The organism is Kiloniellales bacterium, assembly GCA_030066685.1.
Taxonomy (GTDB): domain Bacteria; phylum Pseudomonadota; class Alphaproteobacteria; order Kiloniellales; family JAKSBE01; genus JAKSBE01.
Genome location: JASJBF010000017.1, coordinates 1 through 162079 on the forward strand (window position 1 = coordinate 1; position 162079 = coordinate 162079).

General features: G+C 68.8%; 140 protein-coding genes and 2 tRNA genes. 76 read left to right on the forward strand and 66 right to left on the reverse strand.

What is annotated here, in order from left to right; translation table 11 throughout:
- Positions 1–169 precede the first annotated feature (169 nt).
- The 12 genes from QNJ30_10740 to hisD all read right to left on the reverse strand — a co-directional run bounded on the left by QNJ30_10740 (position 170) and on the right by hisD (position 14951).
- On the reverse strand, positions 170–1027 hold the full coding sequence (locus QNJ30_10740) for an ABC transporter permease subunit (protein ID MDJ0943935.1): 858 nt from the start codon (positions 1025–1027) through the stop codon (positions 170–172).
- Positions 1020–1820: a taurine ABC transporter ATP-binding protein gene (locus QNJ30_10745; GenBank protein ID MDJ0943936.1), complete on the reverse strand. Its 801-nt coding sequence runs from the start codon at positions 1818–1820 to the stop codon at positions 1020–1022. The genes QNJ30_10740 and QNJ30_10745 overlap by 8 nt, the downstream gene beginning before the upstream one ends.
- Before the next feature lie 103 nt (positions 1821–1923).
- Positions 1924–2937: a taurine ABC transporter substrate-binding protein gene (gene tauA, locus QNJ30_10750; GenBank protein MDJ0943937.1), complete on the reverse strand. Its 1014-nt coding sequence runs from the start codon at positions 2935–2937 to the stop codon at positions 1924–1926.
- Positions 2938–3158: 221 nt separating this feature from the next.
- On the reverse strand, positions 3159–4727 hold the full coding sequence (locus QNJ30_10755; GenBank protein ID MDJ0943938.1) for a trimethylamine methyltransferase family protein: 1569 nt from the start codon (positions 4725–4727) through the stop codon (positions 3159–3161).
- Positions 4728–5023: 296 nt separating this feature from the next.
- Entirely contained in the window at positions 5024–6769 is a 1746-nt protein-coding gene (locus tag QNJ30_10760) for a vanadium-dependent haloperoxidase (GenBank protein MDJ0943939.1), read from the reverse strand.
- A gap of 377 nt (positions 6770–7146) precedes the next feature.
- The gene (locus QNJ30_10765; protein MDJ0943940.1) at positions 7147–8049 is read right to left on the reverse strand and encodes an arginine deiminase family protein; all 903 of its coding nucleotides are present in this window, start codon (positions 8047–8049) and stop codon (positions 7147–7149) included.
- 15 nt (positions 8050–8064) lie between these two features.
- Entirely contained in the window at positions 8065–8508 is a 444-nt protein-coding gene (locus QNJ30_10770; GenBank protein ID MDJ0943941.1) for a universal stress protein, read from the reverse strand.
- A 128-nt stretch (positions 8509–8636) separates the two neighbouring features.
- Positions 8637–9605, reverse strand: a complete 969-nt coding sequence (locus QNJ30_10775; GenBank protein ID MDJ0943942.1) for a glycine betaine ABC transporter substrate-binding protein — start codon at positions 9603–9605, stop codon at positions 8637–8639.
- Between the two features lie 52 nt (positions 9606–9657).
- Positions 9658–11223 carry a proline/glycine betaine ABC transporter permease gene (locus QNJ30_10780; GenBank protein ID MDJ0943943.1) on the reverse strand — a complete coding sequence of 522 codons (1566 nt, stop codon included), beginning with the start codon at positions 11221–11223 and terminating at the stop codon, positions 9658–9660.
- Between the two features lie 5 nt (positions 11224–11228).
- A complete protein-coding gene (locus QNJ30_10785; GenBank protein ID MDJ0943944.1) occupies positions 11229–12278 on the reverse strand; it encodes a betaine/proline/choline family ABC transporter ATP-binding protein in 1050 nt (349 codons plus the stop codon).
- 115 nt (positions 12279–12393) lie between these two features.
- Positions 12394–13638 (reverse strand): aminotransferase class I/II-fold pyridoxal phosphate-dependent enzyme, encoded by a 1245-nt coding sequence (locus QNJ30_10790; protein ID MDJ0943945.1) that lies wholly within the window; start codon positions 13636–13638, stop codon positions 12394–12396.
- Positions 13638–14951, reverse strand: a complete 1314-nt coding sequence (gene hisD, locus QNJ30_10795) for a histidinol dehydrogenase (protein ID MDJ0943946.1) — start codon at positions 14949–14951, stop codon at positions 13638–13640. Before hisD ends, QNJ30_10790 begins: the two co-directional genes overlap by 1 nt.
- A 232-nt stretch (positions 14952–15183) precedes the next feature.
- Here hisD and QNJ30_10800 point away from each other — a divergent pair, with 232 nt between their 5' ends.
- The 4 genes from QNJ30_10800 to QNJ30_10815 all read left to right on the forward strand — a co-directional run bounded on the left by QNJ30_10800 (position 15184) and on the right by QNJ30_10815 (position 19704).
- Entirely contained in the window at positions 15184–16251 is a 1068-nt protein-coding gene (locus QNJ30_10800) for a LacI family DNA-binding transcriptional regulator (protein MDJ0943947.1), read from the forward strand.
- A gap of 49 nt (positions 16252–16300) precedes the next feature.
- Positions 16301–17527, forward strand: coding sequence for a threonine synthase (locus QNJ30_10805; protein MDJ0943948.1), 1227 nt, complete (start codon positions 16301–16303; stop codon positions 17525–17527).
- Positions 17528–17537: 10 nt separating this feature from the next.
- Entirely contained in the window at positions 17538–18416 is an 879-nt protein-coding gene (locus QNJ30_10810) for an alpha/beta fold hydrolase (GenBank protein ID MDJ0943949.1), read from the forward strand.
- Between the two features lie 88 nt (positions 18417–18504).
- Positions 18505–19704 (forward strand): integrase arm-type DNA-binding domain-containing protein, encoded by a 1200-nt coding sequence (locus QNJ30_10815; GenBank protein MDJ0943950.1) that lies wholly within the window; start codon positions 18505–18507, stop codon positions 19702–19704.
- A gap of 744 nt (positions 19705–20448) precedes the next feature.
- Here QNJ30_10815 and QNJ30_10820 read toward each other — a convergent pair.
- Entirely contained in the window at positions 20449–21162 is a 714-nt protein-coding gene (locus QNJ30_10820; GenBank protein ID MDJ0943951.1) for a helix-turn-helix domain-containing protein, read from the reverse strand.
- 117 nt (positions 21163–21279) lie between these two features.
- Here QNJ30_10820 and QNJ30_10825 point away from each other — a divergent pair, with 117 nt between their 5' ends.
- Positions 21280–22659: an FAD-binding oxidoreductase gene (locus tag QNJ30_10825; GenBank protein MDJ0943952.1), complete on the forward strand. Its 1380-nt coding sequence runs from the start codon at positions 21280–21282 to the stop codon at positions 22657–22659.
- 50 nt (positions 22660–22709) lie between these two features.
- Here the strand turns inward: QNJ30_10825 and glsA are convergent, their stop codons facing one another.
- The gene (gene glsA / locus QNJ30_10830; protein ID MDJ0943953.1) at positions 22710–23762 is read right to left on the reverse strand and encodes a glutaminase A; all 1053 of its coding nucleotides are present in this window, start codon (positions 23760–23762) and stop codon (positions 22710–22712) included.
- Between the two features lie 159 nt (positions 23763–23921).
- Positions 23922–24770, reverse strand: coding sequence for an LD-carboxypeptidase (locus tag QNJ30_10835; GenBank protein ID MDJ0943954.1), 849 nt, complete (start codon positions 24768–24770; stop codon positions 23922–23924).
- 65 nt (positions 24771–24835) lie between these two features.
- Here QNJ30_10835 and QNJ30_10840 point away from each other — a divergent pair, with 65 nt between their 5' ends.
- Positions 24836–26260 carry a Mur ligase family protein gene (locus QNJ30_10840; GenBank protein MDJ0943955.1) on the forward strand — a complete coding sequence of 475 codons (1425 nt, stop codon included), beginning with the start codon at positions 24836–24838 and terminating at the stop codon, positions 26258–26260.
- An 86-nt stretch (positions 26261–26346) separates the two neighbouring features.
- On the opposite strand, the gene QNJ30_10845 is transcribed toward QNJ30_10840, so the two are convergent.
- From QNJ30_10845 to QNJ30_10855, 3 genes are all read right to left on the reverse strand, one after another.
- Positions 26347–27330 carry a M28 family peptidase gene (locus QNJ30_10845; protein MDJ0943956.1) on the reverse strand — a complete coding sequence of 328 codons (984 nt, stop codon included), beginning with the start codon at positions 27328–27330 and terminating at the stop codon, positions 26347–26349.
- Between the two features lie 90 nt (positions 27331–27420).
- Positions 27421–29835, reverse strand: coding sequence for an FAD-dependent oxidoreductase (locus tag QNJ30_10850; protein MDJ0943957.1), 2415 nt, complete (start codon positions 29833–29835; stop codon positions 27421–27423).
- Positions 29832–30899 carry a LacI family DNA-binding transcriptional regulator gene (locus tag QNJ30_10855; GenBank protein ID MDJ0943958.1) on the reverse strand — a complete coding sequence of 356 codons (1068 nt, stop codon included), beginning with the start codon at positions 30897–30899 and terminating at the stop codon, positions 29832–29834. Before QNJ30_10855 ends, QNJ30_10850 begins: the two co-directional genes overlap by 4 nt.
- Positions 30900–31264: 365 nt before the next feature.
- Here QNJ30_10855 and QNJ30_10860 point away from each other — a divergent pair, with 365 nt between their 5' ends.
- From QNJ30_10860 to QNJ30_10870, 3 genes are read left to right on the forward strand one after another with little or no spacing between them, the layout of a single operon-like run.
- Positions 31265–32329: a LacI family DNA-binding transcriptional regulator gene (locus QNJ30_10860; GenBank protein ID MDJ0943959.1), complete on the forward strand. Its 1065-nt coding sequence runs from the start codon at positions 31265–31267 to the stop codon at positions 32327–32329.
- 26 nt (positions 32330–32355) lie between these two features.
- Positions 32356–34794 (forward strand): FAD-dependent oxidoreductase, encoded by a 2439-nt coding sequence (locus QNJ30_10865; GenBank protein ID MDJ0943960.1) that lies wholly within the window; start codon positions 32356–32358, stop codon positions 34792–34794.
- Positions 34795–34806: 12 nt separating this feature from the next.
- A complete protein-coding gene (locus QNJ30_10870) occupies positions 34807–37281 on the forward strand; it encodes an FAD-dependent oxidoreductase (protein MDJ0943961.1) in 2475 nt (824 codons plus the stop codon).
- 97 nt (positions 37282–37378) lie between these two features.
- Here QNJ30_10870 and QNJ30_10875 read toward each other — a convergent pair whose 3' ends face one another.
- Complete coding sequence (locus QNJ30_10875) at positions 37379–39034, reverse strand: L,D-transpeptidase family protein (GenBank protein MDJ0943962.1); 1656 nt, start codon at positions 39032–39034, stop codon at positions 37379–37381.
- A gap of 217 nt (positions 39035–39251) precedes the next feature.
- On the opposite strand from QNJ30_10875, the gene QNJ30_10880 reads away from it, so the two are divergent.
- The 4 genes from QNJ30_10880 to QNJ30_10895 all read left to right on the forward strand — a co-directional run bounded on the left by QNJ30_10880 (position 39252) and on the right by QNJ30_10895 (position 42177).
- Entirely contained in the window at positions 39252–40211 is a 960-nt protein-coding gene (locus tag QNJ30_10880) for a Gfo/Idh/MocA family oxidoreductase (GenBank protein MDJ0943963.1), read from the forward strand.
- Positions 40212–40306: 95 nt separating this feature from the next.
- Entirely contained in the window at positions 40307–40945 is a 639-nt protein-coding gene (gene folE / locus QNJ30_10885; protein ID MDJ0943964.1) for a GTP cyclohydrolase I FolE, read from the forward strand.
- A 6-nt stretch (positions 40946–40951) separates the two neighbouring features.
- Positions 40952–41440, forward strand: coding sequence for a DUF1499 domain-containing protein (locus tag QNJ30_10890; protein MDJ0943965.1), 489 nt, complete (start codon positions 40952–40954; stop codon positions 41438–41440).
- The gene (locus QNJ30_10895) at positions 41437–42177 is read left to right on the forward strand and encodes an SDR family NAD(P)-dependent oxidoreductase (protein ID MDJ0943966.1); all 741 of its coding nucleotides are present in this window, start codon (positions 41437–41439) and stop codon (positions 42175–42177) included. The genes QNJ30_10890 and QNJ30_10895 overlap by 4 nt, the downstream gene beginning before the upstream one ends.
- 117 nt (positions 42178–42294) lie before the next feature.
- Here the strand turns inward: QNJ30_10895 and QNJ30_10900 are convergent, their stop codons facing one another.
- The 6 genes from QNJ30_10900 to QNJ30_10925 all read right to left on the reverse strand — a co-directional run bounded on the left by QNJ30_10900 (position 42295) and on the right by QNJ30_10925 (position 48997).
- The gene (locus tag QNJ30_10900; GenBank protein MDJ0943967.1) at positions 42295–43539 is read right to left on the reverse strand and encodes an FAD-binding domain-containing protein; all 1245 of its coding nucleotides are present in this window, start codon (positions 43537–43539) and stop codon (positions 42295–42297) included.
- Between the two features lie 4 nt (positions 43540–43543).
- Positions 43544–44482 carry a demethoxyubiquinone hydroxylase family protein gene (locus QNJ30_10905; GenBank protein ID MDJ0943968.1) on the reverse strand — a complete coding sequence of 313 codons (939 nt, stop codon included), beginning with the start codon at positions 44480–44482 and terminating at the stop codon, positions 43544–43546.
- Positions 44472–45320 (reverse strand): alpha/beta hydrolase, encoded by an 849-nt coding sequence (locus tag QNJ30_10910; GenBank protein MDJ0943969.1) that lies wholly within the window; start codon positions 45318–45320, stop codon positions 44472–44474. The genes QNJ30_10905 and QNJ30_10910 overlap by 11 nt, the downstream gene beginning before the upstream one ends.
- Before the next feature lie 339 nt (positions 45321–45659).
- Positions 45660–47636 (reverse strand): tetratricopeptide repeat protein, encoded by a 1977-nt coding sequence (locus tag QNJ30_10915; GenBank protein MDJ0943970.1) that lies wholly within the window; start codon positions 47634–47636, stop codon positions 45660–45662.
- A 369-nt stretch (positions 47637–48005) separates the two neighbouring features.
- The gene (locus QNJ30_10920) at positions 48006–48359 is read right to left on the reverse strand and encodes a zf-HC2 domain-containing protein (GenBank protein MDJ0943971.1); all 354 of its coding nucleotides are present in this window, start codon (positions 48357–48359) and stop codon (positions 48006–48008) included.
- On the reverse strand, positions 48356–48997 hold the full coding sequence (locus tag QNJ30_10925) for a sigma-70 family RNA polymerase sigma factor (protein ID MDJ0943972.1): 642 nt from the start codon (positions 48995–48997) through the stop codon (positions 48356–48358). The genes QNJ30_10920 and QNJ30_10925 overlap by 4 nt, the downstream gene beginning before the upstream one ends.
- 188 nt (positions 48998–49185) lie before the next feature.
- Here QNJ30_10925 and QNJ30_10930 point away from each other — a divergent pair, with 188 nt between their 5' ends.
- On the forward strand, positions 49186–50463 hold the full coding sequence (locus tag QNJ30_10930; GenBank protein ID MDJ0943973.1) for a cation:proton antiporter: 1278 nt from the start codon (positions 49186–49188) through the stop codon (positions 50461–50463).
- Positions 50464–50515: 52 nt separating this feature from the next.
- Entirely contained in the window at positions 50516–51259 is a 744-nt protein-coding gene (locus tag QNJ30_10935) for a flavodoxin family protein (GenBank protein ID MDJ0943974.1), read from the forward strand.
- Positions 51260–51268: 9 nt separating this feature from the next.
- Here QNJ30_10935 and QNJ30_10940 read toward each other — a convergent pair whose 3' ends face one another.
- The gene (locus QNJ30_10940) at positions 51269–51472 is read right to left on the reverse strand and encodes a hypothetical protein (GenBank protein ID MDJ0943975.1); all 204 of its coding nucleotides are present in this window, start codon (positions 51470–51472) and stop codon (positions 51269–51271) included.
- A gap of 53 nt (positions 51473–51525) precedes the next feature.
- Here QNJ30_10940 and QNJ30_10945 point away from each other — a divergent pair, with 53 nt between their 5' ends.
- From QNJ30_10945 to QNJ30_10955, 3 genes are all read left to right on the forward strand, one after another.
- On the forward strand, positions 51526–52479 hold the full coding sequence (locus QNJ30_10945; protein MDJ0943976.1) for a GNAT family N-acetyltransferase: 954 nt from the start codon (positions 51526–51528) through the stop codon (positions 52477–52479).
- 45 nt (positions 52480–52524) lie between these two features.
- Entirely contained in the window at positions 52525–52890 is a 366-nt protein-coding gene (locus QNJ30_10950; GenBank protein ID MDJ0943977.1) for an MmcQ/YjbR family DNA-binding protein, read from the forward strand.
- A 260-nt stretch (positions 52891–53150) separates the two neighbouring features.
- Positions 53151–54077: a glutathione S-transferase family protein gene (locus tag QNJ30_10955; protein ID MDJ0943978.1), complete on the forward strand. Its 927-nt coding sequence runs from the start codon at positions 53151–53153 to the stop codon at positions 54075–54077.
- 84 nt (positions 54078–54161) lie between these two features.
- Here QNJ30_10955 and QNJ30_10960 read toward each other — a convergent pair whose 3' ends face one another.
- The 4 genes from QNJ30_10960 to QNJ30_10975 form a co-directional block, all read right to left on the reverse strand.
- Positions 54162–54767, reverse strand: a complete 606-nt coding sequence (locus tag QNJ30_10960) for a hypothetical protein (protein MDJ0943979.1) — start codon at positions 54765–54767, stop codon at positions 54162–54164.
- A 223-nt stretch (positions 54768–54990) separates the two neighbouring features.
- Positions 54991–56511 carry an FMN-binding glutamate synthase family protein gene (locus tag QNJ30_10965; GenBank protein ID MDJ0943980.1) on the reverse strand — a complete coding sequence of 507 codons (1521 nt, stop codon included), beginning with the start codon at positions 56509–56511 and terminating at the stop codon, positions 54991–54993.
- Between the two features lie 16 nt (positions 56512–56527).
- Positions 56528–56872, reverse strand: coding sequence for a TraR/DksA family transcriptional regulator (locus QNJ30_10970; GenBank protein MDJ0943981.1), 345 nt, complete (start codon positions 56870–56872; stop codon positions 56528–56530).
- Positions 56873–56930: 58 nt separating this feature from the next.
- Positions 56931–57503, reverse strand: a complete 573-nt coding sequence (locus QNJ30_10975; protein MDJ0943982.1) for a MarR family transcriptional regulator — start codon at positions 57501–57503, stop codon at positions 56931–56933.
- 94 nt (positions 57504–57597) lie between these two features.
- Between QNJ30_10975 and QNJ30_10980 the strand changes: the two genes are divergently transcribed.
- Entirely contained in the window at positions 57598–58314 is a 717-nt protein-coding gene (locus QNJ30_10980; protein MDJ0943983.1) for a hypothetical protein, read from the forward strand.
- Positions 58315–58483: 169 nt separating this feature from the next.
- Here the strand turns inward: QNJ30_10980 and QNJ30_10985 are convergent, their stop codons facing one another.
- Positions 58484–59149: a Crp/Fnr family transcriptional regulator gene (locus QNJ30_10985; GenBank protein ID MDJ0943984.1), complete on the reverse strand. Its 666-nt coding sequence runs from the start codon at positions 59147–59149 to the stop codon at positions 58484–58486.
- A gap of 208 nt (positions 59150–59357) precedes the next feature.
- Between QNJ30_10985 and QNJ30_10990 the strand changes: the two genes are divergently transcribed.
- From QNJ30_10990 to QNJ30_11010, 5 genes are all read left to right on the forward strand, one after another.
- Positions 59358–60218, forward strand: a complete 861-nt coding sequence (locus QNJ30_10990; protein ID MDJ0943985.1) for an MBL fold metallo-hydrolase — start codon at positions 59358–59360, stop codon at positions 60216–60218.
- Between the two features lie 28 nt (positions 60219–60246).
- Positions 60247–61929, forward strand: a complete 1683-nt coding sequence (locus QNJ30_10995) for a TIGR01244 family sulfur transferase (protein ID MDJ0943986.1) — start codon at positions 60247–60249, stop codon at positions 61927–61929.
- Positions 61930–61957: 28 nt separating this feature from the next.
- Positions 61958–63724, forward strand: a complete 1767-nt coding sequence (gene sulP, locus QNJ30_11000; GenBank protein MDJ0943987.1) for a sulfate permease — start codon at positions 61958–61960, stop codon at positions 63722–63724.
- 313 nt (positions 63725–64037) lie between these two features.
- Positions 64038–65360 carry a VWA domain-containing protein gene (locus QNJ30_11005; protein MDJ0943988.1) on the forward strand — a complete coding sequence of 441 codons (1323 nt, stop codon included), beginning with the start codon at positions 64038–64040 and terminating at the stop codon, positions 65358–65360.
- Positions 65361–65465: 105 nt separating this feature from the next.
- On the forward strand, positions 65466–67001 hold the full coding sequence (locus QNJ30_11010; protein MDJ0943989.1) for an altronate dehydratase family protein: 1536 nt from the start codon (positions 65466–65468) through the stop codon (positions 66999–67001).
- Positions 67002–67421: 420 nt separating this feature from the next.
- Here QNJ30_11010 and QNJ30_11015 read toward each other — a convergent pair whose 3' ends face one another.
- The 7 genes from QNJ30_11015 to QNJ30_11045 all read right to left on the reverse strand — a co-directional run bounded on the left by QNJ30_11015 (position 67422) and on the right by QNJ30_11045 (position 74662).
- Positions 67422–69014 carry a TRAP transporter large permease subunit gene (locus QNJ30_11015; protein MDJ0943990.1) on the reverse strand — a complete coding sequence of 531 codons (1593 nt, stop codon included), beginning with the start codon at positions 69012–69014 and terminating at the stop codon, positions 67422–67424.
- Positions 69015–69017: 3 nt separating this feature from the next.
- Entirely contained in the window at positions 69018–69686 is a 669-nt protein-coding gene (locus QNJ30_11020; GenBank protein MDJ0943991.1) for a TRAP transporter small permease subunit, read from the reverse strand.
- 174 nt (positions 69687–69860) lie between these two features.
- Positions 69861–70913 (reverse strand): TRAP transporter substrate-binding protein, encoded by a 1053-nt coding sequence (locus tag QNJ30_11025; GenBank protein MDJ0943992.1) that lies wholly within the window; start codon positions 70911–70913, stop codon positions 69861–69863.
- Between the two features lie 382 nt (positions 70914–71295).
- A complete protein-coding gene (locus tag QNJ30_11030) occupies positions 71296–72456 on the reverse strand; it encodes a mandelate racemase/muconate lactonizing enzyme family protein (GenBank protein MDJ0943993.1) in 1161 nt (386 codons plus the stop codon).
- A gap of 34 nt (positions 72457–72490) precedes the next feature.
- Positions 72491–72814: an NIPSNAP family protein gene (locus QNJ30_11035; protein ID MDJ0943994.1), complete on the reverse strand. Its 324-nt coding sequence runs from the start codon at positions 72812–72814 to the stop codon at positions 72491–72493.
- A gap of 29 nt (positions 72815–72843) precedes the next feature.
- Positions 72844–73773: an NAD(P)-dependent oxidoreductase gene (locus QNJ30_11040; GenBank protein ID MDJ0943995.1), complete on the reverse strand. Its 930-nt coding sequence runs from the start codon at positions 73771–73773 to the stop codon at positions 72844–72846.
- Positions 73774–73843: 70 nt separating this feature from the next.
- Entirely contained in the window at positions 73844–74662 is an 819-nt protein-coding gene (locus tag QNJ30_11045) for a metal-dependent hydrolase (protein ID MDJ0943996.1), read from the reverse strand.
- Between the two features lie 183 nt (positions 74663–74845).
- Here QNJ30_11045 and QNJ30_11050 point away from each other — a divergent pair, with 183 nt between their 5' ends.
- The 6 genes from QNJ30_11050 (at position 74846) to QNJ30_11075 (ending at position 79903) form a co-directional block, all read left to right on the forward strand.
- Positions 74846–75748: an NAD(P)-dependent oxidoreductase gene (locus tag QNJ30_11050; protein MDJ0943997.1), complete on the forward strand. Its 903-nt coding sequence runs from the start codon at positions 74846–74848 to the stop codon at positions 75746–75748.
- Positions 75745–76275: a thiamine pyrophosphate-binding protein gene (locus QNJ30_11055; protein ID MDJ0943998.1), complete on the forward strand. Its 531-nt coding sequence runs from the start codon at positions 75745–75747 to the stop codon at positions 76273–76275. Before QNJ30_11050 ends, QNJ30_11055 begins: the two co-directional genes overlap by 4 nt.
- The gene (locus QNJ30_11060; protein MDJ0943999.1) at positions 76275–76862 is read left to right on the forward strand and encodes a thiamine pyrophosphate-dependent enzyme; all 588 of its coding nucleotides are present in this window, start codon (positions 76275–76277) and stop codon (positions 76860–76862) included. Before QNJ30_11055 ends, QNJ30_11060 begins: the two co-directional genes overlap by 1 nt.
- Before the next feature lie 69 nt (positions 76863–76931).
- Positions 76932–78332 (forward strand): FAD-linked oxidase C-terminal domain-containing protein, encoded by a 1401-nt coding sequence (locus QNJ30_11065; GenBank protein MDJ0944000.1) that lies wholly within the window; start codon positions 76932–76934, stop codon positions 78330–78332.
- 40 nt (positions 78333–78372) lie between these two features.
- Positions 78373–78840, forward strand: coding sequence for a flavodoxin family protein (locus QNJ30_11070; GenBank protein MDJ0944001.1), 468 nt, complete (start codon positions 78373–78375; stop codon positions 78838–78840).
- 349 nt (positions 78841–79189) lie between these two features.
- On the forward strand, positions 79190–79903 hold the full coding sequence (locus tag QNJ30_11075) for an ABC transporter substrate-binding protein (protein MDJ0944002.1): 714 nt from the start codon (positions 79190–79192) through the stop codon (positions 79901–79903).
- A 161-nt stretch (positions 79904–80064) separates the two neighbouring features.
- Here the strand turns inward: QNJ30_11075 and plsY are convergent, their stop codons facing one another.
- From plsY to QNJ30_11090, 3 genes are all read right to left on the reverse strand, one after another.
- Complete coding sequence (plsY, locus tag QNJ30_11080; protein ID MDJ0944003.1) at positions 80065–80727, reverse strand: glycerol-3-phosphate 1-O-acyltransferase PlsY; 663 nt, start codon at positions 80725–80727, stop codon at positions 80065–80067.
- A 303-nt stretch (positions 80728–81030) separates the two neighbouring features.
- Positions 81031–81642, reverse strand: coding sequence for a trypsin-like peptidase domain-containing protein (locus QNJ30_11085; protein ID MDJ0944004.1), 612 nt, complete (start codon positions 81640–81642; stop codon positions 81031–81033).
- 78 nt (positions 81643–81720) lie between these two features.
- Entirely contained in the window at positions 81721–82767 is a 1047-nt protein-coding gene (locus QNJ30_11090) for a succinylglutamate desuccinylase/aspartoacylase family protein (protein ID MDJ0944005.1), read from the reverse strand.
- A 177-nt stretch (positions 82768–82944) separates the two neighbouring features.
- Between QNJ30_11090 and QNJ30_11095 the strand changes: the two genes are divergently transcribed.
- The 11 genes from QNJ30_11095 (at position 82945) to QNJ30_11145 (ending at position 96731) form a co-directional block, all read left to right on the forward strand.
- On the forward strand, positions 82945–84144 hold the full coding sequence (locus QNJ30_11095; GenBank protein MDJ0944006.1) for a CoA transferase: 1200 nt from the start codon (positions 82945–82947) through the stop codon (positions 84142–84144).
- Positions 84141–84962, forward strand: a complete 822-nt coding sequence (locus tag QNJ30_11100; protein MDJ0944007.1) for a citryl-CoA lyase — start codon at positions 84141–84143, stop codon at positions 84960–84962. The genes QNJ30_11095 and QNJ30_11100 overlap by 4 nt, the downstream gene beginning before the upstream one ends.
- 46 nt (positions 84963–85008) lie before the next feature.
- Entirely contained in the window at positions 85009–85989 is a 981-nt protein-coding gene (locus QNJ30_11105; GenBank protein ID MDJ0944008.1) for a tripartite tricarboxylate transporter substrate-binding protein, read from the forward strand.
- Between the two features lie 69 nt (positions 85990–86058).
- A complete protein-coding gene (locus QNJ30_11110; protein MDJ0944009.1) occupies positions 86059–86526 on the forward strand; it encodes a tripartite tricarboxylate transporter TctB family protein in 468 nt (155 codons plus the stop codon).
- Positions 86519–88057, forward strand: a complete 1539-nt coding sequence (locus QNJ30_11115) for a tripartite tricarboxylate transporter permease (protein MDJ0944010.1) — start codon at positions 86519–86521, stop codon at positions 88055–88057. Before QNJ30_11110 ends, QNJ30_11115 begins: the two co-directional genes overlap by 8 nt.
- Before the next feature lie 156 nt (positions 88058–88213).
- A complete protein-coding gene (locus QNJ30_11120) occupies positions 88214–89641 on the forward strand; it encodes an SWIM zinc finger family protein (protein MDJ0944011.1) in 1428 nt (475 codons plus the stop codon).
- 12 nt (positions 89642–89653) lie between these two features.
- Complete coding sequence (locus QNJ30_11125) at positions 89654–91177, forward strand: DUF5691 domain-containing protein (GenBank protein ID MDJ0944012.1); 1524 nt, start codon at positions 89654–89656, stop codon at positions 91175–91177.
- Between the two features lie 6 nt (positions 91178–91183).
- The gene (locus QNJ30_11130) at positions 91184–92266 is read left to right on the forward strand and encodes an AAA family ATPase (GenBank protein MDJ0944013.1); all 1083 of its coding nucleotides are present in this window, start codon (positions 91184–91186) and stop codon (positions 92264–92266) included.
- Between the two features lie 2 nt (positions 92267–92268).
- On the forward strand, positions 92269–94593 hold the full coding sequence (locus tag QNJ30_11135; protein MDJ0944014.1) for a DUF5682 family protein: 2325 nt from the start codon (positions 92269–92271) through the stop codon (positions 94591–94593).
- On the forward strand, positions 94590–95792 hold the full coding sequence (locus tag QNJ30_11140) for a VWA domain-containing protein (GenBank protein MDJ0944015.1): 1203 nt from the start codon (positions 94590–94592) through the stop codon (positions 95790–95792). Before QNJ30_11135 ends, QNJ30_11140 begins: the two co-directional genes overlap by 4 nt.
- A gap of 81 nt (positions 95793–95873) precedes the next feature.
- Positions 95874–96731: an alpha/beta hydrolase gene (locus tag QNJ30_11145; GenBank protein MDJ0944016.1), complete on the forward strand. Its 858-nt coding sequence runs from the start codon at positions 95874–95876 to the stop codon at positions 96729–96731.
- Positions 96732–96882: 151 nt separating this feature from the next.
- Here QNJ30_11145 and hydA read toward each other — a convergent pair whose 3' ends face one another.
- Positions 96883–98352 (reverse strand): dihydropyrimidinase, encoded by a 1470-nt coding sequence (gene hydA / locus QNJ30_11150; GenBank protein ID MDJ0944017.1) that lies wholly within the window; start codon positions 98350–98352, stop codon positions 96883–96885.
- A 256-nt stretch (positions 98353–98608) separates the two neighbouring features.
- Between hydA and QNJ30_11155 the strand changes: the two genes are divergently transcribed.
- The 5 genes from QNJ30_11155 (at position 98609) to QNJ30_11175 (ending at position 103902) form a co-directional block, all read left to right on the forward strand.
- Positions 98609–99718 carry an AI-2E family transporter gene (locus tag QNJ30_11155; GenBank protein ID MDJ0944018.1) on the forward strand — a complete coding sequence of 370 codons (1110 nt, stop codon included), beginning with the start codon at positions 98609–98611 and terminating at the stop codon, positions 99716–99718.
- A gap of 307 nt (positions 99719–100025) precedes the next feature.
- Positions 100026–100889: a xanthine dehydrogenase family protein subunit M gene (locus tag QNJ30_11160; protein MDJ0944019.1), complete on the forward strand. Its 864-nt coding sequence runs from the start codon at positions 100026–100028 to the stop codon at positions 100887–100889.
- Between the two features lie 8 nt (positions 100890–100897).
- Positions 100898–101386: a (2Fe-2S)-binding protein gene (locus tag QNJ30_11165; GenBank protein ID MDJ0944020.1), complete on the forward strand. Its 489-nt coding sequence runs from the start codon at positions 100898–100900 to the stop codon at positions 101384–101386.
- Positions 101376–103652 (forward strand): xanthine dehydrogenase family protein molybdopterin-binding subunit, encoded by a 2277-nt coding sequence (locus QNJ30_11170; GenBank protein ID MDJ0944021.1) that lies wholly within the window; start codon positions 101376–101378, stop codon positions 103650–103652. The genes QNJ30_11165 and QNJ30_11170 overlap by 11 nt, the downstream gene beginning before the upstream one ends.
- Positions 103653–103656: 4 nt before the next feature.
- On the forward strand, positions 103657–103902 hold the full coding sequence (locus QNJ30_11175) for a MoaD/ThiS family protein (GenBank protein MDJ0944022.1): 246 nt from the start codon (positions 103657–103659) through the stop codon (positions 103900–103902).
- 204 nt (positions 103903–104106) lie between these two features.
- Here the strand turns inward: QNJ30_11175 and QNJ30_11180 are convergent, their stop codons facing one another.
- Both QNJ30_11180 and QNJ30_11185 read right to left on the reverse strand, forming a co-directional pair.
- Complete coding sequence (locus tag QNJ30_11180) at positions 104107–104349, reverse strand: GIY-YIG nuclease family protein (GenBank protein MDJ0944023.1); 243 nt, start codon at positions 104347–104349, stop codon at positions 104107–104109.
- Positions 104350–104443: 94 nt separating this feature from the next.
- Positions 104444–104536: transfer RNA gene (locus QNJ30_11185), tRNA-Ser, on the reverse strand.
- 193 nt (positions 104537–104729) lie between these two features.
- Here QNJ30_11185 and QNJ30_11190 point away from each other — a divergent pair.
- The 3 genes from QNJ30_11190 (at position 104730) to QNJ30_11200 (ending at position 106170) form a co-directional block, all read left to right on the forward strand.
- Positions 104730–105062 (forward strand): hypothetical protein, encoded by a 333-nt coding sequence (locus QNJ30_11190; protein ID MDJ0944024.1) that lies wholly within the window; start codon positions 104730–104732, stop codon positions 105060–105062.
- Positions 105055–105597 (forward strand): DinB family protein, encoded by a 543-nt coding sequence (locus QNJ30_11195; GenBank protein ID MDJ0944025.1) that lies wholly within the window; start codon positions 105055–105057, stop codon positions 105595–105597. The genes QNJ30_11190 and QNJ30_11195 overlap by 8 nt, the downstream gene beginning before the upstream one ends.
- Before the next feature lie 192 nt (positions 105598–105789).
- Positions 105790–106170, forward strand: a complete 381-nt coding sequence (locus QNJ30_11200) for a hypothetical protein (protein ID MDJ0944026.1) — start codon at positions 105790–105792, stop codon at positions 106168–106170.
- A 43-nt stretch (positions 106171–106213) separates the two neighbouring features.
- On the opposite strand, the gene lepA is transcribed toward QNJ30_11200, so the two are convergent.
- Positions 106214–108016, reverse strand: coding sequence for a translation elongation factor 4 (lepA, locus tag QNJ30_11205; GenBank protein ID MDJ0944027.1), 1803 nt, complete (start codon positions 108014–108016; stop codon positions 106214–106216).
- Between the two features lie 77 nt (positions 108017–108093).
- Entirely contained in the window at positions 108094–109032 is a 939-nt protein-coding gene (locus QNJ30_11210) for a type II CAAX endopeptidase family protein (protein ID MDJ0944028.1), read from the reverse strand.
- Between the two features lie 169 nt (positions 109033–109201).
- Here QNJ30_11210 and QNJ30_11215 point away from each other — a divergent pair, with 169 nt between their 5' ends.
- Together QNJ30_11215 and QNJ30_11220 are read left to right on the forward strand one after the other, a co-directional pair.
- Positions 109202–109783: a TetR/AcrR family transcriptional regulator gene (locus tag QNJ30_11215; GenBank protein MDJ0944029.1), complete on the forward strand. Its 582-nt coding sequence runs from the start codon at positions 109202–109204 to the stop codon at positions 109781–109783.
- 77 nt (positions 109784–109860) lie between these two features.
- Positions 109861–110988, forward strand: coding sequence for an alkene reductase (locus QNJ30_11220; protein ID MDJ0944030.1), 1128 nt, complete (start codon positions 109861–109863; stop codon positions 110986–110988).
- An 87-nt stretch (positions 110989–111075) separates the two neighbouring features.
- Here QNJ30_11220 and QNJ30_11225 read toward each other — a convergent pair whose 3' ends face one another.
- On the reverse strand, positions 111076–112350 hold the full coding sequence (locus QNJ30_11225) for an endonuclease/exonuclease/phosphatase family protein (GenBank protein MDJ0944031.1): 1275 nt from the start codon (positions 112348–112350) through the stop codon (positions 111076–111078).
- A gap of 303 nt (positions 112351–112653) precedes the next feature.
- Here QNJ30_11225 and QNJ30_11230 point away from each other — a divergent pair, with 303 nt between their 5' ends.
- Positions 112654–113214: a nucleotidyltransferase family protein gene (locus QNJ30_11230; GenBank protein MDJ0944032.1), complete on the forward strand. Its 561-nt coding sequence runs from the start codon at positions 112654–112656 to the stop codon at positions 113212–113214.
- A gap of 3 nt (positions 113215–113217) precedes the next feature.
- Here the strand turns inward: QNJ30_11230 and pheT are convergent, their stop codons facing one another.
- The 7 genes from pheT to QNJ30_11265 form a co-directional block, all read right to left on the reverse strand.
- Complete coding sequence (pheT, locus tag QNJ30_11235; protein ID MDJ0944033.1) at positions 113218–115623, reverse strand: phenylalanine--tRNA ligase subunit beta; 2406 nt, start codon at positions 115621–115623, stop codon at positions 113218–113220.
- A 178-nt stretch (positions 115624–115801) separates the two neighbouring features.
- Complete coding sequence (gene pheS / locus QNJ30_11240; protein MDJ0944034.1) at positions 115802–116881, reverse strand: phenylalanine--tRNA ligase subunit alpha; 1080 nt, start codon at positions 116879–116881, stop codon at positions 115802–115804.
- 80 nt (positions 116882–116961) lie between these two features.
- Positions 116962–117327, reverse strand: a complete 366-nt coding sequence (gene rplT / locus QNJ30_11245; GenBank protein MDJ0944035.1) for a 50S ribosomal protein L20 — start codon at positions 117325–117327, stop codon at positions 116962–116964.
- A gap of 18 nt (positions 117328–117345) precedes the next feature.
- Positions 117346–117549, reverse strand: coding sequence for a 50S ribosomal protein L35 (rpmI, locus tag QNJ30_11250; protein MDJ0944036.1), 204 nt, complete (start codon positions 117547–117549; stop codon positions 117346–117348).
- A gap of 265 nt (positions 117550–117814) precedes the next feature.
- Entirely contained in the window at positions 117815–118303 is a 489-nt protein-coding gene (gene infC / locus QNJ30_11255; GenBank protein ID MDJ0944037.1) for a translation initiation factor IF-3, read from the reverse strand.
- A 147-nt stretch (positions 118304–118450) separates the two neighbouring features.
- Complete coding sequence (gene thrS / locus QNJ30_11260; GenBank protein ID MDJ0944038.1) at positions 118451–120385, reverse strand: threonine--tRNA ligase; 1935 nt, start codon at positions 120383–120385, stop codon at positions 118451–118453.
- A gap of 66 nt (positions 120386–120451) precedes the next feature.
- A complete protein-coding gene (locus tag QNJ30_11265) occupies positions 120452–121648 on the reverse strand; it encodes a glycosyltransferase family 4 protein (GenBank protein MDJ0944039.1) in 1197 nt (398 codons plus the stop codon).
- Positions 121649–121676: 28 nt separating this feature from the next.
- Between QNJ30_11265 and QNJ30_11270 the strand changes: the two genes are divergently transcribed.
- Complete coding sequence (locus QNJ30_11270; GenBank protein MDJ0944040.1) at positions 121677–122450, forward strand: alpha/beta hydrolase; 774 nt, start codon at positions 121677–121679, stop codon at positions 122448–122450.
- A 10-nt stretch (positions 122451–122460) separates the two neighbouring features.
- Here the strand turns inward: QNJ30_11270 and QNJ30_11275 are convergent, their stop codons facing one another.
- Positions 122461–123252 (reverse strand): phytanoyl-CoA dioxygenase family protein, encoded by a 792-nt coding sequence (locus QNJ30_11275; GenBank protein MDJ0944041.1) that lies wholly within the window; start codon positions 123250–123252, stop codon positions 122461–122463.
- A 245-nt stretch (positions 123253–123497) separates the two neighbouring features.
- Here QNJ30_11275 and QNJ30_11280 point away from each other — a divergent pair, with 245 nt between their 5' ends.
- Entirely contained in the window at positions 123498–124829 is a 1332-nt protein-coding gene (locus QNJ30_11280) for a tetratricopeptide repeat protein (protein ID MDJ0944042.1), read from the forward strand.
- 19 nt (positions 124830–124848) lie between these two features.
- Here QNJ30_11280 and QNJ30_11285 read toward each other — a convergent pair whose 3' ends face one another.
- Positions 124849–125718, reverse strand: coding sequence for an SDR family oxidoreductase (locus QNJ30_11285; protein MDJ0944043.1), 870 nt, complete (start codon positions 125716–125718; stop codon positions 124849–124851).
- 74 nt (positions 125719–125792) lie between these two features.
- Between QNJ30_11285 and QNJ30_11290 the strand changes: the two genes are divergently transcribed.
- Positions 125793–126752: a hypothetical protein gene (locus tag QNJ30_11290; GenBank protein MDJ0944044.1), complete on the forward strand. Its 960-nt coding sequence runs from the start codon at positions 125793–125795 to the stop codon at positions 126750–126752.
- Between the two features lie 22 nt (positions 126753–126774).
- Here the strand turns inward: QNJ30_11290 and QNJ30_11295 are convergent, their stop codons facing one another.
- From QNJ30_11295 to QNJ30_11310, 4 genes are all read right to left on the reverse strand, one after another.
- Positions 126775–127443 carry a glutathione S-transferase family protein gene (locus QNJ30_11295; GenBank protein ID MDJ0944045.1) on the reverse strand — a complete coding sequence of 223 codons (669 nt, stop codon included), beginning with the start codon at positions 127441–127443 and terminating at the stop codon, positions 126775–126777.
- A 61-nt stretch (positions 127444–127504) separates the two neighbouring features.
- Positions 127505–127978 carry a GNAT family N-acetyltransferase gene (locus QNJ30_11300; protein ID MDJ0944046.1) on the reverse strand — a complete coding sequence of 158 codons (474 nt, stop codon included), beginning with the start codon at positions 127976–127978 and terminating at the stop codon, positions 127505–127507.
- Positions 127979–128136: 158 nt separating this feature from the next.
- Entirely contained in the window at positions 128137–132681 is a 4545-nt protein-coding gene (gltB, locus tag QNJ30_11305) for a glutamate synthase large subunit (GenBank protein ID MDJ0944047.1), read from the reverse strand.
- 85 nt (positions 132682–132766) lie between these two features.
- On the reverse strand, positions 132767–134218 hold the full coding sequence (locus QNJ30_11310) for an NAD(P)-dependent oxidoreductase (GenBank protein MDJ0944048.1): 1452 nt from the start codon (positions 134216–134218) through the stop codon (positions 132767–132769).
- Positions 134219–134613: 395 nt separating this feature from the next.
- On the opposite strand from QNJ30_11310, the gene QNJ30_11315 reads away from it, so the two are divergent.
- A complete protein-coding gene (locus tag QNJ30_11315) occupies positions 134614–135435 on the forward strand; it encodes an undecaprenyl-diphosphate phosphatase (GenBank protein MDJ0944049.1) in 822 nt (273 codons plus the stop codon).
- Between the two features lie 13 nt (positions 135436–135448).
- Here QNJ30_11315 and QNJ30_11320 read toward each other — a convergent pair whose 3' ends face one another.
- The gene (locus tag QNJ30_11320) at positions 135449–136396 is read right to left on the reverse strand and encodes a complex I NDUFA9 subunit family protein (protein ID MDJ0944050.1); all 948 of its coding nucleotides are present in this window, start codon (positions 136394–136396) and stop codon (positions 135449–135451) included.
- A 185-nt stretch (positions 136397–136581) separates the two neighbouring features.
- Between QNJ30_11320 and QNJ30_11325 the strand changes: the two genes are divergently transcribed.
- From QNJ30_11325 to ptsN, 9 genes are all read left to right on the forward strand, one after another.
- Positions 136582–136668, forward strand: a tRNA-Leu gene (locus QNJ30_11325).
- A gap of 89 nt (positions 136669–136757) precedes the next feature.
- Positions 136758–137369 carry a ribonuclease H-like domain-containing protein gene (locus QNJ30_11330; protein MDJ0944051.1) on the forward strand — a complete coding sequence of 204 codons (612 nt, stop codon included), beginning with the start codon at positions 136758–136760 and terminating at the stop codon, positions 137367–137369.
- 196 nt (positions 137370–137565) lie between these two features.
- Positions 137566–138567 (forward strand): KpsF/GutQ family sugar-phosphate isomerase, encoded by a 1002-nt coding sequence (locus tag QNJ30_11335; GenBank protein MDJ0944052.1) that lies wholly within the window; start codon positions 137566–137568, stop codon positions 138565–138567.
- A 31-nt stretch (positions 138568–138598) separates the two neighbouring features.
- Positions 138599–139252, forward strand: a complete 654-nt coding sequence (gene lptC / locus QNJ30_11340) for an LPS export ABC transporter periplasmic protein LptC (GenBank protein MDJ0944053.1) — start codon at positions 138599–138601, stop codon at positions 139250–139252.
- A gap of 10 nt (positions 139253–139262) precedes the next feature.
- The gene (locus QNJ30_11345) at positions 139263–140099 is read left to right on the forward strand and encodes an LptA/OstA family protein (GenBank protein MDJ0944054.1); all 837 of its coding nucleotides are present in this window, start codon (positions 139263–139265) and stop codon (positions 140097–140099) included.
- Complete coding sequence (gene lptB, locus QNJ30_11350; protein MDJ0944055.1) at positions 140096–140872, forward strand: LPS export ABC transporter ATP-binding protein; 777 nt, start codon at positions 140096–140098, stop codon at positions 140870–140872. Before QNJ30_11345 ends, lptB begins: the two co-directional genes overlap by 4 nt.
- Positions 140873–140883: 11 nt before the next feature.
- Positions 140884–142407 carry an RNA polymerase factor sigma-54 gene (gene rpoN / locus QNJ30_11355; protein MDJ0944056.1) on the forward strand — a complete coding sequence of 508 codons (1524 nt, stop codon included), beginning with the start codon at positions 140884–140886 and terminating at the stop codon, positions 142405–142407.
- Between the two features lie 151 nt (positions 142408–142558).
- Positions 142559–143143 carry a ribosome-associated translation inhibitor RaiA gene (gene raiA / locus QNJ30_11360; protein MDJ0944057.1) on the forward strand — a complete coding sequence of 195 codons (585 nt, stop codon included), beginning with the start codon at positions 142559–142561 and terminating at the stop codon, positions 143141–143143.
- Between the two features lie 22 nt (positions 143144–143165).
- The gene (ptsN, locus tag QNJ30_11365; protein ID MDJ0944058.1) at positions 143166–143630 is read left to right on the forward strand and encodes a PTS IIA-like nitrogen regulatory protein PtsN; all 465 of its coding nucleotides are present in this window, start codon (positions 143166–143168) and stop codon (positions 143628–143630) included.
- A 58-nt stretch (positions 143631–143688) separates the two neighbouring features.
- Here the strand turns inward: ptsN and QNJ30_11370 are convergent, their stop codons facing one another.
- Both QNJ30_11370 and QNJ30_11375 read right to left on the reverse strand, forming a co-directional pair.
- Entirely contained in the window at positions 143689–143904 is a 216-nt protein-coding gene (locus QNJ30_11370) for a DUF1150 family protein (GenBank protein MDJ0944059.1), read from the reverse strand.
- Between the two features lie 105 nt (positions 143905–144009).
- The gene (locus QNJ30_11375; GenBank protein MDJ0944060.1) at positions 144010–144483 is read right to left on the reverse strand and encodes an Hsp20 family protein; all 474 of its coding nucleotides are present in this window, start codon (positions 144481–144483) and stop codon (positions 144010–144012) included.
- A gap of 364 nt (positions 144484–144847) precedes the next feature.
- On the opposite strand from QNJ30_11375, the gene QNJ30_11380 reads away from it, so the two are divergent.
- The 4 genes from QNJ30_11380 to QNJ30_11395 all read left to right on the forward strand — a co-directional run bounded on the left by QNJ30_11380 (position 144848) and on the right by QNJ30_11395 (position 150241).
- A complete protein-coding gene (locus QNJ30_11380) occupies positions 144848–145045 on the forward strand; it encodes a hypothetical protein (protein MDJ0944061.1) in 198 nt (65 codons plus the stop codon).
- A 177-nt stretch (positions 145046–145222) separates the two neighbouring features.
- A complete protein-coding gene (locus tag QNJ30_11385; protein ID MDJ0944062.1) occupies positions 145223–146425 on the forward strand; it encodes a DUF2336 domain-containing protein in 1203 nt (400 codons plus the stop codon).
- A 215-nt stretch (positions 146426–146640) separates the two neighbouring features.
- Positions 146641–149427, forward strand: coding sequence for a DUF87 domain-containing protein (locus tag QNJ30_11390; GenBank protein MDJ0944063.1), 2787 nt, complete (start codon positions 146641–146643; stop codon positions 149425–149427).
- Positions 149428–149470: 43 nt separating this feature from the next.
- Positions 149471–150241, forward strand: coding sequence for a GNAT family N-acetyltransferase (locus QNJ30_11395; GenBank protein ID MDJ0944064.1), 771 nt, complete (start codon positions 149471–149473; stop codon positions 150239–150241).
- An 8-nt stretch (positions 150242–150249) separates the two neighbouring features.
- Here the strand turns inward: QNJ30_11395 and QNJ30_11400 are convergent, their stop codons facing one another.
- Positions 150250–151935, reverse strand: a complete 1686-nt coding sequence (locus QNJ30_11400; protein MDJ0944065.1) for a thiamine pyrophosphate-binding protein — start codon at positions 151933–151935, stop codon at positions 150250–150252.
- Between the two features lie 426 nt (positions 151936–152361).
- On the reverse strand, positions 152362–152832 hold the full coding sequence (locus QNJ30_11405) for a hypothetical protein (GenBank protein ID MDJ0944066.1): 471 nt from the start codon (positions 152830–152832) through the stop codon (positions 152362–152364).
- A gap of 96 nt (positions 152833–152928) precedes the next feature.
- Between QNJ30_11405 and QNJ30_11410 the strand changes: the two genes are divergently transcribed.
- Entirely contained in the window at positions 152929–153891 is a 963-nt protein-coding gene (locus QNJ30_11410) for a zinc metalloprotease HtpX (protein MDJ0944067.1), read from the forward strand.
- 41 nt (positions 153892–153932) lie between these two features.
- Here the strand turns inward: QNJ30_11410 and QNJ30_11415 are convergent, their stop codons facing one another.
- A complete protein-coding gene (locus QNJ30_11415) occupies positions 153933–154181 on the reverse strand; it encodes a hypothetical protein (protein MDJ0944068.1) in 249 nt (82 codons plus the stop codon).
- A 170-nt stretch (positions 154182–154351) separates the two neighbouring features.
- Here QNJ30_11415 and QNJ30_11420 point away from each other — a divergent pair, with 170 nt between their 5' ends.
- The 6 genes from QNJ30_11420 (at position 154352) to QNJ30_11445 (ending at position 161960) form a co-directional block, all read left to right on the forward strand.
- Positions 154352–154783, forward strand: a complete 432-nt coding sequence (locus QNJ30_11420) for a DUF2147 domain-containing protein (GenBank protein MDJ0944069.1) — start codon at positions 154352–154354, stop codon at positions 154781–154783.
- A gap of 24 nt (positions 154784–154807) precedes the next feature.
- A complete protein-coding gene (locus QNJ30_11425; GenBank protein MDJ0944070.1) occupies positions 154808–156169 on the forward strand; it encodes an NAD(P)/FAD-dependent oxidoreductase in 1362 nt (453 codons plus the stop codon).
- Between the two features lie 69 nt (positions 156170–156238).
- A complete protein-coding gene (locus tag QNJ30_11430; protein MDJ0944071.1) occupies positions 156239–157498 on the forward strand; it encodes a hypothetical protein in 1260 nt (419 codons plus the stop codon).
- Positions 157499–157637: 139 nt separating this feature from the next.
- Positions 157638–158381, forward strand: a complete 744-nt coding sequence (locus QNJ30_11435; protein ID MDJ0944072.1) for an ABC transporter ATP-binding protein — start codon at positions 157638–157640, stop codon at positions 158379–158381.
- Positions 158382–158385: 4 nt separating this feature from the next.
- Positions 158386–160749, forward strand: coding sequence for an FtsX-like permease family protein (locus QNJ30_11440; GenBank protein ID MDJ0944073.1), 2364 nt, complete (start codon positions 158386–158388; stop codon positions 160747–160749).
- Between the two features lie 2 nt (positions 160750–160751).
- Positions 160752–161960, forward strand: a complete 1209-nt coding sequence (locus tag QNJ30_11445; GenBank protein MDJ0944074.1) for an HlyD family efflux transporter periplasmic adaptor subunit — start codon at positions 160752–160754, stop codon at positions 161958–161960.
- Positions 161961–162079 lie beyond the last annotated feature (119 nt).

Genomic DNA, 162079 nt, shown 5'->3' on the forward strand with positions numbered 1-162079 from the left:
CGCAACGCACCCGGCGGGCCGCCGCGCGCCACCGAAGGCCGGGTTTGCTTGACCGCCCGCTGCGTTGCGCTCCGCTTACGGTACCCCGCACCGCTGCGCGAAGCGCGCCTGACGGGCGGACAAGCAAACCCGGTCAAATGGGTCATTATCAGCGCTCCTTGGTATAAGCTCAGACCTGGCCCTTCCAGGGCACCAGGGTCCGCTCCAGGTAGCGCATGAAGAGGTCGAAGAGGTAGGCGATGGCGCCGATGACGACGATGCCCATGACCACGACCTCGGTCACCAGGAACTCCGCCGCGCTCAGCACCATGTGCCCCAGGCCGGCCTCGGCGGCGACCATCTCGGCGGCGACCAGTGTGGTCCAGCCGAAGCCGATGCCGATACGCATGCCTGTCAGGATCTCGGGCAGGGCGCCCTTGAGGACGACGTGGAAGACGACCTGGGCGCGCGAGGCCCCCATGGAGTAGGCGGCGTGGATCTGCTCGATCGCGACCGAGCGCACCCCGGCGCGGGTGTTCAGCGCCATGGGCGCGAACATGGCCAGGAAGATCAGGACGATCTTCTGCAGGTCGCCGATGCCCAGCCAGATGATGGTCAGGGGCAGGTAGCCCAAGGGCGGGATCGGCCGGTAGAACTCGATCGGCGGATCGAAGACGCCACGCGCCACGCGGTTGACGCCCATGGCGATGCCGACCGGGATCGCCAGGGCGCAGGCCATGGCGAAGGCGCCAAAGACCCGGTAGAGGCTCCAGTAGGTGTGCTGCAGCAGGGTGGCGCCGGCGAACTCCTCGTTCCAGAGGGTGAAGAAGCGGCCGATGACCGCCTCGGGCGAGGGCAGGAACAGCGGTCGGACCCAGCCCATGTGGGTGACCAGCCACCAGAGGAAGATCAACGCCACCGTGGTCGCGATGCTGATGCCGAGGCTGCGGCCCGAGCCGGGCGCACCGTAGCTGTCGCCCGGCTTGACCGGACCGGCGGAGAAGAGGCCGGCGATGCGGCCGGTGAAGGACAGGGTCGCGTCAGCCATGGTTGCCTCCCGCGGAGAGCTCGTCACCGTGGATGATGCCGAGCACGGTCTCGCGCATCTTGATGAAGTCCGGGCTCGACTTCACCGCGCGGGCGTCCCGGCTTTGGAAGAAGCGGTGGCAGAAGTCGAGGTCGTACTCGTGGGTGATCCGCCCGGGGCGCGGCGACATCACGATCAAGCGGGTCGCCATGAAGAGGGCCTCCTCGACGCTGTGGGTGATGAAGAAGACCATCTTGTTGGTCTCGCGCCAGACGTCGAGGATCAGCTCCTGCACGGTCTCGCGGGTCAGGGCGTCGAGGGCGCCCAGCGGCTCGTCCATCAGCAGGGCCTCCGGGTCGCTGGTCAGGGCCCGGGCCAAGCCGACCCGCTGCTGCATGCCGCCGGAAAGCTCGTAAATGTGATGGCCTTCGAAACCTTCGAGGCCGACCAGCTGCAGGTACTTGCGCGCGGTGCTGCGCCGCTCGGACTTGGGCACGCCCTGCAGCTTGAGGCCGAAGGTCACGTTCTGCAGGACCTTGAGCCAGGGCAGCAGCGCGTGCTTCTGGAAGACCACGCCACGGTCGGCGCCCGGCCCGGTCACCGGCTTGCCGTCCAGCAGGACCTGGCCGCGGCTCGGCTGGATGAAGCCGGCCAGGAGGTTCAAGAGCGTGGTCTTGCCGCAGCCCGAGGCGCCGAGGGCGACCACGAAGTCGCCGTCCTTGATCGCCAGGTTGACGTTCTCCAGGGCGTGGACCTCACCGCCGCCGCGGGTCGGATAGATGACGGTGACGTCATCGACTTTCAAGTCGGCCATGATGGACCCCTTCTTCGGCCGGACCGCCAGGACCGGACCAAGGGAGACGGCAGGCGGGTCCGCGCCCCGGAGCCCGGGGCCGCGGACCCTCCCGCGCGGAGCGCTACTTGCCGAGGGCCTTGTTGACCCAGGTCGCGTTCACCACAGCGCCGTAGTCGGGCAGGACGGCGTCGACCTTCTTCTCGGCCTTGAGGAACTCGGAGGTGAACTGCAGCGCACGCGCCGCGCCGCCCTCGGCACCGCCGCCAAGCCAGCGGCTCGAGGCTTGTGCCTCCAGGGTCGGGAAGTCGTAGAGCGCGAGGACGCCGGGCACGTCCGCGGGCTCACCGCCGATCAGCTTGACGATCTTCTTGACCGGCTCGGAGTCCGGACCCCAGGCCGCGGGATTGCCGCGATAGGCCTCATCGGCGGCCGCGAGGGCCTTGACCAGGTCGACCATGAAGTCGGGGTTGGCCGCCGCCCAGTCCTTGTCGGAGACCATGCCGTCGAAGGTCGCCTTGCCCCAGGCGCTGAGCTGGCCGGAGGTGATCAGGACCTTGCCGGACTTCTTGATCCGGCCCAGCGCCGGATCCCAGATGAAGGCCGCGTCGATGTCGCCGCGTTCCCAAGCGGCGGCGATGTTGTTCGGCTGCATGTTCAGGACCCGCACTTCCTTGGGATCGATGCCGAACTGCTCGAGGGCGAAGAGGGTGTGGAAGTGGGTGGTCGAGACGAAGGGCACGCCGAGCTTCTTGCCCTTGAGGTCCTGCGGCGCGGTGATCCCCGAGCCGTCGCGGACGACCAGGGCCTCGGCCGAGGCGATGTCCTCGACGATCCAGAACAGCTCGATCGGCAGTCCGCGGCTGACCCCCGCGGCGATCGGGCTGGAGCCGGCCATGGCGATCTGCACGTCGCCGGAGGCCATGGCGTTGATCACCTTGGCGCCCGAATCGAACTTCTTCCAATTGATCTTGTAGCCGGTGGCCTGCTCGATCGTCCCGTCGACGATGCCGACCTTCCAGGGGTTGTAGACCAGCTGATAGCCGATGGTGACTTCCTCGTCGGCCGCCTGCGCCACGGCCACGAAGGCGGCGACGGCCAGGCCGGCGCTCAGAATAACTCCCAGGATGCGTCTCATGATTCCTCCCTGCTGCTTGCTTGCTGTTGTTGATCCCGATCGCCCGGAAGGCTGCCGGAGGTCGGGTTGGCGGAAAGCGTTGTCGTTCTACCCTTTGGGATTGGCCAGGATCTCACCTTCTCCTTCGGCCGGGCAAGGCCGAAGGTCGAATGGCGGCGCTTCGGCCGGCGAAACCGAGGGAAAACCCTGACCCCGGCGCGCGCAGGACCGAAGCGCCGGCGTCACCAGTGGCTTCCCTCAGGGGACATGGCCGCCTCTGGAAGGCGGATCGGAAAGCGCGCGCGGATCTCCTCGTCGAGCGCCGGGTCGATGTGGGCGGGATAGTGCTCGGCCAGGATCTCGCGGACCCGCGCCAGCGCCCGTGCGCGGATGTCGCTGCCGCCGCGCTGCTGCCAGTCCTCGGGCGTGCTGCGGTCGCCGAGGCGCGGGTAGACGTACTCCTTCTCCATCAGCGCCAGGGTCTGGCTGCTGCCCAGGAAGTGGCCGGGACCGGCCGCGGCTTCAGCGATGGTCTCGACCGCCAGCGTCTCTTCGGTCACCTCGATCCCGCGTACGGCGCGCAGCACGAAGCCAAGCATCTCGTCGTCCAGGACGAAGGATTCGAAGGAACAGCCGAGCAGGCTCGCCAGCATACCGGAGGATTCATAGACCAGGTTGGCGCCGGCCAGCCCAGCGAGCGCGGTGGTCAGGGCCTTCTCGTAGCCGGCCTGCTCGTCCGGGATCTTGGAATCCGCCATGCCGGCGGCCACCCCGCTCGGCAGGTCGTAGAAGTTGGCGATCTGGGCGGCGGCGGCGTTGAGGATGGCCTCCTCTCCGCCGCCGCCGGAAAAGGCACCGGTGCGCAGGTCCGAGACCATCGGCCAGTTGCTGAAGATGAAGGGATGGCCGGGACGGATCAGGTTGACCAGCAGCAGCGCCGCCAGGGTCTCGGCCACGGTCTGGACCAGAGTCCCGGCCAGGGCCGCCGGCGCGGTCGCCCCCGACTGGCCGGCGGTGATGGCGTTGATCGGCATGCCGTGGCGGACCGCCTCGAAGATGGTGTCGCAGGCCTCGGCGCCGTAGCGCAGGGGCGGCACGATGGGGCTGGAGTGCAGCTTGCAGATCGGCCGCCGGGCGAAAGCGCCCTCGCCGCCCAAGGCTTTGTCAAAAAGGGCGATCATCGGGGCAACGTTCCCGGCTTCGGTGATGGCGGTGCCGAGGTGCTTGTCGGTGCCGGCGAGGCAGGCGTAGGCGGTGTTGAGATCGAGCTCGAGCGAATCCGAAATCTCGGTCGCGATGACGCAACGGGTGAACCAATGGACGTTGTCCAGGCGGTCGACCAGGCGCGCGAAGTCGTAGAGGTCGGTCAGGCTGGCGTCTCGGTAGCGACCGTCGGCGGGATCCAGGACCTTGACCGCGGCGCCGCCGGTGCCGAAGTGCACCCGCCGGCCCGAGACCTCCAGGTCCTTGTCCGGATTGCGGGCGTGCAGAGTCAGGCCGTGCGCGGCGCCGGCGACGGTGTCCTCGACCAGGCTCCTGGGGAAGCAGAGCCGATCCTTTTCGTTGACCCGAGCGCCCCGGACCAGGGCCAGGTCTCGGAGTGCCGGCGTGGCATCCGCCATGCCGACCCGTTCCAGGACCTCCAAGGCGGCACCGTGAATGCGCGCGAGGTCCCGGTCCGAGAGCGGCAGGTAGCGGCCGCCGACCAGACCCGGTGCGACCGGCGCCGGGCCGCCGCCGTCCCGGCGGCGACGCTCGGCCAGTTTGGTTTCTCGCGCGCGCCCTCGGCGCTGCCTTTCCTCTCCGGTCATGCCGCCGGGCCCTCTTTTCGCACCACCTCGCCGCAATCACGTTATACCAATCGGCCCCTGCCAAATCGCGGCAAAGCGACGGGCCTGGACAATGCCCGCCACCGCCGCCCCGCAAGCGCAATGGTCGTCACGCCCCGGTTTTCCTGGTGCCCCTTTACCTCCGGGATGCGGGCCGAGGTAAGGCCCGCATCACTTCGGACGAAGCGGAACCGAGCGGGCCCGACCCGCAGCCAACCGCGGCTGCATGGCCTGTGATTCGACAGGCCGCCGGTCGGAGCCCGCCCGCGCCGGTCGATTCAGATCGTGATGGTCTCACCGTCGAACTTGGTCAAGGTGAAGCCATCGAAGGGCTCGGGGAAGATCGCCTTCTCCTCCCGCAGCAGGCGGATCGCAAGCTCCTCGCCCTGCTTGTTGCCCTCGATGTCGTCAGCCCGCCAGTGGACGCCGGACATGTCGCGCCCGGCGGAGAGGTTGTGGGCCAGCTTGTTGAGCTCGCCGCCGACCGTGAGACCGCCGCCCAGGTAGGGCTGAAGTCCCTGGCCGTCGTCGCTCGGCTCGACCGGCGGGAAGGGCCAGGCGGCGTCCTCGTCGAACCAGGCCTTGAGCACGGTGACGCAGGCACCCGCCGTGATCGCATGCCCCGCCGTGAAGGAGGGGTGTGGCGGGCCGCCGCTCAGGAACATCTGCGGCAGCAGGTAGCTGCCGAAGTCGTCGAAGATGCAGTCGAGCGCCGGCGACTCGAGGATATCCGGATGCAGCGGATAGCTGGCGTTGAGCGTCTTGTGCTGATGCACCCGGCCGCCGGCCGCCTCGGGCCGCAGGAAGCGGGTCACGCACCACTTGGTGAACCAGGCGTGCCGCTCCGACTTGTGGACCTTGCCGATCAGCTCCACCAGATGGCCAAGGCCGAAGGTGGCGAAGGCGAACTGCCGGCCGCCGAAGCCGCCATAGGGATTCCCGGGATCGGTCGGCCCGAGGAATCCGAACACCTTGGCGGCCCTGAAGAACACCGAGTTGATGGTGTCGCTGCCGGCGATCTTGCCGAGATCCCGGGCCGTCCTCGGAAAGACCGTGTTGCCGTTCGTCGGAATGCCGCCGAAGCCGCCCAGCCCGCGCTGAACGGCGAGCCAGCTCGGGAAGTCGGTCATGAAGTCCTGGCCCGGGTCCGGCTCATTGATCTTCGGTTCCACGGTGATGCCGTCGTAGTCGAAAGTTCGATAGAGGAACTGCGAGACCATCGGCCCGGTTCGGGCGCCGGGATAGTCGTAGCGGAAGAGGTCCTGCGCGCTCACGGCTCCGCCTGTTCTCGGCCCGGTGTAGCCGACCATGGACGCTAGATCCTCGCGGGCCGCAATTGCCAGCGGATGGCTGCCATACTGCGAGAAGGGCACGTTCCGCAGACAGGCCATCCAGTAGAGCTCGGCGAGCTGGGCCGCGAACTCCGCGCTGGCCAGGGCCGGCGGTGCTTCGACCGCGATCGCCGCCGAGTCGGGCCCTTCAATGGTGAAGGCCAGGCCACCCATCGGGTTGGCCAGGGGAAAGAAGCCCCCGGCGGGCACGGCCTCGAAGTCCTCGAAGCGGCCGCTCTCCATCGCGTTCAAGAGCGCGATGTAGGCCGCGGGTTCCACTTCGCCGTTGTCGAGGTGCGGCAGCGTCTTGGAGAAGTTGCCGATGAAGCTCCCCCAATAGCGTTCTTCGTCCCCGTTGGTCGGATGGTCCAGGACCCGCCGCCTGCGTTCCTCGGCCGCCGCCTTGACCCGGATCGCAAAGGACAGGTTGCGCCGCCGCCGCCCGTCCTTGACCCAGAGGCCGTCGGAGCCAAAGTGCGCCGCCTCCGCCTCCGCCCCCGGCAGTGCGGAGACAGCCGGCACGCCGACGACCCCTGCCGCCGCCGCAGCGCCGGCCACACGCCCGGCGCTGGACAAGAACTGTCGCTTGCTGCCGTCGACGTGCGTTTCGGTCTCGCCTGCCGCATCCGGCCTCAGGTCATCGTCTTCCGGACGAAGCTGTGTCCGCTTGGATTGATCGCCACTACTTTTCATTGGAATGCCCCCCATTCCCAGATTGATTGAAGTCGTGCGGGGGCTAGGCCAAAACGGCCCGAGGCGTCAGGCTCTTGCTGGCACGGTTCCGTTTCGTGTCAGGGCGGATATCGCGCCCTGGAGTCCGGCGACCAAACGATCGCTCAGTACGTCGCGTGGGAGAGAAGCCGCTCCGACCTTCACGGGGCCGGTTAGTGGCCATCACGACTTTCAACACTGCTCGGGTGTCGTCGTCCCCAAATCCAGACCTTTGTTGTGCGGGGCAAGAGCCACCGTCCTGAGGCCCGCCATGTCCTCGCCGTCCGGCAACGGTGAATGCTAGCGGCACGGCCGGAACCCGAGCGTCCCCCATCTGGTGCAGTTTCCAAGACAGGACATCAGAGCGCCGCCGAATCGCGGCAAAGCGACTGGCTCAGGCAATGCACGCCGCCGCCGCCCAGGGTGAACATCGACATGTCCGGCGCATAGACCTGGAAGCCGCATGCCTCCAGGCGGCGGTTGACCTCGGGACTGCTGGCCATGGAGAGCACGCGGCCCTCGCCGAGGGCGACCAGGTTGACCGCCAGGTTGCGCGCGCAGTCGGCGTAGCCGACCTCGATGAACTCGATCTCCTTGGCACGCAGCCAGTCGAGCAGCCAGGGCTCAAGGGCCTCCGTGCAGGCGACGGCGAGCTTCGGTGCGACCATGGAGATCAGGGCGTCCATGTGGATGAAATGGTCCGGGATCGGCGCGACCTGGGCCTCCCAGCCCTCTTCGCGCATCCAGCCGGCGACCTGCTCGGCGCCGGCCCGCTCGGAGCGCTGGGTGCTGTAGCCGATCAGGGCGACGCCCGGCTCGATGATGACGAAGTCGCCGCCTTCGAAGTGGCCGGCGGTGACCATCCGGAAGATCGGGACGCCGTGGTCCTGATAGAACTTGATGGCGGTCACGTAGTCTGCGCGCCGGCTCTTGAGCTGCATGTGGCAGATCACCGGGCCGAAGGGCGTCATGAAGCTGGAGTCACGGGCGAAGAAGTTGCGGTGCAGGACCTCGTCCGCGTCCAGATAGTGGCAGGCGACCCCGGCGTCCTCGTAGCAGCGCACCATCTGGGCGTGCTGGGCCTGGGCCAGCTGCAGATCGAAGCTCACGCCAAGCTGCTCGGCGTTCTGAAGGGTCCGCCGGGCGATCGGGCCGGCGTCCTCCCAGCGGTAGAAGTCAGGACGCCCCAGGAGGACGTTGCGCAGGGTGCCGTACTCGCTGTCGATGCCCCAGCTACGGAGCCGCCCGGGCGCCTCGGACATCTCCGCCTCCCGGGCTCAGCGCACGGTCAGGCAGCCGACCTTGGCCAGGTTGCTGACCTTGCGCGAAACGCTGCCCAGCAACATGCTTTCCATGTCGCCCAGGCCGCGCGAGCCCAGGACGATGAGGTCGACTCCGTTCTCGGCGACGTAGCGCAGGATGGCGCCGGCGGGATCGCCGGGCCTGACTTCGTTGCGCACGTCCTTCGCGCCCTGCTTCTTGGCCCGCGCCGCGGCCTCGGCCAGGATCGTCTGGCCGATCTTCTGCAAAGTGGTGAGGCGGGATTCCTGCACCAGCTCGACCTCCGCCATCTGGCGCAGGCTTTCGGGCAACTGCATGTCCCGGATCACGTAGATCAGGACCAGGACGGCATCGAACTTCTCGGCGATCTGCGCGCCCATGTCGAGGGCGCGCTGGGACGGCTGCGAGCCGTCGATCGCCACCAGGATCTTCTTCAGCATGGGCCCCGTTCCAATCTCGCACCCCGAGGGGTGTCGTGCTTGACCAGCCGGACCTCGAGCGGATCGAGGAAAGGCTGGGGGCGCTGCAGACAGCGCCCCCGCAGTTCGGCAAGTTGACCGTCAGGCCCTCAGAGGCCGAGCCACTTGTTCACGATCTCGGTGTTCTCCGACACCCACTTCTTGGCGTATTCGGCGGGCTCTTCCTTGTCGACCACCAGGGCATAGGTCCAGGCGCTGACCAGCGCGGAGTTCATCTGGATGTTGCCCAGCAGCGCGGCCACCTCGGGCGCGCGCGTCTCCAGGGACTTGGAGTAGGCGATGTGCACCTTCGTCGGCGGCCAGGCGACGTCGATGCTGGACTTGTTGAACCAGTCCGGATCGTCGGTCGGCTGCACCATGGTCCAGCGGGAGGCGTCGTAGGCCGGCTCTTCCAGCTGCACCAGCTCGTGGAGCTGGAACATGTGGTGCGGGCCGTAGCAGAAGAAGACGAAGGGCCGCTTCTTGGTCACCGCGTCGTCGAGCTGCGCCAGGACCAGGGTCTCCTCGATCGTGGTCAGCTCGAAGAACTGGTCGTAGCCGTAGCCGCGCGCCTTGACCTTCTCGACGTTGGTCGAGGCCCAGCCCGGGGCGCCGACCCAGAGCTCGCCCTTGCCGTCGCCGTTGGAATCGAAGAGCGCGGAGACGTCGGGGTTGACCAGCTGGGTGACCGAGGTGATGCCGTGCTCGTCCGCGGTCTGCTTGGTCACGCAGACGCCCTGAACGGCCGCGTAGGGCTGGTCGCTCATGACGACCGACTTCTTGGTCTCGACGTATTCCTTGGTCAGGTTCTCCTGGTTCGGCATCCAGACTTCGGGATGCACGTCGATGTCGCCCTTGGCCCGGTCCATGGCCTTGAAGACCACCGCGTTGGTGCCGGGCACCAGCTCGACCTCGGTGCCGAAGTTCTCCTCGGCGATGACCTTGATGACGTTGGCGGTGATGTTCACCGAGGGCCAGTTCGGCACGCCGATGGTGACCTTGTCCTGGGCCGCCGCGGCGGCCGAAAAGCCCGCGACGGCTATCGCCGCGGCAGCGAAACGTGTGACGTGTTTCAACATCTAGGAGCCTCCTTGCTTCATATCGCTTCTGGTTCTGACTTCGGGTTGCGCCTCAAGCCGGCCCGCTGCGCCCCTGGACGATGCGGTCCAGGATCATGGCGCAGAACAGGATCGCGAAGCCGGCCAGCATGCCCTGTCCCTCGGCCGCGTACTGCAGCGCCTCCAGGACGTCCTCGCCCAGGCCTTTGGCGCCGATTAGCGAGGCGATCACGACCATGGACAGGCACATCAGGATGGTCTGGTTGATGCCGGTCATGATCGACGGCAGGGCCAGCGGCAGGTCGACCTTGAACAGCAGGAAGCGCTTGTTCGCCCCGAAGGCCATGGCCGCCTCTCGGACATGCGACGGGACGCCGCGCAGGCCGAGCACGGTCAGGCGGATCACCGGCGGCATGCCGAAGATCAGCGTCGCCAGGATGCCCGGCGGCTTGCCGGTGCCGAAGAAGGCGATGACCGGGATCAGGTAGACGAAGGCCGGCATGGTCTGCATGAAGTCCAGGATCGGCCGGACCACGGCGAAGGCCGACTTGCTCTTAGCGCACCAGATCCCGATCGGGATGCCGATGGCGATGCAGATGAAGGCCGCCGCGCCGAGCAGCGCGACCGTCGCCATGGACTTCTCCCAGAAGCCGAGAAAGGCCAGGTAGGCCAGGGCCGCCACGGTGAAGATCGCGACCCGCGGGCCGGCCAGGCGCCAGGCCAGCACCACGATGACCGCCATGACCACCGGCCAGGGCGTCGAGACCAGCATGACCTCAAGCCCGTCGAGCAGCACCCGGATGGCGAAGACGATGGAATCGAAGAGCGCCTCGCCGTTGATGGTCACGAAATCGAAGCCCTTGTCGAGCTCGGTCGCGACCGAGACCCGGAAGTCCCGGTTGGACGGAAAGACTGCGAAAAAGTCCGTGAAGAACTGGGCTGGCTTCGCCACCGTGAAGCGGTAGATGGTCATTGGGTAGATGGCGATGTAGGCCAGCAGGGCCGCGCCGATGAAGCCGCCCTGGCTGATCCCTGCCTTGAGCGAACGGTCGGCGCGCCAGTGGACGAAGCGCCGCTCCAGCGCCCAGTCGGCGGTCATGCCCTGGATCGCCTTGACCAGGACCAGGAGCACCAGGCCGATCATGGTGAGCTTGGGTCCCTGGGCCACGGCCGCCTCGGCCGCCAGCATCGCGTTCTCAGCCGCGCGCCCGAGAGTCTCCGCGCTCTTCTGCAGGGCCTCGGCGTTGGTCGCGGCGTTCTTGATCGCCTCGATCGCCGCCTCCTGGCGTTCGCCTGCCCGGGTCATGAGCTTCTCGGCCTGCGCCATCTTGTCGGCGCCGAGATCGCCCCAGAGGCCGCGGCCGAGCTGCACGATGGCGAAGAGCTCGGCCAGGGCGAAGAGCCAGAACAGGCCCCAGAGGCTGCGCGCGCCGGCCCAGAGCGGGCCGAGGATCGCGGCCCAGAGGTTGAAGGTGAAGACGTAGCCCTGGGTCGCGCCGATCTTGTTGAAGGCCTTGATGTAGTGCTCGGGGTTCTGGACCACGAACTCGGCGATCAGGGCATCGCCCTTGGTCGCCGCGCTTTGCGCCGCCTCGGTCTCCGGGGCGCTCACGCTCGACAGACTGACTTCCGTTGCCATCTCGCTTACCCCTTTCCGCCCTGGATGCCGTGGAGAAGGTCGGCCTTGGTGATGACCCCGATCTCCTTCTTGTCGCCGTCGATCACCACCATCGGCCCCTCGGTCTCCACCGCGACGTCGATCAGGTGGTCAAGGTCGGTGTCCTCGGTGACTCGCGGCGCGCCGTCCAGGCTGTTGTGGCCGTTGGCCTTGTAGGCCTCGATCGGCTCCATGATCGAATGCGCGAAGACCAGCTTGAGTCGCGAGATTCCGGCCACGAAGTCGGCGACGTAGTCGTCGGCCGGCTCGGTCACGATCTTTTCTGGCGTGCCGATCTGGACGATCACCCCGTCCTTCATGATCGCGATGCGGTCGCCGATGCGGATCGCCTCGTCCAGGTCGTGGGTGATAAAGACCGTGGTCTTCTTGAGGCGCTGGGACAGGTCCATGAACTGGTCCTGGAGCTGGCGGCGGATCAGGGGATCCAGCGCGCTGAAGGGCTCGTCCATCAGCAGGATGTCGGGGTCCGCCGCGATCGCGCGGGCCAGGCCGACCCGCTGCTGCATGCCGCCGGAGAGTTCGTGGGCGAACTTGTCCTCCCAGCCGTTGAGCTCGACGATCTCGAGGCACTTCTCGGCGACGTCCCAGCGCTCCATCTTGCTCATGCCCTGGACCTCGAGCGGCAGGGCGACGTTGTCGCGGACAGTGCGGTGCGGCAGCAGGGCGATGTTCTGGAAGACCATGCCGATCTTCTCGGCCCGCAGGAGGCGCAGCTCCTCCTCGTTCTTGGCCATGACGTCCTGGCCGTTGATCAGGATCTCGCCGGCGGTCGGCTCCAGCAGCCGGTTGATGTGCCGGACCAGGGTCGACTTGCCGCTGCCCGACAGCCCCATGACGCAGAAGATCTCGCCGCGATGGACGTTGAAGCTGGCGTCGACGACGCCGACCACGCAGTCAAAGCGCTCCAGGATCTCGGCCTTGCTCAGGTTCTCGCTGCGGATCGCGGCCAGCGCCTCCTGGGCGCGGTCACCGAAAATCTTCCAGACCCCACGCAGCTCGATGACGTCGCTTTCCATTGTCTTGACGCCTCCCTTCGGCTTTACGCCTTGCCTCTCCCATTCAAGCCTAGCACGGCACCGGTCTGGCGGTAGGACCAGCGCGACCGCGAAGCCCGTACCAGCGCCCTTCGCCTCACGGCGCCAGACCCGCCTCGGCAAGCTGCGCCATGGACTCCTGCAGGACCGCTGCCAGGACTTCGCAGTCCGCCTCGGTCAGGCTGGACGGCAGGCGCAGGTCGCAGAGGCCGCCCAGGACGGTCTCGGAGCGCGGCAGGTCCTGGGGCTCGGCCAGGTAGCGCCAGTGCCGGTGCGACGAGGTGAAGCCGAGCGGCTCGGCGCGGCCGAACCACTTGACGTGCACGCCGTGGCGGTCGCAGTCCGCCAGGAAGGCCAGGATCTCGCCGTCGGTGAGCCCGGTGAGGCTGAACTGCAGGGAGCTGGGCACGAACTCTTCCTTCGGCGAACGTGCTGGAACGACGATGTGATCGATCCGGTTTAGGAGCCCTTCCAGCTGCCGGTAGCTGCGCCGCCAGGCCGCGATCCGCACGTCCAGCTCGGCCAGCTGCGGCCGCAGCAGCGCCGCCGCGAGGCTCGACATCCGCATCGAGAAGTTCGGGGTGTCGTACTTGTGGCGCTCGAAGACCTCCAGCGGCGGCCGGGCGCGGTGCTGGGCGTAGAGCATGTAGCTGCCGGAGTGCAGGATCGCCTTGGCCGCGATGTCCGGGTCGTCGGTCACCAGGATCCCGCCTTCGCCCGAGTTGATGTGCTTGAAGGTCTGGCTGCTGAAGCAGGTGACCTGGCCGAAGGTGCCGCTGAGCCGACCGTCCCAGCGCGCGCCCATGGTGTGGGCGCAGTCCTCGATCAGCACGAGGTCGCGACGGCGGCAGACCTCCATCAGGCGGTCCATGTCGGGGATGTGCCCGCGCATGTAGGACAGCAGCAGGATGCGGGCACCCGAGTCCGCCGCCTTTCGGTCCAGATCCTCGAGGTCGATGTGGTAGTTGCCGTCGACCTCGACCAGGACAGGCTGCGCGCCGGCGTGGGCGACGGCGCCCGGCACCGGCGCCAGGGTGAAGGCGTTGACCAGGACCTTGGCGCCCGGGGCGACCCCTGCCGCCTTGAGCGCCAGGAAGAGCGCGCCACCGCCGGAGTTGACCGCCACGGCGTAGCGGCGCCCGAGCCAGGCGGCGAACTCCTCCTCGAAGAGCGCGGCCTCGGGCAGGCCGTTGCGGTCCTCGCCGTAGCGGAACAGCCGGCCGTCGCGCAGCAGCTTGTTGGCCGCCTCGATCCCCGCCTCCGGCACCGGGTCCGGGGCGCTGAGGTCCTTGGTGAAGACCGTGCGCTCGGACGGCGCTGCGACGGGCGCGGCCTCGGCCATCAGTCGCTTCCTTCGACCTGGAGGTCGAAGTGTTCGCCCGGGAAGTACTTGGCGAGCCGGACGTCGCCGGTCACGGCGTGGCCCTCCATGCCCTCCAGGCGCGAGATCCGCGCCGCCACTGGCGCCACCGCCCGGGTCGCGTCCCGGGTCATGCGCTGATAGGTCAGGGACTTGATGAACTTGCCGGCGTTGAGGCCGCCGGAATAGCGGCCGGCGCCGCGGGTCGGCAGGATGTGATTCGGCCCGGAGCACTTGTCGCCGAAGGCCACGGTGGTCTCCTCGCCCAGGAACAGCGAGCCGTAGTTGCGCAGCCGGCCCAGCCACCAGTCCAGGTCGCGGGCCTGGACCTGCAGGTGCTCCGGCGCGTAGCGGTCGCAGACCTGGGCCATCTCCTCCCGGGTCTCCGCCAGGATGACCTCGCCGAAGTCGCGCCAGGCCGCTTCTGCCGCGTTCCGGGCGACCTCCGGCAGGGCGGCGATCACGCGCGGCATGATCTGGATCACCTGCTCGGCCAGCTCGCGGCTGCTGGTGACCAGCCAGACCGGAGAATCCGGCCCGTGCTCGGCTTGACCGGTGAGGTCGGCGGCGACGATCTCCGGATCGGCGGTGTCGTCGGCGGCGACCATGGATTCGGTCGGGCCGGCGATGACGTCGATGCCGATGCGCCCGAAGAGCAGCCGCTTGGCCTCGGCGACGAAGCGGTTGCCGGGGCCGACGATGATGTCGGCCGGATGGCCGGTGAAATGCCCGTAGGCCAGGGCGGCGATTCCCTGGACCCCGCCCAGGGCCAGGATGTGGTCGGCGCCCGAGGCCTTCATGGCGTAGAGGATCGCCGGATGGATGCCCCGGCCCTTCTGCGCCGGCGAGGCAGCGATGACGTTCTGGACCCCGGCGACCTTGGCCGTGCAGACGCTCATGATCGCCGAGGCGGCGTGGGCGTAGCGACCGCCGGGCACGTAGCAGCCGGCGGTGGTCACGGGGATCAGGCGCTGCCCGGCGATCAGGCCGTCGACCAGGGTGACCTCGAACTCCTGCATCGAGTCCCGCTGGCGCCGGGCGAAGTCGCCGACCCGCTGGCGGGCGAAACGGATGTCCTCCTTGACCGATTCCGGCAGGCCGGCCTCCGCCTGGCGCAGCGCGTCCTCGCTCACCAGGATGTCGTCGGTCCAGCCGTCCAGGCGCTCGGCGACGGCCCGGGTCGCAGCCTCGCCGCCGGATTCGATTTCCTGGAGCAGCGCGGAGACGATCTTCGTCGTTTCCGCGTCGCCGGCGGCGGGAGTCTTCAGCGCAGACTTCAGATGGGTAACGGTCATGGTCTCGTGGTAGCTCCCCATTCGGCCGCCGGTTCGCACCACGTCGGGATCATTCGGTGCGCCGCGGCTCGGGCCTTCGCTTGCCACGAAAGCCGTTGCTCTTGAAAGCGCTTTCATGAAACCATGCGCTGTTGGGCAAGTCAAGTTGCTCTTCTGCGGCCGTCTCTCCGCTTCGTGATGGGTCGCCTTGTCGGAAAGACGCTTCAGTCCTATGATCCGACCGGAGGCAGGTTTGGAAGCCAAGAACGACATCGCGCCGAAGGACAATGAAAGCGCAATCGCGATGGTTGGCTCAAAGGCGCCGACCATGGAGGACGTGGCGCGCGCCGCCGGCGTCTCCCCGGCCACGGTCTCGCGCTGCATCAACCGTCCGGAGATGGTGCGTGAGGACCGGCGCCTGAGGATCCGGACCGCGATCGCCGAGCTCGGCTACGTCCCCCACGGCGCCGCCCGGGCCCTGGCCTCGAAGCGCTCGATGACCATCGGCGCCCTCTTCCCGCGCCTGAACAGCCTGCTCTTCGGCAGCTTCATCGCCCCGCTGCAGCGCCGCCTCCATGCCGAGGGCTACACCCTGGTGGTCTCCTCCTCGGACTACGATCCCGCAACGGAGCACCAGCAGGTCTCCAGCCTGGTCTCGAACGGCATCGACGGCCTGGTCCTGATCGGCACCAGCCACGACCCGGCGGTCTTCGAGCTTCTGGAGCGTAAGGCCATTCCCTTCGTCCTGACCTGGGCCTGGGATCCGGGCTATGCGCAGCCGCAGATCGGCTTTTGCAACGCCACCGCCGCTGGCGCGGTCGCCAACTACCTGCTGGACATCGGCCACCGCCGGATCGGCATGATCTCGGGCCCGGCCGACGGCAACGACCGGGTCGGCGCCCGGATCCGCGGCGTGCGCACCGCCCTCGCCGCGCGCGGCTGCGAGCTGCCGGACCGTTACCTGGTCGAGAGCCCCTTCGACATTAGAGAGGGCGGCAAGGCCTTCGGTCGGCTGACGCAGCAGCCCGATCCGCCGACCGCGGTGCTCTGCGGCTCCGACATCTTCGCGATCGGCGCGATCTTCGAGGCGCGGCGCCTGGGCCTGAAGGTCCCCGAGGACGTCTCGATCACCGGCTTCGACGATACCGACCTGGCGTCCTGCGTCGTGCCGGCGCTGACCACCCTGCGCACCCCGCGCGCCGAAATGGCCGAGCTGACCGCCGCCTACCTGCTCGACCGCCTTGCCGGCCGCCAGACCGGACCGCAAGAGCTGGAGACCGAGCTGATCGTCCGGGAAAGCTCGGCCCCGCCCGGAAGGTGACCGACACCCCAAGCGAAAAGGCCCCCAAGCGAAAAGGAAAGACCGAAAGATGCTCGATCCCGCCCTGACCCAGGAGCTGCCCAGCTTCGTCACCCACCTGGAATGCTCGATGACCGGGCAGCGCTACGAGGCCGACAAGGTCCAGGGCCTCTCGGAGGTCGGCCGGCCGCTGCTGGTGCGCTACGACCTCGAGGCGCTGGGCAAGGTCGTCTCCAAGGCGGCCCTGGCCGCGCGCCGGACCGGCTTCTGGCGCTACCGCGAGTTCCTGCCGGTCCGCAAGGCCGCCAACGTGGTCAGCCTGGGCGAGGTGGTCACGCCGATGATCCCCCTGTCGCGGCTGAGCGACGGCGAGATCATCGTCAAGGACGAAGGCCGCCTGCCGACCGGCTCCTTCAAGGCCCGCGGCCTGGCCCTCGCCGTGTCCATGGCCAAGGAGCTGGGCCTTGAGCACCTGGCCATGCCGACCAACGGCAACGCCGGCGCCGCCATGGCCGCTTACGCCAGCCAGGCCGGCCTACGGACCACGATCTTCTGCCCGGACGACACGCCGGAGATCAACGTCTCGGAGATCAAGCTGCAAGGTGCCAAGGTCTACAAGGTCAATGGCCTGATCAACGACTGCGGCAAGATCGTCGGCGCCGGCAAGGAGAGCGTCGGCTGGTTCGACGTCTCGACCCTGAAGGAGCCCTACCGGATCGAGGGCAAGAAGACCATGGGCCTGGAGCTGGCCGAGCAGCTGGGCTGGGAGCTGCCAGACGTCATCTTCTATCCGACCGGCGGCGGCACCGGCCTGATCGGCATGTGGAAGGCCTTCGCCGAGCTGGAGGCCATCGGCTGGATCGGCGCCAAGCGGCCGCGCATGGTGGCGGTGCAGGCGACCGGCTGCGCGCCCATCGTCAAGGCTTACGAGGCCGGCGAGGAGCACGCGCCCCTCTGGGAGGACGCCCAGACCTACGCCGCCGGCATCCGGGTGCCGATCGCGGTCGGCGATTTCCTGATCCTGCGGGCGGTGCGGGAAAGCGGCGGCTTCGCCATCGCCGTGACCGACGAGGCGATCCGAAGCGCCCTGGAAGAGGTCGCGGCGGTCGAAGGCCTGCTGCTCTGCCCCGAGGGTGCGGCGACCTACGCCGCCTACAAGACGGCGCTGGCCGACGGCCGGGTCAAGCCGGGCGAGACGGCCGTCCTGTTCAACTGCGCGACCGGCCTGAAGTACCCCCTGCCCAAGGTCGAGGCCTGGCTCGACAAGGACGAACTGCCGGACCTGACCACGTTGTAAGCGCGCCGGCATGCCCGAGAGCCCGCCAGCGCGGAGCCAGCCCGTCTCGATTCCCGGCGCGGAGGCGGTCCTGGAAGGCCGGCTCTTCGGCCCGGGGGCCGAGCCGCGAGTCGCCGTCGTGCTCCACGCGGCGACCGGCGTGACCCAGGCCTACTATGCCAAGTTCGCGGCCTGGCTGGCGGAGAGCCGGCAGGCCGCGGTCCTGACCTACGACTACCGGGACCTGGGCGCCTCCGCCCGCGGGCCGGTGAAGGCCTCCCGGGCGACCATGGCGGACTGGGGCGTGCACGATCAGTCCGCCGCGCTCGATTTCCTCTGTGCGCGCTACCCGGCGCTGCCGATCTGGGTCGTCGGGCATTCCCTGGGCGGCCTTTGCGTGCCCTGGCATGCCCGGGCGAAGCGGGTCGCGCGGGTGATCGCCGTGGCCGCCGGCCCGGCCCATTTCCTGCGCCATCCCTTGAGCTTCCTGCCGATGGTCTTCTGGTTCTGGTTCCTCGGCGGGCCCGTGCTGGCCAAGCTCTGCGGCTACCTGCCGGGCCGGGTCGCCGGAGTCGGCACCGACCTGCCCGCCGGGGTCTACTGGCAATGGCGCCGCTGGTGCACCTCGCGGCGCTTCAGTCGGCCGGACTGGGGCAAGGCCATGCCGGAACCCGACCTCACCTCCGTGACGGCGGAGCTTTCCCTGGTCGCGATCACCGACGACGTGATGATCACGCCCGCCACCGTCGGGCGGCTCGCCGAGTTCTATCCGGCGGCGCGGACCAGCTATCGCGAGATCACGCCGCAGAGCATCGGGGTGCGCGAGATCGGGCACCTTAGGGTCTTTAGCGAGGCCTGCCGAGCCGCCTGGCCGATGTTGGTCGAAAAGGGGCACTCCGTCGAAGCTTGAGACGGCGGTGCCGGAGGCCGCCTCGCTTGACAGCCCGCGTCGTGGGGCGCCGACTTGAGGCGGCGCGAATCGGCCAGGGAGGACACCGGTGCCAAGCAAGGCACTCACGGACGCCATCGTCGCGGAGGCGGAACCGCCGGCCAGCGGCCGGCTCGAGCTTTGGGACGCTGAGCTGCCGGGCTTCGGCCTGCGCGTCACCCCGGCGGGTCAGCGCTCCTGGCAGGTCATGTATCGCATCGCGGGCCGCAAGCGGCGCCTGACCCTGGGCAGCTTCCCGGCCCTGCCTCTCAAGATCGCCCGCGACGCGGCCCGCACCACCCTCAAGGAGGTCGCCAAGGGCAACGACCCGGCGGCCCAGCGCGCGACCCTGCGCAGCGGCGCGCTGACCTTCGCACGCTTCGCCGAGGCCTACATCGAGCGCTACGCCAAGCGCGAGAAGCGGACCTGGCGGGCCGACGCCCGGATGATCGAGGCCGACCTGCTGCCCGCCTGGGGGCCGCGGGCGCTCGACGACATCCGCCGCCGCGACGTGATCGAGATGGTCGAGCGAGTCTGCGCCCGCGGCCATCCCTATGCCGCCAACCGGCGCCTCGCGCTGCTGCGCAAGATGTTCGCCTGGGGGGTCGAGGTCGACATGGTGCCGGCCACGCCGGTGGTCGGCGTGGCCCCACCGGGGCGCGAGGCGCGCCGCCGCCGGGTGCTCGAAGAAGCCGAGGTCGCCGCCCTCTGGCGGGCCTGGGACAACATGGCCTGGCCCTTCGGGCCGCTGTTCAAGCTGCTGCTGCTGACCGGCCAGCGGCGCAACCAGGTGGCGAGTCTGCGCCTCGCGGATATCGGCTTCGCGCAGCAGATCTGGACCGTCCCCGAAGCCTCCGGACGGCCGGGCAGCGGCCACGAGATCCCGCTCTCGACCTTCGCGCTGGAGATCGCCACCTCGGTGCCGCGCACCCCGAGCGCCTACGTCTTCCCGGCCCGCGGCCGACCCGACCGCCACGCCTCGGGCTTCTCCAAGGCGGCCCAGCGGGCGAGCCACCTGTCCGGCGTCGCCGACTGGCGCACGGAGGACCTGCGGCGCACCGCGGCGGCCGGCATGGTCCGCCTCGGCACCCCGGCGCCGGTGGTCCGCAATATCCTCGACCGGGCCGCCCGCGCGACGGTCGGCGGGGTCGAGTTGGGGGACGACCGCAGCGCCTTCGAGGACATGCGCGCCGCGCTCGAAGCCTGGGGCGAGCGGGTCCGCGCGATCGCCGGACCGACGGCACCGGAGGCGCCGACGCGGCGCCCCTGACGAGCGCTGCCGGGTCCGAATTCCTCTGAAGTCGCCCCGTTTTACCTGGTACATCAGTTGGTACCCTGAAGAATCGGGTAATCTTCATTATTCGAATCATAAATGAATTACAGAAAGATACACGGTGATCTTATACAACAGATACGAGGATGTTTCGTCACGTGCTCTCATTCGGGGGTGCGGAGGCGTGGAGTTGAGACGTCACGTGAACTCAACGGCCTTGGCCGCCGCCGGGACCCCCCGCGCGGCGGTCGAATGGTGGCCCCGGCCGCGGCCGGGGCCCTACCCGAGATCGGCCCTCTTGGTCGCGGACGGCGGTTGTGGGCTCGGCCCGATCCGGGCCTGACCGCCCCCCGGAGACGGCGGCATCGCAGGCGCCGGTGGCGGCGCCGACCGCTCCGTGGAGCGCATGCGAATTGGACCAGGCCCTGCCGCCTTGGACCGCCGTTCGATCTTGCAGGGTCCGGGCCCGGGGCCTTGAGGGCGTCGGATCCGAGCCGCCGGGTCATGGCGCAGGCGCCGCGTTCAGAGGCGAGATGCCGTCGCCGGGCCGTGTCGGAGTCACCAGCGAGACCCGCGGGCGGGCCACCGCGGCGGACGTCGCGGAGCGGCGCCGCGAGGCCCCAGACATACCCGTATTAGTTGAATAATGCCGGAGCGATTTCAGGCTCTGGAGATCGGCTAGGAAGCGGAACTGCGAGCTCCGGCAGAGGAAGGCGACCCGGTCTCGCCGCCGGCGCCGGGCTAGGCGTCCTCCGCCTTGGCCGCCGCCGCCAGCTCATGCTCGGGCCCGGGCCGGCGCCGCTCGTAAGAGGACAGCATGCTCAGGAGCAGCCAATCGGGAAAGGCGCGGACCTTGTCGGAGGGACCCTCGACCCGGATGTGGCCCGCCGCGATCTCTCCGCGCAGGGAGCGCAGCCCGCGCCAGGCTTCGATGAAGCGGCGCAGGTCCGACATGACCTTGAGGTCGACCTCGTAGCCGGGATGCTTGAGGCACATCTCCACCACCCCGTCGTCGTTGACCAGCCAGAAGCGGCGGCAGTCCGGCGGCGCGCCGGTGAACTCGAACTCCATGACCGTCCGGCCCGGTGGCATGGCCTCGGTGTTGAGCCGGGTGTGCATGGACCAGACCAGAAAGCCCGGGTCGAGGTCCTCGGTGGTCATGTCGCGCGCCCAGTGCTGGCCCCAGACCGCGAGGTCCATGATGATCGGCTCCAGGGCCCGGCCGGCCTCGGTCAGGAGGTATTCCTTGCCCTTTCGCTCGAGCAGCCCGGCGTGCTCCAGCTGGGCGAGGCGCTGGGACAGCAGCGAGGCCGACATGCGCGGCACGCCGCGATGGATCTCGTTGAAGCGCCGGCAGCCATCGATCAGCCGGCTGACGACCAGAAGGGTCCAGCGCTCGCCGAGCACCTCGAGGGCGAGCGACAGGGGGCAATATTGTCCGTAGCTGCGGGACATGGCGTCAGGCTCCCAAAGCGGCCGCGGCCCATCAACTCCAAATTCTAGAGTAGTTCGGCGAGATCGCCGGCGCCAAGCTTGCCTCCCCCGCCAAACCTCGTTGCGATGGAGGCAAGGATGCTGGACACGGCCGTGACGGAAAACTTGGGCGCGCGCCTGTGCGGCGCGCTGATTGCGCCGGAGGACGCGGCCTACGACGAGGCGCGCGCCGTCTGGAACGCCATGATCGACAGGAAGCCGGCCCTGATCGCCCGCTGCGCGGCGGTGGCCGACGTCATCGCGGCCGTCGGCTTCGCGCGCGACAAGGGCCTGGCCCTGGCCGTGCGCGGCGGCGGCCATAACATCGCCGGGACCTCGGTCTGTGACGGCGGCCTGGTCGTCGACCTATCGCCGATGAACGCCGTAGAGGTCGACCCGCAGGCCCGGATCGCCCGGGTCGGCGGCGGCGCGCTGCTCGGCGACCTGGACCGGGCGACCCAGGAGTACGGGCTCGCGGTGCCGGCCGGCGTGGTCTCGACCACCGGGGTCGCCGGCCTGACCCTGGGCGGCGGCTTCGGCTGGCTGTCGCGCAAGCACGGGCTGGCCGCCGACAACCTGCTGGCGGTCGAGCTGGTCACCGCGGCCGGTGAGGTCCTGCAGGCCAGCGAGGAGGAGAACCCGGAGCTGTTCTGGGGCCTGCGCGGCGGCAGCGGCAACTTCGGCGTGGCCACCGCCTTCGAGTTCCGGCTGCACCCGCTCGGCCCGGAGGTCTTCTTCGGCCCGACGGTCTATCGCCTGGAGGACGCCGCCGAGGTCCTGGCGCGCTACCGGGCCTTCGCGGCGGCCGCGCCCCGGGACTGCTGCGTCTGGGCCGACCTGATGACGGCGCCGCCACTGCCCTTCCTGCCCGAGGCCCATCACGGGACCAAGGTGCTGACCTTGATGCAGTTCTACGCCGGAGATCCCGGGGAGGGCGAGGCGGTGCTGGCGCCCCTGCGCGGCTTCGGCCGGCCGATCGGCGATGCCGCAGGGCCGCTGCCCTACACCACGGCGCAGAGCCTGCTCGACGAGACCTATGCCAGGGGCCTGCGGAACTACTGGGCCTCGCGGAACCTCGCCGAGCTCTCGGATGCCATCATCGACGCGCTGGTGACCCTGGCCGTGCGCTTCCCGACGCCCCAGTCGGACATCCTGATCTCCCAGGTCGGCGGCGCCATCAACGACGTCGCGCCCGACGCGACCGCCTACCCGCATCGGGACGTCGCCTTCGTGGCGAGCCCGGGCGCGCGCTGGCTGGATCCTGCCGACGACGGGGTCTGCATGGCCTGGATCCGGTCCTGCCAGGAGGCCCTGGCGGCCCAGGCCGGCGGCGGCGCCTACGTCAACTTCATCGCCGAGCGCGCGGGCCGGGAGCGCGAGGCCTACGGCGCCAACTACGCCCGGCTGGCCGCCCTGAAGGCCCGCTACGATCCGGAGAACCTCTTCCGGCTCAACCAGAACGTGGCGCCACGGCCTTGAAGCATGGTCGCGTAACTGCGGCGTGACGCGCGAATCTCGATCCGACCGCTTCAGTTGCCGGTTTCGAAGAGGCTCAAGCCGAGCTCGGACGAGATGTGGCCTATGGCGTTGACGGCACGAACGCTGTTGCCGGCCTCGTTGAGGCGCGGCGAGAAGGCGGCGATTCCCATCTTTCCGGGCACCACCGCGACGATGCCGCCGCCGACGCCGGTCTTGGCCGGCAGGCCGGCGGTGTAGGACCACTGACCGGACTCGTCGTAGAAGCCCGCGGTCAGCATCAGGGACAGCAGTTCGGGGACGTGCTCTTCGTTCAGAAGCCGCTCGCCGGTCACCGGGTTCTCGCCGCCGTTCGCCAAGGTCGCGCCCATGGTCGCCAACTGCACCGTGGTGATGCCGACGGAGCTCATCTTGGTGTAGACGATCAGGGCCTCCTCCGGGTCGGAGTAGAGCCGACCGTAGTTGTACAGCAGGTTGGCGATCGCCCGGTTCGACCAGGCAGTGCTGTATTCCGATTCGTTGACCTCCTCCAAGAGCTTGAGCTCGCCGCCGGCGAAGCCGCTCAGGTTGTTCAGGACCTTTTCCCAGCGCTCCGCCTCGCTCTTGGCGTCCACCATGCTCACCGCCGCGATCGCACCGGCATTGACGAGCGGGTTGACCGAGCGCTGCTCGTAGATCTCGACCGCGATCTTGGAGTTGAACGGCAGCCCCGTCGGTTCGACGCCGATCTTTTTCCTGACCGCCTCGGGTCCTTCTTGCTGCAGGACCAGGGCCGCGTTGAAGGGCTTGGCGACGGATTCGATCGCAAAGACGTAGTCGATATCGCCGGCCGCGTAGGCCTTGCCGTCGGTGGTGACGATGGCGACGCCGAAGAGCTCCGAGGGTACGGTGGCCAGGATCGGGATGTAGTCGGCGTTCTTGCCCTCCTTGAGGTCCTTGAACTTCGCATGGGCCTCGTCCACCACCCGCTGCAGCGTCGCGGCCTCGGGGAGCGAGAGGTCCCGCGCGACGGCCGTGACCGAGAGCGCCGCCGTCAGCGCGACGGCCACCGCGGCGCCGAGAATGCCCTGTCGGGTCGGGCCTAGGGCAGGTAAATCACCGATCATTCCTTCCTCCATCGTTGCGGATAGCCCTGCGCCAGAGGCCGACCCCGGCCTTGCGCAGCGGCCTCGCTGCCTTGCAGTCAAGGTTGCGCCAGCTCGACGGAGCATGATTGCCAACGCGTGCCAAAGGCCATCGGCCCTGCGGCCCGCGGCAAGTAGCCCTCAGGCGGCAGGCGGCGGGCCGAAGGGCACGACCTTGTTGTCGGCGTCGTGGCCGATGTCGGCGCGGCCGAGGTAGGGGATCCCCGAAACCTCGCACCAATGGCGGGCGACCTCTTCCTCGGTGAGGACGAAGTCCGGGTCGTTCTCGGGAATGCCGTTGCAGCGTCCCAGCCGGATGCCGGCGGCCTGCCGGATCGCCGGGACGCCGGTGATCTGGCAGAGATCGCGGTCGATCCGGTACATGTACTCGGAGATCTCCTCCAGCATCACGACGTGCCCCGCCAGGTCCGGCAGCAAGGGCGTGCCGATCAGATGGCCCAGGATGATGATGTTGAAGGCCACCGCCGGGCCCTCGGCCCCGACGCTGGGCTCCAGGCCCTCGGCGGAGTCCTCGATCAGATAGGCCAGCGCCCGCTCGACCGCCGCCGCCCCGCCCGCCCGCGTGATGTCCACCGGCATGGGCCCGTGCGCCAGGCGGGGGAAGCCCGCCTTGTAGAGCCCGGCCAGCAGGGTGCCGGCATCGCTGTAGCCGAGGTAGGCCTTGTCGCGCGCGGCCGGGGTCAGCCGCGGCAGGACATCGAGGGCGAAGCGACAGGAGCCGTAGCCGCCGCGCGCGAACCAGAGGGCGTCGAAACTCCCGTCGTTGGCGATGTCGAGGAAGGCCGCGGCACGGGCCGCGTCGTTCCCGGCGAAGTGCCCGGAGGAGAGAAAGCACTGGGGATGGAACGCGATCTCCGGCGGCGCCTCGGGATAGAGTTGCGCAGCAAGACGCTTGACCTCGTCGGCGATGCCCGCGTCAATGCGCGTCCCGGGCGCCATGACACCGATCCTGAATGGGTTGCGACTCACTCGACCTTCCCTTTTCCTATCCGGCCTTCGTGTCAGGGCCGTCCCATCGCTAAACTCGGCAGCGGATGAACCAGACCAAGCACTACTTCTTCTGTGGGATCGGCGGTAGCGGGATGCTGCCGCTGGCCCTGATCCTGCGAGGCCAGGGACACGCCGTCGAAGGCTCCGATCGCATGCTAGACCAAGGGCGGACGGCGCAGAAGTTCGATTTTCTGCGCGCCCGCGGCATCCCGCTGCACGCCCAGGACGGGAGCGGGATCACCGGCGCCGAGCAGATCCTGGTAACTTCGGCGGCGGTCGAGGACAGCGTGCCCGACGTCCGCGAGGCCAAGCGGCTGGGCGCGCCGGTGATGCGCCGCGCCGAGCTGCTGGCCGAGATCTTCAACGCCGCACCGCGCAGCCTCGCCGTCGGCGGCACCAGCGGCAAGTCGACCACGACCGGCATGATCGGCTGGATCCTACAGCAGGCCGGGCTGGAGCCGACGATCATGAACGGCGCGGTGATGAAGAACTTCATCACCGACGACACGCCCTTCGCCAGCGCCGTGGTCGGCAAGGGCGCGCTCTTCGTCAGCGAGGTCGACGAGAGCGACGGCTCCATCGCGCTCTACACCCCGCGCATCGCGGTGCTGAACAACGTCTCCCTGGACCACAAGTCGCTGGAGGAGCTGCGCGTCCTGTTCCGCGACTTTCTGGCCAAGGCCGAGACCGTGGTCCTGAACCTGGACGACGCCGAGACCACGGCGCTGGCGATCGGGATTCCCGCGGACAAGGCGATCACCTTCAGCCTGAGCGACCCGGCCGCCGGCCTGGTCGCCGGCAGCTTGGCGCCGGCGCCGGAGGGGATCGCCTTCACGGTGACCGAGACCGAGACCGGACGCTCGGCCGAGGTCCGCCTCCAGGTGCCGGGCCGGCACAACGCCGCCAACGCCCTGGCCGCCCTGGCCGCGGCGCAGGCCTGCGGCCTCTCCCTGGAGGCGGCGGCCACGGCCCTCGGCAGCTTCGCCGGCCTGCGCCGCCGCCTGGAGCTGGTCGGCCAGGCCCAGGGGGTGACGGTGATCGACGACTTCGCCCACAACCCGGACAAGATCGAGGCCACGTTGGCGACCCTGCACGCCTTCCCCGGACGGCTGCTGGCGCTGTTCCAGCCGCACGGCTTCGGCCCGCTGCGCAAGATGAAGGACGGCTTCATCGCCTGCTTCGCCGAGAACCTGCGCGAGGACGACGTCCTGATCATGCCCGACCCGGTCTACTACGGCGGCACGGTCACCGACCGCAGCGTGACCAGCGAGGACATCGTGGCCGGCGTCGCGGCCGCCGGTCGGCAGGCCGAGGCCTTCGCCGAGCGCGCGGCCTGCGGCGACCGCCTGATCGAGCTGGCCCGGCCGGGCGACCGCATCGTCGTCATGGGCGCCCGGGACGATACCCTGGCGCTCTTCGCCGCGGAGCTGGTCGAGCGGCTCGGCCAACGGCCGAAGGCGGAGCCCTAGAGCACGATGATATGAGGTTGAAGCAACCTCATATCTGAATCGTGCTCTGATCTGTTGAAGTAGAGCGGGAGCTGGGTGAGAGGGCCTCAGAAACCGACCGCAACCCGGTAAAGGCCGTCGACGGTCAGGGCCATGCGGCGATAGTCCAGGGTCTCCGGCCGGTCCGTCGGCCGGTGATAGTTCGGGTTCCGGAAGAAGGCCGTGTCCGTCACCATGACCGCCGGGTAGTCGTGCTGCCAGAAGCTCCAGTGGTCGGAGAAATCGATTCCGGGCACGAAGCCGGGCGCGTTGATCGAATAGACCGGCAGCTTCCGGCCGGCCGCCATAAGGGCCTTGGTGCGGGCCACGAGGGAGCGGTCGAAGGCGCGGCCCACGACCGCGATGAAGTTCCCGGTCTCAGGATAGAACCAGGAAAGAGCGTCGATCGGAAAGGTTTGGGACCCGATAGCATCCGAGAAGTAGCCGATCATCTCGACGCTGATCATGAGCTTCAGCCGCACTCCGGCCCGGCGCAGGCTCCTGGCGTAGACGTAGCTGCCCATGTCTTCGCTGCGGAAATGCGGCGGCTCCTCCAGGGTGAAGGCGACCAAGTCGATGCGATGGCGCAGGTCAGGCCGCGCGGCTCCGATCAGGCGCGCCAACTCGAGGATCCCGGCCACCCCGCTGGCGTTATCGTCCGCGCCCGGATTGGAGTCGCCGGCGACGTCGTAGTGCGCGCCGACCACGACGCGCGGCGCGTTTTCCGGGCCGAAGGAGCAGACGACGTTCCGGTACTCGACCCGATCGAGGGTGTAGGGCTGTTCGACCAGGTCGCAGCCTGTCGCCGCCAAGCCTTCGGCGACATAGGCCGCGGCCTTGTCCAGACCCTCGGGGTTCCCGGCGCTGCGCGGCGGCCTGAGTCCCGAGAGATAACTCACGTGTGCTTCCAGCCTCGCGACCTCCGACTTCTCCGGAAGGAACCTGGCATCCGAGGCAACGGAGGGGTTGCGCAGAAACCAGAACAGGCCGCCGTAGAGCACCGCCGCCAGGACAGCGGCGACAAGCAGGAAACGAAAGCCCCGGCGCTTCACGGCTTGGTTCTCTCCCCCTACGGCAGGCGGCGAAGCTTGAACGCCGAAAATGCCGGAAACTTAGCCGACATGCCGCTGCGAAACCAATGCCTAGGACTTCAGCCTCTCGTTGTCCGGATCGTAGAGCGGCTCCCGGGCGACCACGGCCGGACGGGCTTCGCCCAGGACGGTAGTGGCGAGTTCGGTTCCTGGCTCGGCCAGGTCGGCGCGCAGGAAGCCCAGGGCGACGTTCTTGCCGATGGTATGGCCGTAGCCGCCTGAGGAGACGCTGCCGACGACCTGCCCCTCGGACCAGATCGGGGCGCCCATCTGGGCGCTGGCGGTCTCGCAGTCGACGATCAGCGGGACGAAGCGAGTCTCGATGCCCGCCTGCTTCTGCGCGAGCAGCGCCGCGCGGCCGAGGAAGTCACCCTTGTCGAGCTTCACGAAGCGGTCGAGTGAACTTTCGAAGGGCGAGAACTCGGTGGTCAGGTCGGCCTTCCAGTGGCGGTAGCACTTCTCCAGGCGCAGGGACTCCATGGCATAGGCGCCGAAGTGCGCCAGGCCGATCTCCTCGCCGGCTTCGACCAGGCGATCGTAGCAAGCCGTCAGATCCTCCATCCGGACATGGAGTTCCCAGCCAAGCTCGCCGACGAAGTTGACGCGCAGGGCCCGGACCTCCGCGCCGGCGATCGCGATCCGCCGGGCGCTGAGCCAAGGAAAGGCGGCGTTGTCGAGCGGCGCCTCGGTGACCTTCGAAAGCAGATCCCGGGCGCGGGGCCCGGCGACGACCAGCGTCGAAAACCGCTTGGTCAGGTTCTCGATCGCGACCTCGGCGCCCTCCAGATGCTCGCTCAGCCACTGCAGGTCGTGGTGCTCGGCGGCCGCGGCCGAGACCAGCCAGAAGGAGTCCTCGGCGAGACGCACGAGCGTGGCCTCGGCGACCACGCCGCCGCTGTCCGAGCAGAAGTAGCCTAGGCCTATTCGGCCCGGCGAAGGGAGGCGGCCGGCGACCATGCGGTCGAGGAAGGCGGCAGCCTCGGGTCCCGAAACGGCGAGGCGGGTGAAGCCGGTGGTTTCGGTGATCCCGACACGCTCGCGCACCGCCCGGCATTCTTCGCCGACCCGGTCGAACCAAGTGGTGTGGCGGAAGCTCGGGACATCCTCGAAGGACGGGTCCGCGGGCTTGAAGTAGAGCGCCCGCTCCCAGCCGCCGCGCAGGCCGAAATGGGCGCCCTTGGCCGCGAAGGTCTCGTAGAGCGGCGTGGTCTTGAGGGGCCGGCCGGCCGGGCGCTCCTCGTGGGGCATGTGGAAGGTGAACTCGTGCCGGTACTCCTCGATCGCCTTGGCCGCGGTGTAGGGCTGGTCGGCGAAGTCGGTGAAGCGCCGGGGATCGAGGTCCCACATCTCCCATTCGCACTCGCCGTGGACGATGATTTCAGCCAGGCACTTGCCGTGGCCGCCGCCCTCGCCGATGCCGGCGCGCAGCCCGAGGCAGGCGTAGGCGTTGCGCAGGCCGGGGATCTTGCCGATCAGGGGCAGGCCGTCGGGCGAATAGGTGATCGGGCCGTTGACGATGCGGGTGATGCCGGTCTCGGACAGCACCGGCAGGCGCGCGAAAACGCCTTCCAGGTTGTCGGCCAACCGGTCCAGGTCGTCGGGCAGCAGGTCCATGGTGAAGGACTCGGGGATGCCCTCGGTGCCCCAGGTCCGGCAGGGCTGCTCGTAGATCCCGACCAGCAGGCCCTGGCGTTCCTGGCGGGAATAGAAGTCGTCGCCGGGGTCGCGGATGATCGGCACGCGGTGGTCCAGGGCCGCGATCTCGGGAATCGACTCGGTCAAGAAGTACTGGTGCTCCATCGAGACAACGGGGTGCTCGACCCCGAGCATGGCGCCGACCTCGTTGACCCGGTAGCCCGCGGCATTGACCACGACCTCGCAGTCGATGTCGCCGTTCCGGGTGCGCACCCGCCAGTCGCCCGAGGGCTTGCGTGCGATCCCAATGACGGGGTTGAAGCGGTAGATCTCGGCCCCGCCCTGGCGCGCTCGGCGGGCCAGGGCCTGGGTCAGCTGGCTCGGGTCGATGTCACCGTCGACCGGGTCCCAGAGCGAGCCGGCCAGGCCCTCGGTGCGGATCAGCGGGTGGCACCGACCGGTCTCTTCGGCCGAAAGCAGCTCGAGCTCGACCCCGACGCCCTTGGCCAGGGCGACGAAGTGCTCGTAGCCGTCGATATCGTCGCGCGTGTGGGCCAGGCGGACGCCGCCGGTGATGTGGTAGTTGATCGGATGCTCCGGATCGGCGGCCAGCTCGGCGTAAAGCTTGGTGCTGTAGTGCTTGAGTCGGAGCATGGTCTGCACGGTGCCGAACTGGGTCACTTGTCCCGCGGCATGCCAGGTCGAGCCCGAGGTCAGTTCGTCGCGCTCGACCAGCACCACGTCGGACCAGCCGAGCCTGGTCAGGTGATAGAGCGTCGAGCAGCCGCCGACGCCGCCGCCGATCACCACCGCGCGGGCTTGAGTCTTCATCGCGAGTTCTCCTTCGCCTTCGGGGCCGCGGTGCTGCCGCGCAGCAAGAGCTCGACCTCGAGCAGAGTGCTGTCCGGCACGGCCTCGCCCCGCAGCCGCTTCAGCAGATAGTCGGCGGCGCGCTCGCCGATCTCGCGGACCGGCACGCGCAAGGTGGTCAGCGGCGGATCGACTAGGGAGGCGAGATCGATGTCATCGAAGCCAGTGACCGAGACGTCGTCGGGAACCCGGAGCCCGAGCCTGGGGCTCTCGAAGACCGCCCCGACGGCGAAGAGGTCGGCACCGCAGATCACCGCGCTCGGCGCCGGCGACAGGCCCATCAGGTGGCGGAAGGCGTAGCCGCCTTCGAGCAGGTCCAGCGGCCGTTCGATCACGCGCTCCCGCGCCAGCGCGACGCCGCGCGCTTCCAGCGCTGCGCGCACGCCGGCCAGCCGGGCGCGGGCCCGGTCGTTCTCTGCGGTCTCTGCCGAGATCACCCCGAAGTCCCGGTGGCCGAGGTCGAGAAGGTGGTCCGCGATCCGCCGGCCCGCGGCGCGGTTGTCGATGCCGACGCCGGGATGCCCCTCGTCCTGGTCCACCACCCAGGTCGTGACGTAGGGCAGGCCCTGGCCTCGGAGCAGCGCGTAGACCGCCGGATCGCGGGCGGCACCGACCAGGACCAGGGCATCGATGCGATGGGTCAGCAGGCTCTCGACCTGGCGGCGCTCACGCTCCCGGTCGAACCCGCTCGCGGCCACGACCAGGGTGTAGCCCGCCGCGGCGAAGCGGCCTTCGAGGCTGTTCAGAGCCTTGGCGAAGAGGGCGTGGTCCAGGGTCGGAACCACGACGCCGACCATCCGGGAACGCTTGGATGCCAGGGCCCGGGCGGCGGCGTTGGGCAGGTAGCCGAGCTCCGCGACCGCCCGCTCGATGCGCGCCCGGGTGCGCGGGCGAACAAGATCGGGCTGGTTGAAGAAGCGGGAGACGGTGGTCGGCGACACCCTGGCCTGGCGGGCCACGTCGACCAGGCTTGCCGAGGCCTCCCTATGGGAACGCTGCCATTTTTCCAGACTCGCATTGAGCATCACAAAGCCCGTTATCTGGCACCAACTGACCACATCTTCTGTGGAATTCTTGACCTTGTTACGCCAAGCCTGGCCTAGCCGGCGAAATTGATGAAAACGCTACCATCGCTTCTCGAAGCGCACAAGCGGAAGCGGCCCCGGCATCCTCGGCCCGGCCGGCGAAGGCGGCCCCTCCCTGGCGGCCGCCGTGGAGTCCGATCTCGAGGCCCGGATCCCCGTCCCGCGGCGTCGCCTGAGGCGACCGTCCCTCGCCGACCGGTGTCAGCACCGTCCTCAGCACCCGCTTCCAGATCGCAGGGCCTTCTTTCCGCTCGCGAAAGGTGATAGGAAGGGGGAACCTAAAACGGTTACATGACCCGGCGCCCATGACCGCAGCCAAGATCAAGGCCAGGCCGTCCCGCCGCCCGGCGCACAACGGAATCCGCGAAGTCGCACGGGCGGCCGGCGTATCCATCGCGACGGTGTCGCGGGCCTTCAACCGGCCCGAGGCGGTCAATGCCGAGACCCGCGAGCGGGTCCTGGCCGCGGCCCAGCGCCTGACCTATATCCCCGACGGCGCCGCCCGCTCCCTGTCCTCCCAGAAGAGCTTCCGGGTCGGCGTCGTGATCCCGACCATGGACGACTCGATCTTCGCCCGCTTCGTCGAGGCGCTCCAGCAGCGCCTCGGCACCATCGGCTACGCCCTCTTGATCGGAGTCGACCGCTTCAACGCCGAACAAGAGCTGATCGAGGTTCGCAATCTGCTCGAGTCCGGGGTCGACGCCGTGGTGCTTTGCGGCGCGCAACGCAGCCAGGAAACCTACGAGCTGCTGGAGACCCGCGCCCTGCCCTATCTGATCACCCACGTCCACGCCGAGGATCCGACCCAGATCTCGGTCGGCTACGACAACCGCGAGGGCGCGGCCATGGCGACCCACTATCTAGCCGACCTTGGCCACGAACGGATCGGGGTCATGGACTACCCGCCCGAACGCAACGACCGGGCCGGCCTGCGGATCGCGGGTGTTGTCGAGGCCCTGGCCGAGCGGGGCCTGACGCTGCCGCCGGAGCGCCGGATCGAGCGGCCCTTCAGCATCGAGGAGGGCCGTATCGGGCTGCGCCAACTGCTGGCCCAGGACCCGCGCCCGACGGCGGTCTTCTGCGGCAACGACATCCTGGCCGTCGGCGCGCTCTTCGAGGCCCAGGCCCAGGGCCTGCGGGTGCCCGAAGAGCTTTCGATCGTCGGCTACGACAACCTGGAACTGACCGCCCAGGTGGCTCCGGCCCTCACCACGGTCCACGTACCGACCGGCGAGATGGGCGCCCGCGCGGCGGAAGTCCTGTCGCTGATTTTGAGCCACAAGTCGGTGCCGCGCAGGACCCGGATCGGCACCAGCCTGATCATTCGGAAAACGACCGGTCCGGCCCCGACCGCGCCGACGACAGCTTAGCAAGAAGGAAGAGTGGGAGAGGCGCCATGGCCGAGCTACCCGAGACGACACGTGTTGTGGTAATCGGCGGCGGCGCCGTCGGCTGCTCCTGCCTCTACCACCTCGCCAAGCAGGGCTGGAGCGACAGCCTGCTGCTGGAGAGCAACGAGCTGACGTCCGGCTCGTCCTGGCACGCCGCAGGGAACTGCCCGAACTTTTCCGGCTCCTGGTCGATCATGAAGATGCAGGCCTATTCGACCGCGCTCTACGGGCGCCTGGGCGACGAGGCCGACTATCCCATGAACTATCACGTCACCGGGTCGATTCGCCTGGCCCACAGCCGGGCGCGCATGGAGGAGTTCCGCCACGTCCACGCCATGGCCCGCTACCAGGGCCTCGACTTCGAGATGCTGGGGACCAACGAGATCAAGGACCGCTATCCCTTCATCGAGCTGCACGACCTGGAGGGCGGGATCTGGGACCCGGGCGACGGCGACATCGACCCGGCGCAGCTGACCCAGGCCTTCGCCAAGGCCGCCCGCAACCTCGGCGCCAAGGTCGTCCGCTTCTGCCCGGCTACCGGTCTGCGCCGGCTGCCAGGCGGCGAGTGGGAGGTCGAGACGCCGAAGGGCAAGGTCCGCTGCGAGGCCGTGGTCAACGCGGCGGGCTACCGCGCTGCGGAGATCGGCGCCATGGTCGGCCGCCAGGTGCCGACGGTTGCGATGTCGCACCAGTACCTGGTGACCGAGTCGATCGATGAGCTGACCGCCTACGAGGGCAAGATTCCGCTGCTGCGCGACCCGGACACCAGCTACTACCTGCGCCAGGAGCGCGACGGCCTGCTACTCGGCCCCTACGAGTGGCAGGCGACGCCGCATTGGACCCGGCCCGACGATCCCATGCCGGCCGACTTCTCCTTCCAGCTCTATCCGGACGACCTTGAGCGCCTGGAGGCCTACATCGAGGACGCCTGCGCGCGGGTGCCGATCCTCGGCACGGTCGGGGTGCAGAGGGTGATCAACGGGCCGATCCCCTACACCCCCGACGGCAACCCGCTGATCGGCCCGGCACCGGGCCTGAGGAACTTCTACGAGGCCTGCGTCTTCTCCTTCGGCATCGTCCAGGCCGGCGGCGCCGGCAAGGTCCTGGCCGAGTGGATCACCGAGGGCGAGACCGAGTGGGACATGTGGTCGGTCGACCCGCGGCGCTTCACCGACTACGCGACGCCCGAATACGTCCGGGCCAAGGCGGTCGAGCTCTACCAGAACGAATACGCCATCGGCTTCCCGCACGAGGAGCGGCCGGCGGGACGCCCGGCCAAGACCTCGCCGCTCTACGGCCGCCTGCAGGCCAAGGGCGCGGTCTTCGGCGCCCGCGGCGGCTGGGAGCGCGCCGTCTGGTTTCCGCGGCCCGGCAAGGACCGGCCCAAGAACGTGCTGTCCTATCACCACAGCAACTGGTTCGAGGCGGTGGCCGAGGAATGCCGTGCCGTGCAGAACGGCGTCGGGATCCTTGACCTGCCCGGCTTCGCACGCTTCGAGGTCACCGGCGAAGGCGCCGGGGCGTGGCTGGAAAGCCTGATCACCGGCAGCCTGCCCAAGCCGGGACGGATCTCGCTCGCCTACTTCTGCACGCCGCGCGGCCGCACCCTGACCGAGATGACCGTGACCTGCTTCGGCCCGGACCACTACTGGCTGATCACCGCGGCGGCGGCCGAGTGGCACGACCGCGACTGGCTGCAAAAGCACCTGCCCGACGACGGGCCGATCCGGATCGACAACGTGACCGGGCGCTGGGGCACCCTCGTCCTGGCCGGACCCAAGGCCCGCGAACTGCTGGCCAAGGTCACCGACTGCGACCTTTCGAACGCGGCCTTTCCCTGGCTCAGCCACCGGCCGATCACGATCGCCATGGCGCGGGGCGTCGCGATCCGGGTCAACTACGTGGGCGAACTGGGCTGGGAGCTGCACCTGCCGAACGAAGCCCTGCTCGCGACCTACGACCTGCTGTGGCAGGCCGGCGAGGCCCACGGCATCCGGGACTTCGGCATGTACGCCCTGGACTCGCTGCGGCTGGAGAAGTGCTACCGGGCCTGGAAATCGGACCTCTCGACCGACTACACGCCGCTGGTCGGCTCGCTCGACCGCTTCGTGCGCCTGAACAAGCCGGACTTCATCGGCCGCCAGGCCCTGATCGAGGAGCGCGAGGCCGGCAGCCCGGAACGCTGCGTGCCCCTGCTGGTCGACGCCGGCAGCGCCGACGCGCCCTACCTCTCCACGGTCTGGCAGGGCGAGGAACGGGTCGGCCTGGTCACCTCGGGCGGCTACGGCCACCGGATCGGCCGCTCCATCGCCCTGGCCCACGTCCGCAGCGACCTGGCCGAGGAGGGCGCGCGGCTCGAGGTCGAGATCCTCGGCGAGCGCTACAAGGCGGTGGTCGGGCGCGAGCCGCTCTACGACCCGAACAACGAGCGCCTCAAGGCCTGAGGGGGAACCGCCATGACCGTATCCCTTCCCGACCGGGCCCGGGTCGTGATCATCGGGGGCGGCGTGATCGGCTGCTCCGTCGCCTATCACCTGACCAAGCTCGGATGGAGCGACGTGCTGCTGCTCGAGCGCAAGCAGCTGACCTGCGGCACGACCTGGCACGCGGCCGGGCTGATCGGCCAGCTGCGCGCGACCCGCAACATGACCCAGCTCGCCAAGTACTCGGCCGAGCTCTACACCACCCTCGAGGCCGAGACCGGGGTCGCCACCGGCTTCAAGCAGAACGGCTCCGTCAGCCTGGCGCTGAGCGACGACCGCCTGGAGGAGCTGAAGCGCGGCGCCTCCATGGCACGGACCTTCGGCCTCGAGGTCCAGGTCCTAACCCCGCAGGACTGCAAGGACACCTATCCGCTGATCAATGCGGAGGGCGTGACCGGCGGGGTCTTCCTGCCGAAGGACGGCCAGGCCGATCCCGCCAACATCGCCCAGGCTCTGGCCAAGGGCGCGCGCAACGGCGGCGCCCGGATCCTGGAGGGCGTCAAGGTCACCGCCATCCACCGAAAGGACGGCCGGGTCACCGGCGTCGGCACGGACCACGGCGAGGTCGCCTGCGAAGCCGTCGTCAACGCGGCCGGCATGTGGGGCCGCGAGGTCGGCCGTCTGGCCGGCGTCAACGCGCCGCTCCAGGCCTGCGAGCACTTCTACATCGTCACCGAGAACCTGCCGGAGCTGCCACGCGACCTGCCGGTCCTGCGGGTGCCGGACGAATGCGCCTACTACAAGGAAGATGCGGGCAAGATCCTGCTCGGCGCCTTCGAGCCGGTGGCCAAGCCCTGGGGCCTCGACGGCATCCCCGAGGACTTCTGCTTCGACCAGCTGCCCGAGGACGTCGCCCATTTCGAGCCGATCCTCGAGGCCGCCATCCGGCGCCTGCCGATCCTGGAGACCGCCGGCATCCACACCTTCTTCAACGGTCCGGAAAGCTTTACCCCGGACGACCGCTACCTCCTGGGCGAGGCGCCGGAGCTGAAGGGCTTCTACCTGGCCTGCGGCTTCAACTCGATCGGCATCCAGTCGGCCGGCGGCGCCGGCAAGGCGTTGGCGGAGTGGATGGAGACCGGCGCGCCGCCCTTCGACCTCTGGGACGTCGACATCCGACGCATGCAGCCCTTCCAGGGCACCAAGGCCTACCTCTCCGAAAGGTCCAAGGAAACGCTCGGCCTGCTCTACGCCGACCACTTCCCCTACCGGCAGTTCGAGACCGCGCGCGGCGTCCGGCACTCGCCGTTGCACGAGCGCCTGGCGGCCGCCGGCGCCTGCTTCGGCGAGGTCGCCGGCTGGGAGCGGGCCAACTGGTTCCTGCCCACCGCGGCCCGTTCCGCCGGCGAGCGGCCGGAGTATCGCTATGCCTGGGGCCGTCAGAACTGGTTCGAGCACGCCGCGGCCGAGCACAAGGCGGTACGGGCGGGCGTCGGGCTCTTCGACATGACCTCCTTCGCCAAGATCCGGGTCGAGGGCCGCCACGCCGAAGATGTCCTGCAGCGGATCTGCGCCAACGACGTCGCGGTCGAGCCCGGACGGATCGTCTATACCCAGTGGCTGAACGGCCGCGGCGGCATCGAAGCCGACCTGACGGTGACCCGACTGTCGGAGACCTCTTTCCTGGTGGTCACCTCGGCGGCCAGCGGGCCGCGCGACCTGGCCTGGCTGAGGCGGCATATCCCGGACGACGCGCACTGCGTCGCGATCGAGGTCACCGGCGGCGAGGCGGTGCTCGCGGTCATGGGTCCGAAGTCCCGCGCGTTGCTGCAGCCCCTGACCGAGGCCGAGCTTTCCGACGAGGCCTTCCCTTTCGGCCGGGCCAAGGAAATCGACCTGGGCATGGCGGTGCTGCGCGCGCACCGAATCACCTACGTCGGCGAGCTCGGCTGGGAGCTCTACGTGCCGACGGAGATGGCCCGCCAGGTCTTCGACCGCATCGTCGAGGCGGGGGCGGATCACGGGCTCCGGCTTTGCGGCATGCACGCGCTGGACTCCTGCCGGATCGAGAAAGCCTACCGGCACTTCGGCCACGACATCACCGACGAGGACCATGTCCTGGAGGCCGGCCTCGGCTTCGCGGTCAAGCCGGACAAGACGCCGTCGAGGTTCGGCGACTTCCTCGGCCGTGAGGCGGTCCTGCGCAAGCGGCAGCAGGGGCTGTCCCAGCGCCTGCTGCAGTTCCGCCTGGCCGACCCCGAGCCCCTGCTCTACCACCACGAGCCGATTCTCAGGGACGGCGAGATCGCCGGCTACCTCTCCTCCGGCAACTACGGCCATCACCTGGGCGCCGCCGTCGGCCTGGGCTACGTCGCCTGCGGGACCGAGGAAAGCGGCGCCGACGTCCTGGGCTCGCGCTACGAGATCGAGATCGCCGGCGACCGCGTTCCGGCCGAAGCCAGCCTCAAGCCGCTTTACGACCCGAAGTCGGCGCGGGTGCGAGCCTGAGGAACAGGCACGCCAAACCGCAAGGGAGTGGCAGCGGACTCATGACCCCGTCTTCTGAAGCAGGCCGAAGTCTCGGCTGGCGATAGGGCCGCGCTCTTCACTCCTTGATGATCGGCTTCGGCCGGAACTTGTCCTTCAGAGCGGCGAGGACGCGGCTGTCCCGCTCGTAGATGTCGCGCCGGAAGCTGACCTGGCCGTCAGGTTCGACCCAGACAGTCCAATAGAGCAAGAGCACCGGCAGGGGCGTTTTGAGGTTCACCCTCGTGGTTTGGCTCGACGCGACGATCTCGTCGATCTTCTGGCGCGTCCATTCGGGCTGGTCGGCAAGCAGGAGCTCGGCGAAATCGAAGGGGTTCTCGATGCGCACGCAGCCCGAGCTCAGGGCCCGCTCCGACTTGGCAAAAAGGCCGCGGCTGGGCGTGTCGTGGAGGTAGACGAGATAGCGATTCGGGAACATGAACTTCACGAGGCCCAAGGCGTTCTCCGGCCCCGGCGGCTGGACCAGGGAATAAGGGAAGTTGCCCGCCTTGGACTTCGACCAATCTATCGACTTAGGGTCGACCTGCTTCCCGTTGCCGTCGACCAGGGTGAACCCCTTCTCGTAGATGTAGGAGGGATCCTTGCGCGCCTTCGGAAGGATGTCCTTGCCAAGGATACCCGGCGGCACCGTCCAGGTCGGATTGAACTCGATGAAGCGAATCTTGTCCTGAAAGACCGGAGTCTTACGGTAGTTCCGGCCGACGATCGACTTGGTGGACCAGATCTCCTTGCCGTCGCGGACCATATAGGTCTCGAAGCCGGCGATGTTGACGATGACGAAGGTCTCGCCGATCCCGCGCAGCACCCAGCGCCCCCGTTCCAAGTTGACGCGGATCTGGTCGATCCGCCCTTCCACCGGGACGTTGAGGACCTCGAGCGAGGTCTTGCCGACGACACCGTCGTCCTCCAGACCGTGGCGCGCCTGAAAGCGGCGGACGGCCTGCTCCAGATCGCCATTGTAGAGCTCTGACCCGGTATCGACGCCCTGAAAGTCGCCGGTCGCGGCGAGCCGGGTCCGCAGCACGGGCACCCGCGGATCCGACATGCCCGGCTTCAGCGCCGGACCGTCCGGCACGACCGGCCAGCCCCCCTTGTCGGCGATGGCCCGGTAGCGTGCCAGAGCCTCGAGCACGCCGTCATACCAGGAATCGGAGATCTTCAGCCCTTCGATGAAGTCGGCGACCTTCTCGCCGTCCAGGATCTCGTTCAGCTCCGCGGCGGGGTCCCCATCGACCAGAGGGCGTTCAAAGTTCCACTTGCCGTCGAGGTCGACCGGATCGACCTTGCCGAAATAGTGGTGGTACGCCAGGCGCGCCAAGGCGTCGGTCGAGAGGATGTCGAACTCGGCGCGGGTCGAGTCGTCCGCCCCGGACTGCGCGACCTCATCCTTGAGCGCGAGGAGGCGGGCTCTGTGAAATTCCTCCGGGTCCAGGCCGTGGTCCTCGCTCTCGTCGATCTTGTCGAGCAAGGCCGCAACGTTGCGCTCGGACGACCAGGCCGGGCGGAACTGCCGCTGGGTGTAGATCTTCGTAAGCAGGGGCTCGGCCGCGATCGAGCGGTCCTGGATCGAGAGCGCTCCGGGCTCGGCCATCCGCTCGACCCGGGACCGGATTTTCCCTTCGAGCGAAGCCGTCTCGGCACGTGCGACCCCGGGCCCCGAGAGCGCCAAAATCGCGGAAATCGCGGCAAGCGGCAACCAAGCAAAACGAGTCATGATAGTACCCCCCGTTTGCGTTCGCCCGATGTCCAGGCGGCTTCCAAAAGAAGCGGAACCTGTCGAAACCGGCTTGGTCCCGCAGATCCTTGACCGCACCGGCTCCAACTTCCCAATGCAGTCTTCTCGGTTAGCCAGGAAAGCAGACCTTGCGTCCAGAGGCAATTCGGTCAGGATCGTCGGCTTGCGCCCGTCGCAGAAGTCTAGGGGAAACGCGATGAGACCTGGTATCGCCTTTATCGGCCTCGGCATCATGGGCCACCGGATGCTGACCAACATGACCGTGCACGGCGGCTTCACCCTGGTCGGCGGCTGGGACCCGAGCCCCACGGCCCGGGACAAGACCCGGACGGCCTTCCCCGACCTGCCACTGGTCGAGGACCCGGCGGTACTCATCGCGGCGCCCGAGACCGAGGTTGTCTACATCGCCTGCCCGCCGGCGGCGCACGCGGCACACGCCCTGGCGGCCCTGGCCGCGGGCAAGGCGATCTGGTGCGAGAAGCCGCTGGGCGTCGACCTCGCCGAGAGCCGCGCCCTGGTGGAGGCCGTCGAGGCGGCCGGCGCCAGGAACGCGGTCAACTTCCCCTTCGCCGACGCCCAGGCGGCCAACCTGATCGACCGGGAGCTGAAGGCCGGCCGGCTGGGCGCGGTCGCCGGGGTCGACATCCGCCTTCATTTTGCCCGCTGGCCCCGCGACTGGCAGGCCGATGCGACCTGGCTGGCCGAGCGCGCCGAGGGCGGCTACGTCCGGGAGGTCTTCTCGCACTTTGTCTACCTGCTCCGGCGGCTTTTCGGGCCCACCGTGCTCAGGGATGCCGCCCTGCGCTATCCGGAGGACTCCAAGCTCTGCGAGACCCACTTCACCGCCCTCCTGGACTGCGGCGGGGTGCCGGTCTCGGCGGCCGGCAGCTCGGGCGGCGCCGGACCTGACCAGGTCGAGGTCACGGTCTGGGGCAGCGCGCGCGCCTACCGGCTTTGGGACTGGAACCGGCTCAAGTCCAGCGAGAACGGCGTCTGGCGGGACGAGCTGACCGAGCTCGAGAACCCGCGCCAGGACGGCTATATGCGCATGCTGGACAACTTCCGCGCCTTCCTGGCCGACGAGCCCAACACCATGCCGAGCTTCCGCAACGCCTTGGCCGTGCAGGAGATCGTCGAAGGGGTTCTGGCGCGGTGAAAGATCCGGTCGCCGCGTTCCCGCGTAGAGAAGCCGTGCCTAAACATGAGGTTGCCGAGCTGTCGGCACCGCCGACCGAGAGGAGAGTCCTACCGATGAATGCGCAGACACGGCTCCAGGTTCACACTGCTGAGACGCTCTCGCCCGCCGGCCGGCCGGAGCGCGCCGAGGCCGAGGCCGCGGTCCGCACCCTGCTGCGCTGGGCGGGCGACGACCCGGACCGCGAGGGCCTGATCGACACGCCGGCTCGTGTCGTACGCGCCTACGAGGAGTTCTTTCGCGGCTACGGCCAGGACCCCGAAGATATTCTGCGCCGGACCTTCGAGGAGACCGACGGCTACGACGAGATGGTCGTGCTCAAGGACATCCCCTTCGAGAGTCACTGCGAGCACCACCTGGCGCCGATCCTCGGCAAGGCGCACGTCGGCTACCTTCCGGAGCATCGGGTGGTCGGCATCTCCAAGCTCGCACGGGTTGTCGAAGCCTACGCCAAGCGTCTTCAGATCCAGGAGAAGATGACGGCACAGATCGCCAAGGCCATCGAGGACGTGCTGCAGCCGCGCGGCGTCGCCGTTGTGGTCGAGGCCAGCCACCAGTGCATGACCACCCGCGGCGTGCACAAGGCCGGGGTGACCATGGTGACAAGCCGCATGCTCGGCGCCTTCCGCGACGACGCCATGACCCGGCGCGAGTTCCTCGCGGTGATCGGCAATCCGGCCAGCTCCGGCAGCTGAGCCATCATGGCACGGCGGCGCGGCCCTTCGGCGATCACCACGGGACTCCTGGTCGCCGTCGGCCTGCTCACTGGCTGCGCCGCAAACACGGAGCCGCAGGACCTGCGGGAGCTGCGGCGGTCGGACAGCCCGAACGACTCCCTCGCTTGCCCGCCCGGGATCTGCACGGCCGAAACAGACTTTCAAAGCCCTGTCTTCGGGACCTCGCCGGAGGCGGTGCTGCAGGCGCTGCGAGAGGCCGTCGAGGACCAGCCGAGGACCGAGCTCGCAGCCGAAGTGCCGGAGCCGGAGCAAGTGATCTATGTCCAGCGCAGCGCGGTCTTCCGCTTCCCCGACACCGTCTGGATCCAGCCCGTCGTCCTGCCCGAAGGCAGCTCGGTGATCATCTACAGCCGGTCGAACTACGGCTATAGCGATTTCGGCGTGAACCGGGAGCGGGTCGGCCTCTGGATCGGTCTCTTGCGGGCCGCGCTGGCCGCAGATCTCGTCCGATGAAGTCCTTCGGAGACGGCTACACTGCCATGGTGGTCGGCGCCTCGGGCGGTCTGGGTCACGCCTTCGTCGAAGCGCTGCTGGAGGACCCGGCCCTGCGCGGTCTGCTCGCCTGCAGTCGCGCCGATCCTTGCCTGAGCCACCCGAAGGCCGCCTGGCAGCAGATGGACCTGGAGGACGAAGCCTCCATCGCCACCGCCGCCGAGGCGGCGGAGTCCGTGCTCGGGCCGCTGCACCTGGTGATCGTCGCCAGCGGCCTGCTCCACGACGGCGCGGGCCTGCAGCCTGAAAAGACCTGGCGAAGCCTGGAGGCCGAGGCCCTGGAGCGCAGCTACCGGGTGAACGCGGTCGGCCCGGCGCTGCTGGCCAAGCACCTCCTGCCGCGGCTCGACCGCAGCCGCAAGTCGGCCTTCGCGGTCGTGACCGCGCGGGTCGGCAGCATCAGCGACAACCAGCTGGGCGGCTGGTACGCCTACCGCGCCTCCAAGGCGGCCGCCAACATGCTGGTGCGGACCCTCTCGATCGAGCTGGCGCGGCGCAATCCGGGCGCGCTCTGCGTCGCGCTCCACCCCGGCACCGTGGACACGCCGCTGTCCCGGCCCTTCCAGCGCGGCGTCCCCGAGGGCAAGCTATTTTCGCCGGCCAAGTCGGCGCGGCACCTGCTGGACGTATTGGATCGGCTTGGGGCGGATGACAGCGGCCAGCTCTATGCTTGGGACGGCCAGCGGATTCCCTTCTGACGGGCCTCGCGAGAAACACGCCGCGCCGGGCAGTACCGGATCGGAAGCGAAGGCCGTTTCCAGTGTTTGAGCGCAGCACTGTCGGCCAGACGCAAAGGCGTTCGATCGGGACCTGCGCTAATTCAGGCCGAGTCGCGCGAAGACGGCCGGGATCTGACGCTTCAGTCCGAAGAAGCCCTTGGTCGCATGCGGCCAGAAGGCGTCGTCCCAGCGCCGGCGCAGGCGCAGGAGTTGGATCCCTTCGAGCCGCAGCGCGGCTTCGATCCTGTCCAGTTTTTCCTGGACCGGGCCGACCGGCGCATAGGGGGTAACCACCTGGCGAACGCTCAATTCGCGGGCCCAGGCCGCCAGTTCCTTTGCCTCAATGCCTTCGGTGAGCGCAGACGGGGTCAATCCAAGACCCCGCCCGGCGCGGTCGAGACCGTCCCGCAGCGCGCCGCGGGCAAAATCCGCGGCAAGCGTGCCGGCGCCCAAGGGTGAGCGCGCCGCCGTGCAGACCGCCCCGGCGATGCCGAGCACCCGGCCGTCTTCCAGGCCCAGGTCCTCGATCCGCAGGTCCTCTTCCGTGATCAGCAGCGCCGAGGGCTCGGCCGGCGCGCGGCTCACCGCGGACGGCAGGGGCGTCGGCGCAGGGGCAGGCGGCTCTGACAAGGCCGGCGCGCGGCCGGAAAGCTCGGCACCCGGGCGGAAGCGGCCTCGCGTGTAGGTTTCGATGTTGCCCGGCCGCGCCAGGTAGGTCTTGCCCCGGGTATGCAAGCCGGCAACCCAGCGCCAGGATAGCGTGTTGGACGCCGGATCGCCGTCCAGCAGATGACGGAGAAAGAAGTCGGCGCCCAGCGCCCAGGGCAGCTTCAGGGTGAAGATCCAGATGCTGGCGAACCACATCCGGGCGTGGTTGTGCAGGTAGCCGGTCGAAACCAGCTCGCCCGCCCAGGCGTCGAAGCAGGCGATGCCGCTCCGCGCTTCGACCGCCGCCTGCCAGCGGCGGCGCGACGCGGCATCATCGTCCAGTGCGGCAAGGCCGGCATCCACTTCGGCGCGATAGGCGTGCCAGATTCCCGGGCGCATCTCCAGCCAGCCTTTCCAGTAGGTGCGCCAGCAAACCTCCTGGATGAACTTCTCCGCCGCGCGGAAGCTGTGCCGGCCGAGAACCGCGCGGATCACCTCGTCCTCGGTGACCAGGCGGTGCCGGATCCAGGGCGAAAGGGTCGAGACGTTGTCGTGCGCCCCGGCGCCCTGGTCGTAGTTTCGCGTCTCGGCATAGCGGCGGCCGGCGCGCGGCAGAAAGGCTTCGAGCCGTCGCAGCCCTTCCGCCCGGCTCGGCAGCCAGGCCCGGTTCTGGACTTCGGCCAGGGCGCCCATGCCCTCAGATCCGCCGCGCCAGGGCGACCGCCGCTGAAGAGCCGCCGCCGACCAGGGCGGCCCAAAGCCGGCCAAAGGGCCCCGGCGCGCCGCCGTGGTGGTGCCGGGCCTCGTCGCGGTGCTCGAGCTCGTCCTCGCGGCAGCGCTTCAGCAGGGTCAGGATTTCCGGCTGTTCGCCGCCGGCTTCCAGGGCGTCGATCTGGGCGCCGTAGTGGCGGTCGACGAAGGTCTCGACCGCGTCGACGGTCAGGTAGACCGCCCGCGGCCCGAAGAGCGCCGGCAGGGCGCCGGTCAGCCAGCCGGCCAGGCGCCAGAGCGGCAGCAGGCGGCTGCGCGCTCGAGGCGGCAGGACCTCGTTCAGGGCCTGCAGGTGACTGGCCTCGGTCGCCAGGTGGCGGGCCGCGAAGTCCCGAACGGCGGGATCGCGGGTCACGGCGGCCATGCCCTTGTAGATCCACACGGCGCCGGTCTCGCCCGCGTGGTCCGAGCGCAGCTCGGCCAGCAGCCAGGCCGGCAGGTCGCAGGCGCCGTCGTCTTCCCCCTGGACGAGGAGCCGTTGGAGCCGCGGACGCAACCGCAAGAAGGCGTCGTAGGCGCGGTCGGCGAGCCAGCCCGTCTCCCGGAAACCGAAGGCCCAGCCCAGGGGCCGGAAGGCCGGCAGGGCCCGCCAGACCGCTGCGAAGGCCGGGCCGCCCGAGAGCCGGCTGCCGTCCGGCAGCAGCACGTGAAAGCGAGCGAGCGCGGCGCAGCGCGGCAGCCCGGGCGCGACCTCGCCCTCGGGCAGCCCGCTGACGTCCAGCCATCGGATGGCGGCCGCGCCGCGGCGGCGGCGATAGAAGGCGATCTCGCGCCGGCACAGCGGGCAGGCGCCATCGTAGAAGACCGTCAGAGCCGGCGCCGCCGGTCCCCGCACCCCTTGCAGGCTTGACGTATCAGGCGCCATGGTTCGGAAGCCCCTCGATGAAGGCCAGGGTGGAGTCCACGACCGGCGCGTGGTCGTCGAAGGGCTCTGCGAGGGCGAGCAGGACCCAGATGTGGCCGATCCGATCCAGCGGCTGGTAGCGGGTCTCTGCGCCGAGGTCCGTCAGACGGACCGCCAGCTCTTCCGAGTTCCGGGGCCGCACCGTGGTGTCGTCCAGGCCGTGGATCAGCAGGCTCGGCGGCGCATCGCCCCGGGCGAAGTTGATTGCCCGCGCCCGCTCGGCCGGGACCGCGCCCTCGAAGATCGGACGGATGCGGCGGTACCGCAGCGGGTCGAAGACGTAGGGACCGGCCAGGCCGACCCAGCCGTCGACGGCTTGGGACGGAAGACCCTGCGCTTCCAGGTAACGCGGGTCGAGCGCCAGAAGGGCCGCGATCTGTGCCCCGGCCGAGTGGCCCATCAGGACCAAGGGCCGCGACCGAGCGCCGTCGAGGTTCTTTCGGATCCAGCCCACGGCCAGGGCGCCGTCCTCGACGAAGCCCGGGAAGCGAACCTCGGGATAGAGCCGGTAGTCGGGGATGACCGTGGTATAGCCGCGGCTGGCGAAGGCCTCGCCGACGAAGCGGTAGCCCTGCCGCGCGCCCCGCCTCCAGCTGCCGCCGTAGAAGAAGACCACGGTGCCCTTCGAGACCTCGCCCGCCGGCGGCCGATAGACGTCGAGCCGGTGCCGCGCCTCCGGCCCATAGGCGATGCCGGTCTCGGCCTGATGGCTGTCTTCGGGCACCAAGGAGTTCACCAGCCCCAGCGGCGAGCAGGCCGGGAGTGCCAGGGCCAGGAGCGGCGCGGCGAGAGTCTTCAAGGATGTTTTAAGCCTAGCCATACCCTTGTCTACGGGTGTCGGGCGAAGAAGGATGAAGCAGGGCGCACCTTGCCCTTCAGCCAAGACCCGAGCCCGGGATCTGCGCCGACAGGGGCCAAGCGTTCCCGAGGGCAAGCTGCGCGCCCTGGGCGCTGTAGCGTCGCTGGGCAGGGGATCGCTTATGTGGATGCTTAGCCGGAACTCGCAGCCCTCAGGTCAACAGCGGTTCGATCATGACCTCGACCAGGGCTGGATCTTCGAGGCAATCGTTACAGGGGCCGTGCTCTTGCCAAGCCCCGCAGCGGCGATCAGGTGTAGCCGGAGGCATGGAGATTCCGCCTAGCTCTCCCGCCGAAGAGCGGCACGGATCGCCTTGGCTCGTTCCTCGTAGGGCTTGGCCGCCTCCTCGCGACCGAGACGGCGCAGGAGTCCGGCGTAGGCATCGAGCGTCCCCGCAAAAGTCGTCGGATCGATTCCGCCGGTCCCCTCCCAAACCGCTATGACATGGCGATACAAGGGCTCCGCCTTTTCAGGTTTTCCGCGTCTTACATGGCCTTCGGCCAGCTTGAGCAGGGTGGGGACGAGATCCGAATGCTCGTGCCGATGCTTTAGCCGCCACTGCTGTAGCTCGCGGGCTTGGAGAGCCATCAAATGGTAAGATTTGGCGAGAGAGGCTTGCCCTTTCGCCTCGGCGGCCCGCCCGAGTTCGGAGAGCCGCAAGGCGAGATGGGCATGAGGAGGCTCCTTGGTCCGGTCCAGAATGACCAGCGCCGCTCTGTAGAGCGGCTCGGCCTTGTCCAGCTCGCCCTTGGCCGCATGGACCGATGCGAGCGTCCGCATTGCGGTTCCAGTCTCGCGCCGCATCTCGCCGAAGACCTTCACTGCGACCGCCAAAGCGCGCCCGGCGGTTTCTTCAGCCTTGGCCAGATCACAGTTATTGCGGTAGAGCACTGCCAAGGTATTCAAAGTCTTGGCAACTGCCGAGTCCTTGAGGACGATGGCCTCGTCGCGAACCGCCAGGGCCAGCTCGATCTCCACCGTCGAACCAAGAGGTTCGCCAGCTCGGTGGCGACAGCTACGAGACCTGGCGGCCGGGATGGCTTGCTCGACAGTGCCGTCGATCAAGTCTTTCTGTCGGACCTCCAAGGCCATCTCGTAGAAGGACGTCGCAATAGCGGTCTCGCCCTTGTCGTCGGCGGTCGCGCCCAAATCCTGCAGCATCTTGGCCTGCCAACGGAGTACATTGGGGCTCCTTTTGGGTTGAGTATCCAGAATCCGGCGGAGGACGGACCTCGCTTCCACGAAGCGGTGCAGCTTTGCGAAGAAGTCGGCCCGCTGCGTCAGCACCGAAACCGTGTCGCCGTGGTTTGGTCCCCGAGCGGCTTCCGTGATCCGCAGCGCCTCGTCATTCAACGCCAGGGCGCGCGCCACGTCACTCTTTCGAAAATAGACCTCGGCGAGATGGCTGCGCGTCCGGCCAACGTCCGCGTGCTCGGCGCCCAGAGCCTTTTCGCGAATTGCCATCGCCCGCAATAGCAACGTCTCGGCATCCTCGTACTTCTCCGTGACGTAGAGGTTGATCGCGAGGCCGGTCAGGCTCTCGGCCACCTCCGGATGCTCGGAACCCCGCAGCCCTTCGCGGAGGTTCAGGGAACGTAGGTGCAGCGGCTCTGCCTTTTCGCCCTTGCCCAGAAAGCTGTAGGCCGTCGCCAGGTCGTGAAGTGTTTCGGCGATCCTGTGATCGTCCGGCTCCGGCATCGATTCCTCGATCGCGAGCGCCTCTTCCAGATGCCATGCCGCAGCCGCGGGATTCTGGTCCCAAAGGTAGGCCTTCCCCAGGCTTCGATGTGCCAGCTCCTGGTGCTCCGGGACCAAGCCCCGGGTCGTGGCGACGATGAGGTTTGCGCGGTCCAAGGCGACCGTGGCTTCGAAATACCGACCTTGATGGAAATGGAGTTGCCCCAGGGTGTTCAGGCTTCTGGCCACATCGATGTGCTTAGCCCCTAATGCCGCCTCGCGTATCGCCAAGGCACGCCGATAGAGGGGCTCGGCCGCGGCGTAGTTCTGTCGCCTCTCGTGGAACCAACCTAGCTGAGTCAGGCTCCGAGCGTGCTCCGGGTGATCGGGGCCAAACTCCCGTTCACTGATCTCCGAAGCCGTCTCTAGAAAAAGGATGGCCTCTGCGACTCGCCCTTTGTCAGAAAGAGCCTCGGCTTCCCCGCGGGCCGCCAAGAGCTCCGGCGGGGGCGGCTCCTGGGCGCAGGCGGAGAGCACCATCAGCCCGAGCCCCAAGCCCACAACGGTCTTCCTGACCATCACATCCCCCTCCCGCCGAACATCGCTGCCGACACGCCCGCGTTGCTCAGACCGGCTCTTCAGGCGCCGGCCCTCCCTGGAAGTCATAGCATAGCGAATTTCAAAGGGATATTTCTCCCAGAGGCTGCAAAAGCCTCTCGGGGTAAACAAGGCAAACCACCGCCAAGGCAGGATGCCTGTGTAGTGCTCATTCGCAGTCAACCGCGCCCTAGGTTGGCAACGAGTCGGTCATGGTCTCTACCGGAGCCGGACCTTCCACGGCGAACATGTCAAGGACCCCCATGGCCAGGCCCGTGTGGGTTTCCGACCCAGGTGGGCTGGACTTGGACGGCGCCGCCGGCGCAGAGGTTAAGCCCTCCGACCCGGCGCTCAGGAGCCGGAGCGGGCGGCGAGGATGGCGTTGACCAGCTCTTTCTCGACCTCCTCGGGAAGGGCCTCCGCCCCGGCCGAGAAGACCGTCCGGCCGAGCTCGATGGTGCGCAGGTAGGCGGTGAACTGGACCCGGCAGCTCGGGCAGATCGTGAAATGATACTCGAAGACCCGGCGCTGCCGCGCGGAGAGTGCGCCCTCGTGGTAGTCGAGGATGAAGGCTTCAAACTCGGCGCAGGTGATCTGCCCGGGGAAATGCCGCAGGAAGATCGAGGCCAGCCAGCGCTTGGCCGGGCCCATCGGCCCGCGGCCGCCGAGCATCCAGGACGCCATCGCGATCATCAGCTTCTTCATAGCCCGTCCTCGCGGAAGAGCGGCTCGAGCAGGGCCTTGAGCGCCATGCGGGCGCGGTGCAGCCGGACCTTGGCCGCGGAGACGCCGATGCCCAGGAGCGCCGCCGTCTCCCGGGTATCATAGCCTTCGATGTCGCGCAGCAGCAGCACGCTGCGGTAGCTCGCGGGGAGTTGATCGATGGCCCGGCGCACCGCCCTGCGGGTGCTCTCCTTCTGGAGCAGGTCCTCGGCCGAGGCTGGCGGCGCGCCGGTCGGGCCGATCAGGAGGTCGAAGCGGTCGAACTTCGGCTGCAGGGCATCCAGGGAGTCCTCGTCGTCGCGCCGGGCCCGGATCGCCGAAAGGGCTGCGTTGATCACGATCCGGTGCAGCCAGGTGCCCAGGGCCGAGCGCCCTTCGAACTGGTCGATTTTGCGATGGACCTGGAGAAAGGCCTCCTGCAGGCAATCCTGCGCATCCTGGTGGTTGCCGGTGAAGCGCCGCGCGACCGGATAGAGCCGCGGCGCGTAGTGGCGGACCAGGGTCTCGAAGGCGACCGTCTCGCCCCGCTTGAGCGCGGCGACCAGGGCTCCGGTGTCGGGCGCGCGCCCGGACGCGGCGGCGGTCTCCTCCGTGACGACGTCCTGTCCTCGCCTCTTCACCGCGCCCTCGCTGCCTCTGCCGGGTCCGGCGCCCGGCAGTCTAGGGCATTCCCCGGGCAAAAGGCGAAGAAAGACCGCCGAGGCCGTGGGTGGCATCGTTTTGGTGTAACCTCGCGGCCGCAGGCTGCGTCTAGGAAGGGGTCGCAGTCCCCAGCGCGCGGGCACCGGCTCAGGGAGGCTGGAGCGAGATGGACATCCAGGCGTTTGCGGTCATCGCCGCCGGCGTGGTCCTCTTCGGCCTGGTCTCGCGCCGGCTCGAATCCTCGCCCTTGACCGGACCAATGCTCTTCGCCGCCTTCGGCCTGCTGATCGGCGGTGCGGCCTTGGACATCGCGGACCTGGAGTTCGGCCACGGCTTCATTCACGGGCTCGCCGAGGTCACGCTGGTCCTGGTCTTGTTCTCCGACGCGGCCCGGATCGACCTGCGCGTGGTTCGCCGCGACCACGACCTGCCGGTCCGCATGCTGCTGATCGGCATGCCCCTGATCATCGCCGCGGGGACCCTGCTGGGCCTCGCCCTGCCGCTCGGCCTCGGGCTCTGGGAGGCCGCCCTGCTGGCGGCGATCCTGGCACCGACCGACGCCGCCCTGGGCCAATCGGTGGTGGCGAGCCCGCTGGTGCCGGCACGCATCCGCCAGGCGCTCAACATCGAGAGCGGCCTCAACGACGGAATCGCCCTGCCCCTGGTCCTGCTCTTCGCCTGCTTCGCCTCTTTGGCCCACGCCGCGGAGGGCGATCGCAACTGGGTCGTCTTCGGCAGCCTGCAGGTCACGCTCGGCCCCCTGGTCGGCGCCGCGGTCGGCTGGGCGGCCGCGCGCCTGATCGACGGCGCGGTCAAGGCCGCCTGGATGGCCGAGAGCTACGAGGGCCCGGCGATCCTGGGCGTCGCGCTCTTGGCCTTCGCCGGCGCCGAGATCGTCGGCGGCAACGGCTTCATCGCCGCCTTCGTCGCCGGCATGGCCTTCGGCAACCAAGTGCGCGAGCGCTGCGGCTTCCTCTTCGAGTTCGCCGAAGCCGAGGGCCACCTCCTGACCCTGCTGACCTTTCTGATCTTCGGCGCCGCCATCTTGCCCGAGGCCATCGGTCACGCCGGCCCGATGGTCCTGCTCTACGCCGTCCTCAGCCTGACCGCGGTGCGCATGGTCCCCGTCGCGCTTTCGCTGCTCGGCGCGGGCCTGCGGGCGCCGACGGTCGGCTTCCTGGCCTGGTTCGGACCGCGCGGGCTGGCCTCGATCCTCTTCGCGCTCTTCGTCCTGGAGGAGGCGGAGACTCCGGGCGCCCAGACCATCCTGGCCACGGTCGTGGTCACGGTCGCGCTCTCGATCCTGGCGCACGGCCTGACCGCGGCGCCGGCCGCCCGCTGGTACGGGAACGCCATCCGGCGTCAGCGCGAGTGCGCTGAAGCCAAGGCGGTCAGCGAGATGCCGACGCGGGTCGGCAAGCTGTCCGGCGCGGCCGGCCGGTGAAACCCTCAATCCAGGCGAAAGAGATCGCCGACACCTCACCCAAGGAGACGTCATGCTCAATGAACTGCAGGAAAAGTGGTGCTCGGAAAGCACCTGGGATTTCTCCGACCTCAAGGCCCTGTTCCTGAACTGCACGCTGAAGAAATCGCCCGAGATCTCCCACACCGACGGCCTGATCCGGATCGCCCGGGCGATCCTGGAAAAGAACGGCGTCGCGGTGGAGGCCTTGCGGCCGGTCGACCACGACATCGCCGCCGGGGTCTACCCGGACATGACCGAGCACGGCTGGGACAAGGATGACTGGCCGGAGATCTACAAGAAGGTCGAGGCCGCCGACATCCTGGTCCTGACCACGCCGATCTGGCTGGGCGAGAAGTCCTCGGTCTGCACCCAGGTCATCGAACGGCTCTACGCCAACTCGCACATCCTCAACGACGCCGGGCAGTACGCCTATTACGGCCGGGTCGGCGGCTGCCTGGTCACCGGCAACGAGGACGGCGCCAAGCACTGCGCCATGAACGTGCTCTATTCCCTGCAGCACCTGGGCTACGTGATCCCGCCCCAGGCCGACGCCGGCTGGCTTGGCGAAGCGGGGCCGGGGCCCTCCTACCTGGACCCGGGGTCGGGCGGCCCGGAGAACGACTTCACCAACCGCAACACCACCTTCATGACCTGGAACCTCCTGCACCTGGCGCGGATGATCAAGGACGCGGGCGGCATTCCGGCCCACGGCAACCAGCGCTCCAAGTGGGAGGCCGGCTGCCGCTTCGACTATCCCAACCCGGACTATCGCTGAGCCTGCGATTCACCCGAAGAGGCAGAGCAGGCCGTAGCAGGCATCGAAGAAGCGGTCGAAGACGAGGTAGAGGGCGAGGTCGAGGAGAAGGGCGAGGGTCAGAAGGGGCAGGCAGAAGAACACCGCGAAGTAGAGCAGAGCCCAGCCGGTGAAGCGGCGGCGTGGGATCCTTTGCCTGCGAAGGGTCTGGCCCTGTTTCGCAACCGATGCCATAAGCAGAAGGTTATAGAGACCCCACCGTCCGGCTGGAAGGATCCCGCTCGACCGTGTCGCCTTCGTTTCCTCCGATCGAGATCGCCTGGGAGGCCTGCCCGCGGCCGGCGTGGGAGCGCCTGCTGCGGCGCGCCGGCAAGTCGAGCCTGGAGCAATCCTGGTCCTACGGCGAGGCGGTGGCCCGCTACGCCGGGCAGAGCGTCGCCCGGGCCGTGGTCTCGCGCGGCGGGCGGGCGCTGGCGCTGGTCCAGGTCTTCGGGCGGCGCCTCGGACCGCTCGGCCGCCTGCAGCGCATCCTGCGCGGCCCGGTCTGGCTCGACGCCGGGCTGGATGCCCGCACGCAAGGCGAGGTCCTGCGGGCGATCAAGGGCCGCTTCGGCCTGCGCCGGCGCGCGCCGCTGCTCTGGCTGCCGGAGCTGCCGGACGCGCCGGCCAGCGCGGCGCTGATGCGGGGCCTCGGCAGCCGCCGCATGGTGACCGGCTACAGCTCGCTCTGGCTCGACCTCGCGCAGAGCGAGACGGCGCTGAGGTCGGGGCTGCACGTCAAGTGGCGCAACGCCCTCAAGGCCGCGGAGCGGCAGCGGCTGAAGGTCGAGGCCGACCACGGCGGCCGCCGGCTGGACGAGTCCCTGGCGCGCTACGACCGCTTTCGGCGCGGCCGGCGCTTCGCCGGGCCCAGCGGCGCCTTCATCGCCGCCCTGGCCGAGGCCGGGCGGCGCGGCCGGGAGGTCCTGCACCTCGGCGCCGAGGCCGGCGGCGAGCTGCGGGCCGGCATCGTCCTGGTCCGCCACGGCGCGGCCGCCACCTACTACGCCGGCTGGACCAGCCCGGAGGGCCGGCGCGACAAGGCCCACAACCTTCTGCTCTGGCAAGGCCTGCTGGCGCTGAAGGCGGGCGGGACCCGCTGGCTCGACCTCGGCGGCGTGAGCCCGACCGCGCCGGGCGTGGCCCGCTTCAAGCTCGGCCTCGGCGGCGAGCTCTTCACCCTGACGGGGACCTATCTCTGACCGGGCGCGGCTGACACCTGGGTGCAGAGCTGCTAAGCAGAGGACGTGACCTACGAGGAATACAACAGCTTCTGCGCCGCCCTGCCCGCGACCAGCCACGTGGTCCAGTGGGGCGGCTCCCACGTCTGGAAGGTCGGCGGCAAGGTCTTCGCCATCGGCGGCTGGCACGAGGGCACGGAGGCCCGCTTCACCTTCAAGGTCTCCGACATCGCCTACGAGATGCTGCAGGCGCAGCCGGGCCTGCGTCCGGCGCCCTACCTCGCGTCACGCGGCATGAAGTGGATCCAGCACTACGAGAAGCCCGGGCTCTCCGACGACGACCTCAAGGCGTACCTGCGGGAATCCCACCGCATCGTCTCCCTCGGTCTCTCGAAGAAGAAGCAGAAGGAACTTGGGCTTAACCAGGTCTGACAGCTTCACCAGAAGCGACCCGAAGGACATGGCATCGCCCCTCACCCAGCTCCGGCTAAGGCTCGGCGGCTCGCCTCGCCAAGCCTCCACATCCCTCTCCCGCGGGGAGAGGGAGGGGCCCGCCGCAGAGCGGTGGGAGGGTGAGGGGAAGGCCTCGGCAAGTCTGACGGCGTTCCTACCTCGAACCCTCAAAGCAAGGCTTGCCCGGCCGGACTTCGCCGCTAGGCTGGCCCCCTGGTCAGAGAAAACGCGAGCGAAGCATGAGCGACGTCATTCTGCATCACTACCCGCAGTCGCCGGTCTCGGAGAAGGTGCGGGTCGGCCTGGGGATCAAAGGCCTGGACTGGCTCTCGGTCGAGATCCCGCGGCTGCCGCCGAAGCCGGACCTCATGCCGCTGACCGGCGGCTACCGGCGCACCCCGGTGATGCAGATCGGCGCCGAGGTCTACTGCGACAGCCAGTGCATCCTGCGCGAGCTGGAGCGCCGCTTCCCGGAGCCGAGCTTCTGCCCCGGCGGGGCCGCCGGCATGGTCTGGGGCGTCGGCCGCTGGATCGACGGCACGCTCTTCGACCAGGCGGTGAGCCTGGTCCTGGGCGCCGCCGCCGATAACCTGCCGGCGGACTTCGCCCGCGACCGCGGCCGGCTCTACCTCGGCCCCGATCACGACCTGAAGGAGATCCAGGCCGACCTGCCGCAGATCGTCGCCCAGATCCGCGGCCAGCTCGGCTGGATCGAGCAGCGCCTGGAGACCGGGCGGCGCTTCATCCTGGGCGAGCGGCCCGGCCTGCCCGACGCCCTGGCCTATCATCTGGTCTGGTTCCTGCGCGGCCGCTGGATCGAGGGCCCGGCCTTCCTGTCGCAGTTCCCGGCCCTGGAGGCCTGGGAGCAGCGGGTCGCGGCGATCGGCCATGGCCGCCCGACCGACATTTCGGGTGCCGAGGCCCTCGACATCGCCCGCGCCGCCGAACCGCAGACCCCGGAGACCGAGGATCCGCTCGACCCCCAGGGCCTGGCCCCGGGCCAGACGGTCCGGGTCCGTCCCGACGGCGACGGCGGCGATCCGGAGGTCACGGGCGTCGTCCGGCTGGTCGACCCGGAGCGCATCGCGATCCTGCGCGAGGACCCGCGCGCCGGCCGGCTCTGCGTCCACTTCCCCAGGATCGGCTACCGGGTGGTCCTGGCGTGAGACCGACGCCGCGGTTCTGCAGGACCAACGCGGTCTTCGCGGACGGACCGGCGATGGAGCTTGTCCCCGCGAAGTCACTGCAGACTAGCGTGGGGCGATCCCTGCTTCGGCCAGCCAGCCAAGCCAACGGCTTCGCTCTATATCGCTGACACCCTGGCCCTTGGCCGCATAGGCCAGTCGAAACCGGTTAGACCTGCCCTCGAAGATGCGCGCGATCTCGTAGTAGGGCGTTTCGGCGAGCTTCGCCAAGGCGTGCTTGCCTTGGCTCCGGTAGCGCGCCGACAGCGCCGGGCAGGGCGTGAACCATGCCTCATACAGGATGTCGCCCTCCGCCTTCCTGATGACCACCCAGCGAGTCCGCTCCGGGCAAAGGTCCTCTTCCGCTCGCTGCTGCTTCGCGACGTACTCGGCGACCGTGCCCTCGGCCTCTTGGACGAACTCGAGCCTCCAATCCTCGGTCGTGATCAACTCGCGCCAGTCGTGGATCGTGTCTCCCCGCTTGATCCATTCGACGATGCGATAGTCTCCCGGCACCTCGGCCTTATTGCCGACGACGTAGTCGGATCCCGGCGCGCCCCAACCCGGCGGCACCGGGTATTGAAGGACGTCCGCGCCCGCCGTCGCGTCCTGGCACCCGGAGGTCGTGACGGCGAACAAAGCAACCACGAAAACATGGCGAAGTTCGAGCATAGGGGTCTCCCACGTTACCCGGCTGAAAACGGCTGGAGTCTCGAAGGGGGCGAAGCGGCCGGAGCCTCCGGGCGCCTGGCAAGCCACACCGAGCCCGCGATCACTTTGCCTCCAAGCAAGTCCAAGCGGGTCAGTTACGCCAGGTTTGTTTCAGGACCACGTCGCTCGGGCCGGAATGCGGTTTCAATTGTTTCCGTTGCGCGCTCCTCCAAAACCGAGCCGCTCAGGCGCGCTTCCACCGCGCCTCCGCATCCGTCTCGGAATGGCGACGGTCCAGCGAGCGCGAGCTGCCGTCCGCCTGGACGACGCGGCAGTGCCGGCGGCGCAGGCCGGACGGCTCGGCGACGCCGCAGGAATGGGCGATGACCCCGACCTCGTGCATCACGTTGCGCGCGTAGTTGGCGACCCTTTGCGCCTTGTCGGCCGGGTTCAGCCCCTTCTGCAGGTGCGGGTCGTGGGTGGTCACGCCGGTCGGGCAGGTGTTCCTGTTGCACTGCAGGGCCTGGATGCAGCCCAGGGCGAACATGAAGCCCCGCGCCGAGGCGACGAAGTCGGCGCCGACGCAGAGCGCCCAGGCGACCTGGCCCGGGTTGATCAGCTTGCCCGAGGCGACGACCTTGACCCGCGGCCGCAGGCCGTGGGCGTCCAGGGTGTCGACGACCAGCGGCAGGCTTTCCTGGACCGGCAGGCCGACGAAGTCGATCAGGCTGGCCGGCGCGGCGCCGGTGCCGCCGTCGGCGCTGTCCACGGTGATGAAGTCCGGCGCCGCGGCCGCGCCGCGGGCGACGATCGCGCGGCAGAAGTCCTCGATCCAGGCCTCGTCGCCGATCACGGTCTTGATCCCGGTCGGCTTGCCCGTCACCCGGCGCACCCGGGCGACGAGGTCGAGCAGGCCGCCGAGGTCCTCGGTATCGAGGTGGCGGTTCGGGCTGATCGAGTCCCGGCCTGCAGGAATGCCCCGGATCGCGGCGATCTCCGGCGTCACCTTGGCGCCGGGCAGGATGCCGCCCTTGCCCGGCTTGGCGCCCTGGCTGAGCTTGATCTCGAACATCCGGACCCGGTCCTCGGCCGCGATCCGGGCCAGCCGCTCCTCGTCGAGCACGCCGGCCTCCCCGCAGACGCCGTACTTGGCGGTGCCGATCTGGAACACGATGTCGGCGCCGCCCTCCAGGTGCCATTCGGTCAGGCCGCCCTCGCCGGTGTTCAGCCAGCAGCCGGCCGCGGCCGCGCCTTTAGAGAGGGCGCGCACCGCCGGCTTGGAGATGGCGCCGAAGCTCATCGCCGAGACGTTGAAGAAGCTCGCCGTGGTGTAGGGCTGCGGGCAGTCCGGGCCGAGGGTGATCGGCTGCGCCGGCACCGAGTCCCGGTCGAGGGTCGGGAAGGCGCTGTTGACGAAGAGCACGGTGCCCGCCGGACGCAGGTCCCGGGTCGAGCCGAAGGGCACCGTGGTGTCGAGGTCCTTTGCCGCCCGGTAGACCCAGCTGCGCTGTTCACGGTTGAAGGGCAGCTCCTCCCGGTCCATGGCGAAGAAGTACTGCCGGAAGAAGGTGCCCAGGTGCTCGAAGAGATAGCGCAGGCGGCCGATCACCGGGTAGTTGCGGCGGATCGCGTGGCGGGTCTGGGTGACGTCGACCACATAGAGCGCAGCAAGCGTCAGGACCAGGACCCCGACCGCGAGGACGAAGAGCCCGGTCAGGACCAGCAGGGCGTCGGTCAGGAAGACGGTCAGGGCGCCCAGGTCCATGCCAGCGGTCCCGCCGTCAGCCGGCGCAGTCGACGCAGCGCATGGTCGCCGGATCGATCTCCAGCCGCTTGGCCGGGATGTCCTCGCCGCAGTCGCTGCAGTAGCCGAAGTCGTCGCTCTCGAGGCGCTTGAGCGCGGCCTCGATGGCTTGGAGCCGGCCGCGGCGGCGTCCCTCCACCGCCTGGGCCATGGCCTGGACCTGCAGGGCGTCCATGCGCGACAGCCGGCCGACGCTCTGCTGGTCCAGCTCGACCGGGCGGCGTTCCTCGGCCGCCCCGGCGCTGAGCTGCAGCAGCTCGTCCCGCTCCGCCTCGAGCCGCTGCCGGATCGCGTCGAGATCGAGGTCCTGGCGGTCGCTCACGTCGGGCCCTCCGCTCGTGGTTTCGCCTGAAGGAGTATAGACCGGCCCCGGGGCGGCGTCAGGCCTGCCCGGCGCCGGCAGGCTCCTGCTCAACGCAGATCCGCTCGCTGTCCGTGTCGGACAGCGGCACATCGAGCAGGCCGCAGCGGTGCGGCGACCCGCCCTTGGCGCGTTTCCGGAAGAAACGGCAGGACCGGCAGACGCCGAAGGGCCGGCCGCCGCGTCGGCGCAGGGCCTCCACAAGCAGCTTCTCCAAGGCGCCCGAAAGGGCCCGCCGCTCAGCCGCGCTCAGCCGTGCGGCTGCGGTCAAGACCACCTCGACGGGATCGCGCGCGAGCAGATCCCGCCCGGCGCGGGTCACCTCGATCGTCACATTGCGCCGGTCACCCGGGTCGGCCCGCTTGCGGATCAGACCCTTGCGGTCCAGCGCGTTCAGGGTCTGCGACACCGTGCCCTTGGTCACGCCGAGATAGGCGGTCACCGCCGAAGGGCTGCGGGAGAAGCGGTTGGCCCGGGCCAGGTAGCGCAGCGCTTCCCACTGGGTCGGCTTCACGCCGCCGGCGTGGGCCTCGTTCTGCAGGATGCGCGACAGGCGTTCCAGCAGCACCGGGATATCGTGCTTGGCCGTCATCACAAAATGGTATCGAGTAAAAACTTTCCTTGCAAGCCCGGCGCCACTGGGCTATATCTCCAATAGTATCGACTCGCTACTATTGGAGAGGATCATGAAACGTCTCGCCCTGTCTGTCCTGCTGGCGGGCATCGTCGTGGAAGGCGCCGGGGCCCACGACATCAAGAGCCACACGGCGGCCGACACGAGCCCCGCCTTCGACATCACCCTGGCGTCGGCCACGACCGACGGCCGCCTCACGACCTTCATGATGGAGGTCGCCGGCGCGGCCGGCAGCGTGAAGCCGGTGCCGATCGGCAAGCTCAAGGGGGCCAAGGTCGAGTCCTACGTCTGGCCGACCGGCCTCGACCCCGCCCGGGTCGGCTTCGATCCCGGCTCTGGCATCCTGGCGCTCGCCATCACCGCGCATCCGGACTTCGACGACACCCCGCTGTACGACGAGAACCGGGACGGCGACCCGGCCAACGACGGCGCCGACTGGCATTCCCATTGGGTGGTCCTGGTCGAGGACGAGGCCTGCGGCGCCGGACTCAAGGTCCGTGACGTCTCGCCCGGCGTCGACCTGCTGCCCGCGACCGCGCCGATGCTGCCGATCGCCCTGGACAGCCCGGGCATGAGCCCGATCCTGCACGGCGGCACGGCGAAGATCACCGTGCCGCTCGACGAGACCGAGATGCTGGCCTTCGACGCGGTCACCGCCGAGCTTCAGGTCAACGTCGAGGGCGAGGTGCCGCTGCTCTGCGTCACCGGGGTCCACGACGTCGCCTCCGGCGACCTCTCGCTGCCCGGCCGCGTCATGCTCCGGGAATGATCCGCCGTCCGTGCAGAGTATCCCTTGCACACTTCGGTGTTTCACCCCCACCCCAACCCTCCCCCATCAAGGGGGAGGGAGAGCATTTCTGCAGCCGCGACTCTTAAGCCCTCCCCCTTGATGGGGGAGGGTTGGGTGGGGGTGAGATCACAGTCTCCGACTCTGATAACTACTCAGCGCGGGCCAGGGTGCGGAGGCGGCCGGGTTCCAAAAGCGCGATCCGGCCGCGCGCGAGGCTCACCCAGCCGCGGCGTTCGAGCTCCTTGAGCTGGCGGCCGACGACCTCCCGCGCGGTGCCGAGCTCGGCGGCGAGGTCCTGGTGAGTCGCCACCACGGCGCCGTCGGCCCCCGCGAGATCCAGAAGGCGCTGCGCCAGGCGCTTGTCGAGACGTTCGAAGGCGACCTCCTCGACCACGTGCATCAGGTCCGAGATGCGCTGGGCGTAGTCGGCGAAGACCAGGCGGCGGAAACCGGGCGATTGGGCGACCGCGTCCTCGAAGGCCGCCTTGGGGATCCCGACCGCGGTCACCTCGGTCTCGGTGATGCCCTCGGCGGCATAGGCTTCGTCCGACAGCAGGCAGGCGGTGGTCATGATGCAGGTCTCGCCGCCGGTGACCCGGTAGAGCACGATCTCGCGCCCGCTGGTCGGGGAGACCTGCTGCACCCGCACCGTGCCCTCGAGCACCAGCAGGAAGCTCTGCGCCGCGACGCCGGGCGCGAAGACCGTCGCCCCGGCCGGCAGGGAGACCTCGCCGGCCCGTTCGGTCAGCAGTCTCTGGTCCTCCGCCGGCAGCGCGGCGAGTTGCGGGAAGCGGTCGATCCAGGTCTCGGTCATGCGCGCCCTCATGCAGCCGCGCGATCCGCGATCACGAGAATGTGACTAAGTCACATACCGCAGCGGCGCGCAAGCCTAGGCTCCGCAGGATGCCAGGCGCGGCGAGGCCGCCGCGACCCTGGCGACGCCATGAGCCGGCCAAGACCGGCGGCCGCGGGCCGGAAGCGGCCCCGGCGGGAAGACATCTGCATTCTCGGGAGCCCGCAGCATGAACCCAAAGGTAAAGACCTTCTTCGACGAGGCGACCTTCACCGCCACCCACGTGGTCTGGGACCCCAAGACCCGACGCGCGGCGATCGTCGACTCGGTCAAGGACTACGATCCAAGTTCCGGCCGCAGCTCGACGGTCTCGGCCGACGCGATGATCTCCTTCGTGCAGGACCACGACCTCCAGGTCGACTGTATCCTCGAGACCCACGTCCACGCCGACCACCTGACCGCCGCGCCCTACCTCAAGGAGAAGCTGGGCGGCCGGATCGGCATCGGGGCGCGGATCGACGTGGTCCAGGGCGTCTTCAAGAAGGTCTTCAACGCCGAAGACGACTTCCGCACCGACGGACGCCAGTTCGACCACCTCTTCGAGGACGGCGAGACCTTCGCCATCGGCGAGCTGGAAGCGACGGTGATTCACACCCCCGGGCACACGCCGGCCTGCGTCACCTATGTCGTGGGCGACGCGGCCTTCGTCGGCGACACCCTCTTCATGCCGGACTTCGGCACCGCCCGCTGCGACTTCCCGGGCGGCGACGCGCGCCAGCTCTACAAGTCGATCCGCAAGATCCTCTCGCTGCCGCCCGAGACCCGGCTGTTCCTCTGCCACGACTACGCGCCCAACGGCCGCGGCTACCAGTGGGAGACCAGCGTCGCCGCCGAGCGGGCCGAGAACATCCACGTGCGCAACGGCGTCTCCGAGGACGCCTTCGTGCAGATGCGCAGCGCCCGCGACGAGCAGCTGGGCATGCCGGTCCTGATCCTGCCCTCGGTGCAGGTGAACATGCGCGCCGGCGAGCTGCCGCCGGCCGAGGACAACGGCACCCACTACCTGAAGATCCCGGTCGACGCGCTCTGACGCGACGGCCGAAGGGGAGAGGCAAATCATGGACATCCACAAGCTCGACAGCGACATCAGCGTCGCGGCGCAGGTCTCGGTGGCCGGGATCCCGGCGCTCGCCGAGGCCGGCTTCAAGACCATTATCTGCAACCGGCCGGACGGCGAAGGCAACGACCAGCCGCTGTTCCACGAGATCGAGGAGGCGGCGCAGGAGGCCGGAATCGAGGCGCACTACCTGCCGGTCGAAAGCGGCAAGGTGACGGAGGAGGACGCCGCCGGATTCGGCAAGATCCTGGACGCCGCGCCCAAGCCAGTGCTGGCCTTCTGCCGCAGCGGCACCCGCTCGGTCACCCTCTGGTCGATGAGCCGCGCCGGCAAGATGGCGCTGCCGGAGATCCTCGCCAAGGCCAAGGACGCGGGCTACGACATGCATGGCGTGGTCCGCCGCATCGCCAACAAGGGCCGCACGCCGTCAGAGGCGGTCGACGGCAAGTTCGACGTGGTCATCGTCGGGGCCGGCGCCGCCGGGATCTCGGTCGCCTCCTCCCTGCTGGCGCGGGAGCCGGAGCTGGAGATCGCGGTGATCGACCCGGCCGACATCCATTACTACCAGCCGGGCTGGACCCTGGTCGGCGGCGGCGTCTTCGGCGCTGACCAGACGGTGCGCACCCTGTCCTCGGTCCTGCCGCCCAAGGTGCACTGGATCAAGGCCGCGGTCGCCGCCTTCGAGCCGGAGCGCAACGCCGTGCTGCTGGAGGGCTGCCGGCTGATCGAGTACGGCCGGCTGGTGGTCTGCCCGGGCCTGAAGCTGGACTGGCATAAGGTCGAGGGCCTGGTCGACACGCTGGGCAAGAATGGGGTGACCTCCAACTACCGCTTCGACCTGGCGCCCTACACCTGGGCGCTGGTCAAGGGCCTGCGCCAGGGCACGGCGCTCTTCACCCAGCCGCCGATGCCGATCAAGTGTGCCGGGGCGCCGCAGAAGGCCATGTACCTCTCGGCCGACCACTGGCGGCGCACCGGGGTGCTGAAGGACATCGACGTCTCCTTCTACAACGCCGGCGGCGTGCTCTTCGGGGTGAAGGACTACGTGCCGGCCCTGATGGACTACGTCGAGAAGTACGACGCGGTCCTGATGTTCAACAGCAACCTGGTGGCCATCGACGGGCCGGCGAAGACCGCCTACTTCGAGAAGACCGACGCCGAGGGCAAAAAGGAGACGGTCAGCCGCAGCTTCGACATGATCCACGTCTGCCCGCCGCAGTGCGCGCCGGACTTCATCCGAGTCAGCCCGCTGGCCGATAAGGCCGGCTGGGTCGACGTCGACCAGAACACCCTGCGCCACAAGACCTACGAGAACATCTGGAGCCTGGGCGACGTGATGAACGCGCCCAACGCCAAGACCGCGGCGGCAGCGCGCAAGCAGGCCCCCGTGGTGGCGCAGAACCTGCTGGCCGACCTGGGCAGGGCCGCGGGCGTGGCCCACTACGACGGCTACGGCTCCTGTCCGTTGACCGTGGAGCGCGGCAAGATCGTCCTGGCCGAGTTCGGCTACGGCGGCAAGCTGCTGCCGAGCTTCCCGCCCTGGCTGATCGACGGCCGCAAGCCGAGCCGCCTGGCCTGGCTGCTGAAGGAGAAGATCCTGCCGCCGGTCTACTGGAAGGCCATGCTCAAGGGCCACGAATGGCTGGCCAAGCCCAACCTGGTGCGGCCCGAGGTCGTCAACTGACGGCGGGCCTAGCGGCGGAGAAATCCCAATGATCGAACGGCTGTTGCCCTGCGTGGGCTGGCTGCGCCGCTACGACGGGGCGGCGCTGCGGGGCGACGGCCTGGCGGCGGTGATCGTCACCATCATGCTGATCCCGCAGAGCCTGGCCTACGCCCTGCTCGCCGGGCTGCCGCCGCAGGTCGGGCTCTACGCCTCGATGCTGCCGCTGCTCGGCTACGCGCTCTTCGGGTCGTCCAACGCCCTGGCGGTGGGCCCGGTGGCGGTGGTCTCCTTGATGACCGCGGCGGCGGTGGGCGAGATCGCCGCCAGCGGCACGCCGGAATACCTCGGCGCGGCGCTGGCACTGGCGCTGCTGTCGGGAGTCTTTCTGATAGCGCTGGGGCTCCTGCGGCTCGGCTTCCTGGCCAGCCTGCTCAGCCATCCGGTGATCTCCGGCTTCATCACCGCCTCCGGCCTGCTGATCGCGGCCAGCCAGCTCAAGCACATCCTGGGCATCGACGCCGGCGGCCACACGCTGCTCGAGCTCGGCCGCTCCCTCGCCGGCGGGCTCGGCGAGGCCAACCTGCCGACCCTGGCGATCGGCGCGGCGGCGACGGCCTTCCTGTTCTGGGTCCGCAGCCGGCTGAAGCCTCTGGCGCAACGCCTCGGCCTCGGCCCGCGGCTGGCCGATTTCCTGGCCAAGGCGGGCCCGGTCGCGGCGGTCCTGGCGACCATCCTGCTGGTCCGGCTCTTCGCCCTCGAGGCCGAGGGCGTGAAGGTGGTCGGCGAGATCCCCCAGGGCCTACCGCCAGTGACCCTGCCGCCCTTCGACCTCGAGCTGTGGCGGAGCCTGCTCCCCTCGGCGGTCCTGATCTCGGTGGTCGGCTTCGTCGAATCGGTCTCGGTCGCCCAGACCCTGGCCGCCAAGCGGCGCGAGCGGATCCAGCCGGACCGCGAGCTCCTGGGCCTCGGCGCCGCCAACATCGCGGCCGCGGTCGGCGGCGGCTATCCGGTCACCGGCGGCTTCGCCCGCTCGGTGGTGAACTTCGACGCCGGCGCCCGGACGCCCCTGGCCGGCGTGCTGACTGCGGTCGGCATTGGCCTGACTGCGCTGCTGCTGACGCCCCTTTTCCACCAGCTGCCCAAGGCGACCCTGGCGGCCACCATCGTGGTCGCGGTGCTGTCCCTGGTCGACCTCGGCGCCCTCAAGCGGACCTGGATCTACTCCAAGGCCGACTTCGCGGCCATGGCCGCGACCATCGTCACGGTCCTGACCGCCGGGATCGAGGCCGGCATCCTGGCCGGGGTCGGACTCTCCCTCGTCCTCTTCCTGGTCCGCTCCGCCCGGCCGCACATGGCCGTGGTCGGCCAGGTGCCGGGCACCCACCACTTCCGCAACGTGCTGCGCCACGAGGTGGTGACCAGCCCCCAGGTCCTGAGCGTGCGGGTCGACGAGAGCCTCTACTTCGCCAACGCCCGCTGGCTGGAGGACCGGCTCTACGACATGGCGGTCGCCGAGCCGGCGCTGCGCCACGTTGTGCTGATCTGCAGCGCGGTCAACGAGATCGACGCCAGCGCCCTGGAGAGCCTGGAGACCCTGGCCGAGCGCCTGGGCACCGCCGGCATCAACTTCCACCTCTCCGAGGTCAAGGGCCCGGTCATGGACCGGCTGAAGCGCAGCGACTTCCTCGCCCACCTGAGCGGCCGGGTCTTCCTCAGCCAGCACGACGCCCTGGCCGCCCTCGACCCGGAGACCACCCGCAGCGCCGAAGCGGCCCTGCGCCCGGAACGCTCCGGCGCCGCGCTGGCCGTCTAGGCCGTTCTCTCGCGGACCGGGGATCGCCTCCTCACCCTGACCTCTCCCCCGCAGGAGGAGGAGAGGCTTCCGACGGCCCGCCAAGCCCTGGCCCGTCTCGGAGCCGGCAAAAATGCACGGCGTTTTAGCCGACATGGCCCCGGAGCTGCAAAATCCCAAACAATACAATAAGTAGTGCGGGCGCAAATTTCCCGCAATTTGTAGATAAATACTTCAATTTACAGTCGGTTAGCTAGTACTTTTAGCTAGTTCGAAATATATTGAAGGTTATATTTCGAAAAGCGTGGCATTCATTTATTGGGAAACCTTGGCTATGTCGCTTGGCAGAACCCGCGAAAAGCCGATTTCCAAGTTCCTGCGTCAGGAGCGCGGCAGCGCGATGGGCTTGGTCGCCGTCTCCCTGCTCACTCTGGCGGCCGCCTCGGGCCTGGCCCTGGACGCGGGCCGCGCCTACCTGATCAAGGCCAAGCTGAGCCAGGCCGTCGACGCCGCGGCCCTGGCCGGCGGCCGGGCGCTGTCGGAGGGTTCGTCGGAGGCCGCGAAGGTGCAGATCGAGAAGTACTTCCAGGCCAACTTCCCCGACGGCTACCTCGGCGTCAGCCTGTCGCAGGCCAAGATCGACCTGGCCCAGAGCGGCAACGAGATGAGCTTCAGCGCCGCCGTGAACGTCCCGACAACCCTGCTGTCCGCCTTCAACATCCCCGGCTACGAGGTCTCGGCCAGCGCGACCGTCAGCAAGACCCTGCGCTCTCTCGAGATCGCCATGGTGATAGACAACTCCAAGGCCATGGGCGGAAACCGCATGAAGCAGGTGAGGAAAGAGACGCGGGAGTTCCTCGACACCCTCTTCAAGGGCAAGGATTCGAGCAAGGACTTCAACGTCGCCGTGGTGCCCTTCACCGCGCGGGCCAACGTCAAAGGCCAGGCCCTGGTCCACCCGGATTCGCCACCGGATGGAAACCTCATCTGCATGGACATCCGACCGGGGATCCACGCCGTGGGTGAGGCCAACCCGACCGAAGAGCCCTTCGACCACTACTCCGGCGTCTATTCGAAGAAGAAGAACCCCCTGGGCTACGAGGCCAGGATCTGTCCGCAGGCCAACGTCCTGCCGCTCAGCCGAAACCGGGCCGACATCGACAACGCCCTGGACGGCATGAAGGGCAAGGGCTGCCGACGCTTCGATCTGGGCGCGGCCTGGGGCTGGCGCGCCCTCTCGCCGAGCTGGCAGAATCACTGGCAGGGCGCCAGCGCGACCCCGCCCGCGGACTACGACCAGTCAGGCGTGACCAAGGCCATGGTCCTGCTGACCCACGGCAAGAACACCGACAAGAAGTGCAGCGGCGATCCCGAGGAGGTCGAGGAGACCGAGAAGATGTTCCTCCATCTCTGCGACGAGATGAAGCGGGAGGGTGTCCTGATCTACACCATCGCCGTCGACGTCCCGGAGACGATCAGCGGCGACGAGGACGTGGACGTGAAGCCCAACAAGTCCAAGAGCGAGCTGTCCCGGGACATCTTCGAGGACTGTGCTTCGGGTTCGTCGCGGGCCTTCTTCCCGGGCAAGATGAAAGAGGTCGCCGAGGCCCTGAGTGTCATCGCCGGCGACCTCTCGGTGGTGCGCCTGACCAGGTAACGGCCCTTCGCTCGGACCTCGCCTTCGAGCCTCTAAGCGTTTGGCCTGGCGCCGCCCGCGGCGCATAATCCGGCGACAGTCTCAATCGTTCCGGATCGCAGAGCCATGCCCGCCAGCGTCGAGACCGCGGAGCCCCGGACGCTCCGCCTACATGCCGAGGACAACATCGCCGTCGCCATCGACCCGCTCGCCGCGGGCCTGGAGGTCGCCGGCATCACCACCCGGGCGCCGATCCCGCGCGGCCACAAGGTCGCGACCCGGGAGATCGCCGAGGGCGCGGCGATCCGCAAGTTCGGCCAGATCATCGGCTTCGCCACCCGGGCTGTCGCGCCCGGCGAGCACGTCCACGAGCACAACTGCGCCATGAAGGACTTCGCCCGCGACTACCGCTTCGCCGAGGCGGCCCGGCCTGAGGACCTGCTGCCCGAGGCCGAGCGCGCGACCTTCCAGGGCTACCGCCGGGACAGCGGCCGGGTCGGCACCCGCAACTACATCGGCATCCTGACCTCGGTCAACTGCTCGGCCTCGGTCGCCCGCTTCATCGCCCAGGCGGCCGAGCGCGAGGGCCTGCTGGCCGACTATCCCAACGTCGACGGGGTGGTCGCCCTGGTCCACGGCACGGGCTGCGGCATGGCCATGTTGGGCGAGGGCTACGATCTCTTCAAGCGGCTCCAGTGGGGCTACGCCGGGCATCCCAACCTGGCCGGCGTGCTGCTGGTCGGCCTGGGCTGCGAGGTCTTCCAGATCCCGCGCTTTATGGAGGCCTACGGCCTGAGCGAGGGCGAGAGCTTCCGGACCATGACCATCCAGGGCGAGGGCGGCACCCGGCGGACCATCGACCAGGGCCTGGCGGTCCTGCGCGAGATGCTGCCCCGAGCCGACGCGGCGCGGCGCGAGACCTGCCCGGCCGGCGCGCTGACGCTGGCGCTGCAGTGCGGCGGCTCCGACGGCTATTCCGGCATCACCGCCAACCCGGCCCTGGGCGCCGCGGCCGACCTCCTGGTGCGCAACGGCGGCACCGCGATCCTCTCGGAGACGCCGGAGATCTACGGCGCCGAGCACCTGCTGACCCGGCGCGCCGAGAGCCGCGAGGTCGGCGAGAAGCTGATCGCACGGATCAAGTGGTGGGAGGACTATACCGCGCGCAACGGCGGCGAGATGAACAACAACCCCTCGCCCGGCAACAAGGCCGGCGGTCTGACCACCATCCTTGAAAAGTCCCTGGGGGCGGCGGCCAAGGGCGGCACCACGACCCTGCGCGGGGTCTACCTCTACGGCGAGCGGATCGACCGCCGCGGCTTCGTGTTCATGGACTCGCCGGGCTACGACCCCTGCTCGGTCACCGGGCAGGTGGCGGCCGGCGCCAACGTGGTCTGCTTCACCACCGGCCGCGGCTCGGCCTTCGGCTACAAGCCGGCGCCCTCGATCAAGCTGGCGACCAACGCCCAGGTCTATGCCCGCATGACCGAGGACATGGACATCAACTGCGGCGACGTCCTGGAGGGCGTCTCGATCGAGGACAAGGGCCGGGAGATCTTCGAGACCGTGCTCGCGGTCGCCTCCGGCCGGCCCAGCAAGTCCGAGGCCTTGGGCTACGGCGACAACGAGTTCGTCCCCTGGCAGCTCGGCGCCACGATGTAGCGGGCGCGGGGGCCCAATCCCATCGCGTGTTCTCCCCTTTCATCACAGGACTTGATCCGGTGATCCATGGATGCCCGGGTCAAGCCCATGGCTGTCCGGTTTAAATCGGAGACGGTCAAGTAAGATTTCTCCTCCCCCTTGATGGGGGAGGATAAAGGAGGGGGTGGCGGCCGTCAGGCCGCAGAAATCGGCTCTCAAGGTCTGGGTCCGAGCCGGGATCACCCCCACCCCGGCCCTCCCCCATCAAGGGGGAGGGAGTCCAAATCCGATCTCGCAGCCGGAGGCCCGATTTGCCTCAGCGCCGGCAAACCCAAGTCAAGCAAAGCATCCTCCGCAGTCCTCCCGCGCCAAACCGGACAGCCCCGGGTCAAGCCCGGGCATGACAGAGGAGAATGAAGTGGCCGCTGCCGCAGCCCCACCTCATTCCAGCATCAGGGCCGGCAGCCAGAGGGTGATCTGGGGGAAGGCGATGACGACGGCCAGGCCGATCAGCTGGAGGATCACAAAGGGGATAATGCCCTTGTAGATGTCCTGCATGCGGACCTCGGGCGGGGCCACGCCCTTCATGTAGAAGAGCGCGAATCCGAAGGGTGGAGTCAGGAATGACGTCTGCAGGTTGATCGCCACCAGGATCGCGAACCAGTAGATCGCCTGCTGCTGCACCGCCGCGAAGGGCGCGCCCTCCATGCCGAGGTGGACCGCGAAGTCGGGCGCGATCTCCTTAATCACAGGCGCGAAGACCGGCAAGATGATCAGGGTGATCTCGATCCAGTCGAAGAAGAAGCCGAGCAGGAAGACCACGAACATCAGCAGGAAGAGCAGCGCCCAGGAGTGCAGGTCGAGCCACTCGATGAACTCGATGATCAGGTCCTCGCCGTAGAGCGCACGGAAGATGTAGGAGAAGGTGGTCGCGCCGACGAAGATGAAGAAGATCATGCCGGTGGTCAGCGCGGTGCGGTGCACGACGTCGGTCAGCACCTTCCGGTTCAGGGTCCGGTTGAAGAGCGCCAGGACGATCGAGCCGAAGGCGCCGACGCCCGCGGCCTCGGTCGGGGTCGCCCAGCCGGCGAAGATCGAGCCCAAGACCAGCACGACCAGGAAGATCGGCGGGATGAAGCCCTTGAGGATCGCGCCGAAGAGCGAATCGCCCTCGCGGTGGCCGACGATCATCGAGGCGGCGAAGATGCCGAAGAAGGCGATCAGGCCCCAGTTGGCGGCCCCGCTCAGTTCGGTCAGGTCGAGGCCCCAGGCCGCGGCGATCAGGGCCACGACGATGCCGACGTAGACGTTCATCCGGGTGCGGTTGGTCGGCTTGAGCTGGATCGCGTCGTCTGGCAGCGGGGGCGCCCAGTCCGGCTTGGCCATGCTGATGCTCAGGATGTAGAGCATGTAGAGGCCGGACAGCACGAGGCCGGGCAGGATCGCGCCGACGAAGAGGTTGCCGACCGAGACGGCCAGCAGGTTGGCCATCAGGACCAGCATGATCGAGGGCGGAATCAGGATGCCCAGGGTCGCCGAGGCGGCCAGAGTGCCGGTCGCCAGTGGCGTCTGGTAGCGCTGCTGCAGCATGGTCGGCAGCGCCAGCAGGGTCATCATGACCACCGAGGCGCCGATGATGCCGGTGGTCGCAGCCATGATCGTGCCCATGACCGTGACCGCCATGGCCAGTCCGCCGGGGATCCGCTTCAGCATGACCTGCAGGATGTGCAGCAGGTCGGCGGCGACCCGGCTGCGTTCCAGCATGGTGCCCATGAAGATGAAACAGGGGATCGCGACCAGGACCGGGTTCTGCACCGCGCCGGAGGAGCCGTCGCCGCCCCAGATCCGCGGCAGGATGATGAAGAACTCGTTGAAGTCGATGATGTCGAGGGCGATGCCCAGGAAACCGAAGATCAGCGCCACGCCGCCGATCGCGTAGGCCACCGGCAGGCCGGTGAAGAGGGTCAGCGCCAGCGCCAGGAACATGTAGGCGCCGAGGTAGTCGTAGAAGTGGTCGTAGAGCACCTCCCACACGGCTCAGTGCTCCCCTTTGTGGGCGCTTTCCGCCTCTTTGACGACGATCCGGGCTTCCTCTTCCAGCTGTTCCTCCTCCTCGTGGGCGAAGATGTGCAGGTCGGCCTCGACCCGGGTCCGCGCCGCGGGCGTGCCGAAGAGGAAGACGCCGAGCCGGATGAAGGTCGCGACCACGGCGCTGAGCGCCAGCATGAAGCCGACGACGGTGAAGGACTTGACGATGTAGCGGTGGGTGATCCCGGTCAGCGATTCCGAGCCCTCGCCCTGCTCGATGGAGATCTTGACGAAGATGATGGCAAAGTAGGTGACCAGGATCAGGTAGGGCATCGCCATGACCAGCAGGCCCCAGAACTCGACCCAGGCCTGGCCGCGGCGCGACAGCTTCTCGCGGAAGATGTCGACGCGGACGTGGCCGTTCATCAGGTAGGTGAAGCCGAAGGACATCAGCAGCAGGACGCCGTGCAGATGCCACTCCATGTCCTGCAGCTTGATCGGCTCGATCAGCCAGTACCAGGTGAGCTCCGACAGGCCGATCCGGAAGTAGTCGATCTTGCGCGTGATCACGTCGAACATGATGATCGCGATCAGCGGCAAGATCAGCCAGGCCGCCAGCTTGCCGAGCGAGCGCGGGACCCTGTCGAGAACGTCGGCGACCTTCAGCAAAGACATCATGACGGCGGCGGCTCCCCCTCCTGGTCAGTCGGCCGGCAAAGGCGGCGGGTGGATGGGCCTTCGCCGCGCCTTCGGTCGAGGCGGACCGGACGCGATCACCACCAAGCGCTCCTGCGGGCGTGGCCGGCGGGCGTGGGCCGGCCGCCGGGCGGCGGCCGGCCTCAAGATCCTGCCCTACTTCAGATAGCCGAAGTCACGCCAGATCTTGTAGTCGGCGCGGAACTTGGTGATCGAGTCCCAGACCTTCTTGGAATCCGGGTTGCTCTTGACCTCTTCCGCGATGACCTCGTCCCAGGCGCCCTTGAGCTTGGTCAGGACCTCGTCGGGCCAGTAATGGTTGGTGACGCCGTCCTTGACGTTGTCCTGCATGGCCTTGAACTGGGCGAACTCGCCGTCGGAGATCATCTCCATGACCTGCGCCTTGCAGGCGGTCTCCATCATCGCCTTGTGCTCGTCCTCCAGCTCGTCCCACTTGGCCTGGTTGACCAGGATCTCGTTGGCCGTGGACTGCTGGTGCCAGCCGGGGAAGTAGTTGTGCTTGGCGATCTGGTAGAAGCCGTAGGAGCGGTCTATCGCCGGCATGGAGAACTCGGTCGCGTCGATGGTGCCGAGCTCGAGCGCCGGGTAGATGTCGCCGCCGGCCAGCTGCTGGGTCGAGACGCCGAACTTCTGCATGACCTTGGCGCCCAGGCCGAAGAAGCGCATCTTCAGGCCCTTGAGCTGGTCCAGGCTGGTGATCTCGCTGCGGAACCAGCCCGAGGTCTCCGGCGGGATCATGCCGCAGAGCAGGTACTTGATGTTGTCGCGGGCGTACATCTCGGTCGCGAGCTCGATGCCGCCGCCGTAGACGAACCAGGCGAGGAACTCGGGCGCGGCCGGGCCGAAGGGCCAGGTCGAGAAGAAGTTGTAGGCCGAGTTCTTGCCCTGGTTGGCGCCGGGGGTGCCGAAGGCGGCGTCGATCGCGCCCTGGCCGACCGGATCGTAGTAGGCGTAGCCGCCGACCAGCGCGCCGGGCTCGAAGACCTTGATGTCGAAATCGCCGCCCGACATGGCCTTGACCGCATCGGCGACGCGATGCGGCGGCGGGCCGATCACGGCGACGTTCTTGCCGAAGGCAGCGTGCATCTTCCAGCGGACCTTCTTGGCGTCCGCCGTGGTCGAGAAGACAACCGCGGTGCTGACCGCCAGCGCCAACACGCCGAGCGTCCTCAGGATTCCTGGCTTCATTCTAACCTCCCTGTTCATGCGCTGCGGGGTCCTTCGCTCGAACCCTCGAATTCTTTGCGATCCCCGGCCCTGCGGGCCGAGGCGAAATGCATCGCGACACCGCCCCGAGCGCGGCGCCGGGATCTCCAGTGGCCGCTAGCTTGTGTTGGACCCGTTTTCAGGTCAAGGCGAATCAGGCCGTTAACCCAAAGCTGCCCAGAAAAGGGGCAGTGGTCCAGGGCCGCGAGCGGCGGCGGAGCAGCGCCCGGCGCCCGATGGTTGTGACCCGGACCGCGCGGCTGGGACCTGGCCGGAAGGCCCTGGCCGCGCACATCCTTTTCGTCCCGGCGAAAGGCCTGCAACGGCGCCGGCGAGTGCGTCGAAACCGGCCGAAGCCCGGGTTTCAAGCGGCGCGGTGAGCCTCCAGGAAGTCCCGGTCGACCTCGATTCCCAAGCCGGGACCCTGCGGCGGCGCCGCCGTGCCGCCGTGGTCCCGGACCTGCCCTTCGATGTCGAGCGGACGGACCAAGACCCCGTCCTTGAAGCGGTTCGGCGTGGTGTCGTACTCAAGGTAAGGCGGCTCGGGATGGGCGCCGCCGGGCAAGTCCGGCAGGGCCAGCAGCAGCTGAAGGTTGGCCGCGAGGGCGACTCCGGAGCCCCAGACGTGGTTGACCACGGGCAGCAGCTGCGCCTGGGCCAGCGCCAGAACCTTGCGGTATTCCGTGATGCCGCCCAGGCCGCAGACCTCGGGCTGCAGGATGTCGACGCAGCGGCCCGCGATCAGGTCCCGGAAGCCCCAGCGGGTGAACTCGGCCTCACCGCCGGCAATGTTGACCGCCAGCTTGGCTCTGAGTTCGCCGTAGCCGGCCAGGTCCTCGGGCGCCACCGGCTCCTCGAACCAGTAGACGCCGAGGCGCTCCAGCTCGCGGCCCAGGGCCAGGGCATCGTGGATCGCGAAGCCGTGGTTGGCGTCGACCATCAGCCGCATATCCGGGCCGATGCCGTCGCGCACCGCCTCGACCAGCTCGACGTCCCGCGCCACGCCCAGGCCGACCTTCATCTTGGTCGCGGTGAAGCCCTTGGCCTTGATGGCCGCCGCCTCGGCCTTGAAGGCCTCGGCCAGGTCGTCCCGGCGCTGCAGCATCATGCCGTAGCCGTAGACCGGCACCCGCTCCCGGAAGGCCCCGCCCAGCAGCTTGTAAAGCGGCAGCCCCGCGGCCTTGCCGGCGAGGTCCCAGAGCGCGATATCGACTCCGGAGAGCGCCTGAATCGGCATGCCCTTCTGGCCGTGGTCGCGCAGCAGGTTGTAGACCCGCTGCCAGACGACCTCGCGGTCGAGGGCATCCATGCCCAGGATCATCGGCTGGATGACCTGCTCGACGATGGCCTTGTTGGCCAGGGCGACGTTGCCGGCGCCGAAGCATTCGCCCCAGCCGGTCAGGCCGTCGTCGGTCTCGACCTCGACCAGGTGGGCGGTGCGCTGGCTGAAGTACTGCTGGGAGTAGCCGAGCTCCTCATCCAGGTCGTAGCGCAGCACGTGGCTAGTGACACGGACGATCTTCATGCCACGGCCCTTCACTGGAGCCAGGACGGCAAGATCAGTTGCCCGGCAAGGTGAAGGGCGCGGCCACCAGGATACGGTTCTCCTGCTTGATCAGGTAGCCGGCCTCGGCGCTCATCCTGGTGTAGGCCAGCCAGTCCGGGTCGGCCCACATCGCGGCGCGTCGCGTCGCACGGTCGCCGACGTCGGTGTAGGCCCAGATGTGAACGTAGCTGTTGACGTCCCCGACCTCGGTCGTGGCCCAGACCACGGGCAGGCCGAGGTGCCGGGTCTGGGGCTCCCAGCCGTGCTTCTGGTAGAGCTCCATGTGCGCCTTGATGGTGCCGGGACGGCAGGTGTAGGTCCTTTGATCGAAGATCACCTTGGCTTCTCCCTTTCCTGGATCGAATTTCAACTCGTCGGATCGCCGGACGGCCGCTTCGGCAAGGCCGCCTCGACGCCGGTCGCCGCCTCGTAGGCCTTGATGACGGCGGTGCAACCCTCCGCACCATGGCCCGCCTCTAGGGCCCGGGCGTAGGTCTGCTGCACGGCTTCGGCGAGCAGCGGCGGCAGCCCTGCGGCGGCGGCCCAGTACGCGTAGTAGCGGACGTCCTTCTCGGCGTTGGCCAGCGACATGTAGGGGGTGAAGTCGCGCTCCAGCGTCTTCTGGCCGTAGAGGTCCATCATGCCCGACTTGCCCCCGGCCGCCGAGATGATCCCGATCACCTTGTCCATGTCCAGGCCTTCCTTGGCGGCCAGGGCGAAGCCCTCGCACCAGGAGGCGACGTTGGCGAAGGCGATGTAGTTGTGGATCAGCTTCAGCCGGATCGCGTGCCCGGCGGGGCCGACGTGGAAGACGTTCTCGGCGTAGCAGTCGAAGAGCGGCCGCAGGCGCGCCAGAAGCCCGGCGTCGCCGCCGAAGAGCACATTGACCTCGCCGCGATCGGCATGCATCGGCGTGCGGGTCATCGGTGCCTCGGCATAGGCGATTCCCGCCGCGGCGCAGGCCGCGTTCATGCGGTCGACGTGGTCCGGGCTGGTGGTGGTATGGTCGAGCAGGATGCTGCCGGGCTTCATGCGGGCCAGGGCGCCCTCGGGGCCAAGCGTCAGATCCCGAACCACCTCGGCGGTGGTAACGCAGAGCCCGAGAACGTCGCAATCGCTCGCCAGGCCGGCAACCGACTCCGCCGCCTCGGCGCCCCGCGCCACCGCGAGCGCCACGGCGTCGTCATCCAGGTCCAGGACCGAGACCGCAACGCCCCGCTTCAGCATGTTCTTGACCAGGCCCCGGCCCATGCCGCCGAGGCCCAGGAAACCGACCTTCCCTTCGAAGGCTGCCACCTCCGGCCTCCCTACCCGCTGCCGCGACGGCGAAGCGCGCCGCCTCGCCCCATCCTGCCGTCCGGGGCGGTCAGAAGTCGAGCGTGTCGCCCGGCTGCATTACGATGACCCGTACGCCGCCTTCATTGCCGATCGCCGCCTTGAACTCCTCCGGGGTGCCCTTGAGCGGCGGGAAGGTGCCGTAGTGCATCGGCACCACCGTCCTGGTCATGAGCAGCGATTTGACCGCATAGGCCGCGTGGGTCGGGTCCATGGTGAAGTGGCCGCCGATCGGCAGCAGGGCGAGGTCCGGCTTGTAGTAGCTTCCGATGAAGGCCATGTCGGCGAAGACCCCGGTATCGCCGGCGTGGTAGAGCGACCTGCCGTCCTCCAGCTCGATCACGTAGCCGGCCGGCTCGCCGCCCGGGACGACCCGCTTCTTGCCCGTGGCGGGATCGGTGAAGACGTACTCCGAGCTGTGCTCGGCGCGCACCATGGTGACGGTGATGCCGTCGCCCAGGGGCTTGATCGGGCCGCTCTTGTTGAAGCGGATCAACTGCTCGTTGGGCACGATGCCCAGGGTCCGGAAGGACTGGCCGAGGTCGGCGTTCATCCCGACCTTGGCGCCGGTCATCTCGGCGATCTTGACGGTATCGCCGACGTGGTCGCCGTGGCCGTGGGTGACCAGGATCAGGTCGACCTTGCCGAGCTGGGCCAGGTCCTTCAGCGCCTCCGGCGTCTTGGGGTTCCGGGTGATGAAGGGGTCGATCAGGATCACCTTGCCGCCCGAGGTGGTGATCTTGAAGGCCGCCTGGCCGTACCACTGGATCTCGGCCGCCGGGGCGGCCCCCGGCCCGGCCAGCACCGAGACCACCAGACCGGCGCAGAGGAAAAACGCAAAACGGAACATGCTAGTCTCCCTGTCCTCGACCACTGATGGCGGCGAGCATAGCAGCCCGCAGCGAGCTTGGCGCGCCGCGTTCCGCATCCTCGCCCTGAAGCTTTGCAGGACGGCAGGGCCTGCGGCCGACTCCCCTATGGCGACCGGGAGCGAATGACGTAGAGTGTCGCAAAAGGAACCGGGGGAGGCGACGTGGACAGGATCGGATTCATCGGTCTCGGCCGCATGGGCCGGGGCATGGCCAGCAACCTGCAGCGCAAGGGCTTCAAGCTGACGGTCTTCGACCTCCAGGCCGAGCCCATGCGGGCGCTGGAAGCGCTGGGCGCCAAGCCGGCCGCCTCGGTGGCGGAGCTGAGCCGCGCCGCCGACACCGTGATCACCATGCTGCCCGGCCCGCCGGAGGTCGAGGCGACGATCCTCGGGGCCGAAGGGGTGTTCGCCAATGCGCCGTCGAGCCTGCTGGTCATGGACATGAGCACGGTCGACCCGGCCCTGAGCGACCGCCTGGCCGAGACCCTGCGGGACAAGGGCCGCGCCTTCGTCGACGCCCCGGTCGGCCGCTTAGCCAGCCACGCCGAGCGCGGCGAGAGCCTCTTCATGGTCGGCGCCGAGGAGGACGACTTCTCCCGGGTCCACCCGCTGCTGGCGGCCATGGGCACGACCATCTTTCACTGCGGCGGGCCCGGCACGGGCACCCGGACCAAGCTGGTGAACAACTTCCTGGCGATCGTGTCCTGCCAGATGAACGCCGAGGCCCTGGCCCTGACCTCGGGCTTCGGCCTCGACCTGGAGACCACCTTGGAGGTGATCCACGGCACCACCGCGACCAACGGCCAGCTCAAGATCAACTACGCGACCAAGGTCCTGGAGGGCGACACCGAGCCCGGCTTCGCCATCGACCTGGCGCACAAGGACCTGAGCCTGATCCTGCAGGCCGCCAACGGCAGCAAGGTGCCGACGCCCATCGCCGCGGTCGCCCGGGAGAGCCTGAGCCTGGCGCGCAGCGGCGGCTTCGGCGGCAAGGACTTCTCGGCCCTGCTCGACCACTGGTGCGAGCGCGCCGGGGTCGAGAAGCTGCGCTTCAAGAGCCAATGAGTGATGGCTTCTCCTGGGCGCCGGAGGACTGGCGCCGCGATGTCTACGACGCGCTGAAGCGGGTCGAGGTACGGCAGGTCGCCTATGTGCCCGACGCCGGACACGCCAGCCTGATCGAGGCCTGCCGCGCGGACCCGGAGATCGAGGCGACGGTCCTGACCACCGAGGAGGAAGGCATCGGGATCCTGGCCGGCGCCGACCTGGGCGGCCAGCGCGGTGCCCTGCTGATGCAGTCGAGCGGAGTCGGCAACTGCATCAACGCCTTCACGCTTCTGCAGAACTGCGGCTTCCCGCTCCTGACCCTGATCACGATGCGCGGCGAGTGGGCCGAGTTCAATCCCTGGCAGGTGCCCATGGGCCGGGCGACACCGGCCAGCCTCGACCTGGTCGACGTCCTTCAGTACCGGGTCGAGCGGCCCGAGGACGCGGGCCCGGTGGTCGAGGCCGCCGCGCGCACCGCCTTCGACTGCGACCGCGCCGCCGCGGTTTTGCTGACCCAGCGTCTGATCGGCGCCAAGGTTTTCTGATGGCCGGCGGCAGCCTTCCGCGGCGGCGGGTCGTCGCCCGGGCCCTGGCCGAGCGGCCCGCCGACCTACTGGTGGTGACCGGGCTTGGCACGCCGACCTACGACGTCGCGGCCTGCGGCGATTCCAACCTCAACTTCTACCTCTGGGGCGCCATGGGCAGCGCCCTGCCCCTCGGCCTGGGACTGGCCCTGGCCCGGCCGGACCGGCGGGTCCTGGTGGTCACCGGCGACGGCGAACTGCTGATGGCCTTGGGCGCCCTGGCGACGGTCGGGGTCAAGGGACCGGAGAACCTGAGCCTCCTGGTCCTGGACAACGAGGCCTATGGTGAGACCGGCGGCCAGGCCAGCCACACGGCAGAGAGCGTCGACCTCTGCGCCGTCGCCCTGGGCTGCCGCTGGCGGCGCGCCGAGACCTTCGCCGAGGAAGCGGCGCTGGCGGGCCTGCACGGCTTCCTGCTTGAGAGGCCGGGCCCGGCCCTCGCCGTGGCCAAGATCGCCCGCGGCGAGGAGCCCCGGGTCCTGCCCAGCCGCGACGGCCACGAACTGCGCAGCCGCTTCCGCCGGGTTTTGCTAAGCGCCACCGACTGACGCCTTGGAGCGGCGCCTCCGCCGTGGCAGACTTCCTGCCCCTTTCCGCCTCGGAGGAGTGAGCCAGCCATGGCCCTGGCAGAGCAGCTGAAGCCGGCGATCTCCGCCGCGATCGAGGACCTCCAGGCACGCTTCGGCGAGCGCCTCTCGACCGCGGAGTCGGTGCGGCTTCACCACGGCACCGGCGAGGCCTACCACCCGGTCAGCCCGCCCGACGCGGTGGTATACGCGCGCAGCACCGAGGAGGTCAGCGAAGCCGTCAAGGTCGCCGCCCGCCACAAGGTGCCGATCATCCCCTACGGCACCGGCACCGGGCTTGAGGGCCATACCCTGGCGGTGCGCGGCGGCATCACCCTCGACCTCTCGGAGATGAACGAGATCCTCGAGGTCTCGGTCGAGGACCTGGACTGCCGGGTCCAGGCCGGAGTGACCCGCAAGCAGCTCAACGCCTACCTGCGCGACACCGGGCTGTTCTTCCCGATCGACCCGGGGGCCGACGCCAGCCTCGGCGGCATGGCGGCGACCCGGGCCAGCGGCACCAACGCGGTGCGCTATGGGACCATGAAGGAGAACGTCCTCGGCCTGACCGTGGTCCTGGCCGACGGCCGGATCATCCGGACCGGCACCCGGGCCCGGAAGTCCTCGGCCGGCTACGACCTGAGCGGCCTCATGGTTGGCTCCGAGGGCACCCTGGGGGTGATCACCGAGGTCGGCTTGCGCCTGGCCCCGGTGCCCGAGGCCATGTCCTCGGCGGTCTGCGCCTTCCCCTCCCTGGAGGACGCGGTCAACACGGTAATCCTAACCATCCAGTCGGGCATCCCGGTGGCCCGGATCGAGCTGCTGGACAAGGAGGGGCTTTCGGCCATTCTCGACCACGCCGGGATGGACGGCTTCGAGATCGCCGACACCCTTTTCTTCGAATTCCACGGCAGCCAGGCCGGCGCGGCGGAGCAGGCCGAGGCGGTGCGCGCCATCGCCGAGGAGTTCGGCGGCAGCGCCTTCAGATGGGCGACCAAGACCGAGGAGCGCGCCGCGCTCTGGGAGGCGCGGCACAACGCCCACTACGCGATCCTGGCCCGCGCCAAGCCGGGGCAACGCACGCTGTCGACCGACGTCTGCGTGCCGATCTCGCGCTTGGCGGACTGCATCCTGGAGTCCAAGGCCGACCTGGAGGAGACCGGCTTCTGGTCGCCGGTCATCGGCCACGTCGGCGACGGCAACTTCCACATGGCGCCGATCGCCAACTACGACGACCCGGAGGAGAACCGGCGGGTCCAGGCCTGGCACGAGCGCATGGTCCGCCGCGCCATCGCGATGGGCGGCACCTGCACCGGCGAGCACGGCATCGGCACCGGCAAGATGCCCTACCTGGAGGTCGAGCATGGCGCCGCGGTCGAGGTCATGCGCCAGATCAAGCGCAAGCTCGACCCCGACAACATCATGAACCCGGGCAAAGTGCTCGAGCCGTGAGGCCCGCCCCGCGGGCCCGGCCGACCTGGCTCAACTTGAGATGACCGACAAGCGGCTCCTGATCGTCGCCCACGCGCCCTCGCCCAACACCCGGCGGCTGCTGGACGCCGTAGTCGCGGGCGCCCGGCATCCCGACATCACCGGGGTCGAGGTGGTCGCCCGGAGCCCCTTCGACACCCGGCCCGAGCACGTCCTGGCGGCCCAGGCCATCGTCCTCGGCACCACCGAGAACCTGGGCTACATGAGCGGCGCGCTGAAGGATTTCTTCGACCGCTGCTACTACCCTTGCCTGGACAAGACCCAGGGTCTGCCCTATGCGCTCTACATCCGCGCCGGCCATGACGGCACCGGCACCAAGCGCGGCGTCGTGACCATCGTCACCGGCCTTCGCTGGCGCGCGGTGCAGGAGCCGCTGATCTGCCGGGGTGAGTTCAAGGAAGACTTCGTGCCCGACTGCGAAGAGCTCGGCACCCTCATGGCCGCTGGGCTGGAAGCGGGGGTGTTCTAGGTCGCTGGGCCCTGAGTCGGCCTTCGAATCGAAGGTCGGCCAACCGACTGTCGCGACCGACTGAAAAGCCGATAGCCGGAAGGTGACGAGGTCGCGCAGCAGGTCGATTCGCAGTCCCTCAGAATCGCTCGCGCGCAGGAAGGTTGCCGTCGCCAAACGATGATCTGCATCGGCCAGAAAGACGTAAAATCGACAATATTTCGCCAAATTCAGGGCTTGCAATCTGGTCAGCGTCGGACACCGCGCATCATGTCGACGACCGAAGATGAGCTGAAAGTGGCCGCGAGACCTGCCTCGCTCAATCTTATAACGGCCATTTTCTTGTTCTGGGGATCGGTGTCCAACGTGAATGACGCCGCCTCGAGTTCCTCTAGATCTGGCGCTCGTAGCAGTCTGTAACTGGAGCGGACACGGTATCATGAAGATGAAATCATCGACTCCTTGGCTGGCCGTTTTCTTCGTTCTGGCATTGGGCAGCACCTTGCCGTCCGTAGAGCTGGCTGCCGCCGTGGAACCGGCCAACGGCAAGGCAAAAACCTTCCTGGCGTCGCTCGGCGAGCGAGCCATCGAAGTGGCCCAGGACAAAGGCTCCAGCAGGCAAGACCGGGAATCGCGCATGCGCGCCCTGCTGATCGAAGGCTTCGACCTGAAGACCTTGGCCCGCCTGGTCCTGGGCAAGCATTGGCGAAAGCTTGACGGGGCCCAGCGCGCGGAGTTCGTCGACGTCTTCGAAGACGCGATGGTCCAGCAGACTTTGGCCATCTTCGGCAGGTACACGGGCGAGCGCTTCAAGATTACCGGTGTTACGGCCGACCGCACCAACGCGAAGCTGATCGCCGTGAGCGTGGACCTCTTGCGCGCCAACGGTGCCCTGCTCGCCAAGGTCTATTATCGGCTTCGAAAGGACGGGGACGACTTCAAGGTCGTCGATATCGTCGCCGAAGGCGTGAGCATGGCCCTGACCCTAAGGCAGGAGTACAGCGCGGTGATCGAGAAATCGGGCGGCAAGGTGGACGGCCTGATCGATAAACTGCGCAAGGCCGGCGCCGGAACAAGTTCCTAACCAGGCTAGGCCGAGACGCGGCCCTTGCGCCCTGAGATGAGGGTGCTTAAGGGTCGCGCCGGCCATGAGGGCACCGCGGCACAGGACAGCCACAGGGAGCCCGTGTTGGCGATCTCGGCAGTCCCAGAGTGCACGCACTAGATTTGCGATGCCGTTTTCGATTATGGGCTATTTTGCCCCAGGCGTGGCTCTGTCCCAGCCAGGAGCCGCTGAAGGTTGGCACGATGGCGCACAATCACGTAAATGCCACCTGCAATCACCAGTGCTCGATAGGGCAAGGGTTGCTCCAAGCTGCAGATGAGGGCGATCGCGGTCAACGCCGCCAGCATCGAACCAAGGGAAACAATCCGAGAAAAAGCCAGCACAACGCCAAAAACCGTCGCAGCACCTAAACCTACCGGCCAAGACATCGCCAGCAACACGCCGAGCCCCGTCGCAGCGGATTTGCCACCGGTGAAATTCAACCAAATCGAACGGCCATGCCCCAACAACACGGCAAGTCCGGCCAAGCAAACAGCCCAAGGCACCCAGGTTTGCAGATCAAGCGCTGTCGGTGGCGTGACGGACGGCAATGTAAAGAACCAAGGATAAAACCACCCGGCAAAGACGATCGCCCCCGCACCTTTCAGCACATCGACCAGGAGCACCGCCAAGGCAGGCCATTTCCCCAGGGTTCGCAGTACGTTCGTCGCCCCGGTGGATCTGGAGCCATGCTCTCGGATATCGATGCCCTTGAGCAGTTTCCCCGCCAGATAGCCTGTGGGCGTGGAACCCAAGAGATAAGCGATCGCCAATCCAACCACACCCGCTATCCAGAAAACCATGGGATTCACCTCGACACGCCGATTTCAGGCAATCGTCATTCGGTCGTCTACCTCTTTGACTGACATGGGTCATTCCCCACCGTTCGCACTTCGGCCCGGGAACGTCCGCTTTCCGATTGAAAGCCGACCCCCTGGGCACCGACCCAGTCGGCCTCAATTAGCCAACAAAAGCCAGGCCTTGGGTATCAAGACGAAGGGCGCGATTGCGGCACCTCAGGATAGTCGATTGAGCCGCCTCGCGCGTCCGGTCTGGTGCCCGGCGGAAGCAACCGTAGGCCGCGTTATGCGAGTTTGCCGGAGCGACTAGCCAGCACAGGACCCCGCCCCTATCGCCGCCGCCGGCCGCACCGCGATCGCCGTGCGGCCGCGGGCGGCGGAGACCACCGCGACGACCTCGTAGCCGGTCTCGGTCGGGCGCAGGACCGGGGCGCCCGAGGTGCCCGGGGCGACGGCGCAGTCCAGGGTGACCTGGCGGCCCGCGTTGGACAGGACCGGGCAGTCGCGGCGCGAGAGGGCATGGATGCGCGGGCGGCCGTAGCCCCAGACGACCAGGGTCTCGCCCGGCATGGGGGCGGTCTCGGCCCAGGGGAAGGCGACGGCCGCCGCAGCGGCCTTCAGACAGAGCGTGGCCAGGTCGGCGCCCTCGGCGTCGCGCGCCACGCTCGCGGGCCGCAGATGCTCCCGCCAAGCGCCCTTGTCGTAGCCGAGCAGCAGGTGGAGATCGTCGGCTCGGAGCCGCGCCACGCAGTGCGCGGCGGTCACCGCGACCTCTGCCCGGACCAGGAAGGCGGTGCAGTGCCGGGCGGCCTTGTAGCCGGCGTAGTTGAGGCGGCCGATGGCCTCCGCCGGCGAAGTGGCCTGGGCCGGCAGGTGGGCAAGGAGCAGGAGGCTTAGGACCAGGAGCAGGAGACGCATGGAGTTCCCTGACGCGCTGAGGCTTCCGGTATCGGGCCACAAAAGGATGAAGCAGGCCTTTCCGGCGCGGCGGCACGCTCAGGCGTCGACCGGGCATCCCAGGTGGAACAGGCAGTCGCCGCGCTGACAGCGGCTCGGCGTCCGCTTGCAGAGCACCACGCCCTCCGCTTCGAAGCGGAGCTCTTCGGGCGCCGCCCAGGGTTTCTCCGGCTGGTGAATATGCCCGGCCAGGTCGCCGGGCCGGACCCGGGCGCCCAGGTCGACCGCCGGCTCGAAGACGCCGTCCTCGCCGGCGAAGACGAAGGCCTGGTCGGTCAGGGCCGCCAGCACCTCAAGCTCGCCGCCGGCGGGGCCTTCCGGCGCCCCTCCGATGACGCCCAGGTGGCACAGCAGCCGCGCAACGCCCTGCGTGGCAAGCGCCGCGGTTTCGGGCGTCAGGCTGCCGCTGCCGCCGAGCTCGAAGGTCAGGGAGACGGCGTCCTGCCGCTCCGCCGCCGCCGCGCTGCTGCCGCCGCCGTGGCCGACGGGAAAGAAACAGGCGTAGGGCGTGCCGAAGATCCGGGCGGTGTCGATCTGGCGGCGGCGCTCCTCGGCGTCCTCGGTCCAGCCGAGGATCGCCGTCGGCAGGTAGTGCAGCGACGCGCCGCCGCTGTGCAGGTCGAAGACGTAGTCGGCCCGGGGCATGAGCCGGGTCTCGACGTAGTGCGCCAGCTTCTCGGTCGGGCGGCCGGCCGCGTCACCGGGAAAGACCCGGTTCATGTTGAGGTCGTCGACCGGCGAGACTCGAGTGCCGGCCTTGGCGGCGGGAAAGTTGGCCATGGGCAGGATGATCAACTGGCCGGAGACCTCCGCGGGCTCGAGGTTGCGGATCAGCCGGGTCAGCGCAACCTGGCCTTCGTATTCGTCGCCGTGCACCCCGCTCATCAGCAGCACGGTCGGTCCGCTGCCGTTGCGGATCGAGACCAGCGGCACCGGGAGCCAGCCGTAAGCCGAGCGATTGACCGAATGCGGCAGGCGCAGGTAGTCGCACTGCTTGCCGTCGCGGTCGAGATCGATCCGTGTCGATAGTTGTGTGTCGCCCGCTGCTGCCCGTCCTTGGCCCCGCTCCGTCTCTGTCCGGTCCATCGCCGCGCCTTCCGCCTCCGTCCACGAAGTCTCGCCACGCTAGCGGGCCGGCAGACCGGGGACAATCGGCGGGCGAAGACCCCGGCGGAGAGTTGACGGCCGGGGGCGGGCGCGGTCAGCTTCGGGCGTCGCGGCGGCTCTGGTGCCGGCGCAACGGCTCGCAGGGGAGGTCGCAGCATGGAAAGGCCGCTCGATGGCATCCGGGTCCTCGATCTGACCAATGTCCTGGCGGGTCCCTTCTGCTGCCACCAGCTGGCCCACCTGGGCGCCGAGGTGATCAAGGTCGAGGTGCCGGGGCGCGGCGACCTTGCCCGGCAGCTGGGCGCCGACCCGGAGTTGAACGACAGCTTGATGGGGGTCTCCTTCCTGGCGCAGAACGCCGGCAAGAAGTCGGTCACCCTCAACCTGAAGAACGCGGCGGGCAAGGCTTTGCTGAAGCGCCTGGTCCGCAGCGCGGACGTCCTGGTCGAGAACTTCCGCCCCGGCGTGATGGCGCGCCTGGAGGTCGGCTACGAGGTCCTGAAGGCGGAGAACCCGAGGCTGGTCTACTGCGCGATCTCGGGCTTCGGCCAGGACGGGCCGCTGCGCGACCTGCCGGCCTACGATCAGATCATTCAGGGCCTGTCGGGCGTGATGAGCATCACCGGCGCGCCGGAGACCGCGCCCTACCGGGTCGGCTATCCGATCTGCGATACCATCGGCGGCCTGACCGCGGCCTTCGCCATCGCCGCCGCGCTGAACGGGCGCGCGGCCGGCGGCGGGACCTTCATCGACGTCTCCATGCTGGAGGCGACCCTGGCGACCATGGGCTGGGTGGTCTCCAACTGGCTGATCGCCGGCGTCCGGCCGCAGCCCCAGGGCAACGAGAACGTCACCTCGGCGCCCTCCGGCGCCTTCGAGACCGCCGAGGGCCTGCTCAACATCGCCGCCAACAAGCAGGAGCAGTGGGAGATTCTCTGCCGCCACCTCGGCCGCGAAGAGCTGCTGGCGCACCCGGACTACCGGACCCGGGAGGACCGCAAGGCCAATCGCTTCGCGCTGAAATCCTTGCTCGAGGAGAGCCTGGCGGCCAGGCCGGCGCGGGACTGGGCGCGGGAGCTGAACCGGCTGGGCGTGCCCTCGGGCGCGGTCTTCACGGTGCCCGACATCCTGGAGCACCCGCAGATCGCCGAACGCGGCATGATCGCCCGCTTCGAGGCGGTGCCGGGCGCGGAGCGCGCGGTCCAGGTCCTGCGCACCGGGGTCAAGCTCGACGGCGCCGCGCCCGCGGTCGAGGCGCCACCACCGACCCTGGGGGCGGACAACGCGGAAGTCTACGGCGCCCTGGGCCTGAGCGAGTCGGAGATCGAGGCGCTGCAAAGGGAGGGCGCGATATGACCGGACCCGAGACCCGCGATCCCACGGTCGCCGACTGGTGGCGGACCGCGATCATCGACATGGAGCCGGGCCGGATCGCCTTCCGCGGCCGGCCCGTCGAAGACCTGATCGGCACGCTCAGCTTCCCGCAGATGATCTGGCTGCTGACCATGGGCCGGGTGCCCGACGACGGCGAGGCGAAGCTGCTGGAGGCGGCCCTGGTCGCGGCGGTCGATCACGGCCCCCAGGCGCCCTCGATCGCCGCGGCACGCATGGCCGTGACCTGCGGCCTGGACCTGAACAACGCCCTGGCCAGCGCGGTCAACATGCTGGGCGACGTTCACGGCGGCGCCGGCGAACAGGCGGTGGAGCTCTACGGCGCCATCGCCGGCCGGCTCGACCGGGGCGAGGTCCTCGAAGCCGCCGTCGCTGCCGAGCTGGCGGCCTGGCGCGCCGCGCGGGGCCGCTTCGTCCCCGGCTTCGGTCACCGCTTCCACACCCCGGTCGACCCACGGGCCCCACGCCTGCTGGCGCTGGTCGACGAGGCCGCCGCCGGCGGGGTGGTGGCGGGCCGTTTCGCCGAGATCGGGCGGGCCATCGAGGCCGCCCTGCGGGCCGAGAAGGGCAAGCCGGTGCCGATGAACATCGACGGCGCCACGGCGGTGATCTTCGCCGAGCTCGGCTGCCCGCCGCCCCTGGCCCGAGGACTGTTCTGCTTGTCCCGCTCGGTCGGAATCCTGGCCCACGCCTGGGAACAGATGCAGCAAGGCGGCCGCAACAAGGGGCCGACCCCGCCCGAATATCGCTGGACCTACGACGGTCCAGATGCTGGTCTATAGGCCAAGCAACGACAGAAAAGACAGATCCTTAAGGGAGGTCACCGAAATGCTTTCTGGACGAACGACTCGCCGCGTCTTTCTGGCGCTGCCCCTGGTCCTGGGCCTCGGTCTGGCCGGCCCGGGCCAGGCCGCCGACATCGAGTCGATCCACTTCCTGATTCCCGGCGGCGCCGGCGGCGGCTGGGACGGCACGGCGCGCGGCACCGGCGAGGCCCTGACCAAGGCCGGCATCGTCGGCAAGGCCTCCTTCGAGAACATGTCGGGCGGCGGCGGCGGCAAGGCCATCGCACACCTGATCGAGACCGCCAAGAAGCAGCAGGGCACCCTGATGGTCAATTCGACGCCGATCGTCATCCGCTCGCTGCAGAAGGTCTTCCCCCAGTCCTTCCGCGACCTGACGCCGATCGCCGGGACCATCGGCGACTACGCCGCCTTCGTGGTCAACACGGAGTCCGACATCAAGGACTTCGGCGACCTGGTCGCCCGCTACAAGGCGGACCCGAAGAAGGTGGCGATCGGCGGCGGCTCGGTGGCTGGCGGCATGGACCACATCGTCGCGGCCATGATCATGAAGGCGGCCGGGGCCCAGCCGACCAAGGTCAAGTACATTCCCTACGACGCCGGCGGCAAGGCCATGGCCGGCCTGCTGTCCAAGGAGATCCAGGCGCTGTCCACCGGCTTCGGCGAAGCGGCCGAGATGTCCAAGCAGGGCCAGGTCCGGATCCTCTGCGTGACCGCGGCCGAGCGTCTGAAGGACGCACCGGACGTGCCGACCTGTAAGGAGGAAGGCGCGGACGCTCAGTTCGTCAACTGGCGCGGTTTCTTCGGCGCGCCGGGCCTGTCCGACGAGAGGAAGCAGGCCTTCGTGGCGGCCCTGGAGAAGATGTACACCACCCCGGAGTGGGAGGCCGTCCGCGCCCGCAACGGCTGGGTCAACATCTTCAACCCGGACGCCAAGTTCGTTGCCTTCCTGGAGGACCAGGAAAAGGTGATCGGCGACCTGATGAAGGAACTCGGCTTCCTTTGATTGCATGACCGAACAGGGGGGCGCCGCCGCCGCGGCGTCCCCGCCACGCTCCGGAGAGACCTCCAGATCATGCTGAGCCGCGACCGGATCGGCGCCCTCCTGCTGCTAGCCTTCTCGGCGGCCTATGGCTTCCTGACCTTTCAGATCCCGGTGCTGCCCTTCCAGGCGGAAGCGGCCATGACGGCGCGCACCATGCCCGAGGTCCTAACCGGGCTGGGGGTCCTGCTGTCGCTGTTGCTGCTGTTGAGGCCGGGCGAGTCGGAAGGCCCTTCGCTTGCCGGCTTTCAATGGCGGGCGGCCCTTCTGGTCTGCGCCCTGATGGTAGTCTACGGCTTCGCGGTCCGGCCCCTGGGGTTCCTGATCTCGACGACCCTGTTCCTGGCCGGCGGCTTTGTCATCCTGGGTGAGCGGCGCTGGTGGCTGATCCTCCTCGCCTCGGTCCCGGTGGTCGTTTTCTTCTGGGTCCTGATGACCCAGCTGCTGGGCGTCTTCATCGAGCCCTGGCCCGAGTTCCTGGCGGGAGCGGGCGATGCTTGAAGGCATCCTGACCGGCCTGCAGACCGCAGCCTCGCCGCTGAACATCCTGATGGTGGCGGTCGGCTGCTTCGTCGGGACCTTCATCGGCATGCTGCCGGGATTGGGACCGATCTCGGCCATCGCCCTGATGATCCCGATCACCTACGGCTTCGATCCGGCGACCGGGCTCATCCTCATGGCAGGGGTCTACTACGGCGCCATCTTCGGCGGCTCGACCTCCTCGATCCTGATCAACGCGCCGGGAGTCGCCGGCACGGTCGCGACCGCCTTCGACGGCTATCCCATGGCCCGGCGGGGCGAGGCCGGCAAGGCCCTGGCGGTCGCCGCCTATTCCTCCTTCGCGGGCGGCAGCATCGCGGCGGTCTTCCTGCTGATCGCAGCGCCCTCGCTGGCCATCGTCTCGCTCGCCTTCCAGTCGGCCGACTACTTCGCGCTGATGGTCCTGGGCCTGACCGCGGTCGCCGCCTTCGCCGGCAAGGGCAACATCACCAAGGCTTTGTTGATGACCGTGCTGGGCCTCATGCTGTCGACGGTCGGGACCGATGCGGCGGTCGGCATGCAGCGCTTCACCCTCGGCATGCTGGACCTGATCGACGGCATCTCCTTCCTGCTGCTGGCGATGGCGACCTTCGCCCTCTCCGAGGCCCTGATGTCGGTCCTCAAGCCCAAGTCCGATGCCGATCGGCGGCGCGAGATGGAGGCCCAGCAGAACCTCGGCTCCATGAAGGTCAGCCGCGATGAGGTCAAGGAGGTGGTGCCCGTGATCGGCCGCTCCTCGGTGCTGGGCTTTTTCGTCGGCGTGCTGCCCGGCGCCGGCGCGACCATCGCCAGCTTCCTGGCCTACGGCATGGAGCAGCGCCTGGCCGGGCCGAAGAAGGGCGCCGAGTTCGGCAAGGGCTCGATCCGCGGCCTCTCGGCGCCGGAGACGGCGAACAACGCCGCCTGCTCCGGCTCCTTCGTGCCGCTGCTGACCCTTGGCATTCCCGGCTCGGGCACCACGGCGATCATGCTGGGCGCGCTGATCTCCTACGGGATCCAGCCGGGCCCGCGGCTCTTCGTCGACAACCCGGCCGTCTTTTGGTCGGTGATCATCTCGATGTACATCGGCAACGTGATCCTGCTGATCCTGAACCTGCCGCTGATCCCCTACATCGCGCGGATCCTGGCGATCCCCTCGACCATCCTGATCCCGATGATCCTGTTCTTCTCGCTGATCGGGGTCTACTTCGTGTCCTTCAACACCTTCGACATCCACCTGATGGTCATCTTCGCGGTCGCCGCGGTCGGGCTCAGGCTGCTCGACTTCCCGATGGCGCCCATGCTGCTGGGCTTCATCCTGGGCGGCATGATGGAGGACAACCTGCGCCGGGCGCTCAGCATCAACGACGATTCCTGGTCCTTCCTCTGGGCCCGGCCCCTGACGGTCTCGATCCTGGCGATCGCGGTCCTGATCCTGGTCCTGCCGGCGCTAACCCCCTACCTGCGGCGCCTTCTGGGCCGCCGTCGGGAGGCCGCCGGCGAGGGCGGCTGAAGGACACGGCGCCGACATCAACGAAATCGTAGCCGGATCGCCGGCACTTCAATCTGCGGGTGAAACACCGGCGCATTCCTCGTTCACTGAGCTCGCGCCGCGTGTTACCACCGAAGCGACGGCAGGGACACGGCACCGGGTGGCATGTCTTTCTCCTTGAAGAAGGTCGAAGAGCTGGCACCCGATCAGGCGTCGCTCAACGCCGCCAGCAAGCTGATCAAGCCCGCGAAGTGGCCGCTTCTCGGCCGCGAGACCCGGCGCAGCCTGCTGTGGGGGGAGTGCCAGGGATCCGGCAGCAACCCCTACAGGCTTTCGGTCGACCTCTCGGACCTGGGCTACCGCTGCTCCTGCCCGAGCCGGAAGTTCCCCTGCAAGCACGTGCTGGCCCTTCTGTGGCAGTACGCCGAGTCGCAAGACCGCTTCCAGGACGCCGGCGCGCCTGACTGGGTCGAGGACTGGTTGAGCCGGCGCCGGCCCAAGGCCGCCTCGGGCAAGGCCGGGCCCGCGGAAGCGGGCACAAGTGGAAAGGCCAGCCTGCGCGCGGCACGCAAGGAAGAGAAAGATCCCGAGAAGACGGCGAAGGACGAGGCCCGGGCCGCGGCTCAGCGCGAACGGCAAAAGCGCAAGCGCGAGGAAAGCATCCGCCATGGCCTGGATGAGCTGGACCGCTGGATCGCCGACCAACTGGACCGGGGCATCGCCGCCTTCGCCCAAACGGCTGTGCAGCAATGCCGCCTTGCCGCACAGCGCCTGGTCGACGCGAAGGCCTCCGGGATCGCGAGCGCCCTCGATCAGCTTCCCGCCGCCCTCTTCGCCCTGCCGGAAGAGCTTCGCCACGATTTCCTGATCGAGCGTCTGGGCGGGCTCTACCTTCTGAGCCAGGCCTATCGAAATCAGGAGGCATTGCCTCGAGAGCTTCGCGACGACGTGCGCCGCCTGATTGGCTGGTCGACGCGGCGGGAGGACCTGCTGGGCGACCCCGAGGCGCCGCGCGCGAAGGGGCGCTGGTTCGTCCTGGCGACCCGCTCGGAGAACCAGGCCGACAACCTGCGGCGGATCGAGACCTGGATGTGGCGGGCGCCCGCATCGGAGGCGGCGGCCTCCGACGGCAGGCCCGAGTTTGCAGTCCTGATGGACTTCGTCCCGCTCTCGGCGGGCGCGGCGGCGGCCCCCTTCACCCCCGGTGAGAGCTTCGAGGCCGAGCTGGTCTTCTATCCCTCCGCGGCTCCCCTGCGCGCCGTGATCGCCGAACGCGGACAGGGCGAGGAGGACGGAGCCTGGCCCGAGCCGCCGCGCCGCCTGCCGGACGCGATCAAGCACCATTTCGAAGCGCTGGCCCGCCAGCCCTGGCTGACCGTGTCGCCCATCGCCGCGGCGGAGACCCTTGTCGTGGCGGGTGGCCGCGACGAACTGTTTCTCGCCGATCGGAACCAGGAGGTCTTCCTGCGCCTCGACCCCAGCCAGCGGGAGGAAACCCTGCCGCTCCTCGGCCTCGACGGTCTGGCGGTCGCCGGGCTCTGGGACGGCCGTTTCCTTCATCTCTTGACGGCCGATACCCCCATCGGCCGTTGGCTGCAGGCCTAGAAGAGGGCGAGGATGTCGGAGGTCTTCACGGCCGAGGATCTGGAAAGCCTGAAGCGGGCCTGCATCCTCGGCCTGTCCCGCCACCCCTTGCCCAAGAGGAAGGCCACGAGGGCGCTGACGGCCGAGGGCGGGGAGGCGGAACCGCTCGCCCTGCTGGCGCTGATGGCCCAGTACGCGCGCTTCCTGCCGCCGACGCAGCGGCCTCTCGAGCACCGCGAGTCCCGGCAGCTTCCGATCGACGATCCGCGGCCGACCCTGCCGGAAGCCGCGCGCGCCGCCCTGGGCCGGCTTCTCCTGAACCGGCAGCAGGGCCAGGACGACCTGATCCTTAGGGCGGTCTTCGACCGACTGCGCGACACCGGCTACCGCCTGCATCCCTTCGACCTGCCCAGGCTGGCCGGCACGCTTCGCCGTCACGAGGATCGCTTGGGTCCGGCCGAACGGGCCTATCTCCGGCTGCTCCGCACTGATCAGGTCGGGCCGGAAGAGCCCCTTCTCGACCGGCCGATCGACGCCGAGACCTGGACCGACTTCCCGCGAGCTGCGCGCCTGCGCTTCCTGCGCGACCTCCGCTCGACGGCGCCCGAGACGGCACGAGGTCTCATCGAATCCTGTTTCGCGGGCGAAGCGGCGAGTCTGCGCGCCGATCTGGTCGAGACCCTGCAGATCGGCCTGAGCGACGCCGACCGGCCCTTCCTCGAAAGCCTGAACAAGGACCGCGCGCGGACGGTCAAGGAACGGGCGCAGGATCTGCTGGCGCACATCCGCGGCACGACCGCCTACGAAGAGCGCCTGAGCCAGGTTCTGGAGCTTTTCGCCGTCAAGAAGGGACTGCTGAAGCGGCGCGAAACGCTGACGGTGAAGCTGCCCGTGACCAAGCGCGGAATCGATCAAGGCGGCGCCCTGCGGGCTTCGTTCTCCGGTATCTGGCTGTCGGATCTCTGCCGTGGCCTGGAGCTGAGCTTCGAGCAGCTTCTGGAGCTCCTGGCGAAAACCCAAGAACCGCTGGCCTATGCCCTGCTGTCCTGCGCCCTGGCCGAAGGCGATCTGGACGCGCTGTCGCAGCTGGCGGCGGCGATCCCGGACCTGGAGCTCCAGCTCGCACTCGAGGCCCTGGACGAGACACTCTGGCGCCGGGCCAAGGCCGAGCAGGCCGAGGTCATCCGCTTGCTTTTCGCCCGGGCGCGCTGGGACGGATTGCCGCCGGCAGGCGTTTGGGAAGCTGTCCAGGCCGCCTTGGACGATGCCCTGCCCCGGGACATCGCTGACGAGCTGATCGCCTCGCCGGCCTGGCGGCAGCATCTCGGGCACCTGCAAAAGCAGCCCGATGGCGGCCTTGGCGACCCGCTGCTGGCGGCCATCGTCCCGCTGCTGCCGCCGGCGCTCGGGCCTCGGCTGCTCGCCGACCTCGACGGTCTGACCTTGCCGCGCCACGACCCGGCCGCCGCCTACGCCGCTTTCCTTGCGGCGCTGGACGCGGCGGGACCGGCCGAATCGAGGGAACAGCCCTTGGACTTCAAGAAACCAGGAGTGTGATCGGAGATGTCGGAGACCCAGTTGCGACGCCCCGCCGAGACCGTCTTCGCCGAGGAGCTGGAGGCCCTGGACAAGGCCGACGACAACCCGCGCCCGGCGAGCTGGCGGCTGTCGCCCCAGGCCGTGGTCACCTATCTGATGGGCGGCAAGCTGAAGGACGGAACCGAGATCACGGCAAAGTATGTCGGCAACCGGCGCCTGATCGAGACCGCGGTTGCCACCCTGGCGACCGACCGCGCCCTCCTTTTGCTCGGCCTGCCGGGCACCGCGAAGTCCTGGGTCTCCGAGCACATGGCCGCCGCGGTCTCCGGCGATTCCCAGCTTCTGATCCAGTGCACCGCCGGGACCGACGAGAACCAGATCCGTTACGGCTGGAACTACGCCCAGCTCCTGGCCAAGGGGCCGTCGCGCGAGGCCCTGGTGGCGACGCCGCTGATGCGTGGCATGGAGGCGGGCAAGATCGTGCGCCTGGAGGAGCTGACCCGCATGGGCTCCGACGTCCAGGACACCCTGATCACCGTGCTCTCCGAGAAGACCTTGCCCATCCCCGAGCTCAACACAGCGGTCTTCGCCGAGCGCGGCTTCAACATCATCGGCACCGCGAACAACCGCGACAAGGGCGTGAACGAGCTCTCCTCGGCCCTGAAGCGGCGCTTCAACGTCGTGGTCCTGCCGCTCCCGGACGACATGGAGGAAGAGGCCGCGATCGTGGTCAAGCGCGTGCGCGAGTTGGGCAGCGGCCTTGAGCTGCCCGAAATCGCGCCGGCGGACAAGGAGATCGAGCGCGTGGTCACGATCTTCCGGGAGCTGCGCGACGGCCAGACCCTGAACGGGAAGCTGAAGCTGAAGACGCCGAGCAGCACCTTGAGCACCGCCGAGGCCATCGCGGTGACCATCGGCGCCTGGTCCGAGGCCGGGCATTTCGGCGCCGGCGCGATCGACGCCAGCAGCCTGGCCGCCAACCTCGTCGGCGCCATCGTCAAGGACCCGGTGCAGGATTCCATCGTCCTGCAGGAGTACCTCGAGACCGTGGTCCGCGAGCGCAAGGACTGGCGCGACCTCTATGGCGCGATCCGCGAGGTCATCTAGCCTTGGACGACCGGGTCCACCTCTTCGGCATCCGCCATCACGGCCCGGGCTGCGCCCGCAGCCTGCAGCAGGCGCTGGAGGCCCTGAACCCGGAAGCTGTGCTGGTGGAAGGCCCGTCGGAGGCCGAAGCGGTGATCGACTTCGCCCGCGCGCCCGCCATGCGGCCGCCGCTGGCGCTGCTGGTCTATGCCGAGAGCGATCCGACCCTTGCCAGCTTCTTTCCCTTCGCGGAGTTCTCGCCGGAGTGGCGCGCCCTGCTCTGGGCGCTCGAGCGGCGGCGGCCGCTGCGCTTCATCGACCTGCCCTCGACCTATCGACTCGCCGCCGAGGAAGCCGCTGCCAAACAGGCGGCCGAAGAGCCTCGAGATCCGGAAGACGGCCCAGCCAAGGAGCCCGAGGCGGAAACAGGCCGTCACCGGGGGCTGAGGGGCGATCCCCTGGCCCACCTGGCCGCGGCCGCCGGCTACGACGACAGCGAGGCCTGGTGGAACAACCTGATCGAACAGGGCGCGCCGGCCCCGGAGCTCTTCGCGGCGATCGAGTCCGCCATGACCGCGCTGCGCGAGGACGCGGTCGGTGAAACCGAGGCGCCGGCCGACGAAAGCCTTTGGGAAGACCGCCGCGAGGCGCAGATGCGCCTGGCGATCGGCAAGGCGCTGAAGGACTTCAGCGGCCCGATTGCGGTCGTGGTCGGTGCCTGGCACGTCCCGGCCCTGCGCCGCGCGTCCAAGGCCAACGAGGATCGCGCGCTCCTGAAGGGGCTGGCCAAGACCAAGGTCACCGTCACCTGGGTCCCCTGGACCGATTCCCGCCTCGCCGTTGCCTCGGGCTATGGCGCCGGCGTGCGCTCGCCCGGCTGGTACCGGCACATCTGGGCCGAGCTGCAGCGCCTCGGGCCGGCCGAGCGTCCGGACCTTCAAGGCCTGGCCGCTCGCTGGCAGACCCGGGTCGCGGAGCTGCTGCGCCGCGAAGGCCAGGTCGTGGCGCCGGCCTCGGTGATCGAGGCGGCCCGGCTTTCGACCAGCCTGGCCGCCCTACGCGAGCTCGCCGTGCCGGGGCTCTCGGAAATGCAGGACGCAAGCCTGGCGGCAATCTGCTTCGGCCAGACCGCGCCGATGATGCTGATCGAACGGCGGCTGGTGATCGGCAACGAGGTCGGCGAGATCGCCGAGGGCGTGCCGCAGATCCCGCTCCAAGCCGACCTGCAACGCTGGCAGAAGCGCCTGCGCCTGAAGCCCGAGGCCCTGGAGCAGGAGGTCGCGCTGGACCTGCGCAGCGAGGCCGGACTGCTGAAGTCCTCCCTGCTGCACCGGCTCAAGCTGATCGCGGTGCCCTGGGGCCAGCTGCTCGACGCCGGCCGCAGTCGGGGCACTTTCCGCGAGCGCTGGCAGCTGCAGTGGGAGCCCGAGTTCTCGGTCCGGCTGGTCGAGGCGATGATCTGGGGCACGACCATCCAGCAGGCGGCGGGCAACGCCGCGCGCGGACGGGCCGAGGACGCGGCGGCGCTCTCCGAGCTCGCCGGCCTGGTCCACGACTGCCTGGTCGCCGACCTGCCGGAGGCGGCACGGGACTGCATCGAGACCCTGCAGGTCTCGGCGGCCGAGACCGGCGAGGTCGCGCCGCTTCTGGAGGCGGCGCCGCCGCTGGCCGACATCCTGCGCTACGGCACCGCGCGCCGGATCCCGGAGCGGGAGCTCCGGCTCCTGGTGACCAGCCTCACCGAGGAGATCTTCGTCGGCCTGGCCTACGCCTGCCATCAGCTGGAGGAGGAGGCCGCGGCCGAGATGCTCCGGCGCTGCGGTGCCTTCGACCGGGCCATCCAGCTGCTCGAGGACGATCGCCTGCAGAACGATTGGCAGCGCGCGCTGCTGCGCCTCGCCGAGGACGACGCGGCCGCGCCGCTGCTCAAGGGCTTCGCCACGCGGCGGCTCTACGACCAGGGGTCGCTGGACAGCGAGGCGACATCGGGCCAGCTCTCCCGGGCCCTTTCGCCCGCCCTGGGACCGCGGGACGCCGGCGCCTGGCTCGAGGGCTTCCTGGCCGACGCCGGGCAGCTCCTGCTCCACGACCCCGCGCTCTTCGCCGTGATCGACGACTGGCTGCTGGCCCTGCCGGATGAGAATTTCACCAACCTCTTGCCCATGCTGCGCCGGACCTTCGGCGGCTTCGACGCGATGGAGCGACGCCATCTGCTGACTTTGGTTCGAGAGGGACCGCGCCCGGAGCGCCGCCTCGACCCGGCCGCCGGGCCCGCGGCGCCGCAGGTCGACGAGGCCTTCGAACGCGCCCTGCCGCTGCTGCAGACGATCCTGGGACTGCGCCCATGACCGACGACAAGGGGACTCCCGACGAACGCTGGCGGCGCTGGCGCCTGGCCTTCGGCAACGAGGACGAGGATCCGGCGGGCTTCGGCCTCTCGGCGCGGGACGTCCGCCTCGACCAGGCGCTGAAGATGCTCTACGGCGGCGGCAGCGGCCAGGGCGCCACGAGCAAGAGCCGGCGGGGCGGGCTCGGCGGCTCGGCGCCCCGGGTCGCCCGCTGGCTCGGCGACATCCGGGAGTTCTTCCCCGCGCCGGTGGTCCAGGTCATCCAGCGCGACGCCTTCGACCGCCTGGGCCTGAAGCAGATGCTGCTGGAGCCGGAATTCCTGGCCGCGATGGAGGCCGACGTCCACCTGGTCGCCGACCTGATCAGCCTGGGCTCGGCCATGCCGAAGAAGTCCAAGGAGACGGCGCGCCAGGTCGTCGAGAAGGTGGTCCAGGAACTCATGAAGCGGCTGGAGCAGAAGACGACCGAGACGCTGCGCGGCGCCCTCAACCGCTCGCAGCGCACCTTCCGCCCGCGCTTCTCCGACATCGACTGGCCGACGACGATCCGCGCCAACCTGCGCCATTACCAGCCGGACTACCGGACCGTCGTCCCCGAGAAGCTGATCGGCTTCGGGCGCAAGTCGAAGCGCCTGAGCGACCTGGAGGAGATCATCCTCTGCGTCGACCAGTCCGGCTCCATGGCCAGCTCCGTCGTCTACTCCTCGATCTTCGCGGCGGTCATGGGCTCCATGCCGGCGCTGGATACCAAGCTGGTGGTCTTCGACACCGCGGTGATCGATCTGACCGAGCAGCTCGCCGACCCGGTCGAGGTGCTCTTCGGCGTCCAGCTGGGCGGCGGTACCGACATCAACCAGGCCCTGGCCTACTGCGAGACCCTGGTCCGGCAGCCCACCAAGGCGCATCTGGTCCTGATCACCGACCTCTTCGAGGGCGGCAACGCGGCCGAGATGGTCGAACGGGCCGCCGGCCTGATCGCCAGCGGGGTCAACGTGATCACCCTGCTGGCGCTCAGCGACGACGGCAAGCCCTCCTACGACGAGGAGCTGAGTCAGAAGCTGGCCGCCCTGGACAGCCCGGTCTTCGCCTGCACTCCCGACCTCTTCCCCGACCTAATGGCCGCGGCTCTGAAGCGCGAGGACCTGCAGGCCTGGGCGGCGGCCCGGGACATCGCCCTGGTCCGCGGCGGCGAGGCCTGAGCCAGGACCTGACGGGACTGCCCGCGCGCCCGGAGCTGTGCTATTGCCGAAGGGCCCGCAACCCGGACCTCGAGGCTCGCAATGGACCATCGCACGCTCACCGACGAGGAGCTGGAACGGCACCTCAACCCCCGGGTCGCGGCGCCGGGCTTCGAGGCCCACCTGGCCGACTACGCCGCGCGCAGCGCCGTCAGCCGCGCGAAGCTCGAGGCGGTGCTGGACCTGCCCTTCGGCAAAAGCCCTTTGGAGCGCCTCGATGTCTTCCCCGCCGCGAGCGCGGGCGCGCCGGTCCAGGTCTTCGTCCACGGCGGCTACTGGCGCGCCCTGGACAAGAGCGACCACAGCTTCGCCGCCGAGGCCCTGGTCGCAGCCGGCGCAACGGTGGTCGCGATCAACTACGACCTCTGCCCGGCGGTGACCCTAGACCGGATCGTGGCCCAGACCCGCGCCGCCGTCGCCTGGACCTACCGCAATATCGCGGCCTATGGCGGCGATCCGGAGCGGATCTTCCTCTCCGGGCATTCCGCCGGCGCCCACCTCGCGGTCATGGCGCTGCTGGAGGATTGGCCGGGGCAGCACGGCCTGCCGCCCGAGCCGATCAAGGGGGTGACGGCGATCAGCGGAGTCTACGACCTGGCGCCGGTGCTCCGGATCTCGGTCAACGACGACGTCCGCCTGACCGCGGAGATGGCCGCGCGCAACTCGCCGACGTTGCACCCGCCGCGGCGCGCCCTGCCGCTGCTCCTGGCGGTCGGCGCCGAGGAACCGGCCGGCTGGATCCAGCAGACCCTCGACTTCCGCCGGGCCTTCGAGGCGAGCGCTGGGCCGGCCAGCTTCCTCGAGGTGCCCGACCGCAACCACTTCTCCGTGCTCTACGACCTCGCCGACCCCGAGACGGCGCTCTGCCGCGCGGTCCTGCAGCAGATGGGCCTGGCTTAGTCGGTCTCGGCAGGTCGCATCAATCACGCTGTCATGCCCGGACGTGATCCGGGCATCCATCGTGCCGATTGCGCGACGGATTGCCGGGTCAAGCCCGGCAATGACAGCGGTGGTGAAGTTCCTTGCTTGCTCGACGACAAGTGACATTGCCTCACGGCCAGCCAAGGTCGATGCCACCGTTGGACGCGGGGTCGAGCTCCGGGGCGGCGCGGCCCAGGGGCCTGGCGCTTTCGGGCGGGTCGCAGGGCAGGAAGGTGCCGCTGCCGCGGGCGACCTGCAATTCACCGTCCTCGACCACGATGCGGCCGCGGTTGAGGACCGTAACCGGCCAGCCGGTGATCCGCCGCCCCTCGTAGGGCGTGTAGCCGGCCCGGTCGTGCAGCAGGTCGTAGCTGACGTCGACCGTCTTCTCCGGATCCCAGATCGCCAGGTCCGCGTCGGCGCCGACCGCGAGGCTGCCCTTGCGCGGGTAGAGGCCGTAGAGCCTGGCCGCGTTGGTTGAGGCCAGGGCGACGAAGTCGTTGAGCGACAGGCGGCCGCCACCGACCCCTTCCGAGAACAGCAATGGCAGGCGCAGCTCCAGGCCCGGCACGCCGTTTGCCATCTCCTTGAAGGTGGTCTTGTCGCCGCGCGGCAGCTTGCCGCTCTCGTCGAAGCGATAGGGCGCGTGGTCGGAGGAGAAGACCTGGAAGGTGCCGTTCGCGAGGCCCCGCCACATGGCCTCCTGGTCGGCCGTGTCGCGCGGCGGCGGGCTGCAGCAGAACTTGGCGCCCTCGAGACCGTCGCGATCCAGGTCGGCCGCGGTGAGAAACAGGTACTGCGGGCAGGTCTCGCCGTAGATCTTGAGCCCGCGGGTCTGGGCCGCGCGGATCGCGTCCATCGCCTCCGCCGCCGAGACGTGCACCACCAGCAAGGGCACGTCGAGGAACTCGGCGAGGCGGATCGCGCGGTGGGTGGCCTCGCCCTCGGCGGCCCGGGCATGGCTCAGGGCATGGTGCCGCGGCAGGACGTGGCCGCCCTGCAGCAGGCGCTCGGTCATCCAGGCGATGACATCGTGGTTCTCGGCATGGACCATGACCAGGGCGCCCTCGCGCCGGGCGACGGACAGCACGTCGAGCAGCTGGCGGTCGTCGAGCTTCAGGCGCTCGTAGGTCATGTAGACCTTGAAGGAGCTGTAGCCGTCGCGGATCAGGGCCGGCAGCTCCTGCCCCAGGACGCTCTCGCTGGGGTCGGAGACGATCAGGTGAAAGGCGTAGTCGATCACCGCCTTGGGGCCGGCGCAGGCGTGGTAGTCCTGGACCACCTGGCGCAGGGACTGGCCGCGGTGCTGGGCGGCGAAGGGAATCACCGTGGTGGTGCCGCCGAAGGCGGCGGAGACGGTCGCTGAATGGAAGTCGTCGGCGGTCATCACGCCGGCGGAGGACATCTGCTCGATGTGGCAGTGGCTGTCGACCCCGCCCGGCAGGACGTAGGCGCCCGTGGCGTCGATCTCCCGCACGCCCGGCCCGAGGTCCACACCCAACGCGGCGATCCGCTCGCCTGCGACGCCGACGTCGCAGCGCATGGTGTCGCCGGCCGTGACGACGGTGCCGCCACGCACCACCAGATCGAAGTCGGCCATCCCGCGCCTCCCAGACCTCTTCAGCTCTCCCGCGCGCGGACGCGCGGGAGCACTCTAGCGCAGCGGCTGGGTTGCCGGTCAACGTTTCCTCCGCGCCAGGCACCGGGTCGGCCCGCAAGGACGAGACAAAGGAGGACCCGCACAGGCCTGCGGCCTCTTGACCCTTGCGGCCAGACCCGGCCCGGCCAAGAATGCGACTGTGTTCGGCAGCGAACAGCGGCGGCCACCACAGACGACAGCGAGGAGAGGTCCTGGCATGGAAAGCGGCGGAACGTCCCAGGGCAGCGACGCCTTCATAGAGCGCAGCTTGAACGTCGCAATCCGTGTTGGCCTTGTACTGCTTCTGATCGCCTGGTGCTTCACCGTCGTGCGACCCTTCGTTGCGCCGATCATCTGGGGCATCATCATCGCGGTCGCGACTCATCCGGCCTACGTCCGCCTGCAATGGGCGCTCAGGGGACGGAGCGGCCTGGCGGCAACGGTCTACGTCGTGATCTTCCTCCTGGTGGTGATCACCCCGGCGCTCCTGCTGGCCGGCACCCTGGTCGATGCGGTGCGTTTCGTCGCGAACGACTTGAGCGACGGCGTGCTGGACCTGCCGCCGCCACCGACGGAGATCGAGGCCTGGCCGTTCGTCGGCAAGCCGCTATTCGAATTCTGGGTCCTGGCTTCGACCAATATTCAGGAGGCTCTGGGCCAGCTCGAGCCGGAGCTCAAGGTGATTGGCAGCTGGCTGCTCAACTTCGTTGGTACGGTTGCCATCGGCTTGCTGCAGTTCATCGTCGCGATCTTCATTGCCGCCGCGTTGCTGGTGAATGCGGCCGGCGGCGAGCGGGTCGCGGGCGATATCGCGACTCGCCTCATGGGAGAGCGGGGACCGGTCTACGCCGACCTGGCGCGCGCGACGATTCGCAGTGTCGCTTACGGCATCCTGGGCGTCGCGCTGATCCAGTCGATCCTCGCCGGGCTCGGCTTCCTGGCCGTCGGCCTGCCCGGTGCCGGGCTGCTGGCGCTGATCTGCCTCCTCCTCATCGTCGTGCAGATCGGACCAACCCTGGTGATGATCCCGGTTGTGATCTACGAGTTCTACGCCGCCGACATCACGACCGCGATCATCTTCGCCATCTGGTGTTTTCTCGTCACCATCCTCGACAACGTCCTCAAGCCCTTCGTCCTCGGACGCGGCGTGAAGGTGCCGTTGCTGGTTGTCTTCGTCGGCGCCATCGGCGGCATCCTCTCGATGGGAATTCTCGGCCTCTTCGTCGGGCCGGTGGTGCTGGCGCTCGGCTATACCCTCTTCACCGCCTGGATGGAGGACGGGCTGCGGCCGGCACCGGCCGTCGCCGCACCGACCGAGGAGCCCTGATGCCGGCTTCTTTCGACGCTCAGACGCCGCGCCGGGCCCGGCCGAGCCAGATGACGGCGCCGTGAGCGCTCATTATCCATTTGTGCAACAAGCTCGCGAATGGGTGGCGGATCGCGTTTCCGGCCGGAAGACGCCCTGCTTCCGGAGAAGAGCCTGCCGCTGCAGGACCGCGGGGGCTTGCCGCCGGGAAACGATCGGCGCTTAATCCTTGTGGCGTGCAGGTATCGCCGGGCGGCCTGGGCTCGCCGGTGCGAGATCGGTCGGCCCGAGGACGATGGCATTGGTGTCGGGAGAGAAGGCAGCAACCATGCGATATGAAGCCCCCGAGACGATCGAGGCGGCGGTGGCCTTGCTCGCCGACGAGCCCGGCCCGGCCCGTGTGCTGGCGGGAGGCACCGATCTCCTGGTCCAGTTGCGCTCCGGCCTCACAGAACCGGAGCTCGTGGTCGACGTGAAGCGGATTTCGGCGATGCGGAGGATCACGCCGGAGGCGGGCGGCTTCCGCATCGGCGCCGCGGTCTCTGCGGCGGAGCTGAGCGAGCACGAGGGGGTCTGCGACCTTTGGCCCGGCGTGGTCGACGCTGCCGAGCTCATCGGCTCCTCCCAGATCCAGAGCCGGGCCACCCTTGCCGGCAATCTCTGCAACGCCTCGCCGGCCGCCGATACCGTCCCGGCCTTGGTCGCCGCCGATGCTGTCGCCAGCATCGCCGGGCCCCGTGGCAGGCGCGCGCTGCCGGTGGCCGAGGTCGCCGTCGCGCCCGGCAAGACCGCCTTGGCAGCAGGCGAGCTGGTGGAATCGATCTTTCTGCCCGCCCGGCCGAGCAAGGCGTCCGATGCCTACTTGCGCTTCATCCCGCGGACCGAGATGGACATTGCCGTGGTCGGCGCCGGGGTCAGCCTGGTGCTGGAGGATGACGGCACCTGCCGCGCGGCGCGGGTCGCCTTGGGCGCCGTGGCGGCGCGCGTGCTCCTGGTCGAAGAGGCGGCCGCGGCCCTGATCGGGACGCCCCTCGACGGCGCGGCCCTGGACGCGCTGGCGGCTGCGGCCTCGGCCGCCTGCCAGCCGATCGACGACAAGCGCGGCACGATCGAATTCCGAACCGAGGTCGCCGGCGTCCTGGCACGGCGGGCGGCGGAGACGGCGCTGGCGCGCGCCAAGGCCAAGACCTAGGAGAGACGATGTCCCAGATCCATGTCACGACCACGGTGAACGGCGACGCTGTCGAGCTGCTCTGCGAGCCGGAGGAGACCCTGCTCGACGTGCTGCGCGACCGGCTCTGCCTGACCGGCAGCAAGGAAGGCTGCGGCACCGGCGACTGCGGCGCCTGCAGCGTCTTGCTCGATGACCGCCTGGTCTGTTCCTGCCTGGTCCTGGGCGCCGAGGCCGAAGGCCGGGAGATCCGCACCATCGAGGGCCTGGCCGAAGGCGAGCACCTGCATCCCCTGCAACGCAAGTTCCTGGAGCACGCGGCCCTGCAGTGTGGCGTCTGCACGCCGGGCTTTCTGATGGCGGCCAAGGCGCTGCTGGATCGCAATCCGGATCCGAGCGAGACCGAGGTTCGCTACTGGCTGGCCGGCAACCTCTGCCGCTGCACCGGCTACGACAAGATCGTGCGCGCGGTTCTCGACGCCGCGCGCGAACTGAGGACGACGAGCCATGCCGCTTGATGTGAAGTCCGACCTTGAGAAGCGGAGCTTCTCGACCGTCGGCACCCGGCCCCTGCGCCCGGACGGCGTCGACAAGGTGACCGGCCGCGCCCGCTTCGGCGCCGACATGACCGCGCCGGGCATGCTGATCGGCAAGATCCTGCGCAGCCCCCACCCCCACGCCCGGATCCGCGCCATCGACGTCTCCAGGGCCGGCGCTTTGCCCGGCGTCAAGGCCGTGGTCACCCGCGATGACTTCGAAGACCGGGACGACGACCTGCGCGACCTGCTGCACAACGTCATGGCCCGGGACAAGGCACTCTACGAGGGCCACGCCGTGGCCGCGGTCGCGGCGGCCTCCACGGCGGTGGCCAGGAAGGCTCTGCGCCTGATCGAGGTCGACTACGAAGCGCTGCCCCACGTCACCGACGTCGAGGCCGCGATGGCGGCCGACGCACCGCTGCTGCACGAGGACCTCTTCACCGAGGGAGTCGAGCCGGCGCCGACGAGACCGTCCAACGTCGCCAAGCGTTCCGAGTGGGTTCTGGGCGACATCGAGGCCGGCTTCGCCCGGGCGGACGAAGTCGTCGAGCGCAGCTTCCGCACCGAGGCGGCGCATCAGGGATACATCGAGCCCCACGCCTGCCTGGCCAGCCTGGGCGCCGACGGCCAGGGCGAGCTCTGGTGCTGCACGCAGGGCCACTTCATGGTGCGCGACACCTGTGCCGCCCTGCTCGGCATCGACACCTCGGGGCTGCGGGTGACGGCCTCGGAGATCGGCGGCGGCTTCGGCGGCAAGACCACGGTCTTCATCGAGCCAGTGGCGCTCGCCCTGTCGCGCAAGGCCGGCCGACCGGTCAAGCTGGTCATGTCGCGCGACGAGGTGTTCCGCGCCAGCGGTCCGACCGCCAGCACCGCGGTCCGGGTCAAGATGGGCGTCACCAAGGACGGCCGCATCACCGCCGGCGAGGCCGAGCTCAAGTATCAGGGCGGCGCCTTCCCGGGCTCGCCGGTCGAGCTCGGCGCCATGACGGCTTTCGCCTGCTACGACCTGGAGCACGTCAAGGTGGTCGGTTACGACGTCGTCGCCAACCGGCCCAAGCAGGCTGCCTACCGGGCCCCTGGCGCGCCCATGTCGGCCTTCGCGGTGGAAAGCGTCGTCGACGAGCTGGCCGGCAGGATCGGCATCGACCCGATCGAGCTGCGTCTGAAGAACGCCGCCAAGGAAGGCACCAAGGCCGCCTACGGACCGCGCTTCGGACCGGTCGGCTTGGTCGAGACCCTCAAGGCGGTCAGGAGCCATCCGAACCGCGCCGAGCCGCTCGGCCCCAACCAGGGGCGCGGCATCGCCAGCGGGTTCTGGTTCAACTTCGGCGGCCAGACCTGCGTCTCGCTCAACATCAACGAGGACGGCACGGTCGTCCTGGCGGTCGGCACGCCCGACATCGGCGGCTCGCGGGCCTCGATGTGCCTGATGGCGGCCGAGGCGCTGGGCATCGACTACGACCGGGTCCGGGCCATCGTCGCCGATACCTCATCGCTGGGCTACAACGACGTGACCGATGGCAGCCGCACCACCTTCGCCAGCGGCATGGCGACGATCCACGCCGCCGAAGACGCGATCCAGAAACTCTGCTCCCGCGCCGCCCAGACCTGGGGGATCCCGGTCGAGGCGGTGGAGTGGGCGCAGGGCCAGGCCCGCCCGGCCGGCTCCAACGCCGGCGACTTCGAGCCCTTGTCCCTGAAGGACATCGCCGCCACGGCCGCCAACACCGGCGGGCCAATCGCCGGACACCACGAATACTCTGCCGAGAACGCGGGGCCCAGCTTCGCCACGCACATGGTCGACGTCGAGGTCGACCCGGAGACCGGCCGCGTCACGATCCTGCGCTACACCGTGGCCCAGGATGCCGGCAAGGCGGTCCATCCTGCCTACGTCGAGGGGCAGTTCCAGGGCGGCGCGGCCCAGGGTGTCGGCTGGGCGCTCAACGAGGAGTACATCTACGGCGCCGACGGCAAGCTGCAGAACCCGGGCTTCCTGGACTATCGGGTCCCGGTCGCATCCGACCTGCCGATGATCGACACCGTCATCGTCGAAGTGCCGAACCCCGGCCATCCCTACGGCGTGCGCGGGGTCGGCGAGTCCTCCATCGTGCCGCCCCTGGCGGCCGTCGCCAACGCGGTCTCCGCCGCCACGGGGCTGCGGCTGACCGAGGTGCCCATGTCGCCGCCGCGGATCCTCAAGGCCCTGAACGATGCCAAGGGGGCCGGGGCAAAGGACGGCTGAGCCCATGGTTCGGGTCACCCTCGCCGGGCCCTTGCAGGCGGCGGCCGACGGCCGGTCCGAGTTCGAGCTGGAGGCCGCCAACATCCGCGAACTGCTGACCCGCCTCAGCGAGGATCATCCCAAGCTCAAGCCGGTGATCGAGAAGGGCGTCACCGTGGCGATCGACGGCGAGCTCTACCGCAGCGCCTGGTTCCAGCCCATCCCGCCCGGCAGCGAGGTCCACATCCTGCCCCGCATGGCCGGGGGCTAGATCAAACTGCGCTCAATTGGACTCAATTGAGCGCAGATAATTTGATCTATCTCATATAGATAGAGCAGCTCATCTGCGTTCGAATGAACGCAGGCTGTTCTAGCGTGGTGGTTCCTAAGTTCGTTGTTTCAGAGACTTGGTGGCGGTGCAGGCAGTCTCGAGCGAACCCGCCTCTGGGACTTGGCTTGCTGGTCCTAACGGCAGCTACCATAACCTCCGCCGCGCGAATGCGTGGCCGGAGCCGGATTTCAAATAGCGCTCAAACGATACCGCCTTGGCCTCATCAGAGAATGCGACATACGTCACCAGCCGCCACGGCTTGAACTTGGCGGTGTGCGCGGACTTGCCAGAATTGTGGTCTGCGATCCGTTGCTTGAGATCGGTTGTCAGGCCAACATAGCGATGTGGCGGTTGCTGAACGCTCTCAATCAAATAGACGTAATGCATGTCGGAAGCCCTTCTTCGCTAAAGCTTCGAAGGGCAACCTGCTTCGCATGGGAGATCGCGGCAAATCCTGCGAAGCGCGGAGCGCGAAGCAGGATGGCGGAGGGGGTGGGATTCGAACCCACGATACGGCTCTTCACCGTATACGCACTTTCCAGGCGCGCGCCTTCGACCGCTCGGCCACCCCTCCGCGTCGGCATCCGGGGACGATGGAGGCCCCGACGCGGGGCGGGACGTTAGCCCGCGGCAGCCCCGGATGCAACGGCATTGGCGCGGTCCCCGGACGGAAGCCGCGGCCCCGCGGCAACGGTGCTGCCAGCGGCTGTCAGCAGGCGCCGCCGGCACGGCTGGCCTGGACGCGGCGGGCCTGCTAGCTTGCGCCGATGGCCGCACGACGTTCCGGACGCATCCTCTTGGCCGGCCTTTGGTGTCTGACCGGCCTGCTTCTTCTGATCGCCGCTGCGCTTCTGGGCCTGGCCGTCTTCGGCGAGGCCGAGGCCGGTGGCACCCGTTTCATGGCGTTGGGCGCCCTGTGGTTCTGGCTCAGCCCGGGCAGCCTGAACCTGGTGCAGTCGGTGACCGAGCGCTACCTTTCGGTCGCCCTCTGGGATCATCTGATCTTCCCCCTGGTGCAGCAGCCGGCGGTGGTGGTCTTCGGACTCGCGGGCGTCGGTTTCGGCATCATCGCCTGGCTTCTGGGGCGACGACATGCATGACCTCTGCAGCCACTTCGCAATCCTGGCCCGCAACAACCTCTGGTCCAACCACCGGCTCCACGGCGCTTGCGCGCAGCTCAGCGGTGGCGAGTACCGCAAGCCGCGCCGCGCCGCCTTCTTCGGCTCGATCCACGGCACCCTGAACCACATCCTGCTGATCGATCGCTATTACCTGGACCGCCTGGCGGGACGGGCGGAGGACCGCTTCGACTACCACGTCGAGCTCGCCCCCGACCTGCCGGGGCTGACCGCGGCCCAGGAAAGCGCGGATCGTCGGCTGCTGGACTTGACCCTGTCCCTGAGCGAGGCCGGTCTCGAGGCGCCGGTGACGCTCAGCGGCTATGATGGCAAACCGCTCCAGGACCCGGTGCGCAGCGTGCTGCTGCACCTCTTCCTGCATCAGGTCCACCATCGCGGCCAGGTCCATGCCCTCCTGAAGGAGACTCCGGTCGAGCCGCCGCAGCTGGACGAGTTCTTCCTGTCGCAGGATCTCGGCCGGCGCGAAGCGGAACTGCGGGAGCTCGGGCTGGTCTGACGGCGCCTCGGACCGAGGATCTCGACCCGCGACTCGAGAAGTGCTTGGAACAAGGCATGGACAATCCATAAATCTATCCGGAACACTGTGCCGCGACTCGGCGCGCGAGCCTGGTCCGGGATTCGCCCGGACCTTTAGCGGAAACGGGGCGCGAAACCGTCGGGCGCGCGGATTTCGCACCGGAAGGTCGGCATGATCGGACGACTCCTCCTCGCGGCGGTACTCGGGTTGAGCTTGGCGGCCTGCGCGAAGCGGACGGAGCCGGGGGACCTGGCCGCAAGCTGGGTCGGCCAACCGGTCGGCGCGCTGATCGCGAGCTGGGGCGTGCCGGACAAGATCGAGGACGACCTAGGCGGGCACAGGGTCTACTCCTGGCATGCCGAGCGCCGCTACGTCCAACCGCCCCAATGCAGCTCGACGGGCTTTCGCAGCGTCGGGCCCTGTATCCCGGGCCGGGTCCTGATCCTGGGTTGCGACTTCGAGTTCGAAGCCGATGCCGAAGGCGAGATCCTCGCGGCCAGCGGCCGCGGCGACTGCCTGCCGCTGCGCCGGCTTTCCCCGCCCGGATTCTGACACCGATCTCAGGCCCCAAGGCCTGCCCGTGGGCGGCTTCGCCTCAGCCGTCGTCCATCTTGAGGGCGGCGATGAAGGCGGACTGCGGGATCTCGACGTTGCCGAACTGCCGCATGCGCTTCTTGCCCTTCTTCTGCTTCTCCAGCAGCTTGCGCTTGCGGGTCACGTCGCCGCCGTAGCACTTGGCCGTGACGTCCTTGCGGAGCGCGCTGACCGTCTCGCGGGCGATGACCTTGCCGCCGATCGCCGCCTGGATCGCGATCTTGAAGAGCTGTCGTGGGATCAGGTCCTTGAGCCGCTGGCAAAGCGCCCGGCCCCGGGTCTCGGACTGGCTGCGGTGGACGATCATGGCCAGGGCGTCGACCGGCTCCTGGTTGACCAGGATCGAGACCTTGACCAGGTCCGCCTCCTGGTAGTGGTCGATCTGGTAGTCGAAGCTGGCGTAGCCCCGGCTGATCGACTTGAGACGGTCGTAGAAGTCGTAGACCACCTCGTTCAGCGGCAGGTCGTAGACCACCATGGCCCGGTTGCCAGCATAGGTCAGGTCGGACTGAATGCCGCGCCGGTCTTCGCAGAGCTTGAGCACCGCGCCGAGGTAGTCGTCGGGAACCAGGATCGTCGCCTTGATCCAGGGCTCCTCCATCTTGGTGATCCGGGTGACCTCGGGCAGATCGGCCGGGTTGTGCAGCTCCAGCATGCGGCCGTCGGTCAGGTGGACCTTGTAGATCACGCTGGGCGCAGTGGTGATCAGGTCGAGCTTGAACTCCCGCTCCAGGCGCTCCTGGATGATCTCCAGGTGCAGCAGCCCCAGGAATCCGCAGCGGAAGCCGAAGCCCAGGGCGGTCGAGGTCTCCGCCTCGTACTCGAAGCTGGAATCGTTGAGGGCCAGCTTGGCCAGGCTCTCGCGCAGGTCCTCGTAGTCGGCGGCGTCGGCCGGGAAGAGGCCGCAGAAGACCACCGGCACGCTGGGCTTGAAGCCGGCCAGCGCGGTCTCGGCGGGGCGCCGCTCCTCGGTCAGGGTGTCGCCGACCTGGCAGTCGGCGACCGACTTGATCGAAGCGGTCAGGAAGCCGATCTCGCCCGGGCCCAGTTCGCCGGTGTTCTGCATCTTCGGCGAGAAGACCCCGACCCGGTCGACCTGGTGGACCGCGCCGGTCGCCATCATGCGGATCTTGGCGCCGGTCTTGAGCCGGCCGTCGACCACCCGGACCAGGGTCACCACGCCCAGATAGGCGTCATACCAGGAATCGACCAGCAGGGCCTTGAGCGGCGCATCGGGATCGCCTACGGGCGGCGGCAGGCGCCGGACCAGGGCTTCGAGGACCTCCCCGACCCCCTGCCCGGTCTTGGCCGAGATCTCGACGGCGTCCGAGGCGTCGAGGCCGATGACCTCCTCGATCTGCGCCTTGACCCGCTCGGGCTCGGCAGCCGGCAGGTCGATCTTGTTGAGCACCGGGACGACCTCGTGGTCGTTGTCGATCGCCAGGTAGACGTTGGCCAGGGTTTGGGCCTCGACTCCCTGGCTGGCGTCGATCAGCAGCAGCGAGCCCTCGCAGGCGGCCAGGGAGCGGCTGACCTCGTAGGTGAAGTCGACGTGGCCCGGGGTGTCGATCAGGTTGAGCTGATAGGTCTCGCCATCTTGTGCCTGGTAAGAGAGGCGCACGGTCTGGGCCTTGATGGTGATGCCCCGCTCGCGCTCCAGCTCCATGGAATCGAGCAGCTGCTCGCGCATCTCGCGGTCCTCGACCGCACCGCAGAACTGGATGATGCGGTCGGCCAGGGTCGACTTGCCGTGGTCGATGTGCGCGATGATCGCGAAGTTGCGGATATGCGAAAGCTCGGTCATGGCCCCGACGCGGAATGGCTGTCGGGCAGCTATCTAAGGCCCGGCGGGGCCAAAGACAAGGAAAGACCGCCGGGCGGTCACGCCGGGCCGGCGCCGCGCCCTGGGCGCACCACCAGGACATAGTGGACCGCGAAGATCACGACCGTGGCGAAGAGGGTGAACTCGTAGCCCTCGGGCTCGGTGACGAAGACCGTCGGCGTCCGATAGCCGTCGCCCGCGGCGCCCTGGATCAGGAAGGCGAAGAGGTTGATTCCCAGGTGCACGCCTAGGGGATGCTCAAGGCCGTCGCCGGTCACCGCCAGAAAGGTCAGGTAGAAGGCCATGATGCCGTAGACCGCGACCGCCCAGAGGCCGCCCTGCAAAACCGGGCCGTTGTTCAGATGGGCGCCCCAGAACAGCAGGGTCGGCAGCAAGATCGCCGCCCAGGGCCGGGTGAAGAAGCGGCCGATCGCCTGCACCAGGTAGCCGCGGAAAAAGACCTCCTCCGACAGCACCTGAATCGGCACCAGGATCAGGACCAGGGGCAGAAAGAGCAGGAAGGCCTGGGGATCGAGGACGAAGACCACGGCCTCGGGCGACAACAACCGGCCGGCCGCCAGGACCGCCAGGGCCAGGACCAGGATCACCGCGAGGCTGCTCAGGGTCTGGGACCACCGGAAACGGGCCCGTCCGGTCAGCAGGCTGCGCGGGCTGCGGCCGTGCACCAGCCTGTTGGCCAGGAACACCGCCATCAGCAGGAAGACGAAGGGCAGCATGACGAAGCCGAAGCTGAACAGGGCCGTTGACAGGGGCTGCTCGCGCCAGTCGCCCCGCGCCAGCGACTCGATCCCGGAGGGATCGAAAGCCCCCAACAGCATGCCCGCGACCAACATGCCCAGCAGCAAGATCACGAGGATCAGAGGCAGCGAGAGGGCGAAGAGCCAGGGCGCGCTCCTGCCGAGGCGGCCCTGCTCCCAGAAGCGCTTCTGCGGCGGCTGCGCGGCCGCGAGGCCGGCATCGAAGGTGGCGTCGCTCATGCGGGGTCCTGTGGTCTGGCACCGGACTATAGCGCCGGACCGCTCTCCAGAAGGTGAATCCCCAGGCCGCCGACGGCTTTCGGCTCCCGCTTGACATCGGCGATCGGACCACCCAAATCTTTTCGGACCGAATGGTTCGGAAACCGCTTCGAGACCCGGACAAGGCGCCATGGGCCGACCCAAGACCTTCGACGAGACCGCCGCCCTCGACCAGGCGATGGAAGTCTTCTGGGCCAAGGGCTACGCGGCGACCTCGCTGACCGACCTCCTGGCCGCCACCGGGCTCAGCAAGAGCAGCCTCTACGAAACCTTCGGCAGCAAGCACGACCTCTTCCTCAAGGCCCTGGAGCGCTACCGCGATGTCGTGGTCGCGCGCAGCATCGCGGCACTGGAGACCGGCATGCCCGCGCGCGCCGCGATTCGCGGCGCCTTCACCCAGGTGGTCGAGGGCTGCACCGAGGCCGCCGGGCCGCGCGGCTGCTTCTCCAACAACTGCGCGGTCGAGCAGGCGGCCCGCGACCCCGCCGCCTGTCGCCGGGTGATGGAGGTCTTCGGCCGCTTCGAGGCGGCCTTCGAGGCCGCGGTCCGGCGCGGCCAGGCGGCCGGCGAGATCTCTCCCGAGCGCGACCCCAAGGCCCTGGCCCGCTACCTGAACTCCGCGCTCAACGGCCTGATCGTGGTCAGCAAGACCCGGCCAGTGCGCGAGGATCTGACCGACGTCGTGGAGATCACCCTCAAGGCTCTGGACTGACTTGCTTATTTGACCAAATTGGACCGATCGGTCCATTATCTGACCCGCCCACAGGGGCATGATCGAGGAGAACGAGGATGCCGAAAGACCAGATCGAAAAGGGCCAGACCGAGGCCGCGGTGTTGTTCCGGCCGGGGCGGCTGGGCGCGCTGACCCTGCCCAACCGGGTGATCATGGCGCCGCTGACCCGCAACCGGACCGGCCGCGACGGCGTCCCCGGACCGCTCAACGTCGAGTACTACCGGCAGCGCGCCTCGGCCGGTTTGATCATCACCGAGGCCACCGACATCTCGCCTCAGGCCCGCGGCTATCCCGACACCCCGGGGATCCACAGCCGCGACCAGGTCGAGGGCTGGCGCCGGGTGACCGAGGCCGTCCACGCCGCCGGCGGCCGGATCTTCCTGCAGATCTTGCACACCGGGCGGATCTCCCATGCCTCGCTGCAGCCGGGCGGTGCCCGGCCGGTCGCGCCCTCGGCGATCCGGCCGGCCGGCGAGGCCATGACCTATGACGGCCTGCAGCCCTTCGGCACCCCGCGGGCCCTGGAGACCCAGGAGATAACGGGCATCGTCGCCGACTTCCGCCGGGCCGCGGAGAACGCCGAGGCGGCCGGCTTCGACGGGGTCGAGATCCACGCCGCCAATGGCTACCTGCTGGACCAGTTCCTGCGCGACGGCAGCAACCGCCGCGACGACGCCTACGGTGGTTCGGTCGAAAACCGGGCCCGGCTGCTGCTCGAGGTCGTGTCGGCGGCGGCCGAGGTGCTCGGCGCCGGACGGGTCGGCGTCCGCCTTTCGCCGCTCAACAGCTTCAACGACATCCGCGACGGCGACCCGCAGGGAACCTTCCTGCGCGTCGCCGGACTGCTGGCGCCCATGGGCCTCGCCTACCTCCACGTCGTCGAGGGCGACATGACCGGCCAGGAGAACGCGGAACTCGACCACGGCCGCTTGCGCGAGGCCTTCGGCGGACCCTATATCGCAAATAACGGCTATGACAGGTCGCGAGCGATCGAGGCGATCGCCGGCGGCCAAGCGGACTTCGTCGCCTTCGGGAGCCTGTTCCTGGCGAACCCCGACCTTCCGGAGCGGTTCCGGCGCGACGCCCCGCTGAACACGCCGATCCGCGAGACCTTCTACGGCGGCGACGGCCGTGGCTATACGGATTATCCCTTCCTCGAGGAAGGGACTCTCAGCGCCGCCTGACCCCTCTCCAGGCGGTCGCTGGTGGCAGGCCCACCGTACGGGGCGGTGGGCCTGCTTGCGGTCTGAGGCCGGGTCCGACCGTGCCGTTCAGTCCGCCGCCGAGGCGAAGGGCCCGCCGAAGCCCGGCAGCAGCTTCACGTCGACATAGACCAGCCGGTGGTCCGAGGCGGAGACCAGGGCGGCCAAGGGGTCCCCCTGGATCGGCCAGAAGACCTCGGCGCGCTTGATCCGCAGCTGGCGCGACGCCAGCACGTAGTCGACCCGCAGGTTGCCGGGGCTGGGCGCGGCGTCGCCGAAGTCGGCGGTGTCGAAGGCCGGATCGCCCCGGTGTGTGTCGTTCTCCCCGCCCTGGAGGGCCGCCGCCTCGACCCCGCCGTCGCTGGCCGGCACCGGCCGCCGGGCGATCAGCGGGTTGCGCAGCAGCTGCCGCGCCGCGTTGCCGGTGCTGTCGCCGTCGAAGGGGTCGGCGTTGAGGTCGCCCAGCACCACGAAGGGCCGGCCGAAGCGCAGGCCGCCGCGCCGCCCCGCGTCGTCGTAGATGTAGCGGCCGCGGAAGGGCAGCACGTAGTCCGACCAGAAGCGGATCTCGTCGTGGTTGCGGGTGCCGTTGCGGTCCTCGGGCCCGTCGAAGACCGGCGGGGTGGGATGGCTGGCCAGGAGGTGGACGACCCGGCCGGCGACCTCGATCGGGACGTCCCAATGGCTCTTGGAGGAGAGGCGGAAGACCGCCAGCTCCTCGGCCGAGTGCCAGTCCTCAGGCTCGGGCGTGGCAGGGTCGTCCGGCAGCAGGGCGCCGGGCATGTCCTTCCAGAGGAAGTTGCGGAAGGTCCGCACCTGCGCCTCCCGGATCGGGTGCTTGGACAGCAGCACCATGGCGAAGTGGCCGGGAAAGAACCCGAAGCCGAAGGCGTCGTTGCCGCCGCCGATGCTGCCGTCGTTGTCCAGGTCGAGGCCAGAAGGCACGCCGGTGTTCGAGGGCGCCAGGAAGACGTGGTCGAAGCGGATCGGCGCGGCGCCGTTCTGCGGCACCTCGAGGAAGTTCTCCAGGAAGAGCGCGAGGGCCCGGCTCTCGCCGCCGTCGTTCTCATCGAAGTTGAACTCGTTGATCAGCAGCACGTCGGGATCGACCCGCTGGATGATCTCGGCGATCGCCCGCGCCTGGGGATCCGACGGGTCCGCGAGCTGCGCCTCCAGCCCGCCCAGGCTGAAGGGGCTGAGCGAGGCGTTGAAGGTCGCGACCCGCAGGGTCGTGGCGCGGAAGGGAAAGCCGTCGTCGGCCGAGGCGGCGGTAGCGGTGAGCGCGACGCCGGCAAGGGCCAGGGTTGCAGCCGCAAGACGGAAGCTTCCGCGAAGAAAAGGCATGTCGAAATCCCCTGGAACGGCGTTTCCCCAGGCGCGGCCGCGACGACCACCCGCAACCTCGAAGTGTTCCGGCCCAGCATGACACAACGCCGTCATCCGGGTGATAGCTTTGTGACGGGATGGGATTGATGAGGAAGGCGCAATCCCGACCTGGAGATGCTACCCAATCGATACCCACACCACTGTCATGCCCGGGCTTGACCTGGGCATCCATCGAGCAACTGGCACCATGGATAGCCGGGTCAAGCCCGGCTATGACAGAAAGAGGAGCCAAGGGTGGGTTGCGTTGGAGTGAGGCGCTGCATGTCCACCACCGCCGACCGCGTCATCGAGATCTTCGCCGCCGCGCCCTGGCGCCTCGACGCCCTGCGCGCGGTGGCGGCGCTCGGCCTGCCGGATTGCTGGGCCGCGGCCGGCGTCCTGCGCAACCCGATCTGGGACAGCCTGCACGGCTACGCCGCGGCAACGCCGCTCAACGACTTGGACATGGTCTACTTCGATCCAAAAGACCACACGAAGGAGCGGGATCGGACGCTGGAGGCGGAGCTGCGGAAGCTGTCCCCCGGCCTGCCCTGGTCCATCCGCAACCAGGCCCGCATGCACCACACCAACGGCGACCGGCCCTACACTTCGACCGAAGACGCGCTGCGCCACTGGCTGGAGACGGTCTCGGCGGTCGGCATCCGCCTGACCGGGACGGGCGAGCTCGAGCTGCTCGCCCCTTTCGGTTTCGACGACATCTTCGCCCTGACCGTGCGCCCGACCCCGCACGCCCGCGCCAAGCGATCGGGCGCTTACCGGGCTCGAATGGCCCGGAAGAACTGGCCGGCAACTTGGCCGCGAGTCAATGTGCTGGCGGAGTAAACCTCAGCCCCGCAGCACCCCACCCGTCGCCTTCTCGACCTGCTGGACGACCTTCTGGCCGATGGCGTCGATCTCGGCGTCGGTCAGGGTGCGGTCGCGGGGCTGGATGGTGACGGCGATGGCGAGGGACTTCTTGCCGTCCTCGACGCCCTGGCCCTGGTAGACGTCGAAGACGTCGACCCGGGTCACCATCGCCTTGTCGGCCCCCCTGGCGGCGCGCAGCAGCTTCTCGGCCGGCAGCTCGGCGTCGACCACGAAGGCGAAGTCGCGCTCCAGCGGCTGCAGGGCCGAGGTCTGGAGCGCCGGGCGCAGCTTACCGCTCGCCTTGGCCTTGGGCGCCGGGATGGTGCCCAGATGGACCTCGAAGGCGACCACCGGGCCCTTGAGATCGATGGCGCGCAGCACCTTGGGATGCAGCTCGCCGAAGTTGGCCAGGACCTTGGGGCCCAGGCGCAGGCAGCCGGAGCGGCCGGGATGGTACCAGCCGGGCGCGTCGGCGGTGACCTGCAGGTTCTCGACCGGCGCGCCGCAGGCGGTCAGCGCCGCCAGGGCGTCGGCCTTGGCGTCGAAGGCGTCGACCTCTCGCGCGCCCGCCCAGTGGCGCGGACCGAAGGACCCGGCGCGCAGGCCCGCGGCGACCTCGTCCTGGCCGTGGGGCGTGTTGTCGCGGTACTGGCCGCCGATCTCGAAGAGCGCAGCGTCGCCCAGGCCCTTGTCGGCGGCGCGCGCCGCGGCGACCGCCAGGTTGGGCAGGATCGAGGGCCGCATGACGTCGAGGTCGGCGCTGATCGGGTTGAGCAGCCGCAGGCTCTCCGGTACTTCGGCGAAGAGCCGGGCCAGCTCCGAGGACATGAAGGAGAAGGTCACGGTCTCGTCCAGGCCGCGCCAGGCCAGGGCGTTGCGGGCGAAGGTCTCGCGCCGCTGCGCCAGGGTCAGCACGCCGTGGGACAGCACGGTCTCGCGCACCAGCGGCACCACGGGGATCTCGTCGTAGCCGTGGATCCGCAGCACCTCCTCGACCAGGCAGGCCTCGCCCTCGACGTCGGGGCGCCAGGAGGGCACCTGGATCGCGATCGCCTTCTTGCCCGCTTCGACCTCGAAGCCGAGGCGCTCCAGGATCTCGCGCTGACGCTCGGCCGGCAGATCGAGGCCGCCGAGGGTGGCGCTGCGCTCCGGTCGCAGGGCGATCTCGCGCCGCCAGTCCGGGATCGTGCCGGCGGTGACCACCTGGCTCGCTTCGCCGCCGCAGATCTCCAGGATCAGGCGCGCCGCGACCTCGGGCCCCCAGCGGGCCGATTCCGGATCGAGCCCGCGCTCGAAGCGGTAGCGGGCGTCGGAGATAATGCCAAGTTTGCGGCCGGTGGCGGCGGTGCGCACCGGATCGAAGAGCGCGACCTCGAGGAAGACCTCGGTGGTCTCCTCGGTGCAGCCCGAGAGCTCGCCGCCCATGACCCCGCCAATGCCCTGCAGGCCGGCCTCGTCGGCGATGACCGCCATCTCGGCGTCCATGACGTAGGACTTGCCGTCGAGGGCCAGGATCTCCTCGCCCGCTTGGGCCAGGCGCATGGTCAGGTCGCCCTCGAGCTTGGCGGCGTCGAAGACGTGGAGCGGCCTGCCCAGGTCGAAGGTGACGAAGTTGGTGATGTCGACCAGGGCCGAGATCGGCCGGAGGCCGATCGACAGCAGGCGGTCCTGCAGCCATTTGGGCGAGGGCCCGTTCTTCACGCCGCGGAAGCTGCGCCCGGCGACGAAGGGGCAGGCCTCGGCCGTGTCCTCGGAGAAGTCGCGCAGCCACTTGACCGGGCTGTCGAAGCTGCCCGGCACCTCGGCGAAGTCGTGGGGCTTGAGGGTCCCGAGGCCCGCCGCCGCCAGGTCCCGCGCCACGCCGCGCACGCCGAGGCAGTCGCCCCGGTTGGGGGTGATCGCGATGTCGATGACCGGGTCGTCGAGACCCATGACCGTGGCGAAGGGCGCGCCGAAGGGGGCGTCCGCGGGCAGCTCGATGATGCCCTCGTGCTCGTCGGAGAGGCCCATCTCGCGCTCGGAGACCAGCATGCCGTTGGACTCGACGCCGCGGATGGTGCCCGTCTTGAGGTCGACGCCGGTGCCCGGGATGTAGGTCCCGACCGGGGCGAAGACGCCGATCATGCCGGTCCGCGCGTTGGGCGCGCCGCAGACCACCTGGACCTCGCCGTGGTCCAGCGTCTCGACGATGCAGACCTTGAGCCGGTCGGCGTCGGGGTGGGGCCTGGCCTCCTTGACGCGGGCGACGGTGAAAGGCGCCAGCGCCCGGCCGCGGTCCTCCACGCCCTCCAGCTCGAGGCCGATCATCGACAGCTTGTCGGTGATCTCCTCCAGCGAGGCCTCGGTCTCCAGGTGGGTCTTCAGCCAGGACAGGGTGAACTTCATGACCGGCCTCCCCTCCAAAGGTCGAACGCCGTCGGCGTCCCCCCCACCCTGTCCCTCCCCCACGCCGGGGGGAGGGGACGCGCTGCTGTGGCCTGCGCCTCATTCCCTCCCCCTTGATGGGGGAGGGCTAGGGAGGGGGTGACCGTCGACAGTTCCTCGCTCTTCCCGCGATGCATCACTAGATCCCCCGGACCAGGCTCGGGGTCTCCAGGGGCAGGAAGCCGTAGTGCTTCAGCCAGCGGAGGTCGGAGTCGTAGAAGGTGCGCAGGTCGGGGATGCCGTACTTCAGCATGGCGATGCGCTCGATCCCCATGCCGAAGGCGAAGCCCTGGTACCTGGTGGAGTCGATGCCGCAGTTCTCCAGCACCTTGGGATGGACCATGCCGCAGCCCAGGATCTCCAGCCAGTCGTCGCCGTGGCCGATCTTGAGCTGGCCGTCGGCGCGGGTGCAGCCGATGTCGACCTCGGCCGAGGGCTCGGTGAAGGGGAAGTAGCTGGGCCGGAAGCGGACCGGCAGGTCGTCGATGTCGAAGAAGGCCCGGCAGAACTCGATCAGGGTGCCCTTGAGGTGGCCCATGTGGGTGGTCTCGTCGACCACCAGCCCCTCGACCTGGTGGAACATCGGCGAGTGGGTGGCGTCGGAATCGCAGCGGAAGGTGCGGCCGGGCACGATGATCCGGATCGGCGGCTCGACCGACTGCATGGTCCGGATCTGGACCGGCGAGGTGTGGGTGCGCAGCACCATCGGCGGGCCGTCGGCGTCGCGCGGCGGCAGGTAGAAGGTGTCCTGCTCCTGCCGGGCCGGGTGCTCCTCGGGGATGTTGAGGGCGGTGAAGTTGTGGAAGTCGTCCTCGACGTGCGGCCCCTCGGCGACGCCGAAGCCCATCTCGCCGAAGATCGCGACCAGCTCCTCGACGGTGCGGCTGATCGGGTGGATGTGGCCGACCCGGTCGGGCCGCGCCGGCAGGGAGACGTCGATGCGCTCCGCCTGAAGGCGCTGCTCCAGATCGGCGTCGGCCAGGTCCTGGCGCCGGGCCTCGATCGCCTCGGCGACCGCGTCCTTGATCCGGTTGTAGGCCTGGCCGCGTTCCTTGCGCTCCTCGGGCGTGAGTCCGCCCAGGGTCTTCATCAGCTGGGTGACCTGGCCCTTCTTGCCGAGGATCCGCACCCGCGCCTGCTCCAGCGCCTCAAGGTCGGCGGCGTCGGCCACCTGGCCCAGCAGGCTGCTCTTCAGGTCGTCGAGGTTCTGGTGCTCCATCTTCGCGCTCCGCCTGTCTTGCTTCGACCGGCGGCCCCTCGCTCGGTTCCAGGGCCGCCCCTCCGGCCCCTGAAACCGCGTTAGCGAGCTTGGCTCAGCGCGGCCTGGGCCTGATCCACCAAGCTCTTAAAGGCCTCGGGCTCGCGCAGCGCGATGTCGGCCAGGACCTTGCGGTCGACCTCGATGCCGGCCTTGTGGATGCCGTTCATGAACTGGGAATAGGTCAGGCCGTGCTCCCGGGCGCCGGCGTTGATCCGCTGGATCCAGAGGGCGCGGAAGTTGCGCTTGCGGACCCGGCGGTCGCGGTAGGCGTACTGCTGCGCCTTCTCCATCCGCTCGACGGCGACGCGGAACACGTTCTTGCCCCGGCCCTGGTAGCCCGAGGACTTCTTGATGACCTTCTTGTGCTTGGCGTGCGCGGTGACGCCGCGCTTGACTCTTGCCATGTCTCTCGCTCCCCGGCGCTAGAAGCCGTACGGCAGGAAATTGCGCTTGATGATCTTGGCGTCCGGCGCCGAGGCGATGGTGGTGCCGCGGGCGTTTCGGATCATCTTCTGGGAGCGGCGGCGCATGAAATGGCGCTTGCCGGCGTAGTTGCGCTTGACCTTGCCCTTGGCGGACAGGCGGAAGCGCCCCTTGGCACTGCTCTTGGTCTTCAACTTGGGCATTTCGTCTTCCTCTAACATATTGATTTCAGGCGATTTCATCAGAGCGGCCGGGCATGCCCTCGAAGAAGCACCGGCGCGCCTTCGCCTTGAGCGGCGCGTTTTATAGCGGGGGCGGGGGCGGAAGGCAAGGCGGTCGGGCCCGTCAAGGCCCCCAGTTCCTGCGCCGGGCAAGCCCGCCGAGCCGACGGGGAAGCCGGAGCCGCACGATCGGATCCTGAGGGAAAGGAGGTTGGGGCTACGGTGGCGGCCTGCCTGGCCACCGGCCTTAGCGGGGCGCCATGACCATGGTCATCTGGCGGCCTTCGAGGCGGGGGAACTGCTCGACCTTGGCCACCTCCTCGAGCTCGTCGCGAACCTTCTGGAGCAGCTTGAGGCCGAGGTCCTGATGAACCATCTCACGGCCGCGGAAACGCATGGTGACCTTGACCTTGTCGCCGTCGTCGAGGAAGCGATTGATCGACCGCATCTTCACGTCGTAGTCGTGCTGGTCGATGTTCGGGCGCATCTTGATTTCCTTGACGTCGATGATCTTCTGTTTCTTGCGCGCCTCGCTCTTGCGCTTCTGCTCCTCGTACTTGTACTTGCCGAAGTCCATGATCTTGCAGACCGGCGGGTCCGCATTGGGCGAGACCTCGACCAGGTCGAGGCCGACGTTGGTCGCCCGATCGAGTGCCTCCGAGGTCGCAACGACGCCGACGTTCTCGCCGGTCTCATCGATCAGACGGATGGTCCGATTGTCGATGTTTTCATTCACGCGCGGCCCACCGCGGGACGGCGTGGGATCAAAGGGTGGTCTGGCGATGGATAGCCTCCATAACAGTTAGCCCGGTCGAAAGGCGTAAAAGCCCCGCCCCGCACCCCGACGGCGCCGGGCAGGGCCGCAAGCCCCGACCAGAAGTGATCATGCCGGTGGCCCGGCTTCCTCGACAAGTCTAGAGACTGCCTCGTCGAGCGCAAGGATCTCTTGAGTCTTTCCGCCCAGGCGGCGCAGTGCGACCTTGCGACCTTCGGCCTCGCGGCCGCCGACCACGGCGATGACGGGAACCTTGGCCAGGGAGTGCTCCCGGACCTTGTAATTGATCTTCTCGTTGCGCAGGTCGGTGACCGTCCGCAGGCCGGCGCCGGCCAGCGCCTCGGCGGCCTCCGCGGCGTAGGCGTCGGCTTCCGAGGTGATGGTCGCGACCACCACCTGGACCGGCGCCAGCCAGAGCGGGAAGCGGCCGGCGAACTGCTCGATCATGATCGCCAGGAAGCGCTCGAAGGAGCCGAGGATCGCCCGGTGCAGCATGACCGGGCGGTGCTTGGCGCCGTCCTCGCCGACATAGCTGGCGTCGAGCCGCTCCGGCAGGACGAAATCGACCTGGTGGGTGCCGCACTGCCAGTCGCGGCCGATGGCGTCGCGCAGGACGAACTCCAGCTTGGGTCCGTAGAAGGCGCCCTCGCCCGGGTTGAGGCTATACTCCAGGCCGGTCTCCTCCAGGGCGCTCATCAAGGCGGCCTCGGCCTTGTCCCAGATCTCGTCGCTGCCGGCGCGCACCGCCGGCCGGTCGGAGAACTTCACGGTGACGTCCTCGAAGCCGAGGTCGCGGTAGATGCTGCGCAGCAGCTCGCAGAAGATCACGGTCTCCGCGTTGATCTGGTCCTCGGTGCAGAAGATGTGGGCGTCGTCCTGGGTGAAGGCGCGCACGCGCATCAGGCCGTGGAGCGCACCCGAGGGCTCGTTGCGGTGGCAGGAGCCGAACTCGGCCATGCGCAGGGGCAGGTCGCGGTAGCTCTTCAGGCCCTGCTTGAAGATCTGCACGTGGCCCGGGCAGTTCATCGGCTTGACCGCCAGGACCCGGTCCTCGCTCTCGGCTATGAACATGTGCTCGCGGAACTTCTCCCAGTGGCCCGAGGCCTCCCAGAGCGCCCGGTCGATGAGCTGCGGGGTCTTGACCTCGACGTAGCCGGCGTCGTCGAGGCGGCGGCGCATGTAGGCCTCGACCGTGCGGTAGAGGGTCCAGCCCTTGGGGTGCCAGAAGACCGAGCCGACCGCCTCCTCCTGCTGGTGGAAGAGGTCCATCTCGCGGCCCAGGCGGCGGTGGTCGCGTTTCTCTGCCTCCTCCAGCATGTGGAGATGGGCCTTGAGCTGCTTCTCGGTCTCCCAGCAGGTGCCGTAGACCCGCTGCAGCTGCTCGTTCTTGGCGTCGCCGCGCCAGTAGGCGCCCGAGACCCGCATCAGCTTGAAGGCATGCCCCAGCTTGCCGGTCGAGGGCAGGTGCGGCCCGATGCAGAGGTCGAGCCAGTCGCCCTGAAGGTAGATCGAGATCTCCTCGTCAGCCGGCAGGGTGGCGATGTGCTCGGCCTTGTACTTCTCGCCGATGTCCTCGAAGTGGCGGATCGCCTTGTGGCGGTCCCAGACCTCGCGCTCGATCGCCTCGTCGCGCTCGACGATCTCGTGCATCCGCGCCTCGATCTTCTCCAGGTCCTCGGGCGTGAAGGGCTCGGCGCGGGCGAAGTCGTAGTAGAAGCCGTCTTCGGTCGCCGGCCCGAAGGTGACCTGGGTGCCCGGATAGAGCTCCTGCACCGCCTCGGCCAGAACGTGGGCGCAGTCGTGGCGCAGCAACGGCAGGGCCTCGGGATGGCCGCGGGTGACGATCTCGACGGTCGCGTCCCGGTCGATGTCGCGCGCCAGGTCGCGCAGGGCGCCGTCGACCACCACCGCAAGGGCATCCTTGGCGAGGCGCGGGCCGATACTCGCGGCAAGGTCGGCGCCGGAGACCGGCCCGTCGAAATCGCGCCGGCTGCCGTCCGGCAGGGTGATGGTGACCTTCTCTTTGACTCCGGCGTCGGCCATGGATCTCGCTCCTGAAGCGCGCGGACTCTAGAAGCTCATCCTAGGCTGTCAAGAAATCTGCGGCCGTCAACTGGCCGCCGCCGCCATCGCCTGGCGCAGGATCTCATCGTAGAGCGCGAGGGTCTGCGCGCACATCTCGTCGCGAGAGAAATGCCGCCGGGTGAAGGTGATGGCCTCCTCGGCCAGGTGCTCGCGCTGCTCTTCGGTGAGCTCCAGCGCCCGGCGGATCGCCGAGGCCAGGCCGGCGGCGTCGTTCGGCGGGGCGAGGAAGGCGGTGTGCCCGGCGATGACCTGCTCGCCGGCGCCGCCGTGATCGACCGTGACCACCGGCCGGCCCATGGCCTGGGCCTCGCTGATCGTGCGGACGAAGGACTGTGGCTCGCCGCCCGCCGCGACCACCACGTTGGCGACCTTGTAGGCCGCCGGCATGTCGTCGCAGTGGTCCAGGATCACGCAGCGGTGGCCCAGCTCGTGGCGCTGGATCGCCTCGTCGAGCTCGCGGCGGTAGTTGCCCCGGCCGGAGTCCGCGCCGACCAGGAGACAGACGAAGTCGAGGTCGCCGAGCCGGGCGACCGCCTCGAGCAGCAGCGCCTGGCCCTTGCGGCGCTCCAGCCGTGCCGGCAGCATCACGACCGGCTGGCCGTCGGGCAGGCGCCAGTCGTTGACCCGCTTGATCAGGCGCTCGTTGGACACGCTGTCCGGACTGAAGGAGGTGAGGTCGATGCCGCGCCGGATCAGGCGCAAGCGGGTCGGGTCGACGCCGTGGTGCTCGCGCAGGTAGTCGGCGATGAACTGCGAGGTCGCGATCACCCGCTCGCCGCGGACCAGGACGGCGTTGTAGCGCCGCTGCAGGAGGTTGCCGTCGGGATAGGCGGCGTGGACCGAGGTAACGAAGTGACGACCGCTGCGTTCCGCCGCGGTCAGCGCGCTCCAGCCGGGCCCGCGGGCCCGGGCGTGGACGATCTCGACCTGGTGGCGCTCGATGACGTCGATCAGGCGCTGGATGTTGCCGTAGATCGAGGCCGGATTGCGGCTGGCCAGAGGGACCGACTCGTGGATCGCGCCGGCCCGCGTCAGGCGGTGCTCCAGCGGCCCCCCGGCCGAGGCGACCACCGCGGTGCAGCCCGCGGCGGTCAGCGCCTCGGCGATGTCGACCGCGGAACGCTGAAGCCCACCGTCCTGCAGGTCCGGCACGACCTGCAGGACGACCGGGCGGGTCGTTTCCGGCGGCACCGTACCGGTGCTACCTTGCATCTCCATCATTTGCGTCTTAACCCCGGATACCCGTGACGTGTCGTTCGTACAACCGCCCCCAGACCGCCTCGCCCGCCCGCAAGACGAGTCCCTTGCCTACCACAGGACGGCCGGTCGCGCACCCGGGATCATCTTCCTGGGCGGTTTCGTATCGGACATGACCGGCACCAAGGCTTTGGCCCTGGAGGCCTATGCCCGCAGGCGGGGCCAGGCCTTCCTGCGTTTCGACTATCAAGGCCACGGCGGGTCTTCCGGCCTCTTCGAGGACGGCACCATCGGCCGCTGGGCGGAGGATTCAATCGCGGCGATCGACGAGCTGACCGAGGGTCCGCAGGTCCTGGTCGGCTCCTCCATGGGCGGCTGGATCATGCTGCTGGCGGCGCTGGCCCGGCCGGGGCGGGTCGCGGCGCTGCTCGGAATCGCGGCGGCGCCGGACTTCACCGAGGACCTGATGTGGCAGCGCTTCCCGGAGGAGATCAAGGCCGAGATCGAATCCAAAGGTGTCTACTACGCGCCCTCAGACTACGCCGAAACCCCTTACCCCTTGACTAAGCGCCTGATCGAGGAGGGCCGCCGGCATCTGCTGCTGCGCGGCCCGATCCCGCTGACCTGCCCCATCCGCCTGCTGCAGGGCATGCAGGACCCCGACGTGCCCTGGGAGACCGCCCTGCGCCTGGCCGAGGCGCTGGAGTCCCGCGACGTCGAGGTCACCCTGGTCAAGGACGGCGACCACCGGCTGTCGGACCCCGCCGACCTGCGGCGCCTCGAGGCGACCTTGGATCGCCTGCTCGATCAGCTGGACGGCGGCTGACTCCGGGCACTCAGGCGTGGCCGACCTGGAGGTCGTTGCCGGCCCGGTCTTCGCCGCGCAGCAGCCAGATCGGCCGGACCGCGAAGGCGGTCTTGAGGCCCGGCGTCGTGTTCGGCGTCGCCATCTCGCGGTCGAAGAGCGAGGTCGCCGGCATATAGCGCAGGGCGATCCCGGCCCGGCGCCGCGGCGAGCGGTTGGCCTCAGAGCCATGCAGCAGGTAGACGTCGTGCAGCGACATCTGCCCGGCTTCCAGCACCACGTCCCGGGCCGCGGACTCCTCGAAGCTGCCCGGCGCCAGGGCACGGTCCAGGGCGAGGTTGCTCCCGTCCACCTGCTCGTGCGGAAAGTGCCGCCGCTCGGCGTGGCTGCCTGGAATCACCCGCAGGCAGCCGTTCTCCGGCGTCGAATCGTCCAGCGCCACCCAGACCGACACGGTCGCCAGCGGCCGGATCGGCCAGTAGTGGCCGTCCTGGTGCCAGGGCACGGCCTGACCGTCGCCGGCCGGCTTGCAGAAGAGATGGCCCCCCCAGAGGATGATGTCCGGGCCGATCAGCTGCTCGACCATGTCCAGGATCGCGGGTTCCCGGGCCAGGTCCATGAAGGCGTCGTGGCCCTTGACCCCCTCGGGGCCGCCCGCGGCGATATGGGCGCTGACCAGCTTCTCGGGCCGGGTGTCAGGATTGGCCGCGATGACCGCGTCGACCGCGGCCCGAAGTGCGGCCAGCCGCGCCTGAGGCAAGCGGTAGCGCGGGACCAGGATCCCATCGCGCCGGTAGGCGGCGATCTCCTCGGGTGTCAGCATTGGGGCCCCTCCCTTCGGACCAAACGGCGCGGCGACGAGCCTAGCGGCGCCTTGGCCACAATACCTTAGCAAATATCGCCTAAAGTCCGCGGTCGGCCGCGGGGGTTCCCATCCCGGCGGCAAGCGGAGACCCCCTCGTCCTTCGAACCATGCCAACGCGCCGTCTGCGAGACCTTTTCACTGGAGCCGTGGACCTGACCCTTCGCCTCTTCGGCCGAAGGAGAGGCGATCGTTGGATCGAGCGCGTGAATCGTGCGCGCCAGGCCGCCAGGCACGACCGCCTCGAAGAGGCCGAAGACCTGCTTCGTCAAGCATCGCCAAGCGAGCTGGCGTCCGAGGCGCGCTTTCGCAGGGAGACAGCGACCACCTGGCATTCCATAGCGATAAGCTGGGCGCGGCGTGACGAGGACCGCAAGGCCATTGCGGCCTACGGCGAGGCGATTCGACTGGCGCCAAAAAACCTGGAGGCCTGGCACCAGCTCGGCCATCTCCACGAGGACGCCGAGCAGACTGCGGAGGCGAAGTCAGCCTACGAAACCTATGCCGCCCTCGCCCGGGAAAAAGGCGCCGGGGAAGACGAGGCCCTCGCGCTCAGCCATCTGGGAGACCTTGCGCGCGATCGAGACGACCTGGACGAGGCCGCCTCCTGCTTCGACAGGGCGCTGCGCATCGCCGAGGGCCTCGAGGACCAGGAGCAGGTGAGCATGCTCCTGAGACGCTGCGGCGACACCGCCAGAGATCGCGAAGCCTGGGACGAGGCGGAGCGCTACTACCGGCGCGCCCTGGCGCTCGACCAAAGCCGGGACGATCGGGAGGACGTGCTGACGAGCCTGGAGCGGCTCGGACACCTGGCCGAGATCCGCGACGATTTGGACGGCTCTGCGGAGCTTTATCGGCAGGTGCTCGATCTCGCGCAGGAACAGGAAAACAAGCTGGAAGTGGCGAGGGCCTCGGCGGCTCTCGGCGACATCTCCTTCAGGCAGGGCGATATGGCCGCGGCGGAGGCTTACAGCAAACGGGCGCTGTCCGTCTTCTCGACTCTAGGTCGGCGCAAAGACATGGCCAACTGCCTGCTCGACCTCTGTGACATCGCCAACCGACGCGACCGCCCGCGCGAAGTCGCGGAACACGCTGGCGGCGCTGTTGAGATCTACAGGGAGCTCGGAGACCATGACGGCCTGGCCGACGCTCTCGACACGCTGGGTTGCGCGGCCTTGGACTACGAGGACTTCGACGGCGCTGAACGGCACTTGACGGAGGCGCTCGGCCTTCGACAGGCGATGGACGCGCACCGCGACGTCGCCTGGCTGACGTCGAGACTTGCGACCGCTGCCCTCGGCCGCTGCGAGTTCGATGAGGCGCTTTCAGGGTTCCAGAGCGCCCTGGCGCTCTACCGCGAGCACGGCGGTCCGTACGATGCCGCTGCCTGCCTGGCCGAGATCGGCGACATCCGGGAGGCGGCGGGCAAGCTTGAAGATGCCGAGGCCTGTTGGCGGGAGGCCATCGCGCTGTTCGAAGAGGCCGGCTCGCCCGAAATTGCTGCAGCCTTGCGGCAGGAGGCCTTTGGATCGCGGTAGCCTGCGCCAAGGGCCGAGTTCAAGTGCCGGCGAGGAGGGCCTTGAGCCCGGTCCTGTAGTCGGGATAGGCCAGGGTGACGCCGAGCTCGGCCTTGATCCTGGCGTTGGAGACCCGCTTGTTGTCGCGGTAGAAGCTGCGCGCCATGTCGGAGAGCTCGGCCGCCTCGAAGGGCACCAGCGGCGGCGGCTCGACGCCCAGCAGCGCGCAGGCGTGGGCGATGACCGCCTCGGGCGGCGCTGGATCGTCGTCGCAGAGGTTGTAGGCGCGCCCGGGATCCGGCCGAGCGATCGAGGCCTCCAGCACCGTCGCGATGTCCTCGACGTGGATCCGGCTGAAGACCTGGCCCGGCTTGTCGATCCGCTGGGCCCGGCCGTGCCGCACGGTCTCCAACGCGTTGCGGCCCGGCCCATAGATCCCGGCCAGGCGGAAGAGCTGGACCGGCAGGCCGTGGTCCCGCCAGAGCGCCAGCCAGCCCCGTTCCGCGGCCAGCCGCCGCGCGCCGCGCGGTCCGGTCGGCTCCAGCGCCGAGTCCTCGTCGACCCAGCCGCCGCCGCGGTCGCCGTAAACGCCTGTGGTCGAGAGATAGCCGAGCCATTCGATGCTGCCGCAGGCGAGAATGTCGGTGGCGTGCCGGTCGAGAACGGGATCCCCCTGGGCGTCCGGCGGCGCCGAGATCAGAATGTGGGTCGCGCCGGCGAGCGCAGCGGCCGGGTCGTCGAGCGGCCGGTCGCGGTCGAAGAGAAAGGCCTCGATCCCCTCGGCGGCGAGCGCCGCCAGCTTCTCGGAGCTGCGCGTGGTCCCGGCGACGGCCCAGCCCCGTGCCGAGAGGCGCGCGGCCAAAACGCTGGCGCTGAAGCCGTGTCCGAAGCAGAATAGCCGCTGGTTCATCTTGCGTCTTGACGCTCCGAGCTCGGGTCGCGCGCCGAGCCACGCCGACCGGGGCTGCGACTTTAGGAGCCGGCATGCGCCCGAACAAGCGCCAGCGCTGTCGCCCGATACTGACCGGGATCCAGGCCCTGTTCCTCGGATCGCTGCTGCTGCTGAGCGCCGCCGCTGCGCGCGCCGACGACGAAGCCGAGGCCAGAGCCTATCGCAGCTGCATCCTCCTGGCGGAGGAGGACCCTGCGGCCGCCTACGAGCAGGCCTCGATCTGGGTCTCGCAGGGCGGCAGCGATCCGGCCCGGCACTGCGTCGCGGTGGCGCTGATCCAGCTCGGCCACTTCGAAGAGGCCGGACGCCGCCTGGAAGAGCTGGCCCAGACCATAAAGACGGAGAAGCAGGACCTGCGGGTCGAAGCGCTGGCCCAGGCGGCCCAGGCCTGGATGCTGGCCGAAAATCAGGAGCGGGCCTTCGCGGCCCAGACCATGGCCCTGAAGCTGGCGCCGGACAACCTGGAACTCCTGATCGACCGCTCCATCGTCCTGGCGTCGGCAAAGAACTACCGCTCCGCGCTGCTCGATCTCGACCGTGCCTACGAACTGTCGCCCCAGCGGGCCGACGTCCTCGTCTACCGGGCCACGGTTCATCGCTTCCTCGATTCGACGGACGCCGCCCTGCGCGACATCCAGTCCGCCATCCGGCTGGACCCCAACATGCCGGAAGCCTATCTGGAGCGCGGAATTCTCAAGCGCCTTCAGGGCGACCGCAACGGCGCCCGGCAGGACTGGATAAAGGTGCTGGATCTGGGCTCCAGCACCCCGGCGGCCGACGCGGCCCGGGTCAACCTGGAGCTGCTCGACGTCGACCCCAACGCCGGCAACACGACCGACGAGCCGCTGCCGCGCAAGCTCAACACCTCGGAGGATCGGCCGACGCCGCTGATCACCTCGGTTCCGTCGCCCGAGCCGGCGGCTCCGGCGGCCGAGCCGGAGCTTCCGGGACAGCCGACCCTCGGCCGGCCCATCCGGGCCGAACCGGAGTAGCCCGCGGAGCGACGGCCCGTCCTCAGAAATCCAGATCGGCGTAGTGGGCCGGCGGCGGGCGGCCGGCGATGTAGTCCTCGAGCAGGGGCTGGACCGCGGGCCGCGACTTGACCCGAGCATACCAGTCCTTGGCGCCCTCGTGCTTGTCCCAAGGTACGTCGCCGAGGTAGTCGACCGCGGAGAGGTGCGCCGCCGCCGCGATGTCGGCCAGCGAGAAATCGTCGCCGCCCAGCCAGCGCCGCCGGTCGCAGAGCCAGGCGATGTAGTCCAGGTGATAGCGGATGTTGTGCAGGCCGGCGCGGATCCGCGCCGGGTCCGGGTTGCCGAGGCCGAGGAAGGACTTCATCAGTTTCTCGTCGACCAGGTTGGCGGTCACCTCGCGGGCGAACTTGACGTCGAACCACTGCGCCAGGCGCCGGGTCTCGGCACGTTCGACCGGGTCGCGCGGCAGCAGGGGCGGCTCGGGATGGACCTCCTCCAGGTACTCGGTGATCACCCAGCCGTCGGCCAGGACCACCCCGTCATCGGCTTGCAACACCGGTACCTCGCCGGCCGGGTTCAGGCGCAGGAAGGATTCCCGGCGTTCCCAGATCTTCTCGACCCGCATCTCGAAGGCGAGGCCCTTCTCGCCGAGCAGGATGCGGATCTTGCGGCAGGCGGGATCGAGCCAGAGGTGGTAGAGCGTCAGCATGTCAGCCCGTGCGTGTGACCCACCAGACTATCGCCATGCGCAGGGCTGAAGGAAAGGAGATTTAACGGGTCGCCGTCGTACCTTCATGCCGAGAAATCGACATAACGATCAAGGGTACATCGCGAAGTTCGGACACGTGTTCAACGCCGTCCTCGACGAAGCCGACGGCGCGGTAGGCGGCCCGGGCTCGCGGGTTGTCGGCGAAGACGTCCAGCCAGAGCCTTTCGGCCCGAAGCTCCTCGAAGACTTGGCGGATCACGCCGCGCAGGATCGATCTACCCAGCCCGCGGCCCGGGGTCGCAACCGCGATGCGTTTCAACTCGATGGTCCGCTCGGCGGAGGTCAAGCCGCAGAGCATGGCGAAGCCCTGCACGCCGTCCTTCTGCTCCGCCACCAGGTAGCGATAGTCCGGGTCCTCGAGCGCGGCCAGGTGCTGCGCGCGCGGCCAGCTGTAGATGTAGTCGGCGAACTCCTGCCGGCTCTCCTGCGCCAGAATGAAGTCGAGGTCCGCGGCATCCGCCCGACGCAGCTTCAACGCTCTTGCCCAACCAAATAGTGATCTTCCCGATACGACTGTGATGCCCGGGCTTGACCCGGGCATCCAGCATTGCCGGTCTCGGATAGTCGGGACCCTGGATTGCCGGGTCAAGCCCGGCAATGACAGAGGAAGGCGTTGCCGTCCGAAAGCCCCGCCTAGGCGCGCTTCTTGGCTTCGGCGTCGCGGGTCGTCGGGTGCTCGAGGCGCTCGATCATCTCCCTGGGCACGATCTGCCAGAACATGGCGCGCTCCAGCTCCCAGTCGACCAGCAGGCGCTCGGCGTAGCGGGACTGGGTCTCCTGGACGTGCCGGGCGAGCAGGTCCTTGACCAGCTCCTCCCAATAGTCGGTCTCGATCCGCTGGTGGACCACCGAGTCCGGATTGATGCGGCCGGGCAGCAGATCCTCCGGATCGTAGACAAAGGCCATGCCGCCGGTCATACCGGCCGCGAAGTTCGAGCCGACCACGCCGAGGATCACCGCGGTGCCGCCGGTCATGTACTCGCAGCCGTTGGAGCCGCAGCCCTCGACCACGGTCTCGGCGCCCGAGTTGCGCACCGCGAAGCGCTCGCCGGCCTGGCCGGCGGCGAAGAGCTGCCCGGCGGTGGCGCCGTAGAGCACGGTGTTGCCGATGATCACGTTGTCCTGGCTCTGCAGCGGGCTGGCGATGAAGGGTCGGACCACGATGGTGCCGCCCGACAGGCCCTTGCCGACGTAGTCGTTGGCGTCGCCGAAGACTTCCAGCTTCAGGCCCTGGACCGCGAAGGCGCCCAGCGACTGCCCGGCCGAGCCGCGCAGCCGGACCGTGACGTGGCCGGGGTTGAGACCGGCCATGCCAAACTTGCGGGTGATCTCAGACGACAGGCGGGTGCCGATCGCGCGGTAGGTGTTCCGGATGTTGTACTGCAGCTGCATCTTCTCGCCGACGTCGAAGAGCGCCTGGGCGTCCTGGATCATCTGGGCATCGAGCGTGTCGACCACCTCGTTGCGGCCCTTCACCGTGCAGAACACCGGATTGTCGCCGGGATCGGCCTTGGCCAGGATCGGGTTGAGGTCGAGGTCGTCGAGGTGCTCGGCACCGCGGCTGACCTGGCGCAGCAGGTCGGTGCGGCCGATCACCTCGTCGAGGCTGCGCGCGCCCAGCGCGGCCAGGATCTCGCGCACCTCCTCGGCCATGAAGGAGAAGAGGTTGACCACCTTCTCGGCCGTGCCGGTGAACTTCCGGCGCAGCGCCGGGTCCTGTGTGCAGACCCCGACCGGGCAGGTGTTGGAGTGGCACTGGCGGACCATGATGCAGCCCATGGCGACCAGCGAGGCGGTGCCGACGCCATACTCCTCGGCGCCCAGCATGGCGGCGATGACGACGTCGCGGCCGGTCTTGATGCCGCCGTCGGTGCGCAGCCGCACCCGGTGGCGCAAGCGGTTCAGGGTCAGCACCTGGTGGACCTCGGCCAGGCCCATCTCCCAGGGCACGCCGGCGAATTTGATCGAGGTCTGCGGGCTGGCGCCGGTGCCGCCGGAATGCCCGGAGACCAGGATCACGTCCGCCTTGGCCTTGGCGACGCCGGCGGCGATGGTGCCGATGCCCGAGCGGGCGACCAGCTTCACGCAGACCTGGGCCTTGGCATTGATCTGCTTCAGGTCGTAGATCAGCTGAGCCAGGTCCTCGATCGAGTAGATGTCGTGGTGCGGCGGCGGCGAGATCAGCATCACCCCCGGCGTCGAGTGGCGCAGCTTGGCGATCATCTCGGTGACCTTGAAGCCGGGCAGCTGACCGCCCTCGCCCGGCTTGGCGCCCTGAGCGACCTTGATCTCGATCTCCCGGCAGTTGTTCAGGTACTCGGCGGTGACGCCGAAGCGCCCGGAGGCGATCTGCTTGATCGCCGAGTTCTCGTTGTCACCGTTGGGATGCGGCTTGAAGCGCTTCGGGTCCTCGCCACCCTCGCCGGAGTCCGATTTGGCGCCGATCCGGTTCATCGCGATGTTGAGCACGCCGTGGGCCTCGGCGCTGAGCGCGCCCAGGGACATGCCGGGGGTGACGAAGCGCTTGCGGATCGCCGTGATCGGCTCGATCTCGTCGAGCTCTGCCGGCTCCGCCTTGTCGGTCTTGAAGTCCAGGAGGTCGCGCAGGCTGACCGGCGGCTGGGCGCGCAGGCCGGCAGCGTACTTCTTGTAGTTGGAATATGAGTCCTTGGCGACCGCACCCTGCAGGGTATGGATCAGGCCGGCCTCCCAGCCGTGGCTCTCGCCGCCGCGCCGGTAGCGGTAGAAGCCGCCGACCGGCAAAGTGATCACGCCCTCGGTCCAGGCCTTGGCGTGCAGCTCCAGCACCTTCTGCTGCAGGCCGGGCAGGCCGATGCCTGAGATCCGGCTCTGCATGCCCGGGAAGTACTGGTCGACCATGGTGCGCGACAGGCCCAAGGCCTCGAAGTTGTAGCCGCCGCGATAGGACGACAGCACCGAGATGCCCATCTTCGACATGACCTTGAGCAGGCCGTCGTCCACCGCCTTGGCATAGCGGTTGACGCAGTCCTCCAGCGAGAGCTCGCCGAAGAGGCCGCGGCGATGCCGGTCGGCGATCGATTCCTGCGCGAGGTAGGCGTTGACCGTGGTCGCGCCGACCCCAATCAGCACCGCGAAGTAGTGCACGTCCAGGCACTCGCCGGCGCGGACGTTGATCGAGGTGAAGGTCCGCAGCTTCTCCTGCATCAGGTGCACATGGACGGCGGCGGTCGCCAGGATCATGGGGATCGGCGCTCGCCCCGGGCCGATGTCGTCGTCGCTGATGATCACGTGGGTGGCGCCGCCGCGCACCGCGTCCTCGGCCTCCTGCTGGATCCGGTCGAGGCCGGCCTTGAGCGCGAAGTCGCCGCCCGCCGGGTCGAAGCTGCAGGCGATCTCGACCGCGGTCTCGCCCAGGTAGTCGCGCATCGCCCCGAACTCGGCGTTGGTCAGCACCGGCGAGTCGAGCTGCAGCAGCCGGCACTGGCTCTCGTCCTCCTCGAGGATGTTGCCGAGGTTGCCGAGCCGGGTCTTCAGGGTCATGACCCGGCGCTCGCGCAGCGAATCGATCGGCGGGTTGGTGACCTGGCTGAAGTCCTGCCGGAAGAAGTGGTGCAGCCCGCGGTAGCGCCCTGAGAGCACGGCCAGCGGGGTGTCGTCGCCCATCGAGCCGATCGCCTCCTTGGCGTCCTCAACCATGGGATGGAGGATCAGCTCCAGGTCCTCCATGGTCAGGCCGTAGGTCAGCTGCCGGCGGCGCAGCTCCTCGCGTTCCAGGACCGCCGGCTCGCCGTGGTCGGGGCGGATCAGGTCGTCGATGACGGTGATCTCCTTGACCCACTTGCCGTAGGGCGCCTGCTTGGCCAGGTGATCCTTGATCTCGTGATCGTGATAGAAGCGGCCTTCCTCGAGGTCGACCGCGATCATCTGGCCCGGCCCGACCCGGCCCTTCTCGACGATGCGGGTCTCGTCCAGGCGGACCATGCCGGTCTCGGAGCCGGCGAAAAGCAGGCCCTCGTCGGTGATGGTGTAGCGCAGTGGCCTGAGGCCGTTGCGGTCCAGCCCCGCCACCGCCCAGCGCCCGCCGAAGCCGCAGATCGCCGCCGGGCCGTCCCAAGGCTCCATGACCGCGTTGGAATAGCTGTAGAGGTCCTTCAGGGGCTGCGGGATGCTGCCGTTCTGCTCCCAGGCCTCGGGGATCAGCATGGCCTTGACCATGGGCAGGTCGCGCGCCGCGCGCACCATGAGTTCGAAGACGGCGTCGAGGGCGGCGGAATCCGAGGATCCGGGCTGGACCACCGGCTTCAGGTCCTCGATCCGGTCGCCGAAGACCTCGTGGCCCAGGCGGCACTCGTGCGCCTTCATCCAGTTGACGTTGCCTTTGAGTGTGTTGATCTCGCCGTTGTGGGCGAGCACCCGGAAGGGCTGGGCCAGCCACCAGGTCGGAAAGGTATTGGTCGAGTAGCGCTGGTGGAAGATCGCGAAGTTGGAGACGAAGCGCTCGTCCAGCAGGTCCGGGTAGAAGGCGGTCAGCTGCTCGGCCAGGAACATACCCTTGTAGATGATCGAACGGCAGGATAGTGAGCAGACGTAGAAGTCCTTGATAGATTCCCGCTCGGCCGCCTTCTCGATCCGGCGCCGGATGGTGTAGAGGTCGACTTCGAACTGCCGGGCCGGGGTCTGCTTGACGTTGTCGACGATGATCTGCTCGATCTCGGGCCGGGTCGCGTTGGCCTTCTCGCCGATGATGTCGACGTTGATCGGCACCTGGCGCCAGCCGTAGATCCGGTAGCCGAAGTTCAGGATCTCGCGCTCGACGATGACCCGGCAGCGTTCCTGCGCCGCGTAGTCGGTCCGCGGCAGAAAGATCATGCCGACCGCGATCCGACCCGGATGCGGCTCGAAGCCGCTGCGCGCGACGTGCTCGCGGAAGAAGTCCTGGGGGATCTGCAGATGGATGCCGGCGCCGTCGCCGGTCTTGCCGTCAGCGTCGACGGCGCCGCGGTGCCAGACCGCCTTGAGGGCGTTGATGCCCGCCTCGACGACCTCGCGCCGCGGCTTGCCGTCGATCGAGGCGACCAGGCCGACACCGCAGGCGTCGCGCTCCTGGCCCGGGTCGTAGAGCCCGACGCGGGCGAGCCTTGACACTTCGCCCTGCCAGGTCGGACCAGGATCCTTCCGCTCGATGATCTTCGGCATGCTACCTCACCCTATCCAAGCCCGGTCGGCGCGGCGGCGCTCCGGTGATACGTTGCGGCGGCTTCGTCTTTCCGCGCGGCTGCTTCTACTCCGCCGCCACCGCCGCCCGCGCGTCGCCGGCCGCCTTGGCGGTCAAGTAGCGATGAATCGAGGCGGCCGCATCGCGGCCGTCGCGGATCGCCCAGACCACCAGGGAGGCGCCGCGCACGATGTCGCCGGCGGCGAAGACGCCGTCCAGCTCGGTCATCATGGTCTTGAAGGAGATGCCGACCGTGCCCCAGCGGGTCACCGGCAGCTCCGGCGCGTCGAAGAGCTTCGGCAGGTCCTCCGGGTCGAAGCCCAGGGCCTTGAGCACCAGGTCGGCCTCGACCGTGAAGCTGGAGCCCTCGATGACCTGCGGGGTCTGGCGGCCGGTCGCGTCGGCGACGCCCAGGTGGACCTTGGCGGCGCGCACCGCGGTCACCGCATCGTCGCCAAGGAAGGCTTCGGGCGCGGCCAGCCAGACGAACTCGACGCCCTCCTCCTCGGCGTGCTTCACCTCGCGTTGCGAGCCCGGCATGTTGGCCCGGTCGCGGCGGTAGAGGCACTTGACCGATTCGGCGCCCTGGCGCACGGCGGTGCGCACGCAGTCCATGGCGGTGTCGCCGCCGCCGATGACCACCACCTTCTTGCCCGCGGCGTTCAGCCGGCCGTCGTCGAAGGCCGGCACGGCGTCGCCCAGCCCCTTGCGGTTGGAAGCGGTCAGGTAGTCGAGCGCCGGGATGACGTTCTTCAGACCGACTCCGGGCAGCTTGATGTCGCGGTCCTTGTAGACCCCGGTCGCGATCAGCACCGCGTCGTGGCGCTGGCGCAGCTCCTCGAGGCTGGCGTCGCGGCCGACCTCGAAGTCGAGCCGGTAGGTGACGCCGGAATCGCCGATCAGCCTGGCCCGGCGCTCGACCACCGGCTTCTCCAGCTTGAAGTTGGGAATGCCGTAGATCAGCAGGCCGCCGACCCGGTCGTAGCGATCGTAGACCGTGACCTGGTAGCCGCGCCGGCGCAGCTCCTCCGCGCAGGCCAGGCCGGCCGGGCCGGCACCGATCACGCCGACCGATTGCTCCAGCTCCCGGGCCGGCGCGACCGGCTTGACCCAGCCCTCCGCCCAGGCGGTCTCGGTGATGTAGGTCTCAACCGCGCCGATGGTGACCGTGCCGTGGCCGGACTGCTCGATCACGCAGTTGCCTTCGCAGAGCCGGTCCTGCGGGCAGATCCGGCCGCAGATCTCCGGGAAGTTGTTGGTCGCCTGGCTGACCTCGTAGGCCTCCTCCAGGCGGCCCTCCGCGGTCAGCATCAGCCAGTCCGGGATGTTGTTCTGGACCGGGCAATGGACCTGGCAGAAGGGCACGCCGCACTGCGAGCAGCGGCCGGCCTGATCGGCGGCGCTCTCCGGGTCGAAGCGGTCATAGATCTCCTGGAAGTCCTGCGCGCGCAGGGCAGCCTCGCGTTTCTCGGGCATGTGGTGCCCGCGCTCGACGAACTTCAGCATCCGCTTGGCCATGCGGCTTTATCCTCCGGCCCGTTCTTCCCGCGCCGGTTCGTCCCCGCGGGTTGTCTTGTTTCTGTTGTCAGTCCGGCCGGCGCAGGGCGCCGTTGGACAGGACCTGCGTTGTACCGCCGGATCGCCAGGAAAAGCGAGCGAAAAGCGCAAAATAGGTCAGCTTTTATGACGTAAATAATACAGCACCGGTAAGATTGTCGCAAGCGCCATTGAGCCGCTATGGCGGCCTTCACAAGAAGGTCCCGAATTGGGACTAATTGCCGTCTGGGCTTCCTTCCTGTCGCAGGCTATAAGCGGGCGCTGCCAGGCGCCGGCGGGCGCGCCGGGGCGAGCGTCCGGCCCAGGCCGTCAGCCCCAGATCACTTCGGCCCAAGAGGGGGCTGCCATCCGTGCAAATGCTGCAAATCCTGATCCTGTCGCTGGTCCAGGGCCTGACGGAGTTCCTGCCGATAAGCTCCTCCGGCCACCTGATCCTGGTGCCGCTCTTCACCGGCTGGGACGACCAGGGACTGGCGATCGACGTCGCGGCCCACGTCGGGACCCTGCTCGCGGTCCTGGTCTACTTCTGGCGCGACGTCCTGCGCATGTTGCTGGGCCTCGGCCGGCTGCTCACCGGCCGCTTGGACGGCGGCGGCCGCCTTGCCCTGCTGCTGCTCCTGGGCACCCTACCCGCTCTCGCCGTCGGCTTCCTGATCGACCAGTACTTCGGCGGCCCGCCGCGCTCGCCGCTGGTCGTCGCCTTTGCGCTGATCGGCTTCGGCATCGCGATGTACCTGGCCGACCGGATCGGCATGACCATCCGCAAGGTCGATCACATCGGAATCGGCCACGCCCTGGTGATCGGCTGCGCCCAGGTCCTGGCGATCATCTTCCCGGGCACCAGCCGCTCCGGGATCACCATGACCGCGGCGCGGGTTCTCGGCTACGAACGCACCGAGGCGGCCCGGTTCTCTTTTCTGCTGTCAATCCCGGCCATCTCCGCCGCCGGCATCTGGCAGGGCTGGAAGCTCTATCAGGTCGGCGACACTTCGATCATCAACGACGCGCTGCTGACGGTCGGCTTCTGCGCGCTGGCCGGCTTCCTCGCGATCGCGATCATCATGGCCTGGCTGAAGCGGGCCGGATTCGGCCCCTTCGTGGTCTACCGCCTGCTGCTGGGCGGCTTTCTGCTGTGGCTGATCTACAGCGGCCAACTGGGCGGCGCGGCCGCGGGCTGAGCCGAAGGCGCGATCAGGCGGCGAGCGGGCTGATCCGGCCGCCCGGGCAGTAGCGCTGCATATAGGTCGGCAGGATCAGCTCGGGGTGGGTCGCCTCGATACCCAGATCGGCCAGGGTCAGGGCCTGGTCGGCGACCACGTTGTCGCTCTTCAGCAGGCGGACTTGATCCCGGGTGAGCGGCGGAGTCGGAAGCCATTCGAGGACCGCGCCCTGCAGGCTGGCCAGGGCGAAGGGCAGCGGCAGCAGAAGGCGCCGGCGCCGGATCTGCCGGAGCAGCAGCTCCATCAGCTCCTTGAAGCTGTAGACCTGGGGCCCGCCGAGCTCGTAGACCCGGCCGCGGCAGGCCGGATCGGAAAGGGCCTTGACCACGGCATCGGCGACGTTGCCGACGAAGACCGGCTGGAACCGGGTCTTGCCCCCGCCGATCAAGGGCAGGGCCGGCGAAAGCCGGGCCATGGCCGCGAAGCGATTGAAGAAGTCGTCCTCGGGTCCGAAGACGATGCTCGGCCTCAGGACCACGGCGTCGGGGAAGCTGCTGCGCACCGCCATCTCCGCCGCGCCCTTCGAGCGGGCGTAGTCGGCCTCGGCCCGGATGTCGGCGCCGATCGCCGAGATCTGGACCAGGTCGCGGACACCGGCGTCCCGGGCAGCACGGGCGAGGGCCGCGGCACCTTCGGCATGCACGCCCTTGAAGGTCTGGCGGCCGCGTTCGAAAAGGATCCCGACCAGGTTGACGACGGCGTCCGCACCCTCGACCGCCGCACGCACCAACTCGGCGTCCTGGATCGGCGCCCGCAGCGGCGTGATCTGGCCGACGTCGCCCATGGGCTTTAGGAAGGCGGCCCGGCGCGGGTGTCGGACCGCCGCGCGGATCACCCAGCCCTCGCGGGCCAGGCGGCCGACCACGTAGCGCCCCAGGAAACCCGACGCTCCGAAGACGGTTACAACGCGCGTCGCCATTGCCAAGACCCCGTTCGCTTGCGCCGCGATCCGCCACCGCGCCGCTTTTGCATTTGCGGTTATACCGCACGGCGGCGGCCCTTTGACAAGCCCGCTCGGACCGGCAGCGAGAAAGTTCCGCGCCTCTACCTGAGCCAAGCGCTTGACAGGCGCCCGCCATCGTGAGAAAGCGAGCGCCTGCTTCAGCCCAGGTGGCGGAATTGGTAGACGCGCAGGCTTCAGGTGCCTGTGGGGGCAACCCCGTGGAGGTTCGAGTCCTCTCCTGGGCACCATCGCTTCGGACGATGGGGCAGTCATCAAGGCAGGTGTATCACCCAATGAGTCATTATCAGCGCTCCTTGGCATAAGGGCCTCGAAGCCTTTGTCCTTCGTTTTTCATCGAGACGATCTCCCGGAAGACGTAGAGCTCGGCGACACCATCGCGGTGGACACCGAGACCATGGGTCTGAGCCTAGCGCGGGACCGGCTCTGTCTGGTCCAGCTCTCCGCCGGCGACGGCAAGAGCCACCTAGTCCAGTTGCGCAAGGAGTCCTACGACGCACCCCGGCTGAAGGCGGTGCTGAGCGACCCCAAGCGCCTGAAGATCTTCCACTTCGCCCGGTTCGACTTGGCGGCGCTGCAGCGTTACTTGAAGATCGACTGCCGTCCGGTCTACTGCACGCGGACGGCCTCGCTGCTGGTCCGCACCTACACCGACCGCCATGGCCTGAAGGATCTCTGCCGCGAGTTGCTAGGCGTCGAGATCTCCAAGCAGCAACAGTCCTCCGATTGGGGCGCGGAGTCCCTAAGCGAGGAGCAGCTGCGCTATGCGGCCGCCGACGTTCTCTATCTTCACCGCCTGAAGGAGGTGCTCGACGGCATGTTGGCCCGGGAAGGCCGCCGCGAACTGGCGCAGGCCGCCTTCGACTTTCTGCCAAGCCGTGCCGCCCTAGACCTTGCAGGTTGGGAGAATGTCGATATATTCGCTCACTAGGTCATGGTTAACAGACCTGCAGAAAACTGCATCAGCGCCTCAAAATGCCTGACCTTGGGAACTTCTGCTTTACTTTGTTCTGCTATGGACTGCGCTCGGGCGAGAGGTAGCACCAAAAAAGTCACACCTACAATCCCATCCACGACCACAAATCTGATCTACGCTACGTACTACGGTTAAAGGACCTCTCGACACCATGAGCGCAAGACCGCGTCCCGCCCTGCCCCTCGCCTCGAAGGATATCGAGGCTGCCCAGCGCACGCTCCGGCTGGAAGCCGAGGCGATCTCCGCGCTGAGTGCGGGCCTCGACGACGGCTTTGTCGAGGCCGTCGACCTGATTTCAAAGGTGCAGGGGCGCGTCGTGGTCACCGGCATGGGCAAGAGCGGCCACATCGCACGCAAGATCGCGGCGACCCTCGCCTCGACCGGCACGCCCGCGATCTATGTCCATCCGGGCGAGGCCAGCCACGGCGATCTGGGCATGCTGACCGTCGACGACGCCGTCATGGCGCTGTCCAATTCCGGCAACACAGCCGAGCTGTCCGACATCGTCGCCTTCACCCGCCGCTTCGGCATCTCGCTTGTCGGGATGACCAGCGCGCCGAAGAGCACACTGGCCGAGCAATCCGATGTCGCCCTGATCCTCCCGAAGGCACCAGAAGCCTGCCCGATGGGCCTGGCGCCGACCACCTCGACCACGGTCATGCTGGCGCTGGGCGACGCCCTCGCCGTCGCCCTTCTGGAGCGCCGCGGCTTCACGCCGCAGGATTTCCAGGTCCTCCATCCCGGCGGCACCCTGGGCGGCAAGCTGGCCCGGGTCAGCGAGCTGATGCAGGGTCGCGACGGCCTGCCGATCGTCACGCGCGAGACCCCGGTTGCGGAAGCCATCTTGGTGATGACCCAAAGCTTCAGCTTCCACCGCAGCTTCGGCTGCGTCGGTATCGCGGACGACGACGGGCGCCTGGTCGGGATCGTGACCGACGGCGATCTGAGGCGCCACATGAATTCGGACTTGCTGGATCGCCCGGCGAAGGAGATTATGACGGGAAAACCGCAAACCATCCGTCCGCAGGCTTTGGCCGCGGAGGCGTTGGGCTTGATGAATGCGAAACAAATCACCAGTCTGTTCGTTGTAGAGGATGAAAAGCCTGTCGGGTTCTTGCATATTCACGACTGCCTGAGGGCAGGCGTAGGCTGAGAGGGGTTCCCAGATGACGCCAGGGTCGCCGATGACCCGGAGAACTGAGCACGAGCTGCGTCGCACGGCGCCGGCCGTGGCCGTGCGCCTGCGCGCCGGCCGAAGCGCCTATGCGATTCTCATCGGCGTTCTGAAGACTCTCTTGCCCAGTTTCGCCATCGGCATGGTGCTCCTGATCTTCGCCTGGCCCCAGATCAACGTCGAAAGCGAGCACTTCAGGCTTGGCGTCCCCGAGCTCGCCGCGGACTATGCCGACAGCCTGTCGATGCTGAACGCACGTTTCGACGGCGTCGATGAGGAAGGCCGACCGTTTTCGCTTTCCGCCGACGAGGCCTCGCAGCCTTCCAGCGTGAACGAGATCGTCGATCTTTCCTTGCCGAAGGGCGACATCACGCTCAAGGACGGCACCTGGCTCGCCCTGACCGCCAAGACCGGCAAGTACGACCGCCAGGGCAACACCCTTGACTTGGAGGGCGCGGTCAGCCTGTTCCACGATCAGGGCTTCGAGCTGCTGACCGAAACTGCCGAGGTCGACCTCGAAGTCGGCCGGGCGGAAGGTTCGGATCCGGTCACGGGCCAGGGCCCCTTCGGTCAGCTGCTTTCCGAGGGCTTCCGCGTCGAGGACGACGGTGACACGATCGTCTTCACTGGGCGTAGCCGAATGGTCCTTTATCCCGATCGGTAGGACTCTTGAGGTGAAACAACGCCAGCCAGCCCTGGGGCGCCTTGCAGCGCTCGCGTTGGCAATGGCGTTGCTTCCGACCGGACTTGCCGCCCAGGGCCTGCTCGGTGGCGGAAAGGGCAAGTCCCCCCTGGAAATCAACGCCGACCAAGGTATCGAATGGCGCCGCGACCAGCGCACCTATGTCGCCAGCGGCAACGCCAGGGCGACCCGCGGCGACCTGGAGCTCTTCGCGGACGTGCTGACGGCGCACTACCGCGACGCGCCCGACGGCAGCAGCGAGATCTACAAGATCACGGCCAACGGCAACGTCCGCATCGTTTCGCCCAACGAGGAGGCGCGCGGCGACCGGGGCGCCTATGACGTCGACAACGGGGTCGTGGTCCTGCTCGGCGAAAACCTCCGCCTGACCACGCCGGAGGAGGTGATCACGGCCCGCGACAGCCTCGAGTATTGGGAGCAAAAACAGATGGCGGTGGCCCGCGGCGAGGCCCTTGCCAAGCGGGAGGACCGCCAGATCAGCGCCGACGTGCTGGCGGCGCATTACCAGCCGGGCGCGGACGAGAAGCTCGAGCTGCAGCGCATCGAGGCCTACGGCAATGTCGAGGTCGAGACCGACCGGGAGTACGCCCGCGGCGACCGCGGCACCTATTTCGTCGACAAGGAGCTCGCCACTTTGCAGGGCACCGTCAAGATCACGCGGGGCCAGAACCAGATGAACGGCGACTACGCCGAGGTCGATCTCACGACCGGCGTGAGCCGGCTGCTGAGCAGCGGCTCCGGCGTCAAGGGCATGATCCTGCCGAAGGCTGTGACCGGCGACAACGAATCCGCTCCGAAGGTGCAATGAACGAGCCCAAGCAGCTGACCGCCGGGGTGGGACCGCGCTTGGTCGCCGACAACTCCGGGCTGATGGCGGTCAACCTGACCAAGAGCTTCAAGAAACGGCCGGTGCTGCGTGGCGTCTCGGTCGCGGTCCAGCGCGGCGAGGCGGTCGGCCTGCTTGGGCCGAACGGCGCGGGCAAGACCACTTGCTTCTATATCATCACCGGCCTGCTGGCCGCCGACAACGGCTGGATCATGCTGGACGGTCACGACATCACCGAGTTGCCGATGTACCGCCGTGCCCGGCTCGGCATCGGCTACCTACCCCAGGAGGCCTCGATCTTCCGGGGGCTGACAGTCGAGCAGAACATCCGCAGCATCCTCGAGGTGGTCGAACCCGGACGACGCGAGCGCAAGGTCATGCTCGAGAACCTGCTCAACGAGTTCGGGATCACCCATCTGAGGAGCACGCCGGCGATTGCGCTTTCGGGCGGCGAGCGCCGGCGCGCCGAGATCGCGCGCGCACTGGCCTCCCGTCCGAGCTTTGTCCTGCTGGACGAGCCCCTGGCCGGCATCGATCCGATCGCCGTGGCCGACATCCGCGATCTGGTCTCCCACCTCAAGGATCGGGGCATCGGGGTCCTGATCACCGACCACAACGTGCAGGAGACCTTGAAGATCGTCGACCGTGCCTACATCCTGCACGACGGCCACGTTCTCTACGAAGGACGACCGGCGGAAATCGTTGCGCATAAGGACGTCAGACGCGTTTACTTGGGCGAAAGATTTAGCCTTTAAGGCTCGCCGCCATGGCGTTGACCCAGCGCTTAGAACTCCGTCAGTCACAAAGTCTCGTTATGACGCCGCAACTGCAGCAGGCGATCAAGCTGCTGCAGTTGTCGAACATCGAGCTCGGCGAATTCGTGGAGGCCGAGCTCGAGACCAACCCGCTCCTGGACAGTGAAGAACGCCGGGCCGGCGAGGCCGAGGACCCCGTCTCCGAGGCCTCCCTCGGCGAAGATCGGGCGTCCTCCGACGACCGCGAGGCGGCTCTTGCCGGGGACAGCGCCAGCCTTGCCGACTCGGACCAGATCCCCGACGACGCCAACGCACCGCTCGACACCGATCCCGGAGACCTCTACGACCTCGGACCGGGCGACGGCTATCTCAACGCCGCGCCGGGTGGCGCCGGGCCGGGCGTCAGCGGCTTCGACGAACTGCCCTCGCTGGAGCAGCGGCTCAGCGAGACCGTGACTTTGCGCCAACACCTCCTCGACCAGCTGACGGTCGAGCTCTCGGACCCGGTGGACCGCCTGATCGGGGTCCATCTGATCGACATGCTCGACGAGGCGGGCTACCTCACCGGCTCCCCGGAGGAGCTGGCAGGGCTTCTGGGCTGCCCGGAGGCCCGCGTCGAGGCCGTGCTCGCGACATTGCAGGGCTTCGATCCGGCCGGTATCTTCGCCCGCAGCCTTCAGGAGTGCCTGGCCATCCAGCTCGCGGAGCGCGACCGCCTCGACCCGGCGATGCAGGCTCTGATCGACAACCTCGACCTGCTCGCCCGCCATGAGCTGCCGCGCTTGATGAGGCGCTGCGGCGTCGATGCCGAGGACATGGCCGAGATGATCGCAGAGATCCGTCAGCTCGATCCCAAGCCGGCGCAGGCCTTCGACCACCAGGCCGCCGAGACGGTCATCCCGGATATCCTGCTTTTCGCCAAGCCGGACGGCGGCTGGCGCATCGAGCTGAACCCCGAGACCCTGCCCCGGGTCCTGGTCAACCGCAGCTATCACGCGCAGGTCCAGGCCAAGGCGCGAACCCGACCGGAGCGGGAGTACCTGGCCGAGCGCCTGCAGCAGGCGAACTGGCTGGTGAAGGCGCTGCACCAGCGCGCCACCACCATCCTGAAGGTGGCAACCGAGATCGTCCGCCAGCAATCGGGCTTTTTCCAGCACGGGGTCGAGCATCTGCGACCCCTGACCCTGCGCGACATCGCCGAGAAGGTCGAGCTGCACGAATCCACCGTGAGCCGCGTGACTTCGAACAAGTACATGGCCACGCCGCGCGGGACCTTCGAGCTCAAGTACTTCTTTACCGCGGCGATCGCCGGCCTGGGCCGTGAAAGCCATTCCGCCGAATCGGTCCGGCACCGGATCCGCGCCCTGATCGACCAGGAATCCCCGGATCGGGTCCTTTCCGACGACACCATCGTGACGGTCCTGCAGCGCGAAGGGATAGACATCGCGCGGCGGACCGTCGCCAAATATCGAGAGGCCCTGCGCATCCCGTCGTCCGTGCAGCGCCGCCGGGAGAAGCGCGCCTTGAGAAAATGATGCCCGTGCTTGTCTCTCCCGGGCCGGTTGTGCTGACATCGCCTGGGACGTATTGACACTCCCCTTGGCCATCCTTAAGGTCCGCGCCGCGCGAGGCGGCCCCAAAGGAGATCTTGGCTTACGAGCCCGCGCAAACCCGGATTGTCCGCTGATGCAACTGTCCGTTCAGGGCCGGCAGATCGACGTCAGTGATGCTTTTCGCAATCACGTCGAGGACGCCCTTGGAACCATCTTCAACAAGTACTTCGGCGATGCGATCGAGGCCAGCGTGACCCTGTCGCGCGAGGCGCATCTTCTGAAGGCGGTGGTCACGGCCCACGTCGGCCGGAACATCCAGCTGACCGCCCAGGGCGAGGCCGATGCGCCCTACACCGCTTTCGATATGGCCGCCGACCGCTTGTCGAAGCGCCTACGGCGCCACAAGCGGCGCTTGCGGGACCATCACAAGGCCGATTCTGGACTGGAAAGCATACCGGCTCAACAATACATATTGGCGGGGATCGCTGCCGAACACGAGGAGGACGCCCCGGCCGCCGATGGACAGCCAGCGGTGGTCGCGGAAATGACGACGGAGGTTCCGACGCTGACGGTCGGCGAGGCCGTGATGCGGATGGACCTGGCGGAGCTTCCGGCCATGATGTTTAGAAACAAGGCACACGGCGGGCTCAACATGATCTACCGCCGGCCGGACGGAAACATCGGCTGGGTCGACCCGCGCGGAAACCAAAGTAAATAGTATCGCTTCTCGGGATTTGGAAATGGATATTGCTGAACTGATCAGCTCAGAGGATATTGTTCCTAGCCTTCGTGTCGGCAGCAAGAAGCAGGCGCTGCAGGAGCTCTCCAAGCGCGCCGCCGAACTGACCGGCCAGCCAGAGCGAGCCATCTTCGAAGTGCTGATCCAGCGCGAGCGCCTCGGCACCACCGGTGTCGGCCAGGGGATCGCGATCCCGCATGGCAAGCTGCCCGAGCTCGATCGGCTCTACGCGCTCTTCGCCCGCCTGGAGACGCCGGTCGATTTCGATGCGATCGACGAGCAGCCGGTCGACCTGATCTGCCTGCTCCTGGCACCGGAAACCGCCGGAGCCGACCACCTCAAGGCCCTGGCCCAGGTGTCGCGCCTTCTACGCAACAAAGCGATTTGTGAGAAGATCCGGGGCAGCGACGGGCCCGACGCCATCTACGCCCTGCTCTCCGAACCCACCGCGAGCCACGCCGCTTGAGGCATTGATGGCAGCACGCCGCCTTCCGGGCGGCGGGAGCCGGAGACGACGGCTTGCATCAATGAACGCTGAGCGGCTCCATGTCGTTCTGCCTGATGGCGGCAATGGCGCTTTCGCGGCTCGGCAGGACCGCCAATTCGGCACCGTCGGCGGCATGGACGACGAAGACCAGTTGACCGTCGACCGTCGTCGGCTTGACGTAGGCGATATGATGCACGCCCAAGGCTGCGAGGTCCTGGGCGGTGATCTGACGGATCTGCGCGGTCGTGTTCATGATCTGTCTCTCTCCTTGAAGCGGCGACGGCCTTAGGGCCGGCTTCCGTCCCGGCCGAATCCCAGCCCGATGGGCGTTGCCCCTCGAGCCTAGGGCACAGTCCGATCAGTCGGTGTTGCCTTTCCCACCCTTGCGCGAGACGGGCTGAGCCGTGATTTTCCGGCCACCACCATCGGTCTTGATCGCGACTTGGCGGACCTTGGGCTCGACGATCGGCTGCTCGAGATCGATGTGCAGCAACCCGTTGTTTAGGCGCGCATCGACCACTTCGATGCCTTCGGCGAGGACGAAACTGCGCTGAAACTGCCGGGCGGCGATGCCGCGGTGCAGGAAGACCCGGTCCTTGTCGTCCGACTGCCGGCCGCGGATGACGAGTTGGCTATCTTCAACTAATACTTGAAGTTCATCACTTGAAAACCCGGCAACCGCGAGTGTGATCTGCAAGTGATTCTCGCTGACCTGCTCCACGTTGTAGGGCGGATATCCGTCGCCGGACGCCTTGGACACCCGGTCCAACGTTCGTTCGAAATGGTCGAAGCCCAAAAGCAGTGGGCTGTCGAAAAGAGAGAGGCGACTCATTTGCGCACGTCCTCCTCAGGATCACGAGCAAGGGCTGCGTCCACGAAAGAATCCCCGGCCCACGACGGCACCCGGAATTCGCGGCCCGCCAGAGCGGCGCCGCAGACTATCTTCATTTGGTGAGTCCCGGTGCTGCGATCAACTCTGCGCTCCAGGAGACCTCCGGCCGCCGCTTCCAGCCGGACCGAGACCGGATCGGGCGCTTCCGTGTCCGGGCGGTGACATTGCTGTAACATCCCCCCGGACGCTGCCGCGCCCGGGCTCCCGGCAAGGTTCTGTTAAGAGTTGGCGGTGTCTCCTGAACCCACGCGAGAACACGGCACAGCAGAGGTTCTGGAGCATTTTTTTGGGGGCTAAACAAGAAATGATCGGGCATAAGAAAAAAATCCTTTATACCTATCAGACGCGCATCGTCGTCTGGACCGGATTGGTCATGCAGCGCCTTGGCCGGGAGCTTCACGCCCTACAGGTAAGCCATCAGGACGCGGCCTTTCTGGCTACCGTCAAAGGCGATGCCTACCAGCACCTCCTGGTTCGCGATCCAGTTGCACTTAGAGCTTGAAATCGAAGGACTTCGAAGAAAGGGGGCGTTCGTGACATGGCTGCCCGAGCAGTATCCAGGGCTCAGCATGGCAACGAACACTTAACTCGACAAATCTAGACTGCATTTTGTGGAATGCGAGCCATGCTAGAAGCAGTCAGGACTGTCACACCGAGGACGCCAGAGCGGGTACCCGATTTGCTGACTCCCGAAGGTGTCCAAGCTTTCCTTGAGAACCCTTCGCCCGAAGCCCGGGCCGAGGCGGCGGCGGTCATCGCCCGCGAGTACGCCCAGGGCGGCTTCTCGGACTCCGAGATGGAGCTCGCCACCACCATCCTCGAGACCCTCGCCGTCGAAGGCGAGGATCTGGTCCGCGAAGCGCTCTCCGAGCACCTCAAGGACTGCGAGACCCTCCCGGTCAACCTGGTCCGTCAGCTCGCCCGCGACGCCGTCGAAGCGGTAGCGGTGCCGATCCTGCGCTGCGCCGCGGCTCTGGACGACGACGACCTGATCGAGATCGCCGGCGCCGGCCAGGTGGCGCAGCTGATCGCCATAGCAAAGCGCGACGAGGTCACGCCGGAGGTCGCCGAGGCGCTGCTGGAATCCCGGAACGAAAAGGTCGTCGGTGCCCTGCTGGGCAACAAGGCTGCGGACATCCCGGAGCCGCTGCTCAACCGCATCATCGACGAGTTCGGCAGCTTCACCTCCTTCCACAGCCTGCTGGTCGACCGGCCCTTCCTGCCCTTGACGGTGATCGCGCGGGTCCTGCTGCTGATCCCGGAAGAGATGAAGGAGCGGCTCCTCGAGCGCCACGAACTGAACGCCAAGTTCGCCCAGCTGCTGACCCGTGTCAGCCAGGAGAACTCGATCTCCCGCGACGCCTCCAAGGCGCCCAAGGCCGTCGAGGCGCCGAAGCTGGTCCAGGTGCTGAGCCAGAAGGATGGCCTGACCCCGGTTCTGGTCCTGCGGGCCCTGCTGACCGGCGACCTCGAGTTCTTCGAGTCGGCCATGGCCGTGCGCACCCAGATGACGGTGGAGCCGGCGAAGACCCTGATCTACAGCAGCTCGCCGAAGGGCTTCAAAGGGCTTTACGCGCGCAGCAACATGCCTACGGAGCTGATGCGGGCCTTCCGCATCGCGTTGGACTACATCAACGAGATCGGCCGGGACAACGCCGCCTTCTGGCGGGCCGAGGACACCCGCGAGATCGTCAAGCAGCTCGGCAACGAGTTCGACGAGGTCTGCCCGGCCGAGCTGCGCCGGCTGATCGGACGCCTGCAGCGACGCCTGACCAGCCAGAACGACAAGGACAAGCGCGGCTCCGTCGAGCTGGCCTTCTCCAAGGCCGGCAGCAAGAACCGCGGCGTGCCGCAGAAGGGTCCTCTGCGTCCGGCCAGCTGACCGGCGGCCCCGCGGCGCGGCAGCGACGCGGTGACACCGACCTCCGAAGCCCCCCGACAAGCCAGCTTTCACCAAGCCTTAAGGGTGCCTCTGCCATCATCCGGGCCTCAAGATAAGGGCCCGACAGGCCGAGGCATCGACCGTCATCCTTGCGAGATCAGAGACAGGAACAGCGACCGATGGACGCAGATCGAGGGCCAATGGCCGGAGACGACATGCCCGCCGAGTCCGGCGACAACGGCGATGACTCGGAGGCCCGGTCGCGCTCCCATCCGCTGCGTCGCCTGATCGGGCCGGAGCCCGCGGCCCCTGCGGCGCCGGAGGCGATGACCGAGTCGGACGTGCCGTCCCTGGCCAGCGTGTCCATCCGCCGCGGCGCCGGCGGCGCCAAGAGCCCCGGTCGGATGGCCGCGCAGACACCGCGCCAAGCGCCGCCGCAGGCGCCCGCCCAGGCCCCCGCCTCGGCCCCCGCCTCGGCCGCAGTCCAGACCCAGGTGCCGGCCCAGGCCCCTGTCCAGCCCCAGTCGCAGCCCCCGGCGCCCGCGCAGCCCACCGCCGAGCCGCAGCCCCGCGCGGCCGTTCCCCAGGCCGGCGGCAACGGCGTCGGCGCCGCGGCGGCCCAGGCGCCGGCTCAGGCCACGAACGGAAGCGGCCAGCCGCCGAGGCCGGCCCAGCCCCCAAGCGCGCCCAGCCAGGCAGCCTCCGCCCCGACGCCCACCTCGACGCCCCAGGACCATGCCGCGGCCCCGGCCGGCGGCAACGGCGCAAGGCCGGCCGCGCCCGAGTCCGGCGGCGTGAGCATCCGCAAGGCGGCCCCGAGCATTCGCAAGCAGCCGCCGGCCGAGGGAGCCGAAGCACCGGTCCCGAGCGACGGTGCCGCAGGCGCCGCGCCGAGCATCCGCAAGCCGGCACCCGAGGCGGCCGGCCCGGAAGCGGCGCCTTCGATCCGCCGGCCGGCGCCGCCGCCTGAGCCCAGGGAGACGCAGGAGCGCCCGATCCCGCGGCAGGCGATGGAGCCGGAGTCGGCCCCGCGCCCGGCGCCCGCGGTCGAGCGCACCGCACCCCCGGTCCGCGAGGCCCCCCCAGAAGCCAGGGCCGCCGAGGCACCGTCGATGGAATTGCCTGCTGCCGACAGGCCGGTCGAGCGGGCCCCGGCGGCGCCCGCCGAACCGCTGTGCAGCGAAGCTCCGACGTCCGAGCCGGCGCCAGAGCGGCGCCCCGAGCCGGTGCCGGAGCCGCGTCCCGAGCCGATGCCAGAGCCGCGCGCCGAGCCGCTACAGGTTCGGCAGCCCGCGCCTGAGCCAGCCCCCCAGGCGGCCACAGCCCCGGCGCCAACGCCCATGCCCAGTCCGCCGCCGATCAACGAAGGCGTCTTCGACGAAGACGGCGCCATGCGGATCGGCTACGTGATCTCGGTGTCCGGCCGCAAGGTCTACGGCGTGATGATCCCGGATTCCGACGTCGCGACCGAAGACAGCATGCTGCACCTGCAGGAGGTCTCGCAGATCGGCGACCTGGTCAAGATGCCGACCTCGCGCTCGGTCGCCTTCGGGATGATCTCCAGCCTGGAGATCCGCAACCCCTCGTCCTCGCCGCCGGCCGCGACCGACCAGCGGGTGCTCGAGATCGACCTCTTCGGCGAGGGCATCTATGACCAGAATGGCGAGTTCAAGTTCCAGCGCGGCATCTCGATCTACCCCAGCCTAGGCACCGAGATCCGCGAGACAACGCATCTGGAGCTGGCGCAGATCTACGCCAAGCCCAGCGAGTCCAACGTTCTGATCGGCTCGCTCTACCAGGACCCGGAGCTGCCGGCCTACCTTCTTGTCGACGACCTGCTGGGCAAGCACTTCGCGGTGCTTGGCACGACCGGCACCGGCAAGTCCTGCTCGACCACGGTCGTGCTGCGCTCGATCCTGGACGCCCACCCGAACGGCCACGTGGTCCTCCTCGACCCCCACAACGAGTACGGCCAGGCCTTCGACGAGTACGCCGAGGTGGTGCGCCCGGACACCCTGAACCTGCCCTTCTGGCTGCTGAACTTCGAGGAGCTGGTCGAGGTGATCTGCACCGCCGACCAGATCAGCCGCAAGGCCGAGGTCAACATCCTCAAGGAGGCGGTCTACACCGCCAAGCTGCAGTTCGTCGGCGAGAGCGAGGACGTGGTGTCCTGGCTGACCGTCGACACCCCGGTGCCCTACCGCCTGAGCTCTCTGGTGCAGCAGATCGAGGACGCCCAGGGCCAGCTCGACCGGCCCGAGGATTCCGCGCCCTATCAGCGGATCAAGGCCCGGATCCAGGCCCTGCGCGCGGACCGGCGCTACGACTTCATGTTCGCCGGCCTTTCGGTCAAGGACTCCATGGCCGAGGTTCTGTCCCGCCTGCTGCGGATCCCGGTCGAGGGCCGGCCGATTACCATCCTGCAGCTGGCCGGCGTGCCCTCGGAGATCGTCGACGTCGTGGTCTCCGTGATGTGCCGCATGGTCTTCGACTTCGCGATGTGGAGCGTCGGCCACCAGTCCGTGCCGGTGCTCCTGGTCTGCGAGGAGGCGCACCGCTACATCCCGCAGGACCAGGCGACCGGCTTCACGCCGACCCGCAAGGCCATTGCCCGGATCGCCAAGGAGGGCCGCAAATACGGCGTCTCGCTCTGCCTGGTGACCCAGCGCCCCTCGGAGCTCTCCGAGACCATCCTGTCCCAGTGCAACACCATCTTCACCCTGAGGATGAGCAACGAGCGCGACCAGGTCTTCGTACGCCGGGCCATGCCCGACAGCGCGGCCGGCATGCTGAACGCCCTGCCGGCGCTCAGGAACCAGGAGGCGATCGTTGTCGGCGAAGGCGTCACCGTGCCGATGCGGATCCGCTTCTCGGACCTCGAGTCCTTCCAGCGGCCGCAGAGCGACACGGCGATCTTCTCGGACGCCTGGGAGTACGACCAGGACCGCGGCGACGGTTTCCTGCACGACGTCGTCGACCGCTGGCGCCGTCAGAGCTACTGACCCGGCGCTTGACGCCCCGGCCCGGCAGGATTGAAGTCGGGCCATGGGCGAGGCCGAGCTTCCCGACATCGAAAAGGCGCGCTTCCTGGAAGCGCTGGCGGTCAGCGCCTGGCCCCCGGCGGCCCAGGAGCCGCTGGAGGGCTGGCAGCTGGGCTTCGACCGCGGCGCTACCCGCCGGGCCAACAGCACCTTGCCGAACCGCCTGGCGCCAGGCGCCGATGCCGAGGCGCTGATCGCCGAGGTCGAGCGCCGCTACCGCGACCGGGGCCTGGCGCCCTGCTTCAAGATCAGCCCGGCGGCGACGCCCGCCGACCTCGACCGGCGGCTGGCCGCCCGGGGCTACGACGCCGAGGGGCAGAGCCTGGTGCTGACCGCCGGGTCCGCGATTGCGGCGGGCGCCGAGGCGGCGCCCGGCGTTGATCTGCAGCTCCTGGACGCGCCGACCCCAGCCTGGTGCGCCGCCTGCTGGCCCGGGGCGGAAACGGCGGAGGCCGAGGCCCGGGCCGCGATCGCCCGGCGGATCGAGGCGCCCCGCGCCTTCGCCCTGGCCGCGATCGAAGGGAAAACGGCCGGGGCGGCGGCGATCGCCTGCCGCGACGGCTGGGCCTGCATCACCGCGGTCAACACCCTCGGCGCCTGGCGCCGGCGCGGCGTCGCCTGGACCCTGATGGCGGGTTTGACCGAGTGGGCCATGCGGCAAGCGCCCGAGGGCCTCTATCTGCAGGTGGAGGCGGACAACACGGCCGCGCGGGCGCTCTACGACCGGCTCGGCTTCAAGCTCGCCTATCCCTATCACTACCGCCGGCAGGCCTGAGGCAGGCTTCAGTCCGCCCGGGCGGCCATCGCCGCGGCACGGATCTCGCTGAGGGACTGGCGGGGCGTCAGGGCCTCCGGATCGATCCGCAGCTCGAGCAGGGCCGGCTTGCCAGCGGCCTCCGCCCGTTCGAAGGCGGCGGCGAAGTCCTCGGTCCGCTCGACGACCTCGCCGTGGGCGCCGTAGGCCCGGGCCAGGGCGGCGAAGTCCGGATTGACCAGGTCCGTGCCCAGGACCCGGCCCGGGTATTCCCGCTCCTGGTGCATGCGGATGGTGCCGTACATGCCGTTATTGACCAATAGTATAATAACGTTCAGGCGGTACTGGACCGCGGTCGCCAGCTCCTGCCCGGTCATCAGGAAGCAGCCGTCGCCGGCGAAGCAGACCACGGGCCGCTCCGGCGCCTCAGCCTTGGCCACGATGGCCGCCGGCAGGCCATAGCCCATGGAGCCGGAGGTCGGGCCGAGCTGGCTGCGGAAGCCGCCGTAGCGAAAGAAGCGGTGCAGCCAGACCGAATAGTTGCCGGCGCCGTTGGTCAGCACCGCGTCCGCCGGCAGGTGGTCGCGCAGCCAGGCCACGACCTCGGCCATCTGCAGGGCGCCGGGGCAGGGCAGTGGCCGGTTCCATTCCAGATAGTCCCGGTGGGCCGCCTCGACTTCGGCGGCCCGTGTCGGGCCCGGCGCGGCGTTGAGGCCGCGGGCGGCGGCCAAGAAGGCGCGCGGGCTGGCGTGGATCGCCAGCGCCGGCTGGTAGACCCGGCCCAGTTCCTCCGCGCCGGGGTGGATGTGGACCAGCCTCTGGCTGGGCCGCGGCGCCTCGATCAGGGTATAGCCGCCGGTCGTGATCTCGCCCAGGCGGGCGCCCAGCACCAGCAGCAGGTCGGCTGCCCGGATCCGGGCCTGCAGCTTGGGATTGATGCCGATGCCGACGTCGCCGGCGTAGTTGGGATGGCCGTTGTCGATCAGATCCTGGCAGCGGAAGGCGGCGCCGACCGGCAGCGCCTGGGCCTCGGCGAAGGCCCGCAGGTCGTCGGTCGCCTGGGCATCCCAGCCACTGCCCCCGACCAGCAGGAAGGGCCGCTCGGCCGCGGCCAGGAGCTCGCCCAGACGGCTGAGCTCGGACCCGCCGGGGTGGGTCTCGACCCTGGCGTAGGGCGCCGCGTCGGCGACCTCGACCTCGTCGGTCAGCATGTCCTCGGGCAGGGCCAGCACCACGGGGCCGGGGCGGCCCGAGGTCGCGGTGTGGAAGGCCCGGCTCAGGAACTCGGGGATCCGCGCCGCATCGTCGATCTCGGCCACCCACTTCGCCTGCTGTCCGAACATGCGCCGGTAGTCGATCTCCTGGAAGGCCTCGCGCTCGACGTGACCGCGGGCGATCTGGCCGATGAAGAGGATCATCGGCGTCGAGTCCTGGGAGGCGATGTGCAGGCCGGCGCTGGCGTTGGTCGCGCCCGGCCCGCGGGTGACGAAGCAGATGCCCGGTTCGCCGGTCAGCTTGCCCTGGGCCTCGGCCATCATCGCCGCCCCGCCTTCCTGGCGGCAGATCGTGAAGGCGATCTCCGGCACGTCGTTCAGCGCGTCCAGGACCGCCAGGTAGCTCTCGCCCGGCACACCGTAGGCGCGGGTCACGCCATGAAGCCTGAGCTGATCGACCAGCACCTTCGCGCCGCTGCGCGGGCTCTCTGCGGATGGCACCCCGGTTCCTCCTCTCGACGACCGCCTGAGGCTTACGGAGATCGCGCCGCCTTGTCTACCGCCGCTTGCGCCCGGACGGGGCGGCGCCACATGCTGGGCTCAGGACTCATAACCGTAAGGTGACGGTAGCTGCGAGATAGGTTGCTGAACGGAACGTGTGGGTGCGCCTGTCGCAGCGTGTTGCGAAGCGCCGTCAGTCTTTGAGCTAGGCGAAGAGATTCTTGACTTTTTGGACGTTGGCGGGACTAACGCCTCGCCCCTTCGGAGGGAGTGGCCTTATCCGCTCTCTCTGTTCCTCCGTGAGCCAAGGTCCGTGACGTGGATGTTCCTCCTCGCCACCTTAGAATCAAAAGAGAGTACGTTAGGAAATCTTGTTTGCGCCGATGACAGTAGTGCGGGACGAAAGTGCCACTGAGTTTTAACACCCTATGCGGCACAGAATGACGCCCGTGATTCAAGGTAGGCTGCTTGATTCGGCTCAATTTTCATCATTGTATCGCGCCACGCCTCCTGCTCGAAACTTATCAGGGCAAGTTCCCAGACACAGGCAACCACCGGCCTCGCCACAGTATCCATAGGTTCCGCCGCAGAATATTCCCGACGGTAGATGTGCTGGCAAAGCACTGAACCCTGAGCCCACCAATGCGCCGAAATTGATAAACCCACATCTCCGGGATGAATAATGACAAAGCCTAAGCCGTTGCTGTCTCCCATGGCAGCAACCCGTTCCAGCACGTCCTGCTCCAGAAACTCCTTCGCAACCGACACCATGTCGTGTGTCACCTCCTTGTCACGTGCAAGAAGGCCGTAAATCTTGAAATGAAGCGAACCCATCTCCCAGATGCCATGATCTGAAACGGCGCGCGGGTGATAGACCTCGATGGGGCCAACATCCATCATGCTTCTCCGTCAGCGGGCGCTTGCGGCACTGTAACGAGTGCCCGAAGGACGTCAATTAATGGGTCCTGAGCCTAGGAGCGGAGGGCGACAGACATGGAAGCGAGCCTCGATCCCGGGGCGCTGCGCCGGCACCGCCTTGGCAACCTGCTGCAGTCGCTGGTGCTGATCGCGGGCATGGCCGTGCTTCTGGCGGCCTGCGGCTGGATCGTCGCCGGCTGGCCCGGCGTCGCCGTGGCCGCGGGCCTGGGCGCCGTCTCCCTGGCGATCAGCGGCCGTCTGTCCCCCGGGCTCATGCTGCGGATGTTCCGGGCCCGGCCGCTGACCCGGCACGACCTGCCGGAGGTCGTCGACGCGGTCGCGATCCTGGCCGCCCGGGCCGGCCTGGAGCCGCCGCCCCGGCTCTACTACGTCGCCAGCCCGACCCTGAACGCCTTCTCGGTCGGCCAGGGACGGCAGGCGGCAGTCGCCGTGACCGGCGGCCTGCTGCAGGCAATGACCCTGCGCGAGGTGATCGCCATCCTGGCCCACGAGATCAGCCACATCCGGCACAACGACATCTGGGTCATGGGCCTGGCCGACGTGATGTCCCGGATGACCCGCTCCATGTCCTTTCTGGGGATCTTCTTCCTGATCGTCAACCTGCCCTTCGCCCTGGCCGGGGTCGCCCAGATCCCCTGGCTGCTGATCCTGCTGCTGCTCTTCGCGCCGACCCTGGGCAGCCTGCTGCAGCTCGCCCTCTCACGCACCCGCGAGTTCGAGGCCGACCGCGGCGCGGCGCGCTTGACCGGCGATCCCATCGGCCTGGCGCAGGCCCTGGAGCGGCTGGAGCGCCGGCAGGGACGCTTCTGGGAGGACATCTTCCTGGGCAGCCGCCGGATCCCCGATCCCTCGCTGCTGCGCAGCCATCCCAGGACCGAGGAGCGGATCCGGCGCTTGCTGGACCTCAGGGTGACGACGCCACCGGTCGAGACCCGGGAGACGGCGGTCCGGCCGCGCGCGCCGCTGCCCCCGCAGCCGAAGCGGCCGCGGCAGCGGATCACGGGGCTTTGGTACTAGGAACGGGCGGCGTCGGGAGGGAGGAGGGGTCTTGGCGGGCGTCAGTGCAGCGGCGTGACCGGGGCAGTGAGCTCGTCGGAGCCCCAGGCCTGATCGGCGACCCAGCTGATCGCTTCGGTCAGCTCGTCGCGGCCGAACTCCTCGGCGACGATGTCGACCGCTTCGGCAAGGCCCGCCTCGACGTTCTCCGCGTGCTGGTCCCGACCGTGCGCGCGCAGGATGTTGACGAGGATCGTCGTGTTCATGATCCACAGCGCCGCCACGCGGACGCGATAGGCTTCGTTCTCCAAGGCGTACCTTCCTGGCTTCTGCCGACAGCGGTACGGCCTAACTTGGCCGCAAGAACCTCGAAACCTTACGGCATTGCCCTTACGATGCGGTTAAGATGCCCTGTCGCGAGCCAATGTCGGACAATTTTATCCATCTATATCAATAGCATAAAGCTCGGGGAGGAAGAGCCATGGTCAAGGTCAAGCGGCTTGGGGCGCTGGCGCTCCTGGCGCTGCTCCTGCTGTCCGGACCGGCGGCCGCGGCCGAGGAGGCCGACGCCATCCTCGGCACCTATCTCAACGAGAAGCAGACCGCCCACGTCGAGATCTTCAAGGACGGCGGCGCCTACTTCGGCCGCATCGTCTGGCACAAGGAGAATCGCAAGGACTACAAGAACCCGGACCCGGCCCTGCAGGACCGGCCGCTGGTCGGCCTGGTCTTCCTCAAGGACTTCGTCTACGACCCCGAGGAGAAGGAGTGGACCGACGGCGAGGTCTACGCGCCGGACGACGGCAAGACCTACAGCGGCTATCTCTGGCTGGAGGACGGCGTCCTGAAGATGCGCGGCTACGTCGGCATCTCGCTGTTCGGCCGCACCTCCGTGCTGACGCCGCTCGAATAGCCGGCCAAACCATCGACGGGCCCGATGACCCTCAGTCCCGCACAGCAACCGCCCAGCGAGGGCGCCGAGCCCACGGCCGCCGTCGAGGACCGCTCCGAGCGCTGTCTCGTCGTCGGCGCCGGTCCGGCGGGCCTCGCCCAGGCCCGCGCCTTCAAGCGCGCCGGCATCGCCTTCGACCTGATCGAGCGGCACCGGGACCTGGGCGGTATCTGGGACATCGACAATCCCGGGACGCCGATGTACCGCTCGGCCCGCTTCATCTCCTCCAAGCGGCGCTCGGCCTTCCTCGGCTTTCCCATGCCGGCCGCCTACCCGGACTACCCCGGCCACGGCCAGATCCTGCCCTACCTCAAGCACTTCGCCGAGGCCGAGGGCCTCGCGGACGACATCGCCTTCGAGACCCGGGCCGAATGGATCGAGCCCCGGGACGACGGGCTCTGGTCGGTCCGCTTGAACCGGGGGCCGCCCCGGCTCTACCGGGGCGTGGTCTGCGCCAACGGCATGACCTGGCGCCCGCAGGCGCCGGAGATTCCCGGCCGCTTCGAGGGCGAGCTGCACCACGCGGTGAGCTACCGCGACCCGGCGGCCTTCCGAGGCCGCCGCGTGCTGGTGATCGGTGGCGGCAACACCGGCTGCGACATCGCCTGCGACCTGACCCGGCAAGCGGCCGCGACGCGCCTGAGCCTGCGCCGGGGCTATCACGTCGTCCCCCGGCATATCCTGGGACTGCCCGCGGACGTCTTCGGCGCCGCCCTGCCCGGCCTGCCGCTGCGCCTGCAGCAGGGCAGCTCCCAGGGCCTGCTGCGGCTGCTGCAGGGCAAGCGCCGGGGCTGGCCCGCGCCGGACCACCGGCTCTACGAATCCCATCCGATCATCAACTCCGAGATCCTGGACCTTGTCGAGCGCGGCGCGATCCGCGTGAAGCCGGACGTCGAGGCCTTCGAGGGCCGCGAGGTCCGCTTCGCCGACGGCAGCTGCGCGGCCTTCGATGCCGTGCTCCTGGCGACCGGCTACAAGATGGCGATACCCTTCATGGACCCAGTGCACTTCGCCTGGGAACAGGATCGGATCGCCGGCTTCCTGACCGCCTTCAACGCGCGCCACCGCGCGCTCTTCACCCTTGGCTTCCTGGCGATCAACGCCGGCGTCTTCGGCGACTTCGACCGCCTGGCGCACCTGATCGCCTGCCACCTCCGGGACCAAGAGGAGAATCCCCTGCGGGCCGAAGCCTTTCGGCGAATCGTCGCGACCGAGACGCCCGATTTGACCGGCGGCCTCGCCCTGGTGCCCTCGCCCCGCCATGCGGTCTACGCCCACCACCCGGCCTTCCGCGCCTATCTCGAGAAGCTCCGCCGCCGCATGGGCTGGCCGCCCTTTCCGGGCTAGGAGCCCGGCCTGATGCTCGGCTAGAGTTCTCGAAGAGTGCAAATGCTTGGGCTCGAAGGAAGCCGAGGAATGCCGGAAAGCCCTTCAAGAACCCTGCTCTGCGCCGTCTTCGCAGTTGCGGCCCTCGCCGTGGCGCCGACAGTGGCCAAATCCCAGGCGCTGCCGACGGGACCTGGGAAGGATCTCGTCGAGGCCGCCTGCACCGGCTGCCATCCGGTCAACCGGATCCTGCGCAGCTCGGGCTACGACCGGGCCGGCTGGGAGGAACTGATCGGCACGATGATGGATCTCTCCGATATCGTCGAGGACAGGGAGGCGATCACCGGCTACCTGGCGACGCGGTTCCCACCCAACGACCGGCGCATGCCCAAGCTGATCTCCGGCAAGACCAAGATCGCCTTCACGGAATGGGTGGTCCCGACCTTGGGGCAGCGGGCGCGCGATCCGGCCGAGGCCGGCGACGGCACGATCTGGTGGGCCGGACAGTGGGGCAATCTGATCGGCCGCATCGACCCGGCGACCGGCGCGATGACCGAGTACCCTCTGCCCGCCGGCGCCATCCCCCATTCCGTCACCATCGATATCGCGGGCGCGGTCTGGTACACGGGCAACAAGAACGGCACGCTGGGGCGGCTCGATCCGGCCAGCGGCGAGATCACGGTCTACGACATGCCAGATCCGGCGGCGCGCGATCCGCACACGGCGGTCTTCGACGCGAATGGGATCCTCTGGTTCACGCTCCAGCACAGCAACATGATCGGCCGGCTCGATCCGGCCAGCGGGGACGTGCGGCTGGTCACCGCACCGCGACCGGGCTCGCGGCCCTACGGGATCAAGATCGACGCCGAGGGCCGGCCCTGGGTCGCCTGCAATGGCGCCAACTGCCTGCTCGGTATCGATCCGGCGACGATGGCGCTCACCGAGATCGAGCTGCCGATCCCCGAGACCACGGTCCGGCGCCTCGACATCGCCGAGGACGGCATGATCTGGTACGTCAACTCCTCCCAAGGCCGGCTTGGGCGCTACGACCCGGCCAGCGGGGACATCAAGGATTGGCCCTCGCCCAGCGGGCCGAAGTCGCACCCCTACGCCATCGCGGTCGTGGACGGCGCGATCTGGTACAACGAGTCGGGCCGGCGCCCGGACGCCCTGGTGCGCTTCGACCCCGAGACCGAAAGCTTCCAGAGCTGGGCGATCCCCTCGGGCGGGGTCTACGCTGGCATCGTCCGGCACATGCGGCCGACCAAAAGCGGCGATCTGCTGATCCACCAGAGCGCCACCAACCGCATCATCCTGGTGGCGATCGAGAAATCTGCGCCGGCACAATAACATGCAGGACAGGCGTCAGCGCGACTCCCCAGCCCGGCTGATCTGAGTCAAGGCGGTCGGCCGCCAGCTTGGCTATCTGGAGGCCCTCGTCCTTGAGGCCAGGATCAGCGACCCTCACGCCCGCTTTGGAGCCGCAGCCATGACCGCTACCGCGGAAGCCCGCTCGCCGGAGAGGGCACGGAATGTGACTCTGCGCGCCCGCGGCCTGACCAAGGTCTACGGCAGCGGCGAGGTCGCGGTCCACGCCCTGCGCGGGGTCGATCTCGATCTCTACCAGTCGGAGCTCCTGGTGCTGCTCGGCGCCTCGGGCAGCGGCAAGTCGACCCTGCTCAACATCCTCGGCGGGCTGGACCGGCCGAGCGACGGCCGGGTCTGGTTCCGCGACCTGGAGCTGACGGCCTGCGGGGAGTCGGCCCTGACCCGCTACCGCCGCGACCACGTCGGCTTCGTCTTCCAGTTCTACAACCTCATGCCCAGCCTGACCGCGCTGGAGAACGTCGCCCTGGTGACCGAGATCGCGCCCGATCCGATGCGGCCGGCCGAAGCCCTGGCATTGGTCGGCCTGGAGGACCGGCTGGACCACTTCCCGGCCCAGCTCTCGGGCGGCGAGCAGCAGCGGGTCGCGATCGCCCGGGCCATCGCCAAGCGGCCCGACGTGCTGCTCTGCGACGAGCCGACCGGGGCCCTGGACAGCGCCACCGGGGTCCGGGTCCTGGAGGCCGTCGAGGCGGTCAACCGCGACCTGGGCACGACGACGGCGCTGATCACCCACAATGCGCCGATCGCGGGCATGGCCGACCGGGTCGTGCGTTTCGGCGACGGCCACATCGTCGAGGTCGCCGAGAACCCAGAGCGGCGGCCGGCCCACGAGCTGTCGTGGTAGGGCCGTGCGGGCGCTGAACCGAAAGCTGGCCCGCGACCTCTGGCGCCTGCGCGGCCAGGTGCTGGCGATCGCCCTGGTGGTCGCCTCCGGGGTGGCGGTGCTGGTCATGTCGCTGACCGCCTACGAGGCTCTGCGCGACACCGCCGAGGCCTTTTACGAGCGCCACCGCTTCGCCCAGGTCTTCGCCACGGTCAAGCGCGCACCCGAGCACCTGGCCGCACGGATCGCCGCCCTGCCCGGCGTGCAGACGGTTGAGACCCGGATCGTCGAGCTGGCGATCCTGGATATCGCCGGCTTCGAGGAGCCGGTGATCGGCACCCTGGCCTCGATCCCGGAGCGCGGCCAGCCGCTGCTGAACCGCCTGGCCCTGCGCCAGGGCCGCCTGGTGGCGCCCGACCGCCCCGACGAGGTGGTGATCAGCGAGTCCTTCTCGGAAGGCCACGGCCTGGTCCCCGGCGACCACCTCCACGCCATCATCAACGGCCACAAGCGGCGCCTCGATGTGGTCGGGGTCGCCCTCTCGCCGGAGTACGTCTACTCGATCGGCCCCGGGGCCCTGATGCCCGACGACCAGCGCTTCGGCGTGCTCTGGATGGGGCGGGAGGCCCTGGCCGCCGCCTACGACCTGGACGGCGCCTTCAACGACGTGGCGGTCTCCCTGCTGCGCGGCGCCTCGTCGGCAGAGGTCATCGACCGCGTGGACCAGATGCTGGGGCGCTATGGCGGCATCGGCGCCTTCGACCGCAAGGACCAGGTCTCGAACTGGTTCGTCGAGAACGAGTTCGATCAGCTGAAGAACCTGGCCACGATCCTGCCGACAATCTTCCTCTCGGTCGCCGCCTTCCTGACCAACATGGTGCTGAACCGCCTGATCGCGATCGAGCGCAGCGAGATCGGCCTGGTCAAGGCCTTCGGCTATTCCAGCCTGGAGATCGGCTGGCACTACATGAAGCTGGTCATGGCCATCGCCGGGCTCGGCATCGTGATCGGCTGGGGTCTCGGCTCCTGGCTGGGCAACTTCTTGACAGAGATCTTGGCCCAGCAATACCGCTTTCCCTTCATCTACTACCGTCCGGGCCCGGCGGCCTACGCCATCGGCGCCATGGTCAGCCTGGTCGCGGGCCTGCTCGGAACCTGGGGCGCGCTGCGCCGGGCCGTGGCGCTGCCGCCGGCCGAGGCGATGCAGCCGCCGGCACCGCCGCTTTACCGCAAGACCCGCCTCGGCGCGCTGGGCCTGGCACTCGGACTGGACCAGCCAACCCGGATGATCTTCCGGCAAATCCTGCGCTGGCCGCTGCGCTCGGCCATGACCGCCCTGGGCATCGCGCTGGCAGTCTCGGTCCTGATCACCTCGCTGCATTGGCGCGACGCCATCACTCACCTCGTCGAGGTCAATTTCTTCGACGCCCAGCATCAGGACTTGACCGTCGGGCTGGTCGATCCGCAATCGACCGAGGTCACCCGGGATTTCGCCCGCCTGCCCGGGGTGCTGTCGGTCGAGCCCTTCCGCAGCCTGCGGGTCCGCCTGCGCAGCGGCCCACGCGAGAAGCGCGTGTCGATCACGGGGGTCACCGCGGCGGCCCGGCTGCAGCCGCCCTACGATGCCGGCGGCCGGGTGGTGCCGGTCCCGCCGGAGGGCCTGGTGCTGTCGAAGAAGCTAGCCGAGATCCTTGAGGTCGGCCCCGGCGATGAGGTGACCGTCGAGGTCCTGGAAGGCCGCCGTCCGGTCCGGGAGGTCCCGGTCGCCGGCGTGGTCGAGACCTACATCGGGACCGCGGCCTACATGAGCCTGGCGGCGGCCAACCGCCTGATGCGCGAGCGGCCCTCGGTCGATGCCCTGCACCTGCTGGTCGACCCGAAGCGGCAGGCCGCGCTCTTCGCCGAGCTCAAGGCGCTGCCCAGGGTCTCGGCGGTGATGCTGCGCCGGGCGACGGTGGACAAGTTCTACGACACCATGGCGCGGATCATGTTCATCTTCATCAGCTTCTACGCGGTCTTCGCCTGCACCCTGGCCTTCGGCGTGGCTTACAACTCGGCGCGGATCGCGCTCTCGGAACGCGGCCGCGAGCTGGCGACCCTGCGGGTCCTGGGCATGAGCCGGCTGGAAATCTCCTATATCCTGCTCGGCGAGGTCGCCGTCCTGGTCTTCCTCGGCCTGCCGCTGGGTTGCCTCTGCGGCGCCGGTCTGGCCTGGCTGATGACCGACCTCTTCGAGACCGACCTCTACCGGGTGCCCATGTACATCGAATCCGCGACCTTCGGCTTCTCGGTGCTGATCACCCTGGCCGCGACGGTTGTCTCCGCCGCCATCGTGCGCCGGCGGGTCGACCGCCTGGACCTGGTCGCGGTCCTGAAGACACGGGAGTAGGGATGACCGTAGCGCAACGCCGGATCGTCCTCTGGGGCCTCCTGCTCGCGGTCCTGGCTGCCGGGCTGCTCTATGCCTTCCGGCCGCAGCCGGTGCCGGTCGACTTCGCCACGGTCGAGCGCGGTCCGCTTGTTGTCACCGTCGACGAGGAGGGCGAGACCCGGGTCCGCGACGTCTTCGTGCTCTCGGCGCCGATCGCCGGCCGCGCCCGGCGCATCGAGAGCGAGGTCGGCGACGCGGTCGTCGCCGGCGAGACCGTGGTGGTCGAGATCGAGCCCATCGACCCCGCCTTCCTGGACGTGCGCAGCGAGGCCCAGGCCCAGGCCGCGGTCCGCACCGCCGAGGCCGCCCGGGTTCTGGCCAGCGCCGAGCTCGAGCGAGCCCAGGCCGAGCTGGCCTTCGCCGAGGCCGAGTTGAAGCGCGCCCGGCGCCTGATCGGCCGGGGCACGATCTCGCAGCGCCGCCTGGACGAGGACGAGCGGGCTTTCAAGACCGCCAAGGCCAACCTGGCGACGGCACAGGCCGCCCTGGACATGCGCAAGGCGGAGCTGGAGCGCGCCCGCGCCGAGCTGCTGTCGCCCCTCGAGACGCGGGGCCAGACCGCGGGCTGCCCCTGCGTGGCGGTGACCGCGCCGGTCAGCGGCCGGGTCCTGAGGGTGCACCACGAGAGCGAAGGCGTGGTCGCACCCGGCGAACCCCTGATCGAGATCGGCGATCCCCGTGACCTGGAGATCGTCGCCGACCTGCTGTCGAGCGACGCGGTCAAGGTCGAGGCCGGGCAGAGGGTGCTGATCGAAGACTGGGGCGGCGGCGAGGTGCTCAACGGCCGGGTCGAGCGGGTCGAACCCTACGGCTTCACCAAGGTCTCGGCCCTGGGCATCGAGGAGCAGCGGGTCAACGTCATCATCGACTTCGCCGATCCGCCGGAGCGCTGGCAGCGTCTGGGCCACGGCTACCGCGTCGAGGCCCGGATCGTGCTCTGGGAGGGCGAGGCGGTGCTCAAGGTGCCCCTGAACGCCCTGTTCCGGGAGGGCGAGACCTGGGCCGTCTTCATCGAGACCGAAGGCCGGGCCGAGAAGCGCTTGGTCGAACCGGGTCGGCAGAACGGGCTGGAGTCCGAGATCCTCGGCGGCCTCGAGGCGGGCCAGAGGATCGTCCTGCACCCCAGCGACCGGGTGGTCGCGGGCGTCCGCCTGACCGCACGGGACTGAGCCGGGACGCAGCGTCAGGGGACCCGGACCGGCACCTCCAGGAAAACGCCGAACTCCTTGGCGAAGTTGCAGCTGACCCGGCCGTGGACCCGGCCCTGCTCGTCGTAGAAGCGGCCGCT

Excerpts from the sequence above, each read along its gene's own strand:
- QNJ30_11170 (MDJ0944021.1), top strand. The coding sequence starts at position 101,376 with ATGCCGCTTGATGTGAAGTCCGACCTTGAGAAGCGGAGCTTCTCGACC.
- QNJ30_11175 (MDJ0944022.1), top strand. The coding sequence starts at position 103,657 with ATGGTTCGGGTCACCCTCGCCGGGCCCTTGCAGGCGGCGGCCGACGGC.
- QNJ30_11285 (MDJ0944043.1), bottom strand. The coding sequence starts at position 125,718 with ATGAACCAGCGGCTATTCTGCTTCGGACACGGCTTCAGCGCCAGCGTT.
- QNJ30_11420 (MDJ0944069.1), top strand. The coding sequence starts at position 154,352 with ATGGTCAAGGTCAAGCGGCTTGGGGCGCTGGCGCTCCTGGCGCTGCTC.
- QNJ30_10995 (MDJ0943986.1), top strand. The coding sequence starts at position 60,247 with ATGGACATCCACAAGCTCGACAGCGACATCAGCGTCGCGGCGCAGGTC.
- QNJ30_11070 (MDJ0944001.1), top strand. The coding sequence starts at position 78,373 with ATGACCGACAAGCGGCTCCTGATCGTCGCCCACGCGCCCTCGCCCAAC.
- QNJ30_11155 (MDJ0944018.1), top strand. The coding sequence starts at position 98,609 with ATGGAAAGCGGCGGAACGTCCCAGGGCAGCGACGCCTTCATAGAGCGC.
- QNJ30_10935 (MDJ0943974.1), top strand. The coding sequence starts at position 50,516 with ATGCTCAATGAACTGCAGGAAAAGTGGTGCTCGGAAAGCACCTGGGAT.
- QNJ30_10865 (MDJ0943960.1), top strand. The coding sequence starts at position 32,356 with ATGGCCGAGCTACCCGAGACGACACGTGTTGTGGTAATCGGCGGCGGC.
- QNJ30_11445 (MDJ0944074.1), top strand. The coding sequence starts at position 160,752 with ATGACCGTAGCGCAACGCCGGATCGTCCTCTGGGGCCTCCTGCTCGCG.
- folE (MDJ0943964.1), top strand. The coding sequence starts at position 40,307 with ATGAATGCGCAGACACGGCTCCAGGTTCACACTGCTGAGACGCTCTCG.
- QNJ30_11115 (MDJ0944010.1), top strand. The coding sequence starts at position 86,519 with ATGCTTGAAGGCATCCTGACCGGCCTGCAGACCGCAGCCTCGCCGCTG.
- QNJ30_10900 (MDJ0943967.1), bottom strand. The coding sequence starts at position 43,539 with ATGGGCGCCCTGGCCGAAGTCCAGAACCGGGCCTGGCTGCCGAGCCGG.
- raiA (MDJ0944057.1), top strand. The coding sequence starts at position 142,559 with ATGCAACTGTCCGTTCAGGGCCGGCAGATCGACGTCAGTGATGCTTTT.
- QNJ30_11130 (MDJ0944013.1), top strand. The coding sequence starts at position 91,184 with ATGTCGGAGACCCAGTTGCGACGCCCCGCCGAGACCGTCTTCGCCGAG.
- hisD (MDJ0943946.1), bottom strand. The coding sequence starts at position 14,951 with ATGACCGTTACCCATCTGAAGTCTGCGCTGAAGACTCCCGCCGCCGGC.
- QNJ30_11210 (MDJ0944028.1), bottom strand. The coding sequence starts at position 109,032 with ATGAGCGACGCCACCTTCGATGCCGGCCTCGCGGCCGCGCAGCCGCCG.
- QNJ30_11395 (MDJ0944064.1), top strand. The coding sequence starts at position 149,471 with ATGGGCGAGGCCGAGCTTCCCGACATCGAAAAGGCGCGCTTCCTGGAA.
- QNJ30_11165 (MDJ0944020.1), top strand. The coding sequence starts at position 100,898 with ATGTCCCAGATCCATGTCACGACCACGGTGAACGGCGACGCTGTCGAG.
- QNJ30_11140 (MDJ0944015.1), top strand. The coding sequence starts at position 94,590 with ATGACCGACGACAAGGGGACTCCCGACGAACGCTGGCGGCGCTGGCGC.
- QNJ30_11160 (MDJ0944019.1), top strand. The coding sequence starts at position 100,026 with ATGCGATATGAAGCCCCCGAGACGATCGAGGCGGCGGTGGCCTTGCTC.
- QNJ30_10940 (MDJ0943975.1), bottom strand. The coding sequence starts at position 51,472 with ATGGCATCGGTTGCGAAACAGGGCCAGACCCTTCGCAGGCAAAGGATC.
- gltB (MDJ0944047.1), bottom strand. The coding sequence starts at position 132,681 with ATGCCGAAGATCATCGAGCGGAAGGATCCTGGTCCGACCTGGCAGGGC.
- rpoN (MDJ0944056.1), top strand. The coding sequence starts at position 140,884 with ATGGCGTTGACCCAGCGCTTAGAACTCCGTCAGTCACAAAGTCTCGTT.
- QNJ30_10855 (MDJ0943958.1), bottom strand. The coding sequence starts at position 30,899 with ATGCTCAATGCGAGTCTGGAAAAATGGCAGCGTTCCCATAGGGAGGCC.
- QNJ30_10875 (MDJ0943962.1), bottom strand. The coding sequence starts at position 39,034 with ATGACTCGTTTTGCTTGGTTGCCGCTTGCCGCGATTTCCGCGATTTTG.
- QNJ30_10890 (MDJ0943965.1), top strand. The coding sequence starts at position 40,952 with ATGGCACGGCGGCGCGGCCCTTCGGCGATCACCACGGGACTCCTGGTC.
- QNJ30_10745 (MDJ0943936.1), bottom strand. The coding sequence starts at position 1,820 with ATGGCCGACTTGAAAGTCGATGACGTCACCGTCATCTATCCGACCCGC.
- QNJ30_11180 (MDJ0944023.1), bottom strand. The coding sequence starts at position 104,349 with ATGCATTACGTCTATTTGATTGAGAGCGTTCAGCAACCGCCACATCGC.
- QNJ30_11085 (MDJ0944004.1), bottom strand. The coding sequence starts at position 81,642 with ATGCGTCTCCTGCTCCTGGTCCTAAGCCTCCTGCTCCTTGCCCACCTG.
- QNJ30_11215 (MDJ0944029.1), top strand. The coding sequence starts at position 109,202 with ATGGGCCGACCCAAGACCTTCGACGAGACCGCCGCCCTCGACCAGGCG.
- thrS (MDJ0944038.1), bottom strand. The coding sequence starts at position 120,385 with ATGGCCGACGCCGGAGTCAAAGAGAAGGTCACCATCACCCTGCCGGAC.
- lepA (MDJ0944027.1), bottom strand. The coding sequence starts at position 108,016 with ATGACCGAGCTTTCGCATATCCGCAACTTCGCGATCATCGCGCACATC.
- QNJ30_11060 (MDJ0943999.1), top strand. The coding sequence starts at position 76,275 with ATGGCCGGCGGCAGCCTTCCGCGGCGGCGGGTCGTCGCCCGGGCCCTG.
- QNJ30_10755 (MDJ0943938.1), bottom strand. The coding sequence starts at position 4,727 with ATGACCGGAGAGGAAAGGCAGCGCCGAGGGCGCGCGCGAGAAACCAAA.
- pheS (MDJ0944034.1), bottom strand. The coding sequence starts at position 116,881 with ATGGAGCACCAGAACCTCGACGACCTGAAGAGCAGCCTGCTGGGCCAG.
- sulP (MDJ0943987.1), top strand. The coding sequence starts at position 61,958 with ATGATCGAACGGCTGTTGCCCTGCGTGGGCTGGCTGCGCCGCTACGAC.
- QNJ30_11335 (MDJ0944052.1), top strand. The coding sequence starts at position 137,566 with ATGAGCGCAAGACCGCGTCCCGCCCTGCCCCTCGCCTCGAAGGATATC.
- QNJ30_11230 (MDJ0944032.1), top strand. The coding sequence starts at position 112,654 with ATGTCCACCACCGCCGACCGCGTCATCGAGATCTTCGCCGCCGCGCCC.
- hydA (MDJ0944017.1), bottom strand. The coding sequence starts at position 98,352 with ATGGCCGACTTCGATCTGGTGGTGCGTGGCGGCACCGTCGTCACGGCC.
- QNJ30_11390 (MDJ0944063.1), top strand. The coding sequence starts at position 146,641 with ATGCCCGCCGAGTCCGGCGACAACGGCGATGACTCGGAGGCCCGGTCG.
- QNJ30_10960 (MDJ0943979.1), bottom strand. The coding sequence starts at position 54,767 with ATGCTCGAACTTCGCCATGTTTTCGTGGTTGCTTTGTTCGCCGTCACG.
- lptC (MDJ0944053.1), top strand. The coding sequence starts at position 138,599 with ATGACCCGGAGAACTGAGCACGAGCTGCGTCGCACGGCGCCGGCCGTG.
- QNJ30_10840 (MDJ0943955.1), top strand. The coding sequence starts at position 24,836 with ATGAACCAGACCAAGCACTACTTCTTCTGTGGGATCGGCGGTAGCGGG.
- QNJ30_11065 (MDJ0944000.1), top strand. The coding sequence starts at position 76,932 with ATGGCCCTGGCAGAGCAGCTGAAGCCGGCGATCTCCGCCGCGATCGAG.
- QNJ30_11145 (MDJ0944016.1), top strand. The coding sequence starts at position 95,874 with ATGGACCATCGCACGCTCACCGACGAGGAGCTGGAACGGCACCTCAAC.
- tauA (MDJ0943937.1), bottom strand. The coding sequence starts at position 2,937 with ATGAGACGCATCCTGGGAGTTATTCTGAGCGCCGGCCTGGCCGTCGCC.
- QNJ30_11110 (MDJ0944009.1), top strand. The coding sequence starts at position 86,059 with ATGCTGAGCCGCGACCGGATCGGCGCCCTCCTGCTGCTAGCCTTCTCG.
- QNJ30_11095 (MDJ0944006.1), top strand. The coding sequence starts at position 82,945 with ATGGAAAGGCCGCTCGATGGCATCCGGGTCCTCGATCTGACCAATGTC.
- QNJ30_10905 (MDJ0943968.1), bottom strand. The coding sequence starts at position 44,482 with ATGGCGCCTGATACGTCAAGCCTGCAAGGGGTGCGGGGACCGGCGGCG.
- QNJ30_10775 (MDJ0943942.1), bottom strand. The coding sequence starts at position 9,605 with ATGTTGAAACACGTCACACGTTTCGCTGCCGCGGCGATAGCCGTCGCG.
- QNJ30_11290 (MDJ0944044.1), top strand. The coding sequence starts at position 125,793 with ATGCGCCCGAACAAGCGCCAGCGCTGTCGCCCGATACTGACCGGGATC.
- QNJ30_10980 (MDJ0943983.1), top strand. The coding sequence starts at position 57,598 with ATGAAACGTCTCGCCCTGTCTGTCCTGCTGGCGGGCATCGTCGTGGAA.
- QNJ30_10765 (MDJ0943940.1), bottom strand. The coding sequence starts at position 8,049 with ATGTCCGAGGCGCCCGGGCGGCTCCGTAGCTGGGGCATCGACAGCGAG.
- glsA (MDJ0943953.1), bottom strand. The coding sequence starts at position 23,762 with ATGATCGGTGATTTACCTGCCCTAGGCCCGACCCGACAGGGCATTCTC.
- QNJ30_11020 (MDJ0943991.1), bottom strand. The coding sequence starts at position 69,686 with ATGATGTCTTTGCTGAAGGTCGCCGACGTTCTCGACAGGGTCCCGCGC.
- QNJ30_10930 (MDJ0943973.1), top strand. The coding sequence starts at position 49,186 with ATGGACATCCAGGCGTTTGCGGTCATCGCCGCCGGCGTGGTCCTCTTC.
- QNJ30_11075 (MDJ0944002.1), top strand. The coding sequence starts at position 79,190 with ATGACGCCGCCTCGAGTTCCTCTAGATCTGGCGCTCGTAGCAGTCTGT.
- QNJ30_11195 (MDJ0944025.1), top strand. The coding sequence starts at position 105,055 with ATGCATGACCTCTGCAGCCACTTCGCAATCCTGGCCCGCAACAACCTC.
- QNJ30_10990 (MDJ0943985.1), top strand. The coding sequence starts at position 59,358 with ATGAACCCAAAGGTAAAGACCTTCTTCGACGAGGCGACCTTCACCGCC.
- QNJ30_11200 (MDJ0944026.1), top strand. The coding sequence starts at position 105,790 with ATGATCGGACGACTCCTCCTCGCGGCGGTACTCGGGTTGAGCTTGGCG.
- QNJ30_11315 (MDJ0944049.1), top strand. The coding sequence starts at position 134,614 with ATGCTGCAAATCCTGATCCTGTCGCTGGTCCAGGGCCTGACGGAGTTC.
- QNJ30_10860 (MDJ0943959.1), top strand. The coding sequence starts at position 31,265 with ATGACCGCAGCCAAGATCAAGGCCAGGCCGTCCCGCCGCCCGGCGCAC.
- QNJ30_10975 (MDJ0943982.1), bottom strand. The coding sequence starts at position 57,503 with ATGACGGCCAAGCACGATATCCCGGTGCTGCTGGAACGCCTGTCGCGC.
- QNJ30_11265 (MDJ0944039.1), bottom strand. The coding sequence starts at position 121,648 with ATGATGGAGATGCAAGGTAGCACCGGTACGGTGCCGCCGGAAACGACC.
- QNJ30_11225 (MDJ0944031.1), bottom strand. The coding sequence starts at position 112,350 with ATGCCTTTTCTTCGCGGAAGCTTCCGTCTTGCGGCTGCAACCCTGGCC.
- QNJ30_11295 (MDJ0944045.1), bottom strand. The coding sequence starts at position 127,443 with ATGCTGACGCTCTACCACCTCTGGCTCGATCCCGCCTGCCGCAAGATC.
- QNJ30_10760 (MDJ0943939.1), bottom strand. The coding sequence starts at position 6,769 with ATGAAAAGTAGTGGCGATCAATCCAAGCGGACACAGCTTCGTCCGGAA.
- QNJ30_10780 (MDJ0943943.1), bottom strand. The coding sequence starts at position 11,223 with ATGGCAACGGAAGTCAGTCTGTCGAGCGTGAGCGCCCCGGAGACCGAG.
- QNJ30_11025 (MDJ0943992.1), bottom strand. The coding sequence starts at position 70,913 with ATGAAGCCAGGAATCCTGAGGACGCTCGGCGTGTTGGCGCTGGCGGTC.
- ptsN (MDJ0944058.1), top strand. The coding sequence starts at position 143,166 with ATGGATATTGCTGAACTGATCAGCTCAGAGGATATTGTTCCTAGCCTT.
- rplT (MDJ0944035.1), bottom strand. The coding sequence starts at position 117,327 with ATGGCAAGAGTCAAGCGCGGCGTCACCGCGCACGCCAAGCACAAGAAG.
- lptB (MDJ0944055.1), top strand. The coding sequence starts at position 140,096 with ATGAACGAGCCCAAGCAGCTGACCGCCGGGGTGGGACCGCGCTTGGTC.
- QNJ30_11320 (MDJ0944050.1), bottom strand. The coding sequence starts at position 136,396 with ATGGCGACGCGCGTTGTAACCGTCTTCGGAGCGTCGGGTTTCCTGGGG.
- QNJ30_11435 (MDJ0944072.1), top strand. The coding sequence starts at position 157,638 with ATGACCGCTACCGCGGAAGCCCGCTCGCCGGAGAGGGCACGGAATGTG.
- QNJ30_10915 (MDJ0943970.1), bottom strand. The coding sequence starts at position 47,636 with ATGGTCAGGAAGACCGTTGTGGGCTTGGGGCTCGGGCTGATGGTGCTC.
- QNJ30_11090 (MDJ0944005.1), bottom strand. The coding sequence starts at position 82,767 with ATGGACCGGACAGAGACGGAGCGGGGCCAAGGACGGGCAGCAGCGGGC.
- QNJ30_10870 (MDJ0943961.1), top strand. The coding sequence starts at position 34,807 with ATGACCGTATCCCTTCCCGACCGGGCCCGGGTCGTGATCATCGGGGGC.
- QNJ30_11375 (MDJ0944060.1), bottom strand. The coding sequence starts at position 144,483 with ATGAGTCGCCTCTCTCTTTTCGACAGCCCACTGCTTTTGGGCTTCGAC.
- QNJ30_10810 (MDJ0943949.1), top strand. The coding sequence starts at position 17,538 with ATGCCCGAGAGCCCGCCAGCGCGGAGCCAGCCCGTCTCGATTCCCGGC.
- QNJ30_10895 (MDJ0943966.1), top strand. The coding sequence starts at position 41,437 with ATGAAGTCCTTCGGAGACGGCTACACTGCCATGGTGGTCGGCGCCTCG.
- QNJ30_11055 (MDJ0943998.1), top strand. The coding sequence starts at position 75,745 with ATGAGTGATGGCTTCTCCTGGGCGCCGGAGGACTGGCGCCGCGATGTC.
- QNJ30_10920 (MDJ0943971.1), bottom strand. The coding sequence starts at position 48,359 with ATGAAGAAGCTGATGATCGCGATGGCGTCCTGGATGCTCGGCGGCCGC.
- plsY (MDJ0944003.1), bottom strand. The coding sequence starts at position 80,727 with ATGGTTTTCTGGATAGCGGGTGTGGTTGGATTGGCGATCGCTTATCTC.
- QNJ30_10965 (MDJ0943980.1), bottom strand. The coding sequence starts at position 56,511 with ATGGACCTGGGCGCCCTGACCGTCTTCCTGACCGACGCCCTGCTGGTC.
- QNJ30_10805 (MDJ0943948.1), top strand. The coding sequence starts at position 16,301 with ATGCTCGATCCCGCCCTGACCCAGGAGCTGCCCAGCTTCGTCACCCAC.
- QNJ30_11125 (MDJ0944012.1), top strand. The coding sequence starts at position 89,654 with ATGTCGGAGGTCTTCACGGCCGAGGATCTGGAAAGCCTGAAGCGGGCC.
- QNJ30_11310 (MDJ0944048.1), bottom strand. The coding sequence starts at position 134,218 with ATGGCCAAGCGGATGCTGAAGTTCGTCGAGCGCGGGCACCACATGCCC.
- QNJ30_10880 (MDJ0943963.1), top strand. The coding sequence starts at position 39,252 with ATGAGACCTGGTATCGCCTTTATCGGCCTCGGCATCATGGGCCACCGG.
- QNJ30_11430 (MDJ0944071.1), top strand. The coding sequence starts at position 156,239 with ATGCCGGAAAGCCCTTCAAGAACCCTGCTCTGCGCCGTCTTCGCAGTT.
- QNJ30_11100 (MDJ0944007.1), top strand. The coding sequence starts at position 84,141 with ATGACCGGACCCGAGACCCGCGATCCCACGGTCGCCGACTGGTGGCGG.
- pheT (MDJ0944033.1), bottom strand. The coding sequence starts at position 115,623 with ATGAAGTTCACCCTGTCCTGGCTGAAGACCCACCTGGAGACCGAGGCC.
- rpmI (MDJ0944036.1), bottom strand. The coding sequence starts at position 117,549 with ATGCCCAAGTTGAAGACCAAGAGCAGTGCCAAGGGGCGCTTCCGCCTG.
- QNJ30_10850 (MDJ0943957.1), bottom strand. The coding sequence starts at position 29,835 with ATGAAGACTCAAGCCCGCGCGGTGGTGATCGGCGGCGGCGTCGGCGGC.
- QNJ30_11405 (MDJ0944066.1), bottom strand. The coding sequence starts at position 152,832 with ATGGATGTTGGCCCCATCGAGGTCTATCACCCGCGCGCCGTTTCAGAT.
- QNJ30_11425 (MDJ0944070.1), top strand. The coding sequence starts at position 154,808 with ATGACCCTCAGTCCCGCACAGCAACCGCCCAGCGAGGGCGCCGAGCCC.
- QNJ30_10825 (MDJ0943952.1), top strand. The coding sequence starts at position 21,280 with ATGCTGGACACGGCCGTGACGGAAAACTTGGGCGCGCGCCTGTGCGGC.
- QNJ30_10820 (MDJ0943951.1), bottom strand. The coding sequence starts at position 21,162 with ATGTCCCGCAGCTACGGACAATATTGCCCCCTGTCGCTCGCCCTCGAG.
- QNJ30_10955 (MDJ0943978.1), top strand. The coding sequence starts at position 53,151 with ATGAGCGACGTCATTCTGCATCACTACCCGCAGTCGCCGGTCTCGGAG.
- QNJ30_11030 (MDJ0943993.1), bottom strand. The coding sequence starts at position 72,456 with ATGAAGATCGTCCGTGTCACTAGCCACGTGCTGCGCTACGACCTGGAT.
- QNJ30_11105 (MDJ0944008.1), top strand. The coding sequence starts at position 85,009 with ATGCTTTCTGGACGAACGACTCGCCGCGTCTTTCTGGCGCTGCCCCTG.
- QNJ30_11005 (MDJ0943988.1), top strand. The coding sequence starts at position 64,038 with ATGTCGCTTGGCAGAACCCGCGAAAAGCCGATTTCCAAGTTCCTGCGT.
- QNJ30_10985 (MDJ0943984.1), bottom strand. The coding sequence starts at position 59,149 with ATGACCGAGACCTGGATCGACCGCTTCCCGCAACTCGCCGCGCTGCCG.
- QNJ30_10790 (MDJ0943945.1), bottom strand. The coding sequence starts at position 13,638 with ATGGCCGAGGCCGCGCCCGTCGCAGCGCCGTCCGAGCGCACGGTCTTC.
- QNJ30_11275 (MDJ0944041.1), bottom strand. The coding sequence starts at position 123,252 with ATGCTGACACCCGAGGAGATCGCCGCCTACCGGCGCGATGGGATCCTG.
- QNJ30_11380 (MDJ0944061.1), top strand. The coding sequence starts at position 144,848 with ATGATCGGGCATAAGAAAAAAATCCTTTATACCTATCAGACGCGCATC.
- QNJ30_11410 (MDJ0944067.1), top strand. The coding sequence starts at position 152,929 with ATGGAAGCGAGCCTCGATCCCGGGGCGCTGCGCCGGCACCGCCTTGGC.
- QNJ30_11370 (MDJ0944059.1), bottom strand. The coding sequence starts at position 143,904 with ATGAACACGACCGCGCAGATCCGTCAGATCACCGCCCAGGACCTCGCA.
- QNJ30_11045 (MDJ0943996.1), bottom strand. The coding sequence starts at position 74,662 with ATGTTCCGTTTTGCGTTTTTCCTCTGCGCCGGTCTGGTGGTCTCGGTG.
- QNJ30_11220 (MDJ0944030.1), top strand. The coding sequence starts at position 109,861 with ATGCCGAAAGACCAGATCGAAAAGGGCCAGACCGAGGCCGCGGTGTTG.
- QNJ30_10770 (MDJ0943941.1), bottom strand. The coding sequence starts at position 8,508 with ATGCTGAAGAAGATCCTGGTGGCGATCGACGGCTCGCAGCCGTCCCAG.
- QNJ30_10740 (MDJ0943935.1), bottom strand. The coding sequence starts at position 1,027 with ATGGCTGACGCGACCCTGTCCTTCACCGGCCGCATCGCCGGCCTCTTC.
- QNJ30_10785 (MDJ0943944.1), bottom strand. The coding sequence starts at position 12,278 with ATGGAAAGCGACGTCATCGAGCTGCGTGGGGTCTGGAAGATTTTCGGT.
- QNJ30_11190 (MDJ0944024.1), top strand. The coding sequence starts at position 104,730 with ATGGCCGCACGACGTTCCGGACGCATCCTCTTGGCCGGCCTTTGGTGT.
- QNJ30_11010 (MDJ0943989.1), top strand. The coding sequence starts at position 65,466 with ATGCCCGCCAGCGTCGAGACCGCGGAGCCCCGGACGCTCCGCCTACAT.